Below are 230,686 nucleotides of genomic sequence, written 5' to 3' on the forward strand. Positions count from 1 at the left end.
AATTGCGCACCAGCGTGGTCGCCGCCAGCGGCACCTCCTCCAGTTGCCCGCCGCTTGCGCGCAAGGTGCGCCGCGAGACAAAGGTCAGCAATTCGGTGTCAGCGACCACGCGCGGGATCAGCGGGATGGAGTTGGTCTCGATCTGCGCCACGGGCCGGGGCAGGTCGTGCGATTCGAAGGCATGGTCCAGCCAGGTCCGGCTGGCCACCGCGCGGTTGGGCAGCGCCCACTGATAGCCGGCGAGCTTGTCCAGCGTGACGCGCCGGGTCTTGAGGATCGGATGGCCCGTCACCGCGGCCACCACCACGGTGTCCTTGAGCAGCGTCTCGCAGTGAAACTCCTCCTCCTCGTCGGGCACGAAGCCCAGCACCAGGTCCAGCCGCCCCTCGCGCAGCTCGTCGCGCAACTCGTAGTTGTTGCGGATGGTGAGCTGCAGCATCACGTTGGCGGCTTGCCCGAGCAGCATGCTGCAAATCCGCGGCAGCAGGTATTCCGCACCGAGCGGCCCGCTGCCCAGGCGCACGGTGCCGGCCACGCCGCGCGCGATGGCGCCTACCTCGTCGCGCAGCAAGTCGGCCTCCTGCAGCAGCGACGTGGCGCGCGCACGCAGGGCGATGCCGGCCGTGCTGAGCTTTTGCCCTCTGCCCTCGCGCTCGAACAACTCGGCGCCGAGCGACGCCTCCAGCCTGTCGATGGCCTTGGTGAGCGTGGGCTGGCTGCGGTGCACCAGCTCGGCCGCGCGGCGGAAGTTGCCCGCGCCGGCCACGGCAAGGAAATACTTGAGATCGCGAAGGTCCATGGGAGCGTGCTGCCAAGGCAGCCCTGACTGATTACTTTTTTTGAATAAATTCGAAAAATTATAAGCTGGACGGAAACTATTGATCGAGCAAGAATTCGGCATCGCACCGGGCCTTTGCCCAACGCCATGACCAGCCTGAGCGCCATGCCAACTACCGTACTCGTCACCGCCCCTCGCCTGGCTCCGGCCGGCGTCCGCCTCCTGGAAGCAGCGGGCGCGCGGATTCTCTACCTTGCCGATGCGAACGGCGCCAACGATGCTGGCGAGGTGGCACGCATCCTCGCCGCCGAGCCCGTCGACGCCGTCATCTCGCGCACGGTCGCACTGAGCGGCGCCGCCATCGCGGCATGCCCCACGCTGAAGGTCATCTCCAAGCACGGCGTGGGCGTCAGCAATATCGATGTGCAAGCCGCCACCGCGCGCGGCATTCCCGTCTATGTCACGCCCGGCGCCAACGCCCGGTCGGTCGCCGAGCTCACGCTTGCCCTGATGTTCGCGGCGGCGCGGCGCGTAGCGTGGATGGACCGGGAGCTCCATGCCGGCCGGTGGTCGCGCGCGCAGGATGGCATCGAGCTGCATGGCCGCACGCTGGGACTGGTTGGTTTCGGGCAGGTCGCCCGGCGCGTGGCGACCGTCTGCCTGGCGCTCGGCATGCCGGTGGTGGCGTTCGACCCGGCGCTGGCCGGGCGCGCCAGCCCTGTCGCGGGCGTGGCGCTCGCCGATTCCCTCGACGCGCTGCTTGCGGCCAGCGATGTGCTGAGCCTGCATGTGCCCCTGAACCAGCACACCCGCAACATGCTGGCAGCGCCGCAGTTCGCGCGGATGCGGCGCGGCGCCATCCTGATCAACACCGCGCGCGGCGAGGTGGTGGACGAGGCCGCGCTGGTAGCCGCGCTGCAAGGCGGGCAGCTCTACGCGGCCGGGTTGGACACCATGGCCGTCGAGCCACTGCCCGCGCACAGCCCGCTGTCCGCGCTGGACAACGTGGTGCTCACGCCCCATGTGGGTGGCTCCACGCCTGCGGCGCTGGCGGCAATGGCAAGCGATGCCGCGCGCAATGTGCTCGGCTTCCTGCAAGGCAAGCCGCCCGCCGCCACCGCCTGCGTCAATCCGCAGGTGCTCGCCGCGCCAGGCGCGTAACACCGCGCTCCACACACAACAGCACAACACCAGGAACACTGACATGAGCAACGAAGCCACCCAGGCATGGCCCGCGGGCTACCGGATCAACCCTTGCGCCGCCGGCCCCGCGCCAGACATCGTCGCGGCCTTCCGGGAGATGCCGGTGGCCGCCATTGGCGATGCCATGAGCCGCAACATCGGCACCATCGGCCTGCGCCCGTATCACAGCCGCCCCGACACCGTGCTGTGCGGGCCGGCCGTGACCGTGCGCGTGCGCCCGGGCGACAACCTGATGATTCACAAGGCGCTGATGATGGTCCGCCCCGGCGATGTGCTGGTGATCGACGGCGGCGGCGACATCACGCAGGCACTGGTTGGCGGCCTGATGCGCACCACGTGCGTGGCCAGGCAGCTCGGCGGGCTGGTGATCGATGGCGCCGTGCGCGACGTGCTGGAGTGGGCCGAAGACGGCATGCCCATCTTCGCGCGCGGCCACACCCACCGTGGCCCGAGCAAGGACGGCCCCGGCGAGGTCAACGTGCCGGTGTCATGCGCCGGCATGGCCGTGATGCCAGGCGACCTGATCGTGGGCGACGCGGACGGCGTGATCGCGGTGCCGGCAGCCGAAGCCGCCGACCTCCTGCAGCGCACCCGCGCCCACCTGCGCAAGGAAGCAAAGATCCGCGCCGACAACGCCGCCGGCACCTCGGACCCCGAGCGCTTCGATGCCGCGCTGCGTGCCAAGGGACTGCCGGTCTGAATCCGCCAGGGCAAGCCCGCATGGGCACCTGGAACCAGCGGGAGAATCAGAGCATCGATTCAGTGTAGCCGTGTGACCCGCCCCCAGGCGGGGAACACCCAAGCGCGATGCGAAGCGAGCCGTGAAGGTGTGCCAAGGCCGTATGGGGCGCCTCGGGATTTCACGAAAAGAGCGGAAAAGAGGGACCCATGTCTGAGTATCGCCTTAAGGCGATGCGAGTTTGGGTCCCGGCCGCTCTTTTCGTGAAATCCCGAGGAGGTAGTCGCCCCATCCGGCGCGCCTTTTTTGCCTACTTTCTTGGCAAGACAAAAAAGTAGGTCGCCGCCCCGCAGGGGTGGTGAAACTGCAGTTGAAGTCGCAGTTGCAGTTGCAGTTGCAGTTGCAGTTGCAGTTGAAGTTGCAACCCAGTTACAACCAACAACCCTCTGCGCCGAACGCGGCATCGGCCACCAACGCATCGGCAAGCCGCCCATGGCTGTGCAAGCGGCCGACATTCCCGAGTTGCACAAGTACAAACTCGGCGCCGCCCTTCATGCCGCAGGCCGCGCCCCTTCAAACGCATCCTGCAGCAACTGCCGCACCGCCGCTCTCTCCAGCGGGCGCGGATTCGGGTACTGGTTCAGCAAGGCGAGCTCGCAAGCGCGATCCAGATCGCAGTCCCGCATGCCGATATCGCGCAGCGCAACCGGTGCGCCATTGTCGCGGGCCAGATCGAACAGCGCTTGTGGCGCGCTCGCCGCGCCAAGCGCCGCTGCCACCGTGGCGATCGCCTGCGGCGCGGCGCTCGCGTTATAGGCCAGCGCATGCGGCAGCACGATGGTGTGCACCTCGGCGTGCGGCAGGTTGAAGCTGCCGCCCAGCGTATGGCATAGCTTGTGATGCAGCGACATTCCGACGCTGGCCAGCACGCTGCCGCACAGCCACGCGCCATACAGCGCATCGCTGCGCGCGGCCAGCATGTCCGGCGCGCTGCCGCTGGCGTGCGCCTGGCGGATGGCGGGAAGCGCACGGCCCAGCGCGGCGATGCCTTCGCGCGCCATGAGGCTGGTGACGGGGTTGGCGTCGCTCGCGTAGAGCCCTTCGGCGGCGTGCGCGATGGCGTTGATGCCGCTGGTCACGCTCAGCCGCAGCGGCAGGCCGAGTGTGAGCTCGGGGTCGTACACCACGGTGCGCGGCAGCACGCGCGCGTCGCGGCCGGTGCGCTTGATGCCGCCTTCGGTCAGGCCGAAGATCGGCGTCATCTCGGAACCCGAGTAGGTGGTTGGCACCGCCACGATCGGCAGGCCCGACTCCAGCGCGATGGCCTTGCCCAGCCCGATGGTGGAGCCGCCGCCGATCGCCACCGCGCCATCCGCGCCCAGGCGCGCGGCCTGCTCGCGGGCAGCGCGCGCGGATTCGATCGGCACGTGCATCACGGCACCGTCGAAGACCCCTGCGGCACGCTCGCCCAGCAGGTCCGCCACATGCTCGGCCTGGCCGCGCTGGCCTGGCGTGGACAGCACCAGGACGCGGCGCGCGCCCAGCGCGTCGATCTCGGCGCCGAGCCGGGCCAGCGCGCCCGCGCCAAACACCACGCGCTGCGGATGACTTTGGTAGACGAAGGATTTCATGATGCGATGCTCAGTCGGCCACGATATTGCGGCTCTTGATCACGCGGGACCAGCGCTGCGACTCGCTCTTGACCAGCGCATTCATCTCCTGCCGCCCGCCCGCCACCACCTCGAAGCCCCCGTCGGCCAGGCGCTGCGCCACCTTGGGGTCGCGCAGGGTGGCGCTCATGTCCGCCGCCAGCCGGTTCAGGATGGCTTCCGGCGTCCTGGCCGGTGCGATCATGCCGACCCACGAATAGACTTCGAAGCCTTTGTAGGTCTCGGCAATCGCCGGCACCGCGGGCAGGTGCGCATCGCGCCTGGGCGAGGTCACCGCCAGCGCGCGCAGCTTGCCGCCCTGGATATGCGGCAGCACCAGCGGCAGGCTGGCGATCATCGAATCGACGTGGCCGCCAAGCAGGTCCGAGATGGCCGGGCCGCCGCCCTTGTAAGGGGTGTGGATGCCGCTGGTGCCCGCGGTCTCGTGGAACAGCTCGGCCGCCAGCTGGTTGGAGCTGCCGGCGCCCACCGATGCATAGGAAACGGTAGCCGGCTTCTTCGCGGCGGCCACGTAATCCTGCAGCGTCTGGAACCGGGAACTGGCCGGCACGACCAGCACCATGGGCGAGCGCACCATGTATGACACGCCGGTCAGGTCACGCTCCGGCGCGTACGGCAGCTTGGGGTACATCGACGACTCGGTGGCGAAGGAGTCGAAGATCATCCCCACCGTGTAGCCGTCCGGCGCGCTGCGCACGATGGCACCGGTGCCGATGGTGCCGCCCGCGCCGGCGCGGTTCTCGATGACCACCGTCTGGCCAAGGCGGGCGCGGAAGTCCTCCTGGACCATGCGGCCTACCTTGTCGACCGTGCCGCCGGCCGCAAACGGGATGATCAGCGTGACCGGCTTGGCCGGGTAGGCTTGCGCGTTGGCGCCGCCGACAAGGCCGAGCGCCAGCGCGGCGGTGGCCGCCAGGCGCCGCAGCAGCGCCTGGCCACGTGCGGCGTGGGGGTGATCGGAACGGCTTGTCTCAAATCTTGTTGTCATTTTGTCTTCCTGTTGCGGTGACCGCGCCACGCCATCGTGTGCGCCGAGGCAGGTGCACGATGGCGTTCTTTTGCCAAAATTGCGAAGATAGCCCAAGCGAAAGGCATGGATTCGATGCTAACCTGTCGCATCGGCTGGGGCAATCTGGTCTGACTGCGAAACGCCTTTGCACAGGACGCACAAATGGAATCGGCAAAATTTGCGGAAAATCTTTCGATCTTTGTCGAGGTGGCGCAGGCGCGCAGCTTCTCCGCCGTGGCCCGCCGCAAGGGCATGGTGGCCTCATCGGTGGCCCGCCAGATCGACTCCCTGGAGAACGAGCTGCAGGTGGCGCTGTTTACCCGTTCCACCCGCGCGCTGGTCCGCACCGACGCCGGCAACCTGCTGTTCGAGCGCGCGGTCAAGATCCTGCACGACATGACCGACGCGCGCAGCGAGGTCACCTCGCTGGAGCAGGGCGTGAGCGGCCTGCTGCGCGTAAGCTGCCTGCCCGCCTTTGGCCGGCGCCACGTGGTGCCGCACCTGGCCGCCCTCTATGACAAGTACCCGCGCCTGGCCATCGAGCTGGACCTGACCGAGCGCATCGTCGACCCCGTGGTGGAGCGCATCGACCTGGTGATCCGCGTGGGCCAGCAGGCGGACAGCAGCCTGATCGCCCAGCGCGTGGCCAGCCAGCGCTACGTGATCTGCGCCTCCGCGGCTTACCTGGCGCGCCATGGCAAGCCGCGGCACGCCAGCGAGCTGGGCAGCCACCGGCTGATCGACCGCCGCCACAGCACCAGCATGCGCGGCTGGCGCGAGTTGCTGGACAGCGACGTCGCGCAGCAGGCCATGTTCGCCTTCGAGTGCGACGACTGCGATGCGCGGCGGCTATCGGTGCTGCAAGGGCTGGGCATTGCCCTGATGCCGGACTGGTCGATCGGCGGTGATATCGGCGATGGCCGCCTGATCGAACTGGAGATGGATGGGCTGGCCCCGCAACCGGAATCCGGCATCTACCTGCTGCGCGCACTGCCGCGCGCCAGCGCCAAGGTGCGGGCGTTTTGCGAGCACCTGAGCGCCAGCATCGGCAGCCCGCCACGCTGGCAGGTGGCCATGGCGCCAGTGGGCGAATAACGCCGGGCTGGATTACACGGGATCGCGCAGGATCGCGCAGGCGACCCTGGCCGCACTGGCCGCGCTATTCGCCTGGCAGCAGCCCCAGGGCAATCGCCGTGCGCACGGCCTGCAAGCGGTTTCCCACATCCAGCTTGCGCATCACGTTGCGCATGTGGTGGGAAATGCCATGCTCGGAGATGCCGAGGATCTGCCCGGCCTCCCACGAAGTCTTGCCCAGCGCCACCCAGCGCAGCACCTCCAGCTCCCGCGCCGTCAGCGACACCGCTGGCTCGGCGCGTTCGCGCGCGATCGTGCAGAAGCGATCAAGCACGGCTTGCGTGATGGCCGGCCCGAACAGGCGCGCGCGGCAGACGGCGGCCTCGTCGTCGCCCGCGCTGCCATCGAGCGACAGCAGCGCCAGCGTGCCCATCTCGTGGCTTGGCATGCTGGCGGAAAAGGCAATGGCCGCGGTCAGCCGGCGGTCCAGTTCGGCCCGTGCCCGCGCCGCGTCATCGGGAGCCCGTACCAGGGGTTCGGCGTTGCTGCACACCACCGGCCCCAGCGAATCGCGCGCCTTGACCACCAGCGCCGCCAGGGCCTCGCCGTGGGCTTCCAGCGGCAGGCTCGCGCCGCCGGGCAGGCTGGTCAGCGAACCGGCATGGGCCGCACCCGAGCCCGGCAGCCCCTTGTAGCGCAGATAGAAATGATTGAACCCGAGCAGCCTGGCGGCGGTGCAGACGGCGCCCGCCAGCCCCTCGATATCCTGGGCACGGTCGATGTCGCCAAGCAGCACGGCCAGGGCGGAGGGCGCATCGGCGGGAATCGCGGCGCCAAGCGAAATATCGGGAGAACGCATGTGTGAAAACCGCCGCTCTTGCTGCGGGATGGCATCTGTCAGACGCCAATCATAAGCGTGTTTCCCGCACGGGCAGCGTAAAGCGGAATGTGGCGCCCGCCCCCGGCTGCTCATCGACCCAGATGCGCCCGCCGTGCGACTCCACCACCGAGCGGCAGATCGACAAGCCCATGCCCAGGCCCTCTGGCCGGGTGGTAAAGAATGCGTCGAACAGGTTCGGGATGTTCTCCGGCGCGATGCCCGGGCCCGTGTCCTGCACCGTGCAGAGCACCCGCGGCGGCACGGCGCCGAGCCGTTCGCACCGCACCAGGATCGAACGCTGGCCGGCTTGCGCCGCCGCGCAGGCCTGCATGGCATTGAGCAGGAGGTTGATCAGCACCTGCTGCAGCTGGATGCGATCGCCCAGCACCGCCGGCAAGCCAGGCATCACGTGGGCGGACACCGCCACGCCCTGGTTGCCCATTTCAGGCATCAGCAGCGCCAGGGATTCAGCCAGGGCGGCACCCAGGTCCACGGGCGCGCGCTGCGGTACGCCCTTGGCCGCCAGCGCGCGCGTGCGGCCGATGACGGCGCTGGCGCGCTGGCCCTCGCTGATCATGCGCTGCACCGCGCTGCGCGCCTCCTCCAGGTTGGGTTGCGCCCGGTCCAGCCAGCGCAGGCAGGCTTGCCCATATGTGATGATGCCGGCCAGCGGCTGGCTGACTTCGTGCGCGATGGATGCCGTCAGTTCGCCCAGCACGGCGATGCGCGACACATGCGCCAGTTCCTCCTGCGCCACGCGCAGCACTTCCTCGGCGCGGCGGCGCTCCGTGATATCAACCACCGTGCCGACAAAGCCCAGGCTGTCCTCGCTGCCCCGGCGCGGCTGTCCCACGCAGATCAGGTGCTTCTCTTCGCCGTTGTGGCACAGAATGCGGAACGCCTGCTGGAACGGCGTGCCCTCCTTGCGCGCGCGGGCCATGCCGGCGAGCACGCGGGCACGCTCGCCGGCATGGATCATCGCCACCAAGGTGTGCATGCGCGGTGCGCCAGCCGCGGGGTCCAGCCCGAAGAGCCGGTACATCTCCGCCGACCAGCGCATCTCGCGCCGCGCCGGCCACCATTGCCAACTGCCGGTCTTGCTGATGCGCTGGCCCTCGGCCAGGGAGGCCTCGCTTTCATGCAGGCCGCGCCGCCTCGCACGGGCGTTGCCCAAGCTGCCTTTGCGCAACGAATGACGTGGGCAATAGGGTCTGCGCATGGTGATCACGCCTGCGCCGCCACGTTGGTCAGGCCAAGCACGTGCGCCATCACCACCAGGTCGGCAAAGGTGCGCGCGCCCATCTTCTTCATGGCCTGCGCGCGGTGGATCTTGACCGTGACCGTGCTCAGGCCCACGTCGTCGGCAATCTGCTTGTTCATCAGGCCCGCCGCCGCCAGCGCCATGACTTCACGCTCGCGCGATGTCAGCGTCTCGAACGCGGCCTTCAGCTCGCGCCCGCGCTGTTCGCAAGCGCGCCGCTGCACATCCCTGCCGATGGCTTCCGTCACCGCATCGAGCAGGTCCTGGTCGCGGAACGGCTTGGTCAGGAAATGCGTTGCACCGGCCCGCATCGCCATGACCGACATGGCAACGTCCGCGTGGCCGGAGATGAACACCACCGGCACCGGGCAGCCCACCGCGGCCAGCATGGCCTGCAACTCCAGCCCGCTGGCACCCCTGAGGCGCACATCCAGCACCAGGCAGCACGGCACATCGGGGATCGGAAAGCACAGGAACTCGGCCGCGCAGGCAAAGGTCCTGACCTGGATGTCCATCGAGCGGAACAGGCTGGCAATGCCATCGCGCAAGGCCGCGTCATCGTCAACGACCAGCACCACGCCGTCATCGACGAGCCAGGCGCCGCCGGGACCGGGATAGCCGTCGGATATCGCCATGCCGCATCCTATGCCCTGCACCTGGAGAAAGGGCATGCGACGATCATTTGAATCCTCTATTCTCAAACTCCGGAAAAAAACGGCAACGCGAGATGCGCCAGCCTGCCTGGCGGGCATCGCGATTCTTCCCTATCCGCATGAGGCCGGCCATTGTCCAGGGGTGTGCACAGTTCATCCCCGGGTGTAGCCGGGGCGTGAGCCCATGCAAGGGACACCTCGCCGGCCTCAAGATTGCGGCCATCTCGCATCAATTTTGCAATCGTTTGCATTGTGGATGAAAGCGCCGAAAGATCAAGCCCGAAAACGCGGCAGGACCGGATCCGCACAATTCGAAAATGGCCTGCAGCCCTTACCGCGCATGGCTTTGAAGCCGATGGCCCGCGCCCACTACAAGGATGTGTAGTTGACCACCGTTGCGATTCCCGGAAGATGCGGATTGCTCGCCTGCGCGAGCCGCCTATTGCGCCTATTGCGCCGGCGGCGCCGTCGAGCCGCGTACGATCAGCTCGGGGCGGAGCACCACGCTGGCGGCCTCGGCCTTCGCGTTCTCGATGCGCGCCAGCAGCAGCGTCGCCGCCTGCACGCCCATCTCGTGGACGGCAATCCGGATGGTGGTGAGCGCAGGCGTGAGCGCATCGACAAAGGGCATATCGTTGTGGCCGATCACCGAGACGCGCGCGGGGCATGCAATCCCGGCCTCGCGCAGGTAGTCATAGCATCCCAGCGCCACCAGGTCGTTGCCCGCGGCGATCGCGGTCAGCGCGGGAAACCGCGCCAGCAGCGTGCGGCAGGCTTCGCGCCCCGCTTCGCGGCCGTAGCTTGCCGCCTCCACGATCATCCATTCGTCTTTGCGCAGCTTGTGCCGCCGCACCGCATCGATAAAACCCTGCTTGCGCTGGTGGCCGGTGGACAGCGAGTCCGGCCCGGCGATATGGCCAATGCGGCGATGCCCGAGCGCCACCAGATGATCGACGGCGAGCCGCATCCCGAGCAGGTTGTCGCTGACCACACAGGGCACCCGGCCGATATCCTCCCCGCGGTTGACCATCACCACGGGGATGTTCTGCTTGACGCAGTAATCCAGCACGGCATCCTCGCGCTCAGCGGTCGCCAGGATCAGGCCGTCGACCTGGCGGCCCATCATCTGGTCGATGACAAAGCGCTGGCGCGTCTTGTCGGCGCCCACATTGACCACGATGGGCACATAGCCGCGCGAGGCCAGCACGCCCTCGAGCCCGGCCAGGATCGGCGGGAACACGGGGTTGGAGATATCCGGCAGCACCACGCCGATGAGCCCGGAGCGTTTGGTGCGCAGCCCGGCGGCGATGCGGTTGGGGCGGAAACCGAGCTCGTCGGCCATGCGCAGGATGCGCTCGGCCACCTCATCGGCGACCAGGTGCCGCGTGGCGGCATTCATCACCCGGGAAACGGTGGAGTAATGGACATCCGCCTTCGCCGCCAGGTCCTTCAGGGTAATGCGCTTGCGCTGGTCCATGCGGGCAGGGAGGCTGGTGTGCGATGAGTGAGAACATGCCATTTTAAGCGAAGACGCACGCGCCGGGCCCGCTTCCTTGCCACCTCCCCGCACGCCTCTACTGCCCGGCCTGCACGCCGGACTGCCGCACCACCGGCGCCAGCTTGGCGATCTCTGCCTTGATGTAGCGCTCGAACTCCTGCGGCGTGGACGTGCGCGCTTCGGCGCCTTGCGCCGACAGCCGCTCGCGCACCTCCGGCGCGGCCAGCGCCTTGGCGATCTCGCCATTGAGCGCGGCCACGATCTCCTTGGGCGTGCCTGCGGGCGCCAGCACGCCGAACCATGACTCGAAGGCGTAGCCCGGCAAGCCCGACTCCGCCACCGTCGGGATGTCCGGCAAGGCGGTAGCCCGCTTCGGCGTGGTGACCGCCAGCGCCTTGAGCTTGCCCTGGCGCACGAACGGCATGGCGGAGACAGTGGGCGCGAACATCAGGTCGACACGGCCCGCCATGACATCGGTCAGCGCCTCGCCCGTGCCCTTGTAGGGAATGTGCGCGATATCCACGCCGGCTTCCATCTTGAACAACTCCCCGCTCAGGTGGGTCGAGCTGCCGGAGCCTGCCGAATCGAAGTTCATCGTGCCAGGCTTGGCCTTGGCCGCTGCCACCACATCCTTGACCGAGCCCAGCTTGCTGGCGCTGTTTACGACCAGCACGTTGGGCACCGTCGCCACCAGCGTCACCGGCGCGAAGTCCTTCACGGTGTCGTACGACAGCTTGGGATAGAGCGTGGCATTGATGGCATGCCCGACCGATACCAGGATCAGGGTGTAGCCATCCGGCGCGGCCTTGGCGACCAGCCCCGCGCCGAGCGTGCCGCCCGCACCGGGCCGGTTCTCCACGATCATCTGGTAGCGGCCGGATTCGCCCAGCTTGTTGCCGACGATGCGGGCGAGGATGTCGGTCGCGCTGCCGGATGAGAATGGCACCACCAGGCGGATCGGCTTGGCGGGATACTGGGGCGGCTGGGCGAGCGCGCCCCCGGCGCTCACCGCGAGGGTGGCGCTCAGCAGGATGTGTCGAATCACGGTTGTCTCCTCCACCGCCTCGGGTCCGGCCGGATCGTGGCCCGGCCGGGCTGGGCGGCGCGATGGTCAGGTTCGAGGGTTAGAAGTTGTGGCGCATGCCTAGCGCAAAGGTTTGCGGATCGGCGCCTGCCGAAACGCCGAGGCTGTTGATGGCGAAGTCGTAGATAGCGTTTTTCCTGTTGTTGATGCGGCTGTAGTAGGTAAAGAGCGCGGTGCGCTTTGACAGCGGATAGTCATAGCCGAGCGTGAACTGGGTGGCGCCGGTCTGCGCGCCGCTGCGAAAGAACCCCACCGTCTCGGTGGCGTTGCCGGCGCCGTTGCCGGCCAGGGCAAAACCCAGCCTGATGCTGCCGGGCCCGAGCTTTTGCACCACCGAGGTGTAGTAGCCGTTGCGCGTCAGGTCGCCCGTGGCGGTGCGGTAGTGCAGCCGCTCGTACAGGGCGGAGACCTTGGTGCTGGCGAACTGGTAGGACACGCCCACCTTGATGGCATCGTCGTTGCGGCCCGCCGTCTGGTAGTGCTGGTGAATCTCGTAGGCCAGCGCCAGGTTGAGCGGCCCGCGGTCATAGGTGGTGGCGAACGAGTAGAGCGCCGGGTTGCGCGGCGTGGTGGGCTTTTCCTCGGGCACGCCCCAGCCCACGCCCGCGCGCAAGCCTTTCCATTCGGGGCTGCGGTATTGCACGATGTTCTGCTCGCGGCGATCGAAGGAGTGCGTGTCCTGGATGTTGTTGGTGCTCGATGCCGAGCCGTTGCTGATCAGCGCCATATACCCGGCGGTGGTCGGGTAATAGGGGTCGTATTCCATGGTGGCTTCGGTGTAGGGCGTGGTCCAGTGCCCCATGAAAAAAGTACCGTAATCACCGCTCAATCCTATGCGCGAGTTTCGTCCGGCAATCTGCCCGGCCCCGTTATCGATCGACAGGTTGCTCTCGATCTGCCAGATTGCCTTGAGCGAGCCGCCAAGGCCCTCCTCGCCCCGCAAGCCGAAGACCGACCGGTTATTGGTCAGCCGTCCGGTGCCGCCCAGCACGGCGCCGTCGGTGGCGGTGCTGGCTCGCGAGTACTCGATGCTGGTATTGAGCCGCCCATAGACCGTCACCGTGGATTGCGCATGGGCGGGCCCGCACACCGCCACCACGGCAAGCGCCCCGGCGCCAGCCATCAGAGACGGCCACCGGTGCCGGAGCGCGGGGCTCGCCGCGCTGTCCTTCGTTGTCTCCTGCCACCTATGCCTCCAGGCATTTCCCATGTCTCTCTTCCTCCATTGCGGATTCGCGGCGCGTCCGCCTGGTCAATTTGAAGAATATGCAAACGTTTGCAATCAAAGTAAAAATTCAAGGCGGATACGGCATGGCCAGCAGCAGCATGGCGGGACGGTTGCCCGGATTCTCCACCTTGCGGGCTTCACCCGGCGCCAGGCAGACCGAGTCGTACTGAGACAGATGCACGGCCTGTGCCCCGGTGCTGATGGTGACTTCCCCCTCCAGCACCACATAGTGCTTTTCCATGGGCGAGGCATCCAGCCCGGTATGGCCGCCCGGCAGGATCACCGAGACACCGAGCCAGAGCGACGCCGACGGCCCGGCCTCAAACCCCTGCAGGCGCAGGCAGCGCATGCCTTCGTGGCCGGGCGGGAAATAGGCCGGCGCGGCGGCGAACCGGGTCGTGTTCATGGCATCAGCACCACGCGTTCCGGGGCGCCTTGCAGCACCGCGCGGTAAGCCTCGGCGGCGCGCGCCAGCGCGAAGGTGTAGTCCGCGTGCACCGGGAAGGGCCTGAGCTGCCCGGCCGCGAACAGGGGGCCGAGCTGATCGAAGACCGCCGCGCAAGCGATGCTGTCCATGGCCAGCGTATCGATGCCCACATACGTATGCTGCCCGCGGTAAAAGGCGAAGATGTCGAACGGCACGGCGCGGTCGATGGTCGAGATGAAGATCTGCGCGGCGCCGATCGCCATGGCCTGGTTGGCTTGCTCGAAGTACGGGCTGCCGACCGTGTTGTAGACGATATCCGCGCCGTGCCCGCCGGTCTCGTCGCGCATCACTTCGGCGATGTTGTCGCGGCTGGCATCCAGCATGCGCACGGTGCCGCTGGCGTGACCGCGAAACGGCCCGGCCTCGCGCTCCACGGCGAAGACGCGCGCGCCCAGCGCGGTGGCAATCTGGATGGTGGCCTGGCCAACCTTGCCATTGCCGCCGCACACCAGCACCACGCTGCCCGCCTGCGGCAGGCCGGCACGGCGCAGGCCCTCATAGGCGGTGACAAAGGGCACGCCAACCGCGCCGGCTTCCTGCAAAGTAACATTGGCGGGCTTCTCGCGCACCGCGGCAATGTCGAGCGTCAGGTAGCGGCTGTGCGTGCCATCGCGGCGAATGCCAAGTTCACCGCCGCTGCCCCAGACTTCCTTGCCCAGCAGGTGCGCGGGGCCGTCCACCACCACGCCGGCGTAGTCGCGGCCGGGCACACGCGGCCACACGGCGTGCGGCATCAATCCCAGCGTGGCCTTGACATCGCTCGGGTTGACGCCAGCGCTGGCGACTTCGATGACGCATTGGCCGGCGCCGGGCACGGGCTTGGGAATGCCGGCGAATTCGAGTTGCAGCGCGTCGATGTTCGCTGCCTTCCGGGAGACGCGGATAGTGTTCATGATGATGTGATGTTTGTGTTTGTGTTCGTGTATTTGCTTGTGTATGTGCTGGCCTGATCGTTCATGCCGCCCGCAGGCCGAGCGTGGCCCGGGCCTCGTGTGGCGACGCCAGCGCGCCGCCCAGCGATTTGATGATGTCGCGCGCCTTGGCGACCAGCGCTGCGTTGTCCGGGGCAAGCACGCCCTTGTCCAGGTAGATGTTGTCCTCCAGGCCAACCCGGACATGCCCGCCTGCCAGCCACGCCTGCGCCACCATCGGGAACTCCGCCCGGCCAACGCCAAAGGCGGACCAGTGCGCGCCCGGCGGCAGCATGTTGCGCGCGTAGAACAAGGTCTCGGGCGTGGCCGCGAAACCGTATTTCACGCCGAGCACGAAGGTCCACAGGCCGGGGCCGTCCAGCACGCCTTCCTGGATGAAGTCGCGCGCCATGTGGAGGTCGCCGGAGTCGAAGATTTCAAGCTCCGGCATGACGCCCGCCTCGCGGATGATGGCCGCCATCTTGCGTACGTTCCGGGGCGTGTTGATGACCACGTCCGCACCGGAATTCATGGTGTTGAGGTCCAGCGAACACACATCGGGGCGCAGCGCGGCGATATGCGCGACGCGCACTTCCGGGCGGACCAGGGTGGTGCCCGGGGCGGCGTTGCGGGGTTCGTCCTCGCCCGGCACGAAGCGCCCGCCCGGGCCGGTGGTCAGGTTGATGATGAGCGCCTTGTTGCGCTTGCGGATCAGCTCGATCACCTCGGCGTAGTATTCGAGCGCCATTGATGGGCGCCCGGTCTCGGGGTCGCGCACATGGATGTGGGCTGCGGCCGCGCCCGCCTCGGCGGCCTCCAGCGCCGCCGTGGCGATCTGCGCCGGCGTCACCGGCAGGCCGGGATGTTGTTCCGGGGTAACGATGTTGCCGGTGACGGCGCAGGTAATGATGGTCTTTCTGCTATGCATGGTGAACGTGTTGGTGTCTTGCTGCCTTGCTGAATGGAACAATGTGTCGGAGGCGGGATCAGCCAAGCTGGCGCCCGCCGTCGACCACGATGGTGGTGCCGGTGGAAAAGCGCAGCGACGTGGCACAGGCCACGATGGCATCGGCGACGTCATCCGGCTTGCCAATGCGCTTGAGCGGCGTGGTCCTGGCCGCGCGCTCGTTGAATGCGCTGTCGCGCCCGGGCACGAAATCGGTGTCGACCACGCCGGGCGATACGTTGAGCACGCGGATCTCGGGCGCCAGCGCGCGGCCCAGCGATACGGCCATCATGTCGAGCCCTGCCTTCACCGCGCAGTACGCCACGTTGCTGCCCATGCCGGTGCGCCCCGCGATGGACCCCACGTTGACCACCAGCCCCTCACCCGTTGCCTTCAGGTACGGCGCCATGGCGCGGATCGCGGCGAACTGGCCGCGCCAGTTCACGGCGAACATCTCATCGATCAGCGCATCGTCCAGCGCGTCAAGGTCGGCGTGCGCGATCGCCTTGGTGAAGCCCGCGCTGTTGACCAGCATGTCGATGCGGCCGTACTTGCGCTGCACGTCGTCGGCCAGGCGCACGAGCGATGCGGTATCGCCGATCTGCGCCACCGCCGCAAGATGGTTGCCCGGCGGCAGTTCGGCCACCGCTTGCGCGCAAGTCTGCGCATCACGGCTGACCAGCACCACGCTGGCGCCCAGGGTGGCAAGCTTGCGGCCCGTCGCCATGCCGATGCCACCGGTGCCGCCGAGGATCACGGCAACCTTGCCGGCAAGTTGCGGCGTCGAAACTTGTTGTTGAATCGTCATCGTCAGTTCTTTCGTGGTCGGTAATCAGTCGATCGGCGGCGTCGGGAAGGTCTGCTCGCCCGGCTCCAGCACAAAGTTGAAATCCAGCGTGTAGAACGGCGCCGGGAAGCCGCCCCATGGGCTTGTGCCTTCGTCCACGCGCCGGAAATGGCCCACCAGTTCACGGTGCACGCCAAAGGTCACGTCCGACTCCAGGTGCTCGGAATCGTCGGCGAAGACCTGCGTGACAAGCGTGCGATAACCCGGCGCCGCGGCGATGAAGTGAATGTGCGCCGGGCGGTATGGATGGCGGTTCTGTTCGGCCAGCAGCTGGCCGACGGGGCCGCCCGTCGGCACGGGATAGCCCGCCGGGCGCACCGAGCGGAAATGGAAGCGGCCTTGCGCATCGGCCCGGAAGGCGCCGCGCAGGTTCTTGTCCGGCTGCGAGGGATCCTGGTTGTCATAGAGGCCAACCGGCGAAGCCTGCCACGCCTCCACCAGCGCGCCGGCCAGGGGCTCGCCGGCGGTGTTGCGCACTTGTCCCCTCACAAACAATGGCAGCCCCGGCGTCTCGCCTTGCACCACGCAATCCCCGCACGCGTAAGACGGCGCGCCGCCGCGATAGAACGGCCCCAGCAGGGCGCCCGGCGTGCGGCCACCGGTGATGCCGTTGTTCATCAGCGTCACCAGCGTCGACAGGCCAAGCACATCGGCCGCCAGCACCACCTCGTTGTTGGTTGCGTGGGTCGCATGGCCTAGCGCTGCGACAAAGCGCAGCCCGGCCTCGAACTCCTCGTCGCTGGGCCGCACCTGCCTCAGGAACGCGTGCAGATGATCGACCAGCGCCTCGACCACCTCCCGCAGGCGCGGGTCGGTGGTATCGCGCATCGCCTGCTTGACCAGCTGGCTCAGCGTGTGTTCGTCGTCCACCAAGGACAGGCCGCGGCCGAGCCTCGGGGCAAGTGTCGTCTCCATGTTCATCTCTGGTTTCCGTTCTTTGCAAACGTTTGCATTATGGGCCGCGTTCTGGAAAAATCAAGAACATTCGCAATTGGACCGGCCCGCGCATCGTATGCTGTAGTACGGGCGAGCGCCCTCCTCTTCACAAACATGAACCCCGCCATGCAGACCACGCCACAGTCTTCGCCACAGTCCTCGCCGCCTACGCAACCGCAGGCAATCGCCAGCCAGGTGTTCAAGGGCGCCCTGCTCAGCCTGGTAGCGGGCTACGTCGATGTGGTCGGCTTTATCGCCCTGTTCGGCCTGTTCACCGCGCACGTCACCGGCAACTTTGTCATGCTCGGCGTGGCGCTCGCGCACGCGACCGGCGGCGTGCTGTCCAAGCTGCTGGCGCTGCCGGTGTTCGCGCTATCGGTGGCGACCACGAAGATTGCCGTCGATGCCATGCAGGCGCGCGGCAGGCCGCCGCTGCCGCCGCTGCTGGTCACGCAAGGATTGTTGCTTGCCGCCTTCATGCTGGCGGGCTGCCTGGCCTCGCCCATGGCCTCGCCCGACATGCCGTCAGCCATTGCGACCGGCATGCTCGGCGTGGCCGCCATGGCGGTCCAGAACGCGCAATCCCGGATCGTGCTGACCGACCATGTGCCGACCACCATCATGACGGGCAACAGCACGCAGGTCATCATCGACCTGGTGGAGTTGCGCAGCGCCTCGGCCGACAAGGTGGCCGCGGCGAAGAACCGGCTGCGCAAGATGGTCCCCGCCATCGCTGCATTCGCGGCCGGCGCCGTGTCAGGCGCGTATGCCTATGTGCAGGCGTCGTACTGGTGCCTTGCCGTGCCGATCCTCATCCTGCTGGCGCTGGCATATAGCTACCGCGCCGGGCCGGCCGCGTCCCTGGCCGGGAGACAGGCGTAGCGCCGGGATGCAAGCATGGGATGCGTGCCTGAGCAGGCGTCCGGGGTCCGACGTCCGCCGCGATGTGCCCTATAGTTCAAAGCCAGTGGTAGCGCAAGGAGATGCACCATGGCGAGCTGGCCGAGCGCACCGGCCGGATCCACCCGGACCGGGTGTGGACAGTGGCGCTGGTGGGCCGTGGCGCGGCATGGCTGTTGATGGCGTAGGCCAGTGGCAACCCGATAGAATCAAAGGCCTATCGATTTAGCGCAGGTTTTAGCGCAGGTTTTAGCGCATATGCAAGCCATGCAGTCTCTGACTCCGGTGCGACTGGCCCGGCTGGCGTTCGCCGGCCTGGCGTTGGCTTTGTCGCTCCCGGCCAGCCCGGCCTCGCAACAGTGCGACAGGAGCCGTTTCGTGATTGCCATTGATGCGGGACATACAGCCAGCCATCCGGGCGCGACGAGCGCGCGCGGCGTGCCCGAGTTCGAGTTCAACACACGCCTGGCCGCAACGCTGGTGCCGGTGCTGGCGGGCATGGGGTTCGCCAACGTATTCCTGACCAACGAGCGCGGCGCGGATATCTCGCTGACAGACCGCTCCGAGCTGGCGAATCGCCGCGGGGCGGATCTGTTCCTGTCGCTCCATCACGACTCGGTCCAGCCGCGTTATCTTTCCGCATGGACCTTTGAGGCCAAGCCGCAGCGCTACAGCGACGACTTTGCCGGCTACTCGATCTTTTACTCCGGCCAGAACCAGCAGCCAGACGAAAGCCTGCGGTTCGCGCGCGTGCTGGGGTCCGAGCTGCACAGGCACTGCCTGCGCCCGACCCTGCACCATGCCGAACAGATCGAAGGCGAGAACAGGGAACTGGTCGACCCGGACCTGGGCATCTACAGGTTCGATGCACTCAAGGTCCTGGCTACCACCAGGATGCCGGCGGTACTGTTCGAAGCCGGGGTGATCGTCAACCGCGCCGAGGAAACCCGGCTTGGCGATCCGGCGTACAGGCGGATGATGGCCGAGTCGATCGGCGCGGCGGTCGCCCGGTTCTGTGCCGGCGACAACGGTGCGGCAACAGCGAGTGCGCAATCATGCTTCCCTCCCTGATGGCGCCGGACAACGGCGCGCGAGCGCGACGGGCCGGCCAGTGCTTGCAATTTACGCGGCATGCCGCATGGGCGACAGTCATCGTCTTGCTCGCCCTGTGCGCCATGGCACCGGTGGCACAGGCCGCGCCCTCGGGGCGGGTCGTGGGCACGCTGCTGCGCACCGGCGAATGGCTGGTGCATCAGTTGCGGGAATACGCGGTCCACGAAGCCATCGGCTTTGGGCTCGACGCGCTCGGCATCACCGAAGCCAAGGCCAATGAGCAAGAACTGAAGACACTGGAAAAACAGCTGGAGGCCAGCCTCGCCGCCAGCGCCGAGAACAGCGCGGCAAAGCAGGCGGAGCTGCGCGAGCAACTCCATGCCGCCGACGTGCAGCTGGCGGCGCTGCGCCAGTTGCAGACCCAGCGCCTGAGCGCGGCCGATACGCAGCAATTGCGCGACCAGGTCGAGGACAGCATGCAGCGGATCCTGACCGTGATCAACGAACACGAGCGCAGGCTGGACGCCCTGGAGCGCGACCTGAATGCCTTGAAGACGCGCGTGGCGCAGATCGATACGCCGCCCCCGCGCGCGGCGGCGCCGTACAACGCGGGAACGGCAATGGGAGCGGGAGCGGGAGCGGCGATGCTGCCGCCGAGCTTCAACTGCGGCAACGCCAGGACCGGGCCGGAAAAGCTGATCTGCAATGACCGCCGGCTTGGCGACGCGGATGGACGGCTGGGGACCATCTACGAAAACCTGCGTTTCTTCCTGAACAGCGCCGAATTCATCCAGGTGAGGGACGACGAACGGCGCTGGATCCGCTGGCGGGATGAACGCCTGGCAACGGATTGCGCGCGAGGCGGGCAGGTCGACATGAACTGCGCCATCGGCCTGTGGGAGACCCGCATCGTGCAGCTGCAGGGCAAGCTCAAGAGCATCCAGCAGGCTCGCGGCGAGCCTAACAAGGCAAGCGGGCGGTAGAGGCAAGGGCCTCGTCGCACGGCATGCGCCGCGCCCCCATCCCCTTGGAGGCGGCTTCAACATGAAGCGATGCGGTTCTGGCCGGGGTCAGCACCCAGCAACCCGAAGCGATCCCCCTATCCGGCGATGCCGAGGCCGTCCCTAGGACGCGGCGCCGCCATCCAGCGTGGCCAGTGCCGCCAGGTAGTCGTAGCGCTCGACCTGTGCCTGCAGGCGCTGGCAGCCATCGGCGCACAGCAGGCGGGTAAAGACGTCCCGGTAGCGGGCAAAGGTGTTGTTGGCCGCGCTGTCGCCCTCTTCCAGCTGTTCGCGCAGGAGCTTGAGCACGGACTCCTGCTTGACATCGGGACCCGCAAGGGGGCCGCACGCATCCGGCGCGCCGCCATCCAACGCTGCGGGTTCGGTTGGCAGGTGCGTGCGCAAGGCCGCCAGCAATGGCAGGAAGGCAGTGCGCAAGGCTGCCAGCAGCGTAACGGGGTCGGGGCGCCCGGGCGCATGAGGAAGTTGCAGGCTCGCCTCCAGCGTAGCCGCCGCGCTCGAGATCGGCATGGCACCGAGATTGGCGGCCAGGCCCTTGAGCGAGTGCGCGAGCGACAACGCGCCGTCGCGGTCGCCATGCGCCAGCCGCTCGCCGATCCGTTCCGGCATGTCGGCGTAACCGCTGGCAAAGCGCTCAAGCAACTGCCGGTAGACTTGCGCGCGGCCGCTGACGCGGCCCAGGCCGCCGCCGACATCAAGATGCGGCGAGCTTGCCAGCGCGTCCACCCAGGCCGGCCGGGACCCGGCTGACGGGGCGGCGTCGTCGCCGCCCGGGACGGCCAGCCACTGGCGCAGCATGGCGTAGAAGGCCGGCGGGCTGATCGGCTTGGCGATATGGTCGTTCATGCCGGCGGCCAGGCAGCGCGCCCGGTCTTCCGGCAACGCGTTAGCCGTCATTGCCACCACCGGCAGGCTTGCGAACGCCTCTTGCTCGCGGATGTGCCGGGTAGCTTCGAACCCATCCATCACGGGCATCTGCACGTCCATCAGGACCAGGTCGTAAGCGCCGGACTGGAGCAGGTGCAGCGCCACGGCGCCGTTCTCGGCCGTATCGGGGTAGATGCCCGCAGCCTGCAGCAAGTGGACCGCGACCTCGCGGTTGATGTCATTGTCTTCTACCAGCAGCACGCGCGCGCTCGGCAACTCCGGCGTGGCATCGAGCGCCGCCGAATGCGGCTGCGTCGCCTCCGGTGGCGCGTCATTGTCCGGGGACAGCGTGCGCACCGTCGCCTCCAGCAGCAGCGATGCGCTCACCGGCTTGATCAATGTCGCGTCAAAGCCCGATTGCTCGCCCTCGCGCAAGACTTCCTCGCGGCCATGGGCGGTAATCATGACGCGGCGCGGGCGCGGGTGGCGCAGGCGCATGGCGTCGATATGGCGAGCGGTCTCGATGCCGTCGAGACCAGGCATCTTCCAGTCGATGAACACGGCCTGGTAGGGATCGGCGGCTTCGTCGGCCTGGGCGATCCTTGCCAGAGCAGCCCGGCCGGAACCCGCCTCGTCCACGCGGAAGCCAAAGTTGCGCAGCATGGCAATGATGACCTGGCGGGCGTAGTCATGATCGTCCGCCACCAGCAGGCGGCAGCCCGCCAACTGTGGCGCGACCAAGGCGCTGGCAGGCCGCTTCTTGCCCGCCAGCAGGTCCAGCTCGAACCAGAAGTTGCTGCCCTTGCCCGGCGTGCTTTCGACCCCGAGGGTGCCGCCCATCAACTCCACCAGACGGCGGCAGATGGCCAGACCCAGGCCGCTGCCGCCGTAGCGCCGGGTAGTCGAGGCGTCGGCCTGCTCGAAACTCTGGAACAGGCGCGCGCAGGTCGCGGGGTCGATGCCGATGCCGGTGTCGCGCACCTCGAAGCGCAAGCGGATGCGGGGCTGGCATTGCCCGTCGCCGTGGCGCTCGACGCGTATTACGATTTCACCCTGGTGGGTGAACTTCACCGCGTTGTTGGCGAAGTTGATCAGGATCTGGCGCAGGCGCAGCGGATCGCCGCGCAGCGAGTCCGGCACGTCCGGGGCGACTTCGACGATCAGTTCGAGGTGCTTGGCAACGGCCCGTTCGGCCACCAGGTCGCTCACCGTGCGCAGCATCCGCTCCAGCGAAAAATCGATCCGTTCGATCTCCAGCTTGCCGGCCTCGATCTTCGACAGGTCCAGGATGTCATCGATGATCTCGAGCAGATGCTGGCCGGAATGCTGGATCTTTTCCAGGTAGCCGCGTTGCTTGTCGTCAAGCCGCGTGCGCAGCGCCAGATGCGCCATGCCGATCACCGCGTTCATCGGGGTACGGATTTCATGGCTCATATTGGCCAGGAAGCTGGCCTTGGCATGCGCGGCGCTCTCCGCGGCCTGCTTGGCCACGACCAGTTCAGCATTGGTCTGGGCAAGCTCGCGCGTACGTTCCTCGACGCGGCGCTCCAGCGTCTGGGACAGCGAGGTCAGCCGGCGGTTGACCTCGACCTGCTCCGTGATATCGATACCCACCGCACCGACCCCCACCACCTGATGGGTGGCCGGGTTGCGCACCGGAAAGCGCGTCATCTGGAGATGGCGCTCGCCATGGGGCGTGCGCAGCGCGTAGACGTGCTCCTCGGCCTTGCCCGATGACATCACGCGCGCCTCCATCTCCCGGCGTGCCCGCGCGACTTCAGGGTTGGAGCCGGCATCCCAGTCGGACCTGCCCAGCACTTCGCCCTCGCTCGCGCCGAGCAGCGCCTGCATGGCCGGGTTCAGGGCCAGCATGGTGTGATCGCTGTCCTTGAGCGACATGACGGCGGGCGAGTGCTCAAGCATCGCGCGCATCCTTTCCTGGCTTTCCGCCAGGCGCCTGCCGTCGCGCCGCGCGATCCACGTGGCGGTGCCGATCAGCAGCAAGATGATGGCCGTCAGTGCCGCCAGCACGTCGCGGGTGAACAGGTATGGGGCGAACGCTTCGCCCATGTCCTGCTCCACGATCAAGCCCATCTCCAGGCCGGGGACCCAGATGCCTGCGCCCGCGGCCCGCTGGCCACGGTAGTCGGCATAGTCGTAGGCAAGCACGGAGGCATGGTCGCGCAGCAGGCGCTCGGCAACCAGGGTCAGCGGGCCGCCCGGCTGGGCGCCGCCGCCATCCTTGCCGCTCTGGCCGGGGACCCGGGCCCATACATTGAGCATGGACGCGGTGCCTGGCGCCAGCCGGCCCTTGGCCTCCAGCTCGGCGCCGAAGCGGCTGGGAGACACCAGCCGGCCCCGGGCGTCGATGGCGTAGAGTTCGCCAGTGCGGCCGAACTGGCCAGCCGCGATGATCGGCAGCATCACGGCGCCGGGATCCAGCCGCAGGCATAGCACGCCAATGGCGCGTCCCGCGTCCAGCAGCCGGGCGCACACCACCTGGAACGGCAGGTCCACCAGCGTGCCCCACGGGTCCCGGGTTCGCTCCGGGGCAGGATAAGGCGGCGAGGCGGCGCTGCCCTCTTCCAGCGCCCGCCGGGCTGTCTGGGCAGGCTCTGGCAAAAGCAGGCGGCCGGTGCGGCCGGGCAGCTCCGACGCCACGATCTTGAGGTCCGGCGTAGCCAGGACGTAACCGAGGTAGCCGCTGCTCTGGAAGACCGGGGTCACCCAGCGTTCGAACCTCGCCACCGCCTCGCCATCCGGCAACGGCTGGCCCGGGGCCGGGGCCAAGAGCAGCGGGCGCGCGAACCTGAGCGCCTCCGGCAGGCGCGCAATCCGCTCGGCGCGCCGCTGCTGCTCGCCACTCCAGAGCCCCAGCAGGCGCGCGTTCGTCGCCAGCATCGACTCCACGCGCGTGCCCAGGTTGGCCCGGTCGTTCTCGTACACCAGCTGGGCGGCGCCGCCGGCCAGCAGGCAGACTGTCACCACCAGCAGCACGGCATAGGCGTAGCGCCGCAGACCGGCGCGCGTGGCCAGCCGCCTGCGCCAGGCAGCCAGCAATCCAGAAGCGGATGCGGCCATCATGCTTGCGGCGTGGCGGCGGGATAGCCGTTGGCGGCGAGCAATGCCACCTCGCGCGCATGGTCCGCGTCGGTGTCTGCGTAGCGTTGCGAAATGGCCAGGAACTCGGGCGCGATGGCCAGGAACGCGTCCACCATGTCCGGATCGAAATGGCTGCCTCTCCCTTCGCCGATCATCCTTACCGCCTGCTCGTGCGGAAATGCGGGCTTGTAGACGCGCCGGCTGATGAGCGCATCGTAGACATCGGCGACCGCCATCAGGCGCGCGGAGACGGGAATCGCATCGCCCGACAACCCGTCGGGGTAGCCGCTGCCGTTCCATTTCTCCTGGTGATAGTGCGCAATCTCGCGGGCGTAGCGCAGGAAGGAGTTAGGGGTGCCGCACTGGGCCTCGGCATGCGCAATGGCGTCACGCCCCAGCGTGGTGTGGGTCTTCATGACCTCGAATTCTTCGGCGGTCAGCTTGCCGGGCTTGAGCAGGATGCGATCCGGGATGCCGACCTTGCCAATGTCATGCAGCGGGGCCGACTTGAACAGCAACTCGATGGTCTCGTCGTTGAGCTCGTCGCAAAAGCGAGGATGGTGCCGCAGCGCCTGCGCCAGGCGGCGCACGTAGTGCTGGGTGCGCCGCAGGTGATTGCCGGTTTCGTTGTCGCGCGTCTCTGCCAGGGATGCCATGGCCATGATGGTGACGTCCTGGATCACGGAGATCTCCCGCAGCCGCCGCTGCACCTCCTGTTCCAGGTAGGCCGACTTGTCCTGGAGAAAATCCCTGGCGCTCTTGAGGGTGAGATGGGTGGCGATGCGCGCGTGCATCACCAACGGGCTGAGCGGCTTCATGATGTAGTCCACCGCGCCTACCTGGAACCCGCGCGTCTCGTCGTGCTCACCGGTACGGGACGTCAGGAAGATCACGGGGACGTCCATGGTGGCCGGGTTCGCCTTGAGCTGCCGGCACGCTTCGTAGCCGTCCATGTCCGGCATCATCACGTCCAGCAAGATCAGGCTCGGCGGGGCCGCCGTGGCGATGCGCACCGCCGCGCTGCCCGAGGTCGCCACCTTCACCCGATAGCGGTCCTGGAGCAACGCGGCCATCATCGCGATGTTTTCTGGAAGATCATCCACCACAAGAATCGTGGGCTGGGCATCGGAATTGTCAGAGCGCATGGGGAGATTCAGGTCGGGATACTTGCCGGGCAGGCAAGATGACGGCGTTTGCGGCGCGCTTCGAAAGACATGCCGTCATATTGCGTTGACATAGCGGATTACTCGCACCGGTTCGCTTTTCGCCCGGGCCAGGCCACAGATTGCACGGGACGCAAAAAACCAAGGTGCATCCCTGCCCCTGTCTTGCCATAACGGACATCTCGCGTCGCAAATTCAGCCCCCCTTGCGGAGGGGATCAAGTATCGGCGCCCACTGCCGTTAACCCCGCTCCGAGCGGGCGCAGCAAAAAAAAAGGCCCACCGAAGTGGGCTTTCCCAAGACAAACGGACATCGGTCGCATGGCATTGACACTGACACCCCCGCAATCGATTCAATGCACGCCGACTACGTCAGAAGACGTGTCCGCATTGCCGGCATCGCCGCACGCCACACCGGCTTGTTGCCCGACCCACAGCGAGTCCATGCAGGCATCGAGGCCCGTCTTTCGCCGAATCGAAGCAACGGCCGCATTGTCATGGGTTCCCGCTGGATCGGAAAGAGTAAAAATACTCTCCCCGTCCCCTATTCCTGCCCTGGCAACGGATGCGCATGCAGGGCGTGCGAACTGAGTAATTCCACTCTTTCGCGGCAGCCATCGCCAAGCCATCATGAGGCATGGAATCTCATCAGCTAACTGTTCGCCACACCTTGCGCATCGACCAGTGGATGACGGCGGTGGGCAACGGCGAAACCTCACTGGAGTATGACAACTGGTTAAGCTGCGTGCTCAATGACCTGGAACCCGGGCGGCCGGAGTACGCGATATCGATCACGACCCGGGAAGGCAAGAACGAGTTCCGGTTCCAGCATCGCGCGCGCTATGAGGTACGGCACCCCAAGTACGGCATCCGGCGATTCGTGTGCGCCGTCGACAGCGATGCGACATTGATCGCCTTCGAGAATACGATCTCCGGTGTCCGCTACCCATGGGTGACGATCGACGGCACATTCACCCAGGCTGAACTGTGGTCGCTCAGGTTGCTGTGCGCCGGAGTCGACCTGTGCGCCGCCCCGGTCGGCGTGGAGAGCCGCTGAAACGTTGGCGGTTCCGGGGAACGATGTCATGGCCGGCCCCCTTTTTCCGGTCCAGAGCGTGCTTTGCGCGTGAGGCTTACCAGCATGGCCGATTTTGCAGGGAAACAGCACTCCCCGTGTCCCCACCTGCAGATGACGCGCCAGATTCACGCGCCGGGCTGCCTCTGGACCCTTTTTACACCGCGCCCACGGCGCACGCCGAGCGCAGGTTGGCGATCAGCGCCGGAAAGTCCCGGGCCAGCGTGGCGAGCGCCACGGCATCCGCCCGGTCATCCTGCAAGCCACGGTCCAGCACCGAACATGCCTGCGCGAGCTCAGCCGCCCCAAGCATGCCGAGCACGGCCCTCAGGCCATGGGCATGCAGGCTTGCCTGGCCAAAGTCGCCGGCCCCGATGGCCGCATGGATCTGCGTTACCACGTCCGCGCGCTCGGCGCAGACGCGCTTGGCCAGATTGATGTAGATATCCTCGCGGCCGAACAAGAGTTTGATCCCCGCGGCGGCATCCAGGCCCGGTACTCGCTTCAGGGCCTGCGTCACCGCCGTCCCCGCTCCTGCCGGGCCGCGAGCCGCGCCCGATGGCACGGCGACGGGCGGTAGCCATGCCGCGATGGTGCGAAACATTGCCTGTGCGTCGATCGGCTTTGAGATGTGATCGTTCATCCCGCCCTCGATGCAGCGAATGCGGTCCGCCGACATCGCGTCCGCCGTCAGCGCCAGCACCGGCAGGGCATGAAGGCCCAGGGCGTGGCGAATCGCGCCGGTGGTCTCTATACCGTCCATGCCCGGCATATGGATGTCCATCAGCACGATATCGAATGCGTTTTCCTTGAGCGCCACCAGCGCCCGCTGGCCGTCGCCGGCAACTTGCACGTCCATGCCCGCCAGCTCGAGAAGATCGCGCGCGACCTCCTGATTGATCGGATTGTCCTCGACCAGCAAGACCCTGCGCCCGCGCAATGCCTCCCACGCCGGCCCGGCGAGCGAGTGGCAATCCGATGGCGCCACAGCCATACGCGAAAGCGCGGAGCCCGGAGCGGCCGCCCGGTCCGCGCACGCAATCCCCAGCGACACCTCGAACGAGAAGATGCTTCCGACACCAGCCTGGCTCCGCGCGAAGACGCGCCCACCCATGAGTTCCGCCAGCTTCTTGCTGATCACAAGCCCAAGCCCCGTGCCTTCAAAGCGGCGGTTCATCGCGCTGTCCAATTGCTGGAACGGCGTGAATAGCTCCGCCAATGCTTCCTGAGCAATGCCTACGCCCGTGTCCTCGACCTCGAAACACAAGCCGATATGGCTGTCGCGCACGAGCGTCTCCCTGACTCGCAGGCAGACCTCGCCACGATCCGTGAACTTCAGCGCATTGCCCAGGAAATTGATCAGGATCTGCCCGACACGCAGCGGATCGCCGACCAGCCGAAGCGGAATCGCGGGGGATGTGAAGATGGACATCGTGATGCCCTTCGCTTCCGCCGTTTCCCAGAACAGTCCCGTAACACGGTCCAGCAGTTCAGACAGGTAGAATTCGCGCGCGTCGATGGTCAGCTTTTCCGCCTCGATCTTCGAGAAATCCAGGATATCGTTGACGATCCCCAGCAAGTGCCCGGCGGATGCACCGATGCGCGTCAGATAGCGATCCAGCTTGTCCGCGCGCTCGCGGCTCAGCGCCAGATGCGACATGCCGATGATGGCATTGAGCGGCGTCCTGATCTCGTGGCTCATGTTGGCCAGGAACTGTGCCTTGACGCGCGCAGCCGATTCAGCCGCCTCGCGGGCCGCCGTCAGCTGTAGCGTTCGCTCTTCGACGCGTGCTTCCAGCGTGTTGGTAAGCGCCTCCAGCGCCTGCCTTGTGCGCTCCTGCTCAGTGATATCGGCGGCCACGGTACCGACGCCGATGATGCCCGCATCGTCCGGCCCGCGCACCGGGAACGTGACCATGCGGAAGACACGTTCATACCCATAGCGAGGACTGATCGTATGCACCTGGTTCTGGGATGTTCCGCTGGCCACGACCAGTTCGTGCATATCGCGGCTGATCTGCGCGATATGGCGATTCGGGATGACGTCCCAGTCGCAGCATCCCACGAAAGCGCCGCGCGGCACCCCGATGGCTTGCTCGTAAGCTTGATTGGCCATGATGCCCACACCCTCGATGTTCTTGTAGGCCAGCCCGGTCGGCAGGTTCTCGCGGAATGCGCGTATGCGCTCCTCGCTCTCGATCGCGCCGCGGCGCGCGCGCCACTGGAATGCCGCCAGCGCAAGGATCAGCCCGATCGCGATCGCGGCAAGGCTGGCGATCGCCCTGCGGACCAGGAAATACGACTGATAGGCTTCGTCCACCTGCAGCTCGACCACCAGCCCCATATCCTGGTCAGCCAGCCATCGGCTAGCCCCGATGACCTTGTGTCCGCCATAGCCGTCATAACCCTCGGCGTCCACCGCCTCCTTGACTTTATCCGTCAGCAGTTGCTGCGCAAGTTTTGTCGGGGCATAGCCAGTACGGCCCTGCACCAGCAAATCGGCCGCCGGCCGCTCGCCGGGCAAAATCCCCCACGGCACCGGGGAGTCGTCCTGCCGCGTACGATCAGGCGGCGCATCGCGCGCCGAGTCGCGGGTCGGGGAGATAATGCGTGCGGCGGAATCGATCACGTAAGCCTCGCCCGTTTCGCCTATCCGGCCCGCCTTGAGAATCTTGAACAGCCTCACGTAGGGATCGACACGCAGGCACAGGAAGCCAGCGGCCCCTCCATCCACATCGATGCGCGCGCAGGCAACCTGATAGAACATCCCGGCCGGCTGTTCAACGCCCTGTGCCATGAGCGGCAGCGTCGAGACAGTGGGCCGCGAAATGGCAAATCCAAGCGCCTGCGCCTCGCGCAACGTCCGTATGGTCTGCTCGGTCAGGTCCGAGGCGTTGACATAGCGCGGGCTGCTCGCCGCGAGAATGGTATGGTCCGGGTGGATCAGGGCATAGCCGTCGAAGCCCCGGCTCCTGTAGATCGGCAGGATCCACTGGTCGAATTCAGCCCGCAAATCGGCCCGGCCGGGATCGGCCAGGATACGTTTCACCAGCTTTTTCAGGGCAGGGTTCTCGGCGATGCTCCCGACTCGCCCCGCAGAATCCTCGCCCATCGCCTGGTTCAGGTCCAATATCGCCTGGAGCACGGCTTTCAGGCGGCCTTCGGCCCTCCGATGAAATTGCCTTTCAAGCCCCCGCAGCACCGCGTGGCTCAAGACCAGCAGCAATACAACGGCCGCCGCCGTCATGATGAGATTCTGGCGGACCTCTCTCCCGCTTGTCCCTCGCAGACTCCTGAAGTAACGCTTGATCATGATTTCCTGCGACGAATCGCGACGCATCGAAGACGGGGCGGCATTCCTGCCCCGTGCCGGCAACCGGCGGGCTCTTGATTTCTGCTTTTCGCGACTTCTACTTTATTGGCGGCCACGCAGGATGGATCAATCGAGAAGCAGCGTTGTCAATTCAATCGCGGATCTGACTTGCAGTTTCTCCATCAAGTGCGCACGGTGATTTTCCACGGTACGGACGCTGATGCCCAGTTCCGTGGCAATCGCTTTGCTGGTCTTGCCGGTCGTGACATGCCAGGCGACCAGCCGCTCCTTCGGGGTCAGCAGTGCAAGCCGGATGCTTTTGTCGGCCGAGGCCAGCCTCTGCTCGTGCATCTGGCGGCTGCGTTCCAGCGCGCCCCGCACTTTTTGCACCAGCATTGCGCCATCGACGGGCTTCTCCAGAAAATCGAGCGCCCCCGCTTTGATCGCCTTGACCACCGAAGGAACCTCGGAGTAGGCGGAAACAAAGATGGTAGGTGGAAGAAGGCCCTTGCCGGCCAACTGGCTCTGCACCTGCAGGCCGCACATCCCCGGCATGCGCAGATCGCAGACCAGGCATTCAACCGGCGCCGGCCGGTACGATTCGACGAAATCGCGAGCGGAAACAAATGTCCTTATTTCCGTGCCAAGGCCACGAAGCAACTCATGGTATGTCCAGAGCACAATGTCGTCGTCATCGACTAGATAGATTACGGGTCGTTCTACTGCCACAGCCTACATCTCCAATTCCTGGCTTCCCGCGGCCGGATCTCGGCCGGATGTCGGCCTGCCGACACGTTCACATACTGTGCCATGTGGCCATGCGGTCCACTGGGCACCTGAGAAGCCCTGCACCCATCAGCACAGTAAGCCATCATGATGGCAAAGTTGAAATTGGGTAATGCCCGGAGTCGCCGGAAAATAATGAAACCAAAAATATCTTAATTGCGGCACTTCCGTTTATTAAGAAGAAACTTAATAGCGCAACGTCTCCCGGCGTGCGGCGAGGTGGATGTGCGGTTTTAGCCTCCGACCGATGAGGAGCCGGAATTAAGATTAAATCCAATGACTGCGAGCCAGGATAAAATCACTTCTTGCAATGTGCCGGCGGCACCCGGGATGACTCCAGGGCGCCGGCACACGCCAGCCACATCCGGTCGCGCAAGCGCGCGATCAGGCCACTGCCGCGCTGCGCTGGCGGCGTGCTTCCCGGTCGCTCGCCGGTGCATGTGGCCGCCCGGCGCCGCCGGCGCCCGGCAGGCGGAAGAACGCCACCGCCTCGTTGAGTTCCTGGCCCTGTTCCTGCAGCGCGCGCGACGCGCTGGCGGCTTGTTCCACCATGGCGGCATTCTGCTGGGTCACCTGGTCCATCTGCGAGATCGCCTGGTTCACCTGCTCGATGCCGCGGCTTTGTTCCATCGATGCGCTGGCGATGTCTTCCACGATGCTGCTCACGCGCGCGACCGCCCTGGTCACCGAGTTCATGGTCTGCCCGGCTTCGCCCGCCAGCGTGGCGCCGTTCTGGATCTGCTGGAGCGAGCCCGCGATCAGTTCCTTGATCTCCTTGGCGGCGCTTGACGAGCGCTGCGCGAGGCTGCGCACCTCGCTGGCCACCACGGCAAAGCCGCGGCCTTGCTCACCGGCGCGGGCGGCTTCCACCGCGGCGTTGAGCGCCAGGATATTGGTCTGGAAGGCGATGCCTTCGATCATGCCGGTGATGTCGGCGATCCTGGTGGAGCTGGCGCTGATGCCTTGCATCGTATCGACCACGCGGCCAACCGCCGTGCTGCCGCTCTGCGCGATATCGGCGGCCTCGCGCGCCAGGTCGTTGGCTTGCCGGGCGTTCTCGCTGCTCAGGCGTACCGTGGTGGTCAGCTCCTCCATGCTGGCGGCGGTTTCCTCAAGCGACGCCGCTTGCTCTTCGGTGCGCTGGCTCAGGTCCGCATTGCCCGCGGCGATCTCCGCCGACGCGCCGGCGATGCTTGCGCTGCTCTGGCGCACGCGGGACACGATCTGCGTCAGGCGCTCGTTCATGTCACGCAGGGCCGACAGCAGGCGGCCGGTCTCGTCCCGCGCCACCACGGCAATCTGGCTGCTCAGATCACCGCGCGCTACCGTTTGCGCCACGTCCACGGCCGTTTGCATGGGCCGGGTGATGGAGCGCGTGATCAGCAGGCCGCCCACCGCAGCGAGCGCCACGGCGGCAATGGACATGACGATCAACAGGTTGCGCTGCGCGGCATAGTCCTCCTCCAGCTTGCGCACCGTATCGGCCTGGCGGCCTTTGGTGAACTCCGTGTAGGCGTCGGTCGCCTTGACCAGCGCCCCCAGCAAGGGGCGGCATTCGTCGTTCATCTTGACGATGGCCTCGTCGCGCCTGGCGGCGAGCGCGAGGTCCGCGATGGCGATGGCCACGGGACCATAGCGCGACTCCACGCTGCCGATCTCGCGCACCAGGTTGCGCGCGGTGTCACTGGCGTCGCTGTTGCCCGACACCATGTCCTTGAGCTTTGCCAGTTGCGCCTGCACGTCTTCATGCGCGCGCAATGCGGCTGCATTCTCCAGGGCCAGGTCCTCGGGCCTGGTGACAAGTACCAGGTTGCGCGCCGCGATGGCGCGCCGGTCGACGGCGGTGCGCACCTGCGCGGCGACTTCGGCGCGCGCGTTGATGCCATGCAGGTAGCGGGAAAAACCGTCCGTGGCCTGGCTCAACGCGCGTAGCGACAGAGCGGAAATGGATAGCGCGATGATGGCTAGCAGGCTAAAGCTCAGCAAGAGCTTGCCCTTGATGGTCAGGCTGTTGAAGTTCACGATTTGATCCCCTTTTCCCGTTGTCCCGTTGTCCCGCTATGACGTTGGCGCTGCGCCATGGTCCGTGCGTCCTGATTGGAATCACCAATGCGAACCGTTACGCTGCAATCCCGCTCCTGTTTCTCCTGTTTGTGATGATCTGGGCGGTCGTCTTCGCGTCGCGCCGTCTGGTTATGGCCTTAACAGCACAATTCCAAATATGTGCGGAACCACGCTGCAGAATGGCTAACGGCAGGTAATCGGAATAACCTCCCCCTCCTGCAGAGGGGGCAGGTTTCATGGCATTCGGCGCAAGTAGCGCCGGGGCCGCTTTGCGTTGCGCAAGCGGGCACTGCGTTCCCGCCCGGCAGGCGGCGTGGTGTCACCCACTGGTCGAATCCGCGGGCTCAAGCCGGCAATGAGTCCGGCATGGTCTCCTGCGCGGCCTCGGTGACACGGGGACGGTTGTGGCGCCACGCCGCCCACTCCTCCACCCCCAACGGCGCAGCGAACAGATAGCCTTGCGCCCAATGCACGCCGTGCTGGCGCAGGTAGGCGGCCTGCACCTCGTTCTCGATCCCCTCGGCTGTCAGCTCCAGATGCAGCCGCTGGCCCAGGCTGATCATGGTGTCGAGCACCACGGCGTTGACGGAGTCCGTGCCAATGCCCATGACGAACGAGCGATCGATCTTGAGGAAATCGGCATGGAGCTGTTCAAGGTAGGACAGCGAACTCTGCCCCGTGCCGAAGTCGTCGAGCGCCCAGAGCACGCCCTGCGCGCGCAGGTCCGCGATGTTGCGTTGCACCTGCTCGTCGTTCGGCAGCGCTTCGCGCTCGGTCACCTCCAGGACCAGCAGCGGCCCGTCGGGGCCGAGCTTGCCCAGCAGCCGCTGCACATCAGCGACGAATCCGGGCGTTGCCAGGTGGGAAGCGCTGACATTGACACCGATATGGTCACGCGGCCCCAGCCCCAAGCGTGGCAAGTCGGCGGCCACCAGATCAAAGATATGCCGAGTCAGGTCGCCGATGACGCCATTGTCTTCCGCCAGCGGGATGAAGATGTCCGGCCGGATATGGCCCCGGCCGGGCCGGTGCCAGCGGACCAGGGCCTCGAGCCCGCTGCACTCCCCCGTGGCCAACCGGATGACCGGCTGGTAGACCATGTGGAACTCGCGCTGGCGCATGCCTCGGTAGATCTCGTTGACCAGCGACAAGCGCCGCCTGCAGAACAGATGTGCCAGGTATCCCGAAAGCAGCGTCGCCATGAGCAGGAAAGGCGCGTAGTGACGCCACAGCTCATGGCGGTAAGCGGCGATCAGCGCCGGTGCGACCGCGACGCGCACCTCGATGGGAAAGGCGGCAGACTTGGCCAGTTGCATGCTGTTCCGGTAGCGCGGGCCGGTTGGCGTCGCCAACGGCGCACCGGTCGGCAGCTGGCGCAGCGAGTCGCTGAGCAGGATCTGGACCTGGAACTGGCCGCTGTACGAGGCGGCTGCCTGAATGTCCAGCAGGTACTGCCCGTCGATCACGGCCAGCACGCCCGAGCCGTTGCCGATGCCTCGCGAGACGATCACCGCGGGCCGGTCCGGGACCAGGGAGGTACCTGAGCTGGGGGTGATCAGCAGCCCCGGTGGCAAGCTGGTCATCGCATCGAATGCCAGGGTGAGCGGGATGTCGTTGACCTTGCCCAGGACCGGTGAGCAGTAGAGCTTCTCTTGATGGACCAGGATGAGCGAGCGGAAATACGGACTCAGGGTACTGGTCCGCGTGAGTTCGCCGATCACCTCCTCGCATGGCTTGCCGAGCAGCGCCATGGACTTGTCGACATTGGCGGTGACTACGCCGAGGATGTTGTCCATCTGCTTCTGGATTGCCACCGCCGTGACCAACGCTTCGCCGTCGGCGCGTTGCCTTGCCTGCAGGAACACCAGCGGCACCATGACGAGTGTGGGAATCAGCATGGCTGCCAGCACGATTGCCAGGTGCCAGTATTGCTCACGCCGAGGCTTGATGGTCTGCACGTTCGAGGCTCCTGCGCGTGACGTGCCCGCGCTACGGTGTGATTGATGTGTACTCGTCCAGGCCCGCCAGGAGTCCGGGCCCCACCCTCAGCACTGCCGACCGCTGCAATCCAGGTCAGCTTCCCGGTGATCTTGTCTTTGTCTTGCGAGTGTTCCCTTCGCCTTGCTGCATCCTGGCGGGGCCCTCACTTTTAGTACAAGCCCTAAATTCAGAAGATGGATCTTACAATAAGGCATTGCTTAGGCGGCGAGTTCCATCATCACCGTAACCTCTCTCGCATTGATCCAATTAGCCGGCGCGACATCCATCGAGGATGGCATCGATATGCGCCATATGATCCGGGATTTGGCGATACCGCTCGAAGGGATCGGTTGCGCCCGACGCTTGCATTTTAGGACTTGTCCTATTCCCTTGACGACACGCCACCAGTAAGCTGGCGCCCTGTCTTACCGAGAAGCGAAATGAAGCACAACGAAACGCGCCGTGCCTTGACGCTCGGACTCGCCGCCATTTCCATGGCCACGGGCAGCGCCTGGGCTGGCGAGGCCGAGGACCTGTACGCGGCGATGATCAGTGGCAAGTGCGAGCCCGCCGCCACCACCTTGCAAGCGCGCGCCAAAGCTGGCGTGGCCGGGGCCCAGGGCCGTCTGGGCATTGCCTATGTCCGCGGCGCCTGCGTCAGGGAGGACATGCAGGCGGGCGCGGCTTGGCTGCGCAAGGCCGCCGAGCAGGGCGACGCGATTTCGCGCAATGAGCTTGGTAGTCTCTACTCGACGGGCAATGGCGTGCCCAAGGACTACGCGCAGGCGAGGCGCTGGTTCCGCCTGGCGGCCGAGCAAGGGTACGGGCCGGCCCAGTACAACCTGGCGCTCCAGTACCACTTCGGAGAAGGCGGGCCGGTGGATGACCGCGATGCGGTCATTTGGCTGCGCAAGGCGGCCGTGCAGGGCCTTGCGGACGCGCAGGCGAACCTGGGCGGCATGTTGATCAAAGGCGAAGGCATGGTCCTGAGCAACAAGCGCGAAGGCGTGCATTGGCTGCGCAAGTCCGCCATGCAAGGCCACCCCACCGGCCAGAACAACCTGGCAGCAGCCTACGAGAATGGCTTGGGCGTGGCGCGCAACATGGTGCTGGCCTACGCCTGGGTGCTGCTGTCGACCCGCGAAGCCGAGCCGGGTTCGGAGGACATGGCGCTGCGCACCGGAATGGCCGCGGAACTGACCGCCAAACAGCGGGCCGAGTCCGAGCGGCTGGCGCGCCAGTGGAGGGTGGGACAAGACCTCACGACCACGATGCCATGAGCAGTGGATGAGCCGTGGCAAACCATCGACCATTGTCGAATGGTTTCTGCATCAACGTCTTGGCAAGTTCAACGGGTTCACCCCCGAGGCCTGCCTGCGGCTCCGGCTCGCTCGCACTGCTGATTATCCGTTCAATCGCGTTGATGAACGGCTGCACTGTGCCATTGCCGGCCGGCCTTTGGCGCCTGTCACTCTTACCCAAAAAAAATGTACCTGCTTCCGCTATCGCTATCGCTATCCTTGATTGCACTCAGTTCCGGCTGCGCTTTGACGCCCGAATCCATGATCCGGTCTCAGCTTGGCGAGGCGGTGGCGAAGGCGGAGAGCATGGCAGTCACTGACTCCGGAAATAGGGGCGACTGCAAAGCGTCCCCAAAGACCTGGCGTGCACCAATCCACTTGCTAACGCAGGATATCCGCGTACAGAGGTGCGAGACCGTCTACTACTATTTCGCCACCTACGCACAATTTGTGGGAGACGCCTACCCCATCGCCTTTGCGCCGAGCATCGCTTTCGTTGGGTCCGAGGATCTTCTCACGGGTGAAAAAAGAATGGCCGACTAGCCATGCGCCAGCGGCCGTAAGGCATCGATTTGGCGCTTTTTTTCCGGGCCTGAAGCTCGTTGTCATTGCCCCAAGCTCACTGTCGCATATCAGCCGGTCATCCATCGATGATCACTTATTGCGCTTCACTTCGCATCAGATTGGGAGCATTCATGCGAAAAAGCATTACCCCGGCCGGCCGTTCCGCGCGCCGCCTGCTGGCAAAACGAGCAATGACACGCAACAAGAACGTAGCGAGAGCACGCACTTCGCGCAGGTCCGCGAGGAAACGCGAATGTAGTTATGAAAAGGCGGTATCCAGCACCGGCGCGACACCGACGTCGCGCGTGGGGGTGTGCACCAGCGCGCAAACCATGTCCAGGCATGCCAGGGCCTGGCCAATGAGGTGCCGCTCCTGATCCAGGTCCCGCGCTGCCTGGACTACCAGCCTGGCGCTCAGGCACAGCCGCAAGGCGCTGACCGGGACACCGGCCCTGTGGCCGCAGTCCACGGGCTGGCCAAGCTGGTAGGCCACGCCGGCGTCGGCGCTCCCCGGCGCCTGGACCCGGCGAAAGATGGCGGCCGTCTCCTCCCGGCTGAGCGCGGCCCTGCCACCCCCGGCTGGCAACGGTAAAGCAGGAAGGGATGAATGGTCTGGATCTCGTCCCAGTGGGATGGCGTGTTCAGCGCGGTGCGGTCCAGCGCCGGCACCGCCAGCGCGGCAAAGGCGGGATCGCGGCCCAGCCTTTGCTGGATGGCGCTGGCAAAGCGCCGCGCAATGCCAGCGGCTTGCCCGGGCGGCACCGCGAGGAATTCGCGCAGCTCGTGGATCGCAGCCTGCCAGCGCAGCAGCAAGCCAAAGTTCGCAAAGCTGCCGAGCGCTTGCGTGCTTGCCCAGCCTTGCGGCCATTCCTCGCGCGCGGAGTACAGGCGCAGCTCCGCCGGGACGCCGCGCTCGCGCAGTGTCTTGCCAATTGCCGCTGGCAGCAGCAAGGCGCCGGAGAACGAAGGCCCGGTCACGAACTTGGAGCCGGTCAGCGCCACCATGCAGCCGTTGCGCAGGTAGGCTCGGAGCGTACCCGGCTCAATGCGGAACTGGCAGGCGTCGACCAGGACCTGCACCGCCGAGGGCCAGCGGCGATGCAGCGCGGTCACGCACGCAATGCTCGGCGCGATGCATCCGGTCTTGGATACGTCGATCAGCACCAGCAGCACCTGGCGTGCGTCTTGCACGGCCTGGCTGACGAGCGCTTCGATTTGCGCATCGACCACGCTCGCATCCCGCAAGCTGCCGTCCGCATTGCGGATCGGCACATCAAGGATGTCGCTGGCGCAGGCCTGGCTCAGCGACTCGCCAGGGATGGTGGTACGGCCCAGTGCGTTGTACGTGCTGAAGTGGCGAGCGGCGAGCGCAGCGGCCACACCGCTGCCGCTCTCGGCCTCGCCGGCCAGGATCACCAGCGGCCGGCCCCGAACGCCCCGAATGCCCGCATCTCCCGCATCACTGCCGGCCCCATTGGCCGCCACCCGCGCGGCAACGCGCGCCGCGAGCAGGTGCACATCGGTGCCGGAAGCCGAGAAGACAAGCCCGGTGCCAAGCGCATCGCCTATGCCGCACAGCGCCAGCAGCTCGCCGCGCAGCCGGTCCAGCTCGCGGCGATACAGTTCGGCCGCGCTCTGGTGCGGCAGCGCCGCGGCAAGCCGGTTGCGCAGCGCGTCCACCTCGGCGAACGCGGCGGGAGAGATGCCCGAGGACGTGGAGGAGCCAAAGGGGACCAGCCCCGTTGCGGCGAGCGGCTGGCAACCGTACTTGTTACGGCCGGTCGCCGGATCCAGCGCGATGCGGTGGTCCCCGCCGCTGACCAGCAGGTCAGCCGTCGATGGCAGCGGCATCGTGAGCGTCCACGCGGTCGGCATGCGCCTGGCTGGCGTTGATCAGCATGGTCCGGAACGCCGCGAAGATCTTGTGCATCTGCGGCTGCTTGTACGGGAAGAGGTCAACCGGATCGATATCGTGCACCACCATCGCCGTATCGGCCTCGAACACCAGCAACGCCCCGTCCGGCGTCTCGGCGCAATCCAGGCCCACGTAATCCAGGCCCAGCCGCTCCTGGATCAGCGCGAGGGCATCCTTGTGGCGCAGCGCGAAGGTGCCGTCGAAGTCGCGCATGATGGCCGCCTCTTCATCCCGCTTGGCCGCGCTCTCTGCCATGCCGGCATTGAGATAGTGGATCATCCAGTGCTCGGAGATACCCACGTGGCACACATACGCGCGCCCTTCGATCAGCACCAGCCGGTACTTGCGGAACTGGCCGTCATCGTTGCGGTAATCGATGAAGTAAGAGACGTAGAAAGCCGGCTCGTCCGTCTGCGCCAGGTAGCCGGCGAGTTCGGCCGCGTCGCCGATCTTCTCCAGGCCCTTGCCGGCATGCGAACCAAGCGGCCTGACAATGATCGGGAAAGCGCCCTCGCCCAGCACCGACGAAATCGCTGCCTGCCCGCTGGCGATGCTGGCCAGTACCTGGCGATCCACGCGCAGCGTCGGCGGCATGCACACGCCCGGCGCCGAAGCCAGCAACGCCGCCGCCCGGTCCCGCGAGAGCTGTTGCAGGCGATCCGGCTGGTTCAGCACCGGGCGCGGCCAGATTGCCGCGAGCGCGCGCAGATGCTCCAGCACGGGCTGGGTACGGTCGGATTCGCCCACGGCGATGAACAGCACGTCGTGCTCCGGCACGGCCTGCGGCAACGGGTTCTCCGGCGTGACGTAGAGCGCATCGAGCGCCACGTCGGAGTTGCCCAGCAAGCACTCCAGCGGCGTGTTGGCCATCAGGTCGCCCGACACCATGATGGCCAGCACGCGCAGGCGGGCTTCGCCATTGCGCAGGGTCGGCAAGTGATAGAGCTGGCGTGCCTGCAGCGCCTCGGCCTGCATGGTCATAGCCAGCGCGTGATCGCCGATGAGCTGCAGGACCAGCGAGAGATCCATCAGCGCATTGGCATCGTCCGGCCGCGACTGCAGATGGTTGATCAGCTCGGCGCCGAGCGGGCGCAGGTCCTCGTTCTGATGGGCCGCCCGCAGCAGGTGGCGCAGTCCGATCAGGGTGTCAGGGGCCGGCGTCATGTTGGCGGAATCAAGGATTGCGTTCATTGTGGTAGGCCGCTGGCTTCGGGAACGGGTACGGGTGACATGGCGCTCAGCGACCGGCCAAGCGCGAGGGTGGCGTTCAGCAGGACATCGATATCCTGCTGCGCGCTGCGATGATTGAAGAGCGCAACCCGGATCGCAAAGCGGCCGTCGAGCACGGTCGACGACGGCGCGCAGAGGCCGGATTCCTGCAGGGCGACAACAAGATCGCGGTTGACCTGTTCGATGGCGCCGTTCGCATCGGCACCGATGAAACGGAAGCAAACGATGTTGAGCGATACCGGCGCCAGCAGCTCCAGCTCCGGCTCGGACTCGATACGCCGCGCGAGCCCCTGCGCCAGGGTGCAGGTGTGGGCGATCATGCCGCCAAGCCGCTCGGTGCCGTAGACCTTGATCGTGAACCAGGTCTTCAGCGCACGGAAGCCGCGCGACAGGTCCGGCCCGAAATCGCAGGGCCAGGGGGAGCCGGCCGCCATGCCGCGCTCGCCGCGGCTGAGGTACGTGCCCTCGTGCGTGGCAAAGGTGCGCAGGTGCAATTGCCGGTCGCGGACCACAAAGAAGCCGGCGTCATAGGGGACCTGCAGCCACTTGTGAAAGTCGAAGGCGATCGAGTCCGCCTGCTCGATGCCGCGCAGGCGCGGCGCCAGTTGGGGGCACAGCATGGCCAGCGCGCCAAAGGCACCGTCGACGTGAAAATGCAGTTGCTCCCGGCGGGCAATGCACGCAATCTCGGCAAGGTCGTCGATGGCGCCCGTATCCACGGTGCCGGCGGTGCCCACCACGAGAAACGGCTGGAAGCCGGCAGCGCGGTCCACAGCGATGGCGGCGGCAAGGCACGCCATATCCATGCGCCCCATCTCGTCAACGGGGATCGCGCGCAGATTGTCTTTGCCGAGGCCGGCCAGGTCCATGCCTTGGGCAATGCAGCCATGCGCCCGGGTGGAGGTGTAGGCCGTCAGGCGCCGCGAAGCCTTCGCCATGCCGGTTGACCGCACGCCGGACCCGAGCGCCCGGGTCCGGGCGACCAGCACGCCGGACAGGTTGGCCATGGAGGAGCCGGTCAGGAACAGGCCGCTGGCATCCTCGGGAAAACCAAACAGCTCGATCACCCAGCGCAGCACCTGCCACTCCACCTCCACCGGGATATGGTCGCGCCCACCCAGGTTGGCATTGAGCCCGGCCGCCAGCATTTCCGCCAGCATCCCGACCGGCGTGCCGCCGCCGTGCACCCAGCCCATGAAGCCGGGATGCGCGTTGCCCACGGCAAAAGGCAGGATGCTGTCCATGAAGGCCTCATGCACCTGGTCCAGCCCGCTGCCCTCACGGGGCAACGGCTCGCGGAAACTGGCGCGCACCGCATCGGGGATCGGCTGCCAGACCGGGCGGGCACGGATGCCCTGGAGGTGGTCCAGCATATCGTCGAGCATGCTGTGCCCCTGCGCCCTCAGCGCGCTCCAGTCGACAGGATCGAGACTGGTGGGGACTGGCTGCCAGCTGCCCTGGGTGGTTGGTGTTGACATGGCTAATGGCGGTCCGGAAAAACGCTGCGTCCCCATGGGAGGTGCTGTTCGCGACCTGGTTTCCGGGACATCGTGCCGGGGATCATAGCGCTGGGCCAGCCAGGCATTTGGTGGAGTACGGCGGGTTTTCCGCCCTATTTCTCTGCGACCGAAAAACAACACTGCCGGCGCTGCCTTACCACATTCCAATCATTTGCGAGCGCCGCTCCGCGAGACGATAATTGTGTCGTCAAGCATCTCAAGCATTGCTCGCGCCACTCCTTCAGCCGCCGCCCTCCCTCATGCAGCCACACCAAGGCCTACCCTATCCCCAACGCTCCTGGGCCATCCTCACCGTGTTTTGCGGCCTGATCATGGCCGTGCTCGACGGCTCGATCGCCAACATCGCACTGCCCTCGATCTCGCGCGAGCTGGCGGCGGACCCGTCCAGCACCATCTGGGTGGTCAACGCCTACCAGCTCACCGTCACGGTGTGCCTGCTGCCGCTGTCCTCGTTGGGCGACATCCTTGGCTACAAGCGTGTGTACCGCGGCGGCCTGGCGATCTTCCTGGCGGGCTCGCTGTTGTGCGCGCTGTCGCCCAACCTGCCGGTGCTGGTGGCCGCGCGGGTGCTGCAGGGCATCGGCGGCGCCGGCATCATGAGCGTGAACACGGCGCTGGTGCGCTTTATCTATCCGCCCACCAAGCTGGGCCGGGGCATCGGGCTGAACGCGCTGGTGGTGGGCATCACCATTGCCGTGGGGCCCTCCGTGGGCGCGCTGATCCTGTCGGTGGCGAGCTGGCCGTGGCTGTTCGCCATCAACGTGCCGGTGGCAATCTTTGCCCTGGCGCTGGCCCGCACCGCGCTGCCGGCGACGCCGCCCCAGCCGCGCAGCTTCGATTATCGCAGCGCGCTGCTCTCGGCCGTGGTCTTTGCCTTGTTCATCCTGGGCGTAGACGGCGCGGGCCACGCGCAATGGCGCCCCGCCGCCGCCGCAGGCCTGGTAGTGGCAGCGTTGCTGGGATGGTGCCTGGTGCGCATGCAGCGCGGCAAGCATGCGCCGCTGGTGCCGGTGGACCTGTTCGCCAGCCGCGCCTTCACGCTGGCGGTGGGCACTTCCTTCTGCTCGTTCATGGCGCAGATGCTGGCCTTCGTGGCGCTGCCCTTCTACCTCGAATACCAGCTTGGCCGCACGCTGCACGAGACCGGGCTGCTGATCACGCCGTGGCCGCTGATGGTGGCCATCATGGCGCCAATCTCGGGACGCCTGTCAGATCGCTACCCCGCCAGCATCCTCGCCGGCATCGGGCTGGCCTTGCTTGGGACGGGGCTGATCGGCCTGGCGATGCTTGGGCCGGAAGCGTCCAGCTTTGCCGTGTGCTGGCGCATGGCCATGTGCGGATTGGGATTCGGGCTATTCCAGTCGCCGAACAACCGCGCGATGATCGGCGCCACGCCGCCGGCGCGCAGTGGCGGCGCTAGCGGGGCGCAGGCTACAACGCGGTTGCTGGGGCAGACTACCGGGACTGCAGTGGTGGCCTTGTTGTTTAGTGTTGATGCCAGCGAGGCGGCCCGGGTGGCGCTTTTTGTTGCCGCGGGGGTGGCGCTGGTCGGGGCCCTGGTTAGCTTTAGCCGGTTGCGCAGCGGGAGTGGGCCGGCGGTGCAGGTGGGGGTGGCGGCTGAGGCGGATTTGTGATTTTTGTTGGTGGTGGTTTTTGAGCCCAAGGGCCATACGACACGCCAGCGCAACGTCGTACGGCTCCTGCCCCCAAAAGCCAACACCTTTACTCCGCCTTGGCCCCCGAATCCCTCACCACCTTCGCCCACTTGGCAATCTCAACCTTCTGATAGCCCGCCAACTTTTCCGGCGTACCAAGAACAGGATCCAGCCCCAGGGTCTTGAGCTTGGCTTGCACATCGGGAAGCTGGTAAATCCGGTTAAGCTCGGTGTTGAGCCTGGCGATCACTTCCTTGGGCGTATTCGCCGGTGCAAAGATCGCAAACCACGAGTCCGCATCAAACCCGGGCAGCCCCTGCTCTGCCAGCGTGGGAATATCCGGCGCCGAATGCGAGCGTTTCGCGCTGGTCACGCCAAGGGCCCGTACCTTACCCTCCTTGATCACCGGCAGCGCCGACGGCAGGTTGTCGAACATCATGCTGATATGGCCGCCGAGAAGATCGGGAATGGCCATGGCGCGGCCCTTGTAGGGCACGTGGGTGAGCTTGACCCCGGCCAGGGCGTTGAACATCTCGCCCGCCACGTGCGGCGAGGTGCCGATGCCCGGCGTGCCGAACGTCAGGGCGCCCGGCTTGGCCTTGGCCAGCGCGATCAGCTCCGCCACGTTCCTGGCCGGCACTGAAGGGTTGACCACCAGCACGTTGGGCGTGGTGGCGACCAGGATCACCGGGGTGAAATCCTTGACCATGTCGTACGGCATCTTGCTGTAAAGCGCGCCGTTGATGGAGTGCGTGCCGACCGTGCCCAGCGCCAGCGTGTAGCCATCCGGCGCGGCATGCGCGACGGCCTCGGCGCCAATGTTGCCGCCTGCGCCGGGCTTGTTGTCCACCACCACGGGCTGGCCCCACGAGGGTGAGATTTTTTCGGAGAAGATGCGCGCCAGGATGTCAGGCGCGCCGCCGCTGGGAAAGCCCACCACCATCCGGATGGGCTTGGAAGGATAGGTGTCGGCATGGGCCGAGGGCACGGCGAAGGCGGCGCAGGCGGCCAGGACGGCAGCTGCGAAAGGTTTGCAACGCATGGTGTGTCTCCCGATGATCGGATTTGTTCTGGTGTCGGACTGATCTTGCATGCTGCCGGCGCCAAGGGGCCAAGGGGCCAAGCCTTGCGCCTGTTCGCCGGCAGCGGTGACTCAACTGACTGTCGCGCGGGGTTTCACGCCACGCTTAAACTACCGTGCCGCCGAACTCCGCCATCACTTTATCGTGCAGCCGGCGCATTCCCTTTAGCCAACGATCGTAATCCTGCCCTTTGCGCTGGTAATACTCGAGCACTTCGGGATGCGGCAGGATCAGGAAGCGCTCGTCCTTCACGCCTTCCAGCGTGACCTGCGCCACGTGCTCGGGCGTGACCGAGCCGGCCTGCAGGAAGCCCTTGCGCTCGCCATCCTCGCCGAACAGCATGCGCGTCTGCACGCCCTGCGGGCAGATGCAGCTGACCTTGATGCCGCGATCGCCGTAGGTGATCGACAGCCACTCGGCGAAGCCGATGGCGGCGTGCTTGGTCACGGCGTAAGGCGCCGAGCCGATCTGCGACAGCAGGCCGGCGGCCGATACGGTGTTGACGAAATAGCCATCGCCGCGCGCCAGCATCTGCGGCAGCACGGCGCGCGAGGCGTGGATGTGGGCCATGACGTTGATCTCCCAGATGCGCTGCCATTCCTCGGCGCTGGCATCCAGGCCCTTGCGCAGGATGATGCCGGCGTTGGAGCAGAACACATCGATCTGGCCAAAGCGTTGCGTGGCCGCATCGGCCAGCGCCTGCACGGCGGCCGCATCGGCCACGTCGGTTTGCTGCGCGAACACCTGGCAGTCCGGGCTGGCCTTGGCCACTTCCTCGGCTACCGCCTGCGCGCCCTTGCCGTCCAGGTCGGCCACGGCCACGCCGCGCGCGCCCCCGGCGGCAAACGCCAGCGCCAGCGCGCGCCCGATGCCGGTGGCGGCACCCGTCACCACGACGGTCTTGTTGCGAATCTCCATCCTTGTCTCCTTTGTTTGCTATGTCTGTATTGCCAGCTAGATGTGTGGCCCTGGGGCCGTGAGAAAGCGATACGTGGCGATGGCATCGATGGCGCGCATGGCGCTGCTATCCGCGCCCCTGCCATAGACGGCTCTGCAGCACTTCGGCCAGTTCGCGGATGCGCGGGCCGAGATTGCCGTCGAGGATTTCCGGCGTCAGCCGCGTGGCCGCGCCGCCGATATTGATGGCCAGCACTTCCGCGCCGCCTTCTAGCACCACGGGCGCAGCCGCGCCGCTGACCGTGCGGTCCCACTCCGCGTGGGCCAGGCAGAAGCCGCGCTTGGCGTAGTCGCGCAGCGCGCGTTCGAGCTTGATGCGGATCGCGGGCCAGCGCGCGCCGTAGTGGCCCTCCAGGTCGGCCAGCACGGCGGCGCGCCGCTGCGGCGCCAGCCCGGACAACCACGCGCGCCCGATGGCGGAGGTGGCGGTGGGCAGGCGCGAGCCGGGCGCCAGCCGCATCACCAGCGCGCCGCGCGGCTGGCAGACTTCCAGGTACACCATTTCGTGGCGGTCCGATGTGGCAAGCGCCACCGTGCAATCGGTGGCGAACGCCAATGACTGCATCAGCGGTTGCGCGATCTCGCGGATGCCCGAGCCGGCGAGGTAACGCTGGCCGAGCACCATCGCGCCCTGGCCGAGCCGGTACTTCTCCAGCGACGCGGAGTAGATCAGGTAGCCCAGGCTGGTGAGCGTGTAGGTCAGGCGTGAAACCGTGGGGCGCGGGATGCCGGCGCGCCGCGCCAGTTCCGCATTGCCAAGGTAATCGTCGTGCGGGCCGAAGGCGCGCAGCAGGTCCAGCCCACGCGCCAGCGCGGTGACAAAATTGCGGTCGTCACGATCGATGTCCGGTTCCCTGCCGTCGTGCGGCGCATCTGCGGCGCGCGCGGCCGCGGCATGCGCGCCGCCGGGCAAGGAAGCTGGGGAGGCAGGCGAGAGCGGGATCGACGAGGTGCGCTTCATACGTGGCGATAACGCTTGGCTACTGGGTGCGGGAAGCAGACCTGTGGCCGCCTTTGGAGATGGCGGGCCGGAGGTAAGCCGGCTATTTCGCTGTGCGGAAGACTATTCCGTATTTCTTGACTGTGCCTCAGGCCGTATGCAACAGTCAATGAAAACGAACGATCGTGCTGGAACATACCTACGCAGACATGCGTAGCGCTTCACGGTACACGACGACACCGCACCCGGGGCCTGCACGGCAGGCCATTCCGCATCGCACAGGAGACCACGCATGCATCACGCACCTCACCAGGCCGCACCGCCCCGCGGCTGACTCTCGCCCCGCATGACCAAGTGGCCCTCGTAGTGTTTTCTGCGCGGCGCCGCCATTTCCACGCAGCCCGCGGCGCGGCTTGCGTGCCTTCGTTCGTGATTCGAAAAGTCGCATGAGGTAAGCCCGTGACATTGTTTCTTCAACAAGTCCTCAACGGCCTGACGCTGGGCGGCGTATATAGCCTGGTGGCGTTGGGCCTGACGCTGGTCTACGGCATCCTGCACGTGCCCAATTTCGCGCATGGCGCCTTCTACATGGCAGGCGCCTACGTCTCGTACTACTTGATGACGTCGCTGGGCATGAACTACTGGCTGGCGATGGGCGCCGCCGCCATCGCGGTGGCGGTGCTGTCGATGCTGGCCGACCGGCTGGTGTTCCATCCGCTGCGCAACGCGCCGGAGCTGCACGACATGATCGCCGCCATCGGCATCATGCTGTTCCTCGAAGCCGGCGCGCAGGCAATGTGGGGCGCCGACTTCCATCGCATGCCCACGCCTTACGGCCAGATGGTGGAAGTGATGGGCCTGAGCGCACCGGCGCAACGGCTGCTGATCATCGCCGCCGCCTTCGGGCTGATGGTGCTGCTGCACCTGTTCCTCACCCGCACCGTGACCGGCTCCACCATCGTGGCGATGGCGCAGAACCGCGAGGGCGCGGCGCTGGTTGGCATCGACGCCACGCGTGTCACGCTGCTGGTGTTTGCCATCTCCGGCGCGCTCGCCGCCATCGCCGCCACGCTCTACGCGCCGATCAACCTGGTCTACCCGAGCATGGGCAACCTGGTCATCACCAAGGCCTTCGTCATCATCATCCTTGGCGGCATGGGCAGCATTCCCGGCGCCATCGTGGGCGGGCTGATCATCGGCATGGCCGAGAGCTTCGGCGGCTTCTACGTCTCGACGGACTACAAGGACATCATCGCCTTTGCGCTGCTGGTGCTCATCCTGTCGATCCGGCCCCAAGGCCTGTTTGCCGGCAAGGCCGCATAAGGAGCGCACCATGACAAAGACACTGCAAGGCAAGACCGGCTGGGCCCTGTTGCTGGCGCTGGCCATCGCGTTCCCGCTGGTCACGCCCAACAGCTACTACCTGACGGTGATGACACTGGCCTTCATCTACGCCATCGCCACGCTGGGGCTGAACCTGATCACCGGCTATACGGGCCAGCTCAACCTGGCGCACGGCGGCTTCATGGCCATCGGCGCCTACACGCTGGGCATTCTCACGGTGGATCACCAGGTGCCGTTCTGGGCGGCGTTCGTGCTGTCCGGCGTGGTGTGCATGATGGTAGGCTACTTCGTCGGCGTGGTATCGCTGCGGCTCAAAGGCCACTACTTCTCGATCTTCACGCTGTGCATCGGCTACATCATCTATCTGCTGATCGAGAAGTGGGAAAGCCTGACGCACGGCACCGTGGGCCTGATCGGCATTCCGGTGCCGGCCTCGGTGGGCCCGCTCGCGTTCGACAACGTGCAGGCACAGTACTACCTCGTGCTGTTCTTCCTGGTGGCAGGCACCTTCCTGATGCACCGCATCGTCACTTCGCTGCTGGGCCGCAGCTTCATGGCGGTGCGCAACAGCGACGCGCTGGCGGAGGCCCTCGGCATCAACCTGATGCGCACCAAGGTGCTGTCGTTCGTGCTGTCGGTGGGCTACGCCGGCTTTGCCGGCGCGCTGTACGCGGGCCAGGTGCGTTTTCTCGGGCCGGACATCGCGCGCACCGACCTGACCTTCGAGATGGTGATGGCGATGCTGGTGGGCGGCACCGGCACGCTGCTGGGGCCGCTGCTGGGCGCGGTGCTGGTGCCGTGGGTCACGCAGACGCTGCAGTTCCTGCAGGACTACCGCATGCTGGTGTTCGGGCCGGTGCTGGTGCTGCTGATCATTTTCGTGCCGGACGGCATCGTGGGCTCGTGGGCCAAGCGCCAGGCACGCCGCGCCGCGGCCGCACGCCGCGGCGGCACAAGCCGCGCGCACCCGGCGGGCACGCCCGTCGCCGGCAACCCGAATGCAAACGCTGCGAACGCAGGGGCCGACCATGCTTGAGATCCGCAACCTGACCAGGAAATTCGGCGGCCTGAGCGCCGTGCACGATGTCTCGATCACCTTCGAGACGGGCCATATCAACGCCATCATCGGCCCCAACGGCGCGGGCAAGACCACCTTCTTCAACCTGATCGCCGGCACCCATGCGCCGACCTCCGGGCAGATCCTGCTCAAGGGCCGCAACGTGGCCGGCCTGCGCGCCGACCAGATCGCCCGGCTCGGCGTGGCCCGCACCTTCCAGGCCACGCACCTGTTCGACCGCGCCACCGTGCTGGACAACCTGATCGTGGGCCACCGGCTGCGCACGCAAGCGGGGCTGGCCGACGTGATCTTCAATACGCGCCGGCTGCGCGAGGAAGAACGGCTGTGCCGCGCCAAGGCCGAGGAAGCGCTCGACTTCGTGGGCCTGGCGCACCTCGCGCATGAAGTGGCGGCGGACATCACGCAGGAAGAGCGCAAGCGCGTGGCCTTTGCGCTGGCGCTGGCCACCGATGCCGAACTGCTGCTGCTCGACGAGCCCGCGGGCGGCGTGAACCCCGAGGAGACCGTGGGCCTGGCCGAACTGATCCGCAAGATGGTCCGCCACGGCAAGACGGTCTGCCTGATCGAACACAAGATGGACATGATCATGCGGCTGGCCGACAAGATCATGGTGCTTAACCACGGCGAGAAGATCGCCGAGGGGTCGCCCGCGCAGATCCAGCAAGACCCGCAGGTCATCGAAGCCTATCTGGGAGCCGACCATGTTGCAGCTTGAACGCGTTTCGCTTTCGTACGGGAGCTTTCGCGCGCTCGACAACATCACGCTGAACGCCGCGGCCGGCGAGCTGGTGGTGCTGCTGGGCGCCAACGGGGCCGGCAAGAGCTCGATCTTCATGGCGCTCAGCGGCATCCACCGCACCAGCGGCGGCAGCATGCGCTTTGACGGCCGCGAGCTGGCCGGCATGAAGCCCTCGCAGATCGTGCAGGCGGGGCTGGTGCACTGCCCTGAGGGACGCAAGCTGTTCCCCGCCATGAGCGTGCAGAAGAACCTGACGCTGGGCGCCTACGTGCACCGCCGCGACTCCGCCGGCATCAAGCGCTCGCTGGAAGACGTCTTCGAGATGTTCCCGATCCTGCGGCAGAAAAAGGACGATCCGGCCGGCTCGCTGTCCGGCGGACAGCAGCAGATGGTGGCGCTCGGCCGCGCGCTGATGGGGCGCCCGCGCACGCTGCTGCTCGACGAGCCATCGCTGGGCCTGGCGCCACTGGTGGTCAAGCAGATGTTCGAGGTGATCCAGCGCATCAACCGCGCGGGCACCACGGTTCTGCTGGCCGAGCAGAACGCCTACGCGGCGCTGGGCATCGCCCACCGCGCGTATGTGATCGAGAGCGGCCGCATCGTGATGCAAGGCGACCGCGACGCGTTGCTAAAGGATGAAGGGATTCGCCGCGCTTATATCGGTGGCTAAGGCGCGCCAACGCCGCTTGAAATGACGACGGCAGTTACTCCCTCTCCCCTCATGGGGAGAGGGTTGGGGAGAGGGGCGGTTTGGCTAGGAGCCACGGGAAGCGAAGCCAATGGTTTTTTTCCACCGCGAAGGCGTAACGAGCGCCCGCCCTCTCCCCCGGCCCCTCTCCCACAAGTGGGAGAGGGGAGCAAACCAGCAGCATCGCTCGAAGCCGACGAGTGCGCCAACGCCGCTTGAAATGACGACGGCTGTTACTCCCTCTCCCCTCATGGGGAGTGGGGAGCAAGACCAGAGAACGAACGCAGTGCAACCACATCAGGAGACAGCCAAATGCAAACCAAAAAGATCCGCCGCCTCTTCCCGCTAGCCGCCACCGCCGTGGCCGCGCTGATGGCCTCCGGCACCGCCTTTGCGCAGGAAGTCGTCAAGCTGGGCTATACCGGCCCGCTGTCGGGCGGGGCCGCGCTGTATGGCAAGAACGTGCTGTCCGGCATCCAGATGGCCGTGGACGAGATCAACGCCTCGGGCCTTGAGGTCAAGGGCAAGAAGGTGAAGCTGGAAGTGGTGTCGCTGGACGACAAGTACGCGCCCGCCGAGGCCGCCATCAATGCGCGCCGCCTGGTGCAGCAGTACAAGACGCCCGCCGTGTTCGTGCCGCATTCGGGCGGCATCTTTGCACTGCAGGCGTTCAACGAACAGGAGAAATTCCTGGTGATGGCCTACTCCAGCGTGCCGCGCATCACGGACACCGGTAACAAGCTGACCATCCGCATCCCGCCGTCCTACACCGGCTATATCGATCCCTTCATCAAGGCGCAGATGAAGCGCTATGGCAAGAACGTAGCGCTGGCCCCGGCCGACCACGATTACGCCAAGGCCTGGGTGCAGGCGTTTGTGCCGGCCTGGGAAGGCGCGGGCGGCAAGGTGGTGGCCAACAACCCGATGTCCTACACCAAGGCCACCGACTTCTACAGCGGCGTGTCACGCGTGCTGGCCGACAAGCCCGACGTGATGTTTGTCGGCGGCCCGTCCGAGCCGACCGCACTGGTGGTCAAGCAGGCGCGCGAGCTGGGCTTCAAGGGCGGCTTCATCGTGATGGACCAGGCCAAGCTGGATGAAATGGCCAAGGTCACCAATGGCCTGGCCATGCTTGAAGGCGCCATCGGCGTGATGCCGCTGGCCAACGATGCCCGCCCGGCCGCGCAAACCTACAACAGCAAATACAAGAAGCTGCATGACGGGCGCGATGCCACCACCGAGATGTCTCTCAACTACACCATGGTCTACGCGCTGGCTGGCGCCATGAAACTGGCCGGCACCACCAGCGATGTGGCCGCGATCCGGGCCAGGATGCCGGAGGCGGTGAAGACGCTGGCCAAGGATGCCAACCCCAACGAGATCGAGAGCATCGACGCCAAGGGCGGTACCGTTGCCGACACCGTGGTGGGCTGGGTGCAGAACGGCAAGATCGCACCGGTGCGCCTGTCGGAACTGGCTAAATAAGCCGGCAAGGCCGGCCACGCGGCCGACGCCCGGATCGGGCGCCGGCCGCCTGAGCCGGCTCAGTGAACCTCATGCCCGCGCTCTTGCGCATTGTCTGCCTGGCCTTGGGCACGCGGTTGCTGCTGCATCGCCACGTGCTGAGCTGACTGTGGCTGCGCGGCGTGCTGTTGCTGGCGCTGCAACTCCTGCTGCCGGCGCTGCTGTTCCTGCTGCTGGCGCTGTTGCTGCTGCTGGCGTTGCTGCTCCTGCTGCTGACGCTGCTGCTCCTGCTGCTGACGCTGCTGCTCCTGCTGCTGGCGCTGCTGTTCTTGCTGCTGGCGCTGCATGACCTGTTGCTGGCGCTGCTGCTCCTGCTGGCGTTGCTGCTCCTGTTGCTGGCGCTGCATGTCCTGCTGGCGGCGCTGCTGCTCTTGCTGCTGACGCTGCAAGTCCTGCTGCTGACGCTGCATGGCCTGCTGTTGCTGTATCGCCTGCTGCGCCCGCTGCTGGTCGCCAGCCTGTCTTTGCTGCTGCTGACGCTGCATCTCCTGCTGCTGTTGCAGCGCTTGCTGTGCCCGCTGCTGGTCCCCCATCTGTCTTTGCTGCTGCTGGCGCTGCATCTCCTGCTGCTGTTGCAGCGCTTGCTGCGCGCGCTGCTGGTCCCCCATCTGCCTTTGCTGCTGCTGGCGCTGCATCTCCTGCTGCTGTTGCAGCGCTTGCTGCGCCCGCTGCTGGTCCCCCATCTGCCGCTCTTGCTGCTGGCGCTGCATCTCCTGCTGCTGGCGGGCCATGGCTTGCGGGTCGGTTTGCAGGGTCCGGCCGTTCTGCTGCACCATGCCGCGCTGCTCGGCCTGGCGTTGCTGAAGCTGCTGGGCTTGTTGGGCTTGCTGGATCTGCTGCGCCTGCTGGAGTTGCGCGGCCGACTGGCCATTTTGCGGCGGCTGGCCGTGCGCCTGCTCCGGCCGCGTAGTCCAGCCGCGCGTGCGCGGATCGCCGCCCTGCGCGGGCGGCTGCCCGCCATGGTCGGTACCCACCAGGCCTTGCGGCACGGGCCCACGGGCGCCGCCTTCCGCGCGCTGCGGCCCGAAGGCTGGATTGCCTTGATTTGCCGGATTTACCGGATTCCCGCCGTTCGGTGTCCCCGGCCCGCCGGGCATCTGGCCTGCCCCGTTGCGCCCGTGGTATCCCGGTGCCGCCTGGCTCAGCCGGACCGGGGCAGGCGCCATGGCCTGGCCGCCACCCCGGGCATTGCGCCCACCCTGCCATGCCGGGCCGGCGCCGGGCACGGTGCCGCCAGCGCGGGCAAAGCGCTGGGCCAGTTCATCGTCGGCCGGGCGGCCGGGCGCGCGTGCAGCAATGGCGGGCCGCGCAAAGCCCTGCATGACTGCCGCCGGAGCCGGCCGCGCGGGCGCCGCGCCGATCAGGCTGGCCTTGACAGGCGCCAGCGGCGGCGCGCCGTTGGCCTCGCCCTGCGGCAGGTTGCGCCATGCCATACCGCGCGCGCCCGGCGGCACGCGCTGGCCTTGCACGAAGGCGCGCGCGGGCATGCCGGTGATGGCGCCCGGCACGGTCCGGTTGATATAGGTGTTCCGGATATGGTTCTCGATCACCTCATTGTTGACGGTGAAATGGTTGATGCGCGTGATGTAGGCCGGGCTGGCGCCATAGACCGGGCGATATGCCTCGCGCGGGCCTAGCGGGTACCAGGCCACGCCGGGGCCGCTGCCCGGACCGCCGCCGATAAAGCCAACCAGCGCGGGGGCGTAGACCGGGCGGCCCACCCTTGGGCCTGGCATCCATCCCCACCGGTCGCCAACGCGGGCCCAGCGCCCATAGTGGGACGGGGCGAAGCCCCACGGCGCATCGTCGCACCAGCTCCATCCCCATGGCGCCACCCAGGCCCAGTGGCCGGCGCTATAGGGCGCCCAGTCCGCCGCCACCACGCGCGGGAACCATACGGCGCCGTACCCAGGGTCTTCCTGCCAGTCGCCATAGTCGTCCAGCGCGGCATAGCCCGTCATTTCCGGCGCCACATAACGGGCGGACGGCGAGCGGTCCTCCCGCGCGTCGCGCGCCATGGTCCAGCTATCGAAGCCGTCCATGGGTGGGTTGGCGGCGCGGCCGGCCTCGGCCAGGTCGGTGCCGCCGAAGCGCACTTGCTCGCCGCGCCGCATTTCTAGCGAGCGGTTGTCGCCGTACAGCATGGCCGAGCCGTGGTGCATGGTGACGACCGTGGAGCTGCCGTCAGGCGCTACGTCCAGCCGGTAGTCGCCCGGCTCGCGCGGCACGAAGGCCAGGTTGGGCGTATCGATCTCGACCGGCTGGTCGGGCGGCAGCGCGCGCACGCGCAATTGCAGCGTGCCCTGGGTCAGCTTGACCTGGGTGGCGCTGTCGTCGAGATTGAGCACGGTCACGGCGGTGCCGCTGCCTAGCCGGATCGCAGTGGAGCCGGCGTGCAGCTCGGCCCGCCCGCCGTTGTCGACCCAGAGTCGGTCCCCGGTGGTGATCGGCCGGTTCAGCGCGGCCTGCGCCCAGTCGTCCGACCCCGCGGGGGCAAAGCTCAGGTTGCCAGCGGCATCGGTCACAGTGGCAATGCGGGCGGTGGGATCAGCGGATTGCGCCAGCGCCGGCAGTTGCCAAGTGACCAAAACGAGGCTAGTGGCCAGGAACAGGAAGCGCGCACGCGGGCCAAGCTTGCGGTCAGGGAACATGTGAATACCTCTTGGTCAAAATAGGCGCGCGGGCCAACACCTGCCGCCCCTGCTGTCACCATACTTCCGATAACGCCGGGCCGCCGGACTGGCGCACTTGACTTTGTAAGCACATATTTCCCTTGTTTCCCCCGTGCAGCCGCGCCGGGAAGGCACGATCCGGCTGCGCGCCGCCCGCCGTGGCCTCCGGCCCGCGCGGGGACCACGGCGGGCCAGCGCATGCAGGACAAAGCTGGAAACAATTGCGCATCGGCGCCGCACGCCCGCGAGAGGGGAAAGGCGCGGCCGGCCCGGCTTAGCGGGCGGCGGACTGCTGCAGGAACTCGGTGAACTTGTCGGCGGACATGGGCCGGCCATACAGGTAGCCCTGTACCTCATGGCAGCCATTCTCGGCAAGGAAATCCCGCTGCTCGACGGTTTCCACGCCCTCGGCCACCACGCCGATGCCCAGGCTGCCACCGACGTTCACCATGGCGCGCACGATGGCGGCGTCAACCGGGTTCTGCGTGACATTGCGGATAAACGACTGGTCGATCTTGATGCGGTCCACGGGGAAGGACTTGAGGAAGCTGAGCGAGGCGTAGCCGGTGCCGAAATCGTCGCAGGTCAGGGTCACCCCGTCGCGGCGCAGGGTCTGCAGCTGCCCAGAGAACTCGTCGCCCTGCTGCAAGGCGATGGTCTCGGTGATCTCCAGCTCCAGCCGCTCCGGCGCCAGTGCCAGCTCGCGCAGCACGTGACGGACTTCGGTCAGCAGCCGGCTCTCGCTGAGCTGCGCGGCAAACAGGTTGATGGCCACCCGCGGTGCATCGGCAAACCCGAGCGACCACATGCGCGCCTGGGCGCAGGCGGTGTGCAGCAGCCAGACGCCGACGTCCGCCGCCACGCTGCTGGCGGCCAGCGCATCGATGAAGCTGGCCGGCGTCAGCAAGCCCTGGGTGGGATGGCGCCAGCGCATCAGCGCCTCCGCGCCAACCACGCGGCCGTCGCGCAGGTCGATCTGGGGCTGGTACAGCAACTCGAACTGGCGCTGCGCGTAGGCGTCGCGCAGCGCTTGCACCAGCGACAGGCGAGTCGTCACGTCGGTGCGCATCTGCGGCTTGAAAAAGCGGATGGTGCGGCCGCCGTCGCGCTTGGCCCTGCCCAGAGCCAGGCTGGCCGACGCCAGGGCATCGGAGGCATTGTCGCCGCCGGCAGGCATCACGCAGGCGCCCAGGCTGGCCAGCACGTGGTGGCGCCGGTTGCCATACTCGTGGGGCTCGGTCTGCAGCGAAAGGATGGCGGCGCTGACGTGGCGCACCAGGGTGGGATCGGCAATGGACGGCAGCAAGACGGCAAACTCGTCGCCGCCGATCCGCCCCAGGATGGCGTCGCGCGGCGAGGCGTCGCGCAGGCGGCGAGCCACCCGGCGCAGGATCTCGTCGCCCTCGGCATGGCCATGCATGTCATTGAATGCGCGGAAATCGTCGATGCCGAGCAGCAATAGCGCGCAGCGCGGGGAAGCCTCCGTGCGCAGGCGGCCTTCCAGCGTGTTCAAGAATGCCTGGCGCGACGCTAAGCCCGTCAGCGAATCAATGTCCGCGTTTGGCGGGGCGCCGGCCTTCGCCTCTGACCTGGCCACCATGCCTGCCCTGTTCGTGATTATCGACATCGGTCCGATCTGTCCATTTGGCAAGTGTGACTAAAACCAGGAAAAAATCAAGCCAAGTTGAACGATATGTTGCGGCAACAAGTTGCGACGCACCGAATCCCCTTACCGCTCGGCGGGCGCCATTGAAATGGCCGGGGCCTTACAGTACCCTACGCCGCTATAAACCGGCCGCTCGCGCCCGGCCCGCGTACGCGCGCCGCTTCCGGTGCGCCCGGCCGGCCATGGGCCGCCTTCCGACAAGAATAAGCAACGGGAAACCGCACCGTGACTCACTGGACCATCCGCACGCGCATCCTGGCAAGTTTTGCCTTCATCCTGGCGGTGATTTTACTCACGGCGGTGGTCGCCTATGACCGCCAGTCGGCCATCCAGACCAATGCGGATGCGCTGCGCGACGATGCGCTCCCTGGACTCTACTACAGCACCGCGATGCGCGGCGCCTGGGGCGAGACCTATGTGCTGGCCTGGCAGAGCGTGACCGCGGCCAATGACACCGAGCGCCGGCAATACGCCGAGGCCAACTCGGCCCTGCTCAAGCGGCTGGACGGCCTGGAGGCAAAGTACGCCGAATCGATCCGGCGCGCCGACGATCGCGAGCGCTTCGATAAGTACCGTGAGCTGCGCCGGCACTATGACGAACTCTCGGCGCCGCTGTTCGCGGCGGCCAGCGCGGAGGCCGCCGCCGCCGAGACCAAGCTGCGCGGACCCATCCACGCAGCCTGGACCGAAGGCCGCACGGCCGTGCAAGAACTGTTGGAAGATAACAACAAAGTGGCCGCGCAAGGCGCCAGCAGCATCAACCAGGCGGTGCAAACGGCCAAGATCAGCATCGAGGTCTCCCTGATCGCCGCCATTCTGGAGTCGCTGGTGGCCGGCTACCTGCTGTTCCGCTCCATTACGGTACCGATGCGCTCGATCGTCAGGCAGCTCGCCGACATGCGTGGCGGCGACTTCCGCCAGCGCCTGTCGCTGAACCGCAAGGATGAGTTCCTGGAAGTCGAGCAGGGTTTCAACCAGATGACCGGCGACCTTACCGCGCTGGTCGGGCAGGCCCAGCGCTCGGCCATCCAGGTCACCACCTCGGTCAACGAGATCGCCGCCACCGCGCGCCAGCAGCAGGCCACCGCCACCGAAACGGCGGCCACCACCACCGAGATCGGCGCCACCTCGCGCGAGATCTCCGCCACCTCGCGCGACCTGGTCCGGACCATGACCGAAGTCTCCGGCGCCGCCGAGCAGACCGCTGGCCTGGCCGGCACCGGCCAGGCCAGCTTGTCGCGCATGGAAGCCACCATGCACCATGTGATGGAAGCCGCCGGCTCGGTCAACGCCAAGCTGGCCACCCTGAACGAGAAGGCGGGCAATATCAACCAGGTGGTCACCACCATCGCGAAGGTCGCGGACCAGACCAACCTGCTGTCGCTCAACGCTGCCATCGAAGCCGAAAAGGCTGGCGAGTACGGGCGCGGCTTCTCGGTGGTCGCCACCGAGATCCGCCGCCTGGCCGACCAGACCGCGGTGGCCACCTACGACATCGAGCAGATGGTGCGCGAGATCCAGTCAGCGGTGGCCGCGGGCGTGATGGGCATGGACAAGTTCTCGGAGGAAGTGCGGCGCGGCATGTCGGAGGTGACCCAGGTGGGCGACCAGCTCTCCCAGATCATCGGCCAAGTGCAGTCGCTGGCGCCGCGCGTGCAGATGGTCAACGAGGGCATGCAAGCCCAGGCGGGCGGCGCGGAACAGATCAACCAGGCCTTGATGCAGTTGTCCGAGGCGGCCCAGCAGACCGTGGAATCCCTGCGCCAGTCCAGCCAGGCGATCGACGAGCTGACGCTGGTCGCTAACGACCTGCGCACCGGCGTGTCGCGCTTCAAGGTTTGAGCGCACTTTGAGCGGCCCGGGCATCCACGCCACCCCATGAAACTCTTCCTGCTCTTTCGCATCGGGACCGACCACTACGCCCTGGACGCGCAGGAGATCGTCGAAGTGCTGCCGCTGACCACGCTCAAGCACTTGCCCGAGGCACCGGCCTGGGTCAGCGGGCTGCTGGCGCGGGGCGGCCAGGTGGTGCCGGTCATTGACATCAATGCGCTGGCCATCGGCATGCCGGTCGCCAGCCGGACCAGCACACGCACCGTATTAGTGCATTACCGCCGGCACGCGGAGGCGCCCGCGCGCCTGCTCGGGTTACGGCTGGAGTACGCCACCGAGACGCTGCGCTGCGAGCCCGCCGAATTTATCGACAGCGGCGTGGACGCCGCCCCGGCCCGCTACCTGGGGCCCGTGCGCAGCGGTAGCCAAGGGCTGGTGCAGTGGATCAAGGTCGATGCCCTGCTGCCTGACGACGTGCACGCAAGGCTATTCCCCGATCTGCCGGCGGCTGACGCCCGCGCGCCAGGGCCATGACCACCGCCTCTCATATCGAAGCGCTGCTCAAGGAGCGCATTGGCCTGGACGCCGCCACCGTCGGCCCCGGCATGATCGAGCGCGCGTTGCGCGAGCGCCTGGCAGCTGCCGCGGTGTCCGACCACCACGCGTACTGGAACCTGCTGCACTCGCACCCGGACGAACTGCAGTCGCTGATCGAAGCCGTGGTGGTCCCCGAGACCTGGTTCTTCCGCCATCGCGAGGCGCTGCTGGCGCTCGGCCGCTTCGCCGCCATGCGGGTCTTCGGCAGTGATCGCGCGCCGGATGGCGCCGCGCCCTTGCGCATCCTCAGTGTGCCCTGCTCGACCGGCGAAGAGCCTTACTCGATCGTCATGGCGCTGCTGGACGCCGGCGTGCCGGAGCAACGCTTCCAGGTCGATGCCGTGGACGTGAGCGCCCGCTCGCTGGAGCGCGCGCGCATCGGGCAATACGGCAACAACGCCTTCCGGGGCGCCCCGCTGGACTTCCGCGACCGGCATTTCACCCCCTGCGCGGGTGGCTACGCGCTCAAGGCCAACGTGCGCGCCAAAGTGCGGCTGCTGCGCGGCAACCTGCTCGACCCGGGGCTGATGGCCAATGAACCGCCCTACCACTTTGTGTTCTGCCGCAACCTCCTGATCTATTTCGATCCGCCGACCCAGCGCCGTTCGCTCAAGATGCTGGAACGGCTTAGCCGGCAGGATGCCACGCTCTTTGTCGGCCCGGCCGAGGCCAGCCTGCTCACGCGGCACGGCTTTGTCTCGGCGGGCGTGCCGCTCGCCTTTGCCTTCACCCGGCGCGGCGCGCACCAGGCGGGCAGCGCCACGCCGGCAATGCCGCGCTACCCTGCGCACCCGAGTGCGCCGGTGGCAGCCGCCCCACAACAGTGGCCGCAGCCGCCACTGCACCCGAGGCCGCCGGCCGCGCGCGGCCAGGCGGGTTCCACCGGCGTGCTAGCGCCCCCGGCACCGGCGCCTGGCGCCCCCGCCACCGGCAACGCGGCCGAACGGGCCAAGGCCGGCGCCGAGGCGCTGGCCCGAATCTCCCGGCTCGCCGATCGCGGCGAACTGGCCGCCGCGGTGACCGCCTGCGTGGCGCACCTGGACGCGCAAGGTCCGTCGGCTGCCGGCTACTGCCTGCTGGGCGTGCTCCACGACGCCACCGGCCGTCACGCCGACGCGCGCGAGTCCTATCGCCGCGCGCTTTACCTCGACCCGGCCCACCAGGAGGCGCTCTACCATATGGCCGCCATCCTGGAAGCGGAAGGTGACAGCGTGGCCTCGGCCCGCCTGAGAAACCGCGCACAGCGCAAGACCCCGACCCGTCATGGCTGAGCCCGCATCGCACCCCCTGGCCGCACATGGCCAGCCGCCCGGCATGGGCACTGTTACGGTCGCCGTCGACGATTGCTGGCGCCGCATCGGCGTGCTGGGCGATGGCAGCTGTCCGCTGCTGGCCGAGCACATCCATTGCCGCAACTGCCCAACCTATTCGCGCGCGGCGCTCACGCTGCTCGACAACCTGCCCACCGGTGAAGTCAGCCTGCCGGACGGCCACGCCGTTCATGCCAATGCCACCGCGAGCGGGCCCGCCATGTCATGCCTGGTGTTTCGCATCGGCGACGAATGGCTGGCGCTGCCCGCGGGCGCGCTGGCGCTGGTCACCGCGCCCTGCCCCGTGCACTCGCTGCCGCACCGCCGCCACGCCGCGGTACTGGGCCTGGCCAGCGTGCGCGGCAATCTGCTGGTATGCATCTCGCTGGCACGGTTGCTCGGGCAGGACCCTGCCGCCGGCGCCGCCGCCAACGCCGCCGCCAACGCCAAAGGCAGCGCCGGGCACGGCGCCCGGCTGCTGGTGCTGGGCCAGGGCCGCACCGCCATCGCGCTGCCTGTGGATGAAGTCACCGGCATCGAACGGATCGGCGAAGCCGACCTGCAGCCATTGCCGACCACCTTGTCACGCGCCTCGGCGCATTACACCCGGGCGCTGCTGACAAGCGGCCAACGCACAGTGGGCTTGCTCGACCCGGCCCTGCTGCAACAAGCCTTGAAGCGGAGCCTGGCATGAACCCCGACCAGTTGCGCGACGCCTCGCTGCTCGAGCTGTTCGCGCTGGAGGCGCAGTCGCAGGCCGAAGTCCTTAACGCCGGCCTGCTCGCGCTGGAGCGCGACCCCACCGCGGCCGAGCAGCTCGAGGCGTGCATGCGCGCCGCGCATTCGCTCAAGGGTGCCGCGCGCATCGTCGGCCTGGATGGCGGCGTGCGCGTGGCACACGTGATGGAAGACTGCCTGGTGGCCGCCCAGCACGGCGAGCTGCTGCTGCGGCCCGTGCATATCGACACCCTGCTGCATGGCACCGACCTCCTGCTGCGGCTGGGCTGCCCGCCCGGCGGTGATCTGGACTGGGCCGACCGGGACGGCAAGGCCGAGGTCGATGCGCTGGTGCTGCGCATGGCCGCGCTGCTGGCCGGCGAGGAGGTGGACGCCGACGCCTGGGCCACGGGCCATGCCCCTGCGGCGGCAACGCCCGGGAGCGCATCCGCGAGCGCGCCGGAAGCCACGGTGGCAGAGACCATCCACCCGGCGCCACCCGATGGCACGGCGGCCGACACGGTCCCCGGCACGACCACGGCATCTGCCACGCCAGCTTCGCCAGCCACGTCCGCGCCCGGCGAAGCCCCCCGCGAGCCGCAGGCCCAGGAGCGCATGCTGCGCGTCAGCGCCGATACGCTGGACCAGTTGCTGGCGTTGTCGGGCGCGGCGATGGTGGAGACGCACTGGCTCAAGCCTTTCGGCAACGCCCTGCAGCAGACCCGGCGCATACAGATGCGCGCGCTGCAGGCGCTCGACGCCCTGCAGGTAACGCTCGCGGCCGGCGCGGCCAACGCGGCCGATTCCGCCGCCCACGCCGCGCTGGCAGAAGCACAGCGCCTGCTGGGCGAGAGCCACCAGCAACTGTCGCAACGGGTCACGGAGCTGGAGCAGTACGACCACCGCACCGGCCAGCTTTCGCACCAGCTCTACGACCGGGCGCTGGCCAGCCGCATGCGGCCCCTCGCCGACGGGCTCACCGGCTACTCGCGCATGGTGCGCGACCTGGGGCGCTCGCTGGGCAAGGCAGTGCACCTTGAACTGGTCGGCGAGAGCACCAAGGTCGACCGCGACATCCTGGAGCAGCTCGAAGCGCCGCTGGCGCACCTGCTGCGCAACGCGGTGGACCACGGCATCGAGCTGCCCGAGGCGCGCCGCGCCGCCGGCAAGCCGGCCGAAGGCAGCATCACGCTGAACGCGCGCCACAACGCCGGCCGCCTGATGATCGTGATTGCCGACGACGGTGCGGGCGTGGACCTCGACGCCCTGCGCGCCGCCATCGTGCGGCGCAAGCTGGTGCCCGAGGAAACCGTGGCCAGGCTGTCGCAGGCCGAGCTGCTCGACTTCCTGCTGTTGCCCGGCTTCAGCATGCGCGACACCGTCAGCGAGGTGTCCGGGCGCGGCGTCGGGCTCGACGCCGTGCAGGACATGATCCGCCAGGTGCGCGGCAGCATTCGCCTGACGCAGGAAAGCGGGCGCGGCATGCAGTTCTACCTGGAGTTGCCGCTCACCTTGTCGGTGGTGCGCGCCTTGCTGGTGGAGGTGTCCGGCGAGGCCTATGCCTTCCCTCTGGCCTATGTCATGCAGGCCATCAACCTGGATCGCGGCAGCATCGAGCAGCTGGAAAACCGCCAGCACTTCCGCTTTGGCGGGCGCCAGGTCGGGCTGGTGAGCGCGGCGCAGGTCCTGCAGCAGGCGGAGACCCGGCGCGACGAGGACACCGTGCCGGTGGTGGTGCTGGGCGATCACGAACGTACCTACGGCGTGGCGGTGGACCGGCTGCTGGGCGAGCGCATCCTGGTGGTGCAGCCCCTGGTGGCCAGCCTGGGCAAGATCAAGGACATCGCCGCCGGCAGCCTCACCGAGGATGGCACGCCGGTGCTCATCTTCGACGTGGAGGATATGGTCCGCTCGGTGGAGAAGCTGCTCTCGGAGGGCAAGATCGACCGCATCCGGCGCGCAGCGGAGGCGGCCCCGGTGCGGCGCAAGCGCGTGCTGGTGGTGGACGATTCGCTTACGGTGCGCGAGCTGGAGCGCAAGCTCCTGTCCAACCGCGGCTATGACGTGACGGTAGCGGTGGACGGCATGGATGCCTGGAACGTGCTGCGCGCGGAATCCTTCGACCTGGTCATCACCGACATCGACATGCCGCGCATGGACGGCATCGAGCTGGTCAGCCGCATCAAGCGCGAGTCCCGCCTGATGCACCTGCCTGTGATGGTGGTCTCCTACAAGGACCGGGAGCAGGATCGCCAGCGCGGCCTGCAGGCCGGCGCGGACTATTATCTGGCCAAGGGCAGCTTCCAGGACGCCGCGTTGCTCGATGCGGTGCAAGACCTGATTGGAGAAGCACGCGCATGAAGATCGGCATCGTCAACGACTCCCACCTGGCGGTGGTCGCCCTGCGGCGCGTCATCGCCCTCGATCCCGCGCTGGAGGTCACATGGGTGGCCGAGGATGGCGAGAGCGCCGTGCGCCTGGCCGCCGCGCGCACGCCCGACCTGATCCTGATGGACCTGATGATGCCGGTGATGGATGGCGTCGAGGCAACCCGCCGCATCATGGCCGCCACGCCATGCGCCATTGTGGTGGTGACCATGGACCTTGGCCGCAACGCCACCCAGGTCTTCGATGCCATGGGACAAGGCGCCATCGACGCGGTGGATACGCCCACGTTGACCCAGCCGGATTCGCAACTGGCAAGCGGTCCCCTGCTGCGCAAGATCCGCAATATCGGCCGCTTGCTGGAGGGCCGCGCCGGACCCGCGCGCGCAGCCTCGGCACCAAGGCGCAAGGCCGGCACCGAGCGACTTGTCGCGCTGGGCGCGTCGGCCGGCGGCCCGGCCGCGCTGGCTACCGTGCTGGGCGGCCTGCCGGCCGGCTTCACCGCCGCCGTGGTCGCGGTCCAGCACGTGGACGAGGCTTTCGCGGCTGGCATGGCCGACTGGCTGGACGCGCAGTGCGCGTTGCCGGTGCGCCTGGCCCGCGAGGGCGAGGGGCCGCAGCCGGGCACCGTGCTGCTGGCTGGCAGCAACGACCACCTGCGCCTGGTCAGCGCCTCGCGCATGGTCTATACCGAAGAGCCGAGCGACTACCTGTACCGGCCCTCGATCGATGTGTTTTTCGAGACCGTGGCGCAGCACTGGCGCGGTGACGCGGTGGGCGTGCTGCTCACCGGCATGGGCCGGGACGGCGCGCTGGGCCTCAAGGCCATGCGCGAGCGCGGCTACCTGACCATTGCCCAGGACCAGGCCAGCAGTGCCGTCTATGGGATGCCCAAGGCCGCCGCCGCCATCGGGGCCGCCAGCGAAATCCTGCCTTTGCAGCAGATCGCCGCCCGCATCGTACGGGCATGCAATGCCATCAACAACCAGGGGTAGCACCGAGGCGCTAACAACATGAGCAACGATGCGAACCTGGCCCCGCGCGCCCGCGCCGCCATGCCAGGATCATGCTGTTAGCGTCTCCAGGTCGGAGAGCACGAGGAAGACAATGTCTAAAGATACAACCCCTAGAGCGCCCCTGCGCCCGGATGAATACCTGGCCATGGTGCTGCTGGTGGACGACCAGGCCATGGTAGGCGAAGCGGTACGGCGCGAGCTGGAGCCCGAGCACGATATCGATTTTCACTATTGCGCCAAGCCTGATGAGGCCGTCGCCGTGGCCGAGCGCACCCGTCCCACGGTGATCCTGCAGGATCTGGTGATGCCTGGCATCGACGGCCTGACGCTGGTGCGCCGCTACCGCGCCAACCCGGCAACGCGCGATATCCCCATCATCGTGCTCTCCACCAAGGAAGACCCGCTCATGAAGAGCGCGGCCTTCGCCGCCGGCGCGAACGACTATCTGGTCAAGCTGCCCGATACCATCGAGCTGGTCGCGCGCATCCGCTATCACTCGCGCTCGTACCTCAACCTGCAGCAGCGCGACGAGGCCTACCGCGCGCTGCGCCAGAGCCAGCAGCAGTTGCTCGAGACCAACCTGGAGCTGCAGCGGCTGACCAACTCGGACGGGCTGACGGGGCTGTCGAACCGGCGTTATTTCGACGAGTACCTCGGGGCCGAATGGAAACGCGCCAATCGCGAGCAAAGCCAGCTGGCGCTGCTGATGATCGACGTGGATTCGTTCAAGGCTTACAACGACACCTACGGCCATGTGGCCGGGGACGAGGTGCTGCGCCGCGTGGCCGCCGTGATCCGCGAGAACTGCGCGCGCCCGGCGGACCTTCCGGCGCGCTTTGGCGGCGAGGAGTTCGCCATGATCCTGCCGTCCACCACGCCCGGCGGGGCGCGGCTGCTGGCCGAGAAGGTCAGGCGCGCGATCGAGTCCCTGCAGGTGCCGCATAGTGGGTCGCTGGTGGGGCAGCATGTGACTGTCAGCATTGGGGGCACGGCGATCGTGCCTGGTGCGGATTTGCCTTTTAGCCGGATTGTGGAGATTGCTGATGCTGGGCTTTATCAGGCTAAGCGGAATGGGAGGAATCAGGTTGTTATGACTTCTTGAGGATTTTGGGGTGGGGTGGGGTTGCAACTGCAACTGCAACTGCAACTGCAACTGATTAACTTCAACGTCAAAGGCAACTGCAACTGCAGTTTCACCACCCCTGCGGGGCGGCGACCTACTTTCTTGTCTTGCCAAGAAAGTAGGCAAAGAAGGCGCGCCGGATGGGGCGACAACCCCTCGGGATTTCACGAAAAGAGCGGCCGGGACCCAAACTCGCATCGCCTTAAGGCGATACTCAGACATGGGCCCCTCTTTTCCGCTCTTTTCGTGAAATCCCGAGGCGCCCCATACGGCCTTGGCACACCTTTACGGCTCGCTTCGCATCGCGCTGGGGTGTTGCCCGCCTGACTGGCGGGAAACACGGCCGAACCGAATGGCGGGTTTGGTTCCTTCTCCCTTCTCCCTTCTCCCTTCTTCCTGCCCTGCTGCGGCGCGGCCTGCCGCCGGTTTGACCGTATCCGGTGCCGGCGCTACGATTAGCCGCCGGACGCCATCCCATGAATATGGAGTACCGTCCCCCGCCAATGCGCGCCATAGTCGAGACTAGCTCAGGCCAAACCATGCGCTCACAGAACCTGTCTGCGGCCCCGGAAGCCGATATCCGTGTCCTGCTGGTCGAGGATGACCCCGCCACCAGCGCGCGCCTGCAAAGCGCGCTGGCCAGCTTGCCGGGCATCCAGGTGATGGCGGCCTGCGCGCAGCGCGCCAGCGCCTGCGAGTGGCTGGGCGCGCACGAGCCCGACGTGCTGCTGTGCGACCTCGGGCTGCCGGACGGCTCCGGCATCGATGTCATCCGCCACGCGCGCCGGCTGTATCCGCGTTGCGACTGCATGGTGATCACCATGTTCGGCGACGAGGCCAATGTGCTGGCCAGCATCGCCGCGGGCGCCACCGGCTACCTGCTCAAGGACGAATCGGACGACAACCTTCGCGCCTCCGTGCTGGCGTTGCGTGCCGGCGGCTCGCCGATGAGCCCGGTGATCGCGCGCAAGGTCATCACGCGGCTACGCAGTGCCAGCGTGCCTGGGATCCCGGCGCCGGACGCGCCGGGCGCCCCTGGCATGGACGTGACGCTATCCGCCCGCGAGACCGAGGTGCTCGACCTGATCTCGCGCGGGTACACCTATGCGGAAACCGCCGGGCACCTGGCGATCAGCGTGCACACCGTGCAGGCGCACATCAAGAACATCTACGGCAAGCTAGCGGTCAACTCCCGCACCGAGGCCGTATTCGAAGCCCACAAGCTTGGCCTGTTGAAGACCTTGTGAGGCCAAAGCCGATGGCCCTGCTGCCCATCCTGCGGCTGGTGTGCCTGAGTGCCCTGTGGCTCGCCATGGGCTGTGGGGTCACCGCCTGCGGCGCAGAGCGAGGGCCATCCGCGCCAGACCCGGCGAACCAGGTGCAGGTGCTGCGGCAAGCGCTGGCCGTGGTCCGCCCCGACGGCGCCCGGCAAGGCCAGGCGCCGCAGCCGGCCGAAGTCACATTGCCCCATGACTGGGACCGCGTCTACCCCGGCCGAGACGGCATGGCGACCTACCGCCTGGACTTTCCCTACCACGGCGGCGGGCAGGACATCCCCGCGCTGTACCTGGCGCGCGCGGCCAACAGCTTCGAGATGCGTCTCAACGGCAAGCTGCTGGCCGCCTCCGGCGCCATGGATGCGCCTGCCCTCTATGGCGGCCAGCGCCCCTTGTACATCCCCGTGCCCGAGGCCATGCTGCAGCCGGAGAACGCGCTGACGATCACGATCGCCGCACGCGCCAATGCCAAAGCCGGCCTGTCGCGCGTCGAGTTCGGGCCGGGCCAGCTGGTGCATTCGCACTACCTGGGCGCGCTTTGGTTCCGCGTGATCGGGCCGTTGGTGATCACCGCGCTGAGCCTGTTGCTGACTGCGATCTCGCTGCTGATCTGGTGGCGCCAGCGCGATCCGTTGTTCGGCCTCTATGCGCTGGCCGAGATCGCATGGTCGGTCAGCGTGGTCGAGCGCCTGCTGGACAGCGCCCCGTTGCCGCTGCACGCGTGGCTGGTGCTTGTGCTGGCCAGCCGGACCCTGTTTATCGTGGCCACCGCCCGGTTCGCGCTGATCATCATCGATGTTCGCTCGCCGTGGCCGGCATGGCTGGTCACCGCGTTCCTGTGGATCAAGCTGCCGCTGATCGTGGTGATGACATTCCTGTTCAACACCCCCAGCCTCAAGCTGTTCGACTGGGCCATCAACATGCTGCTGGCGTGCGGCATCGCCACAGCGCTGGCGTGGGCGGCGCTGCGGCGCCCCAGCCGCGAGCGCCTGGTGCTGGCTGCCACGGTGGCGCTGGCCAGCGCGCTGAGCACCGCCGACGTGATCCGCATCCAGTTCAGCAACGATTATTACTGGGACACCTCGCTGACCAAGTACGTCTCGCAGCTGTTCAGCCTCAGCATGGCCTGGCTGCTGGTGGACCGCTATACGCGCACCACCAGCACGCTGGCTGAGCTCAACCGCAACCTGGACCGCAAGGTTGCGCAAAAAGAAGAAGAGTTGCATCTGCTCTATGCGCACTCACGCGAGATCGAGCGCGAGCAGGCCACCTTGCGCGAGCGCGGGCGCATCATGCGCGACATGCACGATGGCCTGGGCAGCACACTGGTCGGCGCACTCAGCCTGCTGCGCTCGGGCCATGGCTCGCCCATGGTGCTGCAGCAACATCTGCAGCAAGCGCTGGATGCCTTGAAGCTCTCGGTCGATGCCATGCAAGACACCGGCGGCGACCTCGCCGTGGTGCTGGGCAACCTGCGCTACCGGCTGCGGGCGCGGCTGGAAGCGGCAAGGTTGCGGGTGGACTGGCAAGTGGAGCGGCTGCCGCCCGTGGCCGGCCTGACGCCGCAGATCGTGCGCGAGCTACAGTACCTGCTGCTGGAAGCCTTCTCCAACGTCATGCAGCATGCCGGCGGCGCCACGGTGCAAGTGGTGGCGCGCAGCGTCGCGGGCGCCGAGGCCATCCTGATCGAGATCCGCGACGACGGGCGCGGCTTCGATGCGCAGTCCGGCGCGCAGGGCCACGGCCTGGCCAATATGCGCAGCCGCGCGGCCGCCATTGGCGGCGAATTGTCGATTGCGTCTTCGGATCGGGGCACAACCGTCAGCCTGCTGCTCTACCCGGCGCGGTGGGCCGAGGGCGAGGCTGCCTGAGCGATGGCCAGTTACGGCAGTCCTAGCGCGTCTGCTCGATGTCGCTTTGCAGGACGTCGAGGTGCGACAGGTATTTGTGCAGTTCTTCGCGTCCGCTATCGGTGATGCAATAGACGCGGCCGCTGCCTTCCACCAGCTCCGCCGTGATCGCGCGCGCGATCATCAAGCTGCGCAGGATGGGCCTGAGCGAACGGATGTTCTTCTCCACCCCATGCTCGCGCAGGCGGTCGACCAGCGTCATGACCGTCGACGGGCTCGACTGGACAAGCTTGAGGATATACAGCTTCGAAACGAAGCCGTCTAGCGTTGGCGCTCTCATGCGGCTCCTGTGACACACCAGCCAGCGGTGCGATAGAGCAGATCTACATAGGCAGCCCTGGCGCTGCGAGCGCACCCGGGCGTGCTACCAGCAAGCGGCCCGGTCGGCACCAGGCGCGCCAATTAAAAAAATAGGGTGCACGAGGCACCCCATTTCCTGCATTGCGCGCGCCAGCACAAGGCCGGCGCGGATGGGGCTTGACGACTACTCTTCCTGGAACGCCTCTTCGCGCTTTGCCTTGATGGAAGGCAGGGCAACGATGGCAACCAGCGAAGCCGCTGCGATCAGCAGGCCCAGCGACAGCGGACGGGTCACGAACACCGTGAACTCGCCACGCGACAGCAGCAGGGAGCGGCGGAAGTTCTCTTCCATCATCGGCCCCAGCACGAAGCCCAGCAGCAGCGGCGCCGGCTCGCACTTGAGCTTCAGGAACAGGTAGCCGATGATGCCGAAGCCAGCCGCCATGAACACGTCGAAGGTCTGGTTGTTGACCGAGTACACGCCGATACCGCAGAACACCAGAATGGCCGGGTACAGGTAGCGGTAAGGCACGGTCAGCAGCTTCACCCACACGCCAATCATCGGCAGGTTCAGGATGATGAGCATCAGGTTGCCGATCCACATCGAGGCGATCAGGCCCCAGAACAGCGCGGGGTTGCTGGTCATGACCTGCGGGCCCGGCTGGATGTTGTGGATGGTCATCGCGCCCACCATCAGCGCCATCACGGCGTTGGGCGGAATGCCCAGCGTCAGCAGCGGGATGAAGGAGGTCTGCGCCGCGGCGTTGTTGGCCGATTCCGGACCCGCCACGCCTTCGATGGCGCCCTTGCCAAACTCATGTGCGTACTTGGAGGTCTTCTTTTCCAGCGAGTAGGCTGCAAACGAAGCCAGTGCCGCACCGCCGCCCGGCAGGATGCCCAGCGCGGAGCCCAGGAACGTGCCGCGAAGCACCGCCGGGATCATGCGACGGAAGTCTTCCCTGGTCGGCCAGAGGTTGGTTACGCTGTCGGTGAAGGTCTCGCGGGCTTCCTTCTGCTCCAGGTTCGCGATGATTTCCGCGAAGCCGAACATACCCATGGCCAGCGCGACGAAGTCGATGCCATCGGTCAGCTCGGGGATATCGAAGGAGAAGCGTGCGGCGCCCGAGTTCACGTCGGTACCGATCAGGCCCAGCAGCAGGCCCAGCACGATCATCGCCACGGCCTTGGGCAGCGAGCCCGATGCCAGCACCACGGCGCCGATCAGGCCCAGGCACATCAGCGAGAAGTACTCGGCAGGACCGAACTTGAACGCCAGTTCCGACAGCGGCGTAGCAAACGCGGCCAGGATCAGGGTAGCCACGCAGCCGGCAAAGAAGGAACCCAGGCCGGCGGTGGCCAGTGCCACGCCCGCTCGTCCCCGCCGTGCCATCTGGTAGCCGTCGATGGTAGTCACCACCGATGACGATTCACCCGGCAGGTTGACCAGGATGGCGGTGGTGGAGCCACCGTACTGTGCGCCGTAGTAAATACCGGCCAGCATGATCAGCGCGGCCACCGGGGGCAGCGTGTAAGTCACCGGCAGCAGCATGGCGATGGTGGCCAGAGGCCCCAGGCCCGGCAGCACGCCGATCAGCGTACCCAGCACACAGCCCAGGAAGGCGTATGCCAGGTTCTGCAACGAAAGCGCCGTGGAAAAGCCCAAGGCAAGATGGTCAATCAATTCCATATGGCCGACTCCTTAACCAGTAATGAAAGCAGGCCACACCGGCATCTGCAGGTTGATGCCGTACACGAAGGCGCCCATGCTGATCAGCACCAGGACGATCGCGTTCAAGACCGCGCCCTTCCAGCTGAACTCATGGCTGGCCATCGACGACACCAGCACCAGCACGAACACCGACAACACCATGCCGAGCGGCTTGAGCAGCAGGCCGAACAGCACCACCGAACCCAGAATCCACAACAGGGTCTTCAAGTCCCAGCGGGCGAGCTGGTCGGCTTCACCCTTTTTCGATACCGCGCCGATCAGCACGAATGCACCGAGCACGGCGAGTACCAGGCCGAGTAGAAACGGAAAGTATCCGGGGCCCATCTTGGCGGCTGTTCCCATGGAATAGCCGCGGGCGACCCAGGAAAAGCACAATCCGACCAGAATGAACATCAGGCCGGAGGCAAAGTCCTTTTGGCTGCGTATGCGCAAAACGATTCTCCTCAAAGTACGTGAAAGCAGTGCCCCTCCGCTCGCAGGCTCTTTGCATGCGGAGGTGGTCCGTTCGGCAGGAAGAAAACAGTGTCCCTGCAGGATGGAACGAACATTAGAGAGGCGATCTTTCAGCTTGCTTTCATTTGTCTTGGTTTAGGGGTATTCACCGATGCGCCGGTAAATCCCGCCAAAATACATACATCACGCTGTGATGTAATACCGAAAGACGAATGAAAGGAAGCCGAAGGGAAATTGAAGGGAGCCGAAAGGAAAACGTAAGGAAAACACGAGGATCAGCCTGGTGCGGACACGTGCCGGCAGACGCGAAGGCCGCTTACATCACCTTTCCGGCACGCCGGATATGCGCTGTCGCGCCCCCCCTCACCCTGAGGGGGCAAGGGAGAGACAGCCGTCGTCATGGCGCGCGGTTTTGGCCTGTTCAGTGGGCTTCTGCTGGCGCCGGTGACTTGCCCGCCAGCGCCTGCTCGCCGGCGGCGCCGGCCGTGCTCAGGGCTTCCTCGCACGCTGTGCCCATGCTGGTATCGGGTGCCTGGGCCGCGAACTCCGGCTCCGGGGCCGGCCCGGGCGCGACCGGCAGGATATGGGCCGCGCGCCAGTTGCCAAAGCGGTAATACGCCACGGCCAGCGTGACCGAGACCACCGAGCCCAGCGGAAAGCTCCACCAGATCGCATCGGCGCCGACGGTGCGCTCGAGCACCCAGGCAAATGGCAGGCGCACCACCCACATCGACAGGAACAGGATCACCAGCGGGGCCATCACCGCGCCGGTGGCGCGCACGGTGCCGAACAGCACGATGGTGAAGCCGAACAGGATGAAGGACCACAGCACGATGGCATTGATATGCTGCGCAATACCGATGGCCGTGCCGTCATCGGGCAGGAACAAGCCTAGCGAGTGACGGTTGAACAGGTAGATCAGGGCAACCAGCGCACCGGTCATCAGCAGGTTGAACAGCAGCCCTACGCGTGTGATGCGCGTCACGCGATCCCACAGCCCGGCGCCCACGTTCTGCGCCACCATCGACGACACGCTGGCGCCAACCGCCAGCGCGGGCATCTGCACGTACGTCCACAACTGCGAGGCCACGCCATAGGCGGCGGTGGTCTGCGAGCCGTAGCGATTGACCAGCGACATCATCACGATCGCCGACGACGAGATCACCACCATCTGCAGCCCCATCGGCAAGCCCTTGGCCACCAGCGCGCGCAGGATCGCGGTATCGGGCCTCAGGTAGGCGAGCTGGTGGCGCCGCAGCGCCAGGAAGTGGTGGCGGCGGTAGAGTACGATCAGCATCGCGGCCAGGCTCGCCAACTGCGCGATCAGCGTGGACAGCGCCGAGCCCGCGATGCCGAGCTCCGGGAACGGGCCGATGCCAAAGATCAGCAGCGGATTGAGCACCACGTCCAGCCCCACCGACAACAGCATGAAATAGAACGGCGTGCGTGAGTCTCCCGCGCCGCGCAGCGTCATCATCACGAAGTTGTAGAAATACATGAAGGGCAGCGCCAGGAAAATGATGCGCAGGTAGCTGATGGCAAGCGCCCTGGCATCGGCCGGCGTGCCCATCGCGGCAAGGATGTCGGGCGTGAAGGCGTAGCCCAGCGCCGCCGCCAGCACCGACAGCAGGATGAAGAATGTGGTGCTGGTGCCGACCACGCGGCGCGCCTCGACCAGGTCGCGCGCGCCCACGGCCTGCCCGATCATGATGGTGTTGGCCATGCTGATGCCGAACACCACGCCAAGCAGGAAGAACAGGATGATGTTGGCATTTGAGGTGGCCGTCAGCGCCGCCTCGCCGAGGAAATGCCCCACCCACACGGAATTGATCGAGGCGTTGAGTGACTGCAGGATATTGCTGCCCAGTACCGGCAGCGAAAACAGCAGCAGCGTGCGGCCGATCGGGCCTGTGGTCAGCTGGGCTTTGGATTTTGTTGGCATGTTCGAGGGAGGTCTCGTGTTCTTATCGTGTTCTTATCGTGTTCTTGTTGCGCCTGGGATCGCCGGGAAACACGGGGCAATGCCATGTACGGCACCCACGTTCGCCACTATGTCACACCTTGCTGACAACCCTTGTCGGTAGTTGTCTGTCAGACAGAAAGCCAATTGTAAGCAGTTGTTTGGATCAGGGCACGGCCTCTGCGCGCGAGCAGTCAAACATTGGCGAAACGCAATGCACAAGTGGCCCTTGGTGTCTCGCAGAGCGGCCATGGGGGTATCCCCCGCCATGGCGTCCAAGCGCCGTTTCCATCCATGAACCGTGAGGTCCAATATGACGACGAACACGCCGATTCGCTTTTTGCAAGCTGCCACCGCCATGGCTGCCGGCCTGCTATGTGCGGCTGCCTTTGCCCAGACGCCCGCCGTTCCTGCCGATAGCGGCAATGCCGCGGTGCCGGCTGGCATGACACAGATCGAGCCACCTAAGGATCCGCTCGTCCAGCGCCGCGATGCCAACAAGCAGGCCTCGGACGAATACAAGGCCAAGAAAAAGGCCGCCAAGACGGAGTACAAGCAGGATGTGAAGTCCGCCAAGCAGCAAAAGAGCGCCGAGAAGAAGGCCAACAACGACACCATGAAGCAGGGCATGTCGGCCGCGCCCGTCGACGCGCAGAAGAACTAAGCGCGTACGACCGCGTTCTTGCCGCCTACCCCTTACCCCTTACGGGCAACCACGAAAAACGCCCCGCCTCCCTCAAGGAGGCGGGGCGTTTTATCGTGATGATCGCTTGAACCGCGGCGCCGTTGGGTGAACCATCGGACGCCATTTCCGGGTCTGTTGCATCTGCGGGTAGAATCGCGCGGTAGGTGCAAATTAGATCACATTATGGGAAGAACCGTGGATAGCAATGGCAACGCATTGACAGGTGCTCAGCTGGAACAGTTACTGGATCGCCTCGATGCCGATCTCGAGGAAGGCAACGCAAGCGAAGCCGCCGATTTGCTGGCCAGATTGCGCGCCAGGCCGCTGCGGGCCGATTCCCTTGAGTCCATCGACCGGCTGCATACGCTATGGATGCGCGCGGGGGATCCGCAGGCTGCCCTGGCGGTGGTCGACGCAGACGGCGCCGGCACGCTGGAAGCCACGCCGCGCGAAGCGCAGGCCGAGCTGCGCATGCACCTGGCGCTCTATCGGCTCCAGATAGCCAACCACGTCAACGAGGAAGAGCGCATCCGGCGTGCCCTCGCTGAGATGCGCGCCATCGTGGCAGGGACGGCGGAGCTGAATGCGGACCGATATCGGCAGCTTCGCGTGTTCGATAGCCTGGAGCTGCGCAAGCTGGACATTGCGCTGGAGACGATTGACCTGCGCCATGCCTTGAACGGGGCCATCGCGGGACGCGCGCCGTTCCGTGCATGGGACCTCGCCGACCATCAGCGGCGGCGCGCCTGGGCGCTGTCGCGCCATGACCGCAACGACGAGGCCAGCGCAGCGGCTGGCGCGGCCATCCTGGCGCTGCAGACGGCCGGCGCGGAACAGGACATCGACGAGAACGACTGGCTGCGCCTGGGCAGCGCCCTGATCGGCATCGCGCCCGAGCGCCTTGCCGACTTCCAGCAGGCCGCGAGGGCCCTGGCAGCGCAATGGTCCTTGCCGCAGCGCCGTGAGCTGGAAGTCCGGCTGTCCCGGCTCGCGGCGCGCGCCTTGCACGCGCAAGGCGATTTGCCCGGCGCGCTAGACGCCTGCTCCGCCGCGCGCCATAGCCTGTCGTCGAACGGCAGCGATGACTTCATCGAATACGAGCTGCCGTGGCTGATGGAAGCCCGGCGCGTTGACGAGGCCGGCCGCCGGGCGTTCCTGCACATCTATCAGGTCGAGGACGAGATGTGGGACGGCGCCGCGCAGCTGGTTCACGCGCGGCTGGCCGATGCGGCCGACGACTCGGCCTGGTGGCCATTGTGCGCCATGCGGGCCTGCAACACGGCAGAGACGCTGGCGGCCTTCCTGTCAAAAGCGCAAGAGGGAGAGCAGGATCCGCGGACCCTCTCCCCGACCCATGAAGCGCTCTTTGGCGCCGTGGGTGAGCAAGTGGATGCGCAGGCCTTGCAGGCGGTGTTCGACGCGGCACGCGCACTGGCCGAGCAGCGTTCGCCGGGCCATCCATGGATCGCCAGACTGGCGGCAGTCAACGACGGCGCGGCGGGCCGCATCGATGCCACTACGCAAGCGGCGCGACTGTATGCGGCGGCGCAGGAAGGCGGCATGCAGGACAATCGCACGGCCTATGCCCTGTTCGAGGCACGGGTGCAATCGCTGGGGGTGATCCAGACGCTGAAGCTGCCGGCCTGCTCGCTGCCAAGCGGGCTGTGGGCGTACAACTTCGGCGTCGCGCTTGGCGATTTGCTCGAGGAACACCTTGACCGCGTCCCCGCCGAGTCGCGCAACGAAACCTACAGCGATTTCATCAAGCTGCAGATTGCCGCCTACGAACAAGGGCAAGCATGCCTGGAGCGCTATTTCGAGAGCGGCGCCGGCCATCCGTACGATGCCTGCGCGCACCTCTACTCCATGCTGTGCAACAACCTGGCCATCATCTACCGGTACGACGAGCGGCGCTACGAGGATGCCGTCGAGCTGCACAGGCGCGGCATCGCCGCCAGCCCGTTTGCCGAACACTACGCAGGCCTGCTGAGCGTGCGGATCGCGATGCAGGATGCCGAGGGGATCATCGGCGCCGCCGAGCAGCTCTGGCACTACGCCGCCGAGTTTGGCTACAGCCGGCATGACCCCAACGAATACCTGAGCGAGGTGTCGCAGGCCCTGTACAAGCTCGATCGCGACCGCGAGATTCCCATCTGGCTGGAGCGCCTGGTGAAATGGGAGCGGGAAGAAGGCCGGGACGGTAGCAACGGTAGCAACCTGTCGAGCAGGGACTTGGGCGTGCGCCTGCAAATGGCCTTCAACCTGGCGCATCACTGCCCGGAAGAAGCCACGGCCCTGTGGAGCCGCATTGCACGTCAGGTCGATGACTGCCCGGAATCCTGGCTGGTCAGCCTGGCGGCCGACACGCTCAGCGGGCTGCAGCGCCACGCCGAGGCCACTGCGCTCTTCGAGCGTGCCATCGCAATCAATCCACGCAGCAACGAATACGAGCTAGCCGATGTCAAGGCGATGGAGGAGAAAGTGGCGCTCTACCGCGCGCAAGCCAACCCCGCCGGCAAGAGCAAGAGCTGGTGGCAAGTCTGGAAATGAGTACCGCCAGGCGGACGACGGGCTACGCGCCGCGCAACGCCCTCAATGCCGGCGCCCTGAAGTCCGGCATCGCCGCGCGCAGCCAGGCGCGCGGCGACGATGCGGCGGTGCGCGCCTGGCTGCTCAACCACTTCTATCGGCATCTCGTCGCCAACTTCGAGCCTGCCGTCAAGATCGATTCGCTCGACGGTGCGCGCCAGGCCCTGAGATCCGAGGCGATGCCGGAGTGGGTTGCGGCGCGCCTTGGCGCGCCGGCCAAGGCGAGCGTCGGTGAAGCCGCGGCGCCACCGGCCCCGGTCGTCTGGGTGGATCCTGTCGAGCCGCGCCTGCTGGCGCTGGAAGTGCGGCTCGTCGAGTTCCTGACCTCGCGCAAGGGCACCGCGCTTGACGGCAAGCTCGACCGCATCACCTGCCCGCAAGCGCTGGCGCTGTGGGATAACGAACATGCTGAAATGGCCACGCGCATCGAGCGCGGCTGGCGCCATAGCCAGCCCGAAGCGCTGCGCACCATGCTGCCGACGTCGCATGGCGTGTTCGTGGAGTTGCTGCCGGACAGCGCGCTGCTGCGCGCGGAAATGGCCTTTGAAAGCTATGTCATGCGGCATTGCCTGGGGCAGTTTTCCGACCGGCGCGCGCTGTCCGGCGGCTACGGCGAGCGCTATGCCGAAGCGGTGGCGCAGCGGCGCCTGCGCCTGCTGAGTTTGCGCGATGCCAGCGGGCAACCGCATATCACCATCAGCGTGCACGTGCTGGCCAATGGCGCGCTCACCGTCGACCAGGTCAAGGGCAAGCAGAACAAGCCGCCCATCGCGCGCTACGTGGAAGATGTGCTGGCCTGCCTGAACGCCCTGGGTACCGGCGAGGAAACCCCGGACGATTGCATCGCCATCGGCGTGGTACGCACGCCAGCCGGCTGGACTCGCATTGAAGACGTGGCCGACGCCACGACGCAGACCCGATTGGTCGCCCGCTACCCACAACTCTTTGCCAGGCTCAGCGCGCCGACGCCAATGGTGGAGTGGCTGGTCGCCGCGCGCCAGCCTGGCTTGCTGGCGGAGCGCTCGCCAATGGCGGCATCGGTCCGGTATGCCACTCGGCAAATGCCGGCCCCGGGTGACGCCGAGGCGGTAGTCGCCACGGAAGGGGTGCCATGGCCGGACATCTCGCCGTCGCACGCGGCGCAGATCCAGGCTTCGCCCTCGCGAGGCATAGCGGAGCGCCAGACCGGATGAATGGGATGAATGGGATCAATATCTTCTACCTGCTCCTCGGGGCCTTTGTGCTATGGCGGGTCTACCGCTTCCTGCGCCCCAAGCGTCCGGCTGTGTTCACCCGGCGCAAGCAATGGGCATTGACGTTGGCGCAGCCCATGGTCGATGCCAGCAGCATGACGGGCTTTTTCAACCCCGCCTCGGACCACATGACCGACGCCGCGCGCGCGTTGTTCCGCGTGCAGTTGCTGCATCAGATGGAGTTCCGCGCCAATGCCACGGATGACGAAGTGCGCCAGCACCTCGCCCATGTGTTCGAATCACGGTGGTTTCGCGCCGACCTGCATGCGCTGCTGCCGACCGACGATCCGCGCGCCGCGCTGGCCTTTGCCTGCGTCCGGATGGCCTTTTTTGCGCGCAACGTCATGTTGATGGGCTGGGTCGAGCCGATGGCCGCGTGGCGCGTGCTCCTGCTCAACGCGCAGCGCGCGCAGGACTGCTTTGCCAGCTGGGAAGATTTCGGCCACGCCTTTATCGCCGGGCGCCAGCAATGGCTTGCCGCATTCCGCGCCGACCCTCTGGGCAAGTCCTTCGATGCAGCCAGCTTGCGCCAGCTGCTGGCGCCGCCCAAGGGCGCCTGGGCGGCGCTCGCATGGCCGGACCTGCCGGCGTTCAGCCCCGAGCCGCGCTGAGTCAGCGCCCGGACGCCGCCCGGTAGGCGGCGATGCGCGCCTTGAGTCCCGGCCGGGCGGCGGAACGCACCAGCTCGGCCAGCTGCGCCGCGCGTGCCGCTTCGGCCATGGCGTGGCCGCCCTGCGTGGCGGCCTGGATAGCGGCATGGGTTGGCGCATCCAGCCGGCGTGCACGCTGCGCCAATGCGGCAAGCGCGCCGGCGCGCGCCTGCGGCGCCACCAGATCGCCGGCCATGTCGCAGGCCAGCGCTTCCTCGGCCCGGACCGCCCGTCCGCTCGCGATCCAGTCCCGCGCCGTCGCCACACCCACCAGCTGCGCCAGCCGGGCGCTGCCCAGCACCAGGCCGAAGGCCGCGCCGGGGAAAGCCAGCGTGCTGCCCGGCGCGATCCAATGCTGCTCGCAGGCCACCATCAGGTCGGCGCCCGCACCCATGGCGCGGCCCTGGACCAGCGCTACGGTGGTGAAGGGCGCGCCGTGCACGCTTTGCAGCAGCAGCTCGACGCGCACGAAACGCGCCAGCAGCGAATCGTCGCTCTCGCCATCGAGCTCACCCAGGTCGAACCCCGTGCAGAAATGCGTGCCGGCGCCGTCAATGGCGAGCAGGCGGGTGCCATCGTGGTAGCACGCCAGCACCGCCGCCGCGAGCGCCTCCACCAGCCCGGCCGACAGCGCATTGCCGCGCTCGGGCCGGTTCAGCGTCAATCGGGTGACGTCACCTTGCTTGTCAATCAGCAGACCGGCTTGTTCCACGTTCACCCCTGCGCCGGTGGTGCCACCGGCGCCCACAGGTTGGGCACCAGCGCATTGGAGTAGCCGGATACAAACGGCTTGGTGGCGCCGCTGGCAGCGTCATACACGTGGCGCTGTATGCGGCCGATGTTGCCGCCATAGAGATGCACGCTGATCGACACCCGGTCGTCATGCGCATTGCGCACGCGGTGCACATCGCCCAGCGTGGGCGAGACCGCGGCCACCTGGCCGGCGCTCAGCACCACGCCATCGCCGTCCTCCACCAGCCGGCCGCCTTCCACGCGGTAGTGCTGGTCCACCTCGGCGCCGCGCAGCATGCCGATCAGGCCCCACACCGTGTGGTCGTGCACGGGCGTTTGCTGGCCCGGCCCCCAGACGAAGCTGACCAGCGAAAAACGATCGAGCGGATCACCATAGAGCAAATGCTGCTGGTAGTAGACAGGATGCGGGCGCGCCATGGCCTCAGGCAGCCAGTCGTCGTGCGCCACCAGTTCGCTCAGCGCGGCGCTGGCTTGCGCGAGGATGTCCGGCTCGCTGCTGCCCTCACGTTCCGCCTGCGTGACCACGCGGCTGATGGTGGCAACGAACGCGCGCAGCCGATCGATGTTGCCGGTGTTGCTGGTGTTGCCAGTGTTGCCGCTCATGATGATTCCTCTATCTGCCTTTGACTTTACGTAGGGTCTTGTTCCGTGGCTGCCCTGCCCGCCTGGTAGCGGGCGCGCACGGCGGCGTTGTGCTCGCCCAGCGCCGGCGGGTCGCGGCGGATCGGCAAGCCCAGCCCGTCGAAACGCAGCGGCGAGGCGAAGGTGCGGGTCTGGTGGCCGCCAGGCAGCGTCAGCGGGCGCACCCAATCCATATGCGCCACCTGCGGATCGTCCAGCGCGGCGGCATAGTCGTTGATACGCGCATGCGGCACGCCAGCGGCATTGAAGGCGGCAATCCAGTGCGCCACGCCAGCGGTGGCAAAGCGCTCTTCGAGCAGGATCTTCAGTGCGGCCTGGTTGGCCGCGCGGTCGCGCGTGGTGGCAAAGCGCGCGTCCTGCGCCAGCGCGGGCAGAGCCACCACGCGCACCACTTCGAGCCAGAGCTTCTGGTTGCCCGCGGCGATGGCAAAGTAGCCATCGGCGGCCTGGAATGCCTGGTAGGGCGCATTGCGCGGATGCGCGGAGCCCAGCTTGGCCGGGCTCCGGCCGGTGCCGAAGTACTCGCTGGTCTGCAGTGCGGCGATGCCGAGCGTGCAGCCGTACATCGGCACATCGATATGCGCGCCCGCGCCGCCGGCCCGCACACGCGTGAGCGCGCTGGCAATGGCAAAGGCGCCGTACAGGCCCGAAGCAAAGTCGGCCAGCGGCACGCCGCACTTCACCGGCGCGCCATCGGGCTCGCCGGTCACGCTCATCACGCCGGCGGCAGCCTGGATGGTCAGGTCGAACCCGCCCTCGCCCGCGCGCGGGCCGCTCTGGCCGTAGGCGGACACAGAGCAATACACCAGCCCCGGCTTTTGCTCGCGAAAGCTGGCGTAGCCCAGCCCGAGCCGGTCCATCACCCCCGGGCGGTTGTTCTCGATCACCACGTCGGCATCCAGGATCAGCGCACGCGCCAGCGCCACGTCGGCGGCATCCTTCAGGTTGAGCGCCACCGACTCCTTGTTGCGGTTGAGCGAAGCGAAATTCTCGGAGAAGCCATCGGACAGCGGCGGCCACTGCCGCAAGGTGTCGCCCTCGGGCGCTTCCACCTTGATCACCTCGGCGCCCATATCGGCCAGCAACATGCCGCAAAAGGGCCCGGCGGCAACGGTACAGAATTCCACAACCCGCACGCCTTGCAGCGGCAGGTCCTGTTGGTCGAGATCACGCATGGGAAGCATCCACAGGGAAGGAGAGAGAGGCGGCGCAGTGCATCAGCCGTCCTCATCGGCAGGCTGCCGGCCGCGTTGCGACGATTATAGGGAGTTGCAAAATACGATACTATCGTTCCACATTTGAGAACAGCGCGCGCCATCCGCATAGGATGCCCGCATGGAGCATAAGCATCGATGAACAACACCTTGATCAAGGGCCTCGGCGTGATCGAGTTGCTGGCGCACAGCGACCGGCCGCTGGGCCTCACCGAGATCGCCACCCACCTGGGCCTGGCCAAGAGCAATGTGCATCGGCTGCTGCAAGCGCTGACCGAGCTCAACTATGTGATCCGCGACGCCTCCGGCACCGGCACCGGCTACAGCGCGTCGATCAAGCTCTGGGAGCTGGGCTCGGCGGTGCTCTCGCGGCTGGACCTGCGCCGCCATGCCCAGGCGTGGATGGACAAGCTGATGCACGCCAGCGGCGAGAGCGTGCACCTGTCCGTGCTGGACCGCGCCGAGGTGGTCTACGTGCACAAGATCGACAGCCCCAACCCCGTGCGCGCCTATACCCAGATCGGCGGGCGGGCGCTGGCGCACTGCGTGGCCACCGGCAAGGCGATACTGGCCTTCCAGCCGGACACCGCGTTGCAGCGCATGTTCGCCACGCTGGCGCCGTCCACCCCCAACAGCATCGTCGAGCCCGAGCGTTTCCTGCGGGAGATGGCCAAGGTGCGCAAAGAGGGCTATGCGGTCAACCGCGGCGAGTGGCGCGAGACCGTCTACGGCGTGGCCGCGCCCATCTGCGACGGCAACGGGCACGTCATCGCCGCCATCGGGCTGTCGGGGCCGGCTGAGCGGTTCAAGCCGCACAAGATCAAGGGCTTTGCCGCGCTGGTGCTGAACGCGGCCACGGAGATCTCCGATGACCTGGGCGGCGGCAACCGGCACAATGCCCTGGCGCTGGCCACCCGCAGCATGGTGGCGATGCGGCGCGGCTGAGCCCGGGGCATCAGCCATGCTTCCCGAACCCGCGAGAGGGCGCGAATGGTGGCCTTTGCCGCACCTGGCCCCGCCCCCCTCGGCAACGCCGGCGCCTGCCGGTGCACAAAACCGGCCGACGGGTTAAGCTTGCGGTTTGGCCGCCGCGCCCAGGCGCGGCATCCCCCACCGCGGCGGCACCGGCTGCGCTTGTCGCACGCAACCTTCTTCAGGAGAAAGGCATGTACCAGGATCTCGCCCTCTACATCGACGGGGAATTCGTCAAGGGAGGGGACCGACGCGAGCAAGACGTCATCAACCCCGCCACCCAGGAACTGCTGGGCAAGCTGCCGCATGCCAACCGCGGCGATCTGGACCGCGCCCTGGCCGCCGCGCAGCGCGCCTTTGAAAGCTGGAAGAAGACCTCGCCGCTGGAGCGCTCCAAGATCCTGCGCCGCGTGGCGGAACTGACCCGCGAGCGCGCCAAGGACATCGGCCGCAACATCACGCTGGACCAGGGCAAGCCGCTGGCCGAAGCCATCGGCGAAGTCATGATCTGCGCCGAGCATGCCGAATGGCACGCCGAGGAATGCCGGCGCATCTACGGCCGCGTGATCCCGCCGCGCCAGCCCAACGTGCGCCAGATCGTGGTGCGCGAGCCGATCGGCGTGTGCGCTGCCTTTACGCCGTGGAACTTCCCCTTCAACCAGGCGATCCGCAAGATGGTCTCGGCCATCGGCGCCGGCTGCACGCTGATCCTCAAGGGACCGGAAGACTCGCCCAGCGCGGTGGTCGCGCTGGCCCAGCTGTTCCACGATGCAGGCCTGCCCCCGGGCGTGCTGAACATCGTCTGGGGCGTGCCGGGCGAAATCTCCACCTACCTGATCGAGTCGCCGATCGTGCGCAAGATCTCCTTCACCGGTTCGGTGCCGGTGGGCAAGCAGCTGGCCGCGCTGGCCGGCGCCCACATGAAGCGCGTGACCATGGAGCTAGGCGGGCACTCGCCGGTGCTGGTGTTTGACGACGCCGACATCGAGCCGGCAGCGGAAATGCTGGCGCGCTTCAAGCTGCGCAACGCCGGCCAGGTGTGCGTGTCGCCCACGCGCTTCTACGTGCAGGAAAAAGCCTACGACAAGTTCCTGGCGCGCTTTACCGAGGTGATCGGCTCGATCAAGGTTGGCGACGGCCTGGACGACGGCACGCAGATGGGGCCGCTTGCGCACGAGCGCCGCATCGCCTCGATGGAGCAGTTCCTGGACGACGCCAATCACCGCGGCGGCAAGGTGGTGGCGGGCGGCAAGCGCATCGGCGACAAGGGCTTCTTCTTTGCCCCGACCGTGGTCACCGACCTGCCCGACGACGCCAAGCTGATGGTCGACGAGCCCTTCGGCCCGGTGGCGCCGGTGACGCGCTTCAAGGATGTGGAAGAAGTGCTGCGCCGCGCCAACAGCCTGCCGTTCGGCCTGGCCTCGTACGTCTTCACCAACTCGCTGAAGACCGCGACGGTGGTGTCCAACGGCCTGGAAGCCGGCATGGTCAACATCAACCACTTCGGCATGGCGCTGGCCGAGACGCCGTTTGGCGGCATCAAGGATTCCGGCATCGGCAGCGAAGGCGGCCAGGAAACCTTCGATGGCTACCTGGTGACCAAGTTCATCACGCAGGTCTGACGTACCGTGCTGGCCGGGCAACCGGCCAGCCAGGAAAAGATGGTTGGCGACGGCTGGCGAGCGCGCAAACCAGGCCTCAAACCAGGCTTATTTCCCCCGGGCCTTGTGGTAGTCCTCGGCAAAATCCTTCCACTGCGCCTGCGCCATCTCGCAGCCATGCCGCGCCAGCCGCAGCACCGGCGCGCGCCAGCGCGAACCGGCGGCGAATTCCTGCAACGCCTCGATCCGATCGGCGGCTTCATGGCCGCAGCCGCGCAGGTGCGCCCAGGCCGCCGAGCGCGCCATCGTGAGAAGCACTTCGCTCAGGCTGGCGCGATCGGTGTGAGGCCCAAGGTTCACGCGGTCGGCCGTGGGCTGCAGGCTCTTGACGATGTAGGACGGCGCTGCTGACCCGGCACCCATCGCAACCGCCGAGAGCAGCGCAGGCGAAGCCGCCTGCATGGCATGCTGGATATGCACCACGCGCGCTGCGTCGCTGCCCCATGCGGGTTGCGCGCCATACGGCAAGCCCTGCCACGCGCTGGGCGCGGCGCGCTTGATGTCGATCAGCCGCTGGGCGGTGGGCGTGCCGGGCGCATGCGCGAGCACCACATAGCGCTCCAGCCCCAGGCTGCCCACGCCCGCCACCCGCCGCGCGGCGTCGTCGGCCGCGAACTGGCCGTGATGGGCCTGCCGCGCGAACTCGCGCAGGATGGCCCCAGCGCGCTTGCGCTCGCCTTTGAGCGGAGCCAGCGCATGGCTGTTGTCGATCAGCAGGCGCCGTTTCCCGCCGCGCCGCACGGTGCGCGCCGCCAGGAGCTCGCCGCGGCGGCGGCGTTTGACGCGGCGCAGCAGCGTCGCCACCAGCCCGGTGGCGGTGGCGCGCTCCACCCAGCGCGGCTTGCCGCCGGCCAGCACCGCCGCGTAGGTCTCAAGCATGCGCTCGGCGCCCGCGCGCGCGTCGGCGTCCGACAGGCCGAGCTGCGGCGCCGCGATCATCAGGCTGGACAGCAGGCGCACAAGGTCCACCGTCAGCGGCGCGGCCATCGCGTCGTCGAAGTCGTTCAGATCAAAATAAACCAGGCCGTTGTCGCCCTTGAAGCTGCCCAGGTTCTCCAGATGGAGATCGCCGCAGACATAGGTGGTGGGGGCTTCCACCAGGGCGGCCTCGGTGCCCACCGAGGCCGCGTAGAGGTGGTTGGTGCCACGCAGGAAGGCGAACGGATCGGCGGCGATGGCGGCGAGCTTGCGGGTCAGCCGCTCGGGATCGCGGCCATGGTTATAGATCAGGATGGCTTCCGTAGCTGGGTGCATGGTTTCGTCGTAGTGGCGGGCAACCGGGCAAGTGTACCCGGATGGCGCGCACGGAACGTGCGCCGCACGCTCAGCGGAAGAAGACGCCGCGCAAGAGGAACGTGTAGTCCGCCTCGGCCGCCATCAGGCCCACCAGCACCAGCAGGCACAGCGGCGGCAGCAGGATGGCGCAGATCAGTGCCAGCCGCTCCCAGGCCATGTGCATGAACACGGCCACGATCAATCCGGCCTTCATCACCATGAAAAGCAGGATCAGGGTCCAGCGCAGATAGCCCTCGAAATGGAAGTAGTCCACCAGGTACGACAGCGTGGACAGCACGAACAACAGTGCCCAGATCTTCAGGTATAGGCCGATGGGATGCTGCTGCCCATGTTGCTGGCCAAGCGGTTGCCCGTGCGGCGAATCGCCGTGCGAGCCGGTAACGGCGGGGGCCTGCGCGGGCAATTCGGGAGATGGGGACGACGCAGCCATGAGGGGCCTCACCAAAGATAGAACAGCGCGAAGATAAAGACCCACACCAGGTCCACGAAGTGCCAGTAGAGCCCGGCAATCTCCACGATCTGGTAGTTGCCCGTGCGCTCGTAGCGGCCCCGCAGCACCTTGGTGGCGACGATCAGCAGGTAGATCACGCCGCAGCTCACATGCAGGCCATGGAAGCCGGTGATCATGAAGAAGGCCGAGCCGAACTGCGGCGCACCCATCGGGTTGCCCCACGGGCGCACGCCCTCTGTCACGATCAGCTTGGTCCACTCAAAAGCCTGCATGCTGACGAAGGCCACGCCGAACAGCGCCGTGGCAAACATGAGCAACGCGCATTTCACGCGATCGCGCCGGTAGGCAAAGTTGACGGCCATCGCCATCGTCCCGCTGCTGCTGATCAGCACGAAGGTCATGATGGCGATCAGCAGCAGCGGCACCTCGGTGCCGCCCACCTTGAGCCCGAACACGATGCTGGGGTTCGGCCAGGGCGCCGTGCTGGCGATCCTGACCGTCATGTACCCGGTCAGGAAACAGCTGAAGATGAAGGTATCGGACAGCAGGAAGATCCACATCATCGCCTTGCCCCACGACACCTTGAAGGCCCGCTGGTCCGAGGACCAGTCGGCCACCAGCCCGCGCAAGCCGGTCACCGCCGGTGCGGATGAAGTGGGTAGCGAAGACATGGGCGCGTCTCCTTCGAGAATCGGCCGGGCCGCCTAGCCGCGGCCGCAGATAAAGCGAACGAACTCCGGCGTGAGCCAGCCGAGCGCGGCCAGCAGCACCAGCCACACTGCCAGCAGGAAATGCCAGTAGCGCGCGCACAGGCGAATGCGCAGCGCGCTGCCCGGCCCGGCGCGCATGGCCATCATCCAGCCAGCCAGGCCGCCCAGCACATGCAGGCCATGCATCGCGGTCAGCAGGTAGAAGAAGCTCCCGGACGGGTTGTTGGCAGGCACCACGTGGATGGCGAGCAGGGCCTGCCATGCCCACAACTGCGAAGCCACGAACGCCGCCGCGGCCAGCCCGCCGAGGCACAGCGCGCGGTGCGCCACCGAGACGCGTCCGGCGCGGGCCGCGCGCGCGGCCACCAGCATCACCCCGCTACCCGCCGCCAGCAAGGCCGTGGACAGCCAGACCTGCCACGGCAACGCCACGGCGTGCCAGTCCGGCGAATCCATGCGCATGGCGTACGCGGCGATAAACAAACCAAACAGCGAACTGACCACGCCCATGAACACCCACAGCCCGATGCTGGCCGGCGCGGGCCCCGCGCGCTGCCTGCCCACATCGCCGGGGCCCGGGCCCGGGCGCCGCTCGCCGTCGGCACCGGTGCGATAGACCAGGTTCGCGTTCATGCCACGGCTCCATGGCTGGTGTGCGGCTCGGGCTCGGCGCCCCCGGCCTCGGGCGGCGCGTTCTGCGCAATGAAATCCTCGCTCGCACCCGGCACGCTATAGGCATAGGCCCAGCGATGCACCACCGGCTGCTGCGCGCCCCAGTTGCCGTGCACGGGCGGCGTGTCCGGCGTCTGCCACTCCAGCGAGGCCGCGCGCCAGGGATTGGACCCCGCCGGCCTGCCGTGCCTGACGCTCCAGGCGAGGTTGAAGACGAACAGCAACTGCGCCGCCGCCACGATAAACGCCGCCACGGAGATATAGGCGTTCATGGTGTGGGCCGACTCGGGAATGAAGGCGTAGTTGTCGTAGGCGTAGTAGCGCCGCGGCATGCCAAGGATGCCCAGGTAGTGCATCGGGAAGAAGATGGCATAGGTGCCGACGAACGTCACCCAGAAATGGATGTGCCCCAGCTTGTCGTTGAGCATGCGGCCGGTGACCTTGGGGTACCAGTGATAGATCCCGCCAAACACCACCAGGATCGGCGAAACGCCCATCACCATATGGAAGTGCGCGACCACGAAATACGTGTTCGACAGCGGAATGTCCACGCTGACATTGCCCAGGAACAGCCCGGTCAGCCCGCCGATCACGAAGGTGCTGATAAAGGCGATGGCAAACAGCATCGGCACCGAGAAATGAATGTCGCCCCGCCATAGCGTGATGACCCAGTTATAGACCTTGATGGCGGTGGGAATGGCGATGATCAGCGTGGTGGTGGCAAAGAAGAAGCCGAAGTACGGGTTCATCCCGCTCACGAACATATGGTGCGCCCACACCACCACCGACAGCACGCCGATGGCCAGGATGGCCCACACCATGGTGCGATAGCCGAAGATGCTCTTGCGCGAATGCACGCTGACCAGGTCGGAGACGATGCCGAACGCCGGCAATGCGACGATGTACACCTCCGGATGGCCGAAGAACCAGAACAGGTGCTGGAACAGCAGCGGGCTGCCGCCCTTGTAGTTCAGCTGCTGGCCCAGCGAAACGATCGCCGGCATGAAGAAGCTGGTGCCCAGCGTGCGGTCCAGCAGCATCATCACGCCCGACACGAACAGCGCCGGAAAGGCCAGCAACGCCAGGATGGTGGCCATGAAGATGCCCCACACGGACAGCGGCATGCGCATCAGCGTCATGCCCTCGGTGCGGGCCTGCAGCACGGTGGTGACGTAGTTGAGCCCGCCCATGGTGGCGGCCACGATGAAGATCACCAGCGACACCAGCATCAGGATGATGCCCCACTCATAGCCGGGCGTGCCCGGCAGGATGGCCTGCGGCGGATACAGCGTCCAGCCGGCGCCGGTGGGACCGCCCGGCACGAAGAAGCTCGACAGCAGCACCAGCACCGAGAGGAAGTAGACCCAGAAGCTCAACATGTTGAGGTACGGGAACACCATGTCGCGCGCCCCCACCATCAGCGGGATCAGGAAATTGCCGAAGCCGCCGAGAAAGAGCGCCGTGAGCAGGTAGATCACCATGATCATCCCGTGCATGGTCACGAACTGGTAGTAGCGGTTGGCATTGATGAACGTGAAGTGCCCGGGAAAACCCAGCTGCAGGCGCATCAGGTTGGAAAGCACCACGCCCACCAGCCCCACGAAGATGGCAACCAGCGTGTACTGCACCGCGATCACCTTGTGATCCTGGCTCCAGATATAGCGGGTAAAGAAGCTCTGCGGTCCGTCGTGGGCGGCCTCGTCGGCGTATGCCATAGCACTCCCTCCTGTAGCCTTCTTTGCAACCTGCCTGCGATCTACCTGGCCGCGGCGCGGGACGCAGCGCCCGCCTGCGTTGCCGCGCCGGGCGCGCCGTTGGCGCGGATGTAGGCAATCAGCGCGCTCACCTCTTCGTCGCTCAGGGCCATCTTTGGCATGAGCGGGCCGAAGCCCTTGACCAGGCGCGCCTGCGGATCGGTGATCTCCGTCTTCAGGTAAGCGTCGTCGACCTTCGCGCTGCTGCCATCGGCAAAGGTCCCGGTACTGCCATACAAGCCCTTCCAGCTTGGCCCCACGCCAACGGTGCCGTCCATGCTGTGGCAACCCACGCAGCCCTTGCTCTGCGCCAGCGCGCGGCCCTGCCCGACGAGCGTATCGGCCGCCGGCGCGCCGGCAGGCGCTGCCCCTGTCACCACAGCGGGCGTCTTCGCCATGGTCAGCGCGAACGTCGGCTGGCGCGAGAGCCATGCCTGGAACGCCGCCTCGTCCTCCACCACCACATGGCCGCGCATGTTGTAGTGGCCGACCCCGCACAGTTGCGCGCACAGGATCTCGTACGTGCCCGCCTTGGTCGGCGTGAACCAGAACGACGTGACGGTGCCTGGCACCATGTTCATGCGAGCGCGAAACGGCGGCACGTAGAAGTCGTGGAGCACGTCCTTGGAGCGCAGCAGCACCTTGACCGGGCGATTCAGCGGCAGATGGACCTCCTGGCCGGCGACGATGATGTCGTCCTGCCCGCGCGGGTCGTCCGGGTTCACGCCCAGCGGATTGGCGGGCGTGACAAAGCGCGGGTCCGAGGTGCCGAGCTGGCCGCCCCGGCCGGGAAAGCGAAAGCCCCACTGCCACTGCTGGCCCACCACCTCCAGGACCATGGCGTCGCCGGGTGGGCGCACGTACTCGGCATAGACGAACAGGCCCGGCGCCAGCAGCGCGATCACCCCAAGCGTGGTGCCCGCTGTCAGCCACAGCTCCAGCCTGGGGTTTTCCGGCTGATAGGCCGCGCGCGCGCCGTCGCGATGGCGGTAGCGCCAGACGATGTAGGCGACGAACAGGTTGATGATGACGAAGAAGATGCCGGTGATGACCAGCGTGATGGTCAGCGTGTCGTCCATCTGCTTCCAGTTGGAGGCAAGCGGCGTCGCCCACCACGGGCTCAAGAAATGGAAGAGCACCGAAGCAACGACGATGATCACGATTGCAATGGCTATCGCCATACCGACCCTCCCCGCTTGCGCACAGAAGGATGCGAACTACACGCAAGCTGAGATAAGACTAGTGCATCTGGTCCGCCACCGGCAAGGCGGCCTTGACAGCGCTTTGGGTGCGATGCCACACAAGATGGCCCGGCCATGCGCCACCAGCGGCAAAACAAAAAGCGGCGGAGAAAGCCGAAGCTTTCATCCGCCGCCGCCAGCCCGCACGGCCCGTGTAGTGGCAATGCGCGGGTCTAAACCGCTAAACCGCTAAATCGCTAAACAGCACGTAGACGCAGGGCAATGGAAACAGGGATGCGCCGCGGCACGCGCCGATGGATTTGCTGATGGATTGGCTGGCATTTCCTCCGGTTTGCGTGCTCAGTGAGATACATCCTTGTTTTCAAGCTTCCAGTAGGCAATGGCTGCGGTCATGCCGAAGATCATGTGGCCAACCAGCGTATGCCAGCCACGCGCATCGGCGAACCAGGTGAAAAAGCGCGTCATGCCGTAGAAGTTGAGCAGGTACACGGCAATGCCGAATACCGCGCCGGTAAGCAACGCCAGGCCCGTGCTCGAATCCAGGTGAAATGGCGCGATGATGGCCCCCAGGATCATGCCCAGCACCGCGCCGAGCACAAAGTGGATCATCAGCGCCGCGGCCACGGTACCCACGCTGAACAACGAAGTCTGGAGCACGTCCTGCCCCATCAGGATCGCCGCGATCATCCGCGTCGTGCCCCACGGGTTGATGCCCGCCACCATCGTCGACCAGAACAGCTCGATCACCATCAGCAGCGCCCCGGCCGCCAGCCCCGACACCGCTGCCGCGGTCCAGTCTGGCATGCGGCGCACGTAGTGGTGCGATTGCATGTGAAGTTCCATAGCCACCTCCGGATATGCTGTTTCACCGCCGCCTTTTGCTGCGGTTGCTCTGCTGTTGCACTGCGGTTGCGCTTCTCATACGCAAGTTGCGACGCGATTGCTGATCGGGCCTGCGTATCTGCACAGCATAGGACACGCCGGCCTGATCGTTTGACCGCACACGCGCAAATAAGTGCTGGAGGTGGGCCGGCGCCACGTTGGCGCCGCAACGTGCCACGCGCGAGTGACAGGATCAGTACTTGGCGGGCAGCGATCCGTTCAGGCGGCGCTGGCCTGCGTGCCGGCGACCGCCGCGATTGTCGCCAGCACGCCGCGCTCGCGCAGCATGCGCGTCTGCGTGGCCAGCGTTTCGACGAACACGCGCGAAGCAGCCAGATCCCCGAACACCGGCGTGAACGACGCGATGGCCGCGATGCGATCCGCCTCCCGCGCATGCCGGGCCTCGGCCTCGGCCAGCAAGGCACGGAGCGAAGATGCCAGCGGGTCTTCGATACGGTACTCGGCGCCGTGCTCGTCCCGGCCGCGCAGGAAATGCAGCCAGCCGGCCACGCCCAGCGCCAGGCGCGGAAACGGGGCGCCGGCGCGCAAACGCTCGCGGATCGGCGCCAGCAGGCGTTGCGGGATCTTCTGCGAGCCGTCCATGGCGATCTGGCTGGTCTTATGCTGCAGCGCGGGATTGGCAAAGCGCGCCAGCAGGTCGCGCCGATAGGCCGCGGTGTCCAGCCCCGGCAGCGCGGGTAGGGTCGGCTGCATTTCCTGCTCCATCATGCCGGCCACCAGCGCGCGCATAGCCGGCACGGCGATGGCGCGGTCGGTGGTGGCCCACCCGGCCACCATGCCCAGGTAGGCCATGGTCGAATGGCTGCCGTTGACCAGGCGATGCTTGAGCGTCTCGAACGGATGTGCGTGTTCGACGAACTGCGCGCCGCCCGCCTCCCAGCGCGGCCGGCCGGCCACGAAGCGGTCCTCCATCACCCACTGCAGGAAGGGCTCGCCCACCACGGGCCATGCGTCTTCCACGCCAAGCGCGGCGCTGATGCGCGCGGCATCGTCCACGGTGGTCTTGGGCACGATGCGGTCGACCATGGCATTGGGAAAGCCGCAGCGTTCGGCCACCCAATCGTGGAGCGCGCCGTCCACGCGCGCGCAGAAGGCCAGCAGCAAGCCGCGCAGCGTGTCGCCGTTGGCGGCAATGTTGTCGCAACTGAGCAAGGTCAGCGGCGGCAGGCCGCGCGCCATGCGTCGTTGCAGGCCGCGCGCCAGATAGCCGATGGCGGTAACCGGGGCGCCGGCATGCAGCAGGTCATGGGCGATGCCCGGGTCGCTGAAGTTCAATGTGCCGGTGGCAGGGTCATGGCAGTAACCCTTCTCCGTCACCGTCAGGCTGACGATGCGCGCGTCCTCATGCGCGATCCGCTCCAGCACGGCATCGGGATCATCGGCGGCCACCAGCACCGCCATCACCGCGCCGATCACCTGCAACTGCACAAAGCGGCTGCCGTCGTCCCGCACCCCGCGCAATGCCAGCGTGTACAGGCCTTGCTGCGGCGCCAGCGCGTCGCGTGTGTCAGGCCGGCGCAACGAGACGCCGACGATGCCCCAGTCCAGCGAGTGCGCGTCGGCGGCATCGGCGTGCAGCGCGGCTTGCGTCACCGCCGCCTGGTGCGCGCGGTGAAAGGCGCCAATGCCCAGGTGGACGATGCCGCCCCGCAGGCGTTCGCGCGCATAGCGCGGGCGCAGTACGTCATGCGGAAGCTGCGCGAGCGTGTCGGGATGCAGTCTTGGCGTCGTCATGGGGCCTGCCTGTGTTTGCCTGTGCTTTCCTGAATGTGCCTGTATCTGCCCGGCATTTGCACTACCAGTGCCAGAGCGTGCCATCGTGGGCAAGGCGATTCACCGGCAGGTAGGCGCGTTGATAGGGATACCTGGCCGCCAGCGTCTCATCGATATCCACGCCATGTCCCGGCGCATCGCCCGGATACAGCATGCCGTTGGCAAAGGTGTAGGCGTGCGGGAACACCGCGTCGGTCTGCTCGCTGTGGCGCATGTATTCCTGGATGCCGAAGTTGGGCACCCACAGGTCAAAATGCAGCGCGGCGCCCATGCACACCGGCGAGAGGTCGGTCGCGCCATGCGAGCCGGTGCGGACCTGGTGCATCGCGGCGAAGTCAGCGATGCGGCGCAGGTGCGTGATGCCACCCGCATGGACCACGGTGGCGCGGATGTAGTCGATCAACTGCTCCTGGATCAACGTCTTGCAGTCCCAGATGGTGTTGAAGACCTCGCCCACCGCCAGCGGCGTGGTGGTGTGCTGGCGGATCAGCCGGAAGCTCTCCTGGTGCTCCGCGGGCGTGGCGTCTTCCATCCAGAACAGGCGGAACGGCTCCAGTGACTTGCCCAGGCGAGCCGCCTCGATCGGCGTGAGCCGGTGGTGCACGTCGTGCAGCAGGTGCAGGTCCCAACCCGCCGCGTCACGTACCTTCTCGAACAGGCGCGGCGTGTGGTCCAGGTAGCGCTCCGTGCTCCAGTCGTGCTCCGACGGCAGCGAGGCATCGGCCGGCTCGTAGAACAGGCGGTCCGACGACACGCCATACACCTTGTTAAGCCCCGGCACGCCCGATTGCGCGCGCACCGCGCGGTAGCCCAGTTCCTTGTAACGCAGCACCTCGTCCACCGTGGCCTCGATATCGCTGCCATTGGCGTGGCCGTACACCATCACGCCGGTGCGGCTCTTGCCGCCCAGCAACTGGTAAAGCGGCATGCCCGCTGCCTTGGCCTTGATGTCCCACAGCGCGGTATCCACCGCGGCGATCGCGCTCATGGTCACCGGCCCACGCCGCCAGTACGCGCCGCGATACAGGTACTGCCAGATGTCTTCCACCTGGTGCGGGTCGCGCCCGATCAGGCAGGGCGCCACGTGGTCCTCCAGGTAGCTCGCCACGGCCAGCTCGCGGCCGTTGAGCGTGGCGTCGCCGATGCCGCTCAGGCCCTCGTCGGTCTCGATCTTCAGCGTCACGAAGTTGCGTCCCGGGGAACACACGATGACGCGCGCGGCGGTGATCTTCATGCTCTCTCCTGCGTGGTTTTTGTCGATGGTTCCCAGCGCTTGCATGCGCTTACATGACCGCGCCCAGCGACCACGGCACGAACTCGTTCTGCCCGTAGCCATGCAGCTCGCTTTTGGTCTTTCGCCCCGACGCGGTCTCCAGCATCCGGCGGAAAATCTGCTCGCCCTTGTGCGCAATGCTGGCGCCGCCATCGACGATGTCGCCGCAGTTGATGTCGATGTCGTCGGCCTGCCTTTGCCACAGCGCGCTGTTGGTCGCCAGCTTGAGCGAGGGCGATGGCGCGCAGCCGTAGGCCGAGCCGCGCCCGGTGGTGAAGCAGATCAGGTTGGCGCCGCCCGCCACCTGGCCGGTGGCCGAGACCGGATCGTAGCCAGGCGTGTCCATGAAGACCAGGCCGCGCGCGCGCACCGGCTGCGCGAACTCGTAGACCTCCACCAGGTTGGTGGTGCCGCTCTTGGCCACCGCGCCTAGCGACTTCTCCAGGATGGTGGTGAGCCCGCCGGCCTTGTTGCCGGCCGAGGGGTTGTTGTCCATGCTGCCGTGGTTGCGCGCGCAATAGTCTTCCCACCAGCGGATCCGCTCCAGCAGGCGCGCGGCCACCGCCGGCGACGCCGCGCGGCGCGTGAGCAGATGCTCGGCGCCGTAGATCTCGGGCGTCTCGGACAAAATGGCGCCGCCGCCGTGGCGCACCAGCAGATCCACGGCCGCGCCCAGCGCGGGGTTGGCAGTCAGCCCCGAGTAGCCATCCGAGCCGCCGCATTGCAGGCCCACCGTGATGTGGCTCGCCGGCACGGCTTGCCGGCTCACGCGATTGGCATCGGCAAGCAGGTCCTGCACGATGGCCACGCCGCGCGCCACCGCGCCGGCGGTGCCGCCGCTATCCTGGATGTTGAACGCATGCAGGCGCGGGCCGCCGGCCATGCCGGCGAGATCGCCCTCGGCCAGCAGGCCATCGATCTGGTTCGCCTCGCAGCCCAGCCCCACCACCAGCACCGCGGCAAAGTTCGGGTGGCGCGCGTAGCCCGCCAGCGTGCGGCGCAATACGCGCAGGTTCTCGCCCTCGCTATCGGTGGCGCAGCCCGCGCCATGCGTGAGCGCCACCACGCCATCCACATTGGGAAACGCGGCCAGCGCCTCCGGGCGAAGCTCACGCCGGAAATGATCGGCAATGGCACGCGCCACCGTGGCGGAGCAGTTCACCGAGGTAAGGATGCCGATGTAGTTGCGGGTGGCCACGCTGCCGTCGGCGCGTTTGATGCCATCGAAGCTGGCCGGTGCATCAACGTATTCGGTGGCGCGCGCATCCGCGCCGGCAGCGTATTCACGTGTGAACTCGCCCATGGCCAGGTTATGCGTATGCACGTGCTGGCCCGGCGCGATGGGTTGGCGCGCAAAGCCGATGATCTGGTTGTAGCGCCGCACCGGCGCGCCTGCGGCGATGGCGCGCACCGCCAGCTTGTGCCCGGGCGGCACCAGGCTGGCGACGCTCACGCCCTCGGCGGCGATGACGGTGCCCGGCACCAATTGGCGGCAGGCGATGACGATGTCGTCGGCGGGGTGTATGCGGATGACCTTGGGGGCGTTATCGGCTGGCATGCTGGCTCCGGGCGGATGGCTGAGCGGGGACGAGCGGGGACGAGCGAGATGCGCCGCCTCAGTTGGACCAGCCACCGTCGATCACCTGCGCCGTGCCGGTGGTGAATGCCGATTCGTCCGAGCCGAGGTACACCGCCAGCGCAGCGATCTCCGCGGCGCTGCCGATGCGCCCCATCGGCTGGCGGGCGACAAAGGCGGCTTCCACCTCGGCCAGGCTCCTGCCGCCATCGCGCGCCTGGTCCGCGATGCGCTGGCGCAGCGAGGGCGACTCCACCGTGCCGGGGCAGATCGCATTGCAGCGGATGCCGTGGCCGATGTAGTCCGCCGCCACCGACTTGGTCATGCCGATCACCGCCGCCTTGGTAGCGCCGTAGACGAAGCGGTTGGGCGCGCCCTTGATGCTGCCTGCCACCGACGCCATGTTGACGATCGAGCCGCGGCGCCGCGCCACCATGGCGGGCAGGAAGGCGCGCATCATGCTGTACATGGCGCGCACGTTCAGGTTCATCGAGAAGTCGAAAGCCGCTTCGTCGCATTCCAGGATGGTGCCGTGGTGCACGAAACCCGCGCCGTTGAACAGGATATCGAGCGCGCCGGCCTGCTTCGCCGCAGCCTGCACCGCGGCGCCGTCCGTCACGTCCAGCCGCAGCGTGGTGCAGCCGGGCTGGCCGGCCAGCGCCTCGAGCAAGCGCGCGTCGATATCGGCGGCGATCACGCGCGCGCCTTCACGCAGATAGGCTTCGGCGGTGGCGCGGCCAATGCCCTGCCCGGCCGCGGTGACGAGGGCCAGCTTGCCGGCGAGTCGTTGCGTCATCAGTCGTTCTCCATGAGCAGTTCCGGCCGCGTTTGCGCAGCCGGTGAAATCATCAGGAAACCAGCGCGCGCGCCACCGTGCGGCGCCCGATCGCGGCCCAGTCCCATTCGATGCCAAGGCCCGGCGCGTCCGGGGCGATGGCGTGGCCGGCCTCGATGCGCACGCTGCTGGCGGCAATCTCGTCGAGCTGCGGGATGTACTCCACCCAGGCCGCGTTGGGCACCGCGGCGCATAGCGACACATGCAGCTCCATCAGGAAGTGCGGGCAGATCGACAGGTTGTGGGCTTCGGCCAGGTGCGCCACCTTGAGCCAGGGCGTGATGCCGCCAATGCGCGCCACATCGGCCTGCACGATGCCGCAGGCGCCCTGGCGCACGTACTCGGCAAACTGGCCGGGCGAGTACAACGACTCGCCCACCGCGATGGGCACCGAGGTGGATGCGGCCAGCCGCACGTGCCCGCCGATATCGTCGGCCGGCAGCGGCTCCTCGAACCACGCGATGCCCAGTTCGGCGTAATGCGGTGCGCGCCGGATGGCCTCGGCGGCGGTGAAGCACTGGTTGGCGTCCACCATCAGCTCGAAGCCGTCTCCGACCGCGTCTCGCACCGCTGCCAGGCGCGCCACGTCCTCGCTCGCCCGCGCGCGGCCCACCTTCAGCTTGGCACCGCGAAAACCCGCCTCGCGCGCCGCCACGGCCTCGCTTACCAGCGTATCGGCATCCAGGTGCAGCCAGCCGCCTTCGGTGGTGTAGACCGGCACGCGCGGTTGCGCCCCGCCGGCGGCAAGCCACAGGGGCTGGCCGTCGCGCCGGCAGCGCCAGTCCCACAGCGCGGTATCGATGGCGGCCAGCGCCAGGCTGGTGATGGCGCCGACCGAGGTGGCGTGGGTGGCGAACAGCAGCTCGCGCCAGATCGCCTCGATCTGGGCGGGATCGCGCCCGATCAGGCGCGGTGCCAGGTGATCGCGCAGCAGCGCCATCACCGATGAGCCGCCGGTGCCGATGGTATAGGCGTAGCCCGTGCCCTCGGCGCCATCGTCGCAGCGGATGCGCACCATGGGTGTTTCCTGCATGACGAAGGACTGGATGGCGTCGGAGCGCGGCACGCGCGGCGGCAGGTCCACCTGCAGCAGTTCGACCTGGACGATGGTGGCGCTCATTTGCTGCCCACCAGGTTCGGCAGCCACAGCGTGATCGCCGGGAAGTAAGTAATGGCGATCAGCGTCAGGAACAACGGCACCAGCCACGGCAGGATGGCCACGGTAGTGCGCTCCACCGACAGCTTGGCCACCCGCGCCAGCACGAACAGCACCATCCCCAGCGGCGGATGCAGCAGGCCGATCATCAGGTTGAGCGTCATCACCAGCCCGAAATGGATCGGGTCGATGCCGAGCTTGAGCACGATGGGCAGCAGGATCGGGACCAGGATGGTGATCGCCGCCGTGGTGTCGATAAAGCAGCCCACGATCAGGATCAGCACGTTGGCCAGCAGCAGGAACACCCATTTGTTGTGGGTGAATCCAAGGATGGCGTCGGACAGCATCTGCGCGGCCTGGCTGGTGGTGAGCAGCCAGGCGAAGATCGATGCCGCGGTGACGATGAACAACACCGATGCGGTGGTCTCGATGGTGTCGAGCGTGGCCTTGGCCAGCGAGCGCAGCGTCATGGAGCGGTAGCGCACCAGCCCGAGAAACAGCGCCCAGATCACCGCCGCCACCGCGGCCTCGGTGGGCGTGAACCAGCCCAGCGTCATGCCGCCGATCAGGATCACCGGCGCCATCAGCGCCATCACCGCGGAAAAGTCGAAGTACCAGTCCAGCGCCAGCAGCACCACCAGCGCGATCAGCGCGGCCACGTTGGTGGACACGCCAAAGCGCGTCATCAGCCAGATCGCCAGCGGAAAGGCCAGCACCACCGCGATCTCGATGCTGGCGTTGCCCAGCAGCTTCCAGGAGAACGCGGTATCGCTGCCCCAGCCGCGGCGGTGGGCAAACCACGCCACCGTGCCCATCATGAACAAGGTCAGCACCAGGCCCGGCACGATGCCGGCCAGGAACAGCGAGCCGATCGACACATTGGCCATCATGCCGTAGATCACGAACGGCAGCGACGGCGGGATGATCGGCCCGAGCGTGGCCGAGGCCGCCGTCACGCCCACCGCGAACTCGGTCTCGTAGCCGTGGTCCTGCATGGCCTTGATCTCGATGGTGCCCAGGCCCGCCGCATCGGCAATGGCGGTGCCCGACATGCCGGAGAAGATCACCGAGCCGATGATGTTGACGTGGCCCAGTCCGCCGCGCATCCAGCCCACCAGCGCCACGGCGAAGTTATAGATGCGCCCGGTGATGCCGGCCACGTTCATCAGGTTGCCGGCGAGGATGAAGAAGGGCACGGCCAGGAGCGGAAAGCTCTCCACGCCGGCAATCATGCGCTGCGCCAGGATCACGTCCGGCACCGTGCCGGAGGCCCAGATATACAGCAGCGAAGCCACCGCCATCGCAATGGCGACCGGCAGGCCCACCAGCATCAGCAGCAGGAAGGAAACAATCAGGATCCACATGGCGGCGCGCGCTCCGGGTTGGTCGTCGGTCGTTGTCTGTCGCTGTCGGTCGTTGTCAGTCGTCGCTGGCCTCGAACGCTTCGGGGCGCTCCAGGATGGAAAAACCCTGCGTCCAGTTCAGCCAGCTCACCTGGCAGGAGCGCAGGCACATCAGGACGAATCCGGCCAGCACCAGGTAGTAGATCCAGCTCTTGTTCCACTCGATGGTGGTCATCGGCTCGTCGCCCACCACCAGGATGTAGCGCCAGGCCAGCCAGCCGGCATAGCCAAGAAAGGCAGTGCGCACGATGTCCACCAGCGTGGACAGCGCGCGTGCCGGCGCGTGCGGCAGGTAGCGGTAGATCAGGTCCACCTGGATATGCCGGCTCTTGCGCACGCACATGGCCGCGCCGATGAACACCACGCCGATCAGGCAGTAGGTGGCCAGTTCCTCGGTCCAGGCCAGCGAGTCGTTCATCACGTAGCGGGTGAAGAACTGCAGGAAGACCAGCGCGGTCATGAGCCAGAACAGCCCCAGCGTGAACCAGTCCTCGGCGGCATAGCCTGCAAGGTCCGCCTGCTTGTCGTCGGCCTCCTCGAAGCTATGCGCCAGCTCCGCGACGGTGGCCAGTTGCGGCGCACCGCCTGAGGTCTCGCCGGCAACGGCCTGCGCGGGCAGGTCGTCGGCAAGTCGGGAACGCATTTCCATGGTGTTGCTCCGCAAAGACTGTGATCTGCCTGATCTATGGTCTGTCATCTGCCATCTGGCGCCTGCTGCCGGGGTCACTGCACGGCCTGGATCTTGTCCCAGTCGGCCTTGCGATAACCCTGCGATTCAAAGCTCACGTTCTTCAGCACCGCGTCGCGGTACTCCGGCACATTGATGTCGGTGACCGTCAGGCCCTTTTGCTTGAACACCGCCACCAGTTCCTTCTCGCGCGCGACCACGTCGGCGGTGGCGCGCATGGCGGCTTCCTGCGCCACGTCGCTGAACATCTTGCGGTCGGCCTCGGAGAGTTTCTTCCACAGGCCGCCCGAGATCACCGTGTTGAGGTGGTCGACGATATGGCCCGTAAGCACGATGTACTTCTGCACCTCATAGAATTTCTTGGCTTCGATGGTGGGCAGCGGGTTCTCCTGCGCCTCCACGGTGCCGTTCTGCAATGCCAAGTACACCTCGGCAAAGGCAATCGGCGAGGTATTCACGCCGCAGGCGCGCGGCATGGCAAGGTAGGCTGGCACATCGGGCACGCGCATCTTCAGGCCCTTCATCTCGGCGCAGTGCGAGAAGGGCTTGTTGGAGGTGGACTGGCGCGTCCCGTAATAGGTCGTGGCGACGATATGGTTGCCCGATTTTTCCTCGTAGCCGCGCGTGAGTTCCTTGTAGATATCGCTCTTGGTATAGGCCAGCAGGTGGTTGGCGTCGCGGAAGGTGTAGGGGTAGTAGGTCACGCCGATACGCGGGAACGACTTGGCGGCAAAGCTGGAGCCCGAGATGATGATATCGACCGAGCCCATCGCCAGGCCCTGGTTGATGTCGTTCTCCTTGCCGAGCTGGGAGGCGGGAAACACATCGATCTGGTACCTGCCGTTGCTGCGCTTCCTGATCTCCTCGGCGGCCCACACCGACCACTTGTGAAACGGCTCCGAGGTCTCGTACACGTGCGCCCATTTGAGCTTGGTCTGGGCCAGCGCGCCGCCGCAGGCAAGGCTGGCCACGCAGGTTGCCAGCACGAGGGCGGCCGGCAGCAACGTTGACGGCAGGCGCAGGGGAAATGGCTTCATGCTTCGTCTCCTTTGGTGTGTGTGGTGGGCCTGGCGCTCTCTTGCGGATGCGCTTGCGGCAGTCAGGTGCTGCGTGGATGGATCTATGCAGCGGTGAGCTGTACCTTGGTGCTGCGCGTCTTGTCGGCGGCCAGCGTGAACGCCTCCACGGCCTGCGCCAGCGGCAGCTGCGCCGACAGCAGCGGGCGCACGTCGAGGCGGCCTTGCGTGAGGTAGCGCACGGCCCAGTCGAACTCGCGCCCGAAGCGGAACGCGCCGACATACTCCAGCTCGCGCGCCATGATGTTGTTGGCCGGAAAGTGCAGCCCCTCGGCCGGCAACGTGCCGATCTGCACGATGCGGGCGCCACGCCGCGCGGCCAGCAGGCACGTGTCCAGCGCTGCGCCGCTGCCGGCAGCTTCCAGGCAGACATCGGCGAGGTCCTGCAGCGCTCGCGGCGGCTCCCGGTCGGTGCGGATCACCTGATCGGCGCCGACCCGCAATGCCACTTCGAGCGGGCGGTCCGCGATATCGCAGGCGATGATGTGCGCGGCGCCGGCCAGGCGCGCGGCCATCACCGCCAGGCTGCCGATGGTGCCGCCGCCGGTGACCAGCACGGTCTTGCCCAGCAGCTCGCCGGCGCGGTTCACGCCATGCAGCGCCACCGAGAGCGGCTCGGCAAAGGCCAGCTCACCCAGCGAGATATCGCTGTCCACCGGCGTCAGCTGGCGCTCGTGCATCAGGAAGTGCTCGCGGAACATGCCTTGCACATGCGGATAGATGCTGGCGCTGCCGAGAAAACGCATGCTCCGGCAAAGGTTGTCGCGCCCGGCACGGCAGTAGTCGCATTGCCCGCACGCATGCGAGGGATTGATCGCCACCTTGTTGCCCGGGGCGACGCGCGTGACCGCACTGCCAACGCGGGAAACGATGCCGGCCGCTTCGTGGCCCGGCGTCAGCGGCTCGCGGATCACGAAGGCGCCGACCTTGCCGTGGAAATAGTAGTGCAGGTCCGAGCCACAGATGCCGGCCGCGCCAAGGCGCACCTCGACCTCGAACGGCCCGGGAGCGGCAGGTTCCACCTGCGTGAAACGCAGGTCTTCGCTCGCATGGATATGGCAGACCAGGGACATCATGACTCCTCGGCAAGCTTGCGCGGCTTGCGCCGCGTTGGGGTTGGCTCGTTTGGCTCGGTCGGCTCGGTTGGCGCGCCTGCGGGCCACGCCGCGTAGAAGCGGCCGTGCGAGGCTTCCAGGTGCAGGCACATGGCGTCGCGCGCGGCGTCCGGCGAGCCCGAGGCGATGGCCGCCACCACGGCGCGGTGCTCGGCAATGGCCGCGTGCCAGCTGGACGCGTTCTCGAAGTGGCTGCCGAAGCGGGCAAAGAGCGGGTTATGGCGCTCGTCGAACAGCTCGGCTACCAGGCGCTGCAGCACGGCATTGCCGGAGACTTCGGTAATCCGCAAATGGAACAGGCGATCGCCCTTGACCGGAACCTGTCCGGCGCCGGCCTCCTCCTGCATGATGGCGATCGATTCTTCCAGCGCGTCCAGCAATGCCGGCGTGGCATGCCGCGCCGCGTTGGCCGCCATCTCGCCCTCGATGGTCTGTCGCGCGCGGATCACATCCAGCGGCGGCTCCGCCATCACGCTGGCAGCGCGCGCACGTTCCGGCGGACAGGCGTAGATGCCCGAGCCCATCCGCACCTCCACCAGCCCCTCCACCTCCAGCGCAATCAGTGCTTCGCGCACCGATGGCCGCGACACGCCCAGTTGCACCGCAAGGTCTCGCTCGGGCGGCAGGCGCGCGCCCACGGGAAACTCCCCGTTTTCGATCAGCCGGCGCAGCTGGTCGGCAATCTGGCGGTAAAGGCGGCGGGGTTCGATCTGCTGCAGGGGCATGTCGGCGCGCGATCCCGAAAATGATTTGGGCCAGGAGGTAAAGTGGCCTGACCAATTTTTAGGAAATTTTTACGCGCGCTACAAGGGGAATTTATGCAGCGCTGCAGCAGGCAGGCGCCGGTGGCTACCCTGGCGTCCGCGCCAGGGCGCCAATACGGCATGGGCGGCGGGTGCAGCAAAGGATCTGGCGACGAGACTTGCGCACGCGTTCCGACAAAAAATGCAGCTTAGGGGCAACCCCAATGTCATCGTCCTTGGCCTGCCTGCGACACTTTCTATACTGGAAGCACAAGCAGAAAGTCAGGAGACGGCAATGCTGCACCTCACGTCACATGATCTTGTGTTCCTGATTCCGATGGCGCTGGTTGGCATGATTGCCTTCGGCGGGATCCCCTTCACAGCCCGGGCCTTGCGCATCAGTTGCCGCGCGGCGGGTGCGATCTTCGGGGCTCTGCTGGCGGTGGCCTTGCTGGAGGCGCTTCCGTTGCTTATCTGAACGCTTCGAGCGTTCCCGGCTTGCTTGTGAAAAAGGGGGCCGCTATGACACTGAGCCTGCTGGCTGTCTTGATGGCGGCGTTCCTGCTGGTCACCGTGGCCACGGCGATCTGGCGCTGCAGCCACCCCTACCGCATGCGCTACCGGCGCTGCGCCGAGCGGCGCAAGCGCGCCGGCATCTGCCGGCAAATGCAGCGGCACTGAGCCGCCTTCTGTGATGTATCGTCACCCGGGCCGGAAGCGCCCGGTAGCTGATCGTCTGCCTGGCTGCGTTTGACTGCCCGGCCGATCAGATCTCGATCATCGCGAATTCGCCCTTGCCCACGTCGCATTCAGGGCAACGCCAGTCTTCAGGAATGTCGTCCCAGCGCGTGCCGGGGGCGATGCCATCGTCCGGCCAGCCCTGCTCTTCGTCGTAGACCCAACCGCAAATCAAGCAAACCCAAGTCTTGTAAACAACGGCTTCCTGCTGCAAAACGCACTCCTGTATCGATTCCGGGCGAAATGATACAGCGTTTTTTGCTCGTACCCCGCCGATTGGACCGAGGGACAGGGCGCAGGGGACGGCAACGCCACCCCCTGCGCGGGCAAGGCCAGGTTCGCAGGCAATTCACTGCCGAATGGTGAAGTCGACCCGGTTGGGTGCGCCCTTGTCCTTGATGCCATCTGCGTTGAGCTTCGAGGCGGTCAGGAACAGACGGCTTTCCGGCACCTTCGCATCGCGCTCCAGCGCCTGCTTGACCGCCAGCGCCCGCTGCTCGGCCAAATGCCGGAGTTCCACATCGGTCACCGGCGCGTTCTCCAGCAGCAGCGTCTCCATCTCCTTGGTGGGCAGGGATTTCGACAGCCCGATCACATTGCGCGGCTTCTTGAAGGAGGCGCGCTTGTAGACCGCTTCCAGGTACTTCGGGTACTCCTGCGGCGACACCGTCACCTTGGCGCCTTGCTCGCCCTCTTCGTTCTCTTCGGCCACGACGCCCGCCTTCGCGCTGGCGCGCATCTCGCGCGACTTTTGCTCGGCCACGCGCGCGTCCAGCCAGGCGCGCCTGGCGCCGGCGTTATCGGTGGCGGGATCGATGCGGCCGCTGATCTCCAGGCGCAGCGCCGGGCGGTCGGCCAGGGCCTTGCCCAGCGTCGCGATCTTCTGCGTGGCCGCCGGCGTGAGCGTGGAGGTGCCGGGCGCGAACTCCACGTAGCCCAGTTCGTCGCCACCGCCAAAGGCAGAGGCAATCAACGAGAACGGCGAGGTGATGGCCTTGGTGAGCAGATTGACGATCACCCGCACGATCACGCCACCGATGCTGAACTCCGGGTCCGACAAGGAGCCCGACACCGGCAGGTTGATGTCGATCACGCCATTACGGTCCTTCAGCAGCGAGACCGCCAGCAGCACCGGCAGCTTGGTCGCGCTCGGGCTGTCGACCTTGTCGCCGAAGGTGAGCTGGTCCAGGTAGAGGTGATTGCGCGCGTCCAGCTTGCCGTTCTCGATCTTGTACGCCACATCGACCGTGAGCTTGCCCTTGGTGATCGGGTAGCCGGCGTACTTGGCCGCGTACGGGGTCAGCCGGGTCAGCTCCACGCCCGCGGCCTTGGCAGCGATATCGAGGTAGAGCGTGTCGGCCAGCGGGTTGAGCTTGCCGTCGATCGTGACCGGCGCATCATCGTCGATGCGGCCTGCCAGCGTGAGGTCGGCGGGCGCCGGCTCCGTCGAGGACACCTTGGAGACCGAGCCCTTCATGTCGGTCAGGTTGGCGGTGTAGTTCGGCTTGACGAAGAAGTCCGAGAAATTGATGTTGCCTTTCTCCACCGTCACGCCGCCAATCCGGATCTGCGGCTTGGCCGCAGCGGAGGCTACGGGTGCGGGCGCCGGGGCCGGTGCGCTGGCGGCGCTCGCTGGTGCGGGATTGGCTTGCGTCAGGCTGGTGCTGGGCGCGGCCTCGCCCTTGGCGGCGCCGCCGGCCATCACATCCTGCAGGTTCAGGCGGCCGTTGGCATTCAGGATCACCCGCGCGTAGAAATCCGACAGCGCGACACCGGCCACGCCAACCTTCATCGGCCCCTTGGCCTCATCCATGGCGAAATCGATGCCGTTCACGGCGAGCGAGCGCCAGCGCAGGAAGTCGTCACCGGTTATCCGGTCGACGCTGCGCACATTGCCGAGCAGCGCGTTGCCGGTGAAGCGCGCGGCGATTGGCTTGCCGGCGGGCGCCTCCACGCCGAGGCGGCCCTTGACGGTAGCGGCGCCGCCACGCAACGCCGCGTTGAAGCGGTCAGCCAGGTAAGGCTGCAGCGGCGCGAGGTCCAGCTCTCGGACGTCGACCTGCAGTTGCGCCGCGGGCCCGGTGGGCAGCACGGTGCCATCGAGCGCCATCGCGCCGCGCCGGCCCACATCGGCCTTGAGCTTCACCGGGATGGCCCCGGCCGCCATCGGCCAGTTGAGCGCCCCCGTGCCGAGGCTGATATTGCGGAACTGATGGATCACGGGGCGATCGCGGTTGGCGGCCGCGGGCCCATAGTCGGTCACGCGCAGGCTGCCGCCATCGAGCGTGAACTTGCCGAGCTGTGCCTTCCAGGGCAATGGCTTGGCGGCAGCCGCGCTCTCGGGCTGGACGGCCTTGGCCTGGACGGCGGTGCTGCGTTGGGCGGACTTCTGCCCGGATTGCACGGCCCACAGGCGCGCGCTTTCGAGCAATTCGCCGCGCAAGTCACGCGTGATGGCGATCTGCGGCTTGGCGACCACCAACTGGCCGGCCTGGAAGGAATGCGCGCCAAGATCGAACGCGATGTCCTCCAGCGCCACGCGCTCGGCGAGCATCACCGGCAGGTTGGCGGTGTCGCTGTCGTCGCGCGCGCGCGCGCGGCGCGCGCCGCGCCGGCGGTCGCTATCGGCAGCGGCAGGTTGGCTTGCGCCCGTCGTGGCGGCTGCCACTTGCGCCACCGTCACCGGCTCGCGGGTGCTCAGGTAGAGCGGCGCCAGTTCGATGCGGGACTTTTCCAGCGAGAAAGCAAAAGCGGGGCCGCCCCATGCCATCTTGTAATGCAGCTCGGCATGGATGGCAGTGTCGCCAAGCCGGGTCTGGAGCGCCGCCGGCCACCATGCGGCAAACCCTTGGGGCTTCAAGCCGCTGGCTTGCAGCGTGCCGTCCATGGTGCCGCCACGCAGGGACAGCTCGCCCTCATGGCTGAGCGTCTGGCCGTCGCCGATCATCAGCTTGGCCTGCACCTTGGCCGGCTTGTCGCTGTCGCCGGACAGACCGGCCACGTCGGCGTCAAGCGGCCCGAGTGCGAGCGTGCCGGGCCCGGAAGGTGCCGAGTCGTCACGCAGGCCCAGGCGGGCCTCTTTGACGGTGATCTGGTCGATCGCATAGCGCCAGGGCTTTTCAGGCACCGGCGCAATACCGGCGGCGGCGGGTGCCGAAGCAGGGCCAGCCTTGGCCACGACAGGTGCGGAAGCCGGGCCAGCCTTGCCTGCGGCCGGCGCGGATGCGGGCGCAGCTGCGACTGCCGATGCGGCTGCAGCCGGCGCGTAGGCCGGCTTCTCGACCTTGGCGGCTTCCGGCAGGAATGCGTCGGCCAGGTCGAGCGAGCCATCGGCGCGCCGCACTGCCTGCACGGCCAGGCCCTCCACGGAGAGGCTGCGCAGGTGGGCCATCCGCCCCAACGGTTCAATGCGCGCGATGTCCACCGCTACCCGCCCGGCCTTCACCAGGGGCGATCCGTCATGCTTGCGGATATCGGCGTCGCGCAGCGCCGCGGTACCTGCCAGGAAGACGTCCTGCTTGTCCTTGTCCTGGATAAAGCCCAGCGTCAGCCGCGAATCCAGCAGCCCGCCCTTGATATCCGCATCCTTGAGCTTCGGCGCGAACGGCATGTAGCGCGCCAGCTCCAGGGCGTCGAGGTTGATGTTGAGGTGGGTCTCGCGCGATGCGGCGAACGGCAGCATGGTGCCATCCAGCGCCAGCGCGGAGCCGTTGATGTTCGCGCTCAGCGTGGGCCGGGTGACAATCTCCACGTCATGCGGCAGGTTGGACAGGAACGGCAGCGTGATGGTCAGGTTGTCCACGCGCTGCGTCTGGTTGAGCAGCTTGTCGTCGAACACCAGGCTGCCGCCGGTCAGCGCGATATTGTTGACCGAGAAGCGCGCCGGCTCGGATTTTGGCGCGGGCGGCTTGGCCGCGAAGCGCTCCACGATGTCGGCGTAGTTCATGCGGCCGTTGGCGTCGCGCGCAAGATGCAGCGCGGGCCGGTCGATATGCACGGCATCCACCACCGGGGCGAAGTGCCACAGTGACGCGATGGCGCCATCGATCCTGGCTTCGCCCACGGTCAGCATGGGCGTGGTGCCATCGGGCTCGTAGATGGTAATGTCGGAAACGTCGACGGCCAGCGAGAACGGATGCACCTCGGCACCCCCAAACGTGACCTTGCGCCCCAGCGCTTCGCTGGCCTGTTTGGCTGCAAAGGATTTGATCAGCGGTGGCCCGCCAAAATACCCGGCCAGGCCAAATACCGCCAGCGCGGCCAAAATGCCGCCGGCCACCCGCAGGCCGGCCCGGCGACGTGGCGTTGCGGTTGCTGCCTGCATGGAGAACTTGATTGCCATGTGATCCCAGAAGATTCGACCCCCAACTACCCGCGTGCGCTATGCGAACCCACTGGAGAGCACGATGGAGCAAGTATTCCACACGGTGTCGCCAGACGGATCGGCCACTTTGTGGCCCGGATTTCACTTTTTAGCGACATTATCGCAACGCTTGGGGGCAAAGCAAAGGCATTCAAAGGGATTTAAAAAGGATTTCAGGACGATCCCGGAAGGAATTCAAGCGCGCCGTCCGGAGCCGCTTCAACGCCGATCTGGTATTGTCACGCCTTTGCGAAGCGTCTTGTCGCATGCCAGCGGCTTATCCGCCACTTAGTGCCTGCTTCTCCCGCGCTGTACCCTCCGGCCAGAACCCTCCACGTCAACCGTGTTGCGCGCTTCGCATGCGAACAATTTCCATGCGAGTCTCCTCATGTCTACCATCAGCAGTACTGCCGGAGCAGATAGCGCGCACAGCCAGCAAGCGCGCCCGCTGACCGGACAGGATTACAAGACGCTTGCCCTTGCCGCCCTCGGGGGCGCGCTCGAGTTCTACGACTTCATCATCTTTGTCTTCTTCGCCACCGTTATCGGGCAGCTGTTCTTCCCGCCGTCGGTGCCGGACTGGCTGCGCCAGCTGCAAACCTTCGGCATCTTTGCCGCCGGCTACCTGGCGCGCCCGCTGGGCGGCATCATCATGGCCCACTTCGGCGACCTGCTGGGCCGCAAGAAGATGTTCACGCTGTCGATCCTGCTGATGTCGGTGCCGACGCTGCTGATGGGCCTGCTGCCGACCTACCATGCGATCGGCCTGCTGGCGCCCGTGGCGTTGCTGCTGCTGCGCGTGATGCAAGGCGCGGCGGTTGGCGGCGAAGTGCCCGGCGCCTGGGTGTTCGTCTCCGAGCACGTGCCCGCGCGCCGCACCGGCTATGCCTGCGGCACGCTGACCGCAGGCCTGACGGCCGGCATCCTGCTGGGTTCCCTGGTGGCCACCGGCGTCAACACCATCTTCACCCCGGCGGAGCTTGTCGACTGGGGCTGGCGCATGCCTTTCCTGCTGGGCGGTGTGTTCGGCATCGGCTCCATGTACCTGCGCCGCTGGCTGCACGAAACCCCGGTGTTCGCCGAACTGCAAAAGCGCAAGGCGCTGGCCGCGGAGATGCCGCTCAAGACAGTGGTGCGCGATCACCGCGGCGCGGTGGCGGTATCGATGCTGCTGACGTGGATGCTGTCGGCGGGTATCGTGGTGGTGATCCTGATGACGCCCACCTTCCTGCAAAAGATCTATGGCTTCGATGCGCGCACCGCGCTGGTAGCCAATAGCGTGGCCACGCTGTGCCTGACGGTCGGCTGCGTGGTGGCTGGCCTGATGGCCGACAAGGTGGGCCCGCGGGTCACCCTGTTCGCTGGCGGCCTGCTGCTGGCGATCAGCTCGTACGTGTTCTATAGCACCCTGCACACTCGCCCGGACCTGCTGATCCCGCTGTACGCGGTTGCAGGCTTCTTCGTGGGCACCATCGGCGCGGTGCCGTATGTGCTGGTCAAGGCGTTCCCGGCCCAGGTACGGTTTTCCGGGCTGTCGTTCTCTTACAACCTGTCGTACGCGATCTTCGGCGGGTTGACCCCGATGATCGTGACGCTGATGCTCAAGAACGATCCGCTGGCCCCCGCCTACTACGTGGTGGCGCTGTGCCTGCTGGGCATGGCGACGGCGTTGTTCGTCAAGGACCGCTCGCTCGCCTGAACCTGATGGCAACTGCTGCGCCTGCGTCAAGCCACACGCCGGCCATGAAAAAAAGGAGGGCCGCATCCGCGCCCTCCTTTTTTACGCCCATGCGCTGGCCAGCGCTAGCGGCGATGCTGCTTGAAAAATCCCCACATCAACGCGCTGGCATCGGGGCCGATCGGCGCATGGTAAGGGTAGTCGCCATCGCCGCCGCTCCAGGCGTGATCGAGGCCGGCAACCTCGCACAGCGCGACCAGTTCGCGGTTCCAGGTGCCAAAGCTGGCCTCCAGGTAGTCCCCGGCCGGCAGCAGGGCACTGGCTGGATGGCCGCTGGCGCCGTCAGCCTGTTCCGCATCTGTATCCGTCGAGGCGGCTTCCTGCCCGGCGCCGGCGAGGTGGCGCACCGCAGCGCCGTTCATCCGCTCCTCGACCCGGTCGTTCATGCCGTTGTAGGCCAGGAACTGGCGCGCAAGCAAGCGGGCGTTGACGGGATGCACCGCTGCGTCGTCCATGCCGTGCAGCACGATGGCCGGCATCTTCGGTCCGCCCGGCGTCACGCCGGCGGCATCGAGCAACATCGCCGGGTCGGCTTGCGTGCCGTGCTGCATGGCACGCAAGCCATCGCTGGCCGTGTGGCCCGCACCGATCACGACACCCGAATGCAGGCCCACCGCGGCAATCTTCCCGGGATAGCGCAAGGCCACTACCGCCGCCATGCTGGCGCCCGCGGACAAGCCCGCCAGATACACCTGGTCGGCACGGACGTCCCGCCTGGCCGCCAACGCATCGATCAATACCGCCAGCGCCTGCGCCTCGCGGCCGCCTTCCGTGGCACCCAGGTCGAACCACTGCCAGCAGCGCTGCATCTGGCGCCGCAGGGGCTGCTGGGGATAGGCCACCATGAAGCCTTCGCGCTCGGCAAGCGCATTCATCCGCGTGCCCGCCGCGAGATCTTCCGGCGTCTGCCGGCAACCATGCAGCATCACCACCAGTGGCATGGGCCGCTTGGGTGCGCCGGAAGGCACGTATAGCCAGTAGGGCAGGCGAGGCACCAGCTCGCCCGGCAGCGGCGCGAGGCGGTGATGATGGGGAGCCCATTCTCCGGGCAAGGGGTGGCGCGGCGGCAAAGGCAGCGGCGCCGGCGAACGCGCCCGAAGACGGGGCGCTGCGGGATTAAGGGTAGCGATACGGTTGAACCACGTTTTGAGATGGTGCGCGGACTGGGGCTGCGCCCGGCTGATCTGCCGGAGCTGCGCATGCCAGTCCGCCGAAAGGCTTTTGGTCATGAAGACTCCTGCCATCGATATTGTTGCGATGCAGCATAGCACACGGCAACCCGGCGCTTGCTGTCGCTTTTCCATCACATGTTATGAAAGCCAAACATTAGGTTCCTTCATCTAATCCGGTATGCGCCAGCAGAAGCACTTCCGCTCGCGCCCGCAATGACCAAAATACTGAATTCAGCCGACGAAAGAATGAAGATCACTAAGAGATAGCGGTAAAAGGCGCGCGGTTATACTGCGTTTGCGTGTATCGCAGGCAAACGGAGAATGTCATGACCACGCCCGATGCAGCGTTGCCAAGCTGCTCGCTGTGCTTGTTCCAGCCAATCTGCCGCAACTCGGAGGCGTCAGCGGCAAACGATCGGCGCCAGCGCAGCCTGGCCCCGGCCAGCATGCTATGGCGCGCCGGAGAAACGGTGCACCGCCAGGGCCGGCCCGTACTGGCCATGTTTCCCGTGCGCGACGGCAGCGCCAAATCCGTGTTCGAGTCCCCACTTGGCTGGCGTCAGGTAACCGCCTTCGCGCATCGGGGCGACGTGCTCGGGCTGGAGGATCTCGATGGCCAGGCCCATTGCACCAGCGCAGTGGCCATGCAGGACACGCACTGCTGCGTGGTGCCGGTGGAGACGGCACGCGCGCACCTGCTCAGCGCCGAGTACCGGGAGCCGATGCGCAGCACGTTGCGCCGCAATGCCGAGCGCGAGCGGACACTGCTGGTCGCGATCGGGTCCATGAAAGCCGCCCAGCGGCTGGCCATGCTGCTGCTTGACCTCGCTGGCGAGCAACGCCGCCGGGGCAATGCCGGAGCAGCGCTGACCCTGGCGATGTCGCGCAACGATATGGCCAGCTACCTGGGACTGACCCTGGAAACCGTATCCCGCCTGCTGGCGCGGTTTGCCACGGTCGGGCTGATCACCGTGCGGCAGCGGCAATTGCGCATCATCGATCCGGCGGGGCTGTGCTCCGTCTATGAAGACCCGGAGCGGGTGCCGCTACGCCCGCCCCAACCGGTGACGGATAGCCCGTCCGCCTGCGCTCCGGGCCCGGCCCGGCTAGACACCACCCAAGGCATCCACGCCGCGGGCACCTCGGTTGCGTAGGACAGACGCCGACAGCAAGGGCGTGCAAACGCGGCTATGTTCAGACTATGCCGCCGTGCGCGGGGTAGCCCTCAGGGAAGTCACCCTGCGGCCATGCCGCTGGTAGCCGACATCGCTTCCGGTACCTGTATCTACCTGTATCTCTATGCGGGACTTTCCTTTTGCCGTGCGCGCGGGCCTGGCGCCGCTTGGCCTCCTGATGGTGACCGGACTGACGCCGGCCGCCGCCGCGCAGGCCGCCGCACCGGCCTCGCTGTCAACGCTGGCCAGGCTGCTGCTAGGCACGGTAGATGGCAGGAGCACCGGCATGAGTGGCGTGACACGCCTGACCGGCGGTGTGGCCAGCTCAGACGCAGAACTCAATACGGCTTGCCAGGAACTGACTCGCGCCGGGCCATTCACGCTGGACGCCGCGACGCGGCTGGAGGGATGCAGCGTCTCGCCAGGCAAGCGCGTGCAGTTCCGCCTCAGCCTGGTTGGCGTGGATGCGACCCGCGAGGGCACTGTGGCGTTCATGGCGAGCGCCCGCCCCGTGCTCGAACGCGGCATCTGCCGCAACCCGGACGTGCCGGTACTAGGCCAGTTGGGTATCACGCTGAACTATCGCTACGCGGGAATCGGCAACCGCCCGCTGGGAGAAGTCACGATTACGCCAGACCGCTGCAGCGCGAAGTAGAGATTACTTTCTTTCCTGCGCGCATTCCTGGCGATACGCCTCATCGAGCTTCTTGCGTTCCGCTTGCCGCTCGATATTGGGATGGGTACTGCCATCGGCGCCGGTCACCGTGGCTTTGCCGGTGGTCCATTGCGCTCCCGCGGGCAGTGCATTGATCTTGTCGAGCAAGCCCTGGCAACGGGTGCGCTGGGATGGCGTGAGGGTGCCGTCCGCCGCCGGCCCGGCATTGTCGGTGGCGGTATCCAGCAAGAGCCGCGGCGGCGGCGGCGCGACCATCGGCGCGGGCACTTCCAGCTCGGCGGCAGTCGCAGCCTGGCCCGCAAGCAGCCCCAGGCCTAGTGCGGCGGCCATGATGATCGAAGCCCGTTTCATGTTCAGTTCTCCACAGCGGGAACGCATTGCGCCTTCCTTGACGATGTTCCAGGGGTCGCCCTGCCGGCTGATACCGAGATACCGCATGTTTCCGATGTCCCTCCCGAGAAACCAAACTGAAGGCGGCTAGGTTCAGGCGGCCGCCGGCAATGCAGGCACGAACCAGGCTTAGCTTCGTTCCTTGCCGTTGCCAGCGCGACCCGTGCGATTGCGCAGTCGCTCAAGCTTGAGCAGCGCATCTGCAAGCATACTCTTGAGGCGGGTGTTTTCCTCCTGCAGGTCACGCAGCTTGCGGCTGTCGCGCGCTTCGCTGCCTGCGCCCTGGCCATACTTGATGCGCCAGCCATAAAAGGAAGCATCGCTAAAACCATAGCGCGCGCATAGCTCGCGGACCGGCACGCCGGCCGCGGCTTCCGCCAGGTAGCCGCGGATCTGCTCCTCCGAGAAACGTCTGTTCACTGACTGCCTCCGCTAGCCAAGGCCGCTCGTGCCAATGCCCGAGCGTGACCACTTCTACCCCTGCCGCAAAGTTACCATCCGCACCGCAAAAGGCAATTCAGTGTGTTCAAGCCGCGAGTTAAGCAAATTGGAGAGGTAACCCGCCGCGAGGCGCCCCCCCGCCTGGCTGGCACTTTAGCTTGGCTCAAGCCAACCCTAAAGTTTATCACCCATCACCGGAAAAACAATTAAAAGTTTCAATTCCGCGAGATAAACAATTTTTAAATCTAGCACTAACGAATACCAATCTGGAAAACCAGCATCAAGAAAACGGAACGAATTGGCAGAATTTTATATTCCGTTTCCTGATTTTCCGGATTCGCTTTTTACTGTCACTCAACCGCAAGAAAAGCCTGACAAGCGAACATAAAAACCTAATTTGCGCCGCATGAGTCACACAGCAGCGCGGAGTTATGCATCGGATGACACAAATATTTTTAATGTCTTTATGTGCTGACAAATGGTATTTTTGAGCTGGTTTACGAAATGACTTTCAGAAGACCACTGGCAAGTTTCAAAGCTATGCATTAATCTTGTCTAGCATTAACTAAATTTCGATCTCCAGCAACCGGGCCTCGCGCCCCGGCGCGGACTGGCGACGATAAGCGCAACGCGTAGCCGGTCGGCTGGTCGTTTCTTCGGCGTTGCTTCTCTATAGCGGGCCACTTGCAAGCAGCGCTGCGTCGTGGTTTTCCCAGTTGGTCGGGAGATTTTGAAGACCGTCATGCCTTGCGGATGCAATGGCGCTGCGAGGGGCCCTGCGTTGACGGCCAGGCATGGCAGTCCTGGCACGGCAATGGACCAGATACACCAGCCACCCGGCACGGCAGGTGCGGTTTGCCCTAAGGCCTCGGGGCCTTGGCGCAGAGACAAAGAAGAAAACAAAAACAAGCTTCAAATCGGGAGAAGTCACCATGCGGCATGTCAGCACCAAGCTCTTGCACGTCTTTGTTTTGCTGATGGAGTATCGTGACCTCAGCGCCGTTGCCGCCTGCACGCAAGGCCGGGTCCCGACCATTGCCTACAGCCTCGCGCGTCTGCGCGAAATCACCGGCGACCCCCTTTTCATCAAGCGCAATGGCACGCTGGAACCTACCGCGCATGCCTTGCGGCTGGAGCCCACCGCCCGCCAGATCTTGTCAAAATGGGCGCACCTGGTACGCCCGCCTGCCCCCGTCGCCGAGGAGGCAAGCCCGCACCGCCGCATCTCCATCGGGTTTTCGCCGTCGATCGGCGATCCGGTCATCACCGAGATCCTCACGACCTTGTGCGAGCAGTTCCCGGATGACCGCTTCATGACGCGGCCGGTCTTTGCCGACGCCGCGCTGTCCGCCCAGCTTGGCAGCGGCGAGCTGGACTGTGCCTTCGTGGTCGATAGCCATTTTGTGCCAGAGGACGTTGCAGCGCACAACATCATGGCCACGCCGCGCCGCCTGGTCAGCGTGGCGCGGCCAGGCGGCGTCGGGGACGTGGAAGGCCGGCACGAGTGGATACTGCTGCAGGAAGACACCGAGCCCGGCAGCCCGCTGCAGGGCTTCCTGAACCGGCTCGCGCATGATCCCGCCTATCGGGAAACCGTGGTGCCGTCCTGGCACACGCAAGTTGCGCTGCTGCTTGCCGCAGGCGGCACCTGCCCGCTGCTGGACTTCAATGTGCCACTAGTGACACGCAAACACAAAACACGCCTGCTGGCGCCGCCCAGCAGCTTCCCGGAATGGGCAGCCCTGCATTTCTGGGCGCCGGTCCGCGCCGGCAATGCACTGCGCGGCATCATGGAGATCGGCAGCGCCGTGCTGCATGATCCCGTCAGCGCCATCGACCGCCGTCATCGGTCGCACGAGACGCGCACCGCTGCCTACGCAGCCTGACCCTGCTGCCACTGAAGCACGCCGCGGCGTGCCGGCTTGCGGCTAGCGACGCCCGCTGGCCGGTGAGGGCTTTCGCGCTCCGCTCTCAAAATTGAGAATAGTCTCAGTCCTGCCGCCGAAGCCAGCGCTTATGCTTCATGGGCACCTCCTGCTTCCTGTTCGTCCGAGCAAAGCATGCGCCTGGAGGTGCTTTGTTCCTGTGCTGTTCGCGCCGCCGGCGAAAAGCCGAGCGGCGCGTTTTTTCAATGGCGCGATCCACATGCGGCAAGCGCCGCCCAGCGCGAATCGAAGCACTCGCTTTTCATGTTCGCGGCATCCGTGCCGCAAGCCCTTCCAGCTCGCGCCAGGCATGTACGGCCCGGACACCGTGCATGCCTGCGCTTGCGCAGGAGCATTGCCATGCCTTTGAAAATCTTGATTGCCGATGACCATCCCGCCATTACGCTTGCAGTCAGGAGCCAGTTGCGGAGCCAAACCGGCTGGGAGGTCTGCGCGGATGTCCACAGCTCCGCCGAGCTGCTGCAGGCCGTGCGCGCATTCCGGCCTGATATCGTCGTCACCGATTACCACATGCCCTGCAGCAACGCGAGCGATGGCATCCGCCTGCTGGCCAGCCTGCGGCGGCACTTTCCGGCGCTAGGCGTGGTGGTGCTCACCATGATCACCAACCCGCTGGTCCTGCGCGCCATCCTGAACGCAGGCGCCCATGGCCTCCTGCTCAAGGACTCGCAGCTGGACGAACTGGTCACCGCCATCATCCGCGTCGAGCGCGGGCTGCGCTTTATCGGCGACTCCGCCGCGCGCGTGCTGGCCCAGTCCGGCGCCCACTACGCGCCCGGCCGCGCCGGCGCCCTCTGCCTGTCGGTACGCGAGTCTGAAGTCATGCGGCTCTACCTCAGTGGCAACTCGATCACCGGCATTGCCGGGCAACTGAGCCGCAGCGTCAAGACCATCAGCCGCCAGAAAAACAGCGCCATGCGCAAGCTTGGGGCGAGCAATGAGCGCGAGCTGTTCGACTTCGCGGCGCAACAGGGACTGGTGCTGCCGAACCCGGATAGCCCGCAGGAGAGCCCGCCGGCCAGCCAGTCCGACTGGTTATAATCGCCGCGCCGCACAGGCGCAGGCAGCCGCTTGCGCCAACCCAGCGACTTAACCAGCCAACGTCATCGCCATGCCCAACCTTGCCGCAACCGTCGCATCCGCCGTTCCAGGCACCCGAACCGACGCGGCAAGGTCCCTGCGCGTGCCCGCCATGCTGGTGGCCGCGCCGGCCTCGGGCCAGGGCAAGACCACCGTGACGGCCGCGCTGGCATGGCTGCACCGCCGGGCCGGCCGCACCGTCCGCGTCTTCAAGAGCGGCCCCGACTACCTGGATCCCTCCATTCTCGCGGCTGCCAGCGGCGCACCGGTCCACTCGCTCGACCTGTGGATGACCGGCGCCGAAGACGCCGCGGCACGCCTTGCCAAGGCAGCGGCCGAAGCCGACCTGATCCTGGTGGAAGGCGTCATGGGCCTGCATGACGGCACCCCCAGCAGCGCCGACCTGGCACGCCATTTTGGCCTGCCAGTGCTTAGCGTGATCCAGGCCGGTGCAATGGCGCAGACGTTCGGCGCGCTGGCCTTCGGCCTCGCTGGCTACGGCCAGCCGCTGGCCTCCATGCAAGTGCTTGCCAACGGGGTGGCCTCCCCGCGGCATGCCGACATGCTGCAGGAGAGCCTGCCGGCACATATTGGCTGGGCCGGCGCGCTGGCGCGCGACAACGCGGCATCGCTGCCCGAGCGGCACCTGGGCCTGCTGGCGGCGGATGAACTGCCCGACCTCAACACGCGGCTGGACCGCCTCGCTGATGCACTCGCCGGGCAACCCATCGGCGCCCTGCCCGCAGCCGTTGAGATCGCCGCGGCGCCGCCGCTGCCCGTGCTGCCGCCGCTGCTGGCCGGCAAGACCATCGCCATCGCCCGAGACGCCGCCTTCCGCTTTCTCTACCCTGCCAACCTGGATACGCTCCAGGCGCTCGGCGCCCGGCTGGCCTTCTTCTCCCCGCTCGACGACGCTACCTTGCCGGACTGCGATGCGCTCTGGCTGCCCGGCGGCTACCCCGAGCTGCACGCCGCGCGCCTGTCAGCCAACACAGGCATGCTGGCCGCCCTGCGCCAAGCCCATGCCGACAGCCTGCCGATCCTCGCCGAATGCGGCGGCATGATGGCGTTGTTCGAGACGCTGGTCGACAAGGCCGGGGATAGTCACGCCGTGGCGGGCCTGCTGCCTGGCACGGTGACAATGCAACGCCGCCTTGCCGCGCTCGGCCATCAACAACTGGCGTTGCCCGAAGGCACCTTGCGCGGCCACACCTTCCATTATTCCAGCGCGCAGACCCCGCTGGCACCCTACTGCCACGCCACTGTGCCGCGCGACGGGTCGCGGGGCGAGGCGGTGTTCCGGCAAGGCGCGCTGACGGCGTCCTACACGCATCTGTATTTCCCGTCCAACCCGTTAGCCATCGCGGCGCTGCTCAGCGGTGTGCGGTAAGCGCAAACATCACGCAATGCCACAAAACTCGCGCCGGTACTGCTCCGGCGTGGCGCCAGCCTCGCGCTGGAACATCGCGATAAACGCGGATGCCGTGCTGTAGCCGAGTTCGAACGCGATCTCCTGCACGCTGCGGCCCGCCTCCAGGGCATCGATAGCACGCAGGAAACGCAGGCGCTGGCGCCAGTCGCCGAAGGACATGGCCAACTCGTGCTGGCAACGGCGCGCAAGGGTGCGCTCGGTCATGTGCACGCTGGCGGCCCATTCGGCCAGCGTGCGATGGTCGCCAGGATCAGCCTGCAGGGCCTCCAGCACGGCGGCCAGGGCGGGCGTGGTTGCCGCCGGGAGGTAGCAGCGCTGCACCGGCGCCACGGCAAGCTGGTCGACCACCACATGCGCCAGCCGAAGATCGGCCGGCGTGCGTGGCACATGCAGGTTGCGCGCGGCAAAGTCCGCCAGCACGCTCTTGATGATCGGGCTGATCCGCACCGTGCAGGGCTCCGCCGGCAGTTGCGCGCACAGGCCGGGCTCGATATAGATCGAGCGGTAAACGATCGCGTGGCGCAACGTGCAGCTGTGCATCACCTTTGGCGGAATCCATATCGCGTACTGCGGCGGGGAAAGCAGCCGCATGCCTACGGTTTCCATCTGCATCGAGCCGTGCGCGGCATAGTTCAGGTGACCCCAGCTATGGCTGTGCGCCTGTGCCAGGGTATCGGCGCCGAACTCGTCGTAACGCAGGTAGAAAGGACCTTCCATCCCTTCGACATCCAGGATCGGCAGGAAACGCCACTTGTCAGCCATAGCCATGGTTGTTGGGTCTGTTGCGATACGGAATCCGGAAATAGTCCGGAATTAGTCCGGAATTCCGGTCGGTATGTCCTGATTGAGCTATATAGATCAACACAGACGCGCTCATGATAGCGTTCCATACACATCAGAGAAAGCGCTCATGTGGCAATACGCCTTTCCGCTCCTGGCCGTCGTGATCTGGTCGGGCAACACCGTCGTCAGCAAAATGGCCGCCGGCACCATCGCGCCGGCCGAGATCAGCTTCTACCGCTGGTTGCTGGCAGCCGTGCTCTTCACGCCGCTGGCACTGCGTCCCGTGCTGCGCAACTGGCCCGCGATCCGGCCCCGATTGGGGCGGATCGCCGTGCTGGGCCTGCTCGGCATGGTGGCCTATCAGTGCCTGGCCTACTATGCCGCCTACCTGACCACGGCGACCCACATGGGCATCATCGGCTCGCTCACGCCGATGATGGTGCTGGCATTGTCGATCTTGCTACTGGGGCAGGGCCTGAGCGCTGGCGCCGTGGCGGGGTCCGTGCTGTCGATCGCCGGCGTGCTGGTGGTCGTATCGTCCGGCGACCTGGGCAGCCTGCTGACCAGCGGCGCCAACCTCGGGGACGCACTGATGCTGCTGGCCATGCTGGCCTACGCGGTCTATGTGATCTTGCTCAAGCGCTGGAAGATGAAGGACGTGCCGGCATTGCAACTGCTTTACCTGCAGATCGTCGCAGCCGTCATCGCGTTGCTGCCGCTATACCTGCTCACGCCAAAGATGGGCCTCTCGGCTGCCAACCTCCCTTTGGTCGGGTTCGCCGGGCTCATGGCGTCGATGGTTGCACCGCTCGTTTGGATGCACGCCGTCGCCCGCATCGGGCCGAGCCGTGCGAGCATGTTCTTCAACCTGATCCCCCTGCTCACCGCGCTGATTGCGGCGGGCTTGCTGGGCGAATCGCTCGCGCCATATCACGCGGTCGGCGGGGTGCTCACGGTGTTGGGCGTGCTGCTGGCCGAGATATGGACGGCGCCGTTGCGGCTGCAACTGGCTCGGCCTTAGCAAGGGTTGCGGTAGTCAGGACGGTTGAGGCAGAGTCCTCGTGGATGCCGCGCTCACAGGGCGTCCGCCTTGTCCTGCTGTGTGCGCAGCACCGCTTCGGCAATGCCGCCCTCAAGCTCTTCCAGGCCCTTGGACAGATTGCGCATGGTGGTCTCGGAGACGTTTTCCAGCACGTCCTGCAGAAACGCCGAGCGCAGCGGCAATGCCTGCTCCACAACGCCATGGCCGAGCGCCGACAGGGTGACGTTGGTCACGCGGTTGTCGCGCTCGCTGGTATTGCGCTCTACCCAGCCGAGCTCCTGCAGCGCCTTGAGCTGGCGCGTGAGCGCGCCCGGGTCCATGCCGACGCGCTCGGCAAGGGGCTTCTGCGCGATGGGCCCAGCATGGGTGTACAGCGCGGACAGAATGCGCCAGCGCGGCAAGGGATGGCCGATGCGCTGCTCGAAAGCCGCGGCATAGGCCCGGTAAGTTCGCCCGAACTGCTGTAGCACAGCCAGGCTTTGACGCTCCAATTCCACTCCAATCTCCTGCTTGGGGCACCGTCACGCGACGGGCAACCGCCCCACATTATCGGCTAGCCCCGCGCCCCGCCCTGCTCCGTTGCCATGACCGGCTTGACGGCACGCTCCAGCTTGATCGGCGGCACCCGCCGTGAACGCCACAGGCCCAGCACCGCAATCACCGCGGCCAGCGCCAGCCCCATATGGATGGCCCCAACCAGCGACAGCCGGGCCTGCTCCAGCAACAGGGCGCCATTGTGCCCGGCCGCCTCCAGCTGCGACAGCAGGCGTGCCTGCGCCGCACGGTCGATCAGGATCTGCGGATCCGCCATGCGCGCCTGCCACTGCCCGGCACCAGCGCTCTGCAGCGCATCGTGCACGCCACTGAGGTAACTGCGCGTGACCAACGTGCCCACCACGGCGGTACCGATCATGCCGCCGACCATGCGCAGCGACTGCAGCATCGCCGTGGCAATGCCCAGATGCTCGCGGCCCGCGGTCTGCTGCGCGAACACCGTCAGGTTGGGCATGATGAAGCCGAGCCCGAAGCCACATAGCAGCATCATGCCCAGCAACAAATGGTGCGACATCCCGCGCGTCGCCTGGGACAGCCCAAGGCAAGCCAGCGCCAGCATGCCGAATCCCGCATACAGCATATTGTTAGGCTGGCGGATGCGGGTGATGATGCGCCCATTGATGATACTGCCCACCGTGATGCACACCACCAGCGGGGTCACCAGCACGCCCGCCTCCTTCGGCGAGTAGCCAAAGCCCCCCTGGAACAGCAGCGGCGCGTACAGCAGCAACGAGAACATCGCGAAGCCGACGAACACGGCCAGCAGGAACAATGGCGCCAGCCCGGGATTGCGGAACATCTCGAGCGGCAGGATCGGGTTCGGCGTGCGGCGCTCCCATTGCCATAACCCAACCAAGGCACACACCGACATCACCAGCAAGCCACCGGTGACCAGCCCGAACCCACGCTCGGGCATCAGCTCCACGCACAACTGCAAGCCACCCAGCCCAACGCCGATCAACGCTGCGCCGAGCCAATCCACCTTGATCGCGCCGGTATTGGCCTGCTGGCGCAAGTGCGGCAGGTAACGCCAGGCAAACCACAATCCCAGCAAGCCCACCGGCAAGTTCACATAGAACACCGAGCGCCAGCCATAGGCCTCGGTCAGCACGCCGCCAAGCGACGGCCCCACCGCGTTGGCAATGCCGAACGCGGCGCTCATCATCACCTGCCAGCGCAAGCGCACATGCGAATCGGGGAACAGGTCAGGGATACAGGCAAAGGCAGTGCCCACCAACATGCCACCGCCAATGCCCTGCAAGCCGCGCGCAAGCACCAGGAACGGCATGCTCGTTGCCATGCCGCACAGCGCGGAAGCCAGCGTGAACACGACGATGGACACCATCACGAAGGGCTTTCGCCCGTAGTAATCGCCAAGCCGCCCGAAGATCGGCACCGTGATCACCGACATCAGCAGATAGGCCGTCGCCACCCAGGCGTAGTACTCGAACCCCTGCAACTCCGCCACCACGGTCGGCAGCGCAGTGCCGACCACGGTCTGGTCAAGTGCGACCAACATCACCACGAACGCGATGCCCAGCATGGCCAGCAGGGACTCGCGGAATGGCAGCACCTGCCCGCTGCTATGCGCCTCGTGAGGATGCGAAATCATTTTGTTGTTCCATCAATGATTGTGGAGTCAATCATTATAGGACAGGGTTGGCGGGATGGAAGGGGGATGTGTGCGGTGACAAAAGAGATCTGAGCTGCGACAAACAAGGTTGAGATGACGACCTAACGGGACCGCAGGCAGAGAACGCCCCGTCTCAGGCCCTAACGGATCGAAGGCGACCGGCGTGCCCGGCGACAACCCTTAACAGTAGCTGACGGTGACTCTCGCCAAGAAGGGGACGCTCGAGTGTCCCCTTCACCTTGGCAAACGCGGCGCCCTATTGCACGGGCATCACCTCTGCGGCCTGCCGACCCTGCCGTTGCACCATTGATCGCCAACGGCGACAAGCTTTCCATTCGCGAACTTGACTTCCAGGAGCTTCTCGGTCTCGAGCGCCCGCCCGCTTTCGTCAGTCAGGCGAGCGATGATTTGCTTGCTGGCGATATCGATTACGTCGCCGCTTGACGGGTACATTCGTTTTCCGTCGATACTGCAACTGAGCCAACCGACGGAGGTCCTCGTGGCGATGGACCTCTCGTATCTGGGTGGCATGCTCTTCGCGTCGAAGACATGCACGAAGGGGTTCACGTCGGCGACCCATACCTCCCGTTCGTCCGGCGTGAGCGCCACGCCATGCGTGCACGCGCCCTTGTGATCGTGATGATCTGTAAGACATGGGAACTGGCTCGGGGCCCTCACTTCTGCAATGACCTTACCGGTTCTGAGATCGCCGACCGCGACGCCGAGCAGGCCGTTCACGCTGGCGAAAACGAGGGTCTCCGCGCCATTGACCACGATCGGTCGGACGCGCGCGCTGAACGGGCCGATCTCGCTGACAATTTGAGCGCGTCTCGCGTCGGCGACGTAGATGATCGGGCTCTCCGGCACCAGATAGACGCGATCGCCTCGCGGGGAGAAAACCGTATTGTGGCTGCGCGCCGCGGCTGGAATCACAGCGATCAGTTGACCGTTTAGCGCGCTGACGACATTCCAGGCGGGATGATCCAGAGCGGGCACATAGAGAATCTGGCTGTCTGGAGAAATGTCTGGTCGGTCGCAACACCAGCCGTCATATGCCTGCATCCACAACAGCTTGTCGGTTTCAAGATCAAGTGCGACCAACCGGTTGGTCTGGGCGACATAGAGCATCCGCGTTGCCGCGCTTGCGACAATGCCCTTGGCGAGCTCCGGCGGCCGGTTTCGCAGGGTCGGCAGCGAGATGCGCTTGACGAACTTAAATCCATGGTCAACATCGAACACGACTATCCCGTCGCCACCCTTCTCGAAATGGTTGCCGACGCCCGGCACTGCCGCATAAAGGTATGTTCCGTCCATGACGGGCGGAGGATTCTCCTGGGCATCGGTTCCAGGTGCGCCCACGGCGAAAGCCAAGGCCGCAGTTACCGATGCCAGCCGGCTCGCATGTTGGGCCCACGAGTGCAGGATGGCGCCAAATGGATTGCGCAAGTGGATCCTCCTTCACGAGGCGTCGTTGTTCCACCATCAGCTTAGTTGATTCGGCTTCACAGGAAGCTGAGCGCGTAAGCGGACGCGAGCTCGCTATGTGCGGCGCCGAACGTCCGGAACAACCAAGCACCGGCTGGCCAATATGAGCACGTGGAGAGCCATTTACCTTGAAAGCTGCCGCCGGGTCTGCAAGAGGTCGAACGGCGGCAGTGGCATCATCGCGAATCCGGTGGCCGGATGAACTGGCGATGCCAAGCGCAGGCAGGGCGCCTCGGCCATTTCAGACACTTCAGCCCTCTCTCGCCCCTTTACACCCCATACCGCGCAAGAAACATCGCAACCGCCGAATCCACCACCTGCCGCTGCATCGCCGCATCCAGCGGGGGCTGTCCCATGGTGATCTGCGGCCAGAAGGCAAACGCCTTGATCAGCGCCTGCAGCTGACAAGCGGCAAAGGCGGGATCCGCCGCTTTCAGCTTGCCGTCGGCCTGCGCTGCGCGTATCCAGACATGGATGCCCTCCTCCCGTTCACCCAGCCTGGCGACCATTTCCCTCGCCCGCTCCGGCGAGTGGATGGTCTCGGCGATGGCAACGCGAGCCAGGTCCATGAAACTGGCGTTGTTGAGCATGTTCATCTTCAGGCGCACCAACTCGCGCAACTGCGCATCCACCGGCTGGTCACTCGCGTAAGCCATGTCAAGTTCGCCCTGGCTGCTCTCCCATAACTGGGAAAGTATCTCGGCAAACAGTTCGTCCTTGCTGGCGAAGTGGTTGTACACCGTGCGCTTGGAAACCGCTGCCCGGGCGGCGACCTTGTCCATGCTGGTGACTTCGAAGCCGTTGTCGCGGAACTCGGCGATGGCGGCCTGAATGATGGCTTCGCGTTTGCGATCCGTCAGGCGTTGGGCTGGGGGCATGGCGTTCCTGGGGGGCCTTGGGGTTGGGGAAACGGGTAATTTTACACCGGCAAGTTTACTTTCTTGAAAATGGAAACTACACTGTGCAGTGCATTTTTAGCAAATCGAAGATGGATGGAACGGCCCCCGCCGCTTGCCCTGCCTCCCACTCTGGATCCTGAATGCCATCATGACCAATTGCTCGCCCCGCTCCGTCAGCCGCCAGAGCTACACCCAGTCGCCGGAATCGCGCGCGAGCCAGGCTCGCGCCCTGGCCGGGCCGCCCAAGGGCGGCTTGCTCAAGACCCTCGGCATCGCCTGGCGCTTTCTCTTCGACAAGCCTGCTGACACCCAGCCCGCCGGCCCGGTTCCGGTGCAAGCGTTGACGCAGGCTGACCTGCTCGCCGCGCCAGACAACACGGTGTTTCGGCTTGGGCATTCCACCGTGCTGCTGAAACTAGGCAACGCTTTCTGGATCACGGATCCGGTCTTTAGCGAGCGCGCTTCGCCGGTGCAGTGGGCTGGTCCGCAGCGTTTCCATCAACCGCCAATTGGCATCGACGCCTTGCCGCCCATCAAGGCAGTGATCCTCTCGCACGATCACTACGATCACCTGGACCGCGCGGCCATCATGGCACTGGCGGACAAGGCCGAGCATTTCCTGACGCCGCTCGGCGTGGGGGATCGCCTGATCGACTGGGGGATCCACGCGGGCAAGGTGAGACAGCTCGACTGGTGGCAAACCACCGAGGTGGAGGGCGTGCGTTTTGTCGCGACACCGGCGCAGCATTTTTCCGGGCGAACGCCGTTTGACGGCAACCGTACGCTGTGGGCGTCGTGGGTGATCCTGCACACTGATCTGCGCGTGTTCTTCAGTGGCGACACGGGCTACTTCGACGGCTTCAAGCGTATCGGCGAGCGCTATGGCCCATTTGATCTCACACTGATGGAAACCGGCGCTTACGACGTGAACTGGCCCGCCGTGCACATGCAGCCTGAGCAGACCCTGCAGGCGCATGTCGACCTGAATGGCCATTGCCTGCTGCCGATTCACAACGGCACCTTCGACCTGGCCATGCACGCCTGGCACGAGCCCTTCGACCGCATCATCGCGCTGGCCGCTGCGCGCGGCGTTCCGGTCAGCACCCCGCGCATGGGCGAGGCTGTCAGCATCCAGCAAGCGCACAACGCGGATCGCTGGTGGCAGGACGTGAAAACGCGCCGCAATCGCAAATCGATGCCTGCCGCAAGCCCGCGCATCGTTAACGAACAGCCCTGAGATAAACGATGACCACCCGGGCCGCCGGGCACATCCCCGCGCAGGCGGCCAAACGACCGGCCCGAGCCACGCCGAACTCACAATCGCATCACGGTGTATCATGGCTGCGCTGCAGGCTTTGCGCCTGCATCAGCGTTCTCAGGGCGGGGTGAAAGTCCCCACCGGCGGTGATGGCGATTTTTTCGCATAAGCCCGCGAGCGCCCGGTTCTCCTCGAAGTCTGCGAGAGCCGGGGTCAGCAGATTCGGTGCAACTCCGAAGCCGACGGTCATAGTCCGGATGAAAGAGAGCGCGATGTTTCTGTTCCCCGCCCCGTCTCCCGGCGCCGGGGGACTAAACTCGTGCGCCCTGATTCTGGTAACCCACTCTTCTGCAGAAGACCATGAATCAGTTAGTTTCTCCTGTCCAGCGCGACCACCGCGACATTCAGGACACCGCTCCCGTCAATCCGGCCTGGCGCTTTGCGTTTATCCACGCGCAATGGCATGCGGATATCGTTCATCAGGCGCGCGACGCCTTCCTCGCTGAAATGGCCGCGCGCGGCGTAGCGCGCGAGGCGGTGGATGTCATCGAAGTGCCTGGCGCGTTCGAGATCCCGTTGCATGCACGCAAGCTGGCGGACACCGGTCGCTATGCGGCGATCGTGGCGTCGGGCTTTGTCGTCGATGGCGGCATCTACCGCCACGAGTTTGTCGCGGATGCCGTCATCGGCGGCCTGATGCGCGTGCAGCTCGATACGCAGGTGCCGGTGCTTTCCGCTGTGCTGACGCCGAAGAGCTTTCACGATCACGAAGACCACCGCAAATTCTTCAGCGAGCACTTCGTCGTGAAGGGCCGCGAGGCGGCGCAAGCCTGCATCAAGACGGTGGAAAGCCTGAGCAAGCTGGCGGCGTGACCGGATCGGGCCCGTGCCAGGGCTCGGGGGCGCGGCACGCATCTTCAGGGAATCAGTACGTCTCCAGGTGCAGCCGCCCCTCCTTCTTGAGCGCGGCGCCCACCGCGTCCCACGACAAGCCCGCCTGCTGCGCCACGTCCCGCAAGGCCAGCACCACGCCCTCCTCCATGCTCTTCAGCCCGCAGACGTAGAAGCAGGTATTCGGGTCCGCCAGCAACGGCCCGAGGTCGGCGGCGCGCTCGCGCATCACGTCCTGCACATAGCGCTTGGGCTGCCCCGGGGTGCGCGAAAACGCGAAGTTGATATCGATGAAGTCCTTGGGCAGGCTTTGCAGCGGGCCGAAGTAGGGCAGCTCCTCCTGCGTGCGCGCACCGAAAAACAGCATCAGCTTGCCGCCCTCGAACTTGCCGGACTTGCGCAGCCGCCGGCGCCATTCCGTCATCGCGCGCATCGGCGCGCTGCCGGTGCCCGTGCAGATCATCACGATATGGGAGCGCGGATGGTTGGGCATCAGGAAACTCGCGCCAAATGGCCCGATCACGTCCACCTTGTCGCCCACCTGCAGGTCGCACATATAGTTCGACGCCACGCCGCGCACCGGGTTGCCTTGGTGGTCTTCCAGCACGCGCTTGATGGTCAGCGAGATATTGTTGTAGCCCGGCCGCTCGCCATTGCGCGGGCTGGCCAGCGAGTACTGGCGCGCATGGTGCTGGCGGCCGCTGGCATCCACGCCCGGCGGCACGATGCCGATCGATTGGCCTTCCAGCACCGGAAACGGTGCGCTGCCGAAGTCCAGCACGATATGGTGCGTATCGTAGTCGCGCCCGACCTCGGTGACGCGCGCATTGCCAACCACGGTGGCCGTCACGGAACGGGCCGCGGCCTTGGCGCCATAGAGGTTGGTATAGGCGTGGGCGGCCGACCACGGCGGCACGGTGGCGCCGTACTGGGCGCTGTTGAAACCGTCTTCGCCGGTGACGGCCGCCAGCGATGACGCCGGCGCGGATTCGAGAACCGGCTCGGCATCCGCCGCCACGCCTTGCGCGGCAAGCTGCTCGGACGAGAGTTCGTCAGGCAACGTGTCCCAGCCAAACTGCTCCACGATGCCGTAGGCCATCGCGCGCGGCATGGTGCGCCAGTTGTCGATCGAGCCGGTCGGGCATGGCGAGATGCAGGCCATGCAGCCGTTGCACTTGTCCGCGTCGACCACATAGTTGCGCGCATCGTGGGTGATGGCCGCGACCGGGCAGGTAGCCTCGCAGGTATTGCAGCGGATGCAGATCTCGGGGTCGATCAGGTGCTGCCTGATGACCTGGATGTCGGACATGTCCATGGCGAACTCCGGGGGTGATGCGACCCCTGTGGCCGGGGCCTTTTGCCGCAGGCGCCCACCGGGCCCCTGCCTTCTTGCGATTTTTGATTTTCGATTTTCGGCTTTCGACTCGCCGCGCTCAGTTGAAGCGCACGTATTCGAAATCCACCGGCTGGCGGTTGATGCCCATGACCGGCGGCGCAATCCAGCCGGCAAACTTGCCGGGCTCGACCACGCGGCCCATCAGGCTGGCCACATAGGCGCGGTCGGTCTCGCTGGGCAGCCACTGGTCGACATTGGCTTTCCATTCCGCGTCCGAAATCACGCGGCCATCCGGCGAGATCTTCACGCCGGAGAGCGCGCCGATATTGCGGTGGAAGGCTTTGTGCGGGACCTTCAGGCGCACAGGAATGCCAGCCTTGTCGATCACGCGGTTCCAGCGCTCCACGCCGGCCACGCTGTCCTTGATGTAGTCGTCTCGCAGCACTTCGTTGAGCGCGTTGAGCATCGGCACTTCCTTCTCGATCAGCTGGCCGCCGCTGGCCTGCAGGACCTTGTAGGTCTGGCCCTTGAGCACGTGGTCGTCGGCGCGCTTGCCTTCTTCGTAGCGGCCCTTGAGGCCGGTGCTGTAGAAAGTCGCGGCGTTGCTCGACTCATCCGCGCCGAACAGGTCGATGGTCACGCTGTAGTGGAAATTCAGGTAGCGCTGGATGGTCGGCAGGTCGATCACGCCGGCGGCGCGCAAGCGGGCCGGGTCGTCGGTCTTGAGTTCGTTCATCACCTGGCAGGTGCGCTGGATCACACGCGAGACGCCGCTCTCGCCAACGAACATGTGGTGCGCTTCCTCCGTCAGCATGAACTTGGTGGTGCGGGCGAGCGGATCGAAGGAGCTCTCGGCCAGCGCGCACAACTGGAACTTGCCGTCGCGGTCGGTGAAATAGGTGAACATGAAGAACGACAACCAGTCCGGCGTCTGCTCGTTGAACGCCTGCAGGATGCGTGGGTTGTCTTGCTGGCCGCTGCGGCGCTCCAGCAGCGCTTCGCCTTCTTCGCGGCCGTCGCGGCCGAAGTACTTGTGCAGCAGGTAGACCATGGCCCACAGGTGGCGGCCTTCTTCCACGTTGACCTGGAACAGGTTGCGCAGGTCGTACATGCTCGGCGCGGTCAGGCCGAGGTGGCGCTGCTGTTCCACCGATGCGGGCTCGGTATCGCCCTGCGTGACGATGATGCGGCGCAGGTTGGCGCGGTATTCGCCGGGCACGTCCTGCCAGGCGTCTTCACCCTTGTGGTCGCCAAAGTGGATCTTGCGGTTGGCCTCGGCGGGGTTCAGGAAAATGCCCCAGCGGTAGTCCGGCATCTTCACGTGGCCAAAGTGCGCCCAGCCCTGCGGGTCGACGCTGATGGCGGTGCGCAGGTAGATATCGAAATCCTGCGAGCCGTCCGGCCCCATGTCGTTCCACCAGCTCAGGTAGTTGGGCTGCCATTGCTCGAGCGCGCGCTGTAGCGTGCGGTCTTCGCTGAGGTTGACGTTATTGGGGATCTTGTCGCTGTAGTTGATGCTGGACATCATGGTCTCCGGGCTGGCTATGCGTTGGCTGCGGCGTGTGCGGGTTCGGCTTCGGGTTCGGGTTCGGGTTCGGGTTCGGGTTCGGGTGCGATATCGGCGGTGTCAGGTCAGACGCGGTTCCAGTCGAACGCGGCCTTGTCGCCCTTGCCGTAGACCTTGAGCGCGCCCTTCTCGCCCACCGCGTTGGGGCGCTGGAAAATCCAGTTCTGCCAGGCGGTGAGCCGCCCGAAGATGCGGGTGAACATGTTTTCCTGGCCGTTGAAGCGCAGGTTGGCTTCCATGCCGGTGAGCGCATCCGGCGACATGGCCGCGCGCTCTTCCAGCGCGATGCGCACTTCATCGGTCCAGTCGATGTCGTCGGGGTTGGCGGTCACCAGGCCCACCGCGAATGCGGCGTCGGCGTCCAGCGGCTGGCCGGCCTTGGCACGCACCGCGTCCAGCGCCGGCTGCTCGTCGTAAAAGCGCCGTCCCAGGCGGCTCTGACCCGTCACCATCGGGTACAGCCCGAAATTGGTTTCGGCCACGGTGATCCTGGGCGCGCGCGCCTCGTCGTCCGGCAGCGCCAGGTGGTAGCTGCGGTCGCACGCCAGCGCCAGCTCCAGGAAGGTGCCGGCAAAGCACGAGCCCGGCTCGATCAGCGCGAACAGGCTGCGCGAGGACACATCCAGGCGGGAGAACGTGCGGCGCAGCAGGCCGATGGTTTCGCGCACCAGCCAGTGATCCTGGTTGGCGAGCAACGTGGCGTCCATCGCCAGCACGTTGGCGGCGTCGCCTTCGGTCTTGATCAGCCAGGTGCCGATATCCAGTTCGTTGGTGCGCATCGACAGGATGGCGTCTTCGAGTTCGCGCGCCAGTTGCAGCGGGTACCAGGCGGCGCCGGCCTCGGCGATGGCGGCAACGCTCGTCGGCTGCGTGGCGGATGGGCCCTTCACGGTGAAGGTAGCCTTGCGGCCCACGCGGTCGATCTCCACGGTGACATAGGTGTAGCGCAGTGCGTCGGTCTCCAGCGTGCGCGCAAGCGGGGTCAGCGCCACGCCGCTGGCGTTGGCCGGGCGGTCGCTCAGCGCAGCCAGGGCCTGGGCGCGCTCCTGCACTTTTTGCGCAAAGACGGCAGGCTTGGCGATGTCGTCCACCAGGCGCCAGTCCTTGGCGCGCTGGCCGCGCACGCCTTCGGTGGTGGTGCAGAAGATATCCGCAAGGTCGTGGCGCACGTGGCGCTTGTCGGTCACGCGGGTCAGGCCGCCGGTGCCCGGCAGCACACCAAGCAGCGGCACTTCGGGCAGGCTCACGGCGGAGGAGCGGTCATCGACCAGGATGATTTCGTCGCAGGCGAGCGCCAGCTCGTAGCCGCCGCCAGCGCATGCGCCGTTGACCGCGGCGAGGAACTTCAGGCCGCTGTGCTTGGACGAATCCTCCAGCCCGTTGCGCGTCTCGTTGGTGAACTTGCAGAAGTTCACTTTCCAGGAATGGCTGGAGACGCCCAGCATGAAGATATTGGCGCCGGAGCAGAACACCTTGTCCTTGCCGCTGGTGACCACCACGGTACGCACCTCGGGATGCTCGAAGCGGATGCGGTTGACCGCATCGTTGAGCTCGATGTCCACGCCGAGGTCATAGCTGTTGAGCTTGAGCTTGTAGCCGGGACGCAGGCCGGCGTTCTCATCGATGTCTACCGCCAGCGTGGCGATGGGGCCGTCGAAGGTCAGCTTGAGGTGCTTGTACTGGGACGGATCCGTCTGGTATTCGACGCGGGGGGCGGTAGTCATGGCTGTGTCTCCTCAGCAATGAAGCACAATAGTGCATGGGTTGTGTGTTTGTGAAAGAACTATAGTTCATACACAAACAGCCAGTCAAGCAATATTGTGCATCTACCCATCGAGGCGTCAGAGCGGAAGTTGCAGTGCGTAGCGCACGCGCTCGCGCAGCGCCAGGAAGGTGGGTTCCAGCGGCTCGGCGCTGGTGTCGACGCTGAACTCCGCCTTGGAATAGAAGGCCGCGCGGCCAGCCAGGATATGGCGCAGGTCTTCCATGGCCTCCTTGCTGGCGGCCATCGGGCGGAAGTCGCCCTGGGCGCGCACGCGGTTCATGTGATCTTCCGGGCTTGCCTGCAGCCACACCGTGGTGCAATGGGCCAGCAGCAGGTTGAAGGTGGCGGGGTCGGACACAAGGCCGCCGGGCGTGGCGATCACCGCCTCGGGATAGATCTGGATGGCTTCCTCCAGCGCGCGCCGCTCATAGCGGCGGTAGGCGTTCATGCCATACAGGCCCTGGATTTCCGAGATGCTGCAGCCGGCGAACTTCTCGATCTCGCGGCTGAGCTCCACAAAGGGAAAGCCCAGGTCCTCGGCCAGCATGCCGCCCAGCGTGGACTTGCCGGCGCCGCGCAGCCCGATCAGTGCCACGCGCGGGCTGCGCGCGGCGTTGCCGCCGCCGGTGCCGAGCATCTCGCCGACCGCAATGCGCACGCGGCGCAGCGTGCCTTCGTCGCGGTGTTCCAGAAGCTCCCGAATCAGCAGCCATTCCGGCGATGAGGTGGACACATCGCCAAGCAGTTCGGCCAGCGAGCAGTGCAGCGCCGAGGCGATCTGCAGCAGCACCAGGATGGAAGCATTGCCACTGCCATATTCCAGGTTGGCGAGATGCCGCTCCGAAACCCCGGCGGCCACCGCCGTGGCCTTGCGGGTCAGCCCCCGGCGCGAGCGGAGCTCACGCACACGCTCGCCCAGGGCGGCGAGAAAGGCGTTTTTTTCAAGCCCGCCGGCCTCTGCGGCGCTACCGTTGCCTGGCGCGGCATCGGCCTCATGCTCGTCAGCGGACTCCCGCGTTAACCCGGGAACATGCAATATAGTGCTTGACATGATTTCTTGGTGGCTCTATGTTTCACACATGCACAATAATGCATGAAGCGCGGGTATGCAACCCGCCTGAGTCTAACGGAGCCCCTTCCATGTCCCCCACCGAATTCCGCGAGCAGATCGCGCGGCTCACGGCCCGCATTGCCGGCCGCCCACTCGATGCCGCCCTGGATACCTGGCTGAATGCCGAGCATGGCGCAGGCAGCACCACTTACAGCGAACTCAAGGCCGCCTGCCTGGCCGGCGTGGCCGAGGGCTGGCTGTGCGACCGCGAGGGCGGCGGCATCCGCTATGGCCGCATCTTCAAGCCGGCCGAGGACCTGCACGGGTTTTCCGTCGACGTGGTCGACATGCGGGACATCGCCGGGCCGCATCACACCCACCCCAATGGCGAGATCGACCTGATCGTGCCGATCGACGCCACCGCCGAGTTCGACGGCCGCCCCGCCGGCTGGCTGGTCTGCCCGCCGGGCAGCGCACACCGGCCCACCGTCAGCCACGGCCGCGCGCTCGTCCTTTACCTGCTGCCCGACGGCCGCATCGACTTCACCCGCTGAGATTTCCTTCATGACCGAACTGCTTTCCAACTATCTTGGCGGCCGCTGGCAAGCCGGCTCCGGTGCCGGCGCGACGCTGTCCGACCCCGTACTGGGCGATGCGCTGGTACGCGTGGACGCCACCGGGCTCGACCTTGCCGCCGGCTTCGCCTTTGCGCGCGAGCAAGGCGGCGCCGCGTTGCGCGCCATGACCTACCGCGAGCGCGCCGCCATGCTGGCCGCCATCGTCAAGATCCTGCAGACCAACCGCGATGCCTATTACGAGATCGCCACCGCCAACAGCGGCACCGTGCACAACGATTCCGCCGTGGATATCGATGGCGGCATCTTCACGCTTGGCACCTATGCCAAGCTCGGCGACGCGCTGGGAGAGCGACGCTACCTCATCGACGGCGATGCCGCGCGGCTCGGCAAGGACCCGCTGTTCCAGTCGCAGCACGTGCTGGTGCCCACGCGCGGCGTGGCGCTATTGATCAACGCCTTCAACTTCCCGAGCTGGGGCTTGTGGGAGAAGGCAGCACCCGCACTGCTGGCGGGCGTGCCCGTGATCGTCAAGCCCGCGACGGCCACCGCCTGGCTGACCCAGCGCATGGTCAGGGACGTGGTGGACGCTGGCGTGTTGCCGCCCGGCGCGCTGTCGGTGGTGTGCGGCAGCGCGGCCGGATTGCTGGACCAGTTGCAGCCGTTCGATGTGGTCTCCTTCACCGGCTCGGCCCAGACCGCCGCGCTGATCCGCTCGCATGCGGCGGTGACGCAGCGCTCGGTGCGCGTCAATATCGAGGCCGACAGCGTCAATTCGGCCCTGCTGCTGCCCGGCGAAGCCGCCGGCAGCGAAGCGTTCGACCTGCTGGCCAAGGAAGCCGCGCGGGAGATGACGGTCAAGTCCGGGCAGAAATGCACGGCCATCCGCCGCATCTTCGTGCCCGAGGCGCTGTATGGCGCTGCCGCAGACGCCATCGGCGCGCGGCTGGCCAGGGTCACCGTGGGCAATCCCCGCCACGAAGCGGTGCGCATGGGCGCGCTGGTCAGCCGGGCGCAACTCGCCTCGGTGCGCGAAGGGCTGGGTTACCTGCAAGCGCAGGCCGAGGTGCTGCACGACGGCGCGACGCACGCGCTGGTCGATGCCGATCCGGCCGTGGCCTGCTGCGTCGGGCCCACGTTGCTAGGTGCGCGTGATGCGCACGCGGCCGATCGCGTGCACGACACCGAGGTGTTCGGCCCCGTGGCCACGCTGGTGCCCTACCGCGATAACGCCGACGCACTGGCGCTCGTGCGCCGGGGCCAGGGCTCGCTGGTGGCATCGCTCTACGGCAGCGATGCCGATGCGCTGGCCAAAGCCGCCGTGGAACTGGCCGACAGCCATGGCCGCGTCCACGTGATCTCACCCGATGTTGCCCAGCTGCATACCGGCCACGGCAACGTCATGCCGCAATCGCTGCACGGCGGCCCGGGCCGCGCAGGCGGCGGCGAAGAGCTGGGCGGCTTGCGCGCGCTGAATTTCTATCACCGGCGCAGTGCCGTGCAGGCAAGCACCAGCGTGCTGGCACAGCTTTAAGGCACCACCAGCGCCACCCGCACCGCCACGGCAAACCCGACAAAACATCGATCCATCGATCCATCGACAGGGGGAGACAAGCATGACAGCCGAACCACAAGTCCAGCCACCCGGCACGCCGTTCAACTTCGCCCAGCACCTGATCGCGTGCAACGCGCGGCGCCCCGGCAAGACCGCTTACATCGACGACCACGGCGCGATGAGCTACGGCGAACTGGCCGAGCGCATCCGCCGTGTTGCCGCCGCGCTGCAGGCCAGCGGCATCCATCGCGAAGAACGCGTGCTGCTGCTGATGCACGATGGCAACGACTGGCCGGTGTGCTTCCTCGGCGCGATGTATGCCGGCATCGTGCCGGTGGCGGTCAACACCCTGCTCACCGCCGACGACTACGCCTATATGCTGCAGCACAGCCGCGCGCAGGCCGTGCTGGTATCGGGCGCGCTGCTGCCCGTGCTGCAGCAGGCCATGGCCCAGGGCGGCCACGAAGCCGGGACCGTAATCGTCTCGCAGCCCGCCGGTCCATTGCCCGATGGCATGATCGCCCTCGATGGGTGGATCGACCGCACCGCACCGCTAGCGGCGCCGGCCAGCACCAGCCCCGACGATCCCGGCTTCTGGCTCTATTCGTCAGGCTCCACCGGACGCCCCAAGGGCGTGCTGCACAGTCAGGGCAACCCGTACTGGACCGCCGAGCTCTATGCCAAGCCCGTGCTGTCGCTGGGCGAGGCCGACATCTGCTTCTCGGCCGCCAAGCTCTACTTTGCCTATGGGCTCGGCAATGCCCTGACCTTCCCGCTGAGCGTGGGCGCCACCGTCGTGCTGATGGCCGAGCGGCCAACCCCCGAGGCCACGTTCAGGCGCTGGCTGGACTATCAGCCGACCGTGTTCTTTGGCGCGCCGACCGGCTACGCGGGCATGCTCGCCGCGCCCGGGCTGCCCACGCGCGAGCAGGTCTCGCTGCGCCTGTGCTCCTCCGCCGGCGAGGCCTTGCCCGCCGACCTGGGCGAGCGTTTCACCGCGCATTTCGGCTGCGAAATCATCGACGGCATCGGTTCGACCGAGATGCTGCATATCTTCCTGTCCAACCGCCCCGGGCAGGTTCGCTACGGCACCACGGGCTGGCCGGTGCCGGGCTATGCGGTGGAACTGCGCGACGAAGACGGCCACGCCGTGCCCGACGGCGATGTGGGCGACCTCTATATCCAGGGGCCAAGCGCAGCGCTGATGTACTGGGGCAACCGGGAGAAATCGCGCGAGACCTTTCGCGGCGGCTGGACCAAGAGCGGCGACAAATACGCGCGCAACGCCGACGGCAGCTACAGCTACGCCGGGCGCAGCGACGACATGCTCAAGGTCAGCGGCATCTATGTCTCCCCGTTCGAGGTGGAAGCCACGCTGGCCCAGCACCCCGCAGTGCTCGAAGCCGCGGTGATCGGCGTCCCCGACCCGGCCGGCCTCACCAAGACCAAGGCCTTCGTGGTGCTCAAACCCGGCGCGCAGGTCAGCGAGACAGAGCTGAAAGCCTTCGTCAAGGAACGGCTCGCACCCTACAAATACCCGCGCGTCATCGAGTTCATGGGCGCGCTGCCGAAGACAGCCACAGGGAAGATACAGCGGTTCAGGCTGCGGGAGATGGAAGGCGCACCGGCATGAGAAACAAAGCGGGAGCACGCCAGCGCCCAACGGCATAACAAGCGCCCGCCCTCTCCCGCAAGCGCGGGGGGCCAACCGCCAAAAAATGAGCGACGCGAAGCGAGCCCCCCAAGCGATGCGAAGCGAGCCGTCAAGGTGTACCAGGCCGTATGGGGCGCCTCGTTGGCAGCCAAAAAGAGCGGAAAAGAGGGGGCCATGTCTGAGCATCGCCTTAAGGCGATGTGAGTTTGGCCCCCGGCCGCTCTTTTTGGCTGACGACGAGGGGGTGTCGCCCCATCCGGCGCGCCTTCTTTGCCTACTTTCTTGGCAAGACAAGAAAGTAGGTCGCCGCCCCGCAGGGGTGGTGAAACTGCCTTTGACTTTGCAGTTAGTCCCAACCCCAAACAAAAAAACACCCAAAACCCAAAAGGAGACACCCCATGCCCCACATCGACATCCACAAACTAGCCGACGAAGCCCGCTTCAACCGCTTCCACGCCCAAATCCTCCTCTGGTGCGCCCTCATCATCATCTTCGACGGCTATGACCTGGCCGTGGTCGGCATCGCGCTGCCGTCGATCATGAAGGGCATGGGCGTGGACGCCACCAGCGCCGGCTTCATGGTCAGCGCCGCGCTGTTCGGCATGATGTTCGGCGCCATCTTCATGGGCACCGTGGCCGACCGCATCGGGCGGCGCCGCGCCATCGCCATCTGCATCCTGCTGTTCAGCGTCTTCACCGCGGCGGCCGGCTTCACCAGCGATCCGGTGACGTTCAGCGTGACGCGCTTCCTGGCCGGCCTGGGCATCGGCGGCGTCATGCCGAACGTGGTGGCGCAGATGACCGAATACTCCCCGCGCAAGATTCGCGGGACCATGGTCACGCTGATGTTCAGCGGCTACTCGGTGGGCGGCATGCTGGCCGCGCTGCTGGGCAAAGGCATGATTGAGAGCTACGGGTGGCAATCGGTCTTCCTCGCCGCCAGCCTGCCGGCACTGCTGATCCCGGTCATCCTGAAATCCATGCCGGAGTCGATGCCCTTCCTGATCAGATCGGGCCAGATCGACGCACTCAAGCACGTCGCCTCGCGCCTGGAGCCAGGCTACCAGCCCCAGCCCGGCGACCGGTTCGCGCTGCCCGCCGGCGACAAAGCGGGCGACGCGCCCATCGGCAAGCTGTTCCAGGACGGACGCGGCTTTTCCACGGTGATGTTCTGGGTGGCGTTCTTCATGTGCTTGTTCATGGTCTACGCGCTCAGCTCCTGGCTGGCCAAGATGATGGCCGGCGCAGGCTATAGCCTGGGCTCGGCGCTCACCTTCGTGCTGGTGCTGAACTTCGGCGCCATGCTCGGCGCCATCGGCGGTGGCTGGCTGGCGGACCGTTTCAATATCAAGTACGTGCTGGTGGGCATGTACGCCCTGGCCGCGGTATCGATCACGCTGCTGGGCTATCCGGTGCCCACCGCGCTGCTGTTCGTGCTGGTGGCGCTGGCCGGCGCGTCGACCATCGGCACGCAGATCGTCACCTACGCCTATGCGGGGCAGTTCTATCCGATGGCGGTCCGCGCGACCGGCATCGGCTGGGCGTCGGGCATCGGGCGCAGCGGGGCCATCCTGGCGCCGATCGTGATCGGCGCGCTGGTGGGCATGTCGCTGCCGCTGCAGCAAAATTTCGTGGCCATCGCCATTCCGGCGGTGATCGCGATGATTGCGGTGTTGCTGATCGATCATCGGCGCTCGGCTTCGGCGCAGCATGCGGCGAACCAGGCAGGCAGCCCCCAGGCCGCCCCGCTGGCCGCCGAAGCGCGCGCCGCGTCTTGAGAATGGCGGTTCATGTGTGCGGCGCCAGACATTCGCCGGCCGCTCCCGGCCGGACACTCGGCCTGTACGTGACTGGCCCCTAGCACCGTACCTTCGCCCCGCCACGCCCTTTCCCAGGCTGGCGGGGCTCCTTTCAGCTCCGGCAGGAAAGCCGTCAAGCCACGGATGCCATCACCGGGCCAGCCGTGCGCCCGGCCACATCCGCACCACCAGCGCCCCGATGGCCGTCGCGGTCGACAACAGCGTCACCGCCATCCAGCCCCAGCGCGCCAGCAGCACGCTGCCCAGCGCGGCGCCGGCCGCCATCCCCACGAACATGCCGACAAACAGCACCGCATTGAGGCGGCTGCGGGCGCCAGGCTCGATGCCGTAGACGATGGTCTGGTGCGCGACCAGCGTCACTTGCACACCAAGGTCGAAGCCCAGCGCGCTGGCGCCAATCAGCCACAGCCGTGCGTGCGGTGCGAGCAGCGGCGAGAGCAGCATCCCGGCGAACGAGATCGCGGTCAGCGCGATGCCCAGGCGGGTGACGAGCTCCGGGCCCTTGCGGTCTGCGAGGCGGCCCGCCAGCGGTGCGGCGAGCGCGCCAGCGGCACCGGCCAGGCCGAATGCGCCGGCCGCCGCGCTGCCCAGGTGGAACGGCGCGCCGTGCAGCATCACGGCCAGGGTCGACCAGAATGCGCTGAAGCCAACCGACAGCAGCCCCTGCGACAGCGTCGCCCGGCGCAGCGCGCCGTGCTTCTGCCACAGCTTGCCGAGCGAGCCCAGCAGCGCGCTATACGCAAGATGGGTGGTGGGCTTGAAGCGCGGCAGGCCGCGCGCGGCCACCACGCCGATCAGCGCAATGCTGGCCGCGGCGATCACGAACATGATGCGCCAGCCGAAGTGCTCGGCCACAAACCCACTGAGCACGCGCGAGAGCAGGATGCCGAGCAGCAGCCCGGTCATCACGGTGCCGACGACCTTGCCGCGGTGCGACTCGGGCGCCAGCGTGGCGGCAGCCGGCACGATGTCTTGCGCCATCGTCGCGGCCAGCCCGATCGCCAGGCTGGTGGCCAACAGCAGCCCGATGCCGGAGGCGGCGCCGCTGGCAAGCAGCGCGACGCTGAGCACGGCAGCCTTGGCCAGGATGATGCGCCGGCGGTCATAGCGGTCGCCCAGCGGGGCCAGCAGCAGGATGCCCAGCGCATAGCCGAGCTGCGTGAGCGTGGGCACCAGGCCGACCGCCGCATCGGACGCGCCGATGTCCGGGCCCAGCACGCCGAGCATGGGCTGGCTGTAGTACAGCGACGCCACCGCCAGGCCGGCGCCCGCGGCGAGCAGCAGGACCAGCCGTGCGGGCAGGCCGGTGGCAGGGGAATCCGCCGAGTGCGCTGCGCGCGCGGCAGCTGTGGTATGCGCGGCTTGAATGGAAGACATTGCGTTAGCCCTCAGTTGGAAAACATGGCTGGAGTTTGCCGGTGGCCCTCGGCACGTGGTAGTACTACACTTCGCACAATGGCTATACGCCAGACGCATGACCAACAGCCGCCATGCCGGAAACCATGAAAACCCAACCCTCCGCCCCAGTCGCTCCAGTCGCTCCAGCCACCGCCTCCACGCCTTCCGCCGACCGCGTCGAGCTGATGCAGACCTTCGTGCGGATCGTCGAGGCCGGCAGCCTGTCGGCGGCCGCCGCGCAACTGGGCACCACCCAGCCCACCATCAGCCGCCGCCTGCAAAACCTGGAGCGCTCGCTTGGCCTGCGCCTGCTGCAGCGCTCGACCCATGCGATGAAGCTCACCGAGGATGGCGAGCGCTGCTTTGGGCGCGCCAAGGAGCTGGTAGCGGGATGGGAGGCTTTCGAAGCGGACCTGCGGGGCGCCGGTGACGAGCCCGAAGGCACGCTGCGGGTCGTGGTGCCGCATGCCTTCGGGCAGCAGCAACTGGTAGGGCCGCTGGCGGAGTTCCTGCGCCGTCACTCGCGGGTGACGGTGGAGTGGCTGTTGTATGACCGGACACCGGAGTTCATTGCCGACGGCATCGACTGCGCCATCCACGTTGGCGAGGTGAGCGACCCGTCGGTGGTGGCGATCCGGCTTGCCCAGGTGCCCCGCATTGTCGTTGCCGCCCCTGCCGTGCTGGATGGCTTGGCGATGCCCTCGCACCCGAACGAGCTGGCCATGCTGCCCTGGCTTTCCCTGCGCACCTTCTATCGCAACGAGGTGACGCTGACCCATGCGGTGACTGGCGAAAGCCAGCGGCTGGCGTTCCGCCCGCGCGTGGGCACCGACAGCCTGTATGCGTTGCGCAGCGCGGCAGCGCTGGGACTGGGCGTGGCCGTGGCGTCGGCCTGGCTGATGGCCGAGGATATTGCACAGGGCCGGCTGCTGCACCTGGTGCCCGAGTGGCAGGCATCCTCGCTGCCGATGTACCTGATCTATCCCTACGCGAGTTTCTATCCCGCCAAGCTGCGCCGCTTTGTGGAGACGATGCGGCAATGCGTGCCGGCGACCATGGCAGGCTGAATCCTGACCGAGCGCAAGCTGCCGCCGGGCGGCAGGTTCAGGATCGAGGTGCTCGGCATCGACCTGCCGGGCCGCTTCGGGCGATAGCCAAAGCCGAAGCCGAGAGCCACCCCGGCACCATCAGATCTCGTCCGGCACCCGCTCCAGGTCCTTCATCCACACCACGGACTCCGAATCGCTCGGTGCCCGCCAGTCTCCGCGCGGCGACAGCGAGCCGCCCGACCCCACCTTGGGCCCGTTGGGCACGCACGAGCGCTTGAACTGGCTGGTGCGGAAAAAACGGTCGAGGAAGATGCGCAGATTGCGCTTGATGTCGGCCACCTTGTACACATTGCGCACCACGTCCGGCCCGTCAGGCCAGTTGCCCTTGTCGCGCTCGCCCCACGCGCTCAGGGCAAGGAAGGCGATCTTGGTCGGCGTGAAGCCGAACCGCAGCGTGTAGTACAGGTTGAAATCCTGCAACTCATACGGACCGATGAAGTTCTCGGTCTTTTGCTGGGGCGCGTCGGCGGAGTCTCCCGGCACCAGTTCCGGGCTGATCTCCGTGCCAAGCACGTCGAGCAGCACGTCCGAGCCGGTATTGCCGATCTGCCCGGTCTGCGCCACCCAGCGGACCAGGTGCGAGATCAGCGTCTTGGGCACGCTGCCGTTCACGTTGTAATGCGACATGTGGTCGCCCACGCCATACGTGCACCAGCCCAGGGCCAGCTCGCTCAGGTCGCCGGTGCCGATCACGATGGCGTGGCTGTGATTGGCGAAGCGGAACAGATGGTTGGTGCGCTCGCCCGCCTGTACGTTCTCGAACGTGACGTCGTACACAGGCTTGCCGGACGCGTAGGGGTGGTCGAGGTCCTTGAGCATCTCGACGCAGCTTGGCCGGATGTCGATCTCCTTGGCCACGCAGCCCACCACCTCCATCAGCTTGCGCGCCTGGAGCAGCGTGCGCTCGCTGGTGGCAAAGCCCGGCATGGTGATGCCGATGATGTTGGTGCGCGGCAGCTTGAGCCGGTCCATGGCCTTGGCGCACACCAGCAGCGCGTGCGTGGAATCCAGCCCGCCGGAGACGCCGATCACCACCTTGGACAGGCCGCTGAACGACAGCCGCTGGACCAGCGCCTGCACCTGGATGTTGTAGACCTCGCTGCAGCGCTCGTCGCGCCGCCGCGCGTCGGACGGCACGTAGGGGAATCGTTCCACCGTCCTGCGCAGCGGCAGCGGCTTGTCCAGCGCCAGGTTCATGGCGAAGGGGATCACCTTGAACTTCGCCACCTCCGCGCCATGGCGCCGCACCGAGTGGCCGAACGTGGTCTGGTGCATGCGCTCGCGCGACAGGCGCTCGAGGTCGACATCCGCAAAGGTCAGGTGCGAGCTGTCCGCAAAGCGCTCGGACTCCGCCAGCAGTTCGCCGTTCTCGTAGATCAGCGCCTGCCCGTCCCACGCCAGGTCGGTGGACGACTCGCCCTTGCCCGCCGAACTGTACACGTACGCCGCCAGGCAGCGCGCCGACTGCTGGCTGACCAGCTGATGCCGGTAGCCGGACTTGCCGACCACGATGTTGGAGGCCGACAGGTTCACCAGCACGGTCGCGCCCGCCAGCGCCGCGAACGACGACGGCGGAATCGGCACCCACACGTCCTCGCAGATCTCCACATGGAAGCGCAAGAACGGCACGTCTTGCGCCTCGAACAGCAGGCCGGCGCCAAAGGGCACCTTGCTGCCGCAAAGCGGCACCTCGGTGGCTACCGCGCTATCGGCCGAACTGAACTGGCGCGCCTCGTAGAACTCCCAGTAGTTCGGCAGGTAAGTCTTGGGAACCACGCCAAGGATGCGCCCGCCGGCTACCACCGCCGCGCAGTTGAACAGTTGATGCTCGACCCGCAGCGGCAGCCCCACCACCAGCGTCGCGGCGATCGATTTCGACGCATCGACGATGGCGGCAAGGGCCGCCTCGCAGGCGTCGAGCAAGGCGCGCTGATGGAACAGGTCGTCGCAGGTATAGGCGGACAAGCCCAGCTCCGGAAAGGCCACCAGCGCCGCACCCTGGCTGGCGGCATCCCTGGCCAGCGCGATCGTCTCGGCGGCATTGAAGGCCGGGTCTGCCACTCGGCACACCGGCACACCCACCGCCACGCGGGCAAAGCCATGGGCGTAGATATTGAGGAACGGGTTCTTGGTGTCAGTCATGTCAATCATCCTTGCACTGCGCGGTGCAGCGCTCGCGGCGCAAGCCGGGCGGGAAAGTGGGTTGTGCGGTATATGGCGCAATTCTACGACGCGCGCGGCTGGCGGGCGAGTTGCTGAAGATCTCGGCAAGGACCGATCTGCTGCACATTCCCTACAAGGGATGCGCTCCCGCCATGACCGACGTGCTGGGCGGCCAGGCGGACGTCAGCATCAACACGCTCACCAACGCCCTGCCCTACCTGAACAAGCTGGCCCTGCGGATCGGCCTCAAGGCTGACTGATACAGTCAGCGCAAGGGCTCGGCCTGCAGGTAAGCCGCGGCCTGCGGCGGTTCGGCATCCTGGCGCCAGCGGGCACGTCGCCCGGGGTCGTGCAAAAGCTCAACCTGGAAATCGCCAGGGTCATGGCCTGAAGCCCACGGCTTTGCGGCCTGCCCGCACAGCGTCGAAGTCGCTCGCGTCCAGGCTGGCACCGCGCGCGGCGCGAAACGCCGCGTCCCAGGCCAGCGGCGCCAGGCGCGGCTTGAGCGGCACGCGCAGATGCTCGGACCAGGGATGCGGGCTCCTGTCGCAAAACCAGACCGAGGCCCGCGGATTGCCCCCCTCCATCCCCACATATGAAGCAAAGTAAGTGTCCAGATCCTCTGTTGTGAACACCGTGGTGTTTTCCATGCTGCCCCCCCCGATTGCCTGGTGGGACCCCTCTTCAGCGCTTGCCGCAGCGTGCCGGCGCCCGTGGGGGCGCGCGTGCCGTTGCGATCGTTCGCCGGATATCCCGCGCCGGCCAAGGCTGGCGCTGAATCGTTCCGGGCATTGGTGGTACGCCGTGCCTGCTGCTTGCTGGCCAGCCCTGGCTATCAGCTAGCCTGTTGGTCCGCCTTTCCAGTCTTGAGCATCTCGGCAATCTCGATGGCGGAGGCAGGTGCGAATTGCGCTACGCAGGAGCGCGTCAGCGCCAGCGTGTACGAGAACGCCATGGCGCGGTCCTCGAACGTGCGGTTGAGCATGAAGTGCGCGGCAGGCACCTGGCCGTCGGCCAGCTTTGACAGGCGGACCAGCGCTCCCCAGTTGCCATCGTCCACCTGCAGGATATCCACCTCGATCGCATATCCGGCCTCGATATACGTCCTGGCCGGGCCTGCCAGCCGGCGTTCCGGTTTGTCGAGCGCCATCACGTTCCTCCACGATTCAGGTCGATTTGAGACAACCACGCGTGCGTCAGCCGCGCTTTGGCGCGCCCGCGCCAGCCAGCCGGTTAGCGGCCGGCGGCTTCGCGGTGGACTGGCGCACCACCAGCCCGCTGGGAAAGCACAGGCGGATCGGCGCTTCGTCCGGTTGCGCCAGCCGCAGCATGACCCGCCGCACCATGGCTTGCGCCATCTCGCCAAAAGGCATGGCCACGGAGGTCAGCGCGGGATTGGTGTACAAGCACATGCTGATGTCGTCCATGCCGATCACCGAGACATCGGCCGGCACCGACAAGCCAGCCTGGTGCAGGCCGGACATCAGCCCGATCGCCATCATGTCGTTGACAGCGACCAGCCCGGTGGGGCGCGTGCTGGTCTGCGCCAGCTGCCCCGCCAGGGCCTGGCCCAGTTCCGCCAGTTCGGCATCGCCGTAATGCGCGGCGGGCGAGCACTCTATCACCACCGCGTCGCCCAGCCCGGCCTCTTTCACCGCCGCCTGGAAACCGGCGATCTTGCTCGCGCGGCTCACCGTGCGCCCGGCGGGCATGACAAAGGCGATGCGCCGGTGACCCAGCTCGAGCAGGTGCGACGCGGCCAGGTAGCCTGCCTGGAAGTTGTCGGGCGCCACATGATCGATGCGCGCCGGCGCGTCAGGGTCGGCACCGCCGTCGTAGCTGACCATGGCCAGCCCCTGCCGGGTCGCCACCTCGAAATGTTGCTCGCCGGTGAGCGACGACACGACGATCACGCCGTGCACGCCGAACGAGAGCAAGTCGTCGAACATGCGCGACTCCTGCTCCCGGTCCCGGTTGGTATTGCCCAGCAGCACGCGGTAGCCCGTCTGGCGCTGTGCCTCGGCTTCGATCTTCAGCGTCAGCTGGCCGTACATGGGGTTGGCGGTGGACGGCACCAACAGCCCCAGCATCGGCGTCTGGCCGGTCTTGAGCTGGCGCGCGACCTGGCTGGGCCGGAAGCCGAGCGTGCGGATGGCCTCCCGCACCCGCTCGAATGTGGCGGGATTGAGCCGCTCGGTGCGTCCGTTGAGCACGTTGGAAACGGAGCTCACGGATACATTCGCCAGTCTGGCGACATCTTGTATGGTTGCCATTATCGGGATCTCATGCCAGCGTCATCAGGCGGGATCGCCATGGCGTCAGCGATGGCAACAGGATCAAGAACAGCAAGATCAGCAGCAACAGCAACAGCAACAGCAAGACGAGGTATGTCAGCATCGGCCCCGCCCTCTGCTCCGTGCGCGTGCCGGCCATCGCGCAAGTGGCGACCGGCATCAGGTATTAAGCGTCTCCGTAAAACGATTTACTAAATCGATTTACAGATCATAGGCGGTCGTGAGACAAATGCAAGGACGATGGCTTGCCAGGTGCCGCCGCCATGGCGGCAGTACCCGGCTGCGCATTCGAAAGGAAGTGATTCAGGCTGTGACCGCCTTGGCGCGGCCGACGGGCATAGCGCCAAGGGGACGGGGAAGATGGGCTGGCGATGCCGGCCGCATTCAGGCAAGTATTGCGCGCAATCTGCAATCTATCCGGGCGCGCTGATCTACCCGGGCAACTACAGCGACTACAGGAACGACAGGAACGACAGCAACCCGCCCACCGCCCTCAATCCCAGGCAGGCGCCAACCCCTGCGGGCTGGTCAAGCGTCCGCCCCGATCCAGCGCACCGATGGCAGCCATGTCCGGCTCAGACAGCCGCACCGCAAGCGCACCCAGGTTGCCCTGCAGGTTTGCACGCTTGGTAGAAGAGGGAATCACTGCATGCCCAAGCTGCATGGCCCAGGCCAGCACCACCTGCGCAGGCGTAGCCCCGTTGCGCTGCGCAATTGCCTGAACCACCGGATCCTGCAACACCTTGCCGTAACCCAGCGTCATGTACGACGTGATCGGAATCCCCTGGCTGCGGGCAAAGTCGGCCACCTTGCGATTCTGCAGGAACGGATGCAACTCGACCTGGTTGGTCGCGATGGCACCCGCCCCCACCACGTCGATCGCCTGCTGCATCAGCCCGATCGTGAAATTGGACACCCCGATCTGACGCGTCAGCCCCTGCTCGCGAGCATCGGCCAGCGCGCCCATGAACTCGGCAACCGGCACCCCATCACCTGGCGACGGCCAGTGGATCAGCGTCAGGTCGACATGGTCCGTACGCAGCTTGGCAAGGCTGTCCTTGAGGCTGGGCACCAGCTTGTCGCGCGACAGGTTCTCGGTCCAGATCTTGGTCGTCAGGAACAGCGCCGAGCGCGCCACGCCGCTCTCGGCGATGGCCTGGCCGACCTCGGCCTCGTTGCCGTAGATCTGTGCGGTATCGATGGCGCGGTAGCCAACGTCAAGGCCGTTGCGCACGGAGTCGATGACGGTCTGGCCTTGCAGGCGGAAGGTACCGAGGCCGATGGTGGGAATGGACATTGTGTTTTCCTGTGTCAGGTCATGCGTTGGCGGCCACGGCCGGCTGCGGCCATGGCCTGGATGAATGCGCGCTTCGGGCGGGCGTCAGGCGAGCGGCATCTCGTTCTCGATCCACGCCGTCACCGACACGTGCCCGGGCTGCCAGCCCAGCTCCGAGCGCGCGCGCCGGGCGCGCACGCGGCTGTTGGAGCCGAAGGAGTAGCGCGACTGGCCCTCGCCCCAGACGGGCGTGGCCTCTTCGACCGACCAGGACTGCACGGCCCCGAGGCCGAGCCGCCGGGCAATGGCAGCACCGATCTCCGCGTACGAAGCCTCGCCGTTCTCGACAAAATAGAAGGCGCCCGCGGGCGCGCTGTCGAGCACGCGCGCATAGAGGTCCACCACATCGGCGATATGCACGTTGGACCAGCGGTTCACGCCTGCGCCGACGATGCGCACCAAGCCGCTCTGCCTGGCCTGCGCCACCAGCGGCGGAATCTGCACGCTGTCGGCATGCAGCCCGGCGCCAACGCCGTAGATCATGCTGTTGCACAGCACGGCGCTGCGCACGCCTTGCGCGGCGGCCGCCAGCACCATCTGGTCGATGGCGTGGCGCGCCTGCTTGCCCGGCTCCACCACGAACGGCGTCTGTTCGTCGAAGATGCGCGGCGGCAAGACATTGCCGCCGGCGTCGTCGCCGATCACGCTGGAGCCGCTGGTATGCAGCAACGGCTTGCCCGTGCCGCGCAATCCGGCCAGCAGCGCGTCTATCGCGGCGCGGTGGTCGCTGCTGGCGGCGTTGATCACGCCATCGGCCTGCGCGGCTTCGCGCGTCAGCAGGGCAGCATCGTCGAGCGCGCCCGGCACGGGCACGACGCCGCGCATGGCCAGCTGCGCGGCCTGCGCCGGGTTGCGGACCAGGCCGCGCACGCTATGCCCGGCGGCGATCAGGTGAGCAGCGACGGAGCCGCCGATAAAGCCGGCCGCGCCGGTGAGGAAGATTTGCATGGGATGCTCCTGGAAGCGGGCTTGCGAAGCGCGCCGGATTGGGCCCGGGCCCTGAGACCCTGAGACCGTGAGGCGGTGGCCATGGCCGGATGAACATGGCCCGAGTATCCGCGCAACCCATGCAGAGAAAAACCGTGCGGCGGGCAGAACATATTTGATTCCCGCGCAAGAATGGGCGCCGCGCCCGCGCACTGGAAGTGTCTCGCTGCGTATTCGCCGTCCGGAACCTTGCCAAGCGCAACGCAACGGTGCTGCATTACGCTGCGAGCTGGCAAAAGATGGGAAAGATGGCGAAAGATCGCAAGCGGCCCCGGCGTCTACCTTGCCGGGCGCGCGTGCGCACCGGCACGTTGGGCTGCGTGCCGGTTCCGAAGTACTGGTTATAGACGCCCGAGAAACCGGTGAAATCCGGCTTGCCCGTGGCCGGGTCCGCCACGATCAGCGCCCGCATGGAGACGATGTCGCCCATTTGGTAGCCGCGCGCCCTGAGGATGTGCTCGATCTGGCCGAGCACGTTGCGGGTCTGGGTTGCGGTGTCGCCATAGGAGGCCGCGGTATCGGGCGGCGCGGAGGCATTCGACACCGTGGGCCCCACGCCGCTGAGCACGAGTTGCTCCGCGCTGGCGGGAATCTCGATCGCCTCGGCGAACTCGCGCTGCCGGTGGGATTCACGCCCGACGGCCTTCCCGTGGGCCTGCAGCTGATCGGCAGGCCCTGGGCCGAAGGTACCCTGCTTGACGCCTGCGCCGCATTCCAGCAAGCCACCAGCTGGCACCGTATCGAACCCGTGCTCAATGGCCCGGAAATGGCCGGAAGTGGCCATCATCGCGGCGGTGCCGGACCACGGGTAAGCATCTGAAAAGGCAGGCTGGCGCGATGGTAGACTCGGCACAGCCCCGAGCCGCGCGGGCCACCTCTATAATCCGCGCTCCCGGCCAACCATCGCAGATATCTCGCCTCATGCTCAAGGAAACAGCGCAAGCCCGCCCGACACGCCGGTACGTGGAAAAACGCGAGGCGATCCTCGATGCTGCTGCCCGGCTGTTCAATCGCAAGGGCTTGCGCGGCGCCACGCTCTCGGACGTGGCGCAGGAAGTCGGCCTGAGCACCAACAGCATCACCTACTACTACCGCAAGAAGGAAGACCTTGTGGTGGCGTGCCTGATGCGCACCATCGATGAAATCGCGGGCATCGCCGACGCCACGGCCGGCGAGCCGTTGCCGCAGGCCAGGGTGCGCCGGTTCATCGCGCTTTTCTTCCAGCGGCTGGCCAGGACTGCAACCGGCGAGCGCCCCGAGTTGATGAGCTTTCGCGAGATCCGCTCGCTGCCCGACACACACGCCGATGTTGCCTTCGCGGCCTATACGGACATGTTCCGGCGCATCCGCAAGCTGTTGCGCAGCGACACGCCCAAGGACCCCGCGCAACGCAGCGCCCTGAGCGCGGCGGCGCACCTGCTGCTGTCGCTGACCAGCGGCGCGATGACATGGGTGGAGCGCTATGAGCCAGAGGATTATCCGAAGGTGGCGGATACCGTCGTGGATATCCTGCTCAACGGCTTTGCGTCACCGTCATCGCAATGGGACAGCGCCCCGGCCGGGACGCCGCCGATCTCCAAAGCCGAAACCACGCAGGAAGCCTTCCTGCGCGCTGCCACGGAACTGCTCAACGAACTGGGCTATCGGGGCGCTTCCGCCGATCGCATCTCCGCGCGGCTGAATCTCACCAAGGGTGCCTTCTATCACCACAACGAGAACAAGGATGACCTGATCGCCGCCTGCTTCGACCGCATGTTCGCGGTGATCCGCGATGCGCAATCGAAGGTGGAGAACGGCCCGGGCACCGGCTGGGACAAGCTGTGCGCGATCGCGCGCGCGCTGGTCGGCTATCAGTTTTCCAGCCAGGGGCCGCTGCTGCGGCTGACCATCTACGGCGCGCTGCCCGAGGAGATGCGCAAGGAGAAGATGCTGACGATGAACCGGCTGTCGGCGCGGTTTGTGCGTTTCCTGGTGCAAGGGATGCAGGACGGGTCGATCCGGGCGCTGGATCAGTCGATTGCTTCGTTGCAGGTGAATGGGATGATCAATGCCGCGGTGGAGTTGCGGCGGTGGGTGCCGGATGCATCCGGGGAGAACGCGGCGGATTTGTTTATCCGGCCTTTGTTTTTGGGAATATTTTCAGGGCAGTGAGCGCCAGGATGCATCTTTGATGCGCCTTGATGCGTTTTAGTGCACCAACGCCTGGCTCCCCGCTTGCCGCATCACCCTTCCAGACCCTCCAGATGGCAAGCCACCATCTGCCCATCCCCCCGTTCCCTCAGCACCGGATCCTCCACCCTGCAGCGCTGCGTTGCCTGTGCGCAGCGCGGGTGAAAGCGGCAGCCGGACGGCGGGTTCAGCGGACTTGGCACTTCGCCCTTGAGCACGATGCGCTGGCGCTTTGCCTCGGCTTCGACGCTCGCCACAGGCACGGCGGACAGCAGCGCCTTGGTGTAGGGATGCCGGGGATTCGCATATAGCGCGTCCCGGCTGGCGATCTCCACGATGCGCCCGAGGTACATCACGGCGATGCGGTCGCTGATGTGGCGCACCACGGCCAGGTCGTGCGCAATGAAGATATAGGTCAGCCCGAGCCGCCGCTGCAGTTCCATGAACACATTGACCACCTGGGCCTGGATCGATACGTCCAGCGCGGAGACGGGTTCATCGCAAACGATCAGGCTGGGTTCGACCGCCAGCGCACGGGCAATGCCGATGCGCTGGCGCTGGCCGCCGGAGAACTCGTGCGGGTAGCGGTCCGCCATATAGGGCAGCAGGCCGACCATCTGCAGCAGCTCGGCGATGCGGGCGCGATAGTGCTCGCGGTCGTTGGCCATGCCGTGCACTTCGAGCGGCTCGCCGATGATGTCGCAGACCTTCATGCGCGGGTTCAGCGAGCCGAACGGATCCTGGTAGACCATCTGCACGCTGCGGCGGAAGTTCTTCTCCTGCGCCTTGCTGAAGGTGGCGAAGTCGTCGCCATCGAAGGCGATCCGCCCACCACTGGCGGCCAGCATCTTGATGATGGCCAGGCCGGTGGTGGACTTGCCGCAGCCGCTTTCGCCGACCAGCCCCAGTGTCTCGCCGCGCCTGAGCGTAAACGATACGCCGTCCACGGCCTTGACCGAGCCCACCTGCCGCTTGATGAAGACGCCCTGGGTCACGGGGAAATGGACCTTGAGGTTCTCGACGCGCAGGATCTCGTCGCCGATCTTGCCGTGCTGGCGCGCGGCGGGCAAGGCCCGCGCTTCAGTGGTGGTCATGGTCATGGAGGAAGCATGCCTTCAGGTGATTCGGGCGCACGGCACGCAGCGCGGGGCGCGACATGCCGCATTGATCGGTGGCGAGCTTGCACCGCGGCATGAAAGCGCACCCTGGCGGCAGCGCGGTGAGGTCGGGCGGCTGGCCGTCGATGGGCACCAGCGGCTGGCGGGTATCGCCGTCGATGCGCGGCACCGAGGCCATCAGCCCGCGCGTGTACGGGTGCGCGGGATGGCCGTAGAGCTCGCGCGCCGTGGCGGTCTCGACCATGCGGCCGCCGTACATCACGGTCACGCGATCGGCATAGCGGGCCACCACGCCCAGGTCGTGCGTGATGAGCACCAGCGCCGTGCCGGACTGGCTGGCCAGGTCCTTGAGCAGGTCGAGGATCTGCGCTTGCACCGTGACGTCGAGCGCGGTGGTGGGCTCGTCCGCGATGATCAGCTGCGGCTTGCAGGCCAGCGCCATGGCGATCATGGCGCGCTGGCGCATGCCGCCCGAGAACTGGTGCGGATAGGCGCCCAGCCGGCTCTGCGGCTCGGGGATCTGCACCTTGCCAAGCAGCTCGCCGGCGATGCCCAGCGCGGTCTTCCACGGCATGCCCTGGTGCAGGTTGATCGGCTCGGCGATCTGCTTGCCCACGGTGAGTGCCGGGTTCATCGACGACATCGGCTCCTGGAAGATCATCGCGATCCGGTTGCCGCGAATCGCACGCATTTTTGCCGGGCTGAGCTTGAGCAGGTCCTGCCCGTCAAAGCGGATCTCGCCCGCTTCGATGCGGCCCGCCGGGCTGGGAATCAGGCCCAGGATGGATAGCGCGGTGACGCTTTTCCCCGAGCCGGACTCGCCAACGATGGCCAGCGTCTCGCCGGGGGCGACATCGAACGAGACCTGGTCCACCGCCGTGACCACGCCCCGGTCGGTGCGAAAGCGCGTGGTCAGCTGGTTCACCTGCAAGATGGGCTGCGTCATACGGGCCTCCTTGAAAGGGACGGGCGTGGGACAGGAGTGGGACAGACGTGGAGCAACGTGGAAGCAAGGAAATCAGAACCCCATCTTCTTCTTCATGTCCTGATCGACCCACATGCGCGCGTAGATCGGGCCGGGACGGACCGCGCCCGCACGCAGCTCGGCGTTGTAGTTCTTCACCCAGGGCCACCATGCGGTGTACACGTAAGGGGTCGGCAACCAGATATACGGCGCGTCGGCGAGCACATCGCGCGTCAGCGAGCGCAAGGCCTCTTGCCGGCGGCCGAGGTCACGCATCTGGAAGGCTTCGTTTACGCGCTGCTCGTACTTGGCGTCGCCCCACTGCGCGGCGTTCCAGACCTGGCCCTTCACGAAGCTCTTGCGGATCGTGGTGGTCGGGTTGGTATGGCCGTTGCTCATCAGGTAGCCTGGCGCATTGGTCCTGGTGGTCATGGCCGACAGGAACGCGCCGTACTCCATCGGCTGGATCTCGATGCGCACGCCAACCTGCTCCAGGTAGGCGCCGATCAGCGGCAGCAGCTCCAGGTGCTCCGGCTGGCAGGCGCATACCTGCACCTTGAAGGTGAAGCCCTTCGCGTAGCCCGCCTCGGCCAGCAGCTTGCGCGCCTTGTCCGGGTTGTAGGCGAACAGCTCCTTCACCGAGTCCGGCATGGCGCTCAGCGGCTCGAAGTAGCCGGCGTAGTCCGGATGCTGCGGGTAGGCGAACAGCTCGGCATTGCCGCCATAGAACTGCTTGACGATCTCCTGCTTGTTGACCGCCATGTTCAGCGCGCGCCGCACGCGCAGGTCGTTGAACGGCTTGGTATCGACGCGCAGCGCCACGTACTGGCCGTTGGTCGACAGCCAGCGCGACCACTTGAGCGCCGGTGCGTTCTTCTTGAGCTCATCGACCGCGGTCCAGCGCACGGACTCGAGCACATCCAGCTTGCCGGTGCGCAGCATGGTGTTGCGGGTGGACTCGTCCTTGACCGTGCGCAGCACGACCTTGTCGACGAAGGGCAGCTTGTAGTCCTTGCCGGCGATCTTGTCGCTATCCCAGTATTGCTCGTTCTTCGTGTAAGTGCTGGCAGTGCCCTGGACGAAGTTGCTCAGCAGGAACGGCCCGCTGCCATTCACATTTTTCCAGTTGCCGGCCCCGGCGGCGGCCACCTCCTTGGGCATGATGCCGGAGTAGTAGCCCCAGCCGAAGCGGTAATCCCATTCGGCGTTGAACGCCTTGAAGCGGAAGACCACGGTGTACTTGTCCGTTGCCTCCACCTTGTTGAGGTGGTCGTAATACGTGGGGATTTTCTTGGCGCTGGTGTTCTGGCGGTTGTAGCTGAAGACCACGTCGTCGGCCACCAGTTCGCGCTCCTCCATCACGCCCGCCTTGGCGGGGAACTTCACGCCCTTGCGCAGCTTGACTTCGAGCGTCAGCGGGTCGACCCACTTCCAGCTCTCGGCCAGTTCGCCGCGAATCGCATCCTCCGGCAGCCACGCATCAGCCTGGAACGGATACTTGCCGCCATTGCGCCTGGCCTTGGAAAGGTCGGCGGCGAAGAGCTGTTCGTAGACCTGGCCGGTATCGTAGTTCTGCTTCCAGTTCCAGTCCGCCAGGTCCCACGACAGGGCGGAGATGGTGGGATACATGGAGCCGATCTCGAGATTGCCGCCGTACTTCGGCGCTTCGGCCTGCGCGCAGGCGGCGCCAGCGGCAAGCGCCAGCACCACGCCCGCCACGCCCGCCACCACTGAAGATATTGTCCGGTTCAAGCCGCGTCCCTCCATCGTCATCCTCCGTTGTTGGTTATCGCGATCCGCGCATGCGCGGGTCGAGCAGGTCACGTAGCGCGTCGCCGTAGACATTGATGGCATAGACGACAACGGTGAGGCAGATGCCGGGGGCCAAGGCCAGCCAGGGCCCCTGGAACATGAAGGTGCGGCCGTTGCCCGAGAGCATGCCGCCCCAGGTCGGCGCGGGCGGCGGCACGCCCAGCCCGAGAAAGGACAGGCCGGACTCGGCCAGGATCGCGGTGCCCACGCGCGTGGTAAACAGCACAATGATGGGCGGCAGCACGTTGGGCAGGATATGGCGCCAGAGAATGCGGCCGGTGGATGCGCCCATGGACTGCGCGGCGTGCACATACATGTTCTCGCGCACCGAGACCACCGCGCTGCGGATGATGCGCGAGCCGCCCACGCCCAGCAGCAGGCCCAGCGTGCCGATGATCTGCCAGCTGCCCGGGCCGAGCACGGACACCACCACGATCAGGATCACCAGGTCGGGAAAGCTCATCCACGCATCCACCATGCGCTGCACGATCAGGTCGAACTTGCCACCCAGGTAGCCGGTCAGGATGCCGATCAGCACCGAGATGGCGGTAGCGAGCGTGGCGGCCGACAGCCCGATGATGACCGAGAGCTGCGCGCCGTACAGGCAGCGCGAGAGCATGTCGCGCCCGAGGTTGTCGGTGCCGAAGGGGTGCGCCCACGACGGCGGCTGCAGCCGCTTCATCATGCTGATCTCGTTGACGCCATAAGGCGCCAGCCAGTCGGCAAAGACGCCGCAGAACAGGAAGATCATGCAGATCACCGCGCCGGCGGCGCCCAGCGGCTTCTCGCGGAACAGGCGGCCCACCAGTACGAAGGCTGACCCTAGCCGGCCCGGGACAGGCGTGGGCGGCGCGCCAGGGACGGCTTGCGCCGCCTTGAGCGCCGGGGCGTTTGCGATTGGACGTGCCATCAGCGATGCCTCACTTTCGGGTCGAACAGCCCGTAGCTCAGGTCCACGAGCAGGTTGATGAGCATGACGGCCACCCCGACCACCAGGAACACGCCGGTGATCACGGGATAGTCCCGCTGGTTCACGGCGTCCAGCAGGAGCAGCCCCATGCCCGGCAGCGCGAAGATCTGCTCGATCACCACGGCCCCGCCGATCAGCAGCGGCGCTTGCAGGCCGATCAGCGTCACCACCGGGATCAGCGCGTTGCGCAGCGCATGGCGCAGGATCACCAGGCGCTCGTTCAAGCCCTTGGCCCAGGCCGTGCGGATGTAGTCCTGGCGCAGCACCTCCAGCATCATGGTGCGCGTCATGCGCATGGTGATGGCCGACAGTGCCATGCCAAGGATGATGGCGGGCACCAGCATGTTGCTGATGTGCTGGAGCGGGTCCTCCAGGAAGGGAACGTAGCGCACCTCGGGCGACCAGCCCCACCACACGGAAGGAAACACCATGATCATCGTGCCCATCCAGAAGCTGGGTACCGCCAGCATCAGGATGGAAAACGAGCGCGCCACGTAGTCGGCCGCGGTGTCTTGCCGGATCGCCGAGAGCACGCCCACGGGCAGCGCGACCGACAGCGCCACGAACAGGGCAAGCGCGCCTAGCGAGAAGGTGGCGGGCATGCGCGCCAGCACCATCTTCAGCACCGGCTCACCCTGCCACAGCGACTGGCCGAGATCCCCGTGCAGCACGATGTTGCCGATCCAGTGGACGTACTGGAACCACATCGGCTGGTCCAGGCCCAGCGCGCGGATCAGGTCCTCGCGGCTCTTGGTGTCGGCGCTGATGTCGTTCTGGCTCAGCATCAGGTCGACCACATCGCCCGGCACCATGCGCACGATCACAAAGACGATCAGGCTGGCAAACAGCAGCGTGGGCAGCAACGCCAGCAGGCGGCGCAGGATGTAGGCACTCATGGCGCGCCCGCTTCCGTGACGCCCGTCCAGGCCACGCCGCGCGCCCCGAAAAAAGATACCGTGGATACGATAAAAAATGCCGCCCCGACCATGCCGTCTCCTGTTCGGTGCTTCGCGTGGTCGCCAGACACACCAGACAAGCATCGCCTGACACGTAAATCAAGCGACATCTGGTGCCAGCAAGGAATGCATCCCTGGGCGTCTTCCACCGAGCTGCTGTTTTTTCAGATAGCCCATTCAGCATACCCAGAGTTCTAATTCATGACAACCGAACTGGCTCTTGAATGTCTAATGGATTTACCTAGGTCGGCGCCGCCGTGGCGGGCCGCTTGTGCGGCGCAAACGCGCGACGGGAAGCGCGGCGAGAAGCGCGAGGGCGAGCGCAGGCGCCACGCCTGCGCGTGGACGGCCTGCAAACACGGTTGAAGATGGTGCGCTGCGACGCTCAGTAGCCGCGCAAGGTCGCCCAGCGCTGGGCGTGGAAGTTGGTGTCGCCGAGCAGGATCTGCGCGGCGCAGGCGCGCTTCATGTAGAAGCCGATTTCGAACTCGTCGGTCATGCCAATGCCGCCGTGCATCTGCACGGCCTCCTGCACCGCGAGCATCGCCGTGGACCCGGCGCGGGCTTTGGCCGCGGATACCAGCGCGATTGGCTGCGCCGGGCCGTCGTCGAGCAGTTGCTGGCTGCGCAGCACCGCCGCGCGCGTGATCTCGATCTCGCTGAACAGATGGGCAGCGCGATGCTGCAGCGCCTGGAACTCGCCGATGATCTTGCCGAACTGCTTGCGCTCTTTCAGGTATTGCAGCGTGCGCTCGAAGGCCTCGTCGGCAATGCCAACCAGCTCGGACGCCAGCGCCGCACGGGCGATATCGAGCGCGTGCTCAAGCATGGCCGCGCCGCTACCGGCCTCGCCCAGCACCGCGTCCGCCGCCACGCGCACATCCCGGAACTGCACGCGCGCGGCATTGCGGGCATCCGCCATCACGGTGCGCTCCACGGTAATGCCATCGGCGCCGCGCGGCACCAGGAAGAGCGTGACGCCATCACGGTCGTCTGCGTTGCCGCTGGTGCGGCCCACCACGATGAGCGTATCGGCAATATGCCCATCGATGACGAAGACCTTGGCTCCATCGAGCAAGAACCCGCCGTCATGCCGCACGGCGGCGAGCGCCTGGCGCTGCGGGCGGTGCGCCGCGCCCTCGTCGATCGCCAGCGCGGTCAGGTGCTTGCCAGCCGCGATGGCAGGCAGGAAATGCGCCTTCTGCGCTGCGCTGCCGCCCAGGGAAATCAACGAAGCGCCCAGCAAAGCGGTGGAGAAAAACGGCGTGGGGGCCAGCGTGCGGCCAAGCGCCTCCATCAGGACGCCCGCCTCCACCACGCCGAGCGCGCTGCCACCGTACTGCTCGGGTATCAGCACGCCGGCAAAGCCCAGTTCGGCAAACTCCCGCCAGAGGGCGGGCGAGAAGCCGGTGTCGTCCCGCGTGTCGCGCAGCTTGCGCAGCATCGGGATGGGTGCGCTTTCGCGCAGGAATGTCAGGGCGCTGTCCCGCAGCATTTCCTGGGTCTGATTCAATACGATTGCCATGGTCGGTCTCGAAACGTTCCAGCGTGGAGTCGGGGCGCTCAGGCGCCGGGCAGGCCGAGCAAGCGCTTGGCAACAATGTTGAGCTGCACTTCGCTCGTGCCGCCCTCGATGGAGTTGGCCTTGCTGCGCAGCCAGCCGCGCGCGGTGGCGCCATCGTTGCTGCGCTCGCTCTCCCATTCCAGGGCCTCGCTGCCCCCAATCGACATCAGCAGCTCATAGCGCCGCTTGTTCAGCTCCGACCCGTAGTACTTGAGCACCGACGAGAATGCGGCAGTGCCCTCGCCCTGCCGGGCCAGGTCTAGCGCGCGCTCCCCCGCCAGGGCGAATGCCGCTTCATCGATCTCAAAGGTGGCGATCTGCGCGCGCAGCATGGGCGCATCGACCTCACCGCGCTCGTTCTGGCCGAGCGTGTCGCGGGCCAGCTTGCCCATCGGCGGGCGCTGGCCGCGCCCGCCGATGCCGCTGATCATCTCGCGCTCATGGGTCAACAAGTACTTGGCGATGGCCCAGCCGCCGTTTTGCTCGCCCACCAGGTTGGCGCGCGGCACCACCACATCGTCAAAGAAGGTTTCGCAGAACGGCGACTTGCCGGAGATCAGCACGATGGGCCGCGCCGTCACGCCCGGCGTTTCCATGTCGAACAGCAAGAAGCTGATGCCTGTGTGCTTCTGCGCCGAAAAGTCGGTACGCACCAGGCAGAAGATCCAGTCCGCCTTGTCGGCGTACGACGTCCATACCTTCTGGCCGTTGACGACAAAGTGATCGCCGCGCTCGTCCGCGCGCGTTTGCAGCGAGGCCAGGTCCGACCCGGCATTGGGCTCCGAGTATCCCTGGCACCAGCGGATCTCGCCGCGGGCGATCCTGGGCAGATGCTCGCGCTTCTGCGCTTCCGAGCCAAAGCGGAGCAAGGCCGGGCCAAGCATCCAGATGCCGAAGCTTTGCAATGGCACGCGGCAGCCAAGCGCTTGCATTTCCTGGCGCAACACCTTGGCCTGCTCGCGGGAAAGGCCGCCGCCGCCATACTCGCGCGGCCACTCCGGCACCGTCCAGCCTTTCTCCCCCATGCGCGCGAGCCAGAGGCGCTGCGCCTCGGACTGGAAGCGGTACTTGCGCCCGCCCCAGCAGATGTCGTCTTCGTTGCGCACGGGCTGCCGCATTTCGGGCGGGCATTGCGCTTGCAGCCAGGCACGTACCTCCTGCCGGAAGGTTTCCAGGTCATCCACGCTTGTCTCCTGTTTTTTGGCTTGTCTTGTTTTGTTCTGATTTGGATTCGTTATATAAGCCCGACTTGGCAACGTCAATACTCAATTTCCAAAAATGAAAACGTGGCATGGCCAAACACCGCATCATTGCTGCCATGCATGCATTTACTGCCGATGTGATAGCATTCCCGAAAACATACCGTAACCACTAAACCGGCAAGCGAACCAAGCCGGTCCGCGCCCGTGGGGCGCAACCAGGAGACAATGTGGAGGCTGAAGCCAGCAGCGCGCCGCGCTGTGCCATCCTTGCCTTTCCCGGTGCCCGGGCGCCGGATCGCTCGCGCACCGTCAGCGCCGACGGCATCCGCATCGCCGTCCATGAGTGGGGCCCGATTGACGCCACGCCGATCCTGCTGGTGCATGGCGCCATGGATTTCGCGCGAACCTTCGATGTCTTCGCGCCGCTGCTGGCCGATGCCGGCTACCGCGTGGTGTCTTACGACCAGCGTGGCCACGGCGACTCCGAGCATGCCGACCTGTACAGCTGGGTCGCGGACGAGCGGGACCTGCTGGCGGTGGCCGACTCGGTCACGCGCGAGCCGCTGATCGCAATCGGCCATAGCAAAGGCGGCTCGTTGCTGGTGCATGCGATCCAGGCGCTGCCGCACCGCTTCACCCGCTTTGTCGCCATCGATGGCCTGCCCTTTCGCAATCCGCACGCGGACAGCGCCGTGCGCGACAAGAAGTCGATGACCGCGCCCATCATCACGCACTGGCTCGATACGCGCCGGCAAAGCCCGGGCCTCGCACGCAAGCCCGGCACCCTTGAAGAACTCGCCCGGCGGCGCGCCCGCATGAACCCGCGGCTGGCCCATGCATGGCTGTGCTACCTGGCCGCGCTCGGCGCGCGGCAGGATGCCGACGGCTGGCGCTGGAAGCTCGACCCGGTGATCGGCTCCTCCGGCTTTGGCCCCATGCGCGCGCGCTGGATGACCGACCGCCTGCCGGGCTTTCCCATTCCCATGCTGGCCATCTTCGGCACGCAGCGCGAGCCGATGGGGTGGGATGCCACCGCAGCCGACCTGGCGCCGTACTTCCCGCCCTCGACCCAGGTACAGGTGATGGCCGACACCGGGCACTTCATCCATATCGAGCAGCCACAAGAGACCGCGCAACACATCCTGCCCTTCCTCCGTTCATGACCCTCTACCTGCGCCACAATCGCCTGCGCCTTGCCCTGCATCCGCTCAAGACCGGCAGCGGGCCCGCGCTGCTGTTGCTGCACGGCCTGGGCGAGCGATCGCCGGACACATTGCCGGCGGAGTACGCCGGCTGGCCCGGCACGGTGCACGCACTGGATTTCACCGGGCACGGACGCTCGGACATTCCGCGCGGCGGTGGCTACAGCTGCGAGTTCCTGATGGCGGATGCGGATATCGCACTGGCGCACCTGGGCCCGTCGACCGTGGCGGGGCGCGGGCTGGGCGGCTATATCGCCTTGCTGCTGGCCGGCGCGCGCCCGGAGCAGGTGCGCGGCGCCATCCTGCGCGATGGCCCCGGCCTGGCCGGCGGCGGCACCGCCGCACGCAATCCGTATATCCCGGTGGTGGATACCACGCGCACCGGCCCGCCCGACCCGTACGCCATCGCCGACCTGGCAACTGACGTGCGCCCGCCGAGCTACGCGGCCAACTACGCGATGCTGGCCGCGCAGCACTCTGACACGCCGCAGCCGATCTCCGTGTGCACGCGCGAGCGCCCGGACTGGCTGAAAGCGGTGACAGAACTGCTCTCGCTGGAGAAGGTCGAACTGGACCAGGCGCTGCAACACTACGCGGCGCAGGCGGCGATGCGTGGAGACGCTCAGGCATGAAAGCGGAACTCGCCGCACAGGCCGCCCGTGGCACAAATGCCGGACATGGCGATGCGCACGCACTGGCGGAGGACAGCTTCCGCGCCCACGTACAGCAGCACCTGCCACGCAACGCACGCGCCTACCTGATCCACGGCATGCTGGGCATGACCGGCTTCCGGCTGGTGACCGCTCCCACCTTCGTGCCGGCCTATATCTACCTGCTGTCCGGCTCCAAGCTGGTGGTGGGGTGCGTGCTTGGCGCGCAGTACGCCGGCATGGCGATGTCCTCCATCTGGGGCGCCACGCAGATCGAGCATCGCCAGCGCGTGATGCCGCTGATCTACCTGGTGGGCTGGCTGGTGCGCCTGCAGATCCTCGGCCTGGGCTTGTCCGCCTTCCTGCTCTCGGGCGACGGCGCGCTGGCCGCCGCCGCCGGGTTCCTGCTGCTGTTCGGCCTGTTCAACGGCGTGCAGAACGTCACCTTCAACTACCTCACGTCCAAGATCATCCCGCTGGAGCGGCGGGGCGCGTTGAGTGCGTTCCGCAATTTCCTCGGCGGGCTGATCGCGGCGGCGGTGGCCTATCTGGGCGGCCGCTTCCTGGTTGGCGGCAATGTGTTCGGCAATGGCTACGCCACCACCTTCCTCACCGCCTTCGTCCTTACCAGCCTGGGCATCTCCGCGCTGACCCGCATGCGCGAGCCGGTGCTGCACGATGTACGCGTGCAATCGGGCTTTCGCCAGCGCCTGCGCGAAGTACCGGCGCTGCTGCGCGCGGACCAGCACTACGTGCGCTTCTTCGTGGCCCGCGCGCTGGTGGCGTTCAGCATGATGGCGGTGCCGTTCTATGCCATCTACGTTGGCAGCCATCTGCCGCTCTCGGGTGCCACGCTGGGCTACCTGAGCATTGCCTACCTGCTGGCGCAGACCACCAGCAACCTGATCTGGGGCCGCCTGGCCGACCGCCACGGCTATCGGCTGGTGTTCCTGTGCAGCATCGGGCTGTGGGTGCTGTCCACTGCCGCGCTGCTGCTCTGCGATGGCCTGGGCGCGTTCCTGCTGGTGTTCTGCGGGCTGGGTGCCAGCTTTGGCGGCTACTTTCTGTCCGCGGACAACTTTGCGCTGGAGTTCGGCAACCGGCGCGATCGCCCGATGCTGCTGGCGGTGTCGGATACGGCCACCTACACGATGATGGCGTGCGGGCCGATCCTCGGCGGCATGCTGGCGCAGGGGGTGCGCTTCTCGCTGGTGTTCGTCGCGGCCATGCTGGTCATGAGCATCGCCTTTGTGCTCGCCCTGCGGGTGGAGGAGCCGCGCCGCCGCCCGCGGCCGCAGCGCGAGGGCAACGCGTAGCGCCAACCTCAGGATTAACGGGATCAACGGGATCAACGGGATCAGGGATCACCAGGAGACAGGATGACATTCAGGACCTATCCGGAATTCAGCACGCACTACCCGCTTGTGCTCACCACGATCATGAAGCGCCCGGTGCGGATGTATCCCAACGAGATCGGCGTCGTCTACCGCAACCCCGCCACCGGCGAGTATTTCCGCTTTACCTGGATGCAGTGGTACCGGCGCGTGGCCCAGCTGGCCAACGGCCTGCGCGGCGAGCTCAAGGTGCAGGCCGGCATGCCTGGCGAACCTGGCGAGCGCATTGCCACGATGGCGCTCAACACCCACCGCCACCTGGAGCTGTACTATGGCGTGACAGGCATTGGCGCCACCTTGCACCCGATCAACGTCCGCCTGTCCCCGCAGCACATCGTCTACACCATCCGGCACGCGCAGGACAAGATCCTGTTTGTCGACGACACCCTGATGCCCTTGCTGGAGGGCATCTACGACCAGGTCAAGGATGTGGTCGAGCTGGTGGTCTATATGTCGGACAAGCCGGGGCTGCCGCAGACCCGCATCCCCAACCTGATCGAGTACGAAACGCTGATCGCCCGCCAGGCCGAGACCATCGAGTGGCCCGCCCTGCACGAGGACGTGAACGCCACGCTGTGCTACACCACCGGCACCACGGGCCAGCCGAAAGGCGCCACCTTCACGCACCGCCAGCTCTACCTGCTGACGATCCACATGATGGCGCAGCTCGCCATCGGCAACACGCCGGACCACGATATTGCCGATGGCCTGGGCACGCGGCTGGGCGAAGGCGCGGTGCCGCTGCTGAATACGCCGATGTTCCACATCCACGGCTGGGGGCAGCCTTTCGTCGCGGTCTATAGCGCGCAGAAGATCGTGCTGCACGGGACCTTTACCGTGCAGGGCTTCTGCGAGTTGGTGGAGCGCGAGAAGGTGACGTCGGTGGGTATCGTGGCGACCATCGCGGCCATGTTGCTCGAATACCCGGACCTGAGGAAGTACGACCTCAGCAGCCTGGTGCGCGTCAGCGTGGGCGGCGGCGCGCTGCCGCTCGGGCTCAAGCGCAAGCTGGAATCCCTGATCCCCACCTTCCGCATGAGTTCGGGCTACGGCATGACCGAGACCGCGCCCACCATCGTTGGCTCGTTCATCAAGAAGACCATGGTCCACCTGGACCGGGACGAGACCGATGCGGTGCTGGTCAAATCCGGCCTGCCGATTCTTGGCGTGGAGGTGGAGGTCATCGACGATAAAGGCAAGCCGGTGCCTCAGGACGACCACACGGTCGGCGAGATCGTGGTGCGCGCGCCCTGGGCAACCGGGCAGTACTACCGCAACCCCGAGAAAAGCGCGGAGTTGTGGCAAGACGGCTGGCTGCACACCGGCGACATCGCCAAGGTGGATGCCGAAGGCTATATCACCATCGCCGACCGCATGAAGGACGTGATCCGCAGCGGCGCGGAGATGGTGCCCACGGTGCTGCTGGAGAACCTGATCGCGATGGCCGATTTCGTGCACGAAGCGACGGTGGTCGGCGTACCGGATCCGGTCTGGGGCGAGAAGCCCTTGGCGCTGGTCAGCGTGCGCAACGGCTTTGAGGCCAGCGAGGACAGCGTCATCGATTTCCTGAAGGTGCACGGCGTCGAGACCGGCAAGATCACCAGGTGGATGCTGCCCAAGCTCGTCGCCATCACGCGGGACATCCCCAAGACCAGCGTAGGCAAGTACAACAAAAAGCAAATCCGCGATGACCTGGAGACATTCCTGGCCATCGCCAAGGACGTTTCGCATCGCCACCCCGACACACTGGAGTCCACACCCATGTCCGCTATCAACGCAGTCGCCGATCTCGCCGTGGAAGGCGAGATCGCCATCCTGACGCTCAACTCACCGCCAGTAAACGCACTGTCCGCCGCAGTGCGCGCCGGCATCCTCGCCGGCATCGAGCGCGCCATCGCCGACAGCAACGTCAGGGGCATCGTCCTGACCTGCGCGGGCAAGACCTTTATCGCCGGCGCCGACATCACCGAATTCGGCAAGCCGCCGGTTGGCCCGTCGCTGGCCGACGTGCAAGCCGCAATCGAAGGCTCGCCCAAGCCCGTGGTCGCCGCCATCCACGGCACCGCGCTGGGCGGCGGGCTGGAAGTCGCGCTGGTCTGCCACTATCGCGTGGCGGCCAGGTCCGCCAGATGCGGCCTGCCGGAGGTCAACCTCGGCCTGCTGCCCGGCGCTGGCGGCACACAACGCCTGCCCCGCATCGTCGGCCCCGCCAAGGCGCTCGATATGGTGACCTCGGGCGCCCACATCGGCGCGGCCGCGGCCGCGGAGATGGGGCTGTTCGACCTGGTGACCGAAGACGCCGCGCTGCGCGCCAGCGCCATTGCCTTCGCCAGGCAGGTCAACGCCGAGCAGCGCCCGCTGCGCAAGGTACGCGACCTCAACGAAAAAGTGGAAGCCGCGCGCGGCAAGCCGGAGCTGTTCGCCGACTTCCGCCGCGCCAACGCCCGCAAGTTCCGTGGCTTCGACGCGCCCGAGTACAACATCCGCTGCATCGAGGCCGCGGTCAACCTGCCCTTCGACGAAGGCATGAAGGTCGAGCGCAAGCTCTTCCTGGAGCTGATGAACGGCACGCAATCCGCCGCGCAGCGCTACTACTTCTTCGCCTCGCGCCAGGTCTGGAACGTGCCCGATGTGCCAGCCGACACACCGGTCATCGACGTGAAGAAGGTAGGCATCATCGGCGCGGGCACCATGGGCGGCGGCATCGCCATGAACATGCTCAACGCCGGCATTCCCGTCGTGATCGTGGAAACTGCGCAGCAAGCGCTGGACCGCGGCGTGCGCACCATCCGCGCCAACTACGACAACACCGCAAAAAAGGGCCGCATCACCGCCGCCGATGTCGACAGGCGCATGGCGCTGCTGACCCCGACGCTGGAACTCGGCCAGCTGGCCGACGCCGACCTGGTCATCGAAGCTGTCTATGAAAACATGGACGTGAAGAAGGACATCTTCGGCAAGCTCGACAAGATCGTGAAGCCCGGCGCCATCCTGGCCACCAACACCTCCGCGCTCGACGTCAACGAGATCGCCCGCGCCACGTCGCGCCCGGAATCCGTGATCGGCCTGCACTTCTTCTCGCCGGCCAACGTCATGAAGCTGCTGGAAGTGGTGCGCGGCGACAAGACCGCCAAACCCGTCATCCGCACGTCGATGGAGCTGGCCCGCAAGATCGGCAAGATCGCCGCGCTGGTGGGCGTGTGCCCGGGCTTTGTCGGCAACCGCATGCTCGCCCAGCGCCAGCGCGAAGCGCAGAAGCTCGTGCTCGAAGGCGCGCTGCCGTGGGACATCGACCGCGTGCTGTACAACTTCGGCTTCCCGATGGGCCCGTTCGCCATGAGCGACCTGGCCGGCCTGGACCTGGGCTGGATCCGCGAGAAATCCAGCAGCGCCACGCTGCGCGAGATCCTGTGCGAGATGGACCGCCGCGGCCAGAAAACCGGCGCGGGCTACTACGACTACGACGAGAAGCGCAATGCCATCCCCTCGCCCGTGGTCGAGGGGATCATCCGCGACTTTGCCGCCAGGCAGGGCAAGACCAGCCGCGTGGTCTGCGAGCAGGAGATCCTGGAGCGCTGCATCTACCCGATGATCAACGAAGGCGCAAAGATCCTGGAAGAAGGCAAGGCCATCCGCGCCTCCGACATCGATGTGGTGTGGGTCAACGGCTATGGCTGGCCGGTGTACCGAGGCGGCCCGATGTGCTATGCGGACACGATCGGGCTGGACAAGGTGCTGGCGGTCATGAAGAACTTCGAGGCGACGCTCGGCGCGGACTTCAAGCCGGCCAGGCTGCTCGAGGACCTGGTTGCGCAGGGCAAGAAGTTCAGCGACCTGAAGTAGGCAGTTCCGGCGCTGCGTGCTGATGCGCCCCCTTGGCCGGCCCGGCCTTGGGGGCCATGTAGCGCCGCAACTCCACCCACTGCCACGACAGCAGCGCCGGGATGCCGAAGAGCACCTCGCGCGCGCGCTTGACCAGTGCCAGCGACAATGCCACCTGCGGGTCGACGCCAAGCAGGTGCCCCAGCAGCAGCATCACGGCCTCCTGCACGCCAAGGCCGGCCGGCACGAAGAAGGCCACATGGCGCACGGCCTGCGTCAGTGACTCGATCGCCAGCGCCTGCCAGAGCGGGACGGGATGGCCCAGCAGCCACAGCGCGAACCAGATCTCCGCCGCGCCCAGGGCAAGGCCGGCGAACTGCCAGCACAGCGCGGCCAGCAATTCGCGGCGGCGCGCATTCAGCGCACGGATCTGCGCGTCGAGCCGGGCGCCGTCGATCAGCGCGACCACCCGGTGGTCCGTGCCGAACAAGCGACGCGCGGCGCCCTCCAGCCGCTCGAACAGCGCGCTATGGCGCAGCGAGAGCGCAAACAACACTGGCACCGGCAAGGACAGCAGCAAGCCAGCCAGGATCACCCAGGCGTGGCCATCGCCGTCACCGAGCGCCAACAGCAGCAACACCACGCCGAGCGCGGAGAACAGGTACTGTGCGAACAGCGTCACCATGACTTCCACCACGATGCTGGCGGTCACCGCCGTGGTATCCGTAATGCGCAAGCGGGTCAGCCGGATGCCAACCAGCTCGCCACCCACACCCACGGTGGGCAGCAGCCGGTTGACCGCCTCGCGCACGGTGGCCACCCACCAAAGGAAGGCAAGGCCAGCGGACTCATCGGGATCGGCTGACGTCAGCAACACCCGCCAGCCTTGCGCGTCCAGCAGCAGCGGCAGGGCGTGGAAGGGCACGAGCAGCAGCAGCGGCCAGCCGGCCTGGCCAACGATGTGGCCAATGTCGGCCGCGCCTTCGTGCAGCACCAGTGCGCTCAGGGCTAGCAAGCCCAAAAGGCCGGTCAGGTAGATCAGGCGCTTCATGCGGGGGCCAGGGCACCAGGCGCGCCAAAGATGTCGGTAAAGCCGCCGCTGCGCACGCCGGCTCGCTCCAGCGTCTCGCGCACGCGGGGCGACAGCAGCGCGGCCAGCTCGTCGGCATGGCGATAGCCATGCATGCTAGGTGCCACCTCGGCGCCGGAGACCACGCCGGGATGCAGGTAGATCTCGCCCACGCCCGCCGGCAGCTCCGCCAGCGCAGCCAGCAAGGTGGCTTCGTCCATGCGGCCGCTATTGGCGATGCCAAGCACGTAGTCGTTGTGGGCAATGCCGGCCAGGTCCAGCCGCCGGCGCAGCAGGGTCAGCCAGGGCCGCAGCAACAGCGGCGCCGCAGGCTCGCTGGGCAGGCGCATGGCGCGCAGGCCGAACTCGCGGCCGATCCGCAAGATCAGGGACAGCACGGTGGGATGCAAGTGGAAATGCTTGTGGGTGTTCACGTGGTCCAGCGTCAGCCCGGTGGCGGCGAACGCCTCGAACTGGGCGCGGATCTCCGCGGCCAGCTGGCGCCGCACATGCGGCAGAAAGAAAAAGCGGAAGCCGTCGCGCGCCATGGCCGAGCCGAAGCGGCCATGCGCATCCACCAGCGCCGGGATGGCAGCCGGGGCCAGCACCGCCGGGCCGTCAGCCAGCACCACATGCAGGCCCACGCGCAAGCGCGGCAGGCGCCTGGCGCGCGCCACCGCGTCGGCGGCCGCGCTCGCGCCCACCATCAGGCTGGCGGCGTTGAGCACACCATCGCGGTGCGCCAGCTCCACCGCTTCGTTGACACCGCCGTGCAGGCCGAAATCGTCGGCGGTGATGATCAGGGCACGCCGCGCAGGATCAGACGCCACAGGATCGCTCGCCAGGGTCAGGCCTCGTGCGAGCGCAGGAATCGGAAGAACTCCACCCCTTCGCGCAGGCGGCGCTTCATCATGTCCCAGCTGCCCAGCATCTCGCGCACGATTTCCCAGATCTTGCCCGGACGGAAGTAGAAGCGCTTATAGAAGGTTTCCACGCCATGGTAGATCTCTTCCTTGCTCAGGTGCGGATAGCTGATCGCGGCCAGCTGCACGCCCTTGTCGTTGACCAGGTTGATGACCTTGTTGTCTTCCAGCCAGCCGTTTTCCACCGCCTGCCGGTATAGCGTGGTGCCCGGATAGGGCGCTGCCAGCGAGACCTGGATCGTGTGCGGGTTGATGTCCTTCGCGTAGGCGATGGTCTTCTCGATCGTCTCGCGGGTCTCGCCGGGCAGGCCGAGGATGAAGGTGCCGTGGATGATGATGCCGAGCTTGCGGCAGTCCTCGGTGAAACGACGCGCGATATCGGTGCGCAGGCCCTTCTTGATATTGAGCAGGATCTGGTCGTCGCCGGACTCGTAGCCCACCAGCAGCAAGCGCAGGCCGTTCTCCTTCATGATCTTGAGCGTGCTGTAGGGCACGTTGGCCTTGGCATTGCAGGACCACGTCACGCCCAGCTTGCCCAGCCCGCGCGCGATCTCCTCCACCCGCGGCTTGAAATCCGTGAAGGTGTCGTCGTCGAACATGATCTCCTTGACCTCGGGCATGTTCTCCTTGATCCACTTGACCTCGGCGATCACGTTCTCCGGGGAGCGCGTGCGATAGCGGTGCCCGCCCACGGTCTGCGGCCACAGGCAGAAGGTGCACTTGGAGCGGCAGCCGCGCCCGGTATAGATCGAGACGTAGGGGTGCTTCAGGTAGCCGATGAAGTAGTTGTCGATCTTCAGGTCGCGCTGGTAGATGGGTGCCACGAAGGGCAACTCATCCATGTTCTCGATCATCGGGCGCGGGCCGTTGTGCTCCTGCGAGCCATCGGGCAGCTTGTAGCTCAGGCCAAGCACGTCCTTGAGCGGCTTGCCGGCGGCCACCTCCTGGCAGGTGTAGTCGAATTCCTCGCGGCACACGAAATCGATGGCGGGGCTCGCGCCGAGCGTGCCGCCGGGGTCGACGGCGGGCTTGGCGCCCACCATGCCGATCATCACCCCGGGGTGGCGTGCCTTGAGTTCTTCCGCGAACTTGGCATCGGTGGGAAAGGACGGCGTGCTGGTATGGATGATGACCAGTTCATAGCCGGCGGCGATATCCAGCGTTTCCTGCACACCCAGGCCGTCGGCGGGCGCGTCGAGCACGCGGCTGTCCGGCACCAGGGCGGCGGGCTGCGCCAGCCACGTCGGGTACCAGAACGATTTGATCTCGCGCTTGGCTTGGTAGCGCGAGCCGGCGCCGCCGTCAAAGCCATCGAAGGAAGGCACCTGGAGGAAGAGGGTTTTCATAGCAGCCTCGGGGGATTCAAGCCGTTTGTCGAACGGGACGACTGGCGTTCCGGCACGCCATTGTCTGTCCCCTCCGTCATCAAGGGAAGGGGGCGACGCGTTACGCGAGCACCCTGGTAAGGTTCCATGGCCGCACGCGCCACCGGCGCGCGCGGCTGCGGCGGCGCGTCGGCTGTGGGCGGGTCTCGCACCGGCAATATCCGATCGCGCCAGCGCACCTGCGAACCAGCCAGTGCAACCGCCCACTCCACGAGCAGCAGGGTATCACGCAGCGGCGCCATCAGCGCGGCGCCGATGCGCCCGGCCAGGATGCTGCGCGCCAACCCGCCCACCAGCACCGCGGCCAGCACCAGCGGCTGCGGCGAAAGCCAGGCGGCCAGCGCCAGCATCGGCCAGGTGAACGTGATGAAGGTGAAGGCGAAGCCAGCCGGATTGAGCGAGCGGATGGTGCGCATCCACCGCAATTCATGCGCCCAGAGATCAGAAAGACTGGATTCCGTCACATCGGTGGTGACCATCTCATCCGACAGCACTGTCTCCAGACCCCGCCGCCGAACCAGCTCGCCCAGCCAGAAATCGTCAGCAAGCCGGTTGGAAAGCGCTTCGAACCCGCCAATTGCGGCCAGCGCGTCACGCCGCATGGCAATGGTGGCGCCAAAGCAAAAACTGCGGGAGCCGCCCGCGTGGGCGATCCGCACCGAAGGCGCGAACCAGTGGTCGATAAATCCCGCCCCCAGGCGCGACCAGAAGCCGCCGACCGGATGGCCGCGATACAGGCAAGTCACCACACCGACCGGGGCATCGGCCAGGGGGGCGGTAACGCGTGCCAGATAATCCGGCGCCACGGCAATGTCGCTATCGGCGACCACCAGCCATGCGTGGCGCGCGCTGGCGCAAAGGTTGATCAGGTTGCTGGCCTTGAGATTGCTGCCATGCACCCGGGGATCGATGACCAGGTCGATCTCGCAGGCGGGGAAATCGGCGCGCAAGCGCTCCACCACGCCAATGGCAGGATCGTCGGCGGCGCGTACGCCAAACACGATCTGGTAGGCGGGGTGCTGCTGTCGGCACAAGGTGGCCAGGTTTTCGTAGAGACGAGGCTCGGCGCCGCACAGTGGCTTGAGCACGCTCACCGGGCGAAGGCTCGCGCTATCCGGGGCTACGCAGGCGGGGGCTGGGCCGGGCGAGGACCGTCGGCTGATCCACGCCGCCGCCACGGCATATCCTGCCGCGAGCCATGCCACTGCCGGACCAGCAAGCCCTCCCAACGTCATCTCGGCCAGCCCTCAAATAAGGTTTTGACTAAAGTTGTACGGTATAGCGCAAATACTTAAGGAAGTATTAAGGCGAAATATGACGTACAGAAGTTATTTCGTCCACTAGTAAGATCGCGGATGGCGTGGGGACAACGTGGAGTACCCAAAGTGGACGAGAAAGATATTGATAACAATTCTTGTTAATTCCATTTTTATCGGAAGGACCAGGCCCGGGGACAGGCCCTGAGCGCCAGCTACGCTCAGAGCGCCTCGCCCTCCTTGAGCACGCCCGCCGCCCGCAAGGACGCGTCGAGCCAGGCCGGGCGCAATGCCTGGCCTGACCGGATGCCGTCGATCCGCTTTCGCTCCGCCGTCACCTTCTCGGCCGCCCTCCCGATCAGCCCGGCCACCTTTTCGCGCTCGATCACCACCACGCCATCGGCGTCGCCGATCACAAGATCACCGGCCCTGACCGTGACGCCGCCGCATTGAATCGGATGGTTGACGCGGCCGGGCACAAGCTTGGTGGGACCATTTGGATTTGTGCCAACGGAATACATCGGAAAGCCCAGTTCACGAATCTCATCGGCGTCGCGCGATGCCGCGTCCAGCACCACCGCCGCCACGCCAAGCGCCTTGCACTGGTTCGTCATGATGGCACCCATCAGCGCGCACGACTGGTCGCCCTTGCCGTCCACCACAATCACGTCGCCTGGCTTTGCGAGCGCCATGGCGGCGTGAATCATCAGGTTGTCCCCCGGCCGGACTTCGACCGTGAGCGCGGTCCCGCAGAAGCGGCTCGCGCGGTCGAGCGGTGCGATGCGCCCGTGCATGCCGCCCCGGCGCCCCGCCACATCCGCGAAGATCGAAGCGGCGAACCGAGACGCCTGCTCGATCAGGTCCGGGCGAACACGCTCGAAGTCCCGGACCATATCCGGCAGGCTGCCCTCGACGTCCATGTCGACGTCCATGTCGATGTCCATGTCGATGTCCATGCCGTGTCTCCTTAGTTCAGCGTGACGTTGGCTTCTTTGATCACGCTGACCCATTTGCGCTTGTCGGTGGCCAGGAACTCGCGGAATTTATCCGACGTGCTGCCAACCACCTCCATGCCGTCCTGGCTCAGGCGCTGCGCAATCTCCGGCTGGCGCAGCACCTGCGCCACGTCGTGCTGCAAACGCGCCACCACGCTGGCCGGCGTGCCCTTGGCCGCGCAAAGCCCGGTCCACGCCACGGGGTCAAACCCCGGCACGCCCGACTCCGCGAATGTCGGCACGTCGGGCAGCGATTGCAGGCGCTGCAGCGACGCCACGCCAAGCACGCGCAGCTTTCCGGATTTCGCGTAAGGCAATGAGCTGATGGGCTGATCGAAGATCAGGGAGACCTGGCCGCCGAGCAGGTCCGTCATCGCCTGGCCCGTGCCCTTGTAAGGCACATGGACAATGTTGATGCCGGCACGCAGCTTGAGCATCTCGCCCGCGAGGTGGCCCGCCGTGCCATTACCGGACGAAGCAAAGTTCAGTTTGCCCGGATTGGCCTTGGCATACGCGATCAGCTCCCTGACGTTGTGGATGGGCAGCGCCGCGTTGACCAGCGCGATATATGGCGTGTTGGCGATCAGGGACACCGGAATGATGTCGGTCTGCGGATCGTAGCTGACCTTCTGCAAGGACGGCTGGATGGACAGCATCCCCGTGGTGCAGATCATCAGCGTGTGGCCATCGGCTGGCGCCTTGAGCATGGTGTCGGCCGCGATGTTGCCGCCGGCGCCGGGGCGGTTGTCGATCAGCACCTGCTGGCCCAGGGCCTCGGACAGCTTGGGCGCAAGCAGACGGGCGACGATATCGTTCGAGCCACCAGGAGAAAAGCCCACAAGGATGCGGATCGGCCTCGAGGGATACGCGGGCTCGCCATGGGCAGCCGTGGCAAGCAGCGGCAAGCCCGCCGCGACGAGGCGAAGACACTTCAGCAGAAAGTTCATGGTGCGCCCTGGTGGATGGAGTCAAGGAAGGTCGTGCGATGCCTAGCGAATCAATGCGGCGGCCGCGGCTTCGATCCGGCGGCAGCCCTCGTCCAGTTGCGCCATGCTGGCGGCAAACGAAAGCCGGAAGTGCGTATCGACGCCGTAGGCGGAGCCCTGCAGTACCGCCAGATCCTGCGAGTCCAGCACCCAGTTGACCCAGTCGTCGCTGGACCGGATCACCGAGCCGTGCGGCGTGCGCGCGCCGATCAGCGCTTCGCACGAAGCAAAGACATAGAAGGCGCCGGCTGGCGCCTGGCAGTGAATGCCGTCGACCTGCCCGAGCGCGGCAACGACCCTGTCCCGGCGCGCCTGGAACACCGCCTTGTTGGCCGCGATGAAGTCCTGCGGGCCGTCCAGCGCCGCGATCGCCGCGGCCTGCGCCACCGCATTGGCACCGGACGTGCTTTGCGATTGCAGCTTCACCATCGCCTTGATGAGCGGCGCAGGCGCGCCGGCGTAGCCGATGCGCCAGCCCGTCATCGCGTAGGCTTTCGAGACGCCGTTGATGGTCAGCGTGCGCGCCTTCAGTGACGGAGCGGCTTGCGCCAGCGTGACAAAGGCGGCGCCGTCGTAAGTGAGGTGCTCGTAGATGTCATCCGTCATCACCCAGACGTGCGGGTGACGCTCCAGTACCTCGGCAATGGCAACCAGCTCCGTGCGGGTATAGGCGGCGCCGCTGGGGTTGTTCGGCGAATTGAGGATCAGCCAGCGAGTGCGCGCGGAGATGGCACGCTCGAGCTCCTCGGGCGTGAGCTTGAACCCGTTCTCCGCCTGGCATGCCACGAACACCGGCACGCCACCGGCAAACAGCGTGATATCCGGGTACGACACCCAGTATGGCGCGGGCACGATGACCTCGTCGCCCTGTTGCACCGTGCACATGAGCGCATTGAAGATGACCTGCTTGGCGCCGGTGCTGACGATGATCTCGCTGGCCGCATAGTCGAGACCGTTCTCCCGCTTGAATTTTTGCGCGGCGGCGTGGCGCAGCTCGGCCGTGCCCCCCACATCGGTGTAGCGCGTCTTGCCGGCTTGCATCGCACGCCAGGCGGCTTCCCGGATGTGGGCCGGGGTCTCGAAGTCCGGCTCCCCGGCGGTGAGGCCGATCACATCGCGCCCCGCGGCGCGGAGCTCCCGCACGCGTTGGCCCGCCATGGAACTGGGAGAGGGCTTGATTCGGTTGAGTCGGTCGGTGAGCGAAAGCATGCGGCGTGGCCATGGAAGGGATCTTGCGAGAAAGTATCCGCCACCGCGCCGGCCCGGCAAAACGAGAAATCGGATTGCGCCGGTATTCCATTTTTTCGTGATGATGGCATCGTTGGTGCGAGAATATGTCGCCGCACAGAATCGGGAAATCCAATGTCAGTCACGTTCAAGCAACTCGAAGCCTTCTACTCCTGTGTGACGCATGCATCCTTCAGCTCGGCGGCGACCAAGCTCCACGCGACGCAATCGGCCATGTCCAAGCGTGTCGGCGAACTGGAGGCGATCCTGGGCGTGCAACTCGTCCACCGCACGCCAAAGGGCCTCGTGCCCACCCATGCCGGCAGCCGGCTCCTGACCCTCGCCGAAGACGCCATGCGGCTGCGCGAGCGGATCAATGCCGAGGTCGGGCAGGTCGACAAGCTCACCGGCACCTACCGCATCGGCGTCACCGAGCTCATCGCGCTGACCTGGCTGACCAAGCTGCTCAAGGAACTCAAGAACCGGCATCCAGACCTTCAACTGGAACCGGTGGTCGATGCGGGCATGAACTTGTTCGAAGGCCTGGAGGCAAACAAGATCGACCTGGCGATCCTGCCGGGCACGTTCTGGGGCGAAGCCTACAAGACGGTGGAGGTCGGCCGCGTGGAAGATCTGTGGATGGCAAGCCCCAACCTCGCGTTACCCGACAGGCCGCTGCGCCCCGAAGAATTTGCCCGGTATCCCGTGCTGGAGCAATCCATCGGGTCCGCGAAGAACACCTTCTACGGCGCTTGGCGCCGGGAGCATGGATTCAGGTTCAAGAAGGTATTTGCCACCAACAGCCTGACCGTATTGAGAGCACTGACCATCGAAGGACTCGGCATCAGCCAGCTTGCCCTGGACTACTTCGCCACGGATATCGAGCGAGGGCTCCTGCGCGTGGTAAAGAGCGACCCCATGCCACCGCCCCTGGTTTACTCCGCCGTGTACCGGGACGATGCCTTCAGCGCGGCGCTGGATGTCATTGCCGAGGTCGGCCGGCTTGTGTGCGACTTCTCGCGCGGACCGCATGATCTTGCGGTGACGCGGTGAGCGCCTGTTGCGCCGTCAGTTCGATGCGCTCGCCTGCTGCTGTAACCAAGAGACGCTATCGCTTCCGCAGGCGTGATTGCTCGATCCCCCCTGAACCGCTTTGCGGTTGGGCAGCCAGGCAAGAGGTTCGGAAGCGAATCATCTCCTTCGCCCCCGTCGGGCCAATATGACGGCGCTTGGACGGGAGTATGTCCCTGGCAAGCCTGCAATGCTCACTCTCGATGTTCAGCAACCGATTCGATCTTCGCTTGCATCAATAACCACAGAGGTAGACTTCGTTGAACGCGACGCCGAAGTCAAACCGTCGTCATCGCACAGCTCCCTCACCACGCACGACGAAAACGGGCAAGAAGTGAAAATCCTGAGCGACAACATGCCGTTCGGCCGCCCCGGCGCGGGCCCGAGGCGGCATTCCTGCGGCTCAGAGAATCATTGGTCTGTCGCTCAACTCGTTCTTGCCGCTGGCCTGCGCGGGAAAATGCCTGCCCAGATGCCGGCTGATGGCCTGAACGCCGGCGATAACACCACGTTGATACTCAGCGCGTCGGAAGGCAGCCTCCATTTCCCTGCAAACGACATCCCACTCACCGGGCTCGACCTTCGCGTGGATGCCACGGTCAGCAACAATTTCAACGCTGCGATCTGCCAGCAATAGGTAAATCAGGACACCATTGTTATGTTCTGTATCCCAGACGCGCAACTGAGAGAAGACTTCGACGGCACGCGCGCGCGCCAGCCCCCCCTTGAATAGGCTCGTGAGGCTCAGCGCCCCCTCCACCGCAAAACAGAGCTGTCCGATATGTGTCGACTCGCTTTCTGCAATGGCTTGCTCGATTGCGCGCAGGGTCTCCTGCGGGAAGGCTTGCCTGACCTGCCAGTGAGTCATCAGCAGATGCCTAACGATGCGTTTGACGTTTTCCATCACCACTTGCCCGAGGCACCGCCGCCGCCAAAGCCGCCGCCACCGCCACCGAATCCCCCAGAGCCCGAGCGGCCACCCGAGCGGCCCCCGATACCCAGCAAGCCCATGTGCCCGCCGCCCAGCAGCGTAAACAAGAGCGCGATTGCCGCCGCAACGATGGCAGCAAAGATGGCGCCGGAAAGCATCCACGCGACCACACCGACGGCGCCACCGGTCGCGACTGCACCCGGGAACCTCCCCAGCATGGACCGCAATACCCCACCCAGAACCAGAGTGAGCACAAGAAGGATTGGCATCAGTTGCCGGACAGTGTCCCCCCTATCCCCTGCCGTTTCCTTTGGCGGTGGCAGTGGCTCCCCTCCGATAACCCCAAGCATGCGGTCAACGCCTGCCGCCACGCCGCCGTAAAAATCGCGCTGCTTGAATCGAGGCACGATATCCTCACTGATGATGCGCTTGCTCGCAGCGTCAGTCAGGACGCCTTCGAGGCCGTAGCCCACCTCAATACGAAGCGTGCGGTCATCCTTGGCAATGATGAGCAGTGCGCCGTCATCTACGCGCTTGCGTCCCAGCTTCCATTGCTCAACCACGCGAAGGGAGTACTGCTCGATGGTTTCAGGTTGGGTGGTGGGAACGATGAGAATCGCAACTTGCGCTCCCTTCTTTGCTTCGAAGGCCTGCAGCGTCTGGTCCAGGGACGCCTGCTGCTCGCGCGTGAGCGTGCCAGTCATGTCCGTCACTCGCGCGGTCAACGGCGGAACAGCAACATCGGCAATGGCCCCGAGAGACGCAAAGGCTGTCAGTGCTAGAAGCAGGCCTCGTGCTGCCGAGAGCAGGTTCACTTGGCACCCCCAGGGGCGCTGGCCGGCGTCGCACCGAATCCAACTTGTGGTGGCTTGGCGATACCCGCTTCGTCGGCGACACTGAAATTTGGTTTTACCTTATAGCTAAACACCATCGCCGTCAGATTCGAAGGAAACGCACGCACAGTCACGTTGTAGGCCTGTACGGCCTGAATATATCGATTTCGCGCAATGGAAATCCTGTTCTCAGTGCCTTCGAGCTGGGCCTGCAGGTCGCGGAAACCAGCATCCGCCTTCAGCTGAGGGTAGTTCTCCGATACGGCGAGAAGCCGGGACAGGGACCCGGAGAGTTGTTGCTGGGCGGCCTGGAACTGGGCAAACGCCTGCGGGTCGTTGAGCAGCGCGGGCGTGGCCTGGATTGAACCGACGCGAGCACGGGCTTCAGTCACCTGCGTCAGCACTTCCCTTTCGTGGCTTGCGTAGCCTTTGACGGTATTCACCAGATTTGGTACCAGGTCCGCGCGACGTTGGTACTGGTTCACCACCTCGGACCAACCCGCCTTAACCTGCTCATCCTGCGACTGGATGGTGTTATAGCCACATCCTGTGAGGCTAGCTGCGAGCAGTACAACAAGCACCGACCATATTCTGCGCACGAGACACCTCCTGCCTCTGGCGGCCCTCCTGACAAGCCGCATGAGTCTGCTAATCCACTAAAACGCCCCCCGCGATGAGCACGCGCCGCCGCAAGCCGGGTTTCTATACTCATACTAGGCTGTGTGGATGACAGGTATCTTGACTTCGCTCAACAATGGGGTACTCCCTCACACCGGGGCTTCCAGGACGACGTGCCAATTACATTCAGGCTCACCGAACCACGTGCTTGGGCACCTCAGGGCGCGGCATAGAATGAGTACGGGGGGGTGACCGCGTGAAGGAGGTTTGGCATGCTGGCCTCGGAGAACATTGCGCTTTCCATCGCGAAGGCGCCATCACAGTGGGACGCGCGCACTGAGATGTGCGAGCACAAGGGTATTGGTCATCCGGACAGTATTTGCGACGGTGCGGTCGAGGCTGGCGCCCGCGCCCTATGCCGGGCTTACCTCGAGACCTACGGGTCAATCCAGCATTTCAATCTCGACAAGGCGCTGCTGATTGGCGGCATGAGTGCACCGAAATTCGGAGGCGGTGAGCTGCTGCGCCCAATGCGATTGATAGTCTCCGGCCCGGTGACCAACCTGCCGTCGGCCACGGCTGAGGCAGTCGTTGAGCAGGCCATTCGCGAGTACCTGACAGCAAGCTTAGGCGGGATTGGCAATACGATTCACATCGAGCTCGTTCTGCGCCCTTCGGCTCCGAACCTCCGGCGGGTGACTGGCTACTCCGTCCCTCTGTCCAACGACACGTCCTTTGGTGTCGGCTATGCGCCATACTCCAGCCTTGAAAGCTCGGTGCTGTCTGTCGCGCACCTTCTCAACTCAAGTGGATTCAGGGACGCTTTCAAGGCGGCAGGCCACGACTACAAGGTCATGGGAAGTCGACTGGATGCGCATCACCGCCTCACCGTTGCTCTCGCGTTTGTCGACCAAGATGTGCACCGCGTCGAGGAATACTTCACGCTGAAGAATGAAATTACGTCGCTTCTTGCCAGGCACATCCGTCCTTTATGCGAGATTGAAATCAATACCCTGGACGACCCCGCTGCCCGCGACGAAAGCGGACTCTACCTGACCGTCACAGGCCTGAGCGCGGAACACGGTGACGACGGTGAAGTGGGTCGTGGGAACCGGGTCAATGGCTTGATTACACCCTATCGACCCATGTCGCTGGAGGCTGCGGCGGGGAAGAACCCGGCTTCGCATGTCGGCAAGCTCTACAACGTGTTAGCCCATCGGCTGGCAGCGCATATTGAGGCCAACGTGGATGGCGTGGATGTCGTCTTCATCCGGCTGCTGTCTTCGATTGGGCGCCCAATCGACCAGCCGCAACTGGTCGCAATCGATGTGACCGCGGCAGATGGGCTCTCGACCGCCCGACAACAGCAAATCCGTTACCTCGTTGGGCAGCAACTGGCGGAGCTCCCCGCCTTGGTAAAGGAACTGGTCAGCGGAACGGCGCCAGTCTTTTAGGTCCGCAATCCCGGCCCAGTCTGCTTGCCATCGGTGCCGGCAGGACTTCTCTAACGTCGTCTGCCCATTCTTGCGCTGTTCCGCGTTCAACGCCGCCGCACCCACGGCACCAAATCATCGCAGTTGCAGCATTTCTTGATTCGCATCAAGAGACAAAGCCGATGGGAGCCGATACTGAGAATGCAAATCATGCGTTGCAGGCTGCTACTCGCCATAGGCAGAGGATGTGATGCCCACGAGCTCCGCTACCCCCTATGGGGACAAATACGGCGTTACCGATGCGCAGACGGCCCCGGCGACCGCCCAAGGCACAGCCGCGCCCCCGCAACGGGTGCGGGACCCGGTTTGCGGCATGGGAATCTCCCCCGGGGAAGCCGCTGCCAGCACGGAGGTTGACCAGAAGCAGAAGCGCTACTGGTTCTGCTCGCATTGCTGCGAACAGGTCTTCCTCGCCAAGGACCCCATCTGCGGGATGATCGTCGACAAGGCGACGGCCCTAGCCACCGAGCGAGGCAACCGCAAGTACTACTTTTGTGGTGAGAGTCACCTTCGAACTTCCGACTCGCCAGAGAGCGAGATGAAAGCAATCACGGACTGGATTTCCGATGGCTTCAGACATCCCGACCGCTGACATGGTGGTCCGTCATCTATCCGGCCATCGTGTTCGCGGTCGGGTTCTTCGCCGCCGGCGCCTTCTTTGCGTGGCTACAGAATATGCTGCGAGGAAACGACTGACCCAGGAACCCGAACCGTTGCCACGGCAAAGGTACAGCACCCCGCACGTTTGCCGACCTAACCTCACCTCTGGACCGACTCCCGGCCGCCACACGGCCGTTTGCTAAGAAGATAAGAGGCCCCCAATGGAACCGCGTCAACAACAGTTCTCCCTCTTGTACGTACTTGCGGCAGCCGTGATGATGCTTGCCATACAGAGCTACATAGGCACCTCTCATATCGAAACCCTGCCATACAGCGATTTCAAGGTCCTGCTCAAGGCCGGCAAGCTCAAGAACGTCGCGCTTGGGGAGGCGGCCATCACGGGTACGCTCAGCACTGAGGGCATCGATAAATTTCTTCCCAAGCAGCAGGTCGACGAGATGCTGCGCGAGGGGAAAGGCGACCATCAGTTTTCCACGCTCCGGGTCAATGACCCCAATCTGGTTCAAGACCTCGAAGCGGCCAAAGTACGCTTCGTCGGGGAAGCCGATAGCAAGTGGATTGGCGTCCTGCTCTCGTGGATTGTGCCGGCGCTCCTGTTCTTTGCAATCTGGAGCTTCATGATTAAGCGTATGGGCGGGGCCGCCAGCGGGATGCTGGAGATTGGGAAGAGCAAGGCCAAGGTCTATATGCAGAAAGAAACTGGCGTGACCTTTGCCGATGTCGCTGGCATCGACGAGGCCAAGGAGGAGCTCTCTGAAATCGTGAACTTCCTGAAGGACCCTCAGCGCTACAGACGCCTCGGCGGCAAGATTCCAAAGGGTGTGTTGCTGCTGGGGGCACCGGGTACCGGCAAAACCCTTCTCGCGAAGGCCGTTGCCGGAGAAGCTGGTGTGCCTTTCTTCAGCTTGAGCGGCTCCGACTTCGTTGAGATGTTCGTTGGCGTGGGCGCAGCACGGGTGCGCGACCTGTTCAACCAAGCCGAGAGCAAGGCGCCCTGCATCATCTTCATCGACGAACTCGACGCGCTGGGCAAAACCCGCGCGTTCAATGCAATGGGCGGCAATGAGGAGCGCGAGCAGACGCTGAACCAGTTGTTGGTGGAGATGGACGGCTTCGATACCAATAAGGGGGTCATCATTATGGCGGCCACCAATCGTCCTGAGATTTTGGACCCCGCCCTGTTGCGTCCAGGGCGGTTTGACCGCCATGTCGCACTCGACCGTCCAGACCTGAAAGGCCGCGAGCAGATTCTCAAGGTCCATGTCAAAAACGTTGTCCTCGCCCCCACCGTTGAGCTAACAAAATTGGCGGCGCGCACACCTGGATTCGCCGGAGCCGACCTCGCCAACCTCGTCAACGAGGCCGCGTTGCTGGCGGCTCGCAAGGGGGAGGATGCGGTGGAGATGACCGACTTTGATGAGGCACTGGACCGCATTGTTGGCGGGTTGGAAAAGAAGAACCGTGTGATGAATCCTCAAGAAAAGGAAACCATTGCCTACCACGAAGCGGGTCATGCCATCGTGGCGGAGTCGCGGCCACGCGCTGACCGTGTCTCGAAAGTTTCCATCATTCCGCGTGGTGTGGCCGCGCTTGGTTATACGCAGCAAACACCGACGGAGGACCGCTATCTACTGAAGCAGAGCGAACTGCTTGACCGACTTGATGTGCTGCTCGGTGGCCGCGTCGCCGAGCAAATTGCTTTTGGGGATGTGTCGACCGGTGCACAGAACGATTTGCAGCGCGCCACCGACATGGCGCGCCAGATGATTACCCAGTTTGGGATGAGTGAACAGCTTGGACTGGCAACCTATGAGGAAATGCGAAATCCCATGTTCATGGGCGCTGGCATGATGCCACGAGAGCGCAAGGAATACAGTGAAAGCACGGCGCAGATGATTGATACCGAGGTCAGACAGATTCTGGCCGATGCGAACGGGCGAGTGAAGCAAACACTGCTGGCAAATCGGAACAAACTCGACGCACTGGCCAAGCTACTGCTCGAGCAAGAGGTCGTAGACCGGTCTGCCCTCGACTTGCTGCTATCCGACAAAGTTACCCCGCTGACGCCGGGAAAGCATGCTGCAGAGACCGCCGAAACACCAGACCCACGGACGCGGAACAATGAAAAAAACGAAGGCAAGTAACCAAGAGGATGACGCTGAAGTCAGTTCCATTTCGCATGGCGAATACGAAGAGGAACTGCATTTACTTCAGATTGAGCTGGTGAAACTGCAAAGGCACTTCCTCTGCTGCAACGACCGGATACTGGTCATTTTCGAGGGGCGAGATGCCTCCGGGAAGGACGGAACGATTAAGCGCATCGTGGAGCATCTCAGTCCGCGCGAAACGCGAGTGGTCGCGCTCGGGAAGCCATCCGACCGCGACCGAGGCTCATGGTATTTCCAACGATTTGCGGCGGAGTTGCCTGCCGCCGGAGAATTCACGCTCTTTAATCGCAGTTGGTATAACCGGGCAGGTGTCGAGCACGTGATGGGCTTTTGCACTGACGCGGAGCACGAGGAGTTCATGTCTAGCGTCCTTGAGTTCGAAGGCATGCTGGTTCGTTCTGGCATTCGTCTCATCAAATACTACCTGGACATCACCAAGCCGGAACAGAAGAAGCGACTTGAGGACCGCCGGCGCGACCCGCTAAAGCAATGGAAGATAAGCCCCATCGACGAGCAGGCAGTCTCGCTTTGGAATAAGTACAGCAAGGCTCGAAACGAGATGTTTGCCCGCACCAACGCTGTCGTGCCATGGAACGTCGTCAGCGCAGACGATAAACGCCTGGCGCGCCTCAATGTCATCAAGGATTTGCTGCATCGTCTTCACTATGCGGACAAGGATGAGCAGCTGATTCGCCCACGTCGGCAGATTGTGTTTCCCTATGCAGATGAACACCTGCTGAGCGGAGCCATTGCGAAATGAGCCAATAGTCACACATGGCGGTGCCGGCCTAGGTGGCAAGATGAAGACCAGCATCATTGAAGTCGGCGGGTTCTTATCCGTCCTGAGTGCGCGTGGTCCGGTAACAAGTAACTGTGGATGTTGAGATTGACAAGCCTGATGTTCGCCGTAGTGGTCTTGTATCGACGCCCAGAACCTTTCCTGTGCCGAACGGCCTGGGCGGTTCGGGAGACGCAACGGAAGAGCCCGTGCAGGTTAGCCCGCACCGGCACGCATGCATGCATGCGTGCATTAAATCTTCGCCTTCCGCAGCCGCAATGCATTTGAGACTACCGAGGCAGAACTAAGACTCATCGCCAGCGCAGCAATCATGGGAGATAGCAACCAACCGGTAGACGCGTACAACACCCCTGCGGCAAGCGGCACCCCCAAAGCGTTGTAGACAAAGGCAAATCCGAGGTTCTGCTTCATGTTCCAGATTGTTGCCTCTGACAACTCCCGCGCGCGGGCAATGCCACGCAGGTCTCCTTTGACAAGCGTCACTTGCGCACTGTTCATCGCGACATCGGTGCCCGTGCCCATGGCAATGCCCACATCGGCCTTCGCGAGCGCCGGCGCGTCGTTGATGCCGTCGCCGGCCATCGCAACAACTCTGCCTTCCGCCTGGAACTTCGAGACCAGCGCCAGCTTGTCGGCCGGCTTCACCTCGCCGTGGAACTCGTCAATACCCAGCTTTGCGGCCACCGACTTGGCCGTCACCACGCCGTCCCCAGTGGCCATCACAACCCGAATGCCCACCTCTCTCAGCCTGGCGAGCGCTTCGGGCGTAGTGGGTTTCACGGGGTCTGACACGGCGAGAATCCCTGCCAGCTTTCCATCAACGGCAAGATACATGACGCTTGCGCCCTGGGCGCGTAGGGTGTCACCCTCGCCGGCTAGGGAATCCGTACCAATGCCTTCGGCTTGCATCAGCGCGGTGTTGCCAAGCGCCAGCTTCCTGCCGGCGACAATCCCTCGCACCCCAATGCCCGTGCCAGATTCGAAGTTCTCTGCCTTCTGAAGTACTAGATTGCGCTGGCGAGCCGCCTCAACAATAGTGGCGGCAAGAGGATGCTCGCTGCCCTGGTCGAGGCTTGCGGCCAGCCGAAGAACTTCCTCTTCCGTGAAACCGTTCGCGCCAATCGCGCGTTCGAACGTGGGACGACCTTCAGTCAGGGTGCCGGTCTTGTCGACAATCAGCGTGTCCACCTTCCGTAGATTCTCAATGGCCGCCGCATCACGAAACAGCATACCGTTCGATGCACCTTTTCCGCTCGCCACCATAATAGACATCGGCGTAGCTAGTCCAAGCGCACACGGGCATGCAATGATGAGAACAGCGACAGCATTGATGAGGCCATACACCCAGCTCGGCTCTGGACCGAAGAAGCCCCAAGCGAAGAAGGTAATCAGCGCGATACCGACCACCGCCAGAACGAACACCCCGGCCACCTTATCGGCCATCCTCTGCATCGGCGCCTTGGAGCGTTGTGCCTGTGCGACCATCTGAATGATTTGCGACAGCACTGTCTGAGAGCCGACTTTCTCGGATTTGATGACGAGGCTGCCGGACGTGTTCATCGTCGCACCAATGACGTGGTCGCCCACCCGCTTGGTAACAGGAATCGGCTCCCCGGTAATCATCGATTCATCCAGCGAGCTCGAGCCCTCGGTCACAACGCCGTCCACCGGCACTTTCTCGCCTGGCCGTACGCGAAGCGTGTCCCCAACGTGGACATGTGTCAGCGGCACGTCTTCCTCGGTACCGTCCGCATTGATGCGCCGTGCTGTCTTTGGTGCCAGGCCGAGCAGCGACTTGATAGCAGCCGACGTTTGCGACCGTGCCTTCAACTCCAGCAACTGGCCAACCAGCGTCAACGAAATGATGACGGCGGCGGCCTCGAAATACACACCGATTCGACCGTGGGCCGCGAAGGCCTCGGGAAAGACGCCAGGAGCGACCGTTGCAATCACGCTGTAGAGATACGCGGCGCCGGTGCCAAGTCCAATCAGGGTCCACATGTTTGGGCTGCGATTGATGAATGACTGCATGCAGCGCTGGAAGAACGGCAGCCCCGCCCAGAGGACCACGGGAGTGGCGAGAAGCAGCTCCACCCAACTCTGGGTAGACACCTCCATTAGGTCAAGCTGATGCCCGAACATCGCCAGAATGAACACGACGACCGTCAGCGGGAGCGTCCACCAGAAGCGATGACTGAAATCGACAAGTTCTGGATTTTCCTCCTCGTCTAGACCTGGGATTATCGGCTCCAGTGTCATGCCGCATTTCGGACAGTTCCCCGGGTGGTCTTGCCGAATCTCCAGATGCATCGGGCAAGTGTAGATAGTGCCTTCCGAGGCGAAGGCAACCGAGGCGTCCACTGCGGGAGCGATGTACTTGAGAGGCTCGGCCTCGAATTTCTTCTGGCACGATTCACTGCAAAAGAAGTAGCGGACCCCATCGTGCTCGCTATGGAAATGCGAATCCGCTGTGACCGACATACCGCAGACCGGGTCATTCAGTTGCGTCGCGGCATCCGGGGCGGCGTGGCCATGGTTGTGCTCACACCTCACGTGGCTTTCAGGAGCGGAAGGGTTCGAATTACCGTGCTGATGATGAGAGCCATGGTCATGCTCGTTACCCAAAGATTGCCCACCGCTCGCGTGTTGGTTGTGGGAGTCCGTATCCTTACCGCGTTGGTCGCTCATCTGAAGTGCTCCAGGTCATTCGTCGCGCCGCGCGTCAACTTGCTCGCCCCTCGCCGTCGCCAGCCTCGCGTTTCAGCTACGACCGGCATTACCACCGTGGAACAGATGCATGAGCTTGCACAGCAGAATTAGAGCATACGGCCACGACGTTACAATATGATTCGAATGTTCGCGTCCGACAAACATTATGGATTCCGTTAGCTGACGTGCACACCCAACTTGCGCGCCCGGCGTTCAGCCGAATAACTCGCCTTCGGTCCCGAGTACCATCTCGTGCTCCTCTTTGCCTGCGTTCTTGACGTTGAAGCGAATGGTCTCTCCTCTCTCCTCTCTTCACCGTAATCACGGCGGGGGTGAAGCGCATATCGTCGGTCATCTCAACATTGATGCTCCGACTCACTTTCTTCGGGTCCCCTGGCTTGCCGAAGGCTGTCACCCCACCACCACCGTGCCCGTGGCTGTGCCGCCATGCCGGCTGGTCGCCGGCTGCGAACACCACGCCTGACAGCGCCGTGGCAGCGGTGAATGCTGCCAGTTGGCAACTTCATCGATGGCTTCATTGAGCCTCGCCTTCAATTGATGCCTGATTGTGAAAACACAGGACAACTTAGGACGTACCTGGCAGCGGGCTCGCTACCAGCACCGTAGCAGCAACCAATACCCCTGCTAGCACCCACGACTCCACATATAGAATGGCGGCGAAGCGCCTGATTTGGCGAGCGAGAGACACGGATGACCCGCTTTTCAACGAGGCCAACAAACGAGGCATTTCAAAGAACCGATTGTGCCCCCCGAGAGCCGCAGCAGCTACCGCGAGGGAAACCTTCAGCACGAGCAGTTGCCCGTACGCCGAGCCGAGCAAATTGCCGGGCGGACCTACTCCTCGCCACCCGTTATAGGCTCCGGTGACAAAGAGCGCGATAAGCGCGTACGTGGCCGTATCGGATAGCGATTGAATGAAAGACGCACCGTTCTGGTGGTCACCCTGTGAAGCCTCGGCCATCTTCGGCGCCACCATGAACGCGGCGACCCACACGATGCCAACCCAAGTACTAACGGCCAGAAGATGAATCCAATCGGCCCAAACCGGCAGACTGAACGCGCCAGCGTCCACGGGATGGCCCGAATGGCTTCGGCTCAGTGCAAAACCCGCAAGCCCAAGCCCCTGAGCCAGTTGGCAGCCAAAGGCGCTTCCGGTCCAAGGGAAGAACGAAATGAGGGTGACAAAAAGCATGAAGGCAGCGCCAATACCCCAAGCGCGACCGAATTCCGTTTCCGTCAGCATCGAGCGCACCGCCGGCCAGGCGTCTGCCAGCGAAGACTCGCTCATCAGCGCGCAATGTATCCAGAAGGCGAGTACGCCTGACAGCAGCGCAACGATGGCACTGCCCCTGAATGCCCGCACCAACCGTCGGCTGACATCGGCTTGCCACGGCGACGGGGAACGAGCCAGCCAGCGCTCGCTCAACAAGGTACCGACGAGCAAGGCAAAACTGAGGTTCTGCAGTGCCGTCAATGCAAGCCGCGAGATGCCAAGGAGACCGTCATTCATCACTTCACCGTGAATTTATAGTCGCCCTTGACCTTGTGCCCGTCGTGCGTCATGACGGTCCAGTGCACGGCATAGGAACCCGACGACAGTTTCGGGACAGCAACCGTCAGCACACGCGGATTCGACGCGTCGACTTTGGCTTTCTCCTTGCTAACGACTGTGCCGCTGGCGTCGGCAACGCTCACATTGCTGAATGCCGGCTCCAGGTCTTCATTGAACGTCAGTCGAAGTGGACCCGCCAGCGCGTCAACCGTGCTACCCGCAGCCGGGTCTGCGCCTTCGAGTTTGCCGTGTGCAGATGCGATGGCGGGCGACAGTCCGATAGCGGCGGCGGTCGCGAGGCCCATCAGCGTTTTCCGGGTCAGTGCTTTCATGTGTATTCTTCCTCTGTGATTTCGGGCAGGTCATGGCGGCCGGGAGCCGGCCGCCTTTCGCAGGAGCGCTTACTGCACCTGAAGCTTGGTGACAGTCAGTGCACCATTCAAATCCTCGGCAACGAAGTCAATCTTGTCGCCAACCTTTACTTGCGAAATCATGGCCGGCTCTTTGACCCTGAAGACCATCGTCATCCCTTCCATCCCGAGGTTTTCCAGCGGACCATGCTTGATAGTGAGCTTCCCGCTAGCGGCGTCGACCTTCTTGACCTCGCCGTGCGACATGCTCCCGGCGGTTGAACTTGCCTTGTGACCTGAGCTACCGCTCATGTCCATGTCGCCTGCGCCAGCAAACGCGGAGGCCGAGCACGCGAGTGCCAAGCCAACAACAATCGATACAAATCCCTTCTTCATGACTCTTACTCCGATAGTTGAACGATAGACGCGAACCGGATACGCTCCGGCCCGTTGAAATCAGCGTTACGGCAGTTCGCCGGTGTACTCATAGGCGACTGTTCCTTTCGGATGCTTGTACCAACCCGGGTCTTTGTAGTCATTCCGTCCCAGACCTTCTCGCACCTTGAGTACAGTGAACATGCCACCCATCTCAACCGGACCGAAGGGACCTTGCCCGGTCATCATCGGCAAAGTGTTGTCTGGCAACGGCATCTCCATTCCCCCCATGTCAGACATACCGGCTTCTCCCATCGCCATGTAATCGGGCACGAGCTTGCTCATCTTCTTGGCAAGGTCCTTCTGCTTAACCCCGATCATGGTGGGGACCTGGTGCCCCATGGCGTTCATGGTGTGATGCGACTTGTGGCAATGGAAAGCCCAGTCACCGGGATTGTTGGCCACGAACTCAATCGCGCGCATCTGCCCGACTGCAACGTCGGCCGTCACCTCGGGCCAGCGAGCGGCCTTGGGGACCCAGCCCCCGTCCGTGCCCGTCACTTCGAAGTCAACTCCATGCAGGTGAATTGGGTGATTCGTCATGGTGAGGTTGCCGATACGGATACGCACACGGTCACCGAGGCGCGCGGGCAACGAGTCGATACCGGGGAACACGCGGCTGTTCCACGTCCACATATTGAATTCAGTCATGGTAGCGACGCGCGGCGTGTACGAGCCCGGGTCGATGTCGTAGGCAGACATCAGGAACACGAAGTCGCGGTCGACTCGCATGAACGACTGGTCTTTCGGATGCACGACGATAAAGCCCATCATGCCCATCGCCATCTGCACCATTTCATCTGAATGGGGGTGATACATGAACGTGCCGGACTTGCCCATGACAAATTCATAGACAAAGGTCTTGCCCGGTTTGATATGCGGCTGCGACAGTCCACCCACCCCATCCATACCGGAAGGCAGGATGACACCATGCCAGTGAACCGTGGTGTGCTCCGGCAATTTATTCGTCACGAAAATGCGGACCTTATCCCCTTCCACGCATTCGATGGTCGGCCCCGGACTCTGCCCGTTGTAGCCCCAGAGATGGGCTGTCATCCCTGGTGCGAATTCGCGCTCGACCGGTTCGGCAATAAGGTGAAATTCCTTCCAGCCATTGCGCATGCGCCAGGGTAACGTCCAGCCGTTGAGCGTTACCACGGGGTTATAGGGCCGTCCCGATGAAGGAAGGAGTGGAGGCTGCGTGGCAGCGCCGGATTGCAGAGGTGCTTCCGGCAGCGATGCCGCACCGGCTTTGGACACCACGGCGGCACCGAGCATGGCGGCACCGGAGCCTTGTAGGAATTGTCGACGGGAAACCATGGTTACTGTCCTTTTCCGTTCGGCACGGTCATCTGTTTGATCTGTGGCGTGGCAGCCGCGTCGGCTTGTACGGGTAGCGCGCCCCCAAGCGAGCGTTGAAGGTCCGTCTCGGCCACCCAATAATCGCGAAGGCTGCCGATGTAGGTATTGACGCCGTCCACCTGCGCGCGCGTTTCGACCAGAAGCTCAAACACGCTAGCCAGCATGCCGTTGTAACGCAGCATCATTTCATCAACGATGGCCTTGCGCACCGGCACGACTTCATCGCGGTAGTGCCTGGCGATGTCGTAGCTCGTCTGGTAGCTCGCATAGGACTCGCGAACTTCCGAGCGCGCATTGATTGCGGTCTGCGCGAGTTGGTTCACGGCGAGCATATAAACCGCTTCGGCACGCGCCACACGGGCGCTTCCCCAATCAAACAGCGGAATCTGCACGCTGATTTCGTAACCTGTCTCAGGCGGTGTATTCGATAGACTGTTGCGCAGGTAGCCCACGTCCAGGACGTTGATAAAGCGTGTGGCCTTGGTTAGTCCGAGCGACGAAGCAACGCTCTGCGTCTGCAGCTTGCCGGCCTGAATATCGAGGCGGTTCTGCATGGCGTAGCCTTCGAGCTCCCCGAGTTCTGGCCGTTCCTTTGGCAGGTCCGGCAAGCGGTCTGGCAGCGTGAAATTCGCGCCGGTGCCCCACAATCCAATGGCGCGAACGAGTTTTTCCCGGTCGGAGATGGCTTGACGCCTGGCCCGCGCAAGCGCACCGGCGGTATCGGCGTAGAACGCCTGCTCGCGCGCCAGGTCGAGCTTGCTGAAGTTGCCAGCGGCCGCCAGGCGTCTCGCAAATTCTGCCCCCGCTTCGGCGCTCTCATTCACTTGCCCGGCGTACAGCGAAAACTGCTGTGCCGCGACGGCATTGACGTAGGCCTTGCGCGCTTCGGCTGCAACCTTCACGGTCTCATTGGCGACCAATAGCTTCGTCTGCTCATAACGCTTGCCTTCAATCTGGGAGATGAAGGGCAAAGTCAGGACGTTAAAGAAGGCGAGAGTAAAGGTCCGCTCGATCGACAGGTCGCTCCCTGCATGCTTGCGGCTGAAAGTAAAACCTGGATTAGGCAAGCGGCTGGCTTGTACATAGTCGGCCTCGGAGATGCCAAGTTCGGCATAGGTGGCCTGCAAGCCTCGGTTGTTGAGCAGCGCCAGTTGTACTGCACCATCCATCGTCAAAGGCTGCGCAAGCAATTCCTGGGAGCGCTTGTATACGCTGTCCTGGTCCTCTTCTGACCTGACCCAAGCAACGTCTTTGCCGAGCCGCTCCTTGGCAACAGAGGAGACGGAATTGAAGCCACCGTCCTTTGAGAACGTGGCACAACCGCCCAGGAACACAGAAGCGGCCAGCGCCAATGCGCCAAGCCTCAAGGCTTGTATTGCTCTAATTGACATTGCAAGTCCTTGCATCACATCTTGTGGTCCGAGTGGTCGGCCGGCCCCGCCGGCATGGGGTGGACCCGCTCAGCCCCGGCGGGCGCCGGCTTGGGCATCTTCATGGTGCCCATGCCGCCTGCTCGGGCGCCGCTCGCCGGAGAGACAGCGGCATTGGTGTCCTTCCAAGGCGCCACCTTGGGCTCCTTGTAGGGAACGTATTCATCGAAGGTGCGCGGCACCTTGAGCGTGGTGGTGGGCGCGTTGGGGTCAAGCGGGTCCGGTCGCGGCGACGACGCCTGCGCATAGACGGACGCCCAGACGACCGCCAGGCTGGCGCCAGCCAGCATGCGTGTCAGAGACATGTCAAACCTTGTGAGTGTGAAGCTTTGAGTGCCGCGTTATCCACAATTCTGTGGCAACGCACGATGAGTGCGCCCAAAAAATGGACGCACCTAGGGCATCAGACGACCGAGGCAGGCGGACGCTGGAGCGCGTCCGGGATGTGACTGACAAAGGCTTCCATCAGGCTCGAAGGAACCTGTGCTGGCGCATTGTCGAGGTGAACAAAAAGAGGGAATGCATAGGGGACGACCGAGCAAAGCGAACAAGCGGCGCAGCCTGGGCACGCATGACCTGCATGCTTTCCAGATTTGCCCTGCTGCTTAATATCCGCATCGCTCATGTGCGCGATGCAGTGGTCGTCGTCTCCATCGGACGATACCGTGATGACGCCTTCATGGACAGCAGACTGGACCCGCACTGCGCTCGCATAAGCCTGCGTCGCGCCTTTTACCATCATCGTGGCCGCAGTCACCCCTTGCAGCGGAAGTGCTGCAATCAGGAGCAAGAGAAGGAAACGTGAGACCAGTCGAAGCATCGGGGGCGATAACGGCCTTATGGCTGCAGACCTCTAGTTTAGCGGATGCGCGCTGCCGCTCCAATAGGAGTCGCCTGCGAGACACGACTTGCCCGCTATCGGAAAAGGGGTTGACCCTGCCATAGCGGGAAGGTCTAAGGCGGGGCAGCGCACGGCCGGCCATCAAAGCCCCCCCCCGCGGGCAGGTGAATTGGCCGGCATTACCCAGAGCAGACTGAACTCCTACGGCTTCATCATGCCGCCGCCCATCCCCTGTCGGTCCATCATCATCTGCATCATTTCCTGCATCATCTCCATACGCTGGCCCATCATGTCGTGACACATGGGCATGTGCTCCGCCATGTCCGCCTGGTTCATCGGCATTTTTCCCTGCATGGCGCCACGACCCTGCATCATCGGCATCGTGCTGTGCATTAGGGCCATACTATCCTGCATTACCTTAGCCTGCTCCGCCATCAGTGCCTGACGCTCTTCCGGCGTCTTGGCTCTCGACAGCCGTTCGTGCAGCGCACGCATATGTGCAATCTGCGCGTCCATGTCGGCATTCCTCTGCGCGGCATCCTTCGGCGCTGGACGCTTTGGTGCCGTCCCCTTCTGTGGTGCAGTAGCGGCAGCCTGCGCATGGCTATGGTCATGCGCAGCATCGGCTGGCTGCGGACCGGCCGAAAGCGCTAGCGGCGCCCAGATAAGCGCCGAAACCGCGATAAGAATGGGGGCTGATAGATTTCCGGACATGGTGCCGTTCTCGCTTGGTGGGTATCTAAGACGCGATAGCGCGTATTTTTTAATCTACTCGCATATGCCAAAAGGGCCTTGATTGATATCAAGCTTGAGAAACCTGAGCACAACATGCGCGAGTCCGGACTCGGTCAGAGGAAGCCGGAAAACAGTACTTGACCTTACCTCCATGGGAACGTCCATATTCGCAAACATGAGGACGTGTTTGCGGTGTTCAAAAGAGCTTCCCATGAGAAGGAACTCGAGTTGGCGACGACATTCTCCTCGCGCTATGAAAACATAGCGCGCCGGCGGAAGGATGCGCAGCAGCTCGACCTTGCCTATCTCCTCCTCGCCGCGTCCTGCCAGGAGGGTGACTTACCTCAAAAAACGCCATCATCCTGCGACGGGAAATCGGAACCACCAGTAGGCAAGACGGCCGAGGAGCGGTTGGTTTCCATGCCATCTCGCCCGGAAGGGGATGGGACGAACGATACAGGCAGAGAATGAAGCGATTTTGGCGTGTGGATACTTGCAGCTGCTCTGCGCTATGGGCGTCCGTCATGCCATCTTCGGCATCTTGCGCTGCTAGCACGGCGGATTCGCCCCCTCCTCAAACGACACGCTGGCGCAAGGCCTTAGCCGACCGTTGAACTTTACGAGTTCTGCATTTTGATTTTTACAGGACTCTTTCTGAAGGAGAAGTTCTTGGTAAACGTAGATATCGGGTTTATCCCTTTCCCACCTGAGTTACCGCTTTCCGGCCAGATAGTGTCGAGAAGATGAGGAACCCGAGCGGTACCAGCACCAGGCTGTAGCTGAGCCATATCCCGTACACACCCTCCGGACCATAGGGCTCCGTCAGGTCATGCCAGTGTTTATTGTTGACGAGCGGCAACCTTCCAGCCTCCGAAAACTCATGTACGGCATAGATGGCCAACTGAATGGAGAACAGCACCATGAAGACGGCCGTGACCTGAAAGAACAGCGAAAGATTGACTCGTCGTCCGTATCGGCTCCACGCCCAGGCCAAGGCACCCGCGCAAGCCAAGCCCAGCAGACCACCCAAGGCCAGTTGACCCGTGGCCGCGCCAGCCGCGAGGGAGGCAATCATCGTGGCCGCCTCGACGCCTTCACGTCCGACCATCAGGAGCACGAAGGCAAAAACAGCAAGCCAGGGGCCCGCCGCTTTCTCGTCAGAGACTTGGGAAAGCCGGTTTCGGATTTCTCCTGCCATGGCTTTGCCGTGCCGGAGCATATGCCAAGTACAAGAAACCACGAGGGCACCAGCCAACAGCGCCAGCCACCCCTCCGCGAGCGGGCTGATGCCACCTACGCGGAACAACACGAGCCCAAGTACCGCCGACATCACAAGGGCAGCGAGGACGCCAGTCTTGGCCGCGCCCGCAAGGTGCTGGCGCCCGGTCTTCTGCAGGAATGCGAAGGTGATAGCGGCAATAAGAAACGCCTCCACACCTTCTCGAAAGGTAATCATGAGCATCGCGAACATCGTGGCCCTCGTCCGGCATCGCAAACAATAACAAGAATCATTACAATATAGCGCAAACGAAAAGTCTGTGTGGAATTAAGGAGGACGGTGACACACCTGCGTCAATGTTATTTTTGCGGCACATCACACCCAACAAAAACCCGCAACAACCCGCACAGGTCGGAGTAATGAACCGTTTCCACGCCAACGCTGCTGCCTTGACCAACGTGTCCTCGACAGGTGCGTGCTCTGCGCTCAGGAAGGAGCCACCGTGGGGCCACTCACGTGGAAACAAGATGCGGTTGGTAGATTCCATGGCCCCAAAGAATTCCGTTAGGAATGCAGGACTGAGCAGCGTGATGGCTCCTATGAAACAACCTGCTCAAGACCGTGGTGACCGACTGGTGCTTCAGCCAACCAGGGAATGAGCGCACAACGCGTCGCGAGCTTGTCTGCGACACGCCTGACAAACGGCACCTCATACGCCCCACGCTGGCAAAGCAGGGGGTTGTGTGTACCGCTGGCCAGCAGGGACTGATTAATTACCCATGCAAATGGCTCAATACCAGCCCGCGCAAGGTCACCTTGCAGGCGCTCCGCTTCATGGACGGGTGTCGCTTCTGGCAGCGTCACAATCAGAACCCGCGTGTACTTTTTGTCGCGCAGGCGCGGGAGTAGTTGGCGCACTGATTCTGGCATATCGCCTTGAGTACGCATGACTTCCCGATGATAGGCTTCAGCCGCATCGAGAAGCAGGATGGTGTGGCCTGTGGGGGCGGTGTCGAGCACGACAAATCCATCCTTACCTTCATCCACGGTCCGGGCAAAGGCTCTGAAGATGGCGATCTCCTCCGTGCATGGCGAGCGCAAGTCCTCCTCCAGCATTGCGCGACCGCCAGCATCCAGGCTCTTTCCCGCCTTCTCCAGAACCTCACGCGTGTATTGTGCGACTTCGTGCTCAGGGTCGATGCGAGTCACCGTCAGCCCGGGAACGTCGCCATCCATGGCTGCTGCCACATGCGCGGCTGGGTCGGTCGTCGAGAGCACGACCTTGCCTCCCCGCTTCGCAAGCGACAAGGCAATAGCCGCAGCCACCGTGGTCTTTCCGACGCCGCCTTTACCCATGGTCATGATGACACCGTGGCCTCCTTGAGCAATTTCCTCAATCAGACTGGCTAATCCGGGGGGCAACGGTGTCTGCGGCATTGTCTCCGAGGTTGCAGCAGACTCTGCACGCTCGGGATGAGCCATCAGTCGAAGGGCGTCCAATCCAACCGTACCTTTAGGTAGGAAGGGAATCGTTGTTCTGGTCAGACCGGCCAGCGCATCTGGTATGTTTGCCAGGGCCTCCCTGGCACGCTGCGACATAGCCAAGGCAATAGCATCGTTCGTTTGTTCTGTCGTAAAGAGCCCGTTAATGGCCAACGTGAGATTCCGAACCCCCAGTTCGGCCAACTCCCCACGGGTGCGATTGGCTTCGCGAAAAGAGGACACTTCCGGTCGGCTGACCAAAACGACGGTGGTTTCTGCCGGATTCGATAGGCGCTCCACCGTCGCCGCGTACAACGCCTTTTGCTTCTCCAGACCCGCTAGCGGCCCGAGACAAGAGGCTCCTCCCGTCGAGGAACCGATGAACTCGTTCCACGCGGTTGGTAACGTCAGAAGGCGAAGCGTATGCCCGGTGGGAGCCGTGTCAAAAATCACATGGTCGAATTCTGCCGTTGCCTGGGGGTCTCCCAGAAGCTTCGAGAACTCATCGAATGCCGCAATTTCAACAGTACAGGCGCCGGAGAATTGTTCCTCCATGCTTTGAATCGCTGCGGCCGGCAGAACGCCCCGATAGGGGGTCACCATGCGTTCTCGATAGGCGCGGGCTGAGGCTTCCGGGTCAATATTCAACGCAAAAAGACCTGCTGCGCCTGGAATGGCGGTCGGCACCTGGCTCAACGCAACACCCAATACCTCGTCCAGATTGGAGGCCGGGTCGGTGCTGACAATCAACACGTTCTTCCCAGCTTCGACCAAGGCGAGGCCCGTGGCACAGGAGAGCGAGGTTTTGCCGACGCCGCCTTTGCCCGTGAAAAACAGATAGCGCGTTGCGGTATTTGGCAATGTCATTTGAATTCCCGCTCAGCAGCAACCAGATTTCGGGTTGCAGCCAGGGCTGCCCACTCTAATGTGCGGTTTCTCCGCAGTTGTAAGGGTGATGCCCAACTTCTGCGCGAGTTGCTGGCGGGATGGGTACACCCCGGTGGCGACGATGTGGCCATCAACGCAAAGGATGGGGAGGCGGTCCATGCCCGCCTCCATTTCCTTGACCACGGCCGGATTGGCGGCGAAGGCCTGTGGCTCCTGGCCCAGATTGTGGCGCTCCACGGCAATGCCATGTTGCGCCACCCACTTCAGGTCAGCGGCAAACTGGGCAAGTATCGGGTCGACCTCAACACCGCAAACACCTGTCGAACAGCACATGGCAGGGTCAAATACTTCAAGTTTCGTCATGATGTTTTCTTTCGTCGGAACTGAACGGCAACCTTCGGCCCGTTGAACCGGCGGACACGGTACGTCACCGTAGGAACAGAAGACACAACAATCGCCAGGCTTTGGTTTCATGACGGTCTTGCAACCGAGACACTCATAGAACCACTGACAGGCTTCGGTCGGCATCGTTTCCCTGCTGCCATGGCCGCAACGGGGACAAGTCAGCGTAGACTCAAGAATCACATCCATCATTTGTAGCTCTCGCTATTGGGATGGCTGGCGGGGCGACTGCGGCTGCATCCACATGTGTTGGTGTTGCATCATGTTGTCCATCATCATTTGTTGCATGCCCATGTACTGGTCCATCATGTACTGCCGCTGCTTCATTTGCTCAGGGGTCAGTTTCGAATAGGCGCCCCCCATCTGCCCCCAACCCATCATAGGACCGCCCATCATGTGGCCGCCGGGACCACCAGGACCACCAGGGCCACCCATCATGTGGCCTCCCGTCATTGGCCCGCCCATCATCCCTCGGCCCCACATGCCATGCATCATGCCCATCGTGCTCTGCATGGTTGCCCAGTGCTCCTCAAGTAACTTCTGGCGCTCCTTCGGGTCCTGCGTCTGGCGGATTTTTTCCATCTGCTCCTGCATCTTCTTCATGTTTTCCTGAACCTGCGCCGTCTGCTTGTCGAACTCGGCGACATTAGGTTGCTCTTGTTTCGCCGGAGTCGCCTTCGCGTCTGGTTTAGCTTGCTGGGCAAGCGCCGGCATCACTGAGAGGACGGCTGCGGATAACACCGCCACTATGATTTCTCTCTTCATCTTGTCTCTCCTCTATGGCAAGTAACGACCTTTCCGGCAAGGCCCAGTCGAGGACGGCGCCGGTCGAACTCAGGGAAGACGCCTGATTTGAAATCCGCGCGACAAGTCATGACGCGCGATAGCATGGCCCCTTTTCTATGGCAAGGATAGTGCGCCCCACTTGGGCGGCATTGACGCAAGACAAGAGTTCGGATGGTTGCGCGCTCTCGGCCATCGGTAATGCGGATTTACTGCCGACTGGCAAGCAATGCATCGCGAGATCTGTCCTGACCGCGCAGGGAGCGCCAGGCTTTTGTCCTTTCGCAGAATGCAATGCCACAGGATATGATTGAAATCATACGCATCACCCCATTCATTGACATGATTTCATCAAAGAGACAAGGCTTTCCTGCCGCCCTGCGACCAAGCTCCGTCCGCACTACATATGAGGCTGGCGCCGCCATTTTCCGACTGGGCAGTCCGGCCCATTCAGTCTTCTTCGTTGAGTCTGGGGCTGTTCGTCTGATGCGACTCGGTCGCTCCGGCGAGGAGGTGATTCTTCATGATGCACGTGCCGGTGAATTTTTCGCCGAAGCCTCTCTCGACAGCCCTAAGTACCACTGCAACGCAGTGGCAAGTGAGCGCACCGAACTTCTGCAGGTACCCGCTTCGGCGCTGCGCGAGTTGCTCGACGCCGACCGGGAATTTTCCCGTCAGTGGGTCGCACTGCTCGCACGACAACTGCGCGCAGTCCGGACTCGTGTCGAACGCCTCTCTCTGAAGAGCGCGGCGGAGAGGGTCCGTCACCTCCTTGTTTCAGAGGGGCACGGCCCCCATTGCGAGGTAACTCTGGACGGCACGTTGAAGGACCTCGCGCGCAATCTGGGCCTCACACATGAGGCACTCTACAGAACCCTCGCAGCGATGGAGAAAGAGGGGGTCATTGAGCGGCGGAACTCGGTCCTGCGCCTCTTGCGTTGAGGCTCAACGCATATGACTGAAATCATATGCCCGTGAGCAATATGAGTTCACGATGATAGGGGCTCTGTATGTGGCTTTATCCCGCACATTGGTTGCCTGTACCTTTAACGCCTAAGACGAGACATATCCCATGACGAAGAACCTCCTGCCCACAATACTCGCTGGCCTCATTTGCCTGCCGTTCACGTCGCAGGCCGCTGATACCCAACGCCAAGCCGAAGTCGCCAGACTCGGCGCGGATGTGATGCCGTTTAGCTTAAACGCGACGACTCACATTTTCACCAAGACCAGCGACGGTGGAACTCAGCGTGTAGTGGCGAAGGACGCGTCCGACATGCAGCAAACCAAACTGGTGCGGCAGCACTTGCATGACATTCAGACCCAGTTCCTGAAGGGAGACTTCTCTGGGCCATCGCACGTCCATGGCAAGGGGATGCCTGGCCTTGCCGAACTGCAGAGCGCAACACCTGGCCAAATCTCCATCACCTACGAGGAGGTGGACGGTGGGGCGGAGGTCACGTATCGGACGGCTGACGCCAAGTTGGTCTCTGCGCTCCACGCTTGGTTCGATGCCCAAGTCTCCGACCATGGGAAAGATGCAGTGGCGGGCCAAGAAAGCAATCACGCACATCATGGTCATATGCCAATGTGACCGCGAGGAGTGTCTTTTCCGCCATTTCGCAATCGCGCGTGCAACAGGCATTGACCTGGATACCGAGCCGGCGAAGTGCATCGATAAGACTACGCGAATCGGGGCGCGGCGCATCGTACAGATAAGCGAGACCGACCAATTGCAATGGTGCCGCACCGTCGGCCTTTGCAACTGCCAGTACACGCTCCCCCTTCCGGGCTTCCGCGTTTGCCCGTTCTTCCAGTTCGTTGATGTCCTGAGGACTGCGGTCCGCCGCCTGCGCAACAGTTCGCAAGGCGCCCTGTACGCAGCGTACTGTTCGGCCCCCGAATGCCTTCACCGCCTCGGTACGTCGGGTAGTCGCAGAGAACGGCTGGAAAGACAGTGTCCTGGTGGCAACGCTCGCTTGCTTCGCTACTGCGGCGCGAAGAAACGCTAGGTCAATCGGGTCCTCATTCGCCTCGTTCGACGCAAGAGCTGCGACCTCGATAACGTCGTCCTCACCAAAGCCAGGCTCGGCCTGCACCAGCTTGAGGGAAAGGTCCATGGAGCCCAACGCGCTGCTTACCGTGAACATGACAGGCAAAGCGACTGGCACCGCGCTCATCAGCAATACCAGCGCGATAGGAAGCGTGTCGAGCAGTGGCAGTCCTTTGAGGTACGAGAGACCACTAGCGTCAGCACCACGAGCGCACCCACAATAATAAGCAGCCAGCGAACCACGCGTGCGACGACCTCCTCGACGTGCAACTTCGGGGGCGCGCTGGCGACGAGCTCCGTAGTCCGGCCGAAATAGGTATGGGTCCCGGTTTCAACCACCACCCCATTCCCCTCGCCCCGGCGTATCGTTGCGCCGGCATACAGGGTATCGCCCGCGTTCATTTCCACTTCGCGCGACTCACCGGTGAGTACAGTGGCTCGCCGCATACTGAAAAGGTAGGCCATGAACGTAAAGAAGGAAGAAGAACCCGCACGCTGGAGAGTCAACTGTCCAGTTTGTTGATGCACGACAGAAATCCGTCGACGACCCCGGCGGACGGGGTCAGGCTGGCAATGCAAAGAAGACGCAATAAGGACGCCAAACCGACGAAATGACTTACAGGCATGACAATCGAAGATCCGGTGGCGCGAACACGTGGCCCATCGATATCGTTTTGAATGCAGGCAGCGGCCATTTTCTAGGTAGGCGCAACGGATGTCGTCCTGTGCGAACGAGCTACGCCCGGGAGCATGTACCGCCCGCCCCGACGTTCACAAAACTGCAACAATTTCGGGTTAGCGTGCCTACCCGGCACACAGGTACATACTCCGTTGGGGGTGACGATTTTTGACACAATCCGTATCGGTGTGCCCCACCCACCAATCTCACTGACATCCGAGGACAAGCGGCTCGCGCTCAGCAGCTTAGCCATCGCGCTTAGCGGCCATAGGACCGCTCCGCCGCCCCGGCTAACGGATGTTAAGACGCCATTCAGCGCGGGCCGAGAACCCCGGCCATGGCAGACTCACGCATCCCTTGGCGTATATCTAGCTGTCCATTGGCATCGCGCCACAGGATTGCGGGGGCAGCCCGCAGACCCAATGAGGCCATCAGCATCTCCTTGGCATCGAGCTTTGCCTTCACCGCCAGCGGGAACCGCAGATACAACGAATCAATATCGCCATTGCTAGTCCAGCAGCGCCGGCTGCGCCATCCACTCGCGGCCTTTGAGCATCCCGTCCCAGTAAAGCGGCGGCAGGATGCGCTCTTTGAGAAACCATGCGGCGCGAGACGGTTTGGTGCCATCAATGAGCCAGGCTGGGAAGCTAGGCGCAACCTTGCCACCATACAGAAACTCGGCCAGCACCACCTTGCCTCGCTCCACCGTCAGCGGGCAAGAGCCATACCCGTCGTACTGCGCTTGGCCTACGGCGTAACTCAGGCTGGCGAGTATGTTGTGCGCGACCACAGGTGCCTGCTTGCGAGCGGCCGCTGCCGTCTTTGCGTTCGTGGTATTGCTCACATCGCCGAGGGCGTAGATGTTTGCGTAGGTCTTATGGCGCAGGGTGGCTGGGTCAACATCCACCCAACCGGCAGCATCCGCCAGTGGGCTGGCTCGCACAAAGTCCGGTGCGGTCTGCGGTGGCACCACATGAAGCATGTCGAAATCGGTATCGACCATCTCCTTGCTGCCATCTGGCATGGCCCGCATGAACGTGGCACGCCGACGCGGGCCGTCAATCCTCTTGAGCGTATGGCCAAAGCGCAGGTCGATGCCGTAAGCCTTCACATACTCCATCAGCGCCGGGACATAGTCCGGCACGCCGAAGAGCACGGCCCCGGCATTGAAGAACTGGATCTGCGTGTCTTTCAGCGTGCCGTTGCGGCGCCACGTATCGCATGAGAGATACATGGCCTTCTGTGGCGCACCGGCGCACTTGATGGGCATCGGAGGTTGCGTGAAGAGCGCCTTGCCACCGCGCAAAGCGCGAACCAGTTCCCACGTGTATGGCGCGAGGTCAAATCGATAATTCGACGTCACGCCATTTCGCCCCAGCGTTTCAACCAGGCCGTCGATACCGTGCCAGTCAATCTTGAGGCCCGGGCATACCACGAGGCGCTGATAGCGGACCACCCGGCAGCCCTCAAGGACAACCGCATTCCTCTCTGGCTCGAATGCCACCACGGCGGCCTTGAGCCAGCGGACACCGGCTGGCACGCGGGAGGCCATCGTGCGGGCAGTGGACGCAGCCGGGAAGACGCCTGCGCCGACCAGGGTCCAGCCTGGCTGGTAATAGTGCACGTCGGCCGGGTCGATGATGGCGATGTCTAGCTCGGGCTCACGTGCGCGCAGGCTGGACGCGACCGCGATGCCGGCAGCACCGCCGCCGACGATGACTACCGCGTGCTCCGCGTCGACGACTTCCACCGGCGTCTTGCCAGCGTTGGCAATGCGCTGTACCACCGCTTTCAGGTCGAAGCCCGCTTGGGCCGCGCGCTCCTGTATTCCCGCGACGGGCAGCTTGTCAGCTTGCGACAAGGCCCAGAGCGTTGCCGAGCGGGTTCCGGTGCGGCAATACGCCAGGATAGGCTTGGGAAGTTCCGCGCACAGTGCCGCGAATGCCGCCGCCTGTTCGGCCGAGGCTTGTCCAGGCACCACGGGTTGATGAACCGCTTGCAGGCCTGCTTGTTTCGCCGCTTGCGCGATTTCTTGAAAATTTGGCTGGTCGGACGCTTCGCCGTCCGGACGGTGGCACACGATGGCGCGATAGCCGAGCGCCTTCAGTGAAGCTACATCAGTGGCACTGATTTGCGGCGATATCGAGAGGTCCGGCGTAAGGGCGCGCGGATTCATGGTGTACTCCTCTCAAATAGCGTTAAGCGGAATCTTCAGGTACCGAATGCCGTTCGCATCGGCGGGTGGCAACTCCCCGGCGCGGATATTGACTTGAACCGCAGGCAGAATCAGTGTCGGCATCGCCAGCGTTGCATCGCGCGCCTGACGCATGGCAAAAAACTGTTCCTCGCTCACGCCATCGTGCACGTGGATGTTGCATTCACGCTGGGCGTGTACGGTCGTTTCCCACATGGGTCCACGGCCTTCAGGCGGATAGTCGTGACACATGAAGAGGCGGGTATCGCCTGGCAGGTCCAGCAGCTTGCGGATGGAGCGGTACAACTCATGTGCATTGCCACCGGGAAAGTCGCAGCGGGCCGTGCCGACGTCGGGCATGAACAGCGTGTCGCCGACGAAGACTGCATCCCCAATCTGGTATGCCATGTCAGCAGGTGTATGGCCGGGCACATGCAGCGCCTTGCCCGTCATGCCGCCAATGGCGAATTCCTCGTTTTCCTCGAACAGGTGGTCGAACTGTGAACCGTCGAGCCGAAACTCCGGCTCCAGGTTGAACAGCTTCTTGAACACGCCCTGCACGCTGCGAATGTGCTGGCCGATGGCAATCCTGCCACCCAGCTGACGCCGGAGATAAGGTGCGGCGGACAAATGGTCGGCGTGCGCATGCGTTTCCAGAATCCACTCGACCTGCAGTTCATGCTCACGCACGAAGGCGATGACCTTGTCGGCACTCACCGTCGAGGTCCGACCCGCTTTGGGGTCATAGTCCAGAACGGAGTCGATGATGGCGCACTCTGGACGCCGCTCCTGATAGACCACGTAGGTCACGGTCCAGGTCGCGGGGTCGAAGAACGGTTGAATGGTCGGTTGCATGCGGGCCTCCTTGGCTGCAACACATTCTATTCACAAATAGTTTATTTTTCAATATACTATCAGCATCGAAATTGAAGGCGAACCATGAGCGAGTCCCATCCCGCCATTGACCTGGGCACCATGCAGGCTGCTGCAGCGCAAGCCTGCGCGCTGCTCAAGGTGCTGGCAAATCAAGACCGGCTGCTGCTGATGTGCCAGTTATCCCAGGGCGAGTTGTCCGTCGGCGAACTGGAAGAGCGGCTCGCCATCCGGCAGCCAACGCTTTCCCAGCAGCTCGCCGTGCTCCGTGAAAACGGCCTGGTGACAACGCGCCGAGAGGGCAAGAGCATCTTCTATTCCATCGCGAGCCAGGAGGCGCTTGCCGTGATGGCTGTGCTGTATGAGCAGTTTTGCGCCAACACCAAGTAGGGGGCCCGATATGTTGATTGACCTGGGTAACTTCACACCTGGCCTGTCGCTGGCCGGAGGGCTCATCATTGGCGCAGCTGCTGCCGTGCTCGTCCTGTTCAACGGCCGGATTGCGGGCATCAGCGGCATCCTCGGGGGGCTGCTCGGCTTGCCGCGCAACGACATGGCATGGCGCGTGGCCTTCCTCGTCGGGCTGGTCGGCGCCCCTGTCCTGGCCAGCCTGCTCGGCAAGCCGGCGACGCCCGATATTCAAGCGAGCTGGGGGGAAATTCTGGTCGCCGGCTTCCTGGTCGGCCTCGGTACCCGCTACGCCAGCGGCTGCACGAGCGGCCATGGGGTATGCGGCATCGCACGCGGGTCCATCCGCTCGCTGGTCGCGACCATGACCTTCATGGCGGCGGGCTTCCTGACCGTCCTCGTACAACGACACATGATTGGAGGCTGACATGACCACCGTCGCTGCATTGCTGGCCGGCCTGCTTTTCGGCATCGGCCTGATGGTTTCCGGCATGGCCAACCCGGCAAAAGTACTGGGCTTCCTCGACCTGACGGGACGCTGGGACCCGTCCCTGGCCTTTGTCATGGTCGGGGCAATAGGCATCGGCTCGCTCGCCTTCTTCATCGCCAAACGTCGCAAACGCTCGTTACTGGGACTACCCGTCCAACTCCCGGCCAGCACCGAAATAACACCGAGGCTTGTGCTGGGCAGCACCGCGTTCGGCATTGGCTGGGGTCTGGCAGGCTTCTGCCCGGGCCCCGCACTGGTTGCAATGGGTGCGGGCTATCCGAAGGCCGTGGGCTTTGTTGCCGCCATGGTGGCAGGCATGGTCGTCTTTGAGGTGCTTGAGCGGATGAAATCCGGCATGCAGCGGGCTTAAGCTCGCCGCACGCGGCAGCTTGTGGGACTTGTCGATGCCAACACCAAGTAAGCGATGAACAGATGGAGAGCATAATCGCCAGCAGCGCGGCGCTGGGCGCCGTGGTCGGACTCATCCTGGCACTGACCGGCGCCGGTGGCGCCATCCTCGCCGTCCCCCTACTGCTGTTTATCCTGCACCTCAGCGTCGCGCAGGCCGCGCCCGTCGCACTCCTTGCTGTCGGCCTGTCTGCAGCTGTCGGCGCCGTTATCGGGCTGCGCGCAGGCATCGTCCGCTACCGGGCCGCCGCACTGATGGCTGTGGCCGGCACGTTGTTCTCCCCCGTCGGCTTATGGCTTGCTCACCGCTTGCCGAACGGTCCGCTGACCTTGCTATTCGCGGCTGTACTGGCCTTTGTGGCATTGCGGATGTTCAAGCAGACGACCGCGCCGAAGCCGCATCCAACCGAATCTGGCCACCCTTTGCCTCCGTGCCAACTGAATGCGGGTACCGGACGCTTTGTCTGGACGGCGTCCTGCACCCGCGCGCTGGCACTCTCTGGCGTCGGCGCCGGCTTTCTCTCCGGGCTGCTGGGTGTTGGCGGCGGCTTTGTCATCGTTCCGGCGCTCAGGAAGGCTACCAATGCCCCGGTGCAATCTATCGTGGCGACATCGCTGGCAGTGATTACGCTGGTATCCGCTTCCGGCGTCATCTCGACCGCCCTTGCAGGTCGCATGAACTGGCAGGTGGGCGTGCCGTTCGCCGCAGGCGCCATCACGGGCATGCTGGGCGGACGGCTTGTCGCCAGCCGTTTAAGTGGACACAGGCTGCAGCAGGGCTTTGCGCTCGTCGCAGGCCTCATCGCCTTGGGCATGGTGGCGAAGGTCGCACTGGCTGCCTGAATAACACGGACTACCAAGTACAACTACCCAAAAGTGCAAGCAAAAATCAATCGGCACACCCATCACCGAGGAGACATAATTGAAAATCATCAAACTGCGTACTCTGGCCCAGGCTCTGGCCATGCTGTCGGCAGTTAGCGCGCCGGCACTTTCTCAACCGACGACGGTGCCCATGCCCGTCCCTGACGAGGCCTCGATTCCCAAGGGACCGATGGGCGATGCCATCAAGCGCGGCAAGGCGTTGCTGACGGACACCCACAAGCAACTTCCCGGCAACGTCGGCAATGGCTTGAACTGTACGAGCTGTCACCTCAATGCCGGGACAACAGCCTATGCCTCGCCCTGGGTAGGCCTCACCGCCGTCTTTCCGGAATACCGGTCCCGAAGCGCCAAAGTCAACTCCCTTCAGGAACGCATTAACGACTGCTTCCAGCGCTCGATGAACGGCAAGCCGCTGCCATTCGACTCGGCTGAGATGAATGCCATCCTGTCTTATATGAAGTGGCTGTCCACCGGGGTCCCGACTGGCACGAACGTGACTGGCCGAGGATTCGAAAAAATAGAGACCTCGCTGGTGCCAGACCGCGTGCACGGCAAGGCGGTGTACGCAGCGCAATGTGCCTCATGCCATGGGGCGGAAGGCCAAGGGACCAAGAACCCGCAAGGCGGGTACATCTTCCCGCCAGTCTGGGGCAAGGATTCGTTCAATGTCGGTGCTGGCATGGCACGCATGTACACGGCAGCCGCCTTCGTCAAACACAATATGCCGCTCGGCCAGGGCGGAACGCTATCGGCACAGGATGCCGTGGATGTCGCGGCCTACTTCACCCAGCAGCCGCGACCAGACTATGCGGCCAGGGTAAAGGACTGGCCCAAGGGCGACCGACCGAAGGATGCTCGCTAAACGCGCGAAGACGTGTCTCAGGGCCACAGATTCACAAGAGATTGCGCTACATCATTGTGCTGCATCCCGCAGCCCGTAAAGTTAGCGAGTTAGTGTTTGTCTTACAAGCCCGTGATGCCGGAAAGTTACCGCAATCCAGCATCCTCATTCGCATGATTTTTTCCTGGTAAGGAGCCTGCCATGCAAGCAAATGTTGGAACCGTTGACCGAACGCTACGGATTATCGTTGGGCTAGTCCTGATTGGCTTGGCTGCGACAGGACGAGTTGGTGCGTGGGGCTGGATTGGCATCCTTCCGCTCGTAACGGGCCTGATGCGCGTCTGCCCTGCCTACAGCATTCTCGGTGTGAAAACGTGTTCGTCTGAACCCAAGACCAAGTGAGCAACGCTAATTCAGCCTTGGTCTATTGAGGTGGACCAGGGCGCGTTGGTACATCCCCAGGCGGAGACAATTGACCGTTGGCAGGCTCACGTTCGTCAGCGTTGCAGAGGCCTTGGTGCTGTTCGGCTTGCCGGCGCGCGCATCTAATCGAAGGAGATGGCATGAGTGGTATCCCTGAGTTCAAAGACCTGACCAAGGAAGTCGCAACCCAGATGCGCGCCTTGCGGCAAACGCAACCGGATTTGATGGCTGCATTCGGTCAACTAGCCGTCGCTGGCACCAAAGAGGGAGCGCTGAGCAAGAAGACGCGGGAACTGGTGGCATTAGGTATCGCCATCGCATGCCGCTGCGATGATTGCATTGGCTTTCACGTACAGACGCTTGTTAAACTGGGAACAACGCGGGCCGAATTGGAGGAAGTGCTGGGCACCGCCGTGTATATGGGAGGCGGGCCTTCGATGATGTACGCCACGCATGCATTGAGAGCATTTGAGGATTTTTCGGTCTAAGCGAAGCGTTCGATGTGAATAATCAGGATGCCCCCCTCGACTGCAACGGCAGCGGAGTACAGCTTTGTGGCTGATACCAATGGCAACGCCGTCGTGACCACGTTTCTCCTAGCACGATTACGTACGACAACGCGGTTCTAGTCGTCTACCACTTCGGGGGGGAGGGCGATTGGCACCAACGCGCATCATCAGCTGATAGCACGGCCGTAGCCAATGCATGAAGCCCGCCGGGGGTTCTGCCCGGTAGACCGATTCCTCAACCGGTTGACTGATCTGGCTAGCCAAAACGAGATCAGTCCTTCCGCGGAGCGCGCGGGGCATCCTCCGTCATCTCACTCGCCTCTCAAGCCGTAGTCTCATACGGCAAGCCTTCCTCAATGGGGAGCGAGGGGTCTCGCGACCATTCGTTCCAAGAGCCGAAGTAAAGTCTCACATTCCTAACACCCGCCTCCTCCAGCGCAACAAATGTGTTGGAAGCCCGCGCCCCCTTGAAGCAGAAGAGAACAACTGGTGTGTCTCGACTAATTCCCACGGTTGCACACTCCGCCAAGATTTCTTCACGGGACTTGAACATCTGACCCTGTGCCGTTGGCTTCATCATCCGATACCACTCGAGCCATACCGAGCCGGGGATTCGGCCTTTTCGCGGGCAAAAATCCTTACCATACGGCGACGAGCTTTCCCCAATCCACTCGTCGACATCCCGGACATCGAGCTTCACGACCGTCTTGTCCGCTACAGCGGATTTCATCGCCGCCAGGTCAACGAGAATGCTGCTGGCCTTGGGGTCAACCGGAAACGTCGCGGGACCAGGCGTTGACGCCTCAGTCGTGCTGGGGAGGCCCGCTGCACGCCAAGCAGCGTATCCGCCATGAAGTACCTTAATCTTATCCCGAGGGTATCCAAGATAGCGCAACAACACGTACCCTCGGCATGATTGTCCGAACCCGGTTGTCATGGACTGCTCATAAATGACTGCCATTTCTTTCCCGGACAACCCCGCATTGCCAAAGTCCTTGGAAAACGTTTCCCGTAAAGCCGCCAGACCTTCCGATGTGGATGTTGCTAGGTAAGTGAATATCTCATGAATATTTACAGCGCCAGGCAGATGAGCTTCGGCATAGCTGGCTGCATCGCGTGTATCAATAAGAACCGCCGCCTCGGTCTTCAGCACTTCCGACAGCTCAAGCGGAGAAACGAGGACCTTGTCCGTCATGATTCACTCCAGTAAAGTACTGCCTCGGGGAGGCAACGGACGATGGATTCCCATCTGTATGGGCAGAGCCAGAAACCCAGCACCCATGATGTCATGGGCTATACCGGCCCCTCTAGCCGAGCGCGCCTCTTGCCACTGGATTTCAGAGTACGCCGTTGCCATGACATTGACTTGATGCCGGTCAGCCAACGCTGCGATATCTCCGCCACGCGCCCAGTTAGCTGGTCCGCGCCTCCCCGGTTCCACAGCGTAGTATGCGAACCAAATGCTCTCGCATCCACCTGACGTTGAATCGCGGGTAACAACATGTCGGAAAATCGCCAAACGCGCCGCAGACGGCACTCAACGCGGCAGTTCACAGAATCCGTGGAGCAACGCACATCGGCGTACGAACGCGACCCCGTTAAGTCACAGCTACGCTTACCCACCTCTACTGCCTTTACGGCTGCCTAGAATCAACAGCATAGTTGCCACGGAGAATGCTGCACCGGCATAGAACGTGAACTCCGCACCTAGTCTGTCCCAGAGCCAACCGGCGAGTGCACTTGCAACCAGCAGGGCCAGACCACTGGCAAGATTGAAAACACCGAATGCAGTTCCGCGCAGTTCCACTGGCGCCGCATCAGCCACCATCGTTGCGAGCAGGCCTTGTGTCATGCCCATATGCAGGCCCCAAATCGCGACCCCGAAGAGCGTAACTGCCCAATGCGAGCCGGTCGCCAATACGATATCCGCGAGAATCAAAACTAGTAATCCCCAGACCAGAAGCTTCTTATGACTTAGTTCATCCGACAGCTTTCCGAATGGGTAGGCTGAGAGCGAATAGACAAGATTCATGGCCACAAGAACCAGTGGTGCCAAGAATAGTGGCAGGCCCAACTGCTGTGCCCGTAGCACGAGGAAGGCTTCGCTGAATCGAGCCAATGTAAAGAAGGCACCGATGATAACCACGAACCAATAGGCTGCGTTCAGGCGCGCAAGGTTTGTGCGCTTGATAGGGCTCACCCTCCTTGCGCCTTGGCGCTCCTCTGGCTCGCGTACGCCGAACACCAGCAGTGCAACCGACAGGGCGCCGGGGATGACCGCTACCCAAAAGATAGCCCTGAAGTTGTTCGCCCACAGCAACATCAGCCCGATGGCAATGAGAGGTCCCAGGAACGCTCCTACGGTATCGAGCGCCTGCCGTAGGCCAAAAGCGGCGCCGCGCAAGTGAGTTGGAACGATGTCAGCCACGAGCGCATCGCGCGGTGCGCCGCGAATGCCCTTGCCGACGCGGTCCACCAGTCGCGCGCCGAGCACTGTACCGATACCTGGAGCAATCGCGAACAGAGGTTTGGACAGCGCGCCAAGCGCGTATCCGACGACCGCCAGTCCCTTGCGCTTTCCCAGGTAGTCGCTCAGCGCGCCCGAGAACACTTTCACAACGAGCGCCGTTGCCTCCGCCGCACCTTCAATAAGACCAACAGCCAGAGCGCTGGCGCCGAGGGTGGTCACCATAAAGACTGGCAGCAAGCTGTGAATCATTTCAGACGATACATCCATCAGCAGGCTAACGAAGCCCAGCATCCAGATTCCCGTTGGAATCTGACTCAACGTGCGGGCAGGAGCGGTCATTGCCAATCCCTCTGTTCCAGGCAGAGCCAAGCCGTCATTGAGCTCGGCATTGTTGTCGACCTGCCTTTTGATTTCGTGCTATCGCTCGGATTCGACCACAAGCGGCAAGCTCGCTCTTAATCGCTGGCGACGGGCTGGGTGTACACGAACCGTAATCCCGTTTTTCCGCCTGACATGATGGTATGCAGACTGACTCGGCCACCAAGTCGCCCCGCTGCGCTCCGGACAATCGCCAGCCCAAGCCCGCTCCCCGGCTGTCCCGACCCGACGATTCGATAGAACGGGTCAAATACTCGGGCGAGTTCGCACGCGGGTATCCCAGGCCCGGAATCCTCCACCTCAAATATAATTTCGTTACCCTGCTGATAAAGGCAAACATCTACTTTCCCCCCGGACGGGGTATACAGAACTGCATTATCAACGGCATTGCGAACCACAGCACGAAAGTCCTGCTCGTTCCCGCGAATCATCAGTGCCTCGCTAAAATCCATGCCGAGGTCGATACCCTTGTAGTCTGCGAACGGAAACAGCTCGCCAAGAACGTCGATGACCACGGCGCGGGCATCCACGTCGCAGCTGACTGGCGGCGGGCCGGACTCCTGTTCTGCCAAGAGCAATAGCTGCTCAACAAGAGAGCGCATACGTGCGATGCTCTTCCCCAGTGGCGCGAGGCGAGCCAAGACCGCCTCGGTAGCGGCCTCCACAGTCATCGCGTTCTCCAATTGCAGGGTCATCGCGGTAACCGGCGAACGCAGTTCGTGCGCCGCATCGGCTACGAACTTGCGTTGTTGGGCAAGTGCCGACCGCAGTCGGCCAAGCAACCGGTTCGTCGCATTGACGAAGGGAAGCACTTCCAACGGAACGCCGACCGTCGGGAGCGGCGCCAAATCCGGTTCGCCTTTCCTGTCGACATCAGCAGAGAGCTGCTGCACTTTCCGTAGCAGTATTCGGATAAGAATCCCCGCCAAAAGTATCAGGATAGGTATCACGGCCAGCAGCGGAATCAGAGTGCGCAGTGCACTGTCACGCGCAATCTCGTCTCGCGCCGACGTTCGCTGGGCGACGGCCAGGCCGAATTCCGCACTGATCGGCCTGATGTAGATACGCCACGATTCCCCGTGCGAATCAATGGTGTGCAGACCATCGGATAGTTCTCCGGGCAGGGTCAGCGACAGGTCTGGCGTGACCACTCGAGTGGCTAGCTTGGATACCTTCAGCACCCAGATTCGCATCTCCGGCTCCTCGGCCTGGACGAACCCGCCCTGGGAGGAGAGGAACCTGGCATCGCCGGGCGAGACCAGCCAGGCAATTTCCCGCAACTCGTCGTCCTGCAGGTCGCGCGCCTCTTCAAAGGCGAACCAGAACGACGCCGCCGCTGCCACGAGCCCAACGACCAGAATCGTGCCGCATATCGAAACAGACAACATCCATAGGAGTGACCGGTTCACTCCGCCCTTGGCACCATCCATCCCACCCCCCTGATATTCTTGATGACACTCGCATCAAGTTTCTTCCTGACTCCGTGGAGGAGGAACTCTACGGCATTGCTTTCGACTTCCTCGTTCCAGCCGTAGAGGCGCTCTTCGAGTTCACTACGGGAGAGAATGATGCCGGGCCGGAGCAAGAATTCGCGCAAGAGCGCAAATTCGCGAGCCGATAGCTGACGTTGGATGCCCTGATACCAGACCTCGTGACTGGCCTGGTCCAGCAAGAGCGTGCCGTTTCGAAGGATTGGGGAAACCTCTTGGCCTTGCCGTCGCGTGAGTGCGCGGAGTCGGGCCAGCAACTCCCCGATATGAAACGGCTTCACCAGATAGTCATCCGCGCCGAGGTCCAGGCCAGCAATGCGGTCTTCTACCGCGCTGCGTGCCGTGATAACAAGGACCGGCACCGCGTTTCCTTGCCTTCGTGCCTCGCGTAGTACCTCGATGCCATCTTTTCCGGGAAGCCCCAGGTCCAGCAGAACCGCCTCGTAGCGCTGAGCGAATAGAGCCGTAGCGGCCTGATGGCCATCCGTCGTCCAGTCCACCGCATATCCCGCGTCCCTGAGAGTCTGGCATATGGCCTCCCCGATAAGGGAGTCATCTTCCACCAGTAGCGTTCGCATCCGCTCCCCAATTCAGTTGGTTGTCCATGCTTGCCCATGCCAGCCCGCGCGCAGCGTGTCAGTGAAGACTTAGCGGAGCCTTAGCGGCGATTGCCGCATAAGTCACTTTGAAATGAATCTGCTAAGTACCCGCTAATTTTCGCCGCCTATCCTCGCCCCCGCCTGTTGCCAATCACTATCCCCAGACCAACAGCCATTCACCCCATGGGGGTCTGAATTGGACTGCGGAATCGACTAGAGGAGCCGAGGAATGAATGTCGCAAATGCCACGCTGACGGCAAGACCGGGCTGGATGCCCCGGATTCTAGCCTCGTCTCGGGCATGGCTCCTCGTTGTCTGCTGCGCGACCCTGTCAGCTTGCGCGTTCGACCACTATGACGCACGCCCAATCTCTGCCAGCGCGATCGTCGACACGATTAACGAGCGTTCGCTTGCCTCGGCGGACTTGCGCGACTTCATCGAGCGGCATGCCATGCGCGCAAGCTCGGACTGGCCACCAACCCGCTGGAACCTGGATACGCTAACCCTTGCCGCCCTTTACTACAACGCGGACCTGGACACAGCGCGCGCCAGGCTGGCGACCGCGCAAGCCAGCATAAAGACCGCCGCGCAGCGCCCGAATCCGTCCCTGCAGTTGCCGTTTCAACGCACCCTGAATCCCAAGGGCGGAGACTCGCCATGGACACTCGGTATTGCGCTAGACATCCCGATTCAGACTGCCGGCAAGCGCGGCTACCGCATCGACCAGGCTACCCATTTCGCCAGTGCGGCGCGCCTGGATGTCGCCAATATTGCCTGGAGCGTGCGAAGCCAGCTACGGACACAGCTATTGAATCTGTGGTCTGCTAATGCGCGCACGGATCTCCTCAAGCAGCAGTTGGAGCTGGACCAACGCATGAATACGATGCTGGAGAAACGCGTCCTCCTCGGCGACGCTTCCGCACGGGAGCTGAATCAGCAGCGCCTGGCTCTCATCCAGGCGCAGGCGGACTTGCTGAATGCGCAGCGCCAGACGTCAGCCGCCAGAGTCCTGATTGCCAATGTGCTTGGGCTACGGTCCGGCGCGCTCGATGGCCTGGATATTGACCTTACGGATTTCGGACGACCTTATGCCTCGCTTCCGGCCCCGGAAATCCGGCTACAGGCCCTGTTGAACCGGGCCGATGTGCTGTCCGGCCTAGCGCAATATGAAGCCAGTCAAGCCGCGTTGCAGTTGGAGGTCGCCAAGCAATATCCGGACATTCATCTTGGCCCGGGCTATACCTTTGACCAGGGCTTGCACAAGCTTGGCCTTGACTTTACCAATCTCGTGCTGCCAATCTTCCATCGCAACGAAGGGCCAATCGCGGAGGCACGGGCCCGGCGACTGGAGGCGGAGGCCCAGGTCAGGCGGCTCGAAGCCCAGGCGCTGGGTGAAACCGATGGCGCCATCACCGCGTATCAAGCCACGCGAAGCATCGTGAAACGGAATGAGGAGCAGGTCAGCATGCAAGGCCGCCAGTTCCTGGCAGCCCGACGGTCCTTCGAAGTGGGACAAACCGACCGGATGGCGTTGACGCTTGCCGAACGGACCGAGCTTGCGGCGCGGCTTGCGCTGCAAGATGCCGAATTCCAGATGCAGCAGGCCATCGGTCGGCTGGAAGATGCCATCCAGCGCCCACTCTCCGACCCCGATGCGGGCGCCAATCCGAGCCACTGGGTCAAATGACTATGAGAAGAAAAACGATACTCAAGGGCATCCTGCTCTTGTCGCCAGCGATTCTGGCCGCGCTCGCGCTTGGCGGATTCCTGCTGAGCAAGGGCGAGCAGGACAAGGAAGCCGAACGCGAGGCGCCCGTCTCAAGCTCGGTCCGCATCACGGTGGCGGATGGCTTCACTACGCTGATGGTCGACGCCGCCATGCAAGCGCGCAGCGGCTTCCAGGTGGATGCGCTGGCGCCCGCAAGCGCTACGACCGGCCCCGCCGCCTATGGCATCGTTCTCGACCTGCAACCCCTCGTCGAACTGGCGAGCCGCCATGCCTCCGGCGTTGCGGACCTGAACGCCACCCAAGCTGCGCTCGACGCGTCGCGCGCAGACTTTGAGCGACTCCAGACCCTCAACGCAGACGCAAGCAATGTGTCGCTCAAGACCGTGCAAGCAGCGCGCGCAGTGCTCGCTTCGGCGACGGCAAAGGTCAATGCGGCACGCGTGAGCGTCGCCGCCATCGCCAGCGCAGCCAGGCAACAGTTCGGACCGGCGCTGTCGGCCTGGGCGTCGACACCGGAATCTCCGGAGCTTGCCCCGTTCGTGGCGCGCCGCGAAGTATTGTTGCGCGTCGTCTTGCCAGCCGGGCCATCGGTAACAGCCCCCGCACTCCTGAAGGTGACGACGGATGGTATCCCCGCGTTCGACGCTCGCCTGATTTCGCCGTCGCCCCAGGTCGACCCCGGTATCCAGGGGCAAGCCTACTTCTATCGCGCCGCGGTATCGCTGGCTACCGGCATGCGCGTGACCGCACACATCCCGGTGTCGTCGGGACAAAAGAACGGCCTGCTGGTGCCCGCCGGCGCCGTGGTCTGGTATGGCGGTCAACCCTGGGCCTACGTCCAGTCCGACAGCACACACTTCCAGCGCCGGCCAGTCGACCCGCGCTCGCCACAAGATGGGGACTTTGTCGTCACGGAAGGATTCAAGCCAGCCGAACGGGTCGTGGTGCGGGGCGCGCAACTTTTGCTTTCCGAGGAATCCCGAGCGCAGCTCGCCAGCCAGCAAGGCAACGACGCACGCTGACCTGACATGCTGACTTCCATTGTTGATTTCTCTGTCCGCCTGCGCGGCGTCATCTTTGCGCTCGCCTGCCTGCTGCTCGGCTACGGCGCCTATGCTTTGCTCCAGAGCAAGCTCGACGTCTTTCCGGAATTCACACCGCCCCTTGTCACCGTCCAGACTGAAGCCCCTGGGCTCTCCGCAGAGCAGGTCGAACTGCTGGTCACACAGCGCGTGGAGAACGCCTTGGGCGGCTCGATTGGGCTCGAATCCATGCGGTCCCAATCGATACGGGGGGTATCGGTCGTTACCCTCACGTTCAACGGCCAGACCGATATCCGCCGCGCCCGGCAGTTGGTGGCGGAGCATCTGGCAACCCTCACGGGCGAGCTGCCAGCGGGAGTACGCGCGCCGAAAATGACCCCACTCAGCTCGGCGACCAGCATTGTGCTTGGGATAGGGCTGACGTCGGACACGCGTTCGCCGATGGAGTTGCGCACTTTCGCCGAATGGACGCTAAAACCCCGGCTGCTGAGTCGTGCCGGGGTCTCGGACGTGAGCATCTATGGCGGCGAAATCAAGCAATACCAGGTCCAGGTCGACCCGCAAAAGCTGGTTCGCCTTGGCCTATCGCTGCACGACGTGGTCAGCGCGACGCAACGCGCAACAGGCATCCGTGGTGCGGGCGTGCTCGAAACCCCGAACCAGCGCATCGTGCTCAACACCGTCGGCCAGACCACGACCGCCGAGCAGTTGGGCCAGGTTGTCGTGCTACAGAAGAACGGCGCCTTGGTTCGGCTCGCGGATGTCGGCAATGTCGTACTTGGCCAGGAATTGCCGGTCAGCGGCGCCAACGTCCAGGGCAAGCCGGGCATCGTGCTGATGGTCAGCAACCAGTTCGGCGCGGATACCGTGTCGGTGACCCGGAACGTCGAGGCAGCGCTGGCAGCCTTACAGCCAATGCTGGCGGCCAACGGTATCCAACTGCACGCCGACATCTTCAGGCCCGCCAATTTCATCGTCGCCTCGACCGACCACTTGCGCACGGCGCTGGTTGTGGGGGCGGCGCTGGTGGTCAGCGTCCTGTTCCTCTTCCTCTTCAACGTACGCACCGCCTTCATCTCAGCCACCGCCATCCCGCTCTCGCTGCTGGCCGCCGTCATGGTATTGCATCACTTTGGCGTCGCGCTGAATACGATGACGCTGGGCGGCTTGGCCATCGCCCTTGGCGAGCTGGTGGACGATGCCATTATCGACGTCGAGAACATTTACCGTCGCTTGCGCGAAAACCGCCTCTTAGCGATGCCGCTGCCCGCCATCACGGTGGTTGTCAAGGCATCCACCGAGGTGCGAAGCGCGGTGATATATGCAACATTTACCGTCGCCGCAGTCTTCCTGCCGGTGCTGAGCTTGTCCGGCGTTGCCGGCAAACTGTTCGCGCCGCTGGGGATGGCCTATATCCTGGCCATCCTGTCATCGCTAGTGGTCGCACTCACGCTGACCCCGGCGCTGTGTTATGCATTGCTGGCCAACCGTATCAGCGACGCGGAGGAGCCGCGCGTCTACCAGTGGCTCAAGGCCCGTTACGCAGCCATTCTCACCCATGTTGAGCAGCGCTGGATTGCCGTCGTCGTGGCGTTTGCCGGCCTGGTGCTGGCTACCCTGGCAACGCTACCCTTCTTCAGCACGGCGTTCCTGCCGGAGCTGCGCGAAGGGCATTTCATCGCCCACATGCAGGCGGCACCGGGCACGTCGTTGCAAGAATCCCTGCGTATCGGGGAACGCGTCAGCCACGCGCTACTGGAGGTGCCGAACATACGGAGCGTGGCACAACGGGTTGGACGAACCGCGCGCGGCATCGATGTCTTCGGCCCGCAATATAGCGAGTTCGAAATCGACCTGAAGCCTGCCTTGGACGCGGAGGCACAGGAACAGACGCTGGCCGATTTGCGGGACAAGATGGCGGGCTTTCCCGGCTTGACCTTTGCGACCGAGACCTTTCTGACCGAACGGGTCCAGGAAACCATTTCCGGCTACACGGCACCGGTCATCGTCAACGTGTTCGGCAATGACCTCGATATCCTGGACGGCCTGGCGCGGCAGGTGTCGCGCACGCTCGGTGCCATTCCGGGGGCGGCCGAGGTGACGGTACAGTCGCCTCCCGAAATCCCGCAGCTAACCATCCGTCTGCGGCAAGACCAGCTGACCCGCTGGGGCTTTGCACCGCTGGACGTGATGGAAGCCATTCAGACCGCTTACCAGAGCGCCGAAGTCGCCCAAGTCTATGAGGCAAACGCCGTGTTCAATGTGGCGGTGGTGCTCGGCAGCGCATCGCGTCGCAGTCCGGCGCAGGTGGGCGAGTTGCCGCTGCGCAATGCCGACGGCGTCATGGTGCCGCTAAGCCGCCTTGCGGACATCACGCAAACGACAGGCCGCTACCTCATTCTGCACGAGGGCGGCCAACGGTTGCAGACCGTGACCGCGCATCTCAACGGTCCTTCGCTCGGTCAGTTTGTCAGTGAGGCCCAACGTCGCATTGCCGCTGACGTGAAGTTTCCGAAGGGCTACTACTTCGCCCTATCGGGCGAGGCGCAGGCCCAGGCGCAAGCACAGCGGGACTTGCTGGTCTATTTCGCCATTGCGGCCGCCGGCATCGGCCTGCTTGTCTACCTGGCATTGCGCAGTTGGCGCAGCCTGGTCCTGGTCATGGCAAATCTGCCGTTCGCGCTGGTGGGCGGCGCGCTTACGGTGTTTGCCACGGGCGGACTGCTGTCGCTAGGGTCGATGGTCGGCTTTGTGACCCTGTTCGGCATCACGTTGCGCAACTCCATCATGCTCATCTCCCACTACCAGCATCTGGTGCAGGTCGAGGGCCACGCGTGGAATTTGGAGACGGCAACCCTGGGAGCGACCGAGCGGCTGGCCCCCATTATGATGACAGCGCTCGTTACCGGGCTGGGCCTGTTGCCACTGGCGCTCCAGTCCGGCGAGCCGGGCAACGAGGTGGAAGGGCCGATGGCGATTGTCATTCTGGGCGGCCTCTTCACATCGACCGTACTGAATCTCTTGGTACTGCCTACCTTGGCGCTGCGCTTCGGCAAATTTGACCGCGGAGCAAGCGAGAATGCAGGCCATTGATTCCAGCTTGCCCCACCCATTGGAAGCCGTTACTCACTTGGTTACCCAAATGCATGTGCACTTTCTCAGCCTCCACCACCGACATAGCCATTGACTACGTAGCACCGGTCATCGAGAGCCGTCACGCTGTCGAATTTCGTCCGGACTCCGACGGTCCTGGGCCCGCCAATATCGCGGTCCACCGTTTCGATGTACGGTTTGCTGTTGAAGAGCACGCGGACGTGCGTTCCGCCAGACTCGGCGCGGCGAGCTTGCCAGACAATGTCGGCAACGCATTAGGCTGAGCCAGTTACGGTCCGGACGCGATGGGTCATGTCCGCGCGCGCTGTCACCCTATTGTGATTTTTGGTGAGGGTGTCTGTGGTGGATGTCCGGGAAATGGGCATGTGTGTGCGTAATCGGAGCATGCCGATGAGGGTGCGTGTGCGGCTCCTGTCCGTCCCAGTCGAATTCGTGGACGTGTTGATGATGCTCGTCGTGCCGGTGCCGGTGGGTATGCTCCTGCGCCTCATGGGTGTGCTCGTGCCGTTCGCGCAAATGCAGCCATACACCTAACGCCATCAGAACGAAAGCTAACCAGAACAGGATGTTGGGCATCTGTGGCCAGAGTGCAAATGAGATGATGACGCCAAAGAGCGGTGCCACCGAGAAGTACGCGCCGGTTCTGGCCGTACCCAGATGGCGTAGCGCCACCACGAAGAGCGCAAGACTCAACCCATTGCCTGCGAAGCCCACTACCATTGCCGACACGAGAAGTACTGCGCCCGGCAACTTGACACCGGCAATCAGCGCAAACGCGGTGTTACACACGCCGGCAACGAGCCCCTTGAAGCAGACAATCAAGACGGCGTCGTTGGCCGACACCTTTCGCGTCAGGTTGTTATCTACGGCCCAGCAGATGCAGGCCGCAGCTATCAGCAGTGCACCTGGCGACAGTGCCGCACCCGCTGGCTGCCAGGAAAGCAAGACCCCGCCGGCCACGATGGCGACCATGCCTAGGACAATTTTCCTGTCTGCGTTCTCCTTGAGGACCATCCAGGCAATGAGCGCCGTGAACACGCCCTCGATGTTCAGAAGCAGCGATGCCGAGGCCGCGTCGGTCGCGACCAGGCCCGTCATAAGAAATGCCGGTCCCGCAACCCCTCCAGCCAGAATTGCGCCGAACAGCCACGGGAGTTCATGCCTGGGAATTGTCGCCAGGTGTTCGGCTTGCCCGCGAGCTTTTCCGGCCAGGCGCCTTAGTACCAACAGCAAGCCCAGACCAAAGCCGCTACCCAGGTAGAGCAGGCCTGCAAGTAGCAATGGCGGAATGGACCCTGTAAGGGCTTTCGCAAGAGGGGTGCTTGCGCCAAAGAGTATCGCGGCGATAAGGGCCGGGGCGGCTGCTCGGACAGACATGTTTGCAAGGTCGAGGGATTCAACGGTTACCAAATCTTCGCGGCGACTGCGGCCAGAGGGCGACTGGAGGCAACGCCAGCGTACCTTGGCGAACCGTGAGGCGAGCTTGGCAAAAACAAGATTGTCACTAGCAGCTAGGCAGGGCGCGAGTGGGGAAAACGGCACCGCGAGTGGTCTCACAATCGCTTACAAGCCGATTGCGTGTTCGATGATAGGCTCACCACCATGACAGCCGACGGCGGTGCATGACCATCGCGCTGCTAAGTGAAGAAGAAGAAGAAGAAGACAGACATATGACTTCAACATTACTAGCGCGTGCCGCAGGCTTCTCTTAGCCTAAGGAAGCGCAAGATGGAGACCCTTCCTCATGTTGACCGACGTTCAACTACGTTCGGCGTCGCACTCAGACTTGCAGCAAATTGTTGCATTGCTCGAGCGCTGCAGGCTACCTGCCGCAGATGTTGTCCAAATTATCGAGAACTTCCATATTGCGCTGTGTGATGGCCGCATAGTTGGCTGCGCAGCGACAGAGCACCATGGCACGTCCATCCTCATCCGCTCGGTAGCGGTTGAACCTGCATACCGCGAAAGAGGCATCGCTAGCAGATTGGTCGAAGCGCTCCTGATGCGGGCACGAGGTACAGAGGTGCGAGACGCCTACCTCCTGTCTACTGTAGCCCCAGCTTATTTCGCGCGCTGGGGATTCTCCGTTATCCCTGCTGAAGAAGCACCACCGGAAGTCACGGCTTCAAGCGCATTTCAACGGGCCACGCAAACGTCTGCTCGCTGCATGCGATGCGAGTTGCGCTAGCTCAGAGAAAGCCGATAGACGGCCACGTTACCTCACGATGGCGGCGTGTGTGTATCTGCGGGCACATCAGCTTCCGGCACCGCCGTCTTGTTACAGGTAGTAACCCCTGTATAAACCCACAAATACGGTCCCGCCGATTGGCAGCCTAGAGTGCCAGTAGAAACGTGCGGAGCATCATCATGCAAAAAGCCTTGGTCATTTGCCTATTGGCTGCAGGTGCCACCCTGACCTCCGGCGTCGCTGAGGCGCGCGTGGATGTGGGAATTGGGATTGGCCTTCCCGGGCCAGCGTACGTGGTTCCACCGCCTCCCGCCTATTACCCGCCGCTTCCCGTCTACTACGAGCAGGCGCCGGTTTATGTCCAACCGCCGCCGGTTGTCGTTGCGCCCGGCTATTACGACGATTGGCGAGCCCGTGCATGGGAACAACAGCAGTGGCGCGAAAGACGCTGGCGCGAACACGAGTGGCGCATGCACCATCGGGGTGGTCCACACTGGCGTGGCGATGAAGATGATTGAGCCAGGCGCAAACGTGCGCTCCGATGATGCGAGTTCACAAGCGAACATCATCCAAAGGACAAGGTTGCGTCCATAGAATTGCGACCACGAAAAACCAGGAGAAATCGGGAATGAAGCACCGTGCAATCGGTGGGGCCATTGTCGGCACGCTATTCTGCGTCGTCTCGTCCGCCTTTGCCGCAGCGAATGTCGATATCGGCGTTGGCGTTCCTGGCGTCGCACATGCGGAACCCACCCCGGTCTATGTTGCGCCCCGGCCTGTCTATGTTGTTGTTCCAAGCTCTCGATACTCACCCTATAGGGGTGAAAGCGAACAACGGGAGGAATACTGGCGTGAACGGAGGTGGCGCGAACAGGAAGAGCATAGTGACCAAGGCCATCGCAGCCGTGAAGAACACAGCCAACACGGGCACGCAGGCTGACACGGTCCTGCAATCGGAAGAGCTCTCGAGGCTTTCACGCGGGGCAATGTGGCAAGCTTCCCACCACGAGAAAACGACCGAAGTAGTACTGAACTGGCCGTCGTCAGCGTACCCGCGATTTAACTCGCAAGCATGACCGACATCGAGCACGGTGTTAGAGCATAGAGAAAAGCCGGCGTGTTGCCGGCCTTTCACGCAGATGGGAGATTATTTTCCGGCTTCCGCTTCGCACTTTTTCATAAACGACGCCTTTGCAGCTCCAGCAAGTGGCTTACCGTTCTTCCCGACTGCCTTGGCTTCGCAGGTGGCTGACGCGTTGCCTTTGTTGCCACTTTCGCACTTCTTGATTGAGGAAGCCTTAGCGGCTCCTGCTAGCGGTTTGCCATTTTTGTCAACCGCCTGCGCTTCGCAATTCGAGGAAGCAGCCGGAGTTACAGCAGCGGGCGCTGCAGGCTTGGTGGCGGCCGCTGGTGCAGCAGTTTGTGCGTACGCAAAACCTACCGAAAAAAGCGCTGCAGCGGCAAGCGCACAGAATCTTTTCATCACGATACCCCTCCTCAGAATATAAGGCACACTGCCTCGCCCTTATAAACGATTCTGCGGCAACATCGTTGACGTTACTTGTTCCTCATATGAAAGTACTCCTCGCCAAAAAACCGCATTACCCACGCACCTCACCGTCAGCAGATGATTGCGTTACATTCTTTTACAGTTGACGCGCAAGGGTTCCCGGCGCGAGCCGGCACAATAACTCCCGTTTTTTGATAGGGAACAAATGAGACAACTTCCATTCTTTGGGGTGCTGGCCGGCACACTGCTCGCAATTGCATCGACTGCCCAGGCACACGTGAATGTCGACGTTGGCATTGGGGTCCCGGGTGTAATCTATGCTGAACCTGCTCCGGTCTATGTCGCTCCGCCTGTTTATGTTGCACCGCAGCGGGTGTATGTCCCTCGACCGGTTGTCGTAGCGCCAGCTCCCGTGTATGCCCCTTACTGGCGGGGACGCGATGATGACGACGACCAGGGCGAGCGGAGGTGGCGCGGGCGTGGCCACGGGGAGCACGGTGAACATGGTGAACACGGCCACCATGGACACGACGACTAGTAATGGGCAATCGCGGACACCCACGGCACCACACCGTGTTCGCCAATCCGGGGAAGTTATGACAGCAGCAGAGCGGGTCAAACATATTCTGACTAGGTTCGATAGTCTGGCATCCCAAGCTGGGAGCATTGAGACGAAGCTCCTGATTGAAGCGCTAAAACTGCATTCCGAATTGGTGAACCTGAGGCTGGCTGAGATTGAGCAACAGTTACCCGATGCCAACAGGGCCCAAGAAGATTGAGGAAGTAGCTCGCATTGCGCGAACCGCCGGGGCATCTTGAACGCTCAGCAGCGACAACCCTGACGCTGCGTTGGTAGCAACCAGTCCCATCACCTGCAGGCCGACCAGCCATGGCGTCCGTGTCTATTTCGCCCAATTGTTACGGGAACCCGTGCATATGCATCGCTGCACGCCCGGCACGAAGGAGCGCCAATGTACACATGTTAATATTTTCCCTCTACGGGACGGGGGAAAGATGGAGTGCACCAAGCGAGTTGGGTATCACGACTTCAAAGCCTGCGCGGAACAGCTCGCAAGCGGGAAGTATCAAGGCTTCGTGCACGTAAGACACCACAAGCTCGTCGGGACCGTGCAGACGGTATTCCGTGCTGGGCGCCCCGTGATGGATGAAGCTGAGGCGCTTGCAAACGCGGAAGCGCGTATGGCCGATTTGATTCGCCTGGTTACAGCCTGACGGCCTCCGCGTAGCTCTGGGGAAAGTGGAATGGAAGCAGCGGCCTGCTAAACGGACTTGCATCTGATTTCAGGTCTCTTCACTATGGAAGATGAGGAATATCGTCAAGATTTGCCGAGTACGTTTCCCGCCTTTCTCCATGGCTCGTTGCCACGTTTTCTCGATGAAGCTAGCGTGCCGTAGCCAGTTCGCTTCCAGTCCTAGGATGAAGTTGAGGACGCGGATGTCATTGCGTACCGGCTCGGATAGCGCAAGCTTGCCGTAACGAACATAGAGGCCCCACGCCTGAGCCAGCCAGGTCGGAGTGAGCGGCAACTCGATGAGAACGTTTCCGATGCAAGCGGAAACGTTCTCATCGAGTCCCGGGTTCAGTTGCGCCATGCGGTCGTGTAACCGTTCAACATTGAGAACGTCGAGCCGCCCTATGCCGATAAGCAAGCGTTCAACCACTGAACTTGAAAGCATGGGCATCAATTGCACGACGGAGAGAGCCGGCTGGAAGCAAGTAGGCGCAATACCACCGTACAGACGGCGGTGACAGGCCGAGCGGAGGACAAATACGGGCGCGAACATAACAATTCTTCTGCCGAGACACTAGAGTTCCACCTTCAGGAATCGTGTACCGTTGATATTCGTGGCCAAAAACTCCGGAGAAGCCCGTAATTCCGTTGGTAATGCAGCAAGCTCGACTGGCGCGAATCCAAGACGGGAAAAATAGCCAGCAGCTGTATCCGTACTGACTACCAGGGACTCAATGCCACGTAGTCGGACATCCGAGACCAGCGCCGAGAGCAGTAGCCCAGCCAAGCCCGCACGCCTTGCACGTCTTGCTACGGCGAGTCCCCTTACTTGAGCGACGTTGCCACCGAACTCCTCGATGCCGGCGCACCCAAGAAGGCCCTGCCTGTCTCTGCTGACATGAAAATGCACCGTTTGGCTGCGTATTCCGCCAGAGGGCAGCGAGCAAGACTGGCGTAGCGCCTCCACGTCGGATAGGTCGGCATTGGTTGCATGACGGGGGCGCATGTTGCTACTCGGGAATCTAATAACGATGAGAGAGCAGGAAGCGAGTGCTGCGGTCTGCGTTTGTGAGCTGCCAGGGAGCTACTTCACTTCGCGGAGGGTCGGCAGCCGAGGCTTGTACTCTTGCTAAGCCGACGTGTCGTGCTGGCAATGGGCGGCCAGGCCGGCGGTTAGGTTCTCGATAGCGGGCGCCAGTTGGGACGCAGAAAACCCGGCCTTGGCGAGCACGCGTAGCCCAGCGATAGTAGTCACAATCGCGAGCGCGCTCTCAGCCGGCTCAATCTCCGATTTGAACGCCCCAGACAACTGCCCCGAAATCACGAGCAACTCAAATGAATCCAGGATTGATTGAAAGCCGGAGCGAACCAATTGTTGCACCCCGCCGTCATGTAAGCCGAGCTCTGAGGACATATTCACGAGAAGACATCCTCTGCCTCCATCATTGTCTTGCGCAATATTTAGCAGCAGAGCGCGCAACTCTTTTAGCGGGTGGTCGGAACCGGCTGTCTGCCGGATGGCTGCGACTCTTGTGTCGGTGTATGCAATGACGGATTCGATGAGAAGGTCTCGTTTCGAACCAGCCGTATTGTAGAGAGAAGACTTCGACACCCCCATTTCTTCCGCGAGGATGTTTGTCGAAAGCGATTCGTACCCGTAATGCCAGAAGGCATCGACGGCCCGCATGAGCACTTGGTCTCTGTCGAACTCCATTGGCCGCGCTGCCATTTTCCGCTCGCAATATATTTTGGACCGACTATATCAAGAAAAAAGGCCGGCATATCTGCCGGCCAAGCGTCCTTGCACCCAGTGAACAAGGCAAGGTCGATATGACTTTTCTCCAGCGCGCCACAACAGCGCGCCGGTCGGTGTCGCGAGCGATATTAGAAGCGGTGACGCACGCCAACCATGGCGCCGGTCTGGTTCTGACCCGGCAGCGTGTTCTGCGTGCTGGTCACGCCATACTGCGCGTTGCCGTGGTTCTTCACATAACCGAGCAGCAGGTAGGCATCGGTGCGTTTGGACAAGGCGTAGTCGGCATTCAGCACGAACATCAGCGAGTCCTTGTTGTCGGTGCGGGCATCGGTGTAGTAAGTCGCTCCGGTCACGCTGAAGGCCGGGGTGAACTTGTACAGTGCGCCGAGCCAGTACAGGTTGTCATGGCGGGCAGCGACAACGCCCGTCGAAGCGGCATTGAGTTCATCGCGCAGCCAGCGGTAACCGCCAAACAGCTTGGCATTGCCGAGAACGTACGACGCACCAACAGCGATGCGCTTGGCGGTGGCGTCAGCCGCAGCGATGCTGCTGCCTTGGTACTGGTCGTAGGCAACACCCACCGAGAACGGGCCAGTCGCGTACGCCAAGCCACCGCCGAAGTTCTTGCCAACCTTGAATTGCCCTGGCACTTCGCTACCGTTGGCGATATTGCTGTCGCGGCCGGTGCTGTAGAAGCCCGTGGCGGTCAGGCCACCGAACGTGCCGGTGTACTTGATGGCATTATCGGCGCGACCGTTAAAGCCATTGGTGTCGACGGCGTTGAGCGAGTAGCTGTTACCGACTGCCATCGGGTCGTATTCGCCAAACAGCTGGAACAGGGCGTTTTGCTGGCGACCCAGCGTGACCGCACCGAAGTCGCCTTGCAGGCCAACATAGGACTGGCGACCGAACAGGCGGTTACCTTGCGCCGACGTTCCGGTATCGATATTGAAGCCGCTTTCCAGTACGAAGATACCCTTCAGGCCGCCGCCGAGGTCCTCCACGCCACGGATGCCCCAGCGCGAGCCGGAGAGACCGCCGGACGTCACGCCAAACAACGAGCCGCCCTGGCCCGGGACGCTTTGCACGTGGCTCTGGTAGCTGACGCCGGCATCGGCAATGCCATAGAGCGTCACGCTGGAGGATTGGGCGAATGCGGCGCCGGATGCGCTGCATGCTGCGGCTGCGGCCGTCAACGCGAGGAGAGTTTTTTTCACTGTCAATTCTCGGTTACTGTTTGAGCAAGTAGGCTTCTGCACTGGAACGACTGAGTCATGCCTACCGTTGAAGAGGCCGAATGATGAGACATTTATGTGACACTAATAAGTAAACGGTTGCGCAATTACAACACGAATTATTTACAAAATAGAAACAATTAGATTCCATGACGTGTATATGTCAAGGCATCGCCCCTCAGGCACGGTGTCGCATAGTCGCCATCTTGTGGAGAGCAGGCCTGACCAAAGACATTGCTCCCAAAAGTACGCTTACACCACTTGACATCCCAGTCAGGTGGCCCCGGCAGACAAGCCTGACCGAATCCGGGCTGTCTGTGTCGGCATAACGCGGTGCACTTAACACCACTGCTCTCCCCCAATGGCCGAGGGAGAGATGGAGACATCAAACGTGTCGGGTATCACGACATCAAAGCCTATGTGGAATAACTCGCGAGCGGGAAGTATCAAGGCTTCGTGCACGTAAAACACCACACGCTTGTAGGGACCGTGCCGACGGTATTTCGAGCGGGCGGCCCGTGATGGATGAAGCGGAGGCCGGTGCAAGGGCCGGAGCACGCATGGCCGAGTTGATTCGCCTCATCGCCTGCTGAAGGCCTTGCATGTTTTGGGACTTGAGGCTCCTGTGGACCAATTGTTGGTCCACAGGAGCTGGCCAAATCTGGAGCTTGATGGCGTGCTTTCAAGTTGGCATCAGTCGATAAGGTGTCTCGGCTGCGCTGAAATTTGTGCCTCTAGCGACGGCCTCAGCAGCAACCTTCACCCGTCTCGAGGTCCAACCCACTAGACGCCTGCACTTACCAGAACCAGACGCCACTGCCGTACAGAATTGCGAGGCGGGAACCACACGCAAGCGGCGACAGGAACACCCCTGGGCTCATAAACACGTCGGAATCCGGCCGGCCGCCTGATTGACATGAATTGACATCGCCTTGTCACATGATGAATTCATGATTTCCGGTTTTTCCAAATGTAGCCCTCCGTGTGACGTCTTGCCACCAGTGGCTCACCGAATGTCGCGATGCGCTTCACCTGCATGGTTTGGGCCGGCCTAGAAATCCTCGTTGTCCGCAACGGCACTGCACCCGTAAGCAATTTCCCCTCAATGGAATCCCATATTCTTGGCCAAGGGCAATCTAGGCGAAACTCATAGGAATCCCGTGCCAGAAAAACACCTTTCCAGGCACTATGACAGCGACCTTGACAAGCTATTGAGTGAGGTCCTGGAGATGGGCGGGCTGGTCGAAGCCCAGCTGCAAATGGCCATTCGCGCGGTGGACACCCTCAGCCTCATCTATGCGGAAGAGGTAATTGCCACAGAATTGCGGGTCAACAGGATGGAAATCGCCCTTGACGCGCACTGCAGTAATCTCATTGCGCGTTGGCAACCCGCAGCGCGAGACTTGCGTTTTCTGATGTCCATCCCCAGAGCCATCTCAAACCTGGAGAGGGTCGGCGATGAGGCTTACAAGATTGCCAAGCGGGCGCACCGCATTATTCATAATGAGTCCAGACCAGCCGTCGAGTTTCCAGAAATACCTCGTGCCGCTGCGCTGGCCCTAACTCTACTTAGCCGCGCATTAGACAACTTCGCAAGGCTTGACGCAGTCTCTGCCGCAGAAGTCGTGCGCGACGACCGTGCCATCGATAACGAGTATCGTGGCTTCGTCGAAACGATTATGAGCTACATGGTAGAAAACTCAAGACTGACTTCCATGTCGCTTGACTACCTTTTCATCGGCAAGGCCCTTGAGAAGGTGGGCGACCATGCCAAGAACATCGCAGAACTAACTATCTACATTGCGAGCGGCACCGACATTCGCCATAGTCCGCAAACGGTCGATGTGCCGGAGAGCAACAAGGAATTTCTCCGGACGACCCTGCCATGAGAAGGATGGCACGCAAGACTGTGCTCGTTATTGATGACGACCCGGCAATCTGCGAGATTATCGCTATCAACCTTCGGGCCGCCGGGCTAATACCACTAAGTGCACACGATTCGCTCGCGGCAAATCGATTAATTTGCGAGGCAAGCCCGGACCTGATACTTCTGGATTGGATGCTCCCCGGCCAGCCCGTCTTATCGTTTGCACGAGAACTACGCAACAACCACCACACCAAGAACACCGGCATCATCATGCTCGCCGCCAGTTCTGAGGAAGCGGATGTCATTGCCGGCTTGGAGGCCGGGGCGGACGACTACGTCACCAAGCCTTTTTCGCCAAGGGAACTGGTCGCGAGAATTCGAACACTGTTGCGCCGACGAGCACCAGAGTGGACCAACGACGTCACGGTCATCGGTCCGTTGACGCTTAACCTGGCGTCCCGTCGGGTCTTCGTGGCAAGCGAAGACACAGAGGAAATTCTGGATTTCGGCCCGACTGAGTTCACGTTGCTGCACTACCTCATGAACCATCCAGAGCGCGTCCACAGCCGCGCTCAACTTCTAGACAGCGTGTGGGGTGACCAGCGTTATGTCGATGACCGGACGGTCGATGTGTACATCAAGCATTTGCGAGCGCGCTTGTCAAAGGTGAATCTGTCGGACCTTATCCAGACCGTTCGAGGTGTGGGCTACCGCCTGACGACCGAAACGTTTCACGAGAGGCGCACACCACGACAACCTATCACCTCAGACCTGCCTGTTTGAACGAATCGAACGGACGCATCGTTGGCCCGGCAAGGTAAGTTCTGCAAGCCCAAGTGCGGCGGCGCGCGCCGTACACATGACAGAGCGCGGACCCCGCCTGAACGCTCAGGGGCATGTCCGGCCATCTCGAGCCCAAGAGGCAACTGTCTCGTACAACCACCACAGAGACTCGCTGATTTCTCAAGTTGCCTCCGAGGCGCCGCTGATTCCGACGCCATGCGCCTCTGGCATAAGGTCGCGAAAGGAGGTTTCCACATGGGCAACCATGGAGGGCGTGGCAATTTCGCGCATGATAACCAGGCAGTCCTCAAACGCCCTAGCTAATGAAGGTGTGTCCGTTGCACTTTTCAGTAGCGCCCGCACAGGATGGTCAGAAGCCCCAAGCATGCGCTCCATTACACCAATAAGGTACAGCCTCGCCAAGGCAAGTGAGCGGCGCTTGCTCTGCTTCAAGGACTCGGCCTTCGGCTTCGTATCGTACGCCGTCGCCGCGTCTGCCCTCGTCTCGTCGGCTGCCTGAACTTGGATTGAAGCGCGACGTCTGATATAGCCGTCGCGCACCAGGCCCATCAGGTCATCCACCTTCGCCCCAATCTTCGTGGCATGCGCGAGCAGACTCAATGGCTCGACCTTCGTCCCACCGTCTATCGGAGCGGCTCCCCCAATCCCGTCGGCTGCCCGCTGGCCCTCCACGGAAGGCACCTCTTCCATAATTGGCCTGATATAGCCGTCGCGCAGCAAGACGTCCAGGTCACCTACGTTCGCACCGATTTGCGCGGCACGCTCTAGCAGCGTCTTGAAGTCCGCTTGACCATCTACCATGATGAGCAGCGTACGGGTGCGTCTTTCAAGAGCAGAGGTCCTGACACCAACCTCTCGCCGACCTGCCTCTGTCTTCTCCAGCACCCGCCCCGCAAACTCCATCGCTCGCCCTCCGTTAACTGCCTAGTAAGCTAGTCTCGTAAAGTTACAAACATTTGAAGGGAACACCCAACTTCGGTGGGGTTTCACAACGAAATATTCACGAGGCGAGGACATTCCAAAGCCTTCCAAATACGTGGATGCCGCGTCACGCGCATAATTTTCCAAGTGATAATTCAAAAAATGCCGGGGCCAGCACTCTCCTTTCTAGACATCACATATACAATTTCGCATTCTTCTCTGCTTCTAATCAAAATGCTCAAGCACACCGCACTGGCCATACTTATCGTGGCCCTTATCCCTTCGGTTGCTAACTCTTCGGAAATTCACGGTGCAGGCTCAACAGCCGCCGCTCCCGTTTATCGCGTTTGGTCGACCGGATATGCTGCGACTGCCGGCGCTCAACTCAAGTATGAGGCCGTAGGGTCAAGTGAGGGCATCCGGCGCATTCGAGAAGGTCGCGTCGACTTTGGTGCATCCGATGTCCCCCTGTCACCGCAAGAGGCAAGCAAAGCCGGGCTGATTTGCGTTCCGTCCGTGGTGACAGCGGCTGTTCCCGTCGTCAATCTACCATCGGTCCCTCAGGGCCAGTTGAAGCTAACGGGAGACCTGCTGGCGAAAATCTTCCTCGGGAAGCTAGACGCTTGGGATTCACCCGAGATTCGTGCACTCAACCCGGGAATTTCTCTGCCAAAGCTGAAAATTCAACCGGTCGTGCGAACCGATGGGTCGGGAACCACCTATCATTTCAGCGACTACCTGAGCGCGGTGAACGCTGATTGGAAATCCGCCTATGGCGCAAAATCCACTCTCCCGTGGCCCGCAAACTTCTCCGGCGCGAAAGGTAGCGGCGATGTTGTCAAAGCCCTCCAGAGCATTCCCGGTGCAATTGGCTATGTCGACTACAACTATGTTCTAGATGCCAACCTGAATTCTGTCCAACTGCGTAATGCCGCCGGAAATTTTGTCACTGCGAATGTCGGTGGATTCCGCGACGCGATTGTGCACAGCAACTGGAATCGGAAAGGCGACTTCACTACTAGCCTGGTCAATCAACCCGGTGCCGACGCATGGCCAATCACCATGGGGACGTTCATTGTTATTCCTGTTGTCAGTAATGCGGGTGAGCGCACACTGGAGGCAATGAAGTTTCTCACCTGGGGTTATCTCCATGGTGACAAACTAGCTCGCGAAGCGAAATTTGTCCCGCTGCCAGACCGAGTGCAGGCTAATGCGTACCGTGAGTTGGCTCGAGTCACGGATACCACCGGGAAAACAATCGGCCTGCAAAGCATGACCTCACAGACGGTCAAAGCGCCGTAAGCGCTCCAAGGAATCAACGCAGTGTCATTTCTACTTTCAGGACCTCGTTAACGCATGCAGTACACCGTGCGATGTGCAAAGCGCAGTCCAATTTACATACTATCCGCCCGTCTTAGAGGCATTTATCTTCCCCTTTCCAGCATGAAGTTTTTGCGCTGACACGGCCTCTTCACACTGCCGCATCAGTTCCTTCGCTACATCTCGAATATGCGAAATTTTTCCACTACCTGACGCTTCAAACGTAAAAGGCACTTCAGTTGCATACGCGGAAGTCACTCGATAGTTGATATCCATGCTGTCGTGCATATGAAACCATTCGTCGTCGTCAGATATCTTCCGGGACCACTTAGCTCGGAAATAGCCAGAAATCTGCTTAGTCCATGGCTCACTACCAATTTGCAGCTCTATCAACGCAGGCGGAACATGGGCCCGGCAACTTTCACGAGGTGAAGCCTGATTTTCAGATTCACATTCAGAAAGAGTAGTTCGGAATGCCCGCTCGTATCTCTCCGCAAGATTTCTCGAAAACTCCAGGTCAGAGTACGAAATATGCCCGCGCGCCAAGTCATACTGCAGCGTAAACTCAGTCTCCCTATCCGGATTTGTCGTTGCAACACACGACGGCGCAATAGTCTCCTCGCTCGGAACCGAAATGCCGATTTTCCAACCAGGTATTGCCGAACGCTCCTTGCTAGTACCTCCATCAGCCGAAGGCGGAACCGACTTCTCGCTCTTAATGCATCCAGTCGGACCCAGCAGCATTACAGGCAGAACAAAAATCATCGCCAATGTACGCACTGTCGCCATACCAAATTCCATCAAAAATTGAATACCTATTTTACTGAGGATTCAGTGGCCCCAGCGACGGAAGGGCAGACATTTCTCACGCTCGCTTCTCGAGGCCACCACATGGAAAAAAATCGGTCTGCAAAGCATAATCTCACGGACGAGCAAAGCGCCGTAAGCGCCCCAAGCTCCACAAGCTCCACAAGCCCGCGACAAAACAAAGAGCCATCCGTTCAGGATGGCTCCGACAACCCCCAGCGACAATACGCCCAATGAACACGGCACCTGCAGCCGAACACTCTATGGCGTCCGTGCCGTCCTAAAAAGATGCGTTTATTGGACGTGCAATCAAATCGGCGTATGGCCCACCCCAATGGTCCAAACGCGATGTGCCTTCTCAGAATTCTTTAGCTGCGACTTGATTTGGCGAGATGATAAGGCTCTTATATTGCAGCAATAAGACATTCCTGAAGACAATATTTGCGAAATCGCGTGAACTCAATGGTCGCCCACACGCCTCGACACGCCCTATTAGTGTCTTATACACCATGTCACCGCTAACCTTATAGCCACGCCGAGCGCCAGTGCCCTGCCTGCCCGGACCGGCTAGGCCGGTACAAGAAACCTTGCTCGCGTAACACGGACACGCCATTTGGCGCACATCGGCGGATTGCACGCCTATCGCTCTGGAAAACTCCGCACGCACTAGTAGACTACTAGCTCGGCCGGACACTGAGCTTGAGCCCTCCTTGGGGACGCCGATGGTTAGCTGCACAGAGCCTTCTGAGTTGCGAGCGCAAGCTCACGCACTCACGGTGCTTCCGCACCTAGCATCCACTGATGTAGCGACATTAGAACATTTAGCCTCAGACTTTCTCGTAAGCAATGACCCCGAGGTAAGCCATCAACTACGGGTCGCCCTTCGTAGGCTCCGTGTGCTGCTGTGGGCCTATCAGGACTTGCTGCCAGATGCACTCGCCAAGTATTGGCGACAACAACTTGGGGAGATGGCAGCCCAAATCAGCGCCCCACGGAACTGGGATGTCATCATTGATGAGCTGCTGCGCGCCGCAATCCCGCCAAGCCATCCATCTGTTCTGATATTGCTGGAAACCTTGGAGGGCATCAGGCACAGAGCTCGCGAGGAAAGCCGCAGTGCCTTCAGCCTCACAAAGCCCCGCCTGCTTATTTCCGCCTTCACGGTCGCCCTGGACCAAGTTGCCGGCGCGCGACCCGATAAGTCCGAAACCGTTGGTGAGTTTGCGCGGGCCCGTGTGGAAACGGCATCCCGCCGCCTGAATAGACAGCTGGGCCGTGCCATGGACGGGAGCTTCAGAGAACTCCACCAGACCCGCATCCAAATTAAGCGGCTGCGCTATCTACTTGAATATTTCTCGCCTGTGCTCACGAAGGCAGACCGCAAGCGCATCAGGCGGCTCACGGCGCTTCAGGGCGCCCTGGGCGAGTTGAATGACGTCGTCGTTGCAGCAAGTTATATTTCTGAGTTCCCGACGGAACCCGAGCATGCACCGACGCAGAAACTTTTCCTCCGATGGCTATCGGAGGAAAAGAAGACCAGGCGGCACAAAGCCGTCATCGCGCTTCGACAACTGGTGCGGAAAATGCCGGAAGCTTGAAAGCAAGGACAGGTGGACCCTTGCTCGAACTACAAAAGAGACATAGGGGAGCGATGAGAACCCAAAGCCACGACGAACGAATTGCCAGAATCGCTGAAGAACTTGGCGCCCCCCCTGCATGTAGTGAAGCAAGCCTACCTTGATGCATTGCGCGATTTGAGCGCCGACGCGCGAGTCCACGACTACCTGCATTTCTTCGTGGTGAAGCGTGTCATCACCACGCTCCGTAACCGCCGTACCGAATAGCGAACGCGCGAGATTTGCCGCCTGCAGGTATCATCACGCACTTCAAACTAAGCCACCTTACTTGGCACAGCCGCTCCCCGCCTTGGCAGGGCGGGCCGCCTTGGCCGGTTCGACGTCGCCAACAACCGCGAGTACTCTTTACTCGGAAAGCTCCCCCAGTAGCCTGACACCTGCTCTCAGCAACTCACTCTTTCTTGCCTGCACCCCAGCGATAGACACCATTCCTTCAGCCCGGTATGTTTCTGGTAATCCGATTCCGGCATCGTGAAACTATCCCGGACAACCTTTGCCCTCTTCGGCTTCTGGTCGGTCAGCGTCACGGTTAATCCACACATTCATTGATATCAGCCTTCTTGCGCCGACGGCGGAAAGGTTGCTCGCTGGACGGTTTCCGGCTGCATCCCGGCGTCGCCTCACGAAGCAGCACACCTGCGGCGGGCAAGCTAGGTACAGACCACGGAAGTCGGCTCGAAAATCTGTTGCATGGCAAAACAAGTTTGCTTCAGCAGGAGGCGATTCTGCTGCACCTCGCGAACGCGTCAGGCCTAATCACCCTCCGGCGACAAGTACTCTGAACTCACATCTTTGGATTTAGTGACGCCATTTTGCGAAGCACAAACCTCCCAAACTAGTTCGGCATCGCTATCGAAGCAAGGCCAGCCAGACAACAGATACTGACGCCCGCTTGCGGTCATCCCTGCCCTTGCTTCGGCATCGAACGAAACGATTGCGGTGCTCACACGGCCCTCGCAGTTCTCGAAGCAATAGCCGACGAAATGACGTTCGCCTCGACTTGTCTCATAGACACGCCAGCGTTCGAGCGTAATGTGCGGTTGGTAATCTACAGGTGCAACAGGCCAGATAGGCATGACGTTATCGAAAT

199 protein-coding genes, 4 pseudogenes and 1 riboswitch (1 of these 204 cut by a window edge) are annotated in these 230,686 nt (G+C 64.6%); of the genes and pseudogenes, 80 read left to right on the forward strand and 123 right to left on the reverse strand.

What is annotated here, in order from left to right:
* Positions 1-799 carry the 5' portion of a LysR family transcriptional regulator gene (locus tag RR42_RS34605; protein ID WP_043356641.1) on the reverse strand. The gene continues 104 nt to the left of window position 1, outside the view, so the window shows 799 of its 903 coding nt (coding positions 1-799); its start codon is at positions 797-799; its stop codon lies off the left edge, out of view.
* 144 nt (positions 800-943) lie between these two features.
* On the opposite strand from RR42_RS34605, the gene RR42_RS34610 reads away from it, so the two are divergent.
* Together RR42_RS34610 and RR42_RS34615 are read left to right on the forward strand one after the other, a co-directional pair.
* A complete protein-coding gene (locus RR42_RS34610) occupies positions 944-1,939 on the forward strand; it encodes a hydroxyacid dehydrogenase (RefSeq protein WP_043358439.1) in 996 nt (331 codons plus the stop codon).
* A gap of 43 nt (positions 1,940-1,982) precedes the next feature.
* The gene (locus RR42_RS34615; RefSeq protein ID WP_043356643.1) at positions 1,983-2,681 is read left to right on the forward strand and encodes an RraA family protein; all 699 of its coding nucleotides are present in this window, start codon (positions 1,983-1,985) and stop codon (positions 2,679-2,681) included.
* A gap of 530 nt (positions 2,682-3,211) precedes the next feature.
* Here the strand turns inward: RR42_RS34615 and RR42_RS34620 are convergent.
* Together RR42_RS34620 and RR42_RS34625 are read right to left on the reverse strand one after the other, a co-directional pair.
* Positions 3,212-4,291, reverse strand: coding sequence for a maleylacetate reductase (locus RR42_RS34620; protein ID WP_043356645.1), 1,080 nt, complete (start codon positions 4,289-4,291; stop codon positions 3,212-3,214).
* 10 nt (positions 4,292-4,301) lie between these two features.
* Positions 4,302-5,318: a tripartite tricarboxylate transporter substrate binding protein gene (locus RR42_RS34625; protein WP_052495168.1), complete on the reverse strand. Its 1,017-nt coding sequence runs from the start codon at positions 5,316-5,318 to the stop codon at positions 4,302-4,304.
* 183 nt (positions 5,319-5,501) lie between these two features.
* On the opposite strand from RR42_RS34625, the gene RR42_RS34630 reads away from it, so the two are divergent.
* Entirely contained in the window at positions 5,502-6,434 is a 933-nt protein-coding gene (locus RR42_RS34630) for a LysR family transcriptional regulator (RefSeq protein ID WP_043356648.1), read from the forward strand.
* Between the two features lie 64 nt (positions 6,435-6,498).
* Here RR42_RS34630 and RR42_RS38020 read toward each other — a convergent pair whose 3' ends face one another.
* The 11 genes from RR42_RS38020 to RR42_RS34685 form a co-directional block, all read right to left on the reverse strand.
* Entirely contained in the window at positions 6,499-7,272 is a 774-nt protein-coding gene (locus RR42_RS38020) for a helix-turn-helix transcriptional regulator (RefSeq protein ID WP_052495169.1), read from the reverse strand.
* Between the two features lie 49 nt (positions 7,273-7,321).
* Positions 7,322-8,467: a sensor histidine kinase gene (locus RR42_RS34640; RefSeq protein WP_052495170.1), complete on the reverse strand. Its 1,146-nt coding sequence runs from the start codon at positions 8,465-8,467 to the stop codon at positions 7,322-7,324.
* A 50-nt stretch (positions 8,468-8,517) separates the two neighbouring features.
* Positions 8,518-9,189: a response regulator transcription factor gene (locus RR42_RS34645; protein ID WP_043356651.1), complete on the reverse strand. Its 672-nt coding sequence runs from the start codon at positions 9,187-9,189 to the stop codon at positions 8,518-8,520.
* A gap of 466 nt (positions 9,190-9,655) precedes the next feature.
* Positions 9,656-10,684 carry a LacI family DNA-binding transcriptional regulator gene (locus tag RR42_RS34650; protein ID WP_144410036.1) on the reverse strand — a complete coding sequence of 343 codons (1,029 nt, stop codon included), beginning with the start codon at positions 10,682-10,684 and terminating at the stop codon, positions 9,656-9,658.
* A gap of 97 nt (positions 10,685-10,781) precedes the next feature.
* Positions 10,782-11,750, reverse strand: coding sequence for a tripartite tricarboxylate transporter substrate binding protein (locus RR42_RS34655; protein ID WP_043356656.1), 969 nt, complete (start codon positions 11,748-11,750; stop codon positions 10,782-10,784).
* A 79-nt stretch (positions 11,751-11,829) separates the two neighbouring features.
* The gene (locus tag RR42_RS34660; protein ID WP_043356657.1) at positions 11,830-12,912 is read right to left on the reverse strand and encodes a porin; all 1,083 of its coding nucleotides are present in this window, start codon (positions 12,910-12,912) and stop codon (positions 11,830-11,832) included.
* Between the two features lie 172 nt (positions 12,913-13,084).
* The gene (locus RR42_RS34665) at positions 13,085-13,423 is read right to left on the reverse strand and encodes a cupin domain-containing protein (RefSeq protein ID WP_043356660.1); all 339 of its coding nucleotides are present in this window, start codon (positions 13,421-13,423) and stop codon (positions 13,085-13,087) included.
* Complete coding sequence (locus tag RR42_RS34670) at positions 13,420-14,397, reverse strand: quinone oxidoreductase family protein (RefSeq protein ID WP_043356661.1); 978 nt, start codon at positions 14,395-14,397, stop codon at positions 13,420-13,422. The genes RR42_RS34665 and RR42_RS34670 overlap by 4 nt, the downstream gene beginning before the upstream one ends.
* Positions 14,398-14,458: 61 nt before the next feature.
* A complete protein-coding gene (locus RR42_RS34675; RefSeq protein WP_043356663.1) occupies positions 14,459-15,343 on the reverse strand; it encodes a 3-keto-5-aminohexanoate cleavage protein in 885 nt (294 codons plus the stop codon).
* A gap of 58 nt (positions 15,344-15,401) precedes the next feature.
* Positions 15,402-16,169, reverse strand: a complete 768-nt coding sequence (locus RR42_RS34680) for an SDR family NAD(P)-dependent oxidoreductase (RefSeq protein WP_052495171.1) — start codon at positions 16,167-16,169, stop codon at positions 15,402-15,404.
* Between the two features lie 24 nt (positions 16,170-16,193).
* On the reverse strand, positions 16,194-17,123 hold the full coding sequence (locus tag RR42_RS34685; RefSeq protein ID WP_082055326.1) for a dioxygenase: 930 nt from the start codon (positions 17,121-17,123) through the stop codon (positions 16,194-16,196).
* Between the two features lie 147 nt (positions 17,124-17,270).
* Between RR42_RS34685 and RR42_RS34690 the strand changes: the two genes are divergently transcribed.
* From RR42_RS34690 to RR42_RS34700, 3 genes are all read left to right on the forward strand, one after another.
* Positions 17,271-18,026 (forward strand): YoaK family protein, encoded by a 756-nt coding sequence (locus tag RR42_RS34690; protein ID WP_063778477.1) that lies wholly within the window; start codon positions 17,271-17,273, stop codon positions 18,024-18,026.
* 285 nt (positions 18,027-18,311) lie between these two features.
* A complete protein-coding gene (locus RR42_RS34695; protein WP_052495172.1) occupies positions 18,312-19,115 on the forward strand; it encodes an N-acetylmuramoyl-L-alanine amidase family protein in 804 nt (267 codons plus the stop codon).
* Positions 19,100-20,080 (forward strand): lysozyme inhibitor LprI family protein, encoded by a 981-nt coding sequence (locus RR42_RS34700; protein ID WP_144410037.1) that lies wholly within the window; start codon positions 19,100-19,102, stop codon positions 20,078-20,080. The genes RR42_RS34695 and RR42_RS34700 overlap by 16 nt, the downstream gene beginning before the upstream one ends.
* 141 nt (positions 20,081-20,221) lie before the next feature.
* Here RR42_RS34700 and RR42_RS38025 read toward each other — a convergent pair whose 3' ends face one another.
* Positions 20,222-24,070 (reverse strand): response regulator, encoded by a 3,849-nt coding sequence (locus RR42_RS38025; RefSeq protein WP_144410038.1) that lies wholly within the window; start codon positions 24,068-24,070, stop codon positions 20,222-20,224.
* Positions 24,067-25,233 carry a response regulator gene (locus RR42_RS34710; RefSeq protein ID WP_043356669.1) on the reverse strand — a complete coding sequence of 389 codons (1,167 nt, stop codon included), beginning with the start codon at positions 25,231-25,233 and terminating at the stop codon, positions 24,067-24,069. Before RR42_RS34710 ends, RR42_RS38025 begins: the two co-directional genes overlap by 4 nt.
* A gap of 654 nt (positions 25,234-25,887) precedes the next feature.
* On the opposite strand from RR42_RS34710, the gene RR42_RS34715 reads away from it, so the two are divergent.
* Positions 25,888-26,307 (forward strand): hypothetical protein, encoded by a 420-nt coding sequence (locus RR42_RS34715; protein ID WP_043356671.1) that lies wholly within the window; start codon positions 25,888-25,890, stop codon positions 26,305-26,307.
* 175 nt (positions 26,308-26,482) lie between these two features.
* Here RR42_RS34715 and RR42_RS38030 read toward each other — a convergent pair whose 3' ends face one another.
* The 4 genes from RR42_RS38030 to RR42_RS34735 all read right to left on the reverse strand — a co-directional run bounded on the left by RR42_RS38030 (position 26,483) and on the right by RR42_RS34735 (position 34,446).
* Complete coding sequence (locus RR42_RS38030; RefSeq protein WP_158408339.1) at positions 26,483-29,638, reverse strand: PAS domain-containing sensor histidine kinase; 3,156 nt, start codon at positions 29,636-29,638, stop codon at positions 26,483-26,485.
* Positions 29,639-29,764: 126 nt separating this feature from the next.
* Positions 29,765-30,367, reverse strand: a complete 603-nt coding sequence (locus RR42_RS34725; protein ID WP_043356673.1) for a response regulator transcription factor — start codon at positions 30,365-30,367, stop codon at positions 29,765-29,767.
* 441 nt (positions 30,368-30,808) lie between these two features.
* Positions 30,809-32,446 carry a methyl-accepting chemotaxis protein gene (locus tag RR42_RS34730; RefSeq protein WP_043356674.1) on the reverse strand — a complete coding sequence of 546 codons (1,638 nt, stop codon included), beginning with the start codon at positions 32,444-32,446 and terminating at the stop codon, positions 30,809-30,811.
* A gap of 386 nt (positions 32,447-32,832) precedes the next feature.
* Entirely contained in the window at positions 32,833-34,446 is a 1,614-nt protein-coding gene (locus RR42_RS34735; protein WP_043356676.1) for an EAL domain-containing protein, read from the reverse strand.
* A 462-nt stretch (positions 34,447-34,908) separates the two neighbouring features.
* Here RR42_RS34735 and RR42_RS34740 point away from each other — a divergent pair, with 462 nt between their 5' ends.
* Positions 34,909-35,748, forward strand: coding sequence for a tetratricopeptide repeat protein (locus RR42_RS34740; RefSeq protein WP_052495175.1), 840 nt, complete (start codon positions 34,909-34,911; stop codon positions 35,746-35,748).
* Positions 35,749-35,755: 7 nt separating this feature from the next.
* Positions 35,756-35,992 carry a hypothetical protein gene (locus tag RR42_RS40265; RefSeq protein ID WP_144410039.1) on the forward strand — a complete coding sequence of 79 codons (237 nt, stop codon included), beginning with the start codon at positions 35,756-35,758 and terminating at the stop codon, positions 35,990-35,992.
* Between the two features lie 600 nt (positions 35,993-36,592).
* On the opposite strand, the gene RR42_RS40270 is transcribed toward RR42_RS40265, so the two are convergent.
* Genes RR42_RS40270 through RR42_RS34760 form a run of 4 tightly spaced genes read right to left on the reverse strand, consistent with a single transcriptional unit; the run spans position 36,593 to position 40,956 of the window.
* Complete coding sequence (locus RR42_RS40270) at positions 36,593-36,763, reverse strand: hypothetical protein (RefSeq protein ID WP_158408340.1); 171 nt, start codon at positions 36,761-36,763, stop codon at positions 36,593-36,595.
* Positions 36,748-38,184, reverse strand: coding sequence for a hypothetical protein (locus tag RR42_RS34750; protein WP_052495176.1), 1,437 nt, complete (start codon positions 38,182-38,184; stop codon positions 36,748-36,750). The genes RR42_RS40270 and RR42_RS34750 overlap by 16 nt, the downstream gene beginning before the upstream one ends.
* Entirely contained in the window at positions 38,162-39,439 is a 1,278-nt protein-coding gene (locus RR42_RS34755) for an ATP-grasp domain-containing protein (protein WP_052495177.1), read from the reverse strand. The genes RR42_RS34750 and RR42_RS34755 overlap by 23 nt, the downstream gene beginning before the upstream one ends.
* Positions 39,436-40,956, reverse strand: a complete 1,521-nt coding sequence (locus tag RR42_RS34760) for a pyridoxal phosphate-dependent decarboxylase family protein (protein WP_052495178.1) — start codon at positions 40,954-40,956, stop codon at positions 39,436-39,438. Before RR42_RS34760 ends, RR42_RS34755 begins: the two co-directional genes overlap by 4 nt.
* Before the next feature lie 281 nt (positions 40,957-41,237).
* Here RR42_RS34760 and RR42_RS34765 point away from each other — a divergent pair, with 281 nt between their 5' ends.
* Entirely contained in the window at positions 41,238-42,632 is a 1,395-nt protein-coding gene (locus tag RR42_RS34765) for an MFS transporter (protein ID WP_052495179.1), read from the forward strand.
* 88 nt (positions 42,633-42,720) lie between these two features.
* On the opposite strand, the gene RR42_RS34770 is transcribed toward RR42_RS34765, so the two are convergent.
* The 3 genes from RR42_RS34770 to RR42_RS34780 all read right to left on the reverse strand — a co-directional run bounded on the left by RR42_RS34770 (position 42,721) and on the right by RR42_RS34780 (position 45,653).
* The gene (locus RR42_RS34770; protein WP_043356682.1) at positions 42,721-43,695 is read right to left on the reverse strand and encodes a Bug family tripartite tricarboxylate transporter substrate binding protein; all 975 of its coding nucleotides are present in this window, start codon (positions 43,693-43,695) and stop codon (positions 42,721-42,723) included.
* A 145-nt stretch (positions 43,696-43,840) separates the two neighbouring features.
* Positions 43,841-44,653, reverse strand: a complete 813-nt coding sequence (locus RR42_RS34775) for an SDR family NAD(P)-dependent oxidoreductase (RefSeq protein ID WP_043356685.1) — start codon at positions 44,651-44,653, stop codon at positions 43,841-43,843.
* Positions 44,654-44,759: 106 nt separating this feature from the next.
* Positions 44,760-45,653 carry an IclR family transcriptional regulator gene (locus RR42_RS34780; RefSeq protein WP_043356686.1) on the reverse strand — a complete coding sequence of 298 codons (894 nt, stop codon included), beginning with the start codon at positions 45,651-45,653 and terminating at the stop codon, positions 44,760-44,762.
* A 438-nt stretch (positions 45,654-46,091) separates the two neighbouring features.
* Between RR42_RS34780 and RR42_RS34785 the strand changes: the two genes are divergently transcribed.
* The 5 genes from RR42_RS34785 to RR42_RS34805 all read left to right on the forward strand — a co-directional run bounded on the left by RR42_RS34785 (position 46,092) and on the right by RR42_RS34805 (position 50,966).
* Positions 46,092-46,955: a branched-chain amino acid ABC transporter permease gene (locus RR42_RS34785; RefSeq protein WP_043356688.1), complete on the forward strand. Its 864-nt coding sequence runs from the start codon at positions 46,092-46,094 to the stop codon at positions 46,953-46,955.
* 10 nt (positions 46,956-46,965) lie between these two features.
* Positions 46,966-48,012 carry a branched-chain amino acid ABC transporter permease gene (locus RR42_RS34790; RefSeq protein ID WP_043356690.1) on the forward strand — a complete coding sequence of 349 codons (1,047 nt, stop codon included), beginning with the start codon at positions 46,966-46,968 and terminating at the stop codon, positions 48,010-48,012.
* The gene (locus tag RR42_RS34795) at positions 48,005-48,769 is read left to right on the forward strand and encodes an ABC transporter ATP-binding protein (RefSeq protein WP_043356692.1); all 765 of its coding nucleotides are present in this window, start codon (positions 48,005-48,007) and stop codon (positions 48,767-48,769) included. The genes RR42_RS34790 and RR42_RS34795 overlap by 8 nt, the downstream gene beginning before the upstream one ends.
* Positions 48,756-49,463, forward strand: coding sequence for an ABC transporter ATP-binding protein (locus RR42_RS34800; RefSeq protein ID WP_043356695.1), 708 nt, complete (start codon positions 48,756-48,758; stop codon positions 49,461-49,463). Before RR42_RS34795 ends, RR42_RS34800 begins: the two co-directional genes overlap by 14 nt.
* A 330-nt stretch (positions 49,464-49,793) precedes the next feature.
* A complete protein-coding gene (locus RR42_RS34805; RefSeq protein ID WP_043356696.1) occupies positions 49,794-50,966 on the forward strand; it encodes an ABC transporter substrate-binding protein in 1,173 nt (390 codons plus the stop codon).
* A gap of 59 nt (positions 50,967-51,025) precedes the next feature.
* On the opposite strand, the gene RR42_RS40895 is transcribed toward RR42_RS34805, so the two are convergent.
* The gene (locus tag RR42_RS40895) at positions 51,026-53,656 is read right to left on the reverse strand and encodes a DUF6600 domain-containing protein (RefSeq protein WP_052495180.1); all 2,631 of its coding nucleotides are present in this window, start codon (positions 53,654-53,656) and stop codon (positions 51,026-51,028) included.
* 295 nt (positions 53,657-53,951) lie between these two features.
* The gene (locus tag RR42_RS34815) at positions 53,952-55,277 is read right to left on the reverse strand and encodes a putative bifunctional diguanylate cyclase/phosphodiesterase (protein WP_043356699.1); all 1,326 of its coding nucleotides are present in this window, start codon (positions 55,275-55,277) and stop codon (positions 53,952-53,954) included.
* Between the two features lie 291 nt (positions 55,278-55,568).
* Between RR42_RS34815 and RR42_RS34820 the strand changes: the two genes are divergently transcribed.
* The 9 genes from RR42_RS34820 (at position 55,569) to RR42_RS34860 (ending at position 67,472) form a co-directional block, all read left to right on the forward strand.
* Entirely contained in the window at positions 55,569-57,185 is a 1,617-nt protein-coding gene (locus tag RR42_RS34820; protein ID WP_043356702.1) for a methyl-accepting chemotaxis protein, read from the forward strand.
* A 36-nt stretch (positions 57,186-57,221) separates the two neighbouring features.
* Positions 57,222-57,710, forward strand: a complete 489-nt coding sequence (locus RR42_RS34825) for a chemotaxis protein CheW (protein ID WP_043356703.1) — start codon at positions 57,222-57,224, stop codon at positions 57,708-57,710.
* Positions 57,707-59,044 (forward strand): CheR family methyltransferase, encoded by a 1,338-nt coding sequence (locus RR42_RS34830; RefSeq protein WP_043356706.1) that lies wholly within the window; start codon positions 57,707-57,709, stop codon positions 59,042-59,044. The genes RR42_RS34825 and RR42_RS34830 overlap by 4 nt, the downstream gene beginning before the upstream one ends.
* Complete coding sequence (locus RR42_RS34835; protein ID WP_419188898.1) at positions 59,037-59,777, forward strand: chemotaxis protein CheW; 741 nt, start codon at positions 59,037-59,039, stop codon at positions 59,775-59,777. Before RR42_RS34830 ends, RR42_RS34835 begins: the two co-directional genes overlap by 8 nt.
* A complete protein-coding gene (locus RR42_RS34840; RefSeq protein WP_043356707.1) occupies positions 59,774-62,161 on the forward strand; it encodes a hybrid sensor histidine kinase/response regulator in 2,388 nt (795 codons plus the stop codon). Before RR42_RS34835 ends, RR42_RS34840 begins: the two co-directional genes overlap by 4 nt.
* Positions 62,158-63,180: a chemotaxis response regulator protein-glutamate methylesterase gene (locus RR42_RS34845; protein ID WP_043356710.1), complete on the forward strand. Its 1,023-nt coding sequence runs from the start codon at positions 62,158-62,160 to the stop codon at positions 63,178-63,180. Before RR42_RS34840 ends, RR42_RS34845 begins: the two co-directional genes overlap by 4 nt.
* Before the next feature lie 112 nt (positions 63,181-63,292).
* Entirely contained in the window at positions 63,293-64,303 is a 1,011-nt protein-coding gene (locus RR42_RS34850) for a response regulator (RefSeq protein WP_052495181.1), read from the forward strand.
* A gap of 560 nt (positions 64,304-64,863) precedes the next feature.
* On the forward strand, positions 64,864-65,571 hold the full coding sequence (locus tag RR42_RS34855) for a response regulator transcription factor (protein ID WP_043356712.1): 708 nt from the start codon (positions 64,864-64,866) through the stop codon (positions 65,569-65,571).
* An 11-nt stretch (positions 65,572-65,582) separates the two neighbouring features.
* Positions 65,583-67,472, forward strand: a complete 1,890-nt coding sequence (locus tag RR42_RS34860) for a sensor histidine kinase (RefSeq protein WP_043356714.1) — start codon at positions 65,583-65,585, stop codon at positions 67,470-67,472.
* A gap of 22 nt (positions 67,473-67,494) precedes the next feature.
* Here the strand turns inward: RR42_RS34860 and RR42_RS34865 are convergent, their stop codons facing one another.
* From RR42_RS34865 to RR42_RS34880, 4 genes are all read right to left on the reverse strand, one after another.
* Positions 67,495-67,791, reverse strand: coding sequence for a helix-turn-helix transcriptional regulator (locus tag RR42_RS34865; RefSeq protein WP_043356716.1), 297 nt, complete (start codon positions 67,789-67,791; stop codon positions 67,495-67,497).
* 204 nt (positions 67,792-67,995) lie between these two features.
* Positions 67,996-69,498 carry a tripartite tricarboxylate transporter permease gene (locus RR42_RS34870; RefSeq protein WP_043356719.1) on the reverse strand — a complete coding sequence of 501 codons (1,503 nt, stop codon included), beginning with the start codon at positions 69,496-69,498 and terminating at the stop codon, positions 67,996-67,998.
* Between the two features lie 12 nt (positions 69,499-69,510).
* Positions 69,511-69,972, reverse strand: a complete 462-nt coding sequence (locus tag RR42_RS34875; RefSeq protein ID WP_043356722.1) for a tripartite tricarboxylate transporter TctB family protein — start codon at positions 69,970-69,972, stop codon at positions 69,511-69,513.
* A gap of 442 nt (positions 69,973-70,414) precedes the next feature.
* Positions 70,415-71,935, reverse strand: a complete 1,521-nt coding sequence (locus RR42_RS34880) for an MATE family efflux transporter (protein WP_043356725.1) — start codon at positions 71,933-71,935, stop codon at positions 70,415-70,417.
* A 331-nt stretch (positions 71,936-72,266) separates the two neighbouring features.
* Between RR42_RS34880 and RR42_RS34885 the strand changes: the two genes are divergently transcribed.
* The 4 genes from RR42_RS34885 (at position 72,267) to RR42_RS34900 (ending at position 77,091) form a co-directional block, all read left to right on the forward strand.
* Positions 72,267-72,617: a hypothetical protein gene (locus RR42_RS34885; protein ID WP_043356728.1), complete on the forward strand. Its 351-nt coding sequence runs from the start codon at positions 72,267-72,269 to the stop codon at positions 72,615-72,617.
* A gap of 237 nt (positions 72,618-72,854) precedes the next feature.
* Positions 72,855-75,188: a hypothetical protein gene (locus RR42_RS34890; RefSeq protein WP_201777376.1), complete on the forward strand. Its 2,334-nt coding sequence runs from the start codon at positions 72,855-72,857 to the stop codon at positions 75,186-75,188.
* On the forward strand, positions 75,185-76,420 hold the full coding sequence (locus RR42_RS34895) for a hypothetical protein (protein WP_201777377.1): 1,236 nt from the start codon (positions 75,185-75,187) through the stop codon (positions 76,418-76,420). Before RR42_RS34890 ends, RR42_RS34895 begins: the two co-directional genes overlap by 4 nt.
* 5 nt (positions 76,421-76,425) lie before the next feature.
* Positions 76,426-77,091 carry a DUF1266 domain-containing protein gene (locus tag RR42_RS34900; protein WP_043356731.1) on the forward strand — a complete coding sequence of 222 codons (666 nt, stop codon included), beginning with the start codon at positions 76,426-76,428 and terminating at the stop codon, positions 77,089-77,091.
* Position 77,092: 1 nt separating this feature from the next.
* Here RR42_RS34900 and RR42_RS34905 read toward each other — a convergent pair whose 3' ends face one another.
* From RR42_RS34905 to RR42_RS34915, 3 genes are read right to left on the reverse strand one after another with little or no spacing between them, the layout of a single operon-like run.
* Positions 77,093-77,842, reverse strand: a complete 750-nt coding sequence (locus RR42_RS34905) for an enoyl-CoA hydratase/isomerase family protein (protein WP_236702119.1) — start codon at positions 77,840-77,842, stop codon at positions 77,093-77,095.
* Between the two features lie 2 nt (positions 77,843-77,844).
* A complete protein-coding gene (locus RR42_RS34910) occupies positions 77,845-78,486 on the reverse strand; it encodes a cysteine dioxygenase (protein ID WP_052495182.1) in 642 nt (213 codons plus the stop codon).
* A gap of 26 nt (positions 78,487-78,512) precedes the next feature.
* Positions 78,513-79,700 (reverse strand): CaiB/BaiF CoA transferase family protein, encoded by a 1,188-nt coding sequence (locus tag RR42_RS34915; protein ID WP_043356733.1) that lies wholly within the window; start codon positions 79,698-79,700, stop codon positions 78,513-78,515.
* 177 nt (positions 79,701-79,877) lie between these two features.
* On the opposite strand from RR42_RS34915, the gene RR42_RS34920 reads away from it, so the two are divergent.
* On the forward strand, positions 79,878-80,684 hold the full coding sequence (locus RR42_RS34920; RefSeq protein ID WP_043356735.1) for an IclR family transcriptional regulator: 807 nt from the start codon (positions 79,878-79,880) through the stop codon (positions 80,682-80,684).
* 221 nt (positions 80,685-80,905) lie between these two features.
* Complete coding sequence (locus RR42_RS34925; RefSeq protein ID WP_043356737.1) at positions 80,906-82,333, forward strand: NAD-dependent succinate-semialdehyde dehydrogenase; 1,428 nt, start codon at positions 80,906-80,908, stop codon at positions 82,331-82,333.
* Positions 82,334-82,420: 87 nt separating this feature from the next.
* Here the strand turns inward: RR42_RS34925 and RR42_RS34930 are convergent, their stop codons facing one another.
* The 17 genes from RR42_RS34930 to RR42_RS35010 form a co-directional block, all read right to left on the reverse strand.
* Entirely contained in the window at positions 82,421-83,626 is a 1,206-nt protein-coding gene (locus RR42_RS34930) for a DUF2252 family protein (protein WP_043356739.1), read from the reverse strand.
* A gap of 70 nt (positions 83,627-83,696) precedes the next feature.
* Positions 83,697-84,098, reverse strand: a complete 402-nt coding sequence (locus RR42_RS34935; RefSeq protein ID WP_082055217.1) for a cytochrome C oxidase subunit IV family protein — start codon at positions 84,096-84,098, stop codon at positions 83,697-83,699.
* A gap of 8 nt (positions 84,099-84,106) precedes the next feature.
* Positions 84,107-84,790, reverse strand: coding sequence for a heme-copper oxidase subunit III family protein (locus RR42_RS34940; RefSeq protein ID WP_043356740.1), 684 nt, complete (start codon positions 84,788-84,790; stop codon positions 84,107-84,109).
* 33 nt (positions 84,791-84,823) lie between these two features.
* A complete protein-coding gene (locus tag RR42_RS34945; RefSeq protein WP_043356741.1) occupies positions 84,824-85,462 on the reverse strand; it encodes a bb3-type cytochrome oxidase subunit III in 639 nt (212 codons plus the stop codon).
* Positions 85,459-87,216 carry a cytochrome c oxidase subunit I gene (ctaD, locus tag RR42_RS34950; protein ID WP_043356742.1) on the reverse strand — a complete coding sequence of 586 codons (1,758 nt, stop codon included), beginning with the start codon at positions 87,214-87,216 and terminating at the stop codon, positions 85,459-85,461. The genes RR42_RS34945 and ctaD overlap by 4 nt, the downstream gene beginning before the upstream one ends.
* Positions 87,217-87,257: 41 nt before the next feature.
* The gene (locus tag RR42_RS34955; protein WP_043356743.1) at positions 87,258-88,436 is read right to left on the reverse strand and encodes a cytochrome c oxidase subunit II; all 1,179 of its coding nucleotides are present in this window, start codon (positions 88,434-88,436) and stop codon (positions 87,258-87,260) included.
* A 360-nt stretch (positions 88,437-88,796) separates the two neighbouring features.
* On the reverse strand, positions 88,797-89,300 hold the full coding sequence (locus RR42_RS34960) for a membrane protein (RefSeq protein WP_043356744.1): 504 nt from the start codon (positions 89,298-89,300) through the stop codon (positions 88,797-88,799).
* Positions 89,301-89,558: 258 nt separating this feature from the next.
* The gene (locus RR42_RS34965; RefSeq protein WP_043356746.1) at positions 89,559-91,094 is read right to left on the reverse strand and encodes a mannitol dehydrogenase family protein; all 1,536 of its coding nucleotides are present in this window, start codon (positions 91,092-91,094) and stop codon (positions 89,559-89,561) included.
* A 61-nt stretch (positions 91,095-91,155) separates the two neighbouring features.
* Positions 91,156-92,367: a D-mannonate dehydratase ManD gene (manD, locus tag RR42_RS34970; protein ID WP_043356749.1), complete on the reverse strand. Its 1,212-nt coding sequence runs from the start codon at positions 92,365-92,367 to the stop codon at positions 91,156-91,158.
* Between the two features lie 49 nt (positions 92,368-92,416).
* Positions 92,417-93,964, reverse strand: coding sequence for a UxaA family hydrolase (locus RR42_RS34975; RefSeq protein ID WP_043356751.1), 1,548 nt, complete (start codon positions 93,962-93,964; stop codon positions 92,417-92,419).
* A 58-nt stretch (positions 93,965-94,022) separates the two neighbouring features.
* A complete protein-coding gene (locus RR42_RS34980) occupies positions 94,023-94,778 on the reverse strand; it encodes an SDR family oxidoreductase (protein ID WP_043356753.1) in 756 nt (251 codons plus the stop codon).
* 52 nt (positions 94,779-94,830) lie between these two features.
* The gene (locus RR42_RS34985) at positions 94,831-95,937 is read right to left on the reverse strand and encodes a mandelate racemase/muconate lactonizing enzyme family protein (RefSeq protein WP_043356755.1); all 1,107 of its coding nucleotides are present in this window, start codon (positions 95,935-95,937) and stop codon (positions 94,831-94,833) included.
* Positions 95,934-97,337, reverse strand: coding sequence for a TRAP transporter large permease (locus RR42_RS34990; RefSeq protein WP_043356757.1), 1,404 nt, complete (start codon positions 97,335-97,337; stop codon positions 95,934-95,936). Before RR42_RS34990 ends, RR42_RS34985 begins: the two co-directional genes overlap by 4 nt.
* Before the next feature lie 55 nt (positions 97,338-97,392).
* Positions 97,393-98,025, reverse strand: coding sequence for a TRAP transporter small permease (locus RR42_RS34995; RefSeq protein ID WP_144410042.1), 633 nt, complete (start codon positions 98,023-98,025; stop codon positions 97,393-97,395).
* 74 nt (positions 98,026-98,099) lie between these two features.
* On the reverse strand, positions 98,100-99,101 hold the full coding sequence (locus RR42_RS35000; RefSeq protein WP_052495183.1) for a sialic acid TRAP transporter substrate-binding protein SiaP: 1,002 nt from the start codon (positions 99,099-99,101) through the stop codon (positions 98,100-98,102).
* 83 nt (positions 99,102-99,184) lie between these two features.
* Positions 99,185-100,213 (reverse strand): L-idonate 5-dehydrogenase, encoded by a 1,029-nt coding sequence (locus RR42_RS35005; protein ID WP_043356760.1) that lies wholly within the window; start codon positions 100,211-100,213, stop codon positions 99,185-99,187.
* Positions 100,213-100,980: a FadR/GntR family transcriptional regulator gene (locus RR42_RS35010; RefSeq protein WP_052495184.1), complete on the reverse strand. Its 768-nt coding sequence runs from the start codon at positions 100,978-100,980 to the stop codon at positions 100,213-100,215. Before RR42_RS35010 ends, RR42_RS35005 begins: the two co-directional genes overlap by 1 nt.
* A 313-nt stretch (positions 100,981-101,293) precedes the next feature.
* Between RR42_RS35010 and RR42_RS35015 the strand changes: the two genes are divergently transcribed.
* Entirely contained in the window at positions 101,294-101,476 is a 183-nt protein-coding gene (locus tag RR42_RS35015; RefSeq protein ID WP_043356764.1) for a hypothetical protein, read from the forward strand.
* Positions 101,477-101,520: 44 nt separating this feature from the next.
* A complete protein-coding gene (locus tag RR42_RS40785) occupies positions 101,521-101,679 on the forward strand; it encodes a hypothetical protein (RefSeq protein WP_173430743.1) in 159 nt (52 codons plus the stop codon).
* An 85-nt stretch (positions 101,680-101,764) separates the two neighbouring features.
* Here the strand turns inward: RR42_RS40785 and RR42_RS35020 are convergent, their stop codons facing one another.
* On the reverse strand, positions 101,765-101,950 hold the full coding sequence (locus RR42_RS35020) for a rubredoxin (protein WP_043356767.1): 186 nt from the start codon (positions 101,948-101,950) through the stop codon (positions 101,765-101,767).
* Between the two features lie 135 nt (positions 101,951-102,085).
* Positions 102,086-106,078 carry a DUF748 domain-containing protein gene (locus RR42_RS35025; protein ID WP_043356771.1) on the reverse strand — a complete coding sequence of 1,331 codons (3,993 nt, stop codon included), beginning with the start codon at positions 106,076-106,078 and terminating at the stop codon, positions 102,086-102,088.
* Positions 106,079-106,487: 409 nt separating this feature from the next.
* Here RR42_RS35025 and RR42_RS35030 point away from each other — a divergent pair, with 409 nt between their 5' ends.
* Positions 106,488-107,798 carry an MFS transporter gene (locus RR42_RS35030; RefSeq protein WP_043356776.1) on the forward strand — a complete coding sequence of 437 codons (1,311 nt, stop codon included), beginning with the start codon at positions 106,488-106,490 and terminating at the stop codon, positions 107,796-107,798.
* Positions 107,799-107,902: 104 nt separating this feature from the next.
* On the opposite strand, the gene RR42_RS35035 is transcribed toward RR42_RS35030, so the two are convergent.
* The gene (locus RR42_RS35035) at positions 107,903-109,066 is read right to left on the reverse strand and encodes an alpha/beta hydrolase family esterase (protein ID WP_043356780.1); all 1,164 of its coding nucleotides are present in this window, start codon (positions 109,064-109,066) and stop codon (positions 107,903-107,905) included.
* A 269-nt stretch (positions 109,067-109,335) separates the two neighbouring features.
* On the opposite strand from RR42_RS35035, the gene RR42_RS35040 reads away from it, so the two are divergent.
* Both RR42_RS35040 and RR42_RS35045 read left to right on the forward strand, forming a co-directional pair.
* Entirely contained in the window at positions 109,336-110,163 is an 828-nt protein-coding gene (locus tag RR42_RS35040; protein ID WP_043356785.1) for a Crp/Fnr family transcriptional regulator, read from the forward strand.
* Between the two features lie 145 nt (positions 110,164-110,308).
* Positions 110,309-110,839, forward strand: coding sequence for a hypothetical protein (locus RR42_RS35045; RefSeq protein ID WP_043356787.1), 531 nt, complete (start codon positions 110,309-110,311; stop codon positions 110,837-110,839).
* A 3-nt stretch (positions 110,840-110,842) separates the two neighbouring features.
* Here the strand turns inward: RR42_RS35045 and RR42_RS35050 are convergent, their stop codons facing one another.
* Both RR42_RS35050 and RR42_RS35055 read right to left on the reverse strand, forming a co-directional pair.
* Complete coding sequence (locus tag RR42_RS35050) at positions 110,843-111,211, reverse strand: hypothetical protein (RefSeq protein WP_043356790.1); 369 nt, start codon at positions 111,209-111,211, stop codon at positions 110,843-110,845.
* Between the two features lie 168 nt (positions 111,212-111,379).
* Positions 111,380-111,670, reverse strand: coding sequence for a transposase (locus tag RR42_RS35055; protein ID WP_043356792.1), 291 nt, complete (start codon positions 111,668-111,670; stop codon positions 111,380-111,382).
* A gap of 179 nt (positions 111,671-111,849) precedes the next feature.
* On the opposite strand from RR42_RS35055, the gene RR42_RS40280 reads away from it, so the two are divergent.
* From RR42_RS40280 to RR42_RS35070, 4 genes are all read left to right on the forward strand, one after another.
* A complete protein-coding gene (locus tag RR42_RS40280) occupies positions 111,850-112,101 on the forward strand; it encodes a hypothetical protein (protein ID WP_144410043.1) in 252 nt (83 codons plus the stop codon).
* Positions 112,102-112,623: 522 nt separating this feature from the next.
* On the forward strand, positions 112,624-113,577 hold the full coding sequence (locus RR42_RS35060; RefSeq protein ID WP_043356794.1) for a LysR family transcriptional regulator: 954 nt from the start codon (positions 112,624-112,626) through the stop codon (positions 113,575-113,577).
* A gap of 399 nt (positions 113,578-113,976) precedes the next feature.
* Positions 113,977-114,678 carry a response regulator transcription factor gene (locus tag RR42_RS35065; protein WP_043356796.1) on the forward strand — a complete coding sequence of 234 codons (702 nt, stop codon included), beginning with the start codon at positions 113,977-113,979 and terminating at the stop codon, positions 114,676-114,678.
* Positions 114,679-114,748: 70 nt separating this feature from the next.
* Entirely contained in the window at positions 114,749-116,107 is a 1,359-nt protein-coding gene (locus tag RR42_RS35070) for a cobyrinate a,c-diamide synthase (RefSeq protein ID WP_419188899.1), read from the forward strand.
* 9 nt (positions 116,108-116,116) lie between these two features.
* Here RR42_RS35070 and RR42_RS35075 read toward each other — a convergent pair whose 3' ends face one another.
* Complete coding sequence (locus tag RR42_RS35075) at positions 116,117-116,911, reverse strand: AraC family transcriptional regulator (protein WP_043356802.1); 795 nt, start codon at positions 116,909-116,911, stop codon at positions 116,117-116,119.
* Positions 116,912-117,059: 148 nt separating this feature from the next.
* Here RR42_RS35075 and RR42_RS35080 point away from each other — a divergent pair, with 148 nt between their 5' ends.
* Entirely contained in the window at positions 117,060-117,953 is an 894-nt protein-coding gene (locus RR42_RS35080; protein WP_043356804.1) for a DMT family transporter, read from the forward strand.
* A 53-nt stretch (positions 117,954-118,006) separates the two neighbouring features.
* Here the strand turns inward: RR42_RS35080 and RR42_RS35085 are convergent, their stop codons facing one another.
* The 4 genes from RR42_RS35085 to RR42_RS35100 all read right to left on the reverse strand — a co-directional run bounded on the left by RR42_RS35085 (position 118,007) and on the right by RR42_RS35100 (position 122,525).
* A complete protein-coding gene (locus RR42_RS35085) occupies positions 118,007-118,471 on the reverse strand; it encodes a MarR family winged helix-turn-helix transcriptional regulator (RefSeq protein WP_043356807.1) in 465 nt (154 codons plus the stop codon).
* A 56-nt stretch (positions 118,472-118,527) separates the two neighbouring features.
* Positions 118,528-120,141 (reverse strand): MFS transporter, encoded by a 1,614-nt coding sequence (locus tag RR42_RS35090; RefSeq protein ID WP_043356808.1) that lies wholly within the window; start codon positions 120,139-120,141, stop codon positions 118,528-118,530.
* Between the two features lie 291 nt (positions 120,142-120,432).
* Complete coding sequence (locus RR42_RS35095; protein WP_144410044.1) at positions 120,433-121,608, reverse strand: YncE family protein; 1,176 nt, start codon at positions 121,606-121,608, stop codon at positions 120,433-120,435.
* 308 nt (positions 121,609-121,916) lie between these two features.
* Positions 121,917-122,525, reverse strand: a complete 609-nt coding sequence (locus tag RR42_RS35100) for a TetR/AcrR family transcriptional regulator (RefSeq protein ID WP_043356810.1) — start codon at positions 122,523-122,525, stop codon at positions 121,917-121,919.
* Between the two features lie 169 nt (positions 122,526-122,694).
* Here RR42_RS35100 and RR42_RS35105 point away from each other — a divergent pair, with 169 nt between their 5' ends.
* Together RR42_RS35105 and RR42_RS35115 are read left to right on the forward strand one after the other, a co-directional pair.
* The gene (locus tag RR42_RS35105) at positions 122,695-123,783 is read left to right on the forward strand and encodes an MBL fold metallo-hydrolase (protein ID WP_043358475.1); all 1,089 of its coding nucleotides are present in this window, start codon (positions 122,695-122,697) and stop codon (positions 123,781-123,783) included.
* A 130-nt stretch (positions 123,784-123,913) separates the two neighbouring features.
* Positions 123,914-124,077: riboswitch (FMN riboswitch) on the forward strand.
* 87 nt (positions 124,078-124,164) lie between these two features.
* Positions 124,165-124,677, forward strand: a complete 513-nt coding sequence (locus tag RR42_RS35115) for a 6,7-dimethyl-8-ribityllumazine synthase (protein ID WP_052495186.1) — start codon at positions 124,165-124,167, stop codon at positions 124,675-124,677.
* Between the two features lie 52 nt (positions 124,678-124,729).
* Here the strand turns inward: RR42_RS35115 and boxA are convergent, their stop codons facing one another.
* The 4 genes from boxA to RR42_RS35135 all read right to left on the reverse strand — a co-directional run bounded on the left by boxA (position 124,730) and on the right by RR42_RS35135 (position 130,414).
* Positions 124,730-126,010, reverse strand: a complete 1,281-nt coding sequence (gene boxA / locus RR42_RS35120; RefSeq protein WP_043356813.1) for a benzoyl-CoA 2,3-epoxidase subunit BoxA — start codon at positions 126,008-126,010, stop codon at positions 124,730-124,732.
* A gap of 118 nt (positions 126,011-126,128) precedes the next feature.
* A complete protein-coding gene (gene boxB, locus RR42_RS35125; RefSeq protein WP_043356814.1) occupies positions 126,129-127,556 on the reverse strand; it encodes a benzoyl-CoA 2,3-epoxidase subunit BoxB in 1,428 nt (475 codons plus the stop codon).
* 107 nt (positions 127,557-127,663) lie between these two features.
* Positions 127,664-129,322, reverse strand: coding sequence for a 2,3-epoxybenzoyl-CoA dihydrolase (gene boxC, locus RR42_RS35130; protein ID WP_043356816.1), 1,659 nt, complete (start codon positions 129,320-129,322; stop codon positions 127,664-127,666).
* A gap of 117 nt (positions 129,323-129,439) precedes the next feature.
* Positions 129,440-130,414, reverse strand: coding sequence for a helix-turn-helix transcriptional regulator (locus RR42_RS35135; RefSeq protein ID WP_043356818.1), 975 nt, complete (start codon positions 130,412-130,414; stop codon positions 129,440-129,442).
* A gap of 89 nt (positions 130,415-130,503) precedes the next feature.
* On the opposite strand from RR42_RS35135, the gene RR42_RS35140 reads away from it, so the two are divergent.
* The 4 genes from RR42_RS35140 (at position 130,504) to RR42_RS35155 (ending at position 135,976) form a co-directional block, all read left to right on the forward strand.
* Positions 130,504-130,968 carry a DUF4863 family protein gene (locus RR42_RS35140; RefSeq protein WP_043356820.1) on the forward strand — a complete coding sequence of 155 codons (465 nt, stop codon included), beginning with the start codon at positions 130,504-130,506 and terminating at the stop codon, positions 130,966-130,968.
* A 10-nt stretch (positions 130,969-130,978) separates the two neighbouring features.
* On the forward strand, positions 130,979-132,523 hold the full coding sequence (locus RR42_RS35145; protein WP_043356823.1) for a 3,4-dehydroadipyl-CoA semialdehyde dehydrogenase: 1,545 nt from the start codon (positions 130,979-130,981) through the stop codon (positions 132,521-132,523).
* Between the two features lie 82 nt (positions 132,524-132,605).
* Positions 132,606-134,177 (forward strand): benzoate-CoA ligase family protein, encoded by a 1,572-nt coding sequence (locus RR42_RS35150; RefSeq protein ID WP_043356825.1) that lies wholly within the window; start codon positions 132,606-132,608, stop codon positions 134,175-134,177.
* Positions 134,178-134,596: 419 nt separating this feature from the next.
* On the forward strand, positions 134,597-135,976 hold the full coding sequence (locus tag RR42_RS35155) for an MFS transporter (RefSeq protein ID WP_043356827.1): 1,380 nt from the start codon (positions 134,597-134,599) through the stop codon (positions 135,974-135,976).
* 171 nt (positions 135,977-136,147) lie between these two features.
* On the opposite strand, the gene RR42_RS35160 is transcribed toward RR42_RS35155, so the two are convergent.
* The gene (locus RR42_RS35160) at positions 136,148-137,395 is read right to left on the reverse strand and encodes an MFS transporter (protein ID WP_043356829.1); all 1,248 of its coding nucleotides are present in this window, start codon (positions 137,393-137,395) and stop codon (positions 136,148-136,150) included.
* A gap of 125 nt (positions 137,396-137,520) precedes the next feature.
* On the opposite strand from RR42_RS35160, the gene RR42_RS35165 reads away from it, so the two are divergent.
* Positions 137,521-138,483, forward strand: a complete 963-nt coding sequence (locus tag RR42_RS35165) for a LysR family transcriptional regulator (RefSeq protein WP_082055327.1) — start codon at positions 137,521-137,523, stop codon at positions 138,481-138,483.
* A gap of 120 nt (positions 138,484-138,603) precedes the next feature.
* Here the strand turns inward: RR42_RS35165 and RR42_RS35170 are convergent, their stop codons facing one another.
* Complete coding sequence (locus RR42_RS35170) at positions 138,604-140,667, reverse strand: NAD(+) synthase (RefSeq protein ID WP_043358478.1); 2,064 nt, start codon at positions 140,665-140,667, stop codon at positions 138,604-138,606.
* A 56-nt stretch (positions 140,668-140,723) separates the two neighbouring features.
* Between RR42_RS35170 and RR42_RS41875 the strand changes: the two genes are divergently transcribed.
* Positions 140,724-140,948: a tripartite tricarboxylate transporter substrate-binding protein gene (locus tag RR42_RS41875; protein WP_419188925.1), complete on the forward strand. Its 225-nt coding sequence runs from the start codon at positions 140,724-140,726 to the stop codon at positions 140,946-140,948.
* A gap of 120 nt (positions 140,949-141,068) precedes the next feature.
* Here the strand turns inward: RR42_RS41875 and RR42_RS35180 are convergent, their stop codons facing one another.
* From RR42_RS35180 to RR42_RS41880, 6 genes are all read right to left on the reverse strand, one after another.
* Positions 141,069-141,338, reverse strand: a complete 270-nt coding sequence (locus RR42_RS35180; protein ID WP_043356837.1) for a hypothetical protein — start codon at positions 141,336-141,338, stop codon at positions 141,069-141,071.
* A gap of 185 nt (positions 141,339-141,523) precedes the next feature.
* Positions 141,524-141,838 carry a hypothetical protein gene (locus RR42_RS35185; RefSeq protein ID WP_043356839.1) on the reverse strand — a complete coding sequence of 105 codons (315 nt, stop codon included), beginning with the start codon at positions 141,836-141,838 and terminating at the stop codon, positions 141,524-141,526.
* Positions 141,839-141,884: 46 nt separating this feature from the next.
* Positions 141,885-142,961, reverse strand: a complete 1,077-nt coding sequence (locus RR42_RS35190) for a LacI family DNA-binding transcriptional regulator (protein WP_043356842.1) — start codon at positions 142,959-142,961, stop codon at positions 141,885-141,887.
* A 514-nt stretch (positions 142,962-143,475) separates the two neighbouring features.
* The gene (gene dkgB, locus RR42_RS35195; protein WP_043356844.1) at positions 143,476-144,279 is read right to left on the reverse strand and encodes a 2,5-didehydrogluconate reductase DkgB; all 804 of its coding nucleotides are present in this window, start codon (positions 144,277-144,279) and stop codon (positions 143,476-143,478) included.
* Positions 144,280-144,363: 84 nt separating this feature from the next.
* On the reverse strand, positions 144,364-145,266 hold the full coding sequence (locus tag RR42_RS35200) for an NAD-dependent epimerase/dehydratase family protein (protein WP_043356845.1): 903 nt from the start codon (positions 145,264-145,266) through the stop codon (positions 144,364-144,366).
* 256 nt (positions 145,267-145,522) lie between these two features.
* Positions 145,523-146,092, reverse strand: coding sequence for a Rid family hydrolase (locus tag RR42_RS41880; protein WP_419188900.1), 570 nt, complete (start codon positions 146,090-146,092; stop codon positions 145,523-145,525).
* Positions 146,093-146,226: 134 nt separating this feature from the next.
* Between RR42_RS41880 and RR42_RS35210 the strand changes: the two genes are divergently transcribed.
* Complete coding sequence (locus RR42_RS35210) at positions 146,227-147,456, forward strand: TetR/AcrR family transcriptional regulator (RefSeq protein ID WP_043356847.1); 1,230 nt, start codon at positions 146,227-146,229, stop codon at positions 147,454-147,456.
* A 71-nt stretch (positions 147,457-147,527) separates the two neighbouring features.
* On the opposite strand, the gene RR42_RS35215 is transcribed toward RR42_RS35210, so the two are convergent.
* The 7 genes from RR42_RS35215 to RR42_RS35245 form a co-directional block, all read right to left on the reverse strand.
* Complete coding sequence (locus RR42_RS35215) at positions 147,528-148,568, reverse strand: ABC transporter ATP-binding protein (RefSeq protein ID WP_052495320.1); 1,041 nt, start codon at positions 148,566-148,568, stop codon at positions 147,528-147,530.
* Positions 148,555-149,538, reverse strand: a complete 984-nt coding sequence (locus RR42_RS35220) for an ABC transporter ATP-binding protein (RefSeq protein ID WP_043356849.1) — start codon at positions 149,536-149,538, stop codon at positions 148,555-148,557. The genes RR42_RS35215 and RR42_RS35220 overlap by 14 nt, the downstream gene beginning before the upstream one ends.
* A 72-nt stretch (positions 149,539-149,610) precedes the next feature.
* A complete protein-coding gene (locus RR42_RS35225) occupies positions 149,611-151,308 on the reverse strand; it encodes an ABC transporter substrate-binding protein (protein WP_236702123.1) in 1,698 nt (565 codons plus the stop codon).
* A 34-nt stretch (positions 151,309-151,342) separates the two neighbouring features.
* Complete coding sequence (locus tag RR42_RS35230) at positions 151,343-152,278, reverse strand: ABC transporter permease (protein WP_043356854.1); 936 nt, start codon at positions 152,276-152,278, stop codon at positions 151,343-151,345.
* Positions 152,278-153,234: an ABC transporter permease gene (locus RR42_RS35235; RefSeq protein WP_043356856.1), complete on the reverse strand. Its 957-nt coding sequence runs from the start codon at positions 153,232-153,234 to the stop codon at positions 152,278-152,280. The genes RR42_RS35230 and RR42_RS35235 overlap by 1 nt, the downstream gene beginning before the upstream one ends.
* A 445-nt stretch (positions 153,235-153,679) precedes the next feature.
* Complete coding sequence (locus tag RR42_RS35240; RefSeq protein WP_043356858.1) at positions 153,680-154,819, reverse strand: acyl-CoA dehydrogenase family protein; 1,140 nt, start codon at positions 154,817-154,819, stop codon at positions 153,680-153,682.
* Between the two features lie 38 nt (positions 154,820-154,857).
* Positions 154,858-156,042 (reverse strand): acyl-CoA dehydrogenase family protein, encoded by a 1,185-nt coding sequence (locus RR42_RS35245; protein ID WP_043356860.1) that lies wholly within the window; start codon positions 156,040-156,042, stop codon positions 154,858-154,860.
* Positions 156,043-156,287: 245 nt separating this feature from the next.
* On the opposite strand from RR42_RS35245, the gene RR42_RS35250 reads away from it, so the two are divergent.
* The 5 genes and pseudogenes from RR42_RS35250 (at position 156,288) to RR42_RS35270 (ending at position 163,149) form a co-directional block, all read left to right on the forward strand.
* Complete coding sequence (locus RR42_RS35250; RefSeq protein ID WP_043356861.1) at positions 156,288-157,223, forward strand: alpha/beta fold hydrolase; 936 nt, start codon at positions 156,288-156,290, stop codon at positions 157,221-157,223.
* Positions 157,220-157,894, forward strand: a complete 675-nt coding sequence (locus RR42_RS35255) for an alpha/beta fold hydrolase (RefSeq protein WP_043356863.1) — start codon at positions 157,220-157,222, stop codon at positions 157,892-157,894. The genes RR42_RS35250 and RR42_RS35255 overlap by 4 nt, the downstream gene beginning before the upstream one ends.
* Positions 157,891-159,228: an MFS transporter gene (locus RR42_RS35260; RefSeq protein WP_043356864.1), complete on the forward strand. Its 1,338-nt coding sequence runs from the start codon at positions 157,891-157,893 to the stop codon at positions 159,226-159,228. The genes RR42_RS35255 and RR42_RS35260 overlap by 4 nt, the downstream gene beginning before the upstream one ends.
* Before the next feature lie 63 nt (positions 159,229-159,291).
* Positions 159,292-160,992: pseudogene (locus RR42_RS35265) on the forward strand (long-chain-fatty-acid--CoA ligase); the annotation flags it as partial.
* A 75-nt stretch (positions 160,993-161,067) separates the two neighbouring features.
* A complete protein-coding gene (locus RR42_RS35270; RefSeq protein ID WP_043358485.1) occupies positions 161,068-163,149 on the forward strand; it encodes a 3-hydroxyacyl-CoA dehydrogenase NAD-binding domain-containing protein in 2,082 nt (693 codons plus the stop codon).
* Here the strand turns inward: RR42_RS35270 and RR42_RS35275 are convergent.
* The 7 genes from RR42_RS35275 to RR42_RS35305 all read right to left on the reverse strand — a co-directional run bounded on the left by RR42_RS35275 (position 163,133) and on the right by RR42_RS35305 (position 170,951).
* Positions 163,133-164,179, reverse strand: coding sequence for a lysylphosphatidylglycerol synthase domain-containing protein (locus RR42_RS35275; protein ID WP_052495187.1), 1,047 nt, complete (start codon positions 164,177-164,179; stop codon positions 163,133-163,135). The two genes, RR42_RS35270 and RR42_RS35275, sit on opposite strands and share 17 nt — an antisense overlap.
* On the reverse strand, positions 164,176-165,027 hold the full coding sequence (gene hpnK, locus RR42_RS35280; RefSeq protein ID WP_043356866.1) for a hopanoid biosynthesis-associated protein HpnK: 852 nt from the start codon (positions 165,025-165,027) through the stop codon (positions 164,176-164,178). The genes RR42_RS35275 and hpnK overlap by 4 nt, the downstream gene beginning before the upstream one ends.
* Before the next feature lie 17 nt (positions 165,028-165,044).
* On the reverse strand, positions 165,045-166,466 hold the full coding sequence (hpnJ, locus tag RR42_RS35285; protein ID WP_043356867.1) for a hopanoid biosynthesis associated radical SAM protein HpnJ: 1,422 nt from the start codon (positions 166,464-166,466) through the stop codon (positions 165,045-165,047).
* Positions 166,463-167,740 (reverse strand): bacteriohopanetetrol glucosamine biosynthesis glycosyltransferase HpnI, encoded by a 1,278-nt coding sequence (gene hpnI, locus RR42_RS35290; protein WP_082055218.1) that lies wholly within the window; start codon positions 167,738-167,740, stop codon positions 166,463-166,465. Before hpnI ends, hpnJ begins: the two co-directional genes overlap by 4 nt.
* Positions 167,741-167,982: 242 nt before the next feature.
* A complete protein-coding gene (locus RR42_RS35295) occupies positions 167,983-168,717 on the reverse strand; it encodes an RraA family protein (protein WP_419188901.1) in 735 nt (244 codons plus the stop codon).
* Positions 168,718-168,728: 11 nt separating this feature from the next.
* A complete protein-coding gene (locus tag RR42_RS35300) occupies positions 168,729-169,703 on the reverse strand; it encodes a Bug family tripartite tricarboxylate transporter substrate binding protein (RefSeq protein WP_043356870.1) in 975 nt (324 codons plus the stop codon).
* A 42-nt stretch (positions 169,704-169,745) separates the two neighbouring features.
* A complete protein-coding gene (locus tag RR42_RS35305) occupies positions 169,746-170,951 on the reverse strand; it encodes a pyridoxal phosphate-dependent aminotransferase (RefSeq protein WP_043356872.1) in 1,206 nt (401 codons plus the stop codon).
* 153 nt (positions 170,952-171,104) lie between these two features.
* On the opposite strand from RR42_RS35305, the gene RR42_RS35310 reads away from it, so the two are divergent.
* Positions 171,105-172,022 carry a LysR family transcriptional regulator gene (locus tag RR42_RS35310; protein ID WP_043356875.1) on the forward strand — a complete coding sequence of 306 codons (918 nt, stop codon included), beginning with the start codon at positions 171,105-171,107 and terminating at the stop codon, positions 172,020-172,022.
* 289 nt (positions 172,023-172,311) lie between these two features.
* Positions 172,312-172,422, forward strand: a pseudogene (locus tag RR42_RS41370) (peroxidase); the annotation flags it as partial.
* A 21-nt stretch (positions 172,423-172,443) separates the two neighbouring features.
* Here the strand turns inward: RR42_RS41370 and RR42_RS35315 are convergent.
* From RR42_RS35315 to RR42_RS35325, 3 genes are read right to left on the reverse strand one after another with little or no spacing between them, the layout of a single operon-like run.
* Positions 172,444-172,944, reverse strand: a complete 501-nt coding sequence (locus RR42_RS35315; RefSeq protein ID WP_043356877.1) for a TPM domain-containing protein — start codon at positions 172,942-172,944, stop codon at positions 172,444-172,446.
* Positions 172,944-173,786: a TPM domain-containing protein gene (locus tag RR42_RS35320; protein WP_043356878.1), complete on the reverse strand. Its 843-nt coding sequence runs from the start codon at positions 173,784-173,786 to the stop codon at positions 172,944-172,946. The genes RR42_RS35315 and RR42_RS35320 overlap by 1 nt, the downstream gene beginning before the upstream one ends.
* Positions 173,783-174,403 (reverse strand): LemA family protein, encoded by a 621-nt coding sequence (locus RR42_RS35325; protein WP_043358492.1) that lies wholly within the window; start codon positions 174,401-174,403, stop codon positions 173,783-173,785. The genes RR42_RS35320 and RR42_RS35325 overlap by 4 nt, the downstream gene beginning before the upstream one ends.
* 291 nt (positions 174,404-174,694) lie before the next feature.
* Here RR42_RS35325 and RR42_RS35330 point away from each other — a divergent pair, with 291 nt between their 5' ends.
* The 4 genes and pseudogenes from RR42_RS35330 to ppk2 all read left to right on the forward strand — a co-directional run bounded on the left by RR42_RS35330 (position 174,695) and on the right by ppk2 (position 179,464).
* A complete protein-coding gene (locus RR42_RS35330) occupies positions 174,695-175,876 on the forward strand; it encodes a methionine adenosyltransferase (RefSeq protein WP_043356882.1) in 1,182 nt (393 codons plus the stop codon).
* 229 nt (positions 175,877-176,105) lie between these two features.
* Positions 176,106-176,465: pseudogene (locus RR42_RS35335) on the forward strand (heavy metal translocating P-type ATPase); the annotation flags it as partial.
* Between the two features lie 271 nt (positions 176,466-176,736).
* Complete coding sequence (gene ftsH / locus RR42_RS35340) at positions 176,737-178,680, forward strand: ATP-dependent zinc metalloprotease FtsH (RefSeq protein WP_043356889.1); 1,944 nt, start codon at positions 176,737-176,739, stop codon at positions 178,678-178,680.
* Entirely contained in the window at positions 178,658-179,464 is an 807-nt protein-coding gene (gene ppk2 / locus RR42_RS35345; RefSeq protein WP_043356891.1) for a polyphosphate kinase 2, read from the forward strand. The genes ftsH and ppk2 overlap by 23 nt, the downstream gene beginning before the upstream one ends.
* A gap of 270 nt (positions 179,465-179,734) precedes the next feature.
* Here ppk2 and RR42_RS35350 read toward each other — a convergent pair whose 3' ends face one another.
* The 15 genes and pseudogenes from RR42_RS35350 to RR42_RS35415 form a co-directional block, all read right to left on the reverse strand.
* Positions 179,735-182,191: a heavy metal translocating P-type ATPase gene (locus RR42_RS35350; protein WP_043356893.1), complete on the reverse strand. Its 2,457-nt coding sequence runs from the start codon at positions 182,189-182,191 to the stop codon at positions 179,735-179,737.
* A gap of 72 nt (positions 182,192-182,263) precedes the next feature.
* Entirely contained in the window at positions 182,264-182,377 is a 114-nt protein-coding gene (locus RR42_RS41885; RefSeq protein ID WP_082055220.1) for a DUF2933 domain-containing protein, read from the reverse strand.
* A gap of 421 nt (positions 182,378-182,798) precedes the next feature.
* Positions 182,799-183,743: a copper resistance D family protein gene (locus RR42_RS35355; RefSeq protein ID WP_043356895.1), complete on the reverse strand. Its 945-nt coding sequence runs from the start codon at positions 183,741-183,743 to the stop codon at positions 182,799-182,801.
* Positions 183,743-184,117: a copper resistance CopC family protein gene (locus tag RR42_RS35360; RefSeq protein ID WP_043356896.1), complete on the reverse strand. Its 375-nt coding sequence runs from the start codon at positions 184,115-184,117 to the stop codon at positions 183,743-183,745. The genes RR42_RS35355 and RR42_RS35360 overlap by 1 nt, the downstream gene beginning before the upstream one ends.
* A gap of 69 nt (positions 184,118-184,186) precedes the next feature.
* On the reverse strand, positions 184,187-184,531 hold the full coding sequence (locus RR42_RS35365; RefSeq protein WP_043356899.1) for a copper-binding protein: 345 nt from the start codon (positions 184,529-184,531) through the stop codon (positions 184,187-184,189).
* A gap of 66 nt (positions 184,532-184,597) precedes the next feature.
* On the reverse strand, positions 184,598-185,890 hold the full coding sequence (locus tag RR42_RS35370) for a copper oxidase (RefSeq protein ID WP_043356901.1): 1,293 nt from the start codon (positions 185,888-185,890) through the stop codon (positions 184,598-184,600).
* Positions 185,891-185,892: 2 nt separating this feature from the next.
* Positions 185,893-187,323, reverse strand: a complete 1,431-nt coding sequence (locus tag RR42_RS35375; RefSeq protein WP_052495190.1) for a TolC family protein — start codon at positions 187,321-187,323, stop codon at positions 185,893-185,895.
* Between the two features lie 14 nt (positions 187,324-187,337).
* Entirely contained in the window at positions 187,338-187,667 is a 330-nt protein-coding gene (locus tag RR42_RS38040; protein ID WP_144410046.1) for a hypothetical protein, read from the reverse strand.
* Positions 187,668-187,765: 98 nt separating this feature from the next.
* Complete coding sequence (locus RR42_RS40295) at positions 187,766-188,152, reverse strand: hypothetical protein (protein ID WP_144410047.1); 387 nt, start codon at positions 188,150-188,152, stop codon at positions 187,766-187,768.
* A 252-nt stretch (positions 188,153-188,404) separates the two neighbouring features.
* Positions 188,405-188,917, reverse strand: a complete 513-nt coding sequence (locus RR42_RS38155) for a hypothetical protein (protein WP_043356905.1) — start codon at positions 188,915-188,917, stop codon at positions 188,405-188,407.
* Positions 188,918-189,629: 712 nt separating this feature from the next.
* On the reverse strand, positions 189,630-190,409 hold the full coding sequence (locus RR42_RS35400) for an FTR1 family protein (RefSeq protein ID WP_043356909.1): 780 nt from the start codon (positions 190,407-190,409) through the stop codon (positions 189,630-189,632).
* 345 nt (positions 190,410-190,754) lie between these two features.
* Positions 190,755-192,506 carry an arsenical pump-driving ATPase gene (gene arsA, locus RR42_RS35405; protein ID WP_043356911.1) on the reverse strand — a complete coding sequence of 584 codons (1,752 nt, stop codon included), beginning with the start codon at positions 192,504-192,506 and terminating at the stop codon, positions 190,755-190,757.
* A gap of 12 nt (positions 192,507-192,518) precedes the next feature.
* The gene (arsD, locus tag RR42_RS35410) at positions 192,519-192,890 is read right to left on the reverse strand and encodes an arsenite efflux transporter metallochaperone ArsD (RefSeq protein WP_043356913.1); all 372 of its coding nucleotides are present in this window, start codon (positions 192,888-192,890) and stop codon (positions 192,519-192,521) included.
* A gap of 27 nt (positions 192,891-192,917) precedes the next feature.
* Positions 192,918-193,121, reverse strand: a pseudogene (locus RR42_RS41380) (GDCCVxC domain-containing (seleno)protein); the annotation flags it as partial.
* 12 nt (positions 193,122-193,133) lie between these two features.
* Positions 193,134-193,694 (reverse strand): hypothetical protein, encoded by a 561-nt coding sequence (locus RR42_RS35415; RefSeq protein WP_043356914.1) that lies wholly within the window; start codon positions 193,692-193,694, stop codon positions 193,134-193,136.
* 312 nt (positions 193,695-194,006) lie between these two features.
* Between RR42_RS35415 and RR42_RS35420 the strand changes: the two genes are divergently transcribed.
* Positions 194,007-194,654: a Crp/Fnr family transcriptional regulator gene (locus tag RR42_RS35420; protein WP_082055221.1), complete on the forward strand. Its 648-nt coding sequence runs from the start codon at positions 194,007-194,009 to the stop codon at positions 194,652-194,654.
* 130 nt (positions 194,655-194,784) lie between these two features.
* Positions 194,785-195,306, forward strand: a complete 522-nt coding sequence (locus tag RR42_RS35425) for a hypothetical protein (protein WP_043356915.1) — start codon at positions 194,785-194,787, stop codon at positions 195,304-195,306.
* A gap of 585 nt (positions 195,307-195,891) precedes the next feature.
* Here RR42_RS35425 and RR42_RS35430 read toward each other — a convergent pair.
* From RR42_RS35430 to RR42_RS35440, 3 genes are all read right to left on the reverse strand, one after another.
* On the reverse strand, positions 195,892-196,293 hold the full coding sequence (locus tag RR42_RS35430) for a hypothetical protein (RefSeq protein ID WP_144410048.1): 402 nt from the start codon (positions 196,291-196,293) through the stop codon (positions 195,892-195,894).
* A 659-nt stretch (positions 196,294-196,952) separates the two neighbouring features.
* Positions 196,953-198,620 carry a bifunctional protein tyrosine phosphatase family protein/NAD(P)/FAD-dependent oxidoreductase gene (locus tag RR42_RS35435; RefSeq protein WP_043356919.1) on the reverse strand — a complete coding sequence of 556 codons (1,668 nt, stop codon included), beginning with the start codon at positions 198,618-198,620 and terminating at the stop codon, positions 196,953-196,955.
* Positions 198,621-198,632: 12 nt separating this feature from the next.
* The gene (locus tag RR42_RS35440; RefSeq protein WP_043356921.1) at positions 198,633-199,493 is read right to left on the reverse strand and encodes an MBL fold metallo-hydrolase; all 861 of its coding nucleotides are present in this window, start codon (positions 199,491-199,493) and stop codon (positions 198,633-198,635) included.
* Between the two features lie 84 nt (positions 199,494-199,577).
* Here RR42_RS35440 and RR42_RS35445 point away from each other — a divergent pair, with 84 nt between their 5' ends.
* The 7 genes from RR42_RS35445 to RR42_RS35470 all read left to right on the forward strand — a co-directional run bounded on the left by RR42_RS35445 (position 199,578) and on the right by RR42_RS35470 (position 203,454).
* Positions 199,578-199,901 carry an ArsR/SmtB family transcription factor gene (locus RR42_RS35445; protein WP_043356922.1) on the forward strand — a complete coding sequence of 108 codons (324 nt, stop codon included), beginning with the start codon at positions 199,578-199,580 and terminating at the stop codon, positions 199,899-199,901.
* Positions 199,902-199,911: 10 nt separating this feature from the next.
* The gene (locus RR42_RS35450) at positions 199,912-200,346 is read left to right on the forward strand and encodes a YeeE/YedE family protein (RefSeq protein WP_043356925.1); all 435 of its coding nucleotides are present in this window, start codon (positions 199,912-199,914) and stop codon (positions 200,344-200,346) included.
* Between the two features lies 1 nt (position 200,347).
* Positions 200,348-200,779 (forward strand): YeeE/YedE family protein, encoded by a 432-nt coding sequence (locus RR42_RS35455; protein WP_043356927.1) that lies wholly within the window; start codon positions 200,348-200,350, stop codon positions 200,777-200,779.
* A gap of 62 nt (positions 200,780-200,841) precedes the next feature.
* Positions 200,842-201,660, forward strand: coding sequence for a sulfite exporter TauE/SafE family protein (locus RR42_RS35460; RefSeq protein WP_043356929.1), 819 nt, complete (start codon positions 200,842-200,844; stop codon positions 201,658-201,660).
* Between the two features lie 79 nt (positions 201,661-201,739).
* Positions 201,740-202,564, forward strand: coding sequence for a c-type cytochrome (locus RR42_RS35465; protein WP_236702124.1), 825 nt, complete (start codon positions 201,740-201,742; stop codon positions 202,562-202,564).
* A 180-nt stretch (positions 202,565-202,744) separates the two neighbouring features.
* On the forward strand, positions 202,745-202,945 hold the full coding sequence (locus RR42_RS39225) for a YgaP family membrane protein (RefSeq protein ID WP_082055222.1): 201 nt from the start codon (positions 202,745-202,747) through the stop codon (positions 202,943-202,945).
* Between the two features lie 161 nt (positions 202,946-203,106).
* Positions 203,107-203,454, forward strand: a complete 348-nt coding sequence (locus tag RR42_RS35470; protein WP_043356932.1) for a carboxymuconolactone decarboxylase family protein — start codon at positions 203,107-203,109, stop codon at positions 203,452-203,454.
* A 343-nt stretch (positions 203,455-203,797) separates the two neighbouring features.
* On the opposite strand, the gene RR42_RS35475 is transcribed toward RR42_RS35470, so the two are convergent.
* The 4 genes from RR42_RS35475 to RR42_RS35490 all read right to left on the reverse strand — a co-directional run bounded on the left by RR42_RS35475 (position 203,798) and on the right by RR42_RS35490 (position 208,391).
* Positions 203,798-204,670 (reverse strand): sulfurtransferase, encoded by an 873-nt coding sequence (locus RR42_RS35475; protein WP_043356935.1) that lies wholly within the window; start codon positions 204,668-204,670, stop codon positions 203,798-203,800.
* A 420-nt stretch (positions 204,671-205,090) separates the two neighbouring features.
* Positions 205,091-206,284, reverse strand: a complete 1,194-nt coding sequence (locus RR42_RS35480) for an MFS transporter (protein WP_236702125.1) — start codon at positions 206,282-206,284, stop codon at positions 205,091-205,093.
* 116 nt (positions 206,285-206,400) lie between these two features.
* Entirely contained in the window at positions 206,401-207,753 is a 1,353-nt protein-coding gene (locus tag RR42_RS35485; RefSeq protein WP_043356939.1) for a sensor histidine kinase, read from the reverse strand.
* Positions 207,729-208,391, reverse strand: a complete 663-nt coding sequence (locus tag RR42_RS35490) for a response regulator transcription factor (RefSeq protein ID WP_043356940.1) — start codon at positions 208,389-208,391, stop codon at positions 207,729-207,731. Before RR42_RS35490 ends, RR42_RS35485 begins: the two co-directional genes overlap by 25 nt.
* A 250-nt stretch (positions 208,392-208,641) precedes the next feature.
* Between RR42_RS35490 and RR42_RS35495 the strand changes: the two genes are divergently transcribed.
* From RR42_RS35495 to RR42_RS35505, 3 genes are read left to right on the forward strand one after another with little or no spacing between them, the layout of a single operon-like run.
* The gene (locus RR42_RS35495) at positions 208,642-210,099 is read left to right on the forward strand and encodes a TolC family protein (RefSeq protein ID WP_052495193.1); all 1,458 of its coding nucleotides are present in this window, start codon (positions 208,642-208,644) and stop codon (positions 210,097-210,099) included.
* On the forward strand, positions 210,096-211,163 hold the full coding sequence (locus RR42_RS35500) for an efflux RND transporter periplasmic adaptor subunit (protein WP_144410049.1): 1,068 nt from the start codon (positions 210,096-210,098) through the stop codon (positions 211,161-211,163). The genes RR42_RS35495 and RR42_RS35500 overlap by 4 nt, the downstream gene beginning before the upstream one ends.
* A 6-nt stretch (positions 211,164-211,169) precedes the next feature.
* Positions 211,170-214,277: an efflux RND transporter permease subunit gene (locus RR42_RS35505; protein WP_043356942.1), complete on the forward strand. Its 3,108-nt coding sequence runs from the start codon at positions 211,170-211,172 to the stop codon at positions 214,275-214,277.
* Between the two features lie 333 nt (positions 214,278-214,610).
* On the opposite strand, the gene RR42_RS35510 is transcribed toward RR42_RS35505, so the two are convergent.
* Positions 214,611-215,675 (reverse strand): DMT family transporter, encoded by a 1,065-nt coding sequence (locus RR42_RS35510; protein ID WP_043356943.1) that lies wholly within the window; start codon positions 215,673-215,675, stop codon positions 214,611-214,613.
* A gap of 367 nt (positions 215,676-216,042) precedes the next feature.
* Between RR42_RS35510 and RR42_RS39230 the strand changes: the two genes are divergently transcribed.
* From RR42_RS39230 to RR42_RS39240, 3 genes are all read left to right on the forward strand, one after another.
* The gene (locus tag RR42_RS39230) at positions 216,043-216,486 is read left to right on the forward strand and encodes a GNAT family N-acetyltransferase (protein WP_082055223.1); all 444 of its coding nucleotides are present in this window, start codon (positions 216,043-216,045) and stop codon (positions 216,484-216,486) included.
* Between the two features lie 179 nt (positions 216,487-216,665).
* Positions 216,666-217,004: a hypothetical protein gene (locus RR42_RS39235; RefSeq protein WP_082055224.1), complete on the forward strand. Its 339-nt coding sequence runs from the start codon at positions 216,666-216,668 to the stop codon at positions 217,002-217,004.
* Between the two features lie 110 nt (positions 217,005-217,114).
* On the forward strand, positions 217,115-217,426 hold the full coding sequence (locus RR42_RS39240; protein WP_082055225.1) for a hypothetical protein: 312 nt from the start codon (positions 217,115-217,117) through the stop codon (positions 217,424-217,426).
* 207 nt (positions 217,427-217,633) lie between these two features.
* On the opposite strand, the gene RR42_RS39245 is transcribed toward RR42_RS39240, so the two are convergent.
* The 5 genes from RR42_RS39245 to RR42_RS35540 all read right to left on the reverse strand — a co-directional run bounded on the left by RR42_RS39245 (position 217,634) and on the right by RR42_RS35540 (position 222,222).
* On the reverse strand, positions 217,634-217,969 hold the full coding sequence (locus RR42_RS39245) for a hypothetical protein (protein WP_082055226.1): 336 nt from the start codon (positions 217,967-217,969) through the stop codon (positions 217,634-217,636).
* Between the two features lie 1,329 nt (positions 217,970-219,298).
* Positions 219,299-219,802, reverse strand: a complete 504-nt coding sequence (locus RR42_RS35530) for a hypothetical protein (RefSeq protein ID WP_043356949.1) — start codon at positions 219,800-219,802, stop codon at positions 219,299-219,301.
* A gap of 21 nt (positions 219,803-219,823) precedes the next feature.
* On the reverse strand, positions 219,824-220,255 hold the full coding sequence (locus tag RR42_RS39260) for a GNAT family N-acetyltransferase (RefSeq protein ID WP_082055229.1): 432 nt from the start codon (positions 220,253-220,255) through the stop codon (positions 219,824-219,826).
* 123 nt (positions 220,256-220,378) lie between these two features.
* Positions 220,379-220,963 carry a TetR/AcrR family transcriptional regulator gene (locus RR42_RS38050; RefSeq protein WP_052495195.1) on the reverse strand — a complete coding sequence of 195 codons (585 nt, stop codon included), beginning with the start codon at positions 220,961-220,963 and terminating at the stop codon, positions 220,379-220,381.
* 170 nt (positions 220,964-221,133) lie between these two features.
* Positions 221,134-222,222 (reverse strand): porin, encoded by a 1,089-nt coding sequence (locus RR42_RS35540; RefSeq protein WP_043358507.1) that lies wholly within the window; start codon positions 222,220-222,222, stop codon positions 221,134-221,136.
* Between the two features lie 1,178 nt (positions 222,223-223,400).
* On the opposite strand from RR42_RS35540, the gene phoU reads away from it, so the two are divergent.
* Both phoU and RR42_RS35550 read left to right on the forward strand, forming a co-directional pair.
* Positions 223,401-224,129 (forward strand): phosphate signaling complex protein PhoU, encoded by a 729-nt coding sequence (phoU, locus tag RR42_RS35545; RefSeq protein ID WP_043356950.1) that lies wholly within the window; start codon positions 223,401-223,403, stop codon positions 224,127-224,129.
* A gap of 5 nt (positions 224,130-224,134) precedes the next feature.
* The gene (locus RR42_RS35550; protein ID WP_063778478.1) at positions 224,135-224,890 is read left to right on the forward strand and encodes a winged helix-turn-helix domain-containing protein; all 756 of its coding nucleotides are present in this window, start codon (positions 224,135-224,137) and stop codon (positions 224,888-224,890) included.
* A 180-nt stretch (positions 224,891-225,070) separates the two neighbouring features.
* Here RR42_RS35550 and RR42_RS38055 read toward each other — a convergent pair whose 3' ends face one another.
* A complete protein-coding gene (locus tag RR42_RS38055; protein ID WP_052495196.1) occupies positions 225,071-225,814 on the reverse strand; it encodes a hypothetical protein in 744 nt (247 codons plus the stop codon).
* A 252-nt stretch (positions 225,815-226,066) separates the two neighbouring features.
* On the opposite strand from RR42_RS38055, the gene pstS reads away from it, so the two are divergent.
* Entirely contained in the window at positions 226,067-227,134 is a 1,068-nt protein-coding gene (pstS, locus tag RR42_RS35565) for a phosphate ABC transporter substrate-binding protein PstS (protein WP_043356952.1), read from the forward strand.
* A 99-nt stretch (positions 227,135-227,233) separates the two neighbouring features.
* Here the strand turns inward: pstS and RR42_RS40305 are convergent, their stop codons facing one another.
* The gene (locus RR42_RS40305) at positions 227,234-227,941 is read right to left on the reverse strand and encodes a hypothetical protein (protein WP_144410051.1); all 708 of its coding nucleotides are present in this window, start codon (positions 227,939-227,941) and stop codon (positions 227,234-227,236) included.
* Between the two features lie 740 nt (positions 227,942-228,681).
* Here RR42_RS40305 and RR42_RS35570 point away from each other — a divergent pair.
* Entirely contained in the window at positions 228,682-229,557 is an 876-nt protein-coding gene (locus RR42_RS35570) for a CHAD domain-containing protein (RefSeq protein ID WP_043356954.1), read from the forward strand.
* A 123-nt stretch (positions 229,558-229,680) separates the two neighbouring features.
* Positions 229,681-229,803 (forward strand): DUF3562 domain-containing protein, encoded by a 123-nt coding sequence (locus tag RR42_RS41385; protein ID WP_236702251.1) that lies wholly within the window; start codon positions 229,681-229,683, stop codon positions 229,801-229,803.
* 545 nt (positions 229,804-230,348) lie between these two features.
* Here the strand turns inward: RR42_RS41385 and RR42_RS39270 are convergent.
* The gene (locus RR42_RS39270) at positions 230,349-230,672 is read right to left on the reverse strand and encodes a hypothetical protein (protein ID WP_082055232.1); all 324 of its coding nucleotides are present in this window, start codon (positions 230,670-230,672) and stop codon (positions 230,349-230,351) included.
* Positions 230,673-230,686: the final 14 nt, after the last annotated feature.

It is taken from the genome of Cupriavidus basilensis (assembly GCF_000832305.1).
GTDB lineage: Bacteria > Pseudomonadota > Gammaproteobacteria > Burkholderiales > Burkholderiaceae > Cupriavidus > Cupriavidus basilensis_F.

Excerpts from the sequence above, each read along its gene's own strand:
- RR42_RS38030 (WP_158408339.1), bottom strand. The coding sequence starts at position 29,638 with ATGATCAAGCGTTACTTCAGGAGTCTGCGAGGGACAAGCGGGAGAGAG.
- RR42_RS34830 (WP_043356706.1), top strand. The coding sequence starts at position 57,707 with ATGACCACCGCCTCTCATATCGAAGCGCTGCTCAAGGAGCGCATTGGC.
- RR42_RS34690 (WP_063778477.1), top strand. The coding sequence starts at position 17,271 with ATGCAGACCACGCCACAGTCTTCGCCACAGTCCTCGCCGCCTACGCAA.
- RR42_RS34695 (WP_052495172.1), top strand. The coding sequence starts at position 18,312 with ATGCAGTCTCTGACTCCGGTGCGACTGGCCCGGCTGGCGTTCGCCGGC.
- RR42_RS35060 (WP_043356794.1), top strand. The coding sequence starts at position 112,624 with ATGCGGCATGTCAGCACCAAGCTCTTGCACGTCTTTGTTTTGCTGATG.
- RR42_RS34770 (WP_043356682.1), bottom strand. The coding sequence starts at position 43,695 with ATGCGTTGCAAACCTTTCGCAGCTGCCGTCCTGGCCGCCTGCGCCGCC.
- RR42_RS39225 (WP_082055222.1), top strand. The coding sequence starts at position 202,745 with ATGCAAGCAAATGTTGGAACCGTTGACCGAACGCTACGGATTATCGTT.
- RR42_RS35350 (WP_043356893.1), bottom strand. The coding sequence starts at position 182,191 with ATGAGCGACCAACGCGGTAAGGATACGGACTCCCACAACCAACACGCG.
- RR42_RS34995 (WP_144410042.1), bottom strand. The coding sequence starts at position 98,025 with ATGGAAATGCGTTCCCGACTTGCCGACGACCTGCCCGCGCAGGCCGTT.
- RR42_RS34775 (WP_043356685.1), bottom strand. The coding sequence starts at position 44,653 with ATGGAGATTCGCAACAAGACCGTCGTGGTGACGGGTGCCGCCACCGGC.
- RR42_RS34620 (WP_043356645.1), bottom strand. The coding sequence starts at position 4,291 with ATGAAATCCTTCGTCTACCAAAGTCATCCGCAGCGCGTGGTGTTTGGC.
- RR42_RS35240 (WP_043356858.1), bottom strand. The coding sequence starts at position 154,819 with ATGGCAATCGTATTGAATCAGACCCAGGAAATGCTGCGGGACAGCGCC.
- RR42_RS35170 (WP_043358478.1), bottom strand. The coding sequence starts at position 140,667 with ATGACTGACACCAAGAACCCGTTCCTCAATATCTACGCCCATGGCTTT.
- boxC (WP_043356816.1), bottom strand. The coding sequence starts at position 129,322 with ATGACTACCGCCCCCCGCGTCGAATACCAGACGGATCCGTCCCAGTAC.
- RR42_RS35375 (WP_052495190.1), bottom strand. The coding sequence starts at position 187,323 with ATGTCAATTAGAGCAATACAAGCCTTGAGGCTTGGCGCATTGGCGCTG.
- RR42_RS39260 (WP_082055229.1), bottom strand. The coding sequence starts at position 220,255 with ATGCGCCCCCGTCATGCAACCAATGCCGACCTATCCGACGTGGAGGCG.
- RR42_RS34850 (WP_052495181.1), top strand. The coding sequence starts at position 63,293 with ATGTCTAAAGATACAACCCCTAGAGCGCCCCTGCGCCCGGATGAATAC.
- RR42_RS35100 (WP_043356810.1), bottom strand. The coding sequence starts at position 122,525 with ATGCCCCCAGCCCAACGCCTGACGGATCGCAAACGCGAAGCCATCATT.
- RR42_RS34870 (WP_043356719.1), bottom strand. The coding sequence starts at position 69,498 with ATGGAATTGATTGACCATCTTGCCTTGGGCTTTTCCACGGCGCTTTCG.
- RR42_RS34740 (WP_052495175.1), top strand. The coding sequence starts at position 34,909 with ATGAAGCACAACGAAACGCGCCGTGCCTTGACGCTCGGACTCGCCGCC.
- manD (WP_043356749.1), bottom strand. The coding sequence starts at position 92,367 with ATGAAGATCACCGCCGCGCGCGTCATCGTGTGTTCCCCGGGACGCAAC.
- RR42_RS35030 (WP_043356776.1), top strand. The coding sequence starts at position 106,488 with ATGTCTACCATCAGCAGTACTGCCGGAGCAGATAGCGCGCACAGCCAG.
- RR42_RS38155 (WP_043356905.1), bottom strand. The coding sequence starts at position 188,917 with ATGTCCGGAAATCTATCAGCCCCCATTCTTATCGCGGTTTCGGCGCTT.
- RR42_RS38020 (WP_052495169.1), bottom strand. The coding sequence starts at position 7,272 with ATGCGTTCTCCCGATATTTCGCTTGGCGCCGCGATTCCCGCCGATGCG.
- RR42_RS35210 (WP_043356847.1), top strand. The coding sequence starts at position 146,227 with ATGCTCAAGGAAACAGCGCAAGCCCGCCCGACACGCCGGTACGTGGAA.
- hpnI (WP_082055218.1), bottom strand. The coding sequence starts at position 167,740 with ATGACGTTGGGAGGGCTTGCTGGTCCGGCAGTGGCATGGCTCGCGGCA.
- RR42_RS34780 (WP_043356686.1), bottom strand. The coding sequence starts at position 45,653 with ATGAAGCGCACCTCGTCGATCCCGCTCTCGCCTGCCTCCCCAGCTTCC.
- dkgB (WP_043356844.1), bottom strand. The coding sequence starts at position 144,279 with ATGTCCATTCCCACCATCGGCCTCGGTACCTTCCGCCTGCAAGGCCAG.
- RR42_RS34835 (WP_419188898.1), top strand. The coding sequence starts at position 59,037 with ATGGCTGAGCCCGCATCGCACCCCCTGGCCGCACATGGCCAGCCGCCC.
- RR42_RS35500 (WP_144410049.1), top strand. The coding sequence starts at position 210,096 with ATGACTATGAGAAGAAAAACGATACTCAAGGGCATCCTGCTCTTGTCG.
- RR42_RS35365 (WP_043356899.1), bottom strand. The coding sequence starts at position 184,531 with ATGAAGAAGGGATTTGTATCGATTGTTGTTGGCTTGGCACTCGCGTGC.
- RR42_RS35005 (WP_043356760.1), bottom strand. The coding sequence starts at position 100,213 with ATGTCCCTGGTCTGCCATATCCATGCGAGCGAAGACCTGCGTTTCACG.
- RR42_RS34880 (WP_043356725.1), bottom strand. The coding sequence starts at position 71,935 with ATGCCAACAAAATCCAAAGCCCAGCTGACCACAGGCCCGATCGGCCGC.
- RR42_RS34650 (WP_144410036.1), bottom strand. The coding sequence starts at position 10,684 with ATGGACCAGCGCAAGCGCATTACCCTGAAGGACCTGGCGGCGAAGGCG.
- RR42_RS35080 (WP_043356804.1), top strand. The coding sequence starts at position 117,060 with ATGTGGCAATACGCCTTTCCGCTCCTGGCCGTCGTGATCTGGTCGGGC.
- RR42_RS35075 (WP_043356802.1), bottom strand. The coding sequence starts at position 116,911 with ATGGCTGACAAGTGGCGTTTCCTGCCGATCCTGGATGTCGAAGGGATG.
- RR42_RS35015 (WP_043356764.1), top strand. The coding sequence starts at position 101,294 with ATGCTGCACCTCACGTCACATGATCTTGTGTTCCTGATTCCGATGGCG.
- hpnJ (WP_043356867.1), bottom strand. The coding sequence starts at position 166,466 with ATGAAAACCCTCTTCCTCCAGGTGCCTTCCTTCGATGGCTTTGACGGC.
- RR42_RS35400 (WP_043356909.1), bottom strand. The coding sequence starts at position 190,409 with ATGTTCGCGATGCTCATGATTACCTTTCGAGAAGGTGTGGAGGCGTTT.
- RR42_RS34615 (WP_043356643.1), top strand. The coding sequence starts at position 1,983 with ATGAGCAACGAAGCCACCCAGGCATGGCCCGCGGGCTACCGGATCAAC.
- RR42_RS40785 (WP_173430743.1), top strand. The coding sequence starts at position 101,521 with ATGACACTGAGCCTGCTGGCTGTCTTGATGGCGGCGTTCCTGCTGGTC.
- RR42_RS34960 (WP_043356744.1), bottom strand. The coding sequence starts at position 89,300 with ATGGAACTTCACATGCAATCGCACCACTACGTGCGCCGCATGCCAGAC.
- RR42_RS35035 (WP_043356780.1), bottom strand. The coding sequence starts at position 109,066 with ATGACCAAAAGCCTTTCGGCGGACTGGCATGCGCAGCTCCGGCAGATC.
- RR42_RS35530 (WP_043356949.1), bottom strand. The coding sequence starts at position 219,802 with ATGTTCGCGCCCGTATTTGTCCTCCGCTCGGCCTGTCACCGCCGTCTG.
- RR42_RS34920 (WP_043356735.1), top strand. The coding sequence starts at position 79,878 with ATGAACAACACCTTGATCAAGGGCCTCGGCGTGATCGAGTTGCTGGCG.
- RR42_RS39235 (WP_082055224.1), top strand. The coding sequence starts at position 216,666 with ATGCAAAAAGCCTTGGTCATTTGCCTATTGGCTGCAGGTGCCACCCTG.
- RR42_RS35455 (WP_043356927.1), top strand. The coding sequence starts at position 200,348 with ATGACCACCGTCGCTGCATTGCTGGCCGGCCTGCTTTTCGGCATCGGC.
- RR42_RS35355 (WP_043356895.1), bottom strand. The coding sequence starts at position 183,743 with ATGAATGACGGTCTCCTTGGCATCTCGCGGCTTGCATTGACGGCACTG.
- RR42_RS35220 (WP_043356849.1), bottom strand. The coding sequence starts at position 149,538 with ATGACGCAGCCCATCTTGCAGGTGAACCAGCTGACCACGCGCTTTCGC.
- RR42_RS38055 (WP_052495196.1), bottom strand. The coding sequence starts at position 225,814 with ATGGAGTTTGCGGGGCGGGTGCTGGAGAAGACAGAGGCAGGTCGGCGA.
- RR42_RS34660 (WP_043356657.1), bottom strand. The coding sequence starts at position 12,912 with ATGGCTGGCGCCGGGGCGCTTGCCGTGGTGGCGGTGTGCGGGCCCGCC.
- RR42_RS35550 (WP_063778478.1), top strand. The coding sequence starts at position 224,135 with ATGGCACGCAAGACTGTGCTCGTTATTGATGACGACCCGGCAATCTGC.
- RR42_RS39230 (WP_082055223.1), top strand. The coding sequence starts at position 216,043 with ATGTTGACCGACGTTCAACTACGTTCGGCGTCGCACTCAGACTTGCAG.
- RR42_RS34800 (WP_043356695.1), top strand. The coding sequence starts at position 48,756 with ATGTTGCAGCTTGAACGCGTTTCGCTTTCGTACGGGAGCTTTCGCGCG.
- RR42_RS35495 (WP_052495193.1), top strand. The coding sequence starts at position 208,642 with ATGAATGTCGCAAATGCCACGCTGACGGCAAGACCGGGCTGGATGCCC.
- RR42_RS40305 (WP_144410051.1), bottom strand. The coding sequence starts at position 227,941 with ATGGCGACAGTGCGTACATTGGCGATGATTTTTGTTCTGCCTGTAATG.
- RR42_RS35115 (WP_052495186.1), top strand. The coding sequence starts at position 124,165 with ATGAATCAGTTAGTTTCTCCTGTCCAGCGCGACCACCGCGACATTCAG.
- RR42_RS35050 (WP_043356790.1), bottom strand. The coding sequence starts at position 111,211 with ATGAAACGGGCTTCGATCATCATGGCCGCCGCACTAGGCCTGGGGCTG.
- RR42_RS35445 (WP_043356922.1), top strand. The coding sequence starts at position 199,578 with ATGAGCGAGTCCCATCCCGCCATTGACCTGGGCACCATGCAGGCTGCT.
- RR42_RS34990 (WP_043356757.1), bottom strand. The coding sequence starts at position 97,337 with ATGTGGATCCTGATTGTTTCCTTCCTGCTGCTGATGCTGGTGGGCCTG.
- RR42_RS35275 (WP_052495187.1), bottom strand. The coding sequence starts at position 164,179 with ATGAAGCGCCTGATCTACCTGACCGGCCTTTTGGGCTTGCTAGCCCTG.
- ftsH (WP_043356889.1), top strand. The coding sequence starts at position 176,737 with ATGGAACCGCGTCAACAACAGTTCTCCCTCTTGTACGTACTTGCGGCA.
- RR42_RS34980 (WP_043356753.1), bottom strand. The coding sequence starts at position 94,778 with ATGACGCAACGACTCGCCGGCAAGCTGGCCCTCGTCACCGCGGCCGGG.
- RR42_RS39245 (WP_082055226.1), bottom strand. The coding sequence starts at position 217,969 with ATGAAAAGATTCTGTGCGCTTGCCGCTGCAGCGCTTTTTTCGGTAGGT.
- RR42_RS34985 (WP_043356755.1), bottom strand. The coding sequence starts at position 95,937 with ATGAGCGCCACCATCGTCCAGGTCGAACTGCTGCAGGTGGACCTGCCG.
- RR42_RS35360 (WP_043356896.1), bottom strand. The coding sequence starts at position 184,117 with ATGAAAGCACTGACCCGGAAAACGCTGATGGGCCTCGCGACCGCCGCC.
- RR42_RS35480 (WP_236702125.1), bottom strand. The coding sequence starts at position 206,284 with ATGACCGCTCCTGCCCGCACGTTGAGTCAGATTCCAACGGGAATCTGG.
- RR42_RS34675 (WP_043356663.1), bottom strand. The coding sequence starts at position 15,343 with ATGCATAGCAGAAAGACCATCATTACCTGCGCCGTCACCGGCAACATC.
- RR42_RS35260 (WP_043356864.1), top strand. The coding sequence starts at position 157,891 with ATGAAAGCGGAACTCGCCGCACAGGCCGCCCGTGGCACAAATGCCGGA.
- RR42_RS35040 (WP_043356785.1), top strand. The coding sequence starts at position 109,336 with ATGACCACGCCCGATGCAGCGTTGCCAAGCTGCTCGCTGTGCTTGTTC.
- RR42_RS35460 (WP_043356929.1), top strand. The coding sequence starts at position 200,842 with ATGGAGAGCATAATCGCCAGCAGCGCGGCGCTGGGCGCCGTGGTCGGA.
- RR42_RS35330 (WP_043356882.1), top strand. The coding sequence starts at position 174,695 with ATGCTGGCCTCGGAGAACATTGCGCTTTCCATCGCGAAGGCGCCATCA.
- RR42_RS35300 (WP_043356870.1), bottom strand. The coding sequence starts at position 169,703 with ATGAACTTTCTGCTGAAGTGTCTTCGCCTCGTCGCGGCGGGCTTGCCG.
- RR42_RS34855 (WP_043356712.1), top strand. The coding sequence starts at position 64,864 with ATGCGCTCACAGAACCTGTCTGCGGCCCCGGAAGCCGATATCCGTGTC.
- RR42_RS35010 (WP_052495184.1), bottom strand. The coding sequence starts at position 100,980 with ATGCCCCTGCAGCAGATCGAACCCCGCCGCCTTTACCGCCAGATTGCC.
- RR42_RS34925 (WP_043356737.1), top strand. The coding sequence starts at position 80,906 with ATGTACCAGGATCTCGCCCTCTACATCGACGGGGAATTCGTCAAGGGA.
- RR42_RS35310 (WP_043356875.1), top strand. The coding sequence starts at position 171,105 with ATGTCAGTCACGTTCAAGCAACTCGAAGCCTTCTACTCCTGTGTGACG.
- RR42_RS40895 (WP_052495180.1), bottom strand. The coding sequence starts at position 53,656 with ATGTTCCCTGACCGCAAGCTTGGCCCGCGTGCGCGCTTCCTGTTCCTG.
- RR42_RS38040 (WP_144410046.1), bottom strand. The coding sequence starts at position 187,667 with ATGTCTCTGACACGCATGCTGGCTGGCGCCAGCCTGGCGGTCGTCTGG.
- RR42_RS35190 (WP_043356842.1), bottom strand. The coding sequence starts at position 142,961 with ATGGCAACCATACAAGATGTCGCCAGACTGGCGAATGTATCCGTGAGC.
- RR42_RS35200 (WP_043356845.1), bottom strand. The coding sequence starts at position 145,266 with ATGCAAATCTTCCTCACCGGCGCGGCCGGCTTTATCGGCGGCTCCGTC.
- RR42_RS34965 (WP_043356746.1), bottom strand. The coding sequence starts at position 91,094 with ATGACGACGCCAAGACTGCATCCCGACACGCTCGCGCAGCTTCCGCAT.
- RR42_RS40265 (WP_144410039.1), top strand. The coding sequence starts at position 35,756 with ATGAGCCGTGGCAAACCATCGACCATTGTCGAATGGTTTCTGCATCAA.
- RR42_RS34930 (WP_043356739.1), bottom strand. The coding sequence starts at position 83,626 with ATGCACCCAGCTACGGAAGCCATCCTGATCTATAACCATGGCCGCGAT.
- RR42_RS35315 (WP_043356877.1), bottom strand. The coding sequence starts at position 172,944 with ATGGAAAACGTCAAACGCATCGTTAGGCATCTGCTGATGACTCACTGG.
- RR42_RS34685 (WP_082055326.1), bottom strand. The coding sequence starts at position 17,123 with ATGGAGACGACACTTGCCCCGAGGCTCGGCCGCGGCCTGTCCTTGGTG.
- RR42_RS34645 (WP_043356651.1), bottom strand. The coding sequence starts at position 9,189 with ATGGCGATATCCGACGGCTATCCCGGTCCCGGCGGCGCCTGGCTCGTC.
- RR42_RS34760 (WP_052495178.1), bottom strand. The coding sequence starts at position 40,956 with ATGTCAACACCAACCACCCAGGGCAGCTGGCAGCCAGTCCCCACCAGT.
- RR42_RS34710 (WP_043356669.1), bottom strand. The coding sequence starts at position 25,233 with ATGCGCTCTGACAATTCCGATGCCCAGCCCACGATTCTTGTGGTGGAT.
- RR42_RS34825 (WP_043356703.1), top strand. The coding sequence starts at position 57,222 with ATGAAACTCTTCCTGCTCTTTCGCATCGGGACCGACCACTACGCCCTG.
- RR42_RS35570 (WP_043356954.1), top strand. The coding sequence starts at position 228,682 with ATGGTTAGCTGCACAGAGCCTTCTGAGTTGCGAGCGCAAGCTCACGCA.
- RR42_RS35230 (WP_043356854.1), bottom strand. The coding sequence starts at position 152,278 with ATGGCACGTCCAATCGCAAACGCCCCGGCGCTCAAGGCGGCGCAAGCC.
- RR42_RS34625 (WP_052495168.1), bottom strand. The coding sequence starts at position 5,318 with ATGACAACAAGATTTGAGACAAGCCGTTCCGATCACCCCCACGCCGCA.
- RR42_RS35415 (WP_043356914.1), bottom strand. The coding sequence starts at position 193,694 with ATGAAGAGAGAAATCATAGTGGCGGTGTTATCCGCAGCCGTCCTCTCA.
- RR42_RS35425 (WP_043356915.1), top strand. The coding sequence starts at position 194,785 with ATGACGAAGAACCTCCTGCCCACAATACTCGCTGGCCTCATTTGCCTG.
- RR42_RS35135 (WP_043356818.1), bottom strand. The coding sequence starts at position 130,414 with ATGTCAAGCACTATATTGCATGTTCCCGGGTTAACGCGGGAGTCCGCT.
- RR42_RS35505 (WP_043356942.1), top strand. The coding sequence starts at position 211,170 with ATGCTGACTTCCATTGTTGATTTCTCTGTCCGCCTGCGCGGCGTCATC.
- RR42_RS35295 (WP_419188901.1), bottom strand. The coding sequence starts at position 168,717 with ATGGACATCGACATGGACATCGACATGGACGTCGACATGGACGTCGAG.
- RR42_RS35145 (WP_043356823.1), top strand. The coding sequence starts at position 130,979 with ATGACCGAACTGCTTTCCAACTATCTTGGCGGCCGCTGGCAAGCCGGC.
- boxA (WP_043356813.1), bottom strand. The coding sequence starts at position 126,010 with ATGGACATGTCCGACATCCAGGTCATCAGGCAGCACCTGATCGACCCC.
- boxB (WP_043356814.1), bottom strand. The coding sequence starts at position 127,556 with ATGTCCAGCATCAACTACAGCGACAAGATCCCCAATAACGTCAACCTC.
- RR42_RS34700 (WP_144410037.1), top strand. The coding sequence starts at position 19,100 with ATGCTTCCCTCCCTGATGGCGCCGGACAACGGCGCGCGAGCGCGACGG.
- ppk2 (WP_043356891.1), top strand. The coding sequence starts at position 178,658 with ATGAAAAAAACGAAGGCAAGTAACCAAGAGGATGACGCTGAAGTCAGT.
- RR42_RS34915 (WP_043356733.1), bottom strand. The coding sequence starts at position 79,700 with ATGCGTGATCTCGACCAACAGGACCTGCCGCTGCAAGGCGTGCGGGTT.
- RR42_RS35105 (WP_043358475.1), top strand. The coding sequence starts at position 122,695 with ATGACCAATTGCTCGCCCCGCTCCGTCAGCCGCCAGAGCTACACCCAG.
- RR42_RS35025 (WP_043356771.1), bottom strand. The coding sequence starts at position 106,078 with ATGGCAATCAAGTTCTCCATGCAGGCAGCAACCGCAACGCCACGTCGC.
- RR42_RS39270 (WP_082055232.1), bottom strand. The coding sequence starts at position 230,672 with ATGCCTATCTGGCCTGTTGCACCTGTAGATTACCAACCGCACATTACG.
- RR42_RS34865 (WP_043356716.1), bottom strand. The coding sequence starts at position 67,791 with ATGAGAGCGCCAACGCTAGACGGCTTCGTTTCGAAGCTGTATATCCTC.
- arsD (WP_043356913.1), bottom strand. The coding sequence starts at position 192,890 with ATGACGAAACTTGAAGTATTTGACCCTGCCATGTGCTGTTCGACAGGT.
- RR42_RS35450 (WP_043356925.1), top strand. The coding sequence starts at position 199,912 with ATGTTGATTGACCTGGGTAACTTCACACCTGGCCTGTCGCTGGCCGGA.
- RR42_RS35435 (WP_043356919.1), bottom strand. The coding sequence starts at position 198,620 with ATGAATCCGCGCGCCCTTACGCCGGACCTCTCGATATCGCCGCAAATC.
- RR42_RS34750 (WP_052495176.1), bottom strand. The coding sequence starts at position 38,184 with ATGCCGCTGCCATCGACGGCTGACCTGCTGGTCAGCGGCGGGGACCAC.
- RR42_RS34755 (WP_052495177.1), bottom strand. The coding sequence starts at position 39,439 with ATGAACGCAATCCTTGATTCCGCCAACATGACGCCGGCCCCTGACACC.
- RR42_RS35485 (WP_043356939.1), bottom strand. The coding sequence starts at position 207,753 with ATGGATGGTGCCAAGGGCGGAGTGAACCGGTCACTCCTATGGATGTTG.
- RR42_RS34630 (WP_043356648.1), top strand. The coding sequence starts at position 5,502 with ATGGAATCGGCAAAATTTGCGGAAAATCTTTCGATCTTTGTCGAGGTG.
- RR42_RS34680 (WP_052495171.1), bottom strand. The coding sequence starts at position 16,169 with ATGACGATTCAACAACAAGTTTCGACGCCGCAACTTGCCGGCAAGGTT.
- RR42_RS35255 (WP_043356863.1), top strand. The coding sequence starts at position 157,220 with ATGACCCTCTACCTGCGCCACAATCGCCTGCGCCTTGCCCTGCATCCG.
- RR42_RS35180 (WP_043356837.1), bottom strand. The coding sequence starts at position 141,338 with ATGGAAAACACCACGGTGTTCACAACAGAGGATCTGGACACTTACTTT.
- RR42_RS35370 (WP_043356901.1), bottom strand. The coding sequence starts at position 185,890 with ATGGTTTCCCGTCGACAATTCCTACAAGGCTCCGGTGCCGCCATGCTC.
- RR42_RS35185 (WP_043356839.1), bottom strand. The coding sequence starts at position 141,838 with ATGGCGCTCGACAAACCGGAACGCCGGCTGGCAGGCCCGGCCAGGACG.
- RR42_RS41880 (WP_419188900.1), bottom strand. The coding sequence starts at position 146,092 with ATGATGGCCACTTCCGGCCATTTCCGGGCCATTGAGCACGGGTTCGAT.
- RR42_RS34975 (WP_043356751.1), bottom strand. The coding sequence starts at position 93,964 with ATGCCAGCCGATAACGCCCCCAAGGTCATCCGCATACACCCCGCCGAC.
- RR42_RS34940 (WP_043356740.1), bottom strand. The coding sequence starts at position 84,790 with ATGTCTTCGCTACCCACTTCATCCGCACCGGCGGTGACCGGCTTGCGC.
- RR42_RS34765 (WP_052495179.1), top strand. The coding sequence starts at position 41,238 with ATGCAGCCACACCAAGGCCTACCCTATCCCCAACGCTCCTGGGCCATC.
- RR42_RS35070 (WP_419188899.1), top strand. The coding sequence starts at position 114,749 with ATGCCCAACCTTGCCGCAACCGTCGCATCCGCCGTTCCAGGCACCCGA.
- RR42_RS34610 (WP_043358439.1), top strand. The coding sequence starts at position 944 with ATGCCAACTACCGTACTCGTCACCGCCCCTCGCCTGGCTCCGGCCGGC.
- RR42_RS35270 (WP_043358485.1), top strand. The coding sequence starts at position 161,068 with ATGTCCGCTATCAACGCAGTCGCCGATCTCGCCGTGGAAGGCGAGATC.
- pstS (WP_043356952.1), top strand. The coding sequence starts at position 226,067 with ATGCTCAAGCACACCGCACTGGCCATACTTATCGTGGCCCTTATCCCT.
- RR42_RS35000 (WP_052495183.1), bottom strand. The coding sequence starts at position 99,101 with ATGAAGCCATTTCCCCTGCGCCTGCCGTCAACGTTGCTGCCGGCCGCC.
- RR42_RS35510 (WP_043356943.1), bottom strand. The coding sequence starts at position 215,675 with ATGTCTGTCCGAGCAGCCGCCCCGGCCCTTATCGCCGCGATACTCTTT.
- RR42_RS35470 (WP_043356932.1), top strand. The coding sequence starts at position 203,107 with ATGAGTGGTATCCCTGAGTTCAAAGACCTGACCAAGGAAGTCGCAACC.
- RR42_RS35475 (WP_043356935.1), bottom strand. The coding sequence starts at position 204,670 with ATGACGGACAAGGTCCTCGTTTCTCCGCTTGAGCTGTCGGAAGTGCTG.
- RR42_RS35305 (WP_043356872.1), bottom strand. The coding sequence starts at position 170,951 with ATGCTTTCGCTCACCGACCGACTCAACCGAATCAAGCCCTCTCCCAGT.
- RR42_RS34815 (WP_043356699.1), bottom strand. The coding sequence starts at position 55,277 with ATGGTGGCCAGGTCAGAGGCGAAGGCCGGCGCCCCGCCAAACGCGGAC.
- RR42_RS34795 (WP_043356692.1), top strand. The coding sequence starts at position 48,005 with ATGCTTGAGATCCGCAACCTGACCAGGAAATTCGGCGGCCTGAGCGCC.
- RR42_RS35150 (WP_043356825.1), top strand. The coding sequence starts at position 132,606 with ATGACAGCCGAACCACAAGTCCAGCCACCCGGCACGCCGTTCAACTTC.
- RR42_RS35215 (WP_052495320.1), bottom strand. The coding sequence starts at position 148,568 with ATGACCACCACTGAAGCGCGGGCCTTGCCCGCCGCGCGCCAGCACGGC.
- RR42_RS35420 (WP_082055221.1), top strand. The coding sequence starts at position 194,007 with ATGCCACAGGATATGATTGAAATCATACGCATCACCCCATTCATTGAC.
- RR42_RS34945 (WP_043356741.1), bottom strand. The coding sequence starts at position 85,462 with ATGAACGCGAACCTGGTCTATCGCACCGGTGCCGACGGCGAGCGGCGC.
- RR42_RS34670 (WP_043356661.1), bottom strand. The coding sequence starts at position 14,397 with ATGAACACTATCCGCGTCTCCCGGAAGGCAGCGAACATCGACGCGCTG.
- arsA (WP_043356911.1), bottom strand. The coding sequence starts at position 192,506 with ATGACATTGCCAAATACCGCAACGCGCTATCTGTTTTTCACGGGCAAA.
- RR42_RS39240 (WP_082055225.1), top strand. The coding sequence starts at position 217,115 with ATGAAGCACCGTGCAATCGGTGGGGCCATTGTCGGCACGCTATTCTGC.
- RR42_RS35090 (WP_043356808.1), bottom strand. The coding sequence starts at position 120,141 with ATGATTTCGCATCCTCACGAGGCGCATAGCAGCGGGCAGGTGCTGCCA.
- RR42_RS34845 (WP_043356710.1), top strand. The coding sequence starts at position 62,158 with ATGAAGATCGGCATCGTCAACGACTCCCACCTGGCGGTGGTCGCCCTG.
- RR42_RS35165 (WP_082055327.1), top strand. The coding sequence starts at position 137,521 with ATGAAAACCCAACCCTCCGCCCCAGTCGCTCCAGTCGCTCCAGCCACC.
- RR42_RS34885 (WP_043356728.1), top strand. The coding sequence starts at position 72,267 with ATGACGACGAACACGCCGATTCGCTTTTTGCAAGCTGCCACCGCCATG.
- RR42_RS35160 (WP_043356829.1), bottom strand. The coding sequence starts at position 137,395 with ATGTCTTCCATTCAAGCCGCGCATACCACAGCTGCCGCGCGCGCAGCG.
- RR42_RS34900 (WP_043356731.1), top strand. The coding sequence starts at position 76,426 with ATGAATGGGATCAATATCTTCTACCTGCTCCTCGGGGCCTTTGTGCTA.
- RR42_RS34935 (WP_082055217.1), bottom strand. The coding sequence starts at position 84,098 with ATGGCTGCGTCGTCCCCATCTCCCGAATTGCCCGCGCAGGCCCCCGCC.
- RR42_RS34860 (WP_043356714.1), top strand. The coding sequence starts at position 65,583 with ATGGCCCTGCTGCCCATCCTGCGGCTGGTGTGCCTGAGTGCCCTGTGG.
- RR42_RS34790 (WP_043356690.1), top strand. The coding sequence starts at position 46,966 with ATGACAAAGACACTGCAAGGCAAGACCGGCTGGGCCCTGTTGCTGGCG.
- RR42_RS35490 (WP_043356940.1), bottom strand. The coding sequence starts at position 208,391 with ATGCGAACGCTACTGGTGGAAGATGACTCCCTTATCGGGGAGGCCATA.
- RR42_RS34665 (WP_043356660.1), bottom strand. The coding sequence starts at position 13,423 with ATGAACACGACCCGGTTCGCCGCCGCGCCGGCCTATTTCCCGCCCGGC.
- RR42_RS35065 (WP_043356796.1), top strand. The coding sequence starts at position 113,977 with ATGCCTTTGAAAATCTTGATTGCCGATGACCATCCCGCCATTACGCTT.
- RR42_RS35155 (WP_043356827.1), top strand. The coding sequence starts at position 134,597 with ATGCCCCACATCGACATCCACAAACTAGCCGACGAAGCCCGCTTCAAC.
- RR42_RS34895 (WP_201777377.1), top strand. The coding sequence starts at position 75,185 with ATGAGTACCGCCAGGCGGACGACGGGCTACGCGCCGCGCAACGCCCTC.
- RR42_RS34805 (WP_043356696.1), top strand. The coding sequence starts at position 49,794 with ATGCAAACCAAAAAGATCCGCCGCCTCTTCCCGCTAGCCGCCACCGCC.
- RR42_RS35045 (WP_043356787.1), top strand. The coding sequence starts at position 110,309 with ATGCGGGACTTTCCTTTTGCCGTGCGCGCGGGCCTGGCGCCGCTTGGC.
- ctaD (WP_043356742.1), bottom strand. The coding sequence starts at position 87,216 with ATGGCATACGCCGACGAGGCCGCCCACGACGGACCGCAGAGCTTCTTT.
- RR42_RS35440 (WP_043356921.1), bottom strand. The coding sequence starts at position 199,493 with ATGCAACCGACCATTCAACCGTTCTTCGACCCCGCGACCTGGACCGTG.
- RR42_RS35235 (WP_043356856.1), bottom strand. The coding sequence starts at position 153,234 with ATGAGTGCCTACATCCTGCGCCGCCTGCTGGCGTTGCTGCCCACGCTG.
- RR42_RS35140 (WP_043356820.1), top strand. The coding sequence starts at position 130,504 with ATGTCCCCCACCGAATTCCGCGAGCAGATCGCGCGGCTCACGGCCCGC.
- RR42_RS34955 (WP_043356743.1), bottom strand. The coding sequence starts at position 88,436 with ATGGCGATAGCCATTGCAATCGTGATCATCGTCGTTGCTTCGGTGCTC.
- RR42_RS38050 (WP_052495195.1), bottom strand. The coding sequence starts at position 220,963 with ATGGAGTTCGACAGAGACCAAGTGCTCATGCGGGCCGTCGATGCCTTC.
- RR42_RS38025 (WP_144410038.1), bottom strand. The coding sequence starts at position 24,070 with ATGATGGCCGCATCCGCTTCTGGATTGCTGGCTGCCTGGCGCAGGCGG.
- RR42_RS34715 (WP_043356671.1), top strand. The coding sequence starts at position 25,888 with ATGGAATCTCATCAGCTAACTGTTCGCCACACCTTGCGCATCGACCAG.
- RR42_RS34840 (WP_043356707.1), top strand. The coding sequence starts at position 59,774 with ATGAACCCCGACCAGTTGCGCGACGCCTCGCTGCTCGAGCTGTTCGCG.
- RR42_RS34910 (WP_052495182.1), bottom strand. The coding sequence starts at position 78,486 with ATGAGCGGCAACACTGGCAACACCAGCAACACCGGCAACATCGATCGG.
- RR42_RS41885 (WP_082055220.1), bottom strand. The coding sequence starts at position 182,377 with ATGTTTGTCGGACGCGAACATTCGAATCATATTGTAACGTCGTGGCCG.